The 230686-nt window shown below is 54.9% G+C and carries 225 protein-coding genes and 8 tRNA genes (1 of these 233 cut by a window edge); 166 read left to right on the top strand and 67 right to left on the bottom strand.

Annotated features, from left to right (window positions below):
• From H573_RS0108720 to H573_RS0108700, 4 genes are all read left to right on the top strand, one after another.
• On the top strand, window positions 1-2060 hold the 3' portion of the coding sequence (locus tag H573_RS0108720) for a TonB-dependent receptor (RefSeq protein WP_027873924.1). It extends 313 nt beyond the left edge of the window; the window shows 2060 of its 2373 coding nt (coding positions 314-2373); the start codon falls outside the window, past its left edge; the stop codon is at window positions 2058-2060.
• 241 nt (window positions 2061-2301) lie between these two features.
• A complete protein-coding gene (locus H573_RS0108715; RefSeq protein WP_027873923.1) occupies window positions 2302-4896 on the top strand; it encodes a TonB-dependent receptor in 2595 nt (864 codons plus the stop codon).
• Window positions 4897-5012: 116 nt separating this feature from the next.
• Complete coding sequence (locus tag H573_RS17635) at window positions 5013-5969, top strand: XdhC family protein (RefSeq protein ID WP_036256178.1); 957 nt, start codon at window positions 5013-5015, stop codon at window positions 5967-5969.
• A complete protein-coding gene (locus H573_RS0108700) occupies window positions 5969-6613 on the top strand; it encodes a nucleotidyltransferase family protein (protein WP_027873922.1) in 645 nt (214 codons plus the stop codon). The genes H573_RS17635 and H573_RS0108700 overlap by 1 nt, the downstream gene beginning before the upstream one ends.
• Here the strand turns inward: H573_RS0108700 and H573_RS0108695 are convergent.
• A complete protein-coding gene (locus tag H573_RS0108695) occupies window positions 6595-7479 on the bottom strand; it encodes a LysR family transcriptional regulator (protein WP_027873921.1) in 885 nt (294 codons plus the stop codon). The genes H573_RS0108700 and H573_RS0108695 overlap by 19 nt on opposite strands.
• Before the next feature lie 115 nt (window positions 7480-7594).
• Here H573_RS0108695 and leuC point away from each other — a divergent pair, with 115 nt between their 5' ends.
• The 20 genes from leuC to H573_RS0108595 all read left to right on the top strand — a co-directional run bounded on the left by leuC (window position 7595) and on the right by H573_RS0108595 (window position 30515).
• Window positions 7595-9016 (top strand): 3-isopropylmalate dehydratase large subunit, encoded by a 1422-nt coding sequence (gene leuC / locus H573_RS0108690; RefSeq protein WP_027873920.1) that lies wholly within the window; start codon window positions 7595-7597, stop codon window positions 9014-9016.
• Window positions 9017-9026: 10 nt separating this feature from the next.
• Entirely contained in the window at window positions 9027-9677 is a 651-nt protein-coding gene (gene leuD / locus H573_RS0108685; RefSeq protein WP_027873919.1) for a 3-isopropylmalate dehydratase small subunit, read from the top strand.
• 63 nt (window positions 9678-9740) lie between these two features.
• Window positions 9741-10808, top strand: coding sequence for a 3-isopropylmalate dehydrogenase (gene leuB, locus H573_RS0108680; RefSeq protein ID WP_036256176.1), 1068 nt, complete (start codon window positions 9741-9743; stop codon window positions 10806-10808).
• Between the two features lie 86 nt (window positions 10809-10894).
• Window positions 10895-12010, top strand: coding sequence for an aspartate-semialdehyde dehydrogenase (gene asd, locus H573_RS0108675; RefSeq protein ID WP_027873917.1), 1116 nt, complete (start codon window positions 10895-10897; stop codon window positions 12008-12010).
• Window positions 12010-12975, top strand: a complete 966-nt coding sequence (locus tag H573_RS0108670) for an Asd/ArgC dimerization domain-containing protein (RefSeq protein WP_027873916.1) — start codon at window positions 12010-12012, stop codon at window positions 12973-12975. The genes asd and H573_RS0108670 overlap by 1 nt, the downstream gene beginning before the upstream one ends.
• Window positions 12976-13123: 148 nt before the next feature.
• The gene (locus H573_RS18985) at window positions 13124-16252 is read left to right on the top strand and encodes a FimV/HubP family polar landmark protein (RefSeq protein ID WP_027873915.1); all 3129 of its coding nucleotides are present in this window, start codon (window positions 13124-13126) and stop codon (window positions 16250-16252) included.
• A gap of 2 nt (window positions 16253-16254) precedes the next feature.
• The gene (gene truA / locus H573_RS0108660) at window positions 16255-17142 is read left to right on the top strand and encodes a tRNA pseudouridine(38-40) synthase TruA (protein WP_027873914.1); all 888 of its coding nucleotides are present in this window, start codon (window positions 16255-16257) and stop codon (window positions 17140-17142) included.
• 43 nt (window positions 17143-17185) lie between these two features.
• Window positions 17186-17821 (top strand): phosphoribosylanthranilate isomerase, encoded by a 636-nt coding sequence (locus H573_RS0108655; RefSeq protein WP_027873913.1) that lies wholly within the window; start codon window positions 17186-17188, stop codon window positions 17819-17821.
• Window positions 17822-19045, top strand: coding sequence for a tryptophan synthase subunit beta (trpB, locus tag H573_RS0108650; protein ID WP_027873912.1), 1224 nt, complete (start codon window positions 17822-17824; stop codon window positions 19043-19045).
• Window positions 19046-19057: 12 nt separating this feature from the next.
• Window positions 19058-19879: a tryptophan synthase subunit alpha gene (gene trpA, locus H573_RS0108645; protein WP_027873911.1), complete on the top strand. Its 822-nt coding sequence runs from the start codon at window positions 19058-19060 to the stop codon at window positions 19877-19879.
• 49 nt (window positions 19880-19928) lie between these two features.
• The gene (gene accD, locus H573_RS0108640; protein ID WP_027873910.1) at window positions 19929-20801 is read left to right on the top strand and encodes an acetyl-CoA carboxylase, carboxyltransferase subunit beta; all 873 of its coding nucleotides are present in this window, start codon (window positions 19929-19931) and stop codon (window positions 20799-20801) included.
• A gap of 16 nt (window positions 20802-20817) precedes the next feature.
• Window positions 20818-22110, top strand: coding sequence for a bifunctional tetrahydrofolate synthase/dihydrofolate synthase (folC, locus tag H573_RS0108635; protein ID WP_027873909.1), 1293 nt, complete (start codon window positions 20818-20820; stop codon window positions 22108-22110).
• Window positions 22110-22772, top strand: a complete 663-nt coding sequence (locus tag H573_RS18980; protein ID WP_084497995.1) for an SPOR domain-containing protein — start codon at window positions 22110-22112, stop codon at window positions 22770-22772. Before folC ends, H573_RS18980 begins: the two co-directional genes overlap by 1 nt.
• A 66-nt stretch (window positions 22773-22838) precedes the next feature.
• A complete protein-coding gene (locus H573_RS0108625) occupies window positions 22839-23360 on the top strand; it encodes a CvpA family protein (protein ID WP_051171142.1) in 522 nt (173 codons plus the stop codon).
• A gap of 33 nt (window positions 23361-23393) precedes the next feature.
• Window positions 23394-24914, top strand: coding sequence for an amidophosphoribosyltransferase (purF, locus tag H573_RS0108620; RefSeq protein ID WP_027873906.1), 1521 nt, complete (start codon window positions 23394-23396; stop codon window positions 24912-24914).
• Window positions 24915-24926: 12 nt separating this feature from the next.
• Entirely contained in the window at window positions 24927-26138 is a 1212-nt protein-coding gene (locus H573_RS0108615; protein WP_027873905.1) for an O-succinylhomoserine sulfhydrylase, read from the top strand.
• Window positions 26128-27054 carry an AAA family ATPase gene (locus H573_RS0108610; protein ID WP_036256167.1) on the top strand — a complete coding sequence of 309 codons (927 nt, stop codon included), beginning with the start codon at window positions 26128-26130 and terminating at the stop codon, window positions 27052-27054. The genes H573_RS0108615 and H573_RS0108610 overlap by 11 nt, the downstream gene beginning before the upstream one ends.
• A 2-nt stretch (window positions 27055-27056) precedes the next feature.
• Window positions 27057-28025 carry a DUF58 domain-containing protein gene (locus tag H573_RS0108605; RefSeq protein ID WP_027873903.1) on the top strand — a complete coding sequence of 323 codons (969 nt, stop codon included), beginning with the start codon at window positions 27057-27059 and terminating at the stop codon, window positions 28023-28025.
• Window positions 28022-29992: a transglutaminase TgpA family protein gene (locus tag H573_RS0108600; RefSeq protein WP_027873902.1), complete on the top strand. Its 1971-nt coding sequence runs from the start codon at window positions 28022-28024 to the stop codon at window positions 29990-29992. Before H573_RS0108605 ends, H573_RS0108600 begins: the two co-directional genes overlap by 4 nt.
• Window positions 29985-30515, top strand: a complete 531-nt coding sequence (locus H573_RS0108595; RefSeq protein ID WP_027873901.1) for a mechanosensitive ion channel family protein — start codon at window positions 29985-29987, stop codon at window positions 30513-30515. The genes H573_RS0108600 and H573_RS0108595 overlap by 8 nt, the downstream gene beginning before the upstream one ends.
• On the opposite strand, the gene H573_RS17605 is transcribed toward H573_RS0108595, so the two are convergent.
• On the bottom strand, window positions 30503-31120 hold the full coding sequence (locus tag H573_RS17605; RefSeq protein WP_051171140.1) for a TetR/AcrR family transcriptional regulator: 618 nt from the start codon (window positions 31118-31120) through the stop codon (window positions 30503-30505). The two genes, H573_RS0108595 and H573_RS17605, sit on opposite strands and share 13 nt — an antisense overlap.
• A 110-nt stretch (window positions 31121-31230) precedes the next feature.
• Here H573_RS17605 and H573_RS0108585 point away from each other — a divergent pair, with 110 nt between their 5' ends.
• Window positions 31231-32340: an efflux RND transporter periplasmic adaptor subunit gene (locus H573_RS0108585; protein ID WP_027873900.1), complete on the top strand. Its 1110-nt coding sequence runs from the start codon at window positions 31231-31233 to the stop codon at window positions 32338-32340.
• A complete protein-coding gene (locus H573_RS17600) occupies window positions 32330-35425 on the top strand; it encodes an efflux RND transporter permease subunit (protein ID WP_051171139.1) in 3096 nt (1031 codons plus the stop codon). Before H573_RS0108585 ends, H573_RS17600 begins: the two co-directional genes overlap by 11 nt.
• A gap of 54 nt (window positions 35426-35479) precedes the next feature.
• Here the strand turns inward: H573_RS17600 and H573_RS0108575 are convergent, their stop codons facing one another.
• Window positions 35480-35764, bottom strand: a complete 285-nt coding sequence (locus H573_RS0108575) for a YebG family protein (RefSeq protein WP_027873899.1) — start codon at window positions 35762-35764, stop codon at window positions 35480-35482.
• 122 nt (window positions 35765-35886) lie between these two features.
• Between H573_RS0108575 and H573_RS0108570 the strand changes: the two genes are divergently transcribed.
• Window positions 35887-36243: a YibL family ribosome-associated protein gene (locus H573_RS0108570; protein WP_027873898.1), complete on the top strand. Its 357-nt coding sequence runs from the start codon at window positions 35887-35889 to the stop codon at window positions 36241-36243.
• Between the two features lie 234 nt (window positions 36244-36477).
• Here H573_RS0108570 and acnB read toward each other — a convergent pair whose 3' ends face one another.
• Complete coding sequence (acnB, locus tag H573_RS0108565) at window positions 36478-39105, bottom strand: bifunctional aconitate hydratase 2/2-methylisocitrate dehydratase (RefSeq protein WP_027873897.1); 2628 nt, start codon at window positions 39103-39105, stop codon at window positions 36478-36480.
• 414 nt (window positions 39106-39519) lie between these two features.
• Here acnB and H573_RS0108560 point away from each other — a divergent pair, with 414 nt between their 5' ends.
• Together H573_RS0108560 and H573_RS0108555 are read left to right on the top strand one after the other, a co-directional pair.
• Window positions 39520-39987 carry a DUF1289 domain-containing protein gene (locus tag H573_RS0108560; RefSeq protein WP_027873896.1) on the top strand — a complete coding sequence of 156 codons (468 nt, stop codon included), beginning with the start codon at window positions 39520-39522 and terminating at the stop codon, window positions 39985-39987.
• Between the two features lie 49 nt (window positions 39988-40036).
• Window positions 40037-40648: a MiaE family protein gene (locus H573_RS0108555; protein WP_027873895.1), complete on the top strand. Its 612-nt coding sequence runs from the start codon at window positions 40037-40039 to the stop codon at window positions 40646-40648.
• Window positions 40649-40656: 8 nt separating this feature from the next.
• Here the strand turns inward: H573_RS0108555 and H573_RS0108550 are convergent, their stop codons facing one another.
• The 4 genes from H573_RS0108550 to H573_RS0108535 form a co-directional block, all read right to left on the bottom strand.
• Window positions 40657-41223 carry an ANTAR domain-containing response regulator gene (locus tag H573_RS0108550; RefSeq protein WP_027873894.1) on the bottom strand — a complete coding sequence of 189 codons (567 nt, stop codon included), beginning with the start codon at window positions 41221-41223 and terminating at the stop codon, window positions 40657-40659.
• The gene (locus H573_RS17595; protein ID WP_036256165.1) at window positions 41220-42518 is read right to left on the bottom strand and encodes a CmpA/NrtA family ABC transporter substrate-binding protein; all 1299 of its coding nucleotides are present in this window, start codon (window positions 42516-42518) and stop codon (window positions 41220-41222) included. Before H573_RS17595 ends, H573_RS0108550 begins: the two co-directional genes overlap by 4 nt.
• Before the next feature lie 198 nt (window positions 42519-42716).
• On the bottom strand, window positions 42717-43439 hold the full coding sequence (locus H573_RS0108540) for a UDP-2,3-diacylglucosamine diphosphatase (protein ID WP_027873893.1): 723 nt from the start codon (window positions 43437-43439) through the stop codon (window positions 42717-42719).
• 3 nt (window positions 43440-43442) lie between these two features.
• A complete protein-coding gene (locus H573_RS0108535; RefSeq protein WP_027873892.1) occupies window positions 43443-43937 on the bottom strand; it encodes a peptidylprolyl isomerase in 495 nt (164 codons plus the stop codon).
• A 150-nt stretch (window positions 43938-44087) separates the two neighbouring features.
• On the opposite strand from H573_RS0108535, the gene H573_RS0108530 reads away from it, so the two are divergent.
• Together H573_RS0108530 and cysS are read left to right on the top strand one after the other, a co-directional pair.
• Window positions 44088-45764, top strand: a complete 1677-nt coding sequence (locus H573_RS0108530) for a glutamine--tRNA ligase/YqeY domain fusion protein (protein ID WP_027873891.1) — start codon at window positions 44088-44090, stop codon at window positions 45762-45764.
• Window positions 45765-45859: 95 nt separating this feature from the next.
• Window positions 45860-47257, top strand: coding sequence for a cysteine--tRNA ligase (gene cysS, locus H573_RS0108525; protein WP_307682045.1), 1398 nt, complete (start codon window positions 45860-45862; stop codon window positions 47255-47257).
• Here cysS and H573_RS17590 read toward each other — a convergent pair.
• From H573_RS17590 to folD, 3 genes are read right to left on the bottom strand one after another with little or no spacing between them, the layout of a single operon-like run.
• Window positions 47254-47619 carry a VanZ family protein gene (locus tag H573_RS17590; RefSeq protein WP_051171138.1) on the bottom strand — a complete coding sequence of 122 codons (366 nt, stop codon included), beginning with the start codon at window positions 47617-47619 and terminating at the stop codon, window positions 47254-47256. The two genes, cysS and H573_RS17590, sit on opposite strands and share 4 nt — an antisense overlap.
• Before the next feature lie 2 nt (window positions 47620-47621).
• The gene (locus H573_RS18975) at window positions 47622-48278 is read right to left on the bottom strand and encodes a lysophospholipid acyltransferase family protein (protein ID WP_051171137.1); all 657 of its coding nucleotides are present in this window, start codon (window positions 48276-48278) and stop codon (window positions 47622-47624) included.
• Between the two features lie 9 nt (window positions 48279-48287).
• Complete coding sequence (folD, locus tag H573_RS0108510) at window positions 48288-49133, bottom strand: bifunctional methylenetetrahydrofolate dehydrogenase/methenyltetrahydrofolate cyclohydrolase FolD (protein ID WP_027873889.1); 846 nt, start codon at window positions 49131-49133, stop codon at window positions 48288-48290.
• Window positions 49134-49299: 166 nt separating this feature from the next.
• Between folD and H573_RS0108500 the strand changes: the two genes are divergently transcribed.
• The 3 genes from H573_RS0108500 to H573_RS0108490 all read left to right on the top strand — a co-directional run bounded on the left by H573_RS0108500 (window position 49300) and on the right by H573_RS0108490 (window position 49577).
• Window positions 49300-49376 (top strand) — tRNA-Pro (locus H573_RS0108500).
• Between the two features lie 24 nt (window positions 49377-49400).
• Window positions 49401-49477, top strand: a tRNA-Arg gene (locus H573_RS0108495).
• A 24-nt stretch (window positions 49478-49501) separates the two neighbouring features.
• Window positions 49502-49577 (top strand) — tRNA-His (locus H573_RS0108490).
• Between the two features lie 174 nt (window positions 49578-49751).
• On the opposite strand, the gene H573_RS0108485 is transcribed toward H573_RS0108490, so the two are convergent.
• The 5 genes from H573_RS0108485 to H573_RS0108465 form a co-directional block, all read right to left on the bottom strand.
• Complete coding sequence (locus tag H573_RS0108485) at window positions 49752-50510, bottom strand: pyridoxine 5'-phosphate synthase (RefSeq protein ID WP_027873888.1); 759 nt, start codon at window positions 50508-50510, stop codon at window positions 49752-49754.
• A gap of 12 nt (window positions 50511-50522) precedes the next feature.
• Window positions 50523-51101 carry a peptidylprolyl isomerase gene (locus tag H573_RS0108480; protein ID WP_027873887.1) on the bottom strand — a complete coding sequence of 193 codons (579 nt, stop codon included), beginning with the start codon at window positions 51099-51101 and terminating at the stop codon, window positions 50523-50525.
• Window positions 51102-51105: 4 nt separating this feature from the next.
• Window positions 51106-51777, bottom strand: coding sequence for a TIGR04211 family SH3 domain-containing protein (locus H573_RS0108475; RefSeq protein WP_027873886.1), 672 nt, complete (start codon window positions 51775-51777; stop codon window positions 51106-51108).
• An 87-nt stretch (window positions 51778-51864) separates the two neighbouring features.
• Window positions 51865-52164 (bottom strand): YciI family protein, encoded by a 300-nt coding sequence (locus H573_RS0108470; protein WP_027873885.1) that lies wholly within the window; start codon window positions 52162-52164, stop codon window positions 51865-51867.
• A 2-nt stretch (window positions 52165-52166) separates the two neighbouring features.
• Entirely contained in the window at window positions 52167-52880 is a 714-nt protein-coding gene (locus tag H573_RS0108465) for a VC0807 family protein (protein ID WP_051171135.1), read from the bottom strand.
• Window positions 52881-52994: 114 nt separating this feature from the next.
• Between H573_RS0108465 and H573_RS0108460 the strand changes: the two genes are divergently transcribed.
• From H573_RS0108460 to rluB, 5 genes are all read left to right on the top strand, one after another.
• Complete coding sequence (locus tag H573_RS0108460) at window positions 52995-53822, top strand: PHP domain-containing protein (protein WP_027873883.1); 828 nt, start codon at window positions 52995-52997, stop codon at window positions 53820-53822.
• 18 nt (window positions 53823-53840) lie between these two features.
• Window positions 53841-54470 (top strand): L-threonylcarbamoyladenylate synthase, encoded by a 630-nt coding sequence (locus H573_RS0108455; protein ID WP_027873882.1) that lies wholly within the window; start codon window positions 53841-53843, stop codon window positions 54468-54470.
• A gap of 128 nt (window positions 54471-54598) precedes the next feature.
• On the top strand, window positions 54599-55432 hold the full coding sequence (locus tag H573_RS17580; RefSeq protein ID WP_036256258.1) for a segregation and condensation protein A: 834 nt from the start codon (window positions 54599-54601) through the stop codon (window positions 55430-55432).
• Window positions 55433-55476: 44 nt separating this feature from the next.
• Window positions 55477-56130 (top strand): SMC-Scp complex subunit ScpB, encoded by a 654-nt coding sequence (scpB, locus tag H573_RS19530; RefSeq protein WP_234701850.1) that lies wholly within the window; start codon window positions 55477-55479, stop codon window positions 56128-56130.
• Window positions 56130-56924: a 23S rRNA pseudouridine(2605) synthase RluB gene (rluB, locus tag H573_RS19525; protein ID WP_027873881.1), complete on the top strand. Its 795-nt coding sequence runs from the start codon at window positions 56130-56132 to the stop codon at window positions 56922-56924. Before scpB ends, rluB begins: the two co-directional genes overlap by 1 nt.
• Window positions 56925-57012: 88 nt before the next feature.
• On the opposite strand, the gene rmf is transcribed toward rluB, so the two are convergent.
• Window positions 57013-57216, bottom strand: coding sequence for a ribosome modulation factor (rmf, locus tag H573_RS0108435; protein ID WP_027873880.1), 204 nt, complete (start codon window positions 57214-57216; stop codon window positions 57013-57015).
• 235 nt (window positions 57217-57451) lie between these two features.
• Here rmf and rlmKL point away from each other — a divergent pair, with 235 nt between their 5' ends.
• Window positions 57452-59632 carry a bifunctional 23S rRNA (guanine(2069)-N(7))-methyltransferase RlmK/23S rRNA (guanine(2445)-N(2))-methyltransferase RlmL gene (gene rlmKL / locus H573_RS0108430; RefSeq protein WP_027873879.1) on the top strand — a complete coding sequence of 727 codons (2181 nt, stop codon included), beginning with the start codon at window positions 57452-57454 and terminating at the stop codon, window positions 59630-59632.
• Window positions 59633-59638: 6 nt separating this feature from the next.
• On the opposite strand, the gene H573_RS18970 is transcribed toward rlmKL, so the two are convergent.
• From H573_RS18970 to H573_RS0108415, 3 genes are all read right to left on the bottom strand, one after another.
• Entirely contained in the window at window positions 59639-60169 is a 531-nt protein-coding gene (locus H573_RS18970; RefSeq protein WP_051171134.1) for an acyloxyacyl hydrolase, read from the bottom strand.
• A 156-nt stretch (window positions 60170-60325) separates the two neighbouring features.
• On the bottom strand, window positions 60326-60532 hold the full coding sequence (locus H573_RS0108420) for a cold-shock protein (protein WP_022957413.1): 207 nt from the start codon (window positions 60530-60532) through the stop codon (window positions 60326-60328).
• Between the two features lie 203 nt (window positions 60533-60735).
• Window positions 60736-62868 carry a YgiQ family radical SAM protein gene (locus H573_RS0108415; protein ID WP_027873878.1) on the bottom strand — a complete coding sequence of 711 codons (2133 nt, stop codon included), beginning with the start codon at window positions 62866-62868 and terminating at the stop codon, window positions 60736-60738.
• A 167-nt stretch (window positions 62869-63035) separates the two neighbouring features.
• Here H573_RS0108415 and H573_RS0108410 point away from each other — a divergent pair, with 167 nt between their 5' ends.
• The 10 genes from H573_RS0108410 (at window position 63036) to phoU (ending at window position 74157) form a co-directional block, all read left to right on the top strand.
• Window positions 63036-63512 carry an NfeD family protein gene (locus H573_RS0108410; RefSeq protein WP_027873877.1) on the top strand — a complete coding sequence of 159 codons (477 nt, stop codon included), beginning with the start codon at window positions 63036-63038 and terminating at the stop codon, window positions 63510-63512.
• 45 nt (window positions 63513-63557) lie between these two features.
• A complete protein-coding gene (locus H573_RS0108405) occupies window positions 63558-64406 on the top strand; it encodes an SPFH domain-containing protein (RefSeq protein WP_027873876.1) in 849 nt (282 codons plus the stop codon).
• A gap of 31 nt (window positions 64407-64437) precedes the next feature.
• Window positions 64438-65292, top strand: a complete 855-nt coding sequence (gene purU, locus H573_RS0108400; RefSeq protein ID WP_027873875.1) for a formyltetrahydrofolate deformylase — start codon at window positions 64438-64440, stop codon at window positions 65290-65292.
• Window positions 65293-65397: 105 nt separating this feature from the next.
• Complete coding sequence (phoB, locus tag H573_RS0108395; RefSeq protein ID WP_027873874.1) at window positions 65398-66105, top strand: phosphate regulon transcriptional regulator PhoB; 708 nt, start codon at window positions 65398-65400, stop codon at window positions 66103-66105.
• 9 nt (window positions 66106-66114) lie between these two features.
• Entirely contained in the window at window positions 66115-67410 is a 1296-nt protein-coding gene (gene phoR / locus H573_RS0108390) for a phosphate regulon sensor histidine kinase PhoR (protein ID WP_027873873.1), read from the top strand.
• An 80-nt stretch (window positions 67411-67490) separates the two neighbouring features.
• Window positions 67491-68459 (top strand): PstS family phosphate ABC transporter substrate-binding protein, encoded by a 969-nt coding sequence (locus tag H573_RS0108385; RefSeq protein ID WP_027873872.1) that lies wholly within the window; start codon window positions 67491-67493, stop codon window positions 68457-68459.
• Window positions 68460-68587: 128 nt separating this feature from the next.
• The gene (locus H573_RS0108380) at window positions 68588-70810 is read left to right on the top strand and encodes an ABC transporter permease subunit (protein WP_027873871.1); all 2223 of its coding nucleotides are present in this window, start codon (window positions 68588-68590) and stop codon (window positions 70808-70810) included.
• A gap of 17 nt (window positions 70811-70827) precedes the next feature.
• Window positions 70828-72528, top strand: a complete 1701-nt coding sequence (gene pstA, locus H573_RS0108375; protein WP_027873870.1) for a phosphate ABC transporter permease PstA — start codon at window positions 70828-70830, stop codon at window positions 72526-72528.
• A 68-nt stretch (window positions 72529-72596) separates the two neighbouring features.
• Window positions 72597-73397 (top strand): phosphate ABC transporter ATP-binding protein PstB, encoded by an 801-nt coding sequence (pstB, locus tag H573_RS0108370; RefSeq protein ID WP_205618922.1) that lies wholly within the window; start codon window positions 72597-72599, stop codon window positions 73395-73397.
• Window positions 73398-73434: 37 nt separating this feature from the next.
• A complete protein-coding gene (gene phoU / locus H573_RS0108365) occupies window positions 73435-74157 on the top strand; it encodes a phosphate signaling complex protein PhoU (RefSeq protein ID WP_027873868.1) in 723 nt (240 codons plus the stop codon).
• A gap of 68 nt (window positions 74158-74225) precedes the next feature.
• Here phoU and H573_RS0108360 read toward each other — a convergent pair whose 3' ends face one another.
• Window positions 74226-75734 (bottom strand): AbgT family transporter, encoded by a 1509-nt coding sequence (locus tag H573_RS0108360; protein WP_051171133.1) that lies wholly within the window; start codon window positions 75732-75734, stop codon window positions 74226-74228.
• 145 nt (window positions 75735-75879) lie between these two features.
• Here H573_RS0108360 and H573_RS0108355 point away from each other — a divergent pair, with 145 nt between their 5' ends.
• The 7 genes from H573_RS0108355 (at window position 75880) to H573_RS0108325 (ending at window position 83072) form a co-directional block, all read left to right on the top strand.
• Window positions 75880-77139, top strand: a complete 1260-nt coding sequence (locus H573_RS0108355) for an MFS transporter (protein WP_027873866.1) — start codon at window positions 75880-75882, stop codon at window positions 77137-77139.
• 338 nt (window positions 77140-77477) lie between these two features.
• A complete protein-coding gene (locus tag H573_RS0108350; protein ID WP_027873865.1) occupies window positions 77478-79244 on the top strand; it encodes a type IV pilus assembly protein FimV in 1767 nt (588 codons plus the stop codon).
• An 11-nt stretch (window positions 79245-79255) separates the two neighbouring features.
• Window positions 79256-79927: a TIGR01621 family pseudouridine synthase gene (locus H573_RS0108345; RefSeq protein WP_027873864.1), complete on the top strand. Its 672-nt coding sequence runs from the start codon at window positions 79256-79258 to the stop codon at window positions 79925-79927.
• A gap of 27 nt (window positions 79928-79954) precedes the next feature.
• Window positions 79955-80269 (top strand): DUF2288 domain-containing protein, encoded by a 315-nt coding sequence (locus tag H573_RS0108340; RefSeq protein WP_027873863.1) that lies wholly within the window; start codon window positions 79955-79957, stop codon window positions 80267-80269.
• Between the two features lie 12 nt (window positions 80270-80281).
• Window positions 80282-80575 carry a hypothetical protein gene (locus tag H573_RS0108335; RefSeq protein ID WP_027873862.1) on the top strand — a complete coding sequence of 98 codons (294 nt, stop codon included), beginning with the start codon at window positions 80282-80284 and terminating at the stop codon, window positions 80573-80575.
• Window positions 80575-82671 (top strand): GNAT family N-acetyltransferase, encoded by a 2097-nt coding sequence (locus tag H573_RS17565; RefSeq protein ID WP_051171131.1) that lies wholly within the window; start codon window positions 80575-80577, stop codon window positions 82669-82671. Before H573_RS0108335 ends, H573_RS17565 begins: the two co-directional genes overlap by 1 nt.
• Before the next feature lie 2 nt (window positions 82672-82673).
• Entirely contained in the window at window positions 82674-83072 is a 399-nt protein-coding gene (locus tag H573_RS0108325; RefSeq protein ID WP_027873861.1) for an HIT family protein, read from the top strand.
• Here H573_RS0108325 and H573_RS0108320 read toward each other — a convergent pair.
• Complete coding sequence (locus H573_RS0108320; protein WP_084497993.1) at window positions 83069-84997, bottom strand: B12-binding domain-containing radical SAM protein; 1929 nt, start codon at window positions 84995-84997, stop codon at window positions 83069-83071. The genes H573_RS0108325 and H573_RS0108320 overlap by 4 nt on opposite strands.
• A gap of 159 nt (window positions 84998-85156) precedes the next feature.
• On the opposite strand from H573_RS0108320, the gene H573_RS18965 reads away from it, so the two are divergent.
• Window positions 85157-85582 (top strand): SRPBCC family protein, encoded by a 426-nt coding sequence (locus H573_RS18965; RefSeq protein WP_051171130.1) that lies wholly within the window; start codon window positions 85157-85159, stop codon window positions 85580-85582.
• Here the strand turns inward: H573_RS18965 and H573_RS0108310 are convergent.
• A complete protein-coding gene (locus H573_RS0108310) occupies window positions 85579-86856 on the bottom strand; it encodes a CinA family nicotinamide mononucleotide deamidase-related protein (protein ID WP_027873859.1) in 1278 nt (425 codons plus the stop codon). The genes H573_RS18965 and H573_RS0108310 overlap by 4 nt on opposite strands.
• A gap of 88 nt (window positions 86857-86944) precedes the next feature.
• On the opposite strand from H573_RS0108310, the gene H573_RS0108305 reads away from it, so the two are divergent.
• The gene (locus H573_RS0108305) at window positions 86945-87310 is read left to right on the top strand and encodes an OPA3 family protein (RefSeq protein WP_027873858.1); all 366 of its coding nucleotides are present in this window, start codon (window positions 86945-86947) and stop codon (window positions 87308-87310) included.
• 12 nt (window positions 87311-87322) lie between these two features.
• Here the strand turns inward: H573_RS0108305 and H573_RS0108300 are convergent, their stop codons facing one another.
• Both H573_RS0108300 and H573_RS0108295 read right to left on the bottom strand, forming a co-directional pair.
• Entirely contained in the window at window positions 87323-87556 is a 234-nt protein-coding gene (locus tag H573_RS0108300; protein ID WP_027873857.1) for a DUF2789 domain-containing protein, read from the bottom strand.
• A 45-nt stretch (window positions 87557-87601) separates the two neighbouring features.
• Window positions 87602-88375: a glucose 1-dehydrogenase gene (locus H573_RS0108295; RefSeq protein WP_027873856.1), complete on the bottom strand. Its 774-nt coding sequence runs from the start codon at window positions 88373-88375 to the stop codon at window positions 87602-87604.
• A 129-nt stretch (window positions 88376-88504) separates the two neighbouring features.
• On the opposite strand from H573_RS0108295, the gene H573_RS0108290 reads away from it, so the two are divergent.
• The gene (locus tag H573_RS0108290) at window positions 88505-88939 is read left to right on the top strand and encodes a hypothetical protein (protein WP_027873855.1); all 435 of its coding nucleotides are present in this window, start codon (window positions 88505-88507) and stop codon (window positions 88937-88939) included.
• 62 nt (window positions 88940-89001) lie between these two features.
• Here H573_RS0108290 and gltA read toward each other — a convergent pair whose 3' ends face one another.
• Entirely contained in the window at window positions 89002-90285 is a 1284-nt protein-coding gene (gltA, locus tag H573_RS0108285; RefSeq protein ID WP_027873854.1) for a citrate synthase, read from the bottom strand.
• A gap of 507 nt (window positions 90286-90792) precedes the next feature.
• Between gltA and sdhC the strand changes: the two genes are divergently transcribed.
• The 16 genes from sdhC to H573_RS19520 all read left to right on the top strand — a co-directional run bounded on the left by sdhC (window position 90793) and on the right by H573_RS19520 (window position 109914).
• Entirely contained in the window at window positions 90793-91167 is a 375-nt protein-coding gene (gene sdhC, locus H573_RS0108280) for a succinate dehydrogenase, cytochrome b556 subunit (protein WP_027873853.1), read from the top strand.
• On the top strand, window positions 91161-91532 hold the full coding sequence (sdhD, locus tag H573_RS0108275; RefSeq protein ID WP_036256246.1) for a succinate dehydrogenase, hydrophobic membrane anchor protein: 372 nt from the start codon (window positions 91161-91163) through the stop codon (window positions 91530-91532). Before sdhC ends, sdhD begins: the two co-directional genes overlap by 7 nt.
• A gap of 3 nt (window positions 91533-91535) precedes the next feature.
• A complete protein-coding gene (sdhA, locus tag H573_RS0108270; RefSeq protein ID WP_027873851.1) occupies window positions 91536-93308 on the top strand; it encodes a succinate dehydrogenase flavoprotein subunit in 1773 nt (590 codons plus the stop codon).
• A 17-nt stretch (window positions 93309-93325) separates the two neighbouring features.
• On the top strand, window positions 93326-94042 hold the full coding sequence (locus tag H573_RS0108265) for a succinate dehydrogenase iron-sulfur subunit (RefSeq protein WP_027873850.1): 717 nt from the start codon (window positions 93326-93328) through the stop codon (window positions 94040-94042).
• 289 nt (window positions 94043-94331) lie between these two features.
• Window positions 94332-97166 carry a 2-oxoglutarate dehydrogenase E1 component gene (locus tag H573_RS0108260; RefSeq protein ID WP_027873849.1) on the top strand — a complete coding sequence of 945 codons (2835 nt, stop codon included), beginning with the start codon at window positions 94332-94334 and terminating at the stop codon, window positions 97164-97166.
• Between the two features lie 55 nt (window positions 97167-97221).
• Entirely contained in the window at window positions 97222-98415 is a 1194-nt protein-coding gene (gene odhB / locus H573_RS0108255; protein ID WP_027873848.1) for a 2-oxoglutarate dehydrogenase complex dihydrolipoyllysine-residue succinyltransferase, read from the top strand.
• A gap of 53 nt (window positions 98416-98468) precedes the next feature.
• On the top strand, window positions 98469-99905 hold the full coding sequence (lpdA, locus tag H573_RS0108250; RefSeq protein ID WP_027873847.1) for a dihydrolipoyl dehydrogenase: 1437 nt from the start codon (window positions 98469-98471) through the stop codon (window positions 99903-99905).
• A 138-nt stretch (window positions 99906-100043) separates the two neighbouring features.
• A complete protein-coding gene (gene sucC, locus H573_RS0108245) occupies window positions 100044-101210 on the top strand; it encodes an ADP-forming succinate--CoA ligase subunit beta (protein ID WP_027873846.1) in 1167 nt (388 codons plus the stop codon).
• Window positions 101210-102082 carry a succinate--CoA ligase subunit alpha gene (gene sucD / locus H573_RS0108240; protein ID WP_027873845.1) on the top strand — a complete coding sequence of 291 codons (873 nt, stop codon included), beginning with the start codon at window positions 101210-101212 and terminating at the stop codon, window positions 102080-102082. The genes sucC and sucD overlap by 1 nt, the downstream gene beginning before the upstream one ends.
• A gap of 143 nt (window positions 102083-102225) precedes the next feature.
• A complete protein-coding gene (locus tag H573_RS0108235) occupies window positions 102226-102825 on the top strand; it encodes a TetR/AcrR family transcriptional regulator (RefSeq protein WP_027873844.1) in 600 nt (199 codons plus the stop codon).
• Between the two features lie 8 nt (window positions 102826-102833).
• Window positions 102834-104519 carry an acyl-CoA dehydrogenase family protein gene (locus H573_RS0108230; protein WP_027873843.1) on the top strand — a complete coding sequence of 562 codons (1686 nt, stop codon included), beginning with the start codon at window positions 102834-102836 and terminating at the stop codon, window positions 104517-104519.
• 84 nt (window positions 104520-104603) lie between these two features.
• Complete coding sequence (gene htpG, locus H573_RS0108225; protein WP_027873842.1) at window positions 104604-106505, top strand: molecular chaperone HtpG; 1902 nt, start codon at window positions 104604-104606, stop codon at window positions 106503-106505.
• A gap of 119 nt (window positions 106506-106624) precedes the next feature.
• Window positions 106625-107647 carry an NAD(P)H-dependent glycerol-3-phosphate dehydrogenase gene (locus H573_RS0108220; protein ID WP_027873841.1) on the top strand — a complete coding sequence of 341 codons (1023 nt, stop codon included), beginning with the start codon at window positions 106625-106627 and terminating at the stop codon, window positions 107645-107647.
• A complete protein-coding gene (gene sixA, locus H573_RS18960) occupies window positions 107647-108123 on the top strand; it encodes a phosphohistidine phosphatase SixA (protein ID WP_051171129.1) in 477 nt (158 codons plus the stop codon). The genes H573_RS0108220 and sixA overlap by 1 nt, the downstream gene beginning before the upstream one ends.
• A 4-nt stretch (window positions 108124-108127) precedes the next feature.
• A complete protein-coding gene (locus tag H573_RS0108210; RefSeq protein ID WP_161624249.1) occupies window positions 108128-108997 on the top strand; it encodes an alpha/beta fold hydrolase in 870 nt (289 codons plus the stop codon).
• A gap of 404 nt (window positions 108998-109401) precedes the next feature.
• A complete protein-coding gene (locus H573_RS19520; protein ID WP_154653865.1) occupies window positions 109402-109914 on the top strand; it encodes a hypothetical protein in 513 nt (170 codons plus the stop codon).
• Between the two features lie 29 nt (window positions 109915-109943).
• Here the strand turns inward: H573_RS19520 and H573_RS0108195 are convergent, their stop codons facing one another.
• Window positions 109944-110951: a 1-aminocyclopropane-1-carboxylate deaminase/D-cysteine desulfhydrase gene (locus tag H573_RS0108195; RefSeq protein ID WP_161624248.1), complete on the bottom strand. Its 1008-nt coding sequence runs from the start codon at window positions 110949-110951 to the stop codon at window positions 109944-109946.
• A gap of 161 nt (window positions 110952-111112) precedes the next feature.
• Complete coding sequence (gene folE, locus H573_RS0108190) at window positions 111113-111655, bottom strand: GTP cyclohydrolase I FolE (protein ID WP_267878901.1); 543 nt, start codon at window positions 111653-111655, stop codon at window positions 111113-111115.
• A 148-nt stretch (window positions 111656-111803) separates the two neighbouring features.
• Here folE and prmB point away from each other — a divergent pair, with 148 nt between their 5' ends.
• From prmB to H573_RS0108165, 5 genes are all read left to right on the top strand, one after another.
• Window positions 111804-112715: a 50S ribosomal protein L3 N(5)-glutamine methyltransferase gene (prmB, locus tag H573_RS0108185; RefSeq protein ID WP_027873835.1), complete on the top strand. Its 912-nt coding sequence runs from the start codon at window positions 111804-111806 to the stop codon at window positions 112713-112715.
• Between the two features lie 112 nt (window positions 112716-112827).
• The gene (aroC, locus tag H573_RS0108180; RefSeq protein WP_027873834.1) at window positions 112828-113925 is read left to right on the top strand and encodes a chorismate synthase; all 1098 of its coding nucleotides are present in this window, start codon (window positions 112828-112830) and stop codon (window positions 113923-113925) included.
• Between the two features lie 11 nt (window positions 113926-113936).
• Window positions 113937-115091, top strand: a complete 1155-nt coding sequence (locus H573_RS0108175) for an MFS transporter (protein ID WP_027873833.1) — start codon at window positions 113937-113939, stop codon at window positions 115089-115091.
• A 62-nt stretch (window positions 115092-115153) separates the two neighbouring features.
• Window positions 115154-115585, top strand: coding sequence for a hypothetical protein (locus H573_RS0108170; RefSeq protein ID WP_027873832.1), 432 nt, complete (start codon window positions 115154-115156; stop codon window positions 115583-115585).
• A gap of 20 nt (window positions 115586-115605) precedes the next feature.
• Window positions 115606-115812 (top strand): hypothetical protein, encoded by a 207-nt coding sequence (locus H573_RS0108165; RefSeq protein WP_027873831.1) that lies wholly within the window; start codon window positions 115606-115608, stop codon window positions 115810-115812.
• A gap of 10 nt (window positions 115813-115822) precedes the next feature.
• On the opposite strand, the gene H573_RS0108160 is transcribed toward H573_RS0108165, so the two are convergent.
• Entirely contained in the window at window positions 115823-116347 is a 525-nt protein-coding gene (locus H573_RS0108160) for a glycine cleavage system transcriptional repressor (RefSeq protein WP_027873830.1), read from the bottom strand.
• A 104-nt stretch (window positions 116348-116451) separates the two neighbouring features.
• Here H573_RS0108160 and H573_RS0108155 point away from each other — a divergent pair, with 104 nt between their 5' ends.
• From H573_RS0108155 to tusA, 3 genes are all read left to right on the top strand, one after another.
• Window positions 116452-116760: an MTH1187 family thiamine-binding protein gene (locus tag H573_RS0108155; protein WP_027873829.1), complete on the top strand. Its 309-nt coding sequence runs from the start codon at window positions 116452-116454 to the stop codon at window positions 116758-116760.
• Window positions 116761-116780: 20 nt separating this feature from the next.
• Entirely contained in the window at window positions 116781-117002 is a 222-nt protein-coding gene (locus H573_RS0108150) for a YheU family protein (protein WP_036256161.1), read from the top strand.
• Between the two features lie 73 nt (window positions 117003-117075).
• On the top strand, window positions 117076-117318 hold the full coding sequence (gene tusA, locus H573_RS0108145) for a sulfurtransferase TusA (RefSeq protein ID WP_027873827.1): 243 nt from the start codon (window positions 117076-117078) through the stop codon (window positions 117316-117318).
• Here the strand turns inward: tusA and H573_RS17545 are convergent.
• Complete coding sequence (locus tag H573_RS17545; protein WP_051171126.1) at window positions 117308-117988, bottom strand: hypothetical protein; 681 nt, start codon at window positions 117986-117988, stop codon at window positions 117308-117310. The two genes, tusA and H573_RS17545, sit on opposite strands and share 11 nt — an antisense overlap.
• Window positions 117989-118111: 123 nt before the next feature.
• On the opposite strand from H573_RS17545, the gene H573_RS17540 reads away from it, so the two are divergent.
• From H573_RS17540 to H573_RS0108120, 4 genes are read left to right on the top strand one after another with little or no spacing between them, the layout of a single operon-like run.
• A complete protein-coding gene (locus tag H573_RS17540; RefSeq protein WP_084497991.1) occupies window positions 118112-118609 on the top strand; it encodes a gamma-glutamylcyclotransferase family protein in 498 nt (165 codons plus the stop codon).
• Entirely contained in the window at window positions 118602-119186 is a 585-nt protein-coding gene (locus tag H573_RS17535; RefSeq protein WP_051171124.1) for an elongation factor P hydroxylase, read from the top strand. The genes H573_RS17540 and H573_RS17535 overlap by 8 nt, the downstream gene beginning before the upstream one ends.
• Window positions 119183-120082 (top strand): 5'-3' exonuclease, encoded by a 900-nt coding sequence (locus H573_RS17530; protein ID WP_051171123.1) that lies wholly within the window; start codon window positions 119183-119185, stop codon window positions 120080-120082. The genes H573_RS17535 and H573_RS17530 overlap by 4 nt, the downstream gene beginning before the upstream one ends.
• Window positions 120083-120084: 2 nt before the next feature.
• Window positions 120085-121227, top strand: coding sequence for a 4-phosphoerythronate dehydrogenase (locus H573_RS0108120; RefSeq protein WP_084497990.1), 1143 nt, complete (start codon window positions 120085-120087; stop codon window positions 121225-121227).
• Here the strand turns inward: H573_RS0108120 and H573_RS0108115 are convergent.
• Window positions 121193-121393: a hypothetical protein gene (locus H573_RS0108115; protein WP_027873825.1), complete on the bottom strand. Its 201-nt coding sequence runs from the start codon at window positions 121391-121393 to the stop codon at window positions 121193-121195. The genes H573_RS0108120 and H573_RS0108115 overlap by 35 nt on opposite strands.
• A 137-nt stretch (window positions 121394-121530) precedes the next feature.
• Here H573_RS0108115 and H573_RS0108110 point away from each other — a divergent pair, with 137 nt between their 5' ends.
• Window positions 121531-122664, top strand: coding sequence for an ATP-NAD kinase family protein (locus H573_RS0108110; protein WP_027873824.1), 1134 nt, complete (start codon window positions 121531-121533; stop codon window positions 122662-122664).
• Window positions 122665-122668: 4 nt separating this feature from the next.
• Complete coding sequence (locus H573_RS0108105) at window positions 122669-123610, top strand: class I SAM-dependent methyltransferase (protein ID WP_027873823.1); 942 nt, start codon at window positions 122669-122671, stop codon at window positions 123608-123610.
• On the opposite strand, the gene H573_RS0108100 is transcribed toward H573_RS0108105, so the two are convergent.
• Window positions 123603-124835, bottom strand: a complete 1233-nt coding sequence (locus tag H573_RS0108100) for a pyridoxal phosphate-dependent aminotransferase (protein ID WP_027873822.1) — start codon at window positions 124833-124835, stop codon at window positions 123603-123605. The two genes, H573_RS0108105 and H573_RS0108100, sit on opposite strands and share 8 nt — an antisense overlap.
• Before the next feature lie 103 nt (window positions 124836-124938).
• Between H573_RS0108100 and msrB the strand changes: the two genes are divergently transcribed.
• From msrB to H573_RS0108080, 4 genes are all read left to right on the top strand, one after another.
• Entirely contained in the window at window positions 124939-125337 is a 399-nt protein-coding gene (gene msrB, locus H573_RS0108095) for a peptide-methionine (R)-S-oxide reductase MsrB (RefSeq protein WP_027873821.1), read from the top strand.
• A 159-nt stretch (window positions 125338-125496) separates the two neighbouring features.
• Window positions 125497-125572 (top strand) — tRNA-Glu (locus H573_RS0108090).
• A 174-nt stretch (window positions 125573-125746) separates the two neighbouring features.
• A tRNA-Glu gene (locus tag H573_RS0108085) sits at window positions 125747-125822 on the top strand.
• Between the two features lie 137 nt (window positions 125823-125959).
• Window positions 125960-126035, top strand: a tRNA-Gly gene (locus H573_RS0108080).
• 85 nt (window positions 126036-126120) lie between these two features.
• Here H573_RS0108080 and H573_RS18955 read toward each other — a convergent pair.
• Window positions 126121-126519 (bottom strand): PA2817 family protein, encoded by a 399-nt coding sequence (locus H573_RS18955; protein ID WP_051171122.1) that lies wholly within the window; start codon window positions 126517-126519, stop codon window positions 126121-126123.
• A gap of 100 nt (window positions 126520-126619) precedes the next feature.
• On the opposite strand from H573_RS18955, the gene H573_RS0108070 reads away from it, so the two are divergent.
• The 7 genes from H573_RS0108070 to H573_RS0108040 all read left to right on the top strand — a co-directional run bounded on the left by H573_RS0108070 (window position 126620) and on the right by H573_RS0108040 (window position 131370).
• Window positions 126620-127534 (top strand): ABC transporter ATP-binding protein, encoded by a 915-nt coding sequence (locus tag H573_RS0108070; protein ID WP_027873820.1) that lies wholly within the window; start codon window positions 126620-126622, stop codon window positions 127532-127534.
• Window positions 127535-127560: 26 nt separating this feature from the next.
• Window positions 127561-128334, top strand: coding sequence for an ABC transporter permease (locus tag H573_RS0108065; RefSeq protein ID WP_027873819.1), 774 nt, complete (start codon window positions 127561-127563; stop codon window positions 128332-128334).
• Between the two features lie 10 nt (window positions 128335-128344).
• Window positions 128345-129166, top strand: a complete 822-nt coding sequence (gene queF, locus H573_RS0108060; RefSeq protein WP_027873818.1) for an NADPH-dependent 7-cyano-7-deazaguanine reductase QueF — start codon at window positions 128345-128347, stop codon at window positions 129164-129166.
• 90 nt (window positions 129167-129256) lie between these two features.
• Window positions 129257-129592, top strand: a complete 336-nt coding sequence (locus H573_RS0108055; protein ID WP_027873817.1) for a hypothetical protein — start codon at window positions 129257-129259, stop codon at window positions 129590-129592.
• Between the two features lie 8 nt (window positions 129593-129600).
• Window positions 129601-129840: a hypothetical protein gene (locus tag H573_RS0108050; RefSeq protein ID WP_027873816.1), complete on the top strand. Its 240-nt coding sequence runs from the start codon at window positions 129601-129603 to the stop codon at window positions 129838-129840.
• A 96-nt stretch (window positions 129841-129936) separates the two neighbouring features.
• Window positions 129937-130533, top strand: a complete 597-nt coding sequence (locus H573_RS0108045; RefSeq protein ID WP_027873815.1) for a dUTP diphosphatase — start codon at window positions 129937-129939, stop codon at window positions 130531-130533.
• Window positions 130534-130536: 3 nt separating this feature from the next.
• Complete coding sequence (locus tag H573_RS0108040; protein WP_027873814.1) at window positions 130537-131370, top strand: hypothetical protein; 834 nt, start codon at window positions 130537-130539, stop codon at window positions 131368-131370.
• A gap of 2 nt (window positions 131371-131372) precedes the next feature.
• Here H573_RS0108040 and H573_RS0108035 read toward each other — a convergent pair whose 3' ends face one another.
• The 7 genes from H573_RS0108035 to H573_RS0108005 all read right to left on the bottom strand — a co-directional run bounded on the left by H573_RS0108035 (window position 131373) and on the right by H573_RS0108005 (window position 136175).
• Window positions 131373-131654 carry a 4a-hydroxytetrahydrobiopterin dehydratase gene (locus tag H573_RS0108035; RefSeq protein ID WP_027873813.1) on the bottom strand — a complete coding sequence of 94 codons (282 nt, stop codon included), beginning with the start codon at window positions 131652-131654 and terminating at the stop codon, window positions 131373-131375.
• A gap of 35 nt (window positions 131655-131689) precedes the next feature.
• Window positions 131690-132781 carry a tRNA (uridine(54)-C5)-methyltransferase TrmA gene (trmA, locus tag H573_RS0108030; protein WP_027873812.1) on the bottom strand — a complete coding sequence of 364 codons (1092 nt, stop codon included), beginning with the start codon at window positions 132779-132781 and terminating at the stop codon, window positions 131690-131692.
• Between the two features lie 8 nt (window positions 132782-132789).
• Entirely contained in the window at window positions 132790-133773 is a 984-nt protein-coding gene (locus H573_RS0108025; RefSeq protein WP_027873811.1) for a glycosyl transferase family protein, read from the bottom strand.
• 314 nt (window positions 133774-134087) lie between these two features.
• Window positions 134088-134330: a hypothetical protein gene (locus tag H573_RS0108020; protein ID WP_205618919.1), complete on the bottom strand. Its 243-nt coding sequence runs from the start codon at window positions 134328-134330 to the stop codon at window positions 134088-134090.
• Window positions 134331-134381: 51 nt separating this feature from the next.
• Window positions 134382-134726 carry a DsrE family protein gene (locus H573_RS17520; protein ID WP_051171121.1) on the bottom strand — a complete coding sequence of 115 codons (345 nt, stop codon included), beginning with the start codon at window positions 134724-134726 and terminating at the stop codon, window positions 134382-134384.
• Between the two features lie 65 nt (window positions 134727-134791).
• Window positions 134792-135460 (bottom strand): Bax inhibitor-1/YccA family protein, encoded by a 669-nt coding sequence (locus H573_RS0108010; RefSeq protein WP_027873809.1) that lies wholly within the window; start codon window positions 135458-135460, stop codon window positions 134792-134794.
• Window positions 135461-135752: 292 nt separating this feature from the next.
• A complete protein-coding gene (locus H573_RS0108005) occupies window positions 135753-136175 on the bottom strand; it encodes a hypothetical protein (RefSeq protein WP_027873808.1) in 423 nt (140 codons plus the stop codon).
• 223 nt (window positions 136176-136398) lie between these two features.
• Here H573_RS0108005 and H573_RS17515 point away from each other — a divergent pair, with 223 nt between their 5' ends.
• Window positions 136399-136779, top strand: coding sequence for a lysozyme inhibitor LprI family protein (locus tag H573_RS17515; protein WP_036256157.1), 381 nt, complete (start codon window positions 136399-136401; stop codon window positions 136777-136779).
• 23 nt (window positions 136780-136802) lie between these two features.
• On the opposite strand, the gene H573_RS19515 is transcribed toward H573_RS17515, so the two are convergent.
• From H573_RS19515 to rne, 3 genes are all read right to left on the bottom strand, one after another.
• On the bottom strand, window positions 136803-137096 hold the full coding sequence (locus tag H573_RS19515) for a hypothetical protein (protein ID WP_154653863.1): 294 nt from the start codon (window positions 137094-137096) through the stop codon (window positions 136803-136805).
• A 456-nt stretch (window positions 137097-137552) separates the two neighbouring features.
• Window positions 137553-137640 (bottom strand) — tRNA-Ser (locus H573_RS0107995).
• A 140-nt stretch (window positions 137641-137780) separates the two neighbouring features.
• Window positions 137781-140657 carry a ribonuclease E gene (gene rne, locus H573_RS0107990; protein ID WP_027873807.1) on the bottom strand — a complete coding sequence of 959 codons (2877 nt, stop codon included), beginning with the start codon at window positions 140655-140657 and terminating at the stop codon, window positions 137781-137783.
• A gap of 522 nt (window positions 140658-141179) precedes the next feature.
• Here rne and rluC point away from each other — a divergent pair.
• Together rluC and H573_RS0107980 are read left to right on the top strand one after the other, a co-directional pair.
• Complete coding sequence (gene rluC / locus H573_RS0107985) at window positions 141180-142127, top strand: 23S rRNA pseudouridine(955/2504/2580) synthase RluC (protein ID WP_027873806.1); 948 nt, start codon at window positions 141180-141182, stop codon at window positions 142125-142127.
• A gap of 5 nt (window positions 142128-142132) precedes the next feature.
• The gene (locus H573_RS0107980; RefSeq protein WP_027873805.1) at window positions 142133-142771 is read left to right on the top strand and encodes an HAD family hydrolase; all 639 of its coding nucleotides are present in this window, start codon (window positions 142133-142135) and stop codon (window positions 142769-142771) included.
• A 24-nt stretch (window positions 142772-142795) separates the two neighbouring features.
• On the opposite strand, the gene H573_RS0107975 is transcribed toward H573_RS0107980, so the two are convergent.
• Window positions 142796-143383: a Maf family protein gene (locus H573_RS0107975; RefSeq protein ID WP_027873804.1), complete on the bottom strand. Its 588-nt coding sequence runs from the start codon at window positions 143381-143383 to the stop codon at window positions 142796-142798.
• A 181-nt stretch (window positions 143384-143564) separates the two neighbouring features.
• Between H573_RS0107975 and H573_RS0107970 the strand changes: the two genes are divergently transcribed.
• From H573_RS0107970 to H573_RS0107840, 27 genes are all read left to right on the top strand, one after another.
• The gene (locus tag H573_RS0107970; RefSeq protein ID WP_027873803.1) at window positions 143565-144092 is read left to right on the top strand and encodes a YceD family protein; all 528 of its coding nucleotides are present in this window, start codon (window positions 143565-143567) and stop codon (window positions 144090-144092) included.
• Between the two features lie 21 nt (window positions 144093-144113).
• Window positions 144114-144293, top strand: coding sequence for a 50S ribosomal protein L32 (gene rpmF, locus H573_RS19295; protein WP_022957239.1), 180 nt, complete (start codon window positions 144114-144116; stop codon window positions 144291-144293).
• A gap of 7 nt (window positions 144294-144300) precedes the next feature.
• The gene (plsX, locus tag H573_RS0107960) at window positions 144301-145296 is read left to right on the top strand and encodes a phosphate acyltransferase PlsX (RefSeq protein ID WP_027873802.1); all 996 of its coding nucleotides are present in this window, start codon (window positions 144301-144303) and stop codon (window positions 145294-145296) included.
• Between the two features lie 56 nt (window positions 145297-145352).
• Window positions 145353-146291 (top strand): ACP S-malonyltransferase, encoded by a 939-nt coding sequence (gene fabD, locus H573_RS0107955; protein ID WP_027873801.1) that lies wholly within the window; start codon window positions 145353-145355, stop codon window positions 146289-146291.
• 15 nt (window positions 146292-146306) lie between these two features.
• Window positions 146307-147044, top strand: a complete 738-nt coding sequence (gene fabG / locus H573_RS0107950; protein WP_027873800.1) for a 3-oxoacyl-ACP reductase FabG — start codon at window positions 146307-146309, stop codon at window positions 147042-147044.
• 198 nt (window positions 147045-147242) lie between these two features.
• The gene (gene acpP, locus H573_RS0107945) at window positions 147243-147479 is read left to right on the top strand and encodes an acyl carrier protein (protein WP_022957235.1); all 237 of its coding nucleotides are present in this window, start codon (window positions 147243-147245) and stop codon (window positions 147477-147479) included.
• Window positions 147480-147675: 196 nt separating this feature from the next.
• Complete coding sequence (gene fabF, locus H573_RS0107940; RefSeq protein ID WP_027873799.1) at window positions 147676-148920, top strand: beta-ketoacyl-ACP synthase II; 1245 nt, start codon at window positions 147676-147678, stop codon at window positions 148918-148920.
• A 14-nt stretch (window positions 148921-148934) separates the two neighbouring features.
• Window positions 148935-149753 carry an aminodeoxychorismate lyase gene (pabC, locus tag H573_RS0107935; protein ID WP_027873798.1) on the top strand — a complete coding sequence of 273 codons (819 nt, stop codon included), beginning with the start codon at window positions 148935-148937 and terminating at the stop codon, window positions 149751-149753.
• The gene (gene mltG, locus H573_RS17510) at window positions 149746-150807 is read left to right on the top strand and encodes an endolytic transglycosylase MltG (RefSeq protein ID WP_036256151.1); all 1062 of its coding nucleotides are present in this window, start codon (window positions 149746-149748) and stop codon (window positions 150805-150807) included. The genes pabC and mltG overlap by 8 nt, the downstream gene beginning before the upstream one ends.
• On the top strand, window positions 150807-151445 hold the full coding sequence (gene tmk, locus H573_RS0107925) for a dTMP kinase (RefSeq protein ID WP_027873797.1): 639 nt from the start codon (window positions 150807-150809) through the stop codon (window positions 151443-151445). The genes mltG and tmk overlap by 1 nt, the downstream gene beginning before the upstream one ends.
• Window positions 151442-152437 carry a DNA polymerase III subunit delta' gene (locus tag H573_RS0107920; protein ID WP_051171120.1) on the top strand — a complete coding sequence of 332 codons (996 nt, stop codon included), beginning with the start codon at window positions 151442-151444 and terminating at the stop codon, window positions 152435-152437. The genes tmk and H573_RS0107920 overlap by 4 nt, the downstream gene beginning before the upstream one ends.
• Before the next feature lie 64 nt (window positions 152438-152501).
• The gene (locus tag H573_RS0107915; protein ID WP_027873795.1) at window positions 152502-152855 is read left to right on the top strand and encodes a PilZ domain-containing protein; all 354 of its coding nucleotides are present in this window, start codon (window positions 152502-152504) and stop codon (window positions 152853-152855) included.
• A 42-nt stretch (window positions 152856-152897) separates the two neighbouring features.
• On the top strand, window positions 152898-153671 hold the full coding sequence (locus tag H573_RS0107910; RefSeq protein WP_027873794.1) for a TatD family hydrolase: 774 nt from the start codon (window positions 152898-152900) through the stop codon (window positions 153669-153671).
• A 33-nt stretch (window positions 153672-153704) separates the two neighbouring features.
• Entirely contained in the window at window positions 153705-154820 is a 1116-nt protein-coding gene (gene gcvT, locus H573_RS0107905) for a glycine cleavage system aminomethyltransferase GcvT (RefSeq protein ID WP_027873793.1), read from the top strand.
• Window positions 154820-155881 (top strand): beta-N-acetylglucosaminidase domain-containing protein, encoded by a 1062-nt coding sequence (locus tag H573_RS0107900; protein ID WP_027873792.1) that lies wholly within the window; start codon window positions 154820-154822, stop codon window positions 155879-155881. Before gcvT ends, H573_RS0107900 begins: the two co-directional genes overlap by 1 nt.
• A gap of 149 nt (window positions 155882-156030) precedes the next feature.
• Window positions 156031-158178 (top strand): fatty acid oxidation complex subunit alpha FadB, encoded by a 2148-nt coding sequence (gene fadB / locus H573_RS0107895; protein WP_027873791.1) that lies wholly within the window; start codon window positions 156031-156033, stop codon window positions 158176-158178.
• Between the two features lie 18 nt (window positions 158179-158196).
• Window positions 158197-159372, top strand: coding sequence for an acetyl-CoA C-acyltransferase FadA (gene fadA / locus H573_RS0107890; RefSeq protein WP_027873790.1), 1176 nt, complete (start codon window positions 158197-158199; stop codon window positions 159370-159372).
• Window positions 159373-159520: 148 nt separating this feature from the next.
• Window positions 159521-159605, top strand: a tRNA-Leu gene (locus H573_RS0107885).
• 74 nt (window positions 159606-159679) lie between these two features.
• Window positions 159680-161008 carry a trigger factor gene (tig, locus tag H573_RS0107880; protein WP_027873789.1) on the top strand — a complete coding sequence of 443 codons (1329 nt, stop codon included), beginning with the start codon at window positions 159680-159682 and terminating at the stop codon, window positions 161006-161008.
• Between the two features lie 116 nt (window positions 161009-161124).
• Entirely contained in the window at window positions 161125-161757 is a 633-nt protein-coding gene (gene clpP / locus H573_RS0107875) for an ATP-dependent Clp endopeptidase proteolytic subunit ClpP (RefSeq protein ID WP_036256150.1), read from the top strand.
• A gap of 105 nt (window positions 161758-161862) precedes the next feature.
• The gene (clpX, locus tag H573_RS0107870; RefSeq protein ID WP_027873787.1) at window positions 161863-163137 is read left to right on the top strand and encodes an ATP-dependent Clp protease ATP-binding subunit ClpX; all 1275 of its coding nucleotides are present in this window, start codon (window positions 161863-161865) and stop codon (window positions 163135-163137) included.
• Between the two features lie 168 nt (window positions 163138-163305).
• Complete coding sequence (gene lon / locus H573_RS0107865; RefSeq protein WP_027873786.1) at window positions 163306-165732, top strand: endopeptidase La; 2427 nt, start codon at window positions 163306-163308, stop codon at window positions 165730-165732.
• A gap of 251 nt (window positions 165733-165983) precedes the next feature.
• Window positions 165984-166256 (top strand): HU family DNA-binding protein, encoded by a 273-nt coding sequence (locus H573_RS0107860; protein ID WP_027873785.1) that lies wholly within the window; start codon window positions 165984-165986, stop codon window positions 166254-166256.
• 114 nt (window positions 166257-166370) lie between these two features.
• Window positions 166371-168251 carry a SurA N-terminal domain-containing protein gene (locus tag H573_RS17505; RefSeq protein ID WP_051171119.1) on the top strand — a complete coding sequence of 627 codons (1881 nt, stop codon included), beginning with the start codon at window positions 166371-166373 and terminating at the stop codon, window positions 168249-168251.
• Between the two features lie 72 nt (window positions 168252-168323).
• Window positions 168324-169094: a 4'-phosphopantetheinyl transferase family protein gene (locus tag H573_RS17500; RefSeq protein ID WP_051171118.1), complete on the top strand. Its 771-nt coding sequence runs from the start codon at window positions 168324-168326 to the stop codon at window positions 169092-169094.
• Window positions 169095-169131: 37 nt separating this feature from the next.
• Entirely contained in the window at window positions 169132-170307 is a 1176-nt protein-coding gene (locus H573_RS0107845; protein WP_027873784.1) for a phosphoglycerate dehydrogenase, read from the top strand.
• Between the two features lie 34 nt (window positions 170308-170341).
• Window positions 170342-170884 (top strand): DUF1285 domain-containing protein, encoded by a 543-nt coding sequence (locus tag H573_RS0107840; RefSeq protein ID WP_027873783.1) that lies wholly within the window; start codon window positions 170342-170344, stop codon window positions 170882-170884.
• A 78-nt stretch (window positions 170885-170962) separates the two neighbouring features.
• On the opposite strand, the gene H573_RS0107835 is transcribed toward H573_RS0107840, so the two are convergent.
• Entirely contained in the window at window positions 170963-172618 is a 1656-nt protein-coding gene (locus H573_RS0107835) for an electron transfer flavoprotein-ubiquinone oxidoreductase (protein ID WP_027873782.1), read from the bottom strand.
• 227 nt (window positions 172619-172845) lie between these two features.
• Here H573_RS0107835 and H573_RS19510 point away from each other — a divergent pair, with 227 nt between their 5' ends.
• From H573_RS19510 to H573_RS0107815, 4 genes are all read left to right on the top strand, one after another.
• Window positions 172846-172983, top strand: a complete 138-nt coding sequence (locus H573_RS19510; RefSeq protein WP_154653862.1) for a hypothetical protein — start codon at window positions 172846-172848, stop codon at window positions 172981-172983.
• 36 nt (window positions 172984-173019) lie between these two features.
• Window positions 173020-173769, top strand: a complete 750-nt coding sequence (locus H573_RS0107825; protein WP_027873781.1) for an electron transfer flavoprotein subunit beta/FixA family protein — start codon at window positions 173020-173022, stop codon at window positions 173767-173769.
• Window positions 173769-174698 (top strand): electron transfer flavoprotein subunit alpha/FixB family protein, encoded by a 930-nt coding sequence (locus tag H573_RS0107820; RefSeq protein WP_027873780.1) that lies wholly within the window; start codon window positions 173769-173771, stop codon window positions 174696-174698. Before H573_RS0107825 ends, H573_RS0107820 begins: the two co-directional genes overlap by 1 nt.
• 149 nt (window positions 174699-174847) lie before the next feature.
• Entirely contained in the window at window positions 174848-175417 is a 570-nt protein-coding gene (locus tag H573_RS0107815) for a YceI family protein (protein WP_027873779.1), read from the top strand.
• A 5-nt stretch (window positions 175418-175422) separates the two neighbouring features.
• Here H573_RS0107815 and H573_RS0107810 read toward each other — a convergent pair whose 3' ends face one another.
• From H573_RS0107810 to metH, 4 genes are all read right to left on the bottom strand, one after another.
• Complete coding sequence (locus H573_RS0107810; protein WP_027873778.1) at window positions 175423-176589, bottom strand: cation:proton antiporter domain-containing protein; 1167 nt, start codon at window positions 176587-176589, stop codon at window positions 175423-175425.
• A 110-nt stretch (window positions 176590-176699) separates the two neighbouring features.
• Window positions 176700-177188 carry a DUF934 domain-containing protein gene (locus H573_RS0107805; RefSeq protein WP_027873777.1) on the bottom strand — a complete coding sequence of 163 codons (489 nt, stop codon included), beginning with the start codon at window positions 177186-177188 and terminating at the stop codon, window positions 176700-176702.
• A complete protein-coding gene (locus H573_RS0107800) occupies window positions 177181-178824 on the bottom strand; it encodes a nitrite/sulfite reductase (protein WP_027873776.1) in 1644 nt (547 codons plus the stop codon). The genes H573_RS0107805 and H573_RS0107800 overlap by 8 nt, the downstream gene beginning before the upstream one ends.
• A 437-nt stretch (window positions 178825-179261) precedes the next feature.
• Complete coding sequence (gene metH / locus H573_RS0107790) at window positions 179262-182957, bottom strand: methionine synthase (protein WP_027873775.1); 3696 nt, start codon at window positions 182955-182957, stop codon at window positions 179262-179264.
• A 162-nt stretch (window positions 182958-183119) separates the two neighbouring features.
• On the opposite strand from metH, the gene nfuA reads away from it, so the two are divergent.
• Genes nfuA through H573_RS0107770 form a run of 4 tightly spaced genes read left to right on the top strand, consistent with a single transcriptional unit; the run spans window position 183120 to window position 185379 of the window.
• Entirely contained in the window at window positions 183120-183722 is a 603-nt protein-coding gene (nfuA, locus tag H573_RS0107785; RefSeq protein WP_027873774.1) for a Fe-S biogenesis protein NfuA, read from the top strand.
• A gap of 50 nt (window positions 183723-183772) precedes the next feature.
• The gene (locus tag H573_RS17495) at window positions 183773-184183 is read left to right on the top strand and encodes an acyl-CoA thioesterase (RefSeq protein WP_051171117.1); all 411 of its coding nucleotides are present in this window, start codon (window positions 183773-183775) and stop codon (window positions 184181-184183) included.
• Window positions 184183-184635: a YchJ family protein gene (locus H573_RS0107775; RefSeq protein WP_027873773.1), complete on the top strand. Its 453-nt coding sequence runs from the start codon at window positions 184183-184185 to the stop codon at window positions 184633-184635. The genes H573_RS17495 and H573_RS0107775 overlap by 1 nt, the downstream gene beginning before the upstream one ends.
• A gap of 3 nt (window positions 184636-184638) precedes the next feature.
• The gene (locus tag H573_RS0107770; protein ID WP_027873772.1) at window positions 184639-185379 is read left to right on the top strand and encodes an endonuclease/exonuclease/phosphatase family protein; all 741 of its coding nucleotides are present in this window, start codon (window positions 184639-184641) and stop codon (window positions 185377-185379) included.
• Between the two features lie 137 nt (window positions 185380-185516).
• On the opposite strand, the gene H573_RS0107765 is transcribed toward H573_RS0107770, so the two are convergent.
• Window positions 185517-186593 carry a 3-deoxy-7-phosphoheptulonate synthase gene (locus H573_RS0107765; RefSeq protein WP_027873771.1) on the bottom strand — a complete coding sequence of 359 codons (1077 nt, stop codon included), beginning with the start codon at window positions 186591-186593 and terminating at the stop codon, window positions 185517-185519.
• A gap of 137 nt (window positions 186594-186730) precedes the next feature.
• Here H573_RS0107765 and H573_RS0107760 point away from each other — a divergent pair, with 137 nt between their 5' ends.
• Both H573_RS0107760 and H573_RS17490 read left to right on the top strand, forming a co-directional pair.
• On the top strand, window positions 186731-186991 hold the full coding sequence (locus H573_RS0107760; RefSeq protein WP_027873770.1) for a hypothetical protein: 261 nt from the start codon (window positions 186731-186733) through the stop codon (window positions 186989-186991).
• A complete protein-coding gene (locus H573_RS17490; RefSeq protein WP_051171116.1) occupies window positions 186992-188290 on the top strand; it encodes a methyltransferase domain-containing protein in 1299 nt (432 codons plus the stop codon). It abuts the gene before it with no gap.
• Here H573_RS17490 and H573_RS0107750 read toward each other — a convergent pair.
• The 12 genes from H573_RS0107750 to gloB form a co-directional block, all read right to left on the bottom strand.
• Window positions 188287-189153 (bottom strand): TIGR03619 family F420-dependent LLM class oxidoreductase, encoded by an 867-nt coding sequence (locus H573_RS0107750; protein ID WP_027873769.1) that lies wholly within the window; start codon window positions 189151-189153, stop codon window positions 188287-188289. The genes H573_RS17490 and H573_RS0107750 overlap by 4 nt on opposite strands.
• A 44-nt stretch (window positions 189154-189197) precedes the next feature.
• Window positions 189198-189677, bottom strand: a complete 480-nt coding sequence (locus H573_RS0107745) for a low molecular weight protein-tyrosine-phosphatase (protein WP_036256206.1) — start codon at window positions 189675-189677, stop codon at window positions 189198-189200.
• A gap of 76 nt (window positions 189678-189753) precedes the next feature.
• Window positions 189754-190875 (bottom strand): class I SAM-dependent methyltransferase, encoded by a 1122-nt coding sequence (locus tag H573_RS0107740; protein WP_084497989.1) that lies wholly within the window; start codon window positions 190873-190875, stop codon window positions 189754-189756.
• A 4-nt stretch (window positions 190876-190879) separates the two neighbouring features.
• Window positions 190880-191770 carry a tyrosine-protein phosphatase gene (locus H573_RS0107735; RefSeq protein WP_027873766.1) on the bottom strand — a complete coding sequence of 297 codons (891 nt, stop codon included), beginning with the start codon at window positions 191768-191770 and terminating at the stop codon, window positions 190880-190882.
• On the bottom strand, window positions 191767-192837 hold the full coding sequence (locus H573_RS17485; protein WP_036256146.1) for an AraC family transcriptional regulator: 1071 nt from the start codon (window positions 192835-192837) through the stop codon (window positions 191767-191769). Before H573_RS17485 ends, H573_RS0107735 begins: the two co-directional genes overlap by 4 nt.
• Before the next feature lie 66 nt (window positions 192838-192903).
• Window positions 192904-193887 carry an ABC transporter ATP-binding protein gene (locus H573_RS0107725; protein WP_027873765.1) on the bottom strand — a complete coding sequence of 328 codons (984 nt, stop codon included), beginning with the start codon at window positions 193885-193887 and terminating at the stop codon, window positions 192904-192906.
• The gene (locus H573_RS0107720; protein ID WP_027873764.1) at window positions 193880-194872 is read right to left on the bottom strand and encodes an ABC transporter ATP-binding protein; all 993 of its coding nucleotides are present in this window, start codon (window positions 194870-194872) and stop codon (window positions 193880-193882) included. The genes H573_RS0107725 and H573_RS0107720 overlap by 8 nt, the downstream gene beginning before the upstream one ends.
• Entirely contained in the window at window positions 194865-196691 is a 1827-nt protein-coding gene (locus H573_RS0107715) for an extracellular solute-binding protein (RefSeq protein ID WP_027873763.1), read from the bottom strand. Before H573_RS0107715 ends, H573_RS0107720 begins: the two co-directional genes overlap by 8 nt.
• On the bottom strand, window positions 196684-197733 hold the full coding sequence (locus H573_RS0107710; RefSeq protein WP_027873762.1) for an ABC transporter permease: 1050 nt from the start codon (window positions 197731-197733) through the stop codon (window positions 196684-196686). Before H573_RS0107710 ends, H573_RS0107715 begins: the two co-directional genes overlap by 8 nt.
• Window positions 197733-198761 (bottom strand): ABC transporter permease subunit, encoded by a 1029-nt coding sequence (locus tag H573_RS0107705; protein ID WP_027873761.1) that lies wholly within the window; start codon window positions 198759-198761, stop codon window positions 197733-197735. Before H573_RS0107705 ends, H573_RS0107710 begins: the two co-directional genes overlap by 1 nt.
• A gap of 27 nt (window positions 198762-198788) precedes the next feature.
• Window positions 198789-200360 carry a lytic transglycosylase gene (locus tag H573_RS17480; protein WP_051171114.1) on the bottom strand — a complete coding sequence of 524 codons (1572 nt, stop codon included), beginning with the start codon at window positions 200358-200360 and terminating at the stop codon, window positions 198789-198791.
• 6 nt (window positions 200361-200366) lie between these two features.
• Window positions 200367-201188: a hydroxyacylglutathione hydrolase gene (gene gloB, locus H573_RS0107695; protein ID WP_234701847.1), complete on the bottom strand. Its 822-nt coding sequence runs from the start codon at window positions 201186-201188 to the stop codon at window positions 200367-200369.
• A 43-nt stretch (window positions 201189-201231) separates the two neighbouring features.
• Here gloB and H573_RS18950 point away from each other — a divergent pair, with 43 nt between their 5' ends.
• The 24 genes from H573_RS18950 (at window position 201232) to H573_RS17460 (ending at window position 223248) form a co-directional block, all read left to right on the top strand.
• A complete protein-coding gene (locus H573_RS18950; protein WP_051171113.1) occupies window positions 201232-201996 on the top strand; it encodes a class I SAM-dependent methyltransferase in 765 nt (254 codons plus the stop codon).
• 4 nt (window positions 201997-202000) lie between these two features.
• Window positions 202001-202450 carry a ribonuclease HI gene (rnhA, locus tag H573_RS0107685; RefSeq protein ID WP_027873759.1) on the top strand — a complete coding sequence of 150 codons (450 nt, stop codon included), beginning with the start codon at window positions 202001-202003 and terminating at the stop codon, window positions 202448-202450.
• Between the two features lie 2 nt (window positions 202451-202452).
• A complete protein-coding gene (gene dnaQ / locus H573_RS0107680; RefSeq protein ID WP_027873758.1) occupies window positions 202453-203184 on the top strand; it encodes a DNA polymerase III subunit epsilon in 732 nt (243 codons plus the stop codon).
• A 157-nt stretch (window positions 203185-203341) separates the two neighbouring features.
• Window positions 203342-205087: a FimL-related protein gene (locus H573_RS0107675; RefSeq protein WP_154653861.1), complete on the top strand. Its 1746-nt coding sequence runs from the start codon at window positions 203342-203344 to the stop codon at window positions 205085-205087.
• A complete protein-coding gene (locus tag H573_RS0107670; protein ID WP_027873756.1) occupies window positions 205074-205727 on the top strand; it encodes a hypothetical protein in 654 nt (217 codons plus the stop codon). The genes H573_RS0107675 and H573_RS0107670 overlap by 14 nt, the downstream gene beginning before the upstream one ends.
• A 59-nt stretch (window positions 205728-205786) precedes the next feature.
• Entirely contained in the window at window positions 205787-206821 is a 1035-nt protein-coding gene (gene sohB / locus H573_RS0107665) for a protease SohB (protein ID WP_027873755.1), read from the top strand.
• 13 nt (window positions 206822-206834) lie between these two features.
• Complete coding sequence (locus tag H573_RS0107660) at window positions 206835-207827, top strand: YhdH/YhfP family quinone oxidoreductase (RefSeq protein ID WP_036256143.1); 993 nt, start codon at window positions 206835-206837, stop codon at window positions 207825-207827.
• Window positions 207828-208301, top strand: coding sequence for a type II secretion system major pseudopilin GspG (gspG, locus tag H573_RS17470; RefSeq protein WP_051171112.1), 474 nt, complete (start codon window positions 207828-207830; stop codon window positions 208299-208301).
• A 45-nt stretch (window positions 208302-208346) separates the two neighbouring features.
• Complete coding sequence (locus tag H573_RS0107650; RefSeq protein WP_027873753.1) at window positions 208347-208616, top strand: hypothetical protein; 270 nt, start codon at window positions 208347-208349, stop codon at window positions 208614-208616.
• 178 nt (window positions 208617-208794) lie between these two features.
• Window positions 208795-209211, top strand: coding sequence for a hypothetical protein (locus H573_RS0107645; protein WP_027873752.1), 417 nt, complete (start codon window positions 208795-208797; stop codon window positions 209209-209211).
• An 86-nt stretch (window positions 209212-209297) separates the two neighbouring features.
• The gene (locus tag H573_RS0107640; RefSeq protein WP_036256141.1) at window positions 209298-210608 is read left to right on the top strand and encodes a TolC family protein; all 1311 of its coding nucleotides are present in this window, start codon (window positions 209298-209300) and stop codon (window positions 210606-210608) included.
• Complete coding sequence (locus H573_RS0107635; protein WP_027873750.1) at window positions 210605-212149, top strand: FixH family protein; 1545 nt, start codon at window positions 210605-210607, stop codon at window positions 212147-212149. Before H573_RS0107640 ends, H573_RS0107635 begins: the two co-directional genes overlap by 4 nt.
• Window positions 212143-215235, top strand: a complete 3093-nt coding sequence (locus H573_RS0107630) for an efflux RND transporter permease subunit (RefSeq protein WP_027873749.1) — start codon at window positions 212143-212145, stop codon at window positions 215233-215235. The genes H573_RS0107635 and H573_RS0107630 overlap by 7 nt, the downstream gene beginning before the upstream one ends.
• Window positions 215236-215289: 54 nt before the next feature.
• Window positions 215290-215682, top strand: a complete 393-nt coding sequence (gene merC, locus H573_RS0107625) for an organomercurial transporter MerC (protein WP_027873748.1) — start codon at window positions 215290-215292, stop codon at window positions 215680-215682.
• Window positions 215670-215897 (top strand): GDCCVxC domain-containing (seleno)protein, encoded by a 228-nt coding sequence (locus tag H573_RS19840; RefSeq protein ID WP_084497985.1) that lies wholly within the window; start codon window positions 215670-215672, stop codon window positions 215895-215897. The genes merC and H573_RS19840 overlap by 13 nt, the downstream gene beginning before the upstream one ends.
• A gap of 227 nt (window positions 215898-216124) precedes the next feature.
• Complete coding sequence (locus H573_RS0107615; RefSeq protein WP_027873747.1) at window positions 216125-216508, top strand: hypothetical protein; 384 nt, start codon at window positions 216125-216127, stop codon at window positions 216506-216508.
• A gap of 100 nt (window positions 216509-216608) precedes the next feature.
• Window positions 216609-218459 (top strand): copper resistance system multicopper oxidase, encoded by a 1851-nt coding sequence (locus tag H573_RS0107610; protein ID WP_027873746.1) that lies wholly within the window; start codon window positions 216609-216611, stop codon window positions 218457-218459.
• Window positions 218456-219175, top strand: coding sequence for a copper resistance protein B (locus H573_RS0107605; RefSeq protein WP_027873745.1), 720 nt, complete (start codon window positions 218456-218458; stop codon window positions 219173-219175). Before H573_RS0107610 ends, H573_RS0107605 begins: the two co-directional genes overlap by 4 nt.
• A gap of 12 nt (window positions 219176-219187) precedes the next feature.
• A complete protein-coding gene (locus H573_RS17465; RefSeq protein ID WP_051171111.1) occupies window positions 219188-219442 on the top strand; it encodes a hypothetical protein in 255 nt (84 codons plus the stop codon).
• 84 nt (window positions 219443-219526) lie between these two features.
• The gene (locus tag H573_RS0107595; RefSeq protein WP_027873744.1) at window positions 219527-220093 is read left to right on the top strand and encodes a c-type cytochrome; all 567 of its coding nucleotides are present in this window, start codon (window positions 219527-219529) and stop codon (window positions 220091-220093) included.
• 3 nt (window positions 220094-220096) lie between these two features.
• Window positions 220097-220834: a helix-turn-helix domain-containing protein gene (locus H573_RS0107590; RefSeq protein WP_027873743.1), complete on the top strand. Its 738-nt coding sequence runs from the start codon at window positions 220097-220099 to the stop codon at window positions 220832-220834.
• Window positions 220835-220992: 158 nt separating this feature from the next.
• Complete coding sequence (locus tag H573_RS0107585) at window positions 220993-221838, top strand: sterol desaturase family protein (protein WP_027873742.1); 846 nt, start codon at window positions 220993-220995, stop codon at window positions 221836-221838.
• A 102-nt stretch (window positions 221839-221940) separates the two neighbouring features.
• Window positions 221941-222279, top strand: coding sequence for a YnfA family protein (locus H573_RS0107580; protein ID WP_084497983.1), 339 nt, complete (start codon window positions 221941-221943; stop codon window positions 222277-222279).
• A 72-nt stretch (window positions 222280-222351) separates the two neighbouring features.
• Window positions 222352-223248: a cation diffusion facilitator family transporter gene (locus H573_RS17460; protein ID WP_051171110.1), complete on the top strand. Its 897-nt coding sequence runs from the start codon at window positions 222352-222354 to the stop codon at window positions 223246-223248.
• Window positions 223249-223310: 62 nt separating this feature from the next.
• On the opposite strand, the gene H573_RS0107570 is transcribed toward H573_RS17460, so the two are convergent.
• Window positions 223311-224180: a cation efflux transmembrane domain-containing protein gene (locus H573_RS0107570; RefSeq protein ID WP_205618918.1), complete on the bottom strand. Its 870-nt coding sequence runs from the start codon at window positions 224178-224180 to the stop codon at window positions 223311-223313.
• Window positions 224181-224278: 98 nt separating this feature from the next.
• Here H573_RS0107570 and cadR point away from each other — a divergent pair, with 98 nt between their 5' ends.
• On the top strand, window positions 224279-224677 hold the full coding sequence (gene cadR, locus H573_RS0107565; RefSeq protein WP_027873739.1) for a Cd(II)/Pb(II)-responsive transcriptional regulator: 399 nt from the start codon (window positions 224279-224281) through the stop codon (window positions 224675-224677).
• Window positions 224678-224728: 51 nt separating this feature from the next.
• Here cadR and H573_RS0107560 read toward each other — a convergent pair whose 3' ends face one another.
• The 4 genes from H573_RS0107560 to H573_RS0107545 are packed head-to-tail and all read right to left on the bottom strand — an operon-like array spanning window position 224729 to window position 230415.
• A complete protein-coding gene (locus H573_RS0107560; RefSeq protein WP_027873738.1) occupies window positions 224729-227836 on the bottom strand; it encodes an efflux RND transporter permease subunit in 3108 nt (1035 codons plus the stop codon).
• A gap of 10 nt (window positions 227837-227846) precedes the next feature.
• Entirely contained in the window at window positions 227847-228743 is an 897-nt protein-coding gene (locus H573_RS17455) for an efflux RND transporter periplasmic adaptor subunit (protein ID WP_051171109.1), read from the bottom strand.
• A 16-nt stretch (window positions 228744-228759) separates the two neighbouring features.
• Window positions 228760-230022 carry a TolC family protein gene (locus H573_RS0107550; protein WP_051171108.1) on the bottom strand — a complete coding sequence of 421 codons (1263 nt, stop codon included), beginning with the start codon at window positions 230020-230022 and terminating at the stop codon, window positions 228760-228762.
• Window positions 230023-230070: 48 nt separating this feature from the next.
• Complete coding sequence (locus H573_RS0107545; protein ID WP_027873736.1) at window positions 230071-230415, bottom strand: hypothetical protein; 345 nt, start codon at window positions 230413-230415, stop codon at window positions 230071-230073.
• Window positions 230416-230686 lie beyond the last annotated feature (271 nt).

The following is a 230686-nucleotide window of genomic DNA, read 5'->3' as shown; positions in this document are numbered from 1 at the left end:
AGTCTGTGGGTATGTATTTTGATGGCGTTTCATATAGCCGCGCCCAGTTAACACGGGCACCCTTCCTAGATTTAGCCCGCGTCGAGGTTCTGCGTGGTCCACAAAATATTCTTTACGGGAAGAACAGTATCGCCGGCGCACTGAGTCTTATTTCTGCCCGCCCTGGAGACGAGCAGGAAGGCTCGATATCGGTTTTGTATGAACCTGATCATGGGGAAGAAGTCGTTGATTTCATTCTCTCTGGCCCATTAACCGATACCTTAGGTGCGCGTATCGCGATGCGCAAACGCTCTATGGACGGCTACATTGAAAACCTCACGCTGAACCGCGATGAGCCTGCTCGTGAAGAGAGTACTTTCCGTGCGATTCTGGATTGGGAGGCGAGCGCGGATCTGACGGCAATGCTGAAATTTGAATTGGGTAAATTCAATGTCGATGGCCGCCAAATTGAAATTGTGAACGACCAGCCCTCAACTAACCCAGCCTTTGGTGGCGCGAGCTACAGTCAAATTCTTGCCGCGCAGTTTGGTGCGGACCCCTCGGTGCTGAATACCGGTTTGGACTACAAGCGTTCCTCCAACGGGGACTACAGCAATAACCGTACGCGTAATTTTACCTTGAATGTGGATTACGCTCTGGGTGAGGGCACGCTGACATTCATCACTGCCGCATTGGAGTACGAATTTGACGAGCTCTGTGACTGCGACTTCACCGGCGCCAATGTCTTCAGCGTGCCGTTCAGCGAAGATTACGAGCAATACAGCCAGGAAATTCGCTGGGCCTCCCCGGTCGGTGAAACACTTGAGCATATCGGTGGTTTTTACTATCAAACCAGCAAGCTCGATTTCTATGACAGCATTGTGATTGACAGTTCGATTATCCCTACAGCAGTAGCACTGAGAACCGGCTCGCAGGCGGCGGGTAACTCCATTGCCAATACGACAACACCACGCTACTTCACTTCAGACGCTGAACTGTGGTCAGTGTTCTGGCAGACCACCTGGAACGTTACCGATCGCTTACGCGCCAACTTCGGCCTTCGTTATTCTGAAGAGGAAAAAGACGGCTCACGTAGCCTGACAGTTGCTGACCTGCAGGGCAACGAACGGCCGCTAGGCACAGTCGACGGTGTCTTGGATGGGGTGTTTAAAATTGAGCGACATGATTTGAAAGACACTCAAGACACTGATCAACTCGCACCGTCGATCAATGTTCAGTTTGATGCCACCGATGAAGTGATGGTGTATGCAACGGCGAGCCGTGGTTACAAGTCCGGTGGCTTTGATGCACGCTCCAATGCATCGCCCAGTGCGGCGCCAAATGCGGCCGGGAATGTGATTATCGGCTCATTTGAGTACGACGAAGAGGAAGCAACCAGCTTAGAAATCGGCGCCAAAAGTAGCTTTTGGGACGGTCGTGCTGAGCTTAACGTTGCCGTGTTCATGACCGAGTACGATGATCTCCAAGTGAGTATCTTTGACGGTATCCTCGGCTTTAATGTCGGTAATGCTGGTAAAGCGGAAACCCAAGGTATTGAGTTCGATGGCCGTATTGCGCTCACCGATGAATTGGTGATGAGTGCAGCGATCGCCTTCCTTGATTTCGAGTTCACTGAGTTTGAAAACGGTCAGTGTTTCCAGGGGCAAACTCCAGACTCGGTGGTAAATGGGGTCGCCTTCTGTGACTACAAGGGCAAGACTAACCAATACGTTGCAGACTACTCAGGCAACTTGGCTTTCAACTACACGCATAGCTTCGGCGACGCCATGGAGTTTCGTGCGGCTACTGACTTTGTCTTTACCGATGACTACAACTCGTCGCAAAACCTCGATCCTAGCCAGGAGCAAGATGGCTACGTGAAAGTGAATATGCGCTTGGCGATTGCCGATGTGAAGGACGGGTGGGAGTTGGCGCTGGTTGGTAAAAACCTGACTGACGAAGAGGTGGTGTCGTATTCCAATGACACGCCCTTGGCGAACAGCAGCTTCGGCAGCGTTAACCATTATGCGTTCATTGAAAGACCGCGCAGTGTAGCGGTTCAAGCAAGCTGGCGCTGGTAAGCACAAACTGGCTTACACCAAGGCGCTGCGTTATAGCGGCGCCTCTGCTTTTAACCTTGAGCTAAATGCTCTTCAACGATAAGCTTTCGTGACATTGCGAAGATAGTTTATTTCGTATATGTTGTCGGCGATTACATTACCTAGCGCGCAGCAATGCGACGCGGGAATCCTGGAGGGGACATTACCGGAGCATTCGCGCCGGTGGGGTCAGTCATAATAAAACAAGGCATCTGGAGGTCATATGACCTTGAATAAATCATTAGCACGTTTTCGGCGCTCGGCGCTGGCAGCGGCGGTTTCTGTAGCAGCAACACCGCTGTTTGCAGCGCCCGCTTTGGAAGAAGTTATTGTTACTGCAACACTGCGGGCAGAGAGCTTGCAGGATGTTCCGGTATCAGTGAACGCTGTGAGCGGCGACAAAATGGCTGAGGCGGGTATCGCCAAAGTTGAAGACCTGCAAGCGTACGTACCCAACCTGACAATGTCGGAGACGGGTATTGGTACAAACATTTACATTCGCGGTATCGGCTCGGGCATCAACCCGGGTTTCGAACAGTCCGTGGGTATGTATTTTGACGGTGTCAGCTACGGCCGTGCTCAGCTGACGCGCGCACCCTTTCTCGACCTGGCCCGCGTCGAAGTTCTGCGTGGCCCGCAAAATATTCTGTTTGGTAAAAACAGTATCGCTGGTGCGCTGAGCTTGATTTCTGCGCGTCCGGGACAAGAGTTTGAAGGCTCTGTGTCGGCGACATACGAGCCCGACTTCAACGAGCAAATTATTGACTTGGTATTGTCTGGCCCGTTAACGGATACCGTGGGTGCGCGTCTTGCGGTCCGTAAGCGCGATATCGACGGCCACATGGAAAACCTGACCTTGAATCGCGATGAGCCAACGCGCGACGAGGGGACCATTCGGGCAATCTTTGAGTGGGATGCGACTGAAAACTTGGTTGCCGCGTTAAAACTTGAGGCGGGTAAGTTTGATGTAGATGGTCGCCAAATTGAGATCATTAACGATCAGCCGTCGACGTCAGAAACTGGCTCATTCAACGGCCGCACCTACGGTGAGATTCTCGACCGTACGACTATTGCCGTTGGCCCGGTAACACTCGTTGACGTTGATGCTGACTCCTCGGTGTTGAATAACAAGCAAGACTTTAAGCGTTCCTCCAATGGCGACTACAGCTATAACGATACGCAGAACGTTACGCTGAATGTTGACTACTACCGTGAAGGCCATCAGTTCACCTTCATCACTGGCTTGCTGGGTTATGAAACCGAAGAGCTTTGTGACTGTGACTTTACCGGCGCCTCGGTATTCAGTGTTGGAGCAGAAGAGACCTACGACCAGTTCAGCCAGGAATTCCGCTGGGTATCACCCGTGGGCGAAACGTTTGAGTTCATTGCTGGCGGTTTTTATCAGAAGAGTGAATTGGAATTCTTCGATAGTATTCGTGTAGACAGCGATATCCTGCCCCAGCTGCTTAACGCCGCCGACTTGCAAGAAGGTGGTGCTCGTGGCGAGCGTCCGCCTTTTGATACGCAGGGAGGTCCACTGGACGACGTGACTCAGGCGCAATTGCTTGCTTTGGGTGGTCCTCAGGCTGTGGCACTGTTCCAACCTTTGTTTGATCTGGGCTTATTGGAGCTTGGTGGTATTGGTGATGCGGGTGATGAGATCAGAGATCTTGGTACACCACGTTACTTTACTACTGAAACAGAGTTGTTCTCGGCATTCCTGCAAACGACTTGGAATGTCACCGACTTGTTCCGCGCAACCTTGGGTCTGCGATACTCGCATGAAACCAAGGATGGTAGCCGCCGCCTTGACTTCGAAAATCGCGCCACTGGTGAGCGCCCGGATGTGGGTGAAATTGATACGGTTGTCGCGAAAAACTTTTCTGCAGAGCGTCACGACTTGAAAGGTTCACGAACGGAAGAGAATATTTCGCCGTCGCTGAATTTGCAGTATGACCTCAATGACGACGCCATGCTTTACGGTACCTTGTCTCGCGGCTTTAAATCTGGTGGTTATGATGCGCGTTCGAATGCGTCTCCAGACAACAACCAGATTCGCCCTCTGCAAAACCCAGACAGTGATCCGTTAATCCTTGTTGGTAGTTTTGAGTACGAAGAAGAGCAAGCGACCAGTTTAGAAATCGGTGCCAAGACGACTTTGCTCGATGGTGCTGCTGAGCTGAATATCGCCGCCTTCTACACCGAATACGATGATCTGCAGGTGAGTATCTTTGACGGCACGCTGGGCTTTAATGTCGGTAATGCCGGTGCAGCGACGACCATGGGTATCGAGCTGGATGGCCGTATTGCTCTGACTGAAAATTTGATGATGACGGGTGCTTTGGCATTCCTCGACTTCGAATTCACGGATTACGACAACGGTCAGTGCTACCAGGGGCAGCCCGCAGACAGCGTTGTTGATGGCGTTGAATACTGTAACTACAAAGGTAAGACCAACCAGTACGTCGCGGATTATTCAGGTAACTTGACCTTTGTATACACCACGATGCTGACCAGCGATATCGAGTTTCGCGGTGGCGCGGACTTCGTCTTTACTGGTGATTACAACTCATCACAGAACCTCGACCCAAGTCAGGAGCAAGATGGCTACGTGAAGACCAATCTTCGCTTAGGCTTGTCTGATGTGTCTGCTGGATGGGAAGTGGCGTTGTTAGCTAAAAACCTAACTGACGAGACAGTGATTTCTTACTCCAACGATACACCTCTGTCGAGCAATATCTTTGGTGCAGTTAGTCACTACGGCTTTGTTGAGCCGCCACGTAGTTTTGCAATCCAAGGTACGTACCGCTGGTATTGATCTAGCGATCGCACCTAATAAACGCCGCTTTATGCGGCGTTTTTTTTTGCCTTTTGTAAATGGCTGGTTTCATAATGTTCGAGAATTTTGCGGTTGTGTAAATCTGGGGATGGCATTTGAAAAATACGGATCAACTGGTTTTGGCTGCTGCGGCGAGCGCCGTTGACGAGGGGCAGGGCGGCTGGCTGTGCACGATTGCAGCGACATTTGGAGCATCGCCCAGGCCGCTCGGGGCGATGGCGTTTTTGGCCGCTGATGGTGCGTTAACAGGTTCGCTGTCGGGTGGGTGTATAGAGGATGACCTGTTAGAGAAGCTGGCATCTGGGCAACTCGCTGCGACTCACTGTGAGTTGCTGGAGTATGGTGTTAGCCCCGAGGAAAACGAGCGCTTCGGTCTGCCTTGTGGCGGCCGTATGAAAATATTCGTCGAGCCGCTTACCGCCGGTCATCTAGCGGATATTCGCCGCCTCTTGCTTGCCTTGGATGAGCGCAGGGCGGTGCGCAGACAGGTTGATTTGCAAAGCGGGGATTGGTCTCTGCAAGGTGTGGCGCACTGCCAAACGTTGAGCCTGGGCGAGACGACCTTGCAGCAGGATTTTGGCCCCCGCTTTCAGCTATTACTGGTTGGGGCCAACGAGCTGGCTCGCTGTATAGCAGAGCTCGCCTTAGCGATGGACTATCGCGTGCTCGTATGCGATCCGCGCGATGACCGGCGCCAGCGATGGTCTTTGCCTGCGGTTACGGTGTTGCCTGGTATGCCTGATGACGTGGTAGCCGAGCATGCCGCAGATGCTCATAGCATCGTCATTACCCTAACTCACGACCCGCGTATCGACGATATGGCCTTGATGCAGGCCTTGCGCGAAAACTGCTACTACGTCGGTGCTCTGGGTTCATTGCGAACGTCTGAAAAGCGCCGTCAACGCTTGCTTCAGCTCGACTTAAGCGCCGAGCAAATTGATCGTCTTCACGCTCCGGTAGGTTTGCCGATTGGCAGTAAGTCGGCGATGGAGATCGCTGTGGCGGTAATGGCAGAATTAACCCAGTTACGCAGCGGCAAGCGGGCGGCGTAATGGCCGCGTTGCCGTTACTGTTGCTGGCGGCTGGCCGCAGTCGTCGCTTTGGCGAACAGGACAAGCGATTTACGCCGCTACCCAAAGGTGGCGAGATGCTGCCGGCCTTAATCCGGCGGGCAGGTAAGGCGGGGGCGCAAGCTTTCGCGGTGCTGAGCGAGTCCGACCGCCATAATAACGTTGCGGCAAAGCTCGATGCGCCGTGTTTCTATGCACGCCGAGCGGAAGAAGGCATGGGCTTCTCCTTGGCCGAGGGCATGCGCGCGTTGTTGCAGCACCTCGGCTGCACGGAGGAACAGTTGCGCTCTCACACGCTGCCGTCAAGCCTGCCTGAGGCCGTATTAATCATGCCAGCGGATTTGCCGCTGCTGCGAATTACCACAATTTCTCAGCTTATTAATGCTGCCTGTGCGGACGATATTGTCGTGCCGCGCTGTCAGGGGCGGGCCGGTCACCCTGTGGCCTTTGGCAGAAAATATTGGCCGGCGCTATGTGCGGTAATCGGTACGCAGGGGGGGAAGGGAGTAATCCAAGACCCGGCGTCGACGCGTCGGTTTGTCGATGTCAGCGACCCAGGTATTTACAGCGACGTCGATACGCCAGAGCAATTGCTGGCGTTGGCTCCTCACTTCACGCCGCCGTGATCAATATTCGGTAAAAGGTCTATGAAGGCCCGCGATGCATTCGACAGACTGCGGTTGCGGTGGTGTACGCAGCCCAGGGTGCGACTCAGTTGCATGTTCTTCAGTTTCAGGGCGGTAACACTGTCATCTAGAAGGGTTTGCGGCAGGATGCTCCAACCTAACCCGATGCTCACCATGACCTTGATGGTCTCAAGGTAGTTGGTGGACATACCAATATTCATTTCCAGCCCGGCCTCATCGAACAGACGTTTGATAATTTGCCCGGTATAGGTGTTCAGTCCGGGTGGCAGGGCGGTGTGCTGGCTCAACATCTCGGCGGTAACCACGCCGGCATCACTCAGTGGGTGGTCGTTGGCGACTGCCACGGTGAGTTGGTCTTGCCACACCGGGAGGAAGCTTAGATGTTCCTCCTGGCTAGGAGATAGGGTGATCACTGCCAAGTCCATCTCGCCATGGAGTATGCGGTGGTGGGCCTGTTCTGAATCCATAAAATCAATATCCAGTTGGACGTCTGGGTATCGTTGACTGAATTCCCTCAACACCGGCGGCAGGCGGTGTAGCCCAATGTGGTGGCTGATGCCCATGGATAGGCGGCCGGATACGCTGCCGCGAAGGTCGTCTATGCGTCGGCGGGCTTCGCGGATGTCTTGAAGAATGCGCTGCGCCTCCGGCAGCAGTGCGCGACCAGCTTCGGTAAGGTGAATATGCCGGCCAATGCGATCAAATAGCTTGGCATTGAGCTGCTTTTCCAGTGTGGCAATGCGCTTGCTGATAGCTGGCTGGGTCAGGTGGAGCTGCTCGGCCGCGCCTGAGAATGAACGGCATTCGGCAACGCATAGAAACGCTTGTAGTGATTGTGTGTCCATGGGATTAAGTTTATTCATTCCTTTTTGGAATTGAAATAATAAAAAATATGAATTTGTTTTATTTTGCGTGTCTGCGTAAAATTGCCGGCAATGAGAGAAGACTGGGGGATCATTCATGGCTTCACAAACGCTTTACGACAAATTATGGGCCGCGCATCTGGTAAAAGAGCGCGATGACGGTACGGCCTTGATCTACATTGATCGCCAGCTTGTCCACGAGGTGACATCGCCTCAAGCATTTGAAGGTCTTAGGCTTGCTGGGCGTCAGCCCTGGCGCGTGAGTGCCAATATCGCAACACCGGATCACAATGTGCCCACAGTCCTTGCTGAGCGCAGTGCGGGTGTGAGCGGTATTCAAGATGAAATATCGCGTATCCAGGTTCAAACACTCGATGATAACTGCGACGAGTTCGGGATCACTGAGTTCTCGATCAACGATGAGCGGCAGGGGATTGTTCATGTTGTCGGCCCAGAGCAGGGGGCAACGCTGCCGGGTATGACTGTGGTCTGCGGTGACTCGCATACCGCAACCCACGGCGCGCTGGGCGCGCTGGCCCACGGTATTGGTACCTCTGAGGTCGAACATGTGTTGGCGACCCAGTGCCTTATCCAGAAGAAGAGCAAAAACATGTTGGTTCGCATCGATGGCAAACTCGGTGCGGGTGTCACAGCCAAAGATGTCGTGCTTGCCGTAATTGGGAAAATCGGCACTGCTGGCGGCACAGGATATGCCATTGAATTTGGCGGGCAAGTGATCCGCGACATGTCGATGGAAGGCCGCATGACCATTTGCAATATGGCCATAGAGGCCGGTGCGCGTGTGGGTATGGTTGCCGTGGACGAAACGACCATCAACTATGTGAAAGGCCGGCCGTTTGCCCCCAATGAGCAAGAGTGGGAGCAGGCGGTAAGTTACTGGCAAACGCTGCACAGTGACCCCGATGCTCATTTTGACGCGGTGGTTGAACTTGATGGCAGCAGTATCGAGCCACAAGTGACCTGGGGTACCAGCCCGGAGATGGTGGCGGCGGTCGGTGCGGTAGTCCCCGCTCCCAATGACTTTAGCGACCCTGTCAAGCGCAGTGCTTGTGAGCGGGCGTTAACGTATATGGGACTTAGCGCGGGGCAAGCCATTACCGATATCACGCTCGACCGGGTGTTTATCGGTTCCTGTACCAACTCTCGTATTGAAGATCTTCGCGAGGCGGCGGCGGTAGTGAAAGGCAAAAAAGTGGCCGAGAGTTTGAAAGAAGCGCTGGTTGTTCCCGGTTCAGGCCTAGTCAAAAAACAAGCCGAAGCAGAGGGATTGGATAAAATCTTTACTGAGGCGGGGCTGCAGTGGCGTGAGCCAGGTTGCTCTATGTGTTTGGCGATGAACGCCGATAAGCTCGGGGCGGGTGAGCACTGTGCCTCAACGTCTAACCGAAATTTTGAGGGGCGTCAGGGCTTTGGTGGTCGAACGCATTTGGTGAGTCCGGCGATGGCGGCAGCAGCGGCGATTGCAGGGCATTTCGTCGACGTGCGCGAGTGGATATAAGGAGCAAACAATGAAAGCGTTTACCCAATTAGACGGACTCGCGGCGCCAATGGATCGCGCGAATGTCGACACGGATATGATCATTCCGAAGCAGTTCCTGAAGTCGATTAAGCGCAGTGGCTTTGGGCCAAATTTGTTCGACGAGCTGCGTTACCTGGACGAAGGGCGCCCGGGCGAAGACTGCAGTCAGCGCCCGATCAACCCAGAATTTCCGCTCAATCACGCTCGTTACCAGGGTGCCTCAGTGTTGTTGGCGAGGGAAAATTTTGGTTGCGGTTCAAGCCGCGAGCACGCCCCCTGGGCATTGGAGGATTACGGCTTTCGTTGCGTTATCGCGCCGAGTTTTGCCGATATCTTTTTTAACAACTGCTTTAAAAATGGCATCTTGCCGATAGTGCTGCCGGCAGATGTTGTCGAGAATTTGTTCAGCGAAATGTACAGCTCAGAGGGCTATCGCTTGTTGGTTGACCTGCCCGCGCAGACGATTACCACACCGGCCGGTGACGTCATAAACTTCGACGTTGATGCCTTTCGCAAGCACTGCCTGATCAATGGTCTGGATGATATCGGCTTAACCCTGCAGGATGCCGATGCTATCCGCGATTTTGAGAAAAACTGGCAGCAAAAATCTCCTTGGTTGTTCCGCGAGCATCGCGCGTAAACACACTGACAAACTACATACGGGAATAGAAACGTGTCTGAACAAACTGCTCGCAAAGTATTGATGTTGGCCGGTGATGGTATCGGCCCGGAAATTATGGCCGAAGCCCGCAAGGTCTTGGAAGCGATCAATAACTCTCACCAACTCAATTTGTCGCTAGACGATGCGCTGCTTGGCGGCGCCGCTATCGACGCGGTAGGCAAGGCACTGCCGGATGAAACCTTCGAGAAATGCCAGGCTGCTGACGCCATTTTGCTGGGTGCTGTAGGTGGGCCAAAGTGGGATCAGTTGCCCCCCGCAGAGCGTCCAGAAAAGGGTGGTCTGCTAGAGATTCGCAAGCGCTTGGATTTGTTTGGCAATTTGCGTCCTGCCATTCTTTATCCGCAGTTAGCCGATGCGTCTTCGTTAAAGCCGGAACTGGTTGCCGGTTTGGATATATTAATTGTGCGCGAGTTGACTGGCGGTATTTACTTTGGCCAACCACGCGGCATTCGCGAGCTCGAAAATGGTGAGCGCGAAGGCTACAACACTTACGTTTACAACGAGTCGCAAATCCGCCGGATCGCCAAGGTGGCCTTTGAGTTGGCGCAAAAACGCGGAGGTCGTCTGTGCAGTGTCGACAAGGCCAACGTGCTGGAAGTGACCATGCTGTGGCGTGAAGTCGTCGACGAGATGGCAAAAGATTATCCGGACGTCGAGCTCAGTCATATGTATGTGGATAACGCCGCCATGCAGTTGGTGCGTGCGCCGAAGCAATTTGACGTTGTCGTTACCGGCAATATGTTTGGTGATATTCTCTCTGACGCCGCAGCGATGTTGACCGGGTCAATTGGCATGCTGCCCTCGGCGTCACTGGATGTGAATGGCCGCGGCATGTATGAGCCCTGCCACGGCAGTGCGCCCGATATCGCCGGGCAGGGTATTGCGAATCCGCTGGCGACCATTCTGTCGGTGGCAATGATGTTGCGCTACTCCCTGTCTGAGCCCGATGCTGCGCAGTGCATTGAAGACGCGGTAAGCCGTGTATTGGATAAAGGGCTGCGTACCGCAGATATCTACTCTGAAGGCTGCCAGAAAGTTGGTACAGCGCAGATGGGCGATGCCGTTTTGGCCGCTTTATCAGAAGTGTAAACACTCATCGTTGGCCGCTTGCGGCGGCTAATGGGGCACCCGCCAGTGAGTTGGCTGGTCGCCATGTAGGAAAGGAGGAATGAGTAATGAAAGTAGGTTTTGTTGGTTGGAGAGGCATGGTCGGCTCAGTATTGATGGGTCGCATGCTCGAAGAAAACGACTTTGACGGTATCGAACCACAATTTTTTACCACCTCAAATGTCGGTGGGCAGGGCCCGGACATCGGTCGCGATATCGCGCCCTTGAAGGATGCGCACGACATCACTGAACTCGCTGCCATGGACGCCATTATTTCCTGTCAGGGTGGTGATTACACGAAGGCGGTATTCGCCGATTTGCGCGCCAGCGGTTGGCAAGGCTACTGGATTGATGCGGCATCATCACTGCGTATGAGCGATGACGCCATCATCGTACTGGATCCGGTTAACCTCGATGTGGTTAAGCAGGGGTTGCAGCGTGGCGTTAAAAACTACATTGGCGGCAACTGCACGGTAAGTTTGATGCTCATGGCCGTTGGCGGTCTGTTCCGCGAGGGCATGGTTGAGTGGGTGAGTGCGCAAACCTACCAGGCGGCCAGCGGCGCCGGTGCCAAAAATATGCGTGAGCTGATCTCGCAGATGGGGAGTATTCGCGACGCGGTGGCGCCGGAGTTGGCTGATGCACGCAGTAATATCCTGGATATTGATCGTAAGGTCGCCGAGGCAATGCGCAGTGATGCTTTCCCCACACAGGAGTTTGGTCATGCGTTGGCCGGCAGCCTGTTGCCTTGGATTGACACCCAGCTTGAGAACGGTCAAAGCCGTGAAGAGTGGAAAGGTCAGGCTGAGACAAACAAAATTCTGGGTCGCGACGACTCGCCGATTGCGATTGACGGCAACTGTGTGCGCGTCGGTGCTATGCGCTGCCACAGCCAGGCATTAACCATCAAGTTGAACAAAAATGTACCAATGGATGACATTGAGTCCATCCTTGCTAGCGCCAATGACTGGGTCGATGTGGTTCCCAACGAGCGCAATGCAACACTTGAGCGGCTGACCCCAACGGCGGTGACCGGTACATTGGGCGTACCCGTTGGCCGTTTGCGAAAACTGAATATGGGCGAGCAATACCTCTCAGCTTTCACGGTTGGCGATCAATTGCTGTGGGGCGCTGCTGAGCCTTTGCGCCGGATGTTGCGCATTATCCGAGGTGATATTGCCTAATGACCCACTATGCCATTTTTGCCGCCGATAGCCTGGAGGGAAAGCACCTGCTCGAAGCGCTCGGTGAGTGGGAAGCTGCGCCATCAACGCTGCGACTATACAGCGCTGCTGCTTATGACGCTGAGCCGGCAATGTATCGTGGACGTCCGCTGGATTTTCGGCCTCTGGAAGAGGTGGATTTCAGCGCTGTGGACGTTGCGGTATTTATGCCTGGCAAGCCCTTGCCGCAGTTGGTTGATGCCGCAGAGTGTGCGGGCTGCGTGGTCGTTGATGCCGCCAATGTGTTGTCTCAGCGCGGTGACGTGCCCGTATTTTGTGCAGGCAGCGACTTGGCTGATGGGGCAAAAATTGTCGCGATTGCCGATGCGGTGAGTAGCCATGTGTACGCTTTGCTTGCGCAGCTGCCGACACCGCAGCGTATCGACTTGGCGGTCGCGCAACCCGTGTCGAGTGCGGGCAGCAATGGTGTTGAGACCCTCGCGGCAGAAACGGCGCGCCTGCTGAATGCACAGTCGCTTGAGTCCAGTCAGCTGCCAGCACAGATAGCCTTTAATGTTTTGCCGCTAACTGCCGATAATAGTGCAGATATTGAGCACAATCTGGCTACCCTGTTGACACAGGAGCGGGGTGAAATCGCGCAGGTTCACTGTCAGGCTGTGTTGGCGCCGGTGTTTTACGGCCATTGCACGTTGCTGCGAGCGGAGTTTCGTGACGCCGTGGCTGCCGCGCAATGGCGTGAGCAGTTGCTGGCAAGCGACGGGTTCCGCTTGCGTGATGGCAGCGCGGAAGCACTGGCGAGTCCGGCGGGTCTGCAGGGTAGTGAAACGATAGATATTGCTGAGTGGGCTGTCGATCGTCGCGACGAACGTGTTTTGCGCGCGACGATTGTGGCAGACAATTTGCGTAAAGGTGCCGCACTTAACATTATTGAAGCGCTTAAAATCTTGATAAAAACCGACACATAGCTAATATTTACGCTTACTATCGAAGAATAATTCTAGATAACAACGCCTGTAGTTTGCGGTCCACACTGCGAAGCTATTCGATATTCACGCCGCGCTGCGCCTCGTTTCGAGATTGACAGACGCGGTGCAGCAACGAGACGGTGGAAATATGAGCAAGAGTCTGGCCCGTGTAGCAGTATTGGTGGGCGCCATTCAAAGTGGTTTTGTGAGTGCACTTGGGGTAGGGGACATCGCCCTGGCGTCTTCGCTGAACCAGCCGTTCAAGGCCTTTATTCCGTTGCGCGAGGCCGAGGGTTTGGAAGCCGCTCAGTTGCGCGTTGATCTTGCTGACGCGTCGGCCTTCGACAATGCAGGCATTGATCGCACACAATTTCTCAATAGTTTGGACTTTATTGTCGAGGTGGGCGAAAACGGCCGCGGCCGAATTATTGTCACCACAATCCAGCCCGTTGTTGAACCCTATTTAGATTTTATTATAGAAGTTCGCTGGCCGAACGGTCGTATGCTCCGTGAATACACGGTGCTGTTGGATTTGCCTGTTTTTGAATCTGATCTTGCCCCTACCCAGGCTGCACGGGTGCCGGCGTCCAATATCTCGCCGTCACGGGCGCAGCCGTCTTCCCCGGTTACTGAGCGCGAACCTGGTGGCTCGCGCGGTAGCGTTAGCGTGGCGCCACCGGTTCCGGTGTCGTCAGTTCAAGATGATTCGGCAAAAACCCTGCAGCCGCGGCCGCTAGAAAAAAAGACCGCGTTGCCGTCGAGTGATCAAGACGGGCAATACCGAGTGCAACATCACGATACGATGTGGCAGGTGGCGGCAAAGCTTCGCCCTAGCGCCTTTGTAACAACCGAACAAACCATGATCGCGCTGCTGCGCAAAAATCCCGAGGCCTTCATTGGCAATAATATCAACCGCGTTAAGTCGGGTTACGTTCTCGAGGTCCCCAGTGAGGATGAGATTAACGCACTCGATCATGAAACAGCGCTTAAGACGATTAGGCAGCAAGCGAAAGATTGGCGCCAACGCCGGACTTCCAGCGCGGTTTCCGCAGAGACGGGTGCTGCGTCCGAGCAAAAGGCGCCTCAACTCGACGCAACAAAAAAGGCAGAACAAGCACCGGTTGATGCCGCGACCAGTGATGACGTGCGCTTCAGTATTGGTAGTGCGGGTGACACCGCGTCCAGTGAAGAGGTTGATGAGCTGCGTCGCCGACTGGTCGAAGAGCAAGAAGTGCTTGAGAAAGTACAGCTTGAGAATGCCTCCATGGCGAGCCGTGTGCGAGAGATGGAGAAGCAAGTTGATACCTTGCAAAAGCTGATTGCACTGAAAAACCGCGAGCTTGCCGCGCTGCAGGCTGGCTTGGCGGCCAATTCTGCCGACGCGGCAGAGGAAGCTAACGCCATCGCAGCTGAAATTGCCGAGGTGGAAGCCAGCCTCGAGGAAGATCAGCGCGCCTTGGAAGAGCGCGAAGCTGAGATTACTGCGGCGGCGCGCAATGCCCTTGACGCGACTGCCCTGAATACGAATGAAGAGGGCGGTGATGGCGAGCCCGCTTCTGACGCCCCCGAAGTAGCGAGCCAAGCCGCAGAGTCCGTCTCCCCAATGCCTGCTGAACAGAAGCGCTCGCCAGCGCCAGCCGAGACGCCGTGGTACCTAGTACCGCTATATCAATACGCAGCGGCAGGGCTGGGGGTATTGCTGCTGCTTCTAATACTGGTGCGTCGCCGATCTGCCGCCAACGATGATGCAGAGCCTCAGATCGAGCCACCACTCGCCGATGCCGGTGCGCTCAATAACCTGGATGCGCCCGCGGCTGAGGAATTAGCGCCTGCCGATGAGTTCGATGAGCCGAGCATTGAGGCTGACGCCGCGGCCGAAGAGGTTGCCGGTGATTTCGATTTCGACAGTTTAGATGATGACTTTTCTGAGCAGCCCAGCAGCGAATCAGCAGAAGATTCGGTGGAGGAGGCGGTTCAGCCGCAGACCGGCGACGCGATTTCAGAGGCTGAAATTTATGTGGCTTATGGTCGTTACGATCAGGCGGCGAGCTTACTGAAGAGCGCTATCGCCAATGAGCCGGAAAACACTGAGCTGCGTGTTAAGTTGCTTGATATCTATCTGGATACGCGCGACCGAGAGGCATTCCTCGAGGCCTATCAGCAGCTAGAGATGCACGGCGATGCCGATGCGCTGGCGCGTGTTAAAGAGTCGATGTCCGCTATCGAAGGTGTTAGCGGTTGGTTGAGTGAGGAGCCGACGTCAGCGGTGACCGAAGAGCTGGAGTCTCTCGATAACCTAGATGAAGAGCTGGCCTTCCTGGATGGAGAAGATCACCGCGAGGATGATGACAGCGAGGCCGAACCAGCCCTTGGCGACGAGGCGGACGCCACGCTGATGCCAGAAACTGATCCGGATTCGGCAGCTGGTGCTGAGGAGCTCTCTCTGGGTGATGATTCCAGCGCTGGCAGCGAAGCGGCAGTCGACGAGCCGGTTTTGGGAGGGCTCGAGGACTTTGATTTTGGTTCCGATGATAGCCTCGACGTCGATGGTGGTGACGAGTTGGCATTGGACGCATTAGCGACAGAAGGTAGCGACCTTGAGTTAGACGACGGTAGCTTTAATGCCTTGGAAGAGCTTGGTGAGTCTGATCTAGACCTGAGAGAGTTATCCGTTGGCGATGACGCTGTTGCAGAGAGCGACACTATTGTTGAAGGTGATGATCTAGGGGCAGACCTCAGCGACTTTGACTTTAGTTTAGAAGACAGCGATCTCGGTGAGTCAATATTGAGCACTGATGATAGCGAGCCCCAACCGGAGGTGGCGGCTGAGGAGTTGTCTGATCTGGATGATCTCGACGCCGCATTGGCGGACCTGGATGCCGAGGTAGAGGGTTTGTCACTGGCCGAGGATGCGGGCGCGGATACCGAGGACCAGGCCATTGAAGCCTTGGTCGATGCCGCCGATGCCGATGCTGATCAGGAGCCGCTAACGTCAACCGATGGCGTGGCGCTCGACGAAGCTCAGGGTGACGCCGACGAGGTCGGTGCGCTGAATTTGGATGACTTGGTTTTTGATGAATTCTCTGCTGATTCGGCCGAGGAGGACATGCCTGAGTTGTCAGACAGTGATGATATTGCGAACAAGCTGGATCTCGCCCGCGCGTTTATCGACATGGGCGACGAAGACGGTGCCCGGGATATTATTAATGAAGTGCTGGAGGCGGGTAGCGACGAACAGAAAGCGGCAGCCCAGGCATTAATGGAGCAGTTGAAGTAACATTGAGCACGCCTAGTTTCGAGCCGCAAGCATTCGAGCGCGCCGATACCGAAACGCTACCTGAAGGAACGCGCATAGCTATGGCGCTGGAATATCAAGGTGGCGCCTATCGGGGTTGGCAGAGCCAGGACAAGCCAAAGGTTGCAACCATTCAAGACGCGTTGGAGTCGGCCCTGTCTTCCGTTGCGGCTAGCCCGGTAACCTTGATTTGTGCGGGTAGGACCGATGCAGGCGTTCACGCCAGTCATCAAGTCGTTCATTTCGATGCCCCGGTGGGGCGCAGTGTAAAGGCGTGGCACGCGGGCTGTAATGCCTTGCTTCCCAAGGATATCGCCGTGCGCTGGGTGCGCCCTGTAGCCGGTGATTTTCATGCCCGTTTCTCCGCAACTGCACGCCGTTATCGCTATGTTATTTTGAATCAGCTGCGGCGTTCAGCGCACTTAGTGGGCGGCGTTACCCATATCGATGTGCCACTGGACGAAGCCTTGATGCATCGAGAGGCGCAAGTGTTAGTGGGTGAACAGGATTTTAGCGCTTTTCGCGCGGCGTCTTGCCAGTCCCAGAGCCCGATGCGCAATATTCATTACGTCAACGTGAGCCGTCATGGCCGTTACGTGGTGATAGATATTCAGGGCAATGCCTTTCTTCACCACATGGTGCGCAATATCGCCGGTGTCCTGGTGGCGGTAGGAAGTGGGGCGCAGCCCGCTGGTTGGACCGCACAAGTGCTTGCCAGTCGAGATCGCAGTCAAGGGGGCGTCACGGCTAAACCCCACGGCCTGTATCTTGTAGATGTGAATTACCCTTCCGAGTTTGATCTCCCACAGCTATCGCCAGGGCCGGAATTTATCCGCTCATTCGGTGCTGAATTTGCGGCAGACAGGCCGTAAATTTGCTAGTATTTCCAGCCTTTAATAGCTTGGCTGAATCTGAGTGTTTCGAACCCGCGTAAAAATTTGTGGCATTCGCCGGCTGGAAGATGCGCAAGCCGCAGTCAACGCCGGTGCGGACGCGCTGGGCTTTGTTTTTTATGAAAAGAGTCCGCGGTCAGTGAGCCCTGAACAGGCTGCTGACATCATTGCGCAACTGCCCGCCTTTGTTACTAGCGTTGGTTTGTTTGTCGACGCACCGATCGAGGTATTGCGAGATACCTTGGCCGCATGCCCACTCGACCTTGTGCAGTTTCATGGCAATGAGTCGCCTGAGTTCTGCGAATCGCTGGAACATCCCTATATGCGTGCACTGCGAATGCGAGAAGGGATGGACGTGAGTGGTGTTGCCTCAAGTTACAGCGGCGCCCGGGCCATTCTGCTCGACAGCTACAAGCCGGGTGTTCCAGGTGGCACGGGCGAGGTCTTCGACTGGCAAAAGATTCCGGAGCAAAGGGCATTTCCGCTGTTGTTAGCCGGTGGCTTGAACAGTGAAAATGTCGGCGCGGCGATTGCGAGTTGTCGTCCTTGGGCAGTGGATGTCAGTGGCGGAGTGGAAAGTGCGCCCGGTGTTAAGTGCGCCGGGCGTATTCGGCAGTTTTTTCAAGCGGTCGCAGAAGCAGACCGACGGGAGTATTGAGTGAGTAAGCAGCACGAACACGTTGATTTTAGCCAGTTCCCCAACGCGGAGGGGCATTTTGGCCCTTATGGTGGCCGATTTGTGTCGGAAACGCTGATTTTCGCCTTGGATGAACTTGCTGAGAATTACCAGCGCTTGAGCCAGGACCCTGAGTTTCGGGCAGAGTTTGATCGCGATCTTGCCTACTACGTAGGCCGACCATCGCCGCTGTATCACGCTGAGCGCTGGTCTCGCGAAGTAGGCGGGGCGCAAATCTACCTGAAACGTGAGGACCTAAACCACACCGGGGCTCACAAAGTTAACAACACTATCGGGCAGGCCCTGCTCGCAAAGTACATGGGCAAAAAGCGCGTGATTGCTGAAACTGGCGCCGGCCAGCACGGTGTTGCCTCGGCGACCGTTGCGGCCCGACTGGGTATGGAATGCCAGGTCTTTATGGGCGAAGAGGATATTCGTCGGCAGGCGCTGAATGTATATCGGATGAAATTACTCGGTGCCGAAGTGATCTCGGTTAAATCGGGTTCACGCACGCTCAAAGATGCGATGAACGAAGCGATGCGCGACTGGGTTACCAATGTAGATGATACTTTCTACATTATCGGTACGGCGGCTGGTCCGCATCCCTATCCGATGCTGGTTCGTGATTTCCAATCGGTAATTGGTCGCGAAGCGCGTGAGCAACACCTGGAGCAGACGGGCAAACTACCCGATGCCCTGGTGGCCTGTGTCGGCGGTGGCTCGAATGCGATTGGTTTGTTCCACCCCTTCCTCGATGATGAATCCGTGGCAATGTACGGTGTAGAGGCGGGTGGGCACGGTGTTGCCACCGGTGAGCACGCCGCGCCGCTCAGCGATGGTACCCCCGGGGTATTACACGGCAACCGCACCTATCTGATGCAGGATGAGGCGGGACAGATTATTCATACGCACTCGGTATCAGCGGGTTTGGATTACCCCGGTGTTGGCCCCGAGCATTCATGGTTGAAAGACATTGGCCGTGTTAACTACGTGGCGATTAATGACGATGAAGCGCTTGATGCCTTCCGTAAGCTCACCCTGGTTGAAGGTATTATGCCTGCACTAGAGTCCAGCCACGCCATCGCTTACGCGGAGAAGTTGGCCGCAACAATGCGCCCAGATCAAAGCATTGTTGTGAATTTATCCGGGCGCGGAGACAAGGATATTCATACGGTAGCCGGCATTGACGGTATTGGAATTGATTGACGGGGAAGGACATTGAGTCGTCTAGCGAAAGTATTTGAACAACTTGCCGAGCGCGGTGCTAAAGCCCTGGTGCCGTATATTGTTGCGGGTGATCCTGCGCCGAAGCATACGGTCTCGCTGATGCATGCGCTGGTCGACAGCGGTGCAGACATTATTGAGCTGGGGGTGCCATTTTCAGACCCCATGGCTGAGGGGCCAACCATTCAGCTGGCTCACGAGCGCGCGTTGGAACATCATGTGTCGCTCTCCCAAGTATTGGACATGGTGGCCGAGTTTCGCCAAACCAACGCGGATACCCCAGTGGTGTTGATGGGCTACACCAACCCGGTTGAGCACATGGGCTACTCGCATTTTGCTGAGCGCGCCAAGCAGGCAGGCGTCGATGGGCTGCTCACCGTCGACATGCCCCCTGAAGAAGCCGGGGAAACCAGTCGATTGTTGCGTGACGCCGGTATGGATAACATCTTTTTGCTGGCGCCAACGAGTAGTGATCAGCGCGTTGCGAAAGTGGCCGCTTTGGCGAGTGGTTACCTGTATTGCGTGTCGTTAAAGGGCGTCACCGGCGCGGGTCACTTGGACATAGACAGTGTGCGTGAACAAATGCAGCGCATTCGCCAGCATAGCGACCTGCCGGTAACCGTTGGTTTCGGTATCAAAGACGGTGAGTCTGCGTCGGCGATTGCGCCTTTGTGTGAGGGCGTTGTGGTCGGTAGTGCACTGGTAGACCGTCTTGCCAAATGGGATAACGCTGCAGATACTGACAAACAAATAGCGGAGGCGGTGTCACTGATCGCCGATATTCGCAAAGCCATTGATGCGGTAGCCGACGCTTGAAGCGGCGCCACAGTAAAAACTAAAAGCAGATAACAGACAGGAAATAACAATGAGCTGGGTTGATAAAATTCTGCCCTCAGGGGTGCGCCGTTCAGATCCTTCGGAAAAACGGAAGTCGGGTGGTGTTGTTCCAGAAGGGCTGTGGAAGAAGTGCGTAAAATGTGAGGCGGTGTTATACCGGCCTGAGCTTGAAGAAAATCAGGATGTATGTCCGAAGTGCGACCACCATATGCGCATTGGGGCCCGACGTCGGATTGCACTGTTTTTGGACGAGCAGGGTCGCGAAGAGATTCTCAGCGGCATCGAGCCTGTTGACCGCCTGAAATTCAAAGACAAGAAAAAGTACAAAGACCGCCTCGCTGCGGCACAAAAAAGCACGGGCGAAAAAGATGCTCTCATCGCCTACAAAGGCACAGTTAAAGACGTACCTGTCGTGACGGTGGCCTTCGAGTTTAATTTCCACGGCGGCTCGATGGGCTCGGCAGTGGGGGAGAAATTCACCCAGGCTGCGAATATCGCCCTGCAAGAGCGTCGTCCGTTGGTGTGCTTTTCCGCATCTGGCGGAGCGCGCATGCAGGAAGCACTGATTTCTTTAATGCAAATGGCGAAGACCAGTGCCGTACTTGAGCGCCTCAAGCAAAATGGCGTGCCCTATATCTCGGTAATGACCGATCCGATTTATGGCGGCGTCTCCGCCAGTTTGGCGCTGCTTGGCGACATCAATGTGGCAGAGCCTGGTGCTCGCGCTGGGTTTGCTGGACCGAACATCATCGAGCAGACCATTCGTCAAAAACTCCCGCCAGGCTTCCAGCGCAGCGAGTTTTTGCTGGAGCATGGCGCCATAGATATGATTGTTCGTCGTGCAGATATGCGCGATACCCTTGCCAGAGTGCTGGGTAACCTCACTTTCTACCAAAACTAGACAAGGTAAGCGCCCCATGCGGTTTGTGCAATTGCAAGATTGGTTGCAATGGATGGAGGCGCAGCACCCTCGCCAGATCGACCTCGGCCTAGACCGTGTCTCAGCGGTCTTTCAGGAAATGAATCTCGCGCTGACCATGCCTGTGATCACCGTTGCTGGTACCAACGGCAAAGGCTCCTGTGTGGCAGTGTTGTCGGCAATTTTGGAAGCAGAAGGGTACCGAGTAGGGGCCTATACCTCACCGCATATACTGCGCTACAACGAGCGGGTTCGTATTGATGGCGAAGAGGTGGCAGATGCCGCCCTTGTACGAGTTTTCGATAAAGTCGATCGGGCTCGCGGCTCAATGCCGCTGAGCTTCTTTGAATTTGGCACCCTGGCTGCGCTGCAGCTTTTCTCCGATGCTCAGCTTGATGTCCTGATTCTTGAGGTTGGCTTAGGAGGGCGCTTGGATGCCGTCAATATTGTCGATGCCGACCTCGCCTTGATCAGTTCTGTGGATCTCGATCACGAGGCATGGCTGGGTAATGACAGAGAAACCATTGCTCGCGAGAAAGCCGGCATTGCCAGGGCGAACACGCCGTTGATCTTCGGTGATCCTCGCAGCAGTGCGGCGGTCGTCGATATTGCGCAGCAACTTGATGCGCCGCTCTATGCTCGGGGCAGTGAGTTTTCCTTCGAAGAGGGCGCAGATTGCTGGCATTGGCGGGGGCAGCGGCGAGATGGCTCTGAGCGCTCGTTGCAGTCACTACCGCTACCGCCGGTGATGTTGGACAACGCGGCGGCAGTCCTGCAAGCTGTTTGTCTGTTTGAACTACCAGTCAGTGAAACGGCGATTCGAGAGGGCTTGGCGCAGGTTCAAATCGCTGCCCGTGGGGAGGTACTTCCCTTGCGTGAGCATGGTTTGCTGCTTGATGTTGCCCACAACCCAGCGGCCCTGTCGCGGTTGGCCAAGCAGTTGGCCGACATGCCCAACAGTGGCAAATGCACAGCTGTGCTGGCGGTGATGGAAGATAAAAAAATAGCGGGGAGCTTGAGGGAATTAAGCCCCTACATTGATCAGTGGTATCTGCCAGAACTACCTGGCGTAGTGCGAGCGATGGCGCCAGCTGTGTTGGCGCGTCACTTGTTAGATGAAGGTGTTGAAAGCGCTGCAGTACATACTGTTGGTGATGTTGCCAGCACCTTGCCCGCGATCCGGGCGACGTTGTGTGAGAGGGACTGCTTGGTCGTCTTCGGCTCATTTTTTACCGTTTCGGCGGTTATGCAGGCAATGCCTGCTACCGCTTTTGTTGAGACTTTGCACTAATGATGAGACAGCGATTAGTTGGAACCTTGGTCTTGCTTTGTGGTGGCGTGATACTTTGGTCGCTACTCTTTACGGGACCCGCCGAGTACAAATTGGATCGCAGCACTCAAATCCCGCCAGCGCCGCGTATTGAGGCCCCAGAAGTCCAAGAGCCCCAGAAGCCCAAAGATATCCCCTCGGCGTTGGCGCCGATCGTTGAGCCGCAGCAAGTGCTCGAGCCCAGCGATGGTCGCTACAGTGGCGATGGCGTAAAAGCGGCAGCGGCGCTGCCAGAGCGGCCGCCGGTATCGCAAAACCAAGTCGCTAAAAAGAAAGTAGCGATCGGTAGCCGACCTGCACCAACTGCACCGGCCGCCAAGCCAGCCGCGCCAACCGTCAGCAAAACACCGCCCGCTGAACCCAGTAAGGAAGCACGCGGCTTGCCTGTTGCCTGGGTGATTCAATGTGGCAGTTTTGGCCAGCAAAGTAACGCTGATAACCTTGTGCAGCGCCTGCGCAAGGGCGGCTACAAAGCCTACAGCGAGCCTTTGAAGCGCGGCGATAGAACGCTTTATCGGGTGCTTGTCGGGCCGGCTCTGAGCCGCGAGCGCGCCGAGGCCTTGCAGGCGGAAATTAACCGCCGCTTCTCACTGAAGTCGATACTCAGCCGCTTTGAAGGATAAACGCTTGGGCTGGGCTGCACAGCTTGGTAGAATTCGCCCCTTCACGGGTCGCTGGAGTCGCACGCGGTGCTGACGAGCTTTAATTGGGCTGATTGGGCCATCCTTGCTGTCGTCATTGTTTCTTCACTGATCAGCTTACTGCGCGGCTTTGTCCGCGAGGCGCTATCCCTTGTGTCATGGGCGGTCGCCTTTTTTATTGCCGTTGCATTCCACATGCAAATGGTCGAGGTGTTGGCACCTCTGGTCGATAAGCCGTACCTGCGCGATATTCTCGCTTACGTGCTGTTGTTCACGGGGGCGCTGGTACTGGGGAGCCTGGCGACTCACCTGATTGCCGAAGTCGTTAAACGCAGTGGTTTGAGCGGCACCGATCGGTTGTTGGGCATGATTTTTGGCACCACCAGAGGAATGATTGTGGTGCTTGCGGCCCTGGTGCTGCTGCCGTCATTACTTACCGGCATTGAAAACGACCAATGGTGGCAGGAGTCGACGCTGATTCCTGAGTTTCTATTGATGAGAGACTGGTCTGAACAAAGTTTTCACGATCTCGTCGGCTGGGTGTCCTCATTGTGGGATGCTCACCGCTAATTTAACCAATATGCAACAACGAGGTAAGGCTGCATGTGTGGTATCGCTGGCATCGTCGCCAAACGCAACGTCAATCAGGATCTCTATGATGCCCTGACTGTACTCCAGCATCGTGGCCAGGACGCTGCGGGCATCGTTACTTGCCAGGATGGCCGCCTGAACCAACGCAAGGGCAATGGCCTGGTGCGAGATGTTTTCCACACGCGGCATATGCAGCGCCTGGTGGGCACCATGGGGATTGCCCATGTGCGCTACCCAACAGCGGGCAGTTCAAGCCCGGCGCTGGCACAGCCGTTTTACGTGAATTCACCCTACGGCATTAGCCTGGCCCACAACGGTAACCTGACCAACTCTGAGCAACTTTCGCAAGAGTTATTCCAGTCGGATCTCCGCCACTTGAATACGGAGTCAGACTCGGAGGTTTTGCTGAATGTCTTTGCTCACGAGCTGCAAAAGTTGGGCAAACTGGTGCCCAGCGACGACGATATTTTTGCTGCGGTCGCGGGCGTACATAAACGCTGCCGTGGTGGCTATGCGGTAGTGGCAATGATCGCAAACTACGGCGTTGTTGGCTTTCGCGACCCCAACGGCATTCGCCCCCTGGTTTACGGCGTGCGTGAAACCGCACAGGGCAAGGAGTACATGCTCGCGTCGGAAAGCGTGGCTCTGGATGCGCTGGGTTTTCAGCTGGTGGCCGATGTTGCGCCGGGCGAAGCGGTCTATATAAGTCATGCGGGCGAGATCACCGTTCGCCAATGCGCGGCGGAGACGCATTGCCGCCCCTGTATCTTTGAGCACGTATACTTTGCCCGACCCGACTCCATCATGGATGGCGTATCGGTGTACAAGTCGCGCCTTCGTCAGGGTGAGCGCCTGGCCGAGAAGGTTCTGCGCGAGCGCCCGGATCACGATATTGATGTTGTCGTACCCATTCCGGACTCCAGCCGTATCGCTGCCCAGTCCATGGCCTCGGTTCTTGGCGTTAAATTCCGTGAAGGCTTGGTGAAGAACCGCTATATCGGTCGTACGTTCATCATGCCGGGCCAGAGCGCGCGCAAGAAGTCGGTTAAACAGAAGCTCAACGCCATTGGCCTGGAATTCAAAGGTAAGAACGTGATGCTGGTAGACGACTCCATTGTGCGTGGTACCACCTGCCAGCAAATTATTGAAATGGCCAGAGATGCGGGTGCGCGCAAGGTGTATTTTGCCTCGGCTGCGCCACCGGTTCGTTACCCCAATGTCTACGGTATTGATATGCCATCGGCGCAAGAGCTGATCGCCAATGATCGCAGTGTCGAAGAGATCGAAAAGGAAATAGGGGCAGACTGGCTGCTGTATCAAGATCTGGATGACCTAGTGGAGTGTTCCGCAGAGGGCAACCCCAACATCGACGCCTTTGACTGCGCAGTATTCGACGGCAATTACGTCACGGGCGATGTCGACCAGGCCTATCTGGATAAATTGGCTGCCGATCGCAACGACAGTAAGCAAACTGCGCGTAACGCGGCGGTGGGCGATGGTGCCCTGGTAGGCTTACACAACGATGTGTCGTAGGGAGCGCCAACTATGACAGAACCGGATTACCAACAGCAGCGCCTCGATGTGCTCGCTGAGTGCGAGTTGGATACCCTGGCTGTCAGGGCGGGGCAGCGCCGCACCGTTGAAGGTGAGCACGCCGAGCCTATTTTTACCACGTCCAGCTACGTGTTTGCCTCTGCGGCGGAAGCCGCTGCGCGCTTTTCCGGTGAGCAGCCCGGCAATGTCTACTCCCGCTATACCAATCCCACCGTTCGCACATTTGAAGAGCGTATTGCCGCGCTAGAAGGTGGTGAGGCGGCTGTGGCGACCTCGTCGGGCATGGCAGCAATTCTCAGCACCTGTATCGCACTGTTAAAAGCCGGCGATCACATCGTTTGCTCGCGCAGTGTGTTTGGCACCACTACCAACTTGCTGAGCAAGTACATGGCCAAACTTGGCGTTGAAACCAGCTTTGTTTCGCCGCTGGATATGGACGCGTGGCGCGATGCGATTCGCCCACAGACTCGCCTGCTGTTTCTGGAGTCGCCCTCCAACCCCTTGGCCGAAGTCGCCGATATTGCGGCGATGTCAGCGCTTGCAAAAGCGAGCGACAGTTTGCTGGTGGTCGACAACTGTTTCTGCACCCCTGCGCTACAGCAGCCCTTGGCTCTGGGCGCAGATATCGTTGTGCATTCGGCGACCAAATATCTCGATGGCCAGGGACGATGCGTAGGTGGCGCTGTGGTTGGGCGCCGCGAACATATGGATGAGATCCTCGGGTTTATCCGCACCGCCGGCCCCACAATGAGCCCTTTCAATGCCTGGGTATTTTTAAAGGGCCTGGAAACATTGCGTCTGCGTATGATGGCGCACAGTGCGAGTGCGCTGGCACTGGCGCAATGGTTAGCGCAGCAAGATAAGATTGAAACGGTCTATTATGCCGGTTTGCCTTCGCACCCGGGGCACAAACTTGCGGCGCAGCAACAAAAAGCCTTTGGTGGTGTATTGTCTTTCACCGTGAGAGGGCAGCGCGATGCCGCCTGGCGCTTTATCGATGCTACCCGCTTGGTGTCAATCACCGCCAATTTGGGTGATGCAAAGACCACGATTGTTCATCCAGCGACCACCACTCATGGCCGTCTCAGTGACGCGCAGCGCGCTGAGAGTGGTATCAGTGACAATTTAATTCGTCTTGCCGTGGGCTTGGAAGAGCTCTCCGATCTCAAGGCTGATTTGCAGAGAGGGCTAGATGCCGTCTGAACTGGAGCAACTGAGCGCCGCGCGCGCAGAGATTGGGAAAGTCCTGCTGGGTAAGGATCGGCAGATACAGCAGGCCATGTGTTGTTTGCTTGCCGGTGGGCACCTGCTGGTCGAAGATTTACCCGGTGTCGGCAAAACGACCCTTTCCCAGGCCTTTGCGGCGGTGACCGGTTTGGCTTACCGCAGGGTGCAATTCACCAGTGACATGCTGCCTTCGGATATCCTTGGCGTGTCGGTATTTGACCGCAATAGTAACGCCTTTCACTTCCACCCCGGCCCGGTATTCACTCAGTTTTTGCTCGTTGATGAGATCAACCGGGCGAGCCCCAAAACCCAGAGTGCGCTGTTGGAAGCGATGGCAGAGGGCAGGGTGACCACCGAAGGTGAAACGCGGTCGTTGCCGAAACCCTTTTTCGTTATTGCAACGCAGAACCCATGGTTCCAGTCGGGCACTTTTCCGCTGCCCGAGTCCCAGCTGGACCGCTTCTTAATGCGTATTTCTCTCGGCTATCCCGACGAGCGCTCCGAGCGACAGCTACTGGAGGGTGGTGACCCTAGAGAGATGCTGACGACGCTCCCAAGTTGCCTCGATGACGCGCAAATACAGCGTTTGCAGGAATTGGTAAAACGAGTGGAGGTGCGCAGTAGCGTTGTCAGCTACATTCAGCGCCTCATCGCTTTTAGCCGTCAGGATGCCGAAATAGCCTTTGGTCTCTCGACGCGCGCTGGTCTCGCCCTGCTGCAGTGTGCCAAGGCGTGGGCCTTGCTCGAGGGTCGGGACTACCTGCTGCCCGACGATGTGCAGGCTGTGTTAGAGCCGGTGGCGGCGCACCGTTTGCAGCCTGCAGCTGATAGCAATGCCGATGGCGCCGAGCTGGTTGCAAAGATGCTCGAGCGGGTCTCGGTACTGGCCTAACCATGTCAGCATTGCGCTCGGCAATTCAGCGACGCTTCGAAGCGTGGCTGGATAAGCGAAACCCCCGGCGCAACGAGTGGGTGCTGAGTCAAAATAAGATCTTCATTTTCCCATCCTCAGCGGGTCTCGGTTTTTTATTGATGCTATCCAGCTTGCTACTGCTGGCCATTAACTACCAAAATAACCTTATTTTTGCGCTGGCATTCCTGCTGTTCAGCTTGTTCTTAGTGGTGATTCTGCACACCTATACCAATTTGTCGGGCTTGCAGATTCGGGCGGGTGCCTGTGAGCCGGTTTTCGCCGGTGATACCGCGCATTTTCACGTTCATATCAACAGCCAGCAACGCCCGCGCTTCCAGTTGCAGGTTGGTTTCCCCCAGCAGCGCAAGCAGGTGAGCGAGCTAGCTAAAGGCGAGGGCGTTGAAATTAGGGTGCCCTGTCCGGCACCGCGCCGCGGACGGCTCTATCCCGGCCGCATGCAAATTCGCTCCGACTACCCATTGGGTGTGATTCGTTGCTGGGCAATGCCGGCTCTGGACTGGCACTGCTTGGTGTACCCGCGCCCGAAAGCGCTGCGGCCACTTATGAGCAGCGCGCGCGGTGATGGGCACGGAGAGGTGTTCGATATGCGCAGTGACAGCGACGAGTTCAGTGGCTTCGAACGATATCAGCCGGGTGAGTCGCCGCGACGCATTTTTTGGAAGGCATATGCCAAAGGGCAGGGCTTGTTTAGCAAGCGCTACGAAGAGAGCAGGGCCGATGACTTATCGCTGGATTGGGAGAGTTTGCCCGAATTGGCAGTGGAGGACCGGTTGAGCACCCTGTGTGCCTGGGCGCTGGAATGTGACCGCCGAGAGTTGCCGTTTTCCCTGCATTTACCGACCGCTGATATTTCGGCGGGCCAGGGGCCTGCCCATCTCGCTGCGGTGTTGCGCGAACTGGCCATTTATCCCGCAGAGGCAGGCCGGTGACCAGGACTTCTGCCCCCGCTGTTATGTGGCTGCTGCTGGCGCAGCTCGCCGCGATTGCGCCCTTGGCGCCAACCATACCTGTTTGGATGGTCTTGGTCTGGGGGGCGGTGGCGTGGTGGTATTGGCGCATCGTGACAGCCGCCTGGAGCTTTCCGTCGGCACTGGTGAAGGTGGCGTTGGTGGTGTTCTCTGTCGCAGGCATTTACTTACAATATCGCCAGTGGTTGGCACTAGAGCCAATGGTGGCGACACTGGTACTGGCCGTCATTCTCAAAGTCCTGGAGCTGAAGCAGCGCCGCGATCACTGGTTGGTACTGCTGCTGTGCTATTTTGTTGTTGCTTGCCGCTTTCTTTTCGAGCAGCAAATCAACGCGGTGCCTGTTGCCGTTTTGCAACTGCTGGCCATACTTGCCGCCCAGCAAATGTTGTATCGAGAAAAGCCCGCTGTTGCCGCGAGTGTACGCCTTTCAGCGTTGATGTTGATTCAGGCATTACCGCTAATGCTTTTCCTGTTTTTGGTGTTTCCGCGCATTGGCCCGCTGTGGTCCATGCCTTTGCCGAGCGCAAAGGCCCAGACCGGTATGTCGGATGAGCTGCGTTTTGGGGATATTGCGGAGCTGAGTCAAAACGCTGCATTAGCCTTTCGTGTGCGCTTTGAGGGCGGTCAATTGCCTCCCCCGTCGCAGCGCTATTGGCGCGGATTGGTGCTGGAAAATTACGATTCCCAGCGCTGGACGGTTAACCGCATGGGGCGACTGACAACGCCACCACCACCGCCTTTACAAGGGGAGAGACAGCGCTACGTGGTCACGCTGGAGCCGGGTGCCCATGAGTGGCTTTACAGCTTGCCAGTCGCGCGGGTAAACCGGGAGGATATCCGATACGCTGGCGCCTATCAGTGGTTGCCAAAAGCGCCGCTGACGGGGCGCCTTCAGTACACCGTGGACTCTGTGCTGATGCAACCGCGAACCGAGGCCAGTAATCGCGTATTGCAGCGAAACCTGCGGCTGCCCGGGAACGATAGCCCCAGGGCTCGGGAACTGGCGTTGCAGTGGGCGCGACAATATCCGGACCCCGCTGATCGCGTCGCTGCCGCCTTGCGGTATTTCAGTAACAGCCCGTTTGAATATACGCTTAAGCCAGCGTTATTGGGACGGAATAATGTCGACGAGTTCCTTTTTGAGAGTCGGCAGGGCTTTTGCGAGCATTACGCCGGTAGCTTTGTATTCTTGATGCGCGCCGCCGGTGTGCCGTCAAGACTGGTAGTGGGCTATCAAGGTGGCGAGGTCAATACCACCGACAACTATTTATTGGTTCACCAGAGTGATGCCCACGCCTGGGCCGAAGTATGGTTACCAGCGCGAGGCTGGCAGCGAATTGATCCGACATCGACGGTGGCGCCGGATCGTGTTGCATTGGGTGCAGATTCTCTGCTGAGTACGCAACAGGGCTTTCTCGGTAAATCACCGCTGTCTTTGCGGCGCTTCGACTGGGCGCGCGACATACGGCTGTACTTGGATAGCGTGAACTACGCGTGGGCAAATTGGGTGCTGAATTACGATAGCGAGCGTCAGAGTGGTGTGCTGTCGTCGCTGATGGGTGGGATCAGTGTTAAGCGCATGTTGGTGGGTCTATTGATATTTGGTGCATTGCCGATGGCACTTGTGGCATTAATGATGTTCAAACCCGCCTGGCGTGCGTCTCGCCGCGAGCCAGCATTGCGTTATTATCATACGGCGTGTCGGCGACTTGCTCGGCGAACGGGCCTGCGGCGTGAGCCAGGGGAAACGGTTGCTGCTTTTTCTCGGCGGGTCGGTGAGCAAGCACCGGAGTGGGCGCCGTGGTTTGCCGCGCTGAGCAGCGCCTTTGAGCGCTGTCAGTACCGCCGGGACAGTGACGCGTTATCCCAGTTGCGGGCATTAAAGCGCCCGAAAAAACTCAGTGAGAAGGAAATAGCAAATGCTTAAGGCACTGTTGGCCATTGCTGTGGTTGTGGCCCTTATTTATTTCAATAGAGCCCTTAATCGACTGGTGGACGACTTTGCTGAGCGGCGCTCGATAGCGAGCCGCCGAGTGTTTGCGCTGCGCAAGCTACTCAACTTTTCTATGGTGCTTCTCTCTATATTGGCGGCGTGTTTCGTGCTGGGCCTGGGGTATCACCAGGTATATATCTTCCTCAGTTCTGTGCTCGCAGTAATTGGTATTGCCCTGTTTGCTCAGTGGTCGATTCTGAGTCATTTAACGGCGGGGGTGATTATCTTCTTTGCCTTCCCGTACCGGGTTGGCGACCGAGTAAAGGTGGTTGATGCCGATGAAGATATTTCCGGCGAGATAGTGGAAATTGCCTCGTTCCATGTGCTGATTCGGCGCGACGACGGCGGCACGATCACCTACCCGAATAGCGCGCTATTGCAGAAGCCGGTGATTAAATTACCGCCGGGGTGGGTAGCGCCGCCGAAGACATTGAAAGAGGACGATCAGGCCTCGTAGCGGCAGAGAAACATATCAACGCAGGCGCGGCTGTAATTCGACAGGTCTCTGTTGCTTTCATCGCAGGGCATGCCGAGTAGAGCGCAGGCATGAGCCTCACCGTGGAGCATGGCAATCAATTGGCTGCAGGCTTGGTCGATATTGGGAATAACCAAATTGCCCAACTGACATTGTTTATTCAAAAAAACGTGCAGTTGATTGCGGATTTTTTCAGGGCCTGCCTGCCAAAACAAGTTGCCGACCTCTGTGCGGTCAGCCTCTGCCACACATACACGGAAAACCTGCAAGGCCTCAGGGCTTACCAGTAGGCGGGCAAGCTGCTCGCAAAATTCCTGCAGGCTGTCTCGGTAGTTGTTGTCGGTGTTGCTCAGGCTGGAGTCGAGTTGGTACTCCTCGCATTTGCATTCAATCGCGGCGCTAAATAGTTGCTCTTTGCCGCCAAAATGGCTGTAGAGCGTCTGCTTAGAGACGCCCGCGAGCTTGGCGATACCGTCCATGCTGGCATTTTCATAGCCTTGCTCCATAAATAGGTCGCCTGCCGCATCAATGATTAAGCGGCGTTTTTCCTCGCTCTTACTACGACCGCGATTTTTCTCTTGACTCACTTCTTAGGCCTTACTTTAGATTGTTGAAATACCGTAACTAAAATGGACTAGACAGTCCAGTCTCATTTCCCTATATTCTAGACTACCGAGTCTAATTAGAGTTCCGCCCTATGTTATATCCGAACTTTCCCTGCCGCCTGACCAGTGTATTACTGCCGTTGTTGATGGGCGTATCGCTGATGTTGGCGGCGGATTGCACGATGGCGAACACGCATCCGGTGAAAACGGTGGTGGTGGAACGCCAAGACAGTTATCAGGTACAGCGATTATTTGCCGGACGTGTTGTCGGTAGTCAGCGTGCGGATATAGGCTTTGAATTTGCCGGGCGGGTAGTGACCTTACACGTCGAAAATGGCCAGCCAGTGATGCGTGGCGAGGTGTTGGCCGAACTCGATACCGAGGCGCTGCGTATCGAGCAGGGCGAGCTGAGGGCTGCTCGCTTAGAAGTTCAGGCACGCTTGCAGCAGATTAAACGGGACTTGGAGCGATTCACTGCTCTGTCGGAAAAAGGGTATGTGTCCGCTGGGCAGATGGACGATATCAATAGTCGCCAAAGGGCGACCAGCGCGCAGCTGAATCAAGTGGAAGAAAAATTGCGAGGCGTAAAGCTACGCTTGCAAAAATCGCGGCTACTGGCTCCTTTTGACGGGGAGATTGCCTCGCTACAAATTGAGGAGGGGGTGGTTGTTGGCCCGGGTCAGGCGGTTATGCAGCTGGTTGAAACGGGCAGCAACGAAGCGGTATTTGGCGTTTCCGACCAGCTCGGCAGGGACCTGGTTCTCGGCCAAGAGATGCAGATCAGGCGTGGCTCACAATTGTGGGCGGTGAAACTGTTGTCGGTGTCGCGAAACCTGGACTGGCGCACACAGACTCGCAGCATTCGCGTGAAGTTGGTGGACGACACCCCACTTGTTGATGGCGAGACCGTGCATTTGATTCTGCCGGTTGTGCGTAAAAGCGCGGGATTCTGGCTGCCGATGAGTGCACTGTTGGGTGATGTGCGCGGTACTTGGGCGGTCTATCAGGTGAGTCAAGATGACGAGGGTGAATACCACCTGCGCAAACGTTCGGTGCAGCCTCTTTACCAATACCGCGGGCGCGTTTATGTGCAAGCTGAGCTTAATGAGGGCGACCAGCTTGTTGAGGCCGGCACGCATCGCTTAGCACCGGGTCAAAAGGTCACCCTGTGGCAGGGCGGGGAGCGTGTCGATGCTGAATAATCCGCGCTACATCGCCCTCGGCGTTGCGTTGATCCTCGTCGCCGGTTTGGCGGCGGTGGCCAGTCTGCCAAGGCTGGAAGATCCGCGTTTTGGTAATCGTCACGGAATCGTGTTGTCGAGCCTACCCGGTGCCAGTGCCGAACGCGTGGAAACGCTGATCGTTGAACCGATAGAAACGGAGCTGCGCAGCATCCCTGAGATCAACCACCTGGATTCCACGGCCAAATCCGGGGTTGCCGCGATCAGTATTGAATTTGCCGATGAAGTAAAGCCCGATGATACCGACCGCTTGTGGTCTGAGGTTCGCGACAAACTGGAAAAGGCAGCGAAAAATCTGCCCGCTGATGCGGCGCCACCGCAGTTGGATCACGAGCGAAACTACGCCTTTACCTGGATTGGTAGCCTTCGCTGGCAGGGGGAGGGGCAGGCGGATTTACTGCGTATGGGGCGTTATGCTGAAGAATTGGCCAGCCATCTGCGCAATCTTCACGGTACCGATATTGTTAAGTTGTGGGGAGCGCCGGCCGAGGAAGTTCAAGTTAAGGTGGATGTGATCAAGGCCGGCGCTGTCGGGCTAGACGTGCCCGCCATTGCCAAGCTGTTGGGCAACAGTGATGCGAAAACTGCAGCTGGCGAGCTGGTCAGTGACAAGCAGCGTCTGTCAATGGAGCTGCTTGGCGGCTTTGACCAGATTGAACGTATTCGTCGCACACCGCTGTTGACCCTGGCTGATGGTGGCTCGTTGCAGTTGCAAGATATTGCCAGAGTCTATCGCGGTGAGCCGGTGGTACCCAGTGAGCTGGCGATTATTGATGGCGAGCGCAGTATCGCCATTGCAGTGCGAATGTTGCCAACCGTGCGCGGGGACTTGTGGGCCGAGGATCTTCGCCACGAATTGCAAGAGTTTACCAAGAACCTCCCCGATGAAATTGTTGTTGAAGAGCTGTTTTCCCAGGAGCGCTATACCAGTGCGAGGCTCAGCGAGTTAGTTAGTAATATCGCCTTGGGCTTTTTGTTTATCTTCTCCATTTTGCTATTTACCCTGGGCTGGCGTTCGGCGGTAATCGTCGCTTTGTCGCTACCGCTGACCATGCTCTACGCGCTGGCCTGCATGAATATCAGCGGTTTGCCCATTCATCAGATGTCGGTTACGGGCTTAATCGTGGCACTGGGCATCATGGTCGACAACGCCATTGTTGTTGCTGATATGGTGCGCCGCTATCGCGAATCCGGCTATTCGGCGGTTGCTGCTTCGGTTAAGGCATTTAAACACTTGTGGGTACCGCTGCTTGGCTCCACGCTAACGACCATGCTCACCTTTATGCCGATTGCCATGATGCCGGGCTCCGCCGGCGAATTTATTGGGCCGTTGGCGAACTCGGTGATTTTTGCGCTGTTCGGTAGCTGGATTATTTCGCTCTTTATCATCGCGCCTATTGCTGGACGCTGGCTGTCGGCCGAACAGACGCCGGGAATGTCGTCGTCGGTCATCAACCGCTGGTTTCGCGCATTTCTCAGTCGCGCGCTGATGTGGCCGCGACGCGTGGCATTGTTGTGCTGTGTGCTTCCGCTTATTGGCTTTATGGTGTTGAAAACCCTGCCCGAGCAATTCTTTCCGCCCTCGGATCGGGACATGATTGATATCGAGGTGTATTTACCGGCAGGTACCGGCATACGCGAAACCCAGCGCGCCACTGAGCGCATGTCTGAGTGGATCAATAGCCACAGTGAGATTGAGGCCCTGCATTGGTTTGTTGGACGCAGTGCTCCCTCGTTTTACTACAACCTGTTAGATAATCGCGACGGCACGCCGAATTACGCACAGGCGATGACAACGGTTAGTGACCCAACCAATGCAAACCGTCTCGTATCAGTGCTGCAAGATGAGCTGGACCAGGCATTTCCCGAGTATCAGACAATTGTTCGGCGTTTGGGCCAGGGGCCGCCAACGATTGCCCCGGTTGAGCTGCGTATATACGGCAGTGATATTGCGCAGCTAAAACGCCTTGGCGATGAAGTGAGGCGTATTGCGCTAGACCTCGATGATGTTGTGCACGTGCGAGATTCTCTCGGCGAAGTGGTGCCGAAATTGTGGCTGGACGTGGAAGAGAGTGAGGCGCAGCGTAGTCAGGTTGGGCTGCGAGATGTTTCACAACTGCTCGCGGCAAGTGTCGATGGTGTGATTAGCAGCAGTTTACTCGATGGCAGTGAGCAGCTGCCGGTTAGGGTGTCAGGCGCAGGTGTGAAGGAAACCAGTGTCGACCGCTTCCTGTCCTTCCCCCTTATTTTACCGACAGGGTCGCGGCCATTGTCGGCGATTTCCAGCGCAGAACTGCGTCCCGCGCAAGCCCAGATCACCCGGCGTGATGGTCGGCGAATGAATAAGGTTGAAATTTATATTCGCGACGGCGTACTGCCAGCGGTGGTGTTAGCAGCAGTGCGCCAGTCCCTGGATGAACACAACTTTGCCGTTCCAGTGGGCTACGAGTTAGAGGTCGGCGGAGAGGCTGAGGGTCGCAACCGGGCCGTTGGTAAGTTGATGAGCAGCGTTGGTATCATATTGGTGTTGTTGATCGTGACCGTGGTAATGGCCTTCAACTCTTTCCGTCTGTCGGCACTGGTGTTTGCAGTGGCCTTTCAGTCAGCGGGACTGGGTATTTTTAGCCTGTGGTTGGCAGGTTATCCCTTCGGTTTTACCGCGATCATTGGTTTGATGGGGCTGATGGGGCTGGCGGTCAACGCAGCGATTGTTATTCTTACGGAGCTAAAGGCATCGCCGTTGGCGATGGCGGGCAATCGCGCAGAGATCGTTGAAACGGTTTCTGAGTGTACACGTCACATTTCCTCGACGACGATTACCACGGTAGCCGGACTCGTTCCGCTGTTGATCGCTGAGGGGACGTTTTGGCCGCCCTTTGCGGTGGTGCTTGCTGGCGGCACGGTATTGACCACTATTCTTTCGCTGGTCTTCGTACCCACAACCTTCCTGGTGCTGCGCCGTCCTTACTTGATGAAATACTTCCCCGGCTTGGCTGAGGATGAGTTGAAAGCTGAGCCTAAAGAACAGCTCTCAGCGCCGCTTTAGTGTGCGCGAAGGAGTGGGCTAGCGGCTGTCTTGTTTGCAGCCGCTAGGCTTTTCTCACTGACCCTGAGCCAATGCATGAACGTTGTCGTCCTGTTCCTGCGACAAGGTCTCTAAGGCTTCGACTTTGCCCTTGCAGGCCTGAACGAGTGCATCCTTATTTTTGGCGAGTAAAATACCGAAATTCTCTGCTTTGGCATCGTCTACACCGGGAACTTCACGCTGTAGTAGCGCGGTAAATTGCTCGGCGAGCTCGAGCATTTTGTCGTAAGCGTCCGCGTCTTTTTTGCTGTCAAACATCGTGTTGTCCCTGTCGCACATCCACTTGGCTACAACCGCCATGGTTCACCTCTTGCTGTAGTGATTTTTTATAACTGTATATGTATACAGTTATTGTTTCAAGGGGAATAAGGCGTCGCTTTTGTTACACTGCGCGCCGTAGCCGTGGGTAAAAGGACCGGGTAGTGAACCTCAATAAAGAAATTCAGCAAATTAATAACAAGCTCGATTTACAGCGCCGAAAGCGTCAAGCGGCGGTGAGTCGGGGTGATGATATCTTGATCGCTCAATTTGACCGTGAAATTGCGGCATTGGAAAAACGACGTGCCAGTATAAAAGGGCAGCAGTCACGCAGTAACAACAGCAAGGCTGAAATGTTGCAGGCAATGAAGTTCAAGCGGGCGCTAAGCAAGGCCGAGCAAGCTGACATGGGTAAATTGAAAAAATCGGTAAAAGGCTTGGTGGTTGTGCACCCGCTTACCGCACTGGGGCGCGAGATGGGGCTTGATGAGGTGACAGGCTTTTCCCCTGAGGCTTTCTAGACCGGGTTAATACGTGCCGCTGGAGGCGAGTGTCGCTTCTAGCCCTTTGAGTTGTGGCAAAACAGCCACTACGCTATGCCTTGTAGCTAACTTCTTTGTTTCTCCGTGCCGCGCCCAGTTGATTGGCGAGGTTATCGCCGCAGCCCATGCAATGACGATTAGCGCTAATAGACTTTCGCGTTTTGCAGGCACAAAAAAAGCCGCCCGAAGGCGGCTTGATTTTAACGCAATGGCTTAGGCAGAAACTTCAGTAATCTCTACTGAGGCAATGCGCGCACCTTCTTCAGCGCCTTTCTGGAAGGACTCAATTTGATCGAAGTTCATGTAGCGGTAAATGTCCGCTGACATGCTCTTCAGGTTTTGAGTGTATTCCAAGTACTCTGCAGGCGTAGGCAGGCGACCAACAATCGCGCCAACCGCTGCCAGCTCGGCTGAGGTCAGGTAAACGTTGGCGCCAGTACCCAAGCGGTTGGGGAAGTTACGTGTAGACGTAGACAGCACCGTGGCTCCATCGGCAACACGTGCTTGGTTACCCATACACAGCGAGCATCCTGGCATTTCCATACGCGCGCCAGCGGCACCGAAGATGTTGTAGTAACCTTCTTCCATCAGCGTGTGCTGGTCCATCTTGGTTGGTGGCGACAACCACAGACGGGTAGAGAGGCTGCCTTTGTGGGCGTCCAGCAGTTTACCGGCTGCGCGGAAGTGACCGATATTGGTCATGCAGCTACCGATAAAGACTTCATCAACTTTGTCGCCGGCAACTTCAGACAACAGTTTGGCATCGTCTGGGTCGTTCGGGCAGCAAACCACGGGCTCGGTCAGCTGGTCCAGGTCGATTTCGATAACTGCTGCGTATTCCGCATCTGCATCGCCTTCGAGCAGGCTTGGGTTGGCTAGCCACTCTTCCATTTTGCGAGCGCGACGCTCAAGTGTGCGTGCATCGCCGTAGCCTTCGCTGATCATCCAGCGCAGCAGGGTGATGTTTGAACGCAGGTATTCTGAAATTTCCTCGATACCTTGCTTGATGGTACAGCCCGCAGCAGAGCGCTCAGCAGAGGCGTCAGACAATTCAAAGGCTTGTTCTACCGTCAGGCCTTCCAAACCTTCGATCTCGAGAATGCGGCCAGAGAAGATGTTCTTCTTGCCTTTTTTCTCAACCGTCAGGTGACCATCTTTGATGGCTTGGTAGGGAATCGCGTGAACCAGATCGCGCAGGGTAATACCGGGCTGCATTTCGCCTTTAAAGCGCACCAGCACAGACTCGGGCATATCCAGTGGCATAACGCCAGTGGCTGCAGCAAAAGCGACCAGACCAGAACCCGCAGGGAAGGAGATACCCATTGGGAAGCGGGTGTGAGAGTCGCCGCCAGTACCGACTGTGTCAGGAAGCAGCATGCGGTTCAGCCAGCTGTGGATGATGCCGTCGCCGGGGCGCAGAGAGACACCGCCGCGCGTCATAATGAAGTCTGGCAGGCTGTGCTGGGTGTCGATGTCAACGGGCTTGGGGTAAGCCGCGGTGTGGCAGAAAGACTGCATGGTCAGGTCGGCAGAGAAACCGAGGCAGGCCAGATCTTTCAGCTCGTCGCGGGTCATCGGGCCAGTGGTGTCCTGAGAGCCGACGGTAGTCATTTTGGGCTCGCAGTAAGTGCCGGGGCGTACGCCTTGGCCTTCGGGCAGGCCGCAAGCGCGTCCGACCATTTTCTGGGCCAATGTGAAGCCTTTGCCAGTGTCGGCGGGCTGCGAAGGCACGCGGAACAGAGTCGAGGGCTCCAGGCCTAATGATTCGCGTGCTTTTGTGGTCAGACCACGGCCGATGATCAGGTTGATACGGCCACCAGCGCGCACTTCATCCAGCAGGACGTCGGATTTCAGGCTGAATTCGCTGAGAGTTTCGCCAGTTTCAACGTTCTTGATCACGCCGTCATAGGGGCGAATTTCAATCACATCGCCCATGTTGAGTTTTTCAACGTCGGCTTCAAAAACCAGGGCGCCAGCATCTTCCATGGTGTTGTAGAAGATAGGGGCAACCTTGCCGCCAATACACACACCGCCACCGCGCTTGTTAGGCACGCCGGGGATGTCGTCACCGAAGAACCACAGTACCGAGTTGGTAGCAGATTTACGTGAAGAGCCCGTGCCAACAACGTCGCCAACCATTGCGATTGGGTGGCCTTTCTTCTCCAGCTCAGCAATTTGGGCCAAGGGACCAATTTTGCCTTGCTCGTCAGGCTTGATGCCGTCGCGCTCCATTTTGTACATGGCCAGTGCGTGCAGCGGGATATCAGGACGCGACCACGCGTCTGGCGCGGGTGACAGGTCATCGGTGTTGGTTTCGCCAGTCACCTTGAAGACAGTTTTAACAATGCTTTCGGGCACGTCATCGCGGCTGGTGAACCATTCGCCATCTGCCCAGCTTTGCATAACCGCTTTAGCCAGCTCGTTACCGGCTTTGGCTTTTTCTTCCACGTCGTGGAAGGCATCAAACATCAGCAATGTGTGCTTGAGCTCTTCGGCAGCCAGAGGAGCCAGTGCTGCGTCGTCGAGGAGTTCAACCAGTGTTGCGATGTTGTAGCCGCCGTGCATATTGCCCAGCAGTTTAACGGCTTCTTCTTTGGTGATGAGAGGGCTGCTAGCCTCGCCTTTAACGATGGCAGACAGGAAGCCTGCTTTTACGTAGGCGGCTTCATCTACGCCCGGTGGCACGCGGTTCGAGATCAGGTCCACCAGCGTCTCTTCTTCACCGGCTGGCGGATTCTTGAGTAGCTCAACTAAGCCGGCTACTTGCTCTGCGTTCAGGGGCTTGGGGACGATGCCCTGCGCCGCGCGCTCCTCGACATGCTTGCGATATGCTTCTAGCACTGTTAACTCCTCTCTCTATCAGTTTCGGTACCCGTAGTCCGGGATCGCCGGAGGCCGGGGCTATCGATGCCCGTCATCGATGCGAAATGGGGTGGCAAGTATACTGAAAAACCCTACCCAGGTTAAGGTTTGTTAAGAATAGGGCGCGGATATCGACAGGATTATTACCACTGCTGCGGTTTTCCTCCAAAAAGCCACCGCCGACGTAACATAAACGTGAATAATGCAGTGATTTGGCTACCTTAACGACGATAGCGGCGTTGGTGCCGCAAGTGGTGAGTGTGCCGCCCCGCCTGGAAAGGTCGGCGCGGGGGCACTGGTATTCACCTATTTTTGGCAGTGGGCTGACCCTTGTTTCAGGGGGCGCGCTCGCTTACTCTTTTGCCTCGTTTAAAAACGTTCTCGGGAGTTGTTTTGTCTGATTTGCTACGCCGTGTGGCGACACCCTGTATTGGTGTTTGCTCTACTGGTATCGGTGACGATGTTTGCCGTGGCTGCAAGCGTTTTTGTCACGAGGTGATTCACTGGAATAGCTACAGCCAGGAGCAGAAGCGCATCATTGACGAACGCCTGGACCAGTTCCTGGTGCAGGTGATGCAGGACAAACTTCATATTATTAATGCGGAGCTGCTGGCCTGGCAGTTGGGCGTGCAACGTGTGCGCTATCCCGCTCAGAAAGACCCTTATATATGGTTGTTTCAATTGCTGCGCGCCGGTGCCGGGCAAATAACAGAGCCGCGAAAGTATGGCTTTGTTGTCGATAGTGTCTGGCGCGACAGTAGCCTGATGGAATTGCGGGAGGCCATTGACCGCGAGTTCTATCTGCTTTCGCAGGCTCACTACGAGCGCTACATCGGTCGTTACATGCAAAAAGAGGGCTGAGGCCGGCCCATCGTGCTGATATACTTCCGCGTTTTTCAGGGCAGTGAGTATGGCCGTCGACATTTCTGAAATTCTGGATTTTCTCTCCTGCGAGACGCCCAATGAATGGGTTGATGCGGCCTTAGCCCACCCCGAAGAGCTGCTCATCGATCACGCCAACTGCGAAAAAAAGGCCGCGGGCACTGCGCTGAACCTAATGTTTCGCTATGTGGATAAGCTGGATCTTCTCAACAAAATGTCCCGGCTTGCTCGTGAAGAGTTGCGACACTTTGAGCAGGTGCTGGCGATAATGAAAAAACGCGGGGTTGCCTACCGACACATCTCGTCGGCACGCTACGCAAACGGGTTGCGAGAGCTGTGCCGTAGCAGCGATCCCGGTAAATTAGTGGATATCCTGGTCTGTGGTGCGTTGATAGAGGCCCGCAGTTGCGAGCGTTTTGCGCGGATCGCACCGGAACTCGATGACGAACTGAGTGCATTCTACCTCTCCTTGCTCAAGTCCGAGTCCCGGCATTTCAAAGACTATTTAAGCCTTGCGCAGCGCTATTCAGACGAGCCCATCGCGCCCCGTGTCGCGCTGCTCTGTGAGCGAGAGAAAGAGTTGATTCTCACGCCTGATGAGGTATTCCGGTTCCATAGCGGGCCGTTGCTTGCAGCGTGAGATCTGGTCTAGCCCATTGCGCCGGTGCAGAGCAGTTGGTCCGCTATGTCTTCGACACTGCGGTTTTGTCGCTGTGCATTTTTCTTTAGCAGGGCTTCGGCTTGGTGAGGGGCAAGCGAAAAGTTATCAACGATAAAGGTGATAGCTTCATGCGTTTTCAGCCGCTGTTTAGATGAAAATTGTGCAGCGGCGACTTCAGTGTGCAACTGCTGATGGCTGTGAAGCTCGCTAATCGCGATATCAATCAACGCTTGCAACAAGCTGTCGCGAAGGCTGCTGATCGCGTAAAGACTGATATCGAGTTCGGCGGCTAGCCGAGCGATCCCCTCAGATGGTCTGCCGAAGAGACTGATAATGGTTTGGGGGCTATCACGCCGGGTATGGGCGACATGTTCGAGCACATCGCGCCGCGACGAGCCAGTGCGGGCGAAAATGAGCTCCGGTGGCCAGCGCTCTAGCTCATCGTATAGGTCGCTATCCTTTTTAGTGCTTCTGCATTCGATACCGGCGCGAGCGAGAGCCGTCGTCAAGTGCTTGGCATCCTCCGGTGCTAGGTCGATAAGTAGCGCTCTCATGCGTGTGCCGATGCCTGTTGAGGGTTCATAAGTCGCAGTGCCGACAACTCAGACTCTGGTAGCGGCAGCTCTTCGAGATACGTTAAGGTCCCGCCCACCGCAATGATTTTTCCATCTATAAACTGATTGGGGCCCAACTGCTGGGAGTCTGAAAACAGCATTTTCTGAGGCAGATTGCCCTCGGTTTTGCGGTCGATCTGCGGGCTATCAATACCCAGTGACGCGGCTACCTGGCGATACAAGTCGGGTTTGAAAATGGCCCTTGCCGTGTCGTCGAGCTTGATGGGTGTTTTTAACAGTTGCCAACGGTACATTTGTGAGATGTACCAGTCGATGTGACTCAGCCAGGGAAAGTTGGCGCAATAGCGGTGGAAAACATGGAAGTCGGCCACTTCTTCCGGGGCTTCGCCGTGATGGCGCTGAGAAAAGCCGCGGAGTGATAGCGCAACAGTGTCCTCGGGTAGCGCGATATAGGCTGCTTGACTAATGATCTTGGCGGCGCGGCGACGGTTTTCTTTTTTATCCAGCCATTGGCAGGCCCGTAGCAGTGCACGAAGCACTGCCTTGTGGCTGTTGGGGTGATGGTGGCTCCATTGTTTGGTGACGGCAAAAACTTTCTCTGGGCTGTTGTTCCACAATTGGTATTTGGTCGCCACGACATGCCCGAGTCGTTGTTGAACTGCCAGCGTATTCCACGGTTCGCCAACACAAAAGCCGTCGATATTACCCTCGCTCAACGCGGTCACCATCTTCGGTGGTGGTACCACGACCAGCTCGACATCGCGCTCGGGGTCGATGCCGGCGCTCGCCAGCCAATAACGCAGCTCAAAACTCTGGGTTGAGCAGGGGTAGACGATGCCCAGACGCAAAGGCGCCGCCGACGCCTCGCGCACTTGAAGGTGCTGCTTTAGCGCCCCTGCGGCGGCGCTGGGGCAGCGGGCGGAATGGGGGTCAATGGCGGCCAGGTGTTGGAACAGCTCATTGCTGAGCGTAATAGCATTGCCGTTGAGATCCAGAACCATGCCACTGACAAAATCGAAACGCGGACCGCCAATGCCGAGTCGGCTGGCTAGTGGCATGGAGGCGAGCATCTGCGCCCCGTCCAGGATTCCCAAGCCTACTTTATCGCGAATGGCGGCCCATGAGGTTTCCCTGCAAAGCTCAACGTCAAGACCTTCCGCTGCGAAGTAGCCTTTCTCAAAGGCAATGACCAGGGGGGCGCAATCCGTAAGGGGGATGAAGCCCAGCCGCAGGCGCGGCTTTTCTGGCGGTGTTGCCGTTGTGGGGTGGGGCATGCCGAGAGTTCCTGATATTGCCGTATTGGTCGTTATTTACGGGGTAATAAAGCAATACTTATGCCAGTCTTTTTGGGCCCTTTCGGATTACGCTGTGCAGTGTGGGCGCTAATGACGAGCATGCCATACCGCCCCGGCAGAAAAAAAGTGCGCGAGTTTGGGGTGGTCTCTTGCGAGCGCCCAAAATTGGTGCGTAATTTAAATGTCGAAGGCGCGAAGCGCGATCTCGTTATCCCGGCAATCGAGCACCCAGCCCTGGCGGTGCCAGTCGCCGAGTACGATGCGTTCGGCTGGCTTATTGTTCAGGGTAAATGCATGTCGCGCGGGACGATGAGTGTGGCCGTGAATCAGTCGCTGGCAATGATGCTGGGTCATGATGCGTTCTACCTCTGAGGGCGTGACGTCCATGATATCTTCGGCCTTGTTGCTATTGGCTTCACTGCTGGCGGCGCGCAGCTGTTTGGCGAGGGCGCGGCGCTCGCTTAGGCTTTTGCTTAACACCTGTGCCTGCCACTCTGGCGAGCGAGCCATTGCCCGAAACTGCATATATTCGGTGTCGCCAGTGCAAAGGCTATCGCCATGCATCAACAGCGTGGGTTCGCCGAGTAAGTCGATCACGCAGGGGTCGTCGAGGCGTGTTGCCGAGACCGCTTGGCAAAATGCATCACCGACTAAGAAGTCGCGATTGCCGTGCATAAAATACACTTGGCAGCCGGTATTGCTGAGTTCGAGGAGGGCGGTTTTGACCTGTTCAATGAGGGGGCTACTGTCATCGTCGCCCAGCCAGCTCTCAAAGAAGTCGCCAAGAATGTAGAGCGCGTTCGCCTGGGAGGCGTCGTCTTGCAAAAACTGGCAGAACGCCCGGGTGATATCCGGGCGCTGCTCGTCTAGGTGCAAGTCTGAAATAAACAGACTGCGCATAGCCTAGCCTTGCCACTCCGCTTTTTCGATGATCACGTCTTCAGCGGGAACGTCTTGATGACCCGCGGCGCTGGTAGTGCGTACCGCTTTAATTTTTTCAACCACGTCCATACCTTCGCTGACTTTGCCAAATACCGCGTAGCCCCAGCCCTGCATGTTTTTGCCGCTGTGGTTCAGGAAGTCGTTGTCTTTCACATTGATAAAGAATTGAGCGCTGGCAGAGTGTGGATCCATGGTGCGTGCCATTGCCAGGGTGCCGACGGTGTTTTTGAGGCCGTTGTCTGCCTCGTTTTCAATGGGCTCGCGGGTTGCTTTTTGCTTCATGCCGGGCTCGAAACCGCCGCCTTGAATCATAAAACCGTCGATAACGCGGTGGAAGATGGTGCCGTCGTAAAAGCCTTCCTCAACGTACTGCTTAAAATTTTCTGCGGTCTTGGGCGCGTTTTCGAAGTCGAGTTCGATCTTGATGTCACCAAAATTTGTTTTAAAGATAACCATTTGCGTTGATTCTCGCTTATAAGCCGAAATTAAAGCCGCTATAATACGGTTTTTGTATTGGCGGCGAAACCGGGCCTACGTTTGCCGTCGACAACCTTTATGCATCGTGCGCCTGTCACTGGCGCAATAAACCAAGAGATATGCGATTCAATGAGTGAACAAGACGTCACTGGTAATAACTTTTTGCGCGGCATCATCCGCAAGGATATCGAGGAAGGCCGCCTGAGTGGTTCACTGGTCACCCGATTCCCTCCGGAGCCCAATGGCTTTTTACATATTGGTCACGCCAAGTCGATTTGCTTGAACTTTGGTCTGGCCGAGTACTTTGGCGGCCAGTGTCATTTACGTTTCGACGACACCAACCCTGCCAAGGAAGAGCAGGCCTACATCGATGCTATTCAGGAAGATATTCAGTGGCTGGGCTATCAGTGGGCGGGGCCAGTACGCTATGCCTCTGATTATTTTGACACGCTCTACGAGTACGCGGTGGCATTGATCAACGCCGGTAAGGCATACGTGTGCGAACTTAGCGCAGAGCAGGCGCGAGAGTATCGCGGCACGTTAACTGAGCCGGGCCGAAACAGCCCCTTTCGCGAGCGCAGCCCTGAAGAGAACCTCGCTGAGTTCGAGGCGATGCGCAACGGTGAGTACGAAGAGGGCGCGAAAGTGCTGCGCGCCAAAATCGATATGTCAGCGCCGAATATCAATTTGCGCGACCCGATCATTTACCGCATTCGCAAGCAGACCCACCACCAAACAGGCGATAAGTGGTGCATTTATCCCACCTACGATTTCACCCACGGTCAGTCCGATGCCATTGAGGGGATTACGCACTCTATCTGCACCTTGGAGTTTGAAGATCACCGCCCGCTGTACGAATGGTTTATAGAAAATCTGCCGGTGCCAGCCGAGCCCAAGCAGTATGAATTTGCGCGTCTGAACATCAATTACACCGTTACCAGCAAGCGCAAGTTGAAAGCACTGGTTGACGAGAATGTTGTTGCTGGCTGGGATGACCCGCGCATGCCAACTATTGCCGGGATGCGTCGTCGTGGCTTTACGCCCGCAGCGCTGCGCCATTTTTGCGAAATGGTGGGTGTGGCCCGCAGTGAGGGAATTGTCGACATGGCGATGCTTGAGCACGCGATCCGCGATGACCTCGATAAAAATGCGCCGCGCGCAATGTGTGTGATGGATCCGCTAAAGCTGGTTATTCATAATTACCCGCAGAGCCAGGTGGAACAGCTTGGTGCACCGGGCCACCCTAATCGCGATGACCTGGGTGAGCGCCAGTTACCGTTTACGCGGGAGGTTTACATCGAGCGTGATGACTTCCGCGAAGAGGCGAACAAGAAGTTCAAGCGGCTGGTGCTCGGTAAAAAAGTCCGCTTGCGCAATGCCTATGTGCTGCTCGCTGAGCAGGTGGTCAAAGACGAGCAGGGCAATATTGTTGAAGTTCACTGCAGCTATGACCCAGACACTCTCGGTGCAGACCCCAGTGATGGCGTAAAACCCAAGGGGGTGATTCACTGGGTTTCTGCCAGTGAAGGCCGTCGGGCGACGGTTCGCATTTATGACCGGCTCTTTAACCACGCCTCACCGGATCGCGGCGGTGAAGACTTCTTGGAGCATGTTAACCCCGACTCATTCAGTGTTGTGGAAGGCTGCTGGATAGAGCCGGGCTTGGCCAATTGCGCGCCGGAAAGCCGCTTCCAATTTGAGCGCACCGGCTATTTCGTTGCCGACCGTCACGAGCACTCGGCGGAGCAGCCCGTATTCAACCGCACCATTGCGCTGCGCGATAGTTGGGGTAAGGCGGAGGCCTGAGGCCACCACATAGGCACTACGCTTTAATAGTCACTACCCTTAAATAGATACTCGGCGCCCGTCAAGGCGCCGACGGAATAAGCGAAAGCATCAGTATGCAGATATACAACACCCTGAGTCGCAAGAAAGAAGCGTTCACACCGATCGACGCTGGCAAAGTGAAGATGTACGTTTGCGGCATGACCGTCTACGACTATTGCCATTTGGGGCACGCGCGGGTGTTGGTGGCCTTTGATGTGATCAGCCGCTATTTGCGCGCCAAGGGTTATGAGCTGACTTATGTGCGCAACATCACCGACATCGACGACAAGATCCTTCGCCGCGCAGACGAAAACGGTGAAGCTTACACCGCATTGACCGAGCGTTTTATAGCGGCCATGCACGAAGATGCGGAGCGGCTGGGTATTGCGCCTCCCGATGCCGAGCCGCGAGCGACTGGGCATATAGAAGATATTCTGGCAATGATCACGCAGTTGATCGAGCGCGGTTTTGCCTACGCGGCAGACAACGGCGATGTTTACTATCGTGTGAGTCGCTTCGAGGGCTACGGCAAGCTATCCGGTAAGAAGCCGGATGAATTGTTGTCGGGGGCGCGAATAGCGGTTGACGAGGCCAAGGAAGACCCCCGCGATTTTGCGCTGTGGAAGGCCGCAAAACGCGGCGAAGTCAGCTGGCCGTCACCCTGGGGAGAGGGGCGCCCCGGTTGGCACATCGAGTGCTCGGCGATGTCTACCTGCTGCCTTGGCGATAATTTTGATATTCACGGCGGTGGCCCGGATTTGGTTTTCCCCCACCATGAGAACGAAATCGCGCAGTCTGAGGCGGCTACTGGCAAGCCCTATGCGAACACCTGGATGCATGCAGGGGCCGTGCGTGTGGACAACGAAAAAATGTCCAAGTCACTGGGTAACTTCTTCACCATTCGGGAAATTCTCGACAAATATCACCCGGAGGTGGTGCGCTATTTTCTGATCTCCAGTCACTACCGCAGTGCCATCAACTACTCCGAGGATAACCTGCAAATCGCCAGGCAAAATCTCGAGCGCTTCTACCACGCCTTGAAAGGGCTGCCCCTCGAGCCGGTAACGCCATACAACGAATTGCCAGCGGACAACCGCTATGTGCAGCGCTTTGATGCGGCCATGAGTGATGACTTTGCAGCACCGGAAGCGCTGGCCGTGCTATTTGACCTGGTGCGCGAGCTCAACAACGCCCGCGCAGCTGGCGAGGACGCAGCAGTGACGGAACAGGCGGCGCTGCTGCGTTCGCTCGGCGCGATACTGGGCATCCTGGGTTGCGAGGCAGAGGCCTTCCTGCAGGCAGGCAGTGCCGGTGAATTGAGTGCCGAGGAGATTGAATCTCTGATCGCCGAGCGAGTGCAGGCCAAGAAGGACCGGGATTTTGCTCGCGCCGACGGTATTCGTGCTCAACTGCTTGAAGGTGGTGTGGTGCTGGAAGACAGTCGCGAGGGGACGACCTGGCGGCGGGCCTAAGCTCGCCGACGTCGGCGTTTAATCATTGCGCCAACCGCGCTCATTGCTGCAAAGGCAATAATCACGCCGAGGCTGTTGGCAAGCAGGTCGCCGCCTGATGGCGCGCGGCCGGGCATCCAGGATTGGCCGTATTCCATGGCGGCGCTATAGAGAATAATCGCGATGGCGAATAGCAGGCGTCCTTGCAGGGTGTTGGCGACCGGATAGGCGAAGCCCATAAACACCGCGTAGGCAATGAAGTGTTGGGCTTTGTCCCAGAGCGTGATGTCCGGCATGGTGCTTGCGGGTGTTAGCGATAGGGCGGTGATGACAGCGGCGTACACGGATAGCAGCAGCCATTGCTGCCAGCGCTTAAGCCACATGGCTATACCTTCTCTTGCTGGTAGTCGTCGGCCAGCAGCCCTTGCAACCGGCGCTCGGCGACTTTAGTGATCGCGTCCACATCGGTGTCCGCCGAATAATCTTCAAGCGGGAAGCGCTCGTTATGGAATGTCACCGAAGTAAAGGGCAGGGGAACCTTGAATTTGTCCCATGTTGATTGAATGCGCCAGCCTTTGTAATCCACGCGCATTAAGTAGAGTGGGAGCCCGGTCTTTCTCGCGAGTGCTACCGCACCGGCTTTCATTTCGTGGCGTGGGCCGCGAGAGCCGTCTACCGTGAATACCGTTACCGATGCCGTTTTACTTCGTCGCAACAGCTGGAAAAACGCATCTCGGCCGCCGCGGCTCGGTGAGCCGAGTGCCACTTGGTAACCGTAGCGCTCCAGGGCTTTACCGATGGCATAGCCAAAGTGATTCTGCGAGGCGATCGTGCTGGCATTGCTGTGTGCAAAGTACTTGCACAGCGGCAGTAGCTCGTCGTGAAACACCGCGATTACGCACGGCGTTTCAATGCTGGGTTTATTGCGAAAGCGCACGCTGCGCGTCAACAAAAATAACCCGTGCATAAAACCGATTAAAATACCGCGTGCTGCTTTCTGCCCCGGGCCAATAACCTTGGGCTTGCGTTGTCGTTTTGCCACGGAGTCGCCTTAGGCCAGTGCTTTCTCGCCTGAATCGACGCTTTGGAATATGAGGGTGTTAATGGTCATGGGGCCAACACCGCCCGGTACCGGAGTAATGGCACTTGCGCGCTCGTGCAGCGGGGCGAGCTCAATATCGCCAACGCCGCCTGGGTGGTAACCGGCATCGACGACAACAGCGCCATCTTTCACCCACTCAGCTTTAATAAACTCCGGTTTGCCCACGGCGCCGACGAGAATATCGGCCTGCTTGATCAGCGCGGGTAAATTTTGCGTTCGGGAGTGGCAAATGGTGACTGTGGCATTGGCTTCCAGCAACATCATTGCCATGGGCTTGCCAAGAATCGCGCTGCGGCCAACGACAACAGCGTGCTTGCCTTCGATATCAATCTTGTAGTGCTCCAACAGGCGCATGATGCCTTTGGGAGTGGCGCAGCCGTAGGCGTCTTCGCCCATTGCCATGCGGCCGAAGCCCAGGCAGGTGACGCCGTCGACATCTTTATGCAAGGCGATAGCGTCAAAACAGGCGCGCTCATCAATTTGGGCGGGCACGGGGTGTTGAAGGAGGATGCCGTGCACATTGCTGTCGTTATTCAGTTCGTCGATCTTTGCCAGCAACTGCTCGGTGGTCGTGGAGGAGGGTAGCTCAACGGCCATGGAGTCCATGCCGACGCGTCTGCAGGCGTTGCCTTTCATCTTTACGTACGTCGCAGAGGCGGGGTCGTCGCCAACCAAAATCGTCGCCAGAATGGGGGTTTTGCCACCGGACTTTTCTTTGAGTGCTGCCACTCGAGTTGAAAGCTGTTGTTCCCAGCTTGCCGCCAGTGCCTTGCCGTCCAGAATTTGTGCCGCCATCCCGGTTGTCTCCGAAAAAGATGATTGAAAATAAGCTGTTATTGTCGCACGCCGAAAATGCACTGGCCAATAAAGTCGTAAGTTTTTTTTCTAAAATTGTTGACGCCTCAGAGGTGTCTGCGTATCATGCGCAGCTCCTGTAAGGGGGCATGAGTTACACATGTTTCGGGGTATAGCGCAGTCTGGTAGCGCGCCTGCTTTGGGAGCAGGATGTCGGGAGTTCGAATCTCTCTACCCCGACCATTTCGTCAACTCTTGACGCTTTTTGCGCCCGTAGCTCAGCTGGATAGAGCAACGGCCTTCTAAGCCGTCGGTCACAGGTTCGAATCCTGTCGGGCGTGCCATTACAGGTCAAGTCATACGTTATGGTGGCCGTAGCTCAGTTGGTAGAGTCCAGGATTGTGATTCCTGTTGTCGCGGGTTCGAGCCCCGTCGGCCACCCCATCTTATTGTCTTAATTTTCTCCTCGAATTATTTGCCGTACAGCATCGCGACGGTCGTCGTGTCTTCGTGCGTTATGTTTTGATGCTTTGTTTATTGCGTTTGGGTGGGCATCCCGGCGGCGTTCCAGCGGCCTGTGTTTGCGCGCTGCTAATAACGCCGCCTCGCGGAGCAGTTCTAGCGAAGGCAGTCCAGGTAGGCGGCAATCGCTCGATCCAGGCCGAGCTCAATAGCGTCCACGGTGAAGGCGTGACCGATCGACACTTCCAGCAGTTGATCCACGCTGCGTTTGAAGAGCGCTAAGTTGTGCAGGTTAAGGTCGTGGCCTGCATTCAGGCCCAAGCCGCTTTCGGCGGCAACGCGGCTGGCGTCGACGAAACGGGCGAGGCGGTTCTCCTGCTGGGGGCTCCCATAGGCTTGGGCATAGGGGCCGGTATACAGCTCGATGCGGTCGGCGCCGAAGGTTTTGGCTAGGCGTATTTGTTCGGCATCGGGGTCCATAAACAGGCTGACACGAACACCCATTGCACGAAGCTCTTCGATAATAGGCGCAATTTTTTCTCCGTCGCGCTTGAGGTCGAAACCGTGGTCGGAGGTTAGCTGGCTGTTGTTGTCCGGCACCAGGGTGCACTGAGCGGGGCGAGTCCGGCGAATGATCTCCATGAAACCGGGGTAGTCGCTGACGCCAGTCCGATCGCTTTTCATGGGAGCGGCCAGCGGGTTGCCTTCAATATTAAACTCCACGTCCAGCACGTCTGCTAAGGCGTAGCAGTCGTCTGCCCGTATGTGGCGCTGGTCGGGGCGAGGGTGGACGGTGATACCGTGTGCGCCTGCGGCAATACAGCGCTTCGCGTGTTCGATGACACTTGGGTACTCGGTGTCGCGCGAGTTTCTGATTAAGGCAATTTTGTTCAGGTTGATGCTGAGTGCGGTCATCGCGGCCTCTGGCTATTTAGTGGCGGGGCTAGCCTTGCTGATGCTGATTCGCTCCAGAATAATCGGCTCCATGGGCACGTCCTCAAAGTCGCCGACGCGCTGGGTGCGCACATTGCTAATGTCTCTTACGACATGCTGACCATCAATGACATGGCCGAACACCGCGTAGCCGTCGCGGCCCATGCGTGCGTCGAGAGAGAGATTCATTCGCAGGTTAATAAAAAACTGCGAGCGGGCACTATTCGGGTCGTCGGTTCTCGCCATGGCAACCGTCCAGCGCTGATTGCTCAGCCGGCTCGCCTTGGACTCGTTAACAATCGGTTCGCCGTTGGGTTTTTCAACCATATCCGCTGTAAAGCCGCCGCCTTGAACGACAAAGCGGCGAATGACGCGATGAAAAATGGTTCCGTCGTAAAAACCGCTTTTCGCGTAATTGAGGAAATTTTCCACGGTAATGGGCGCGCGGTCTGGCAACAACTCAATGCGGATATCCCCCTTGCTGGTGTGCAGGGTGACAATGGGCTTGTCGTCGGCCTGAGCTGGAGCAGTGCTCAGTGAGAGTAAAAGGCATAATAAAGCAGTTATACGCATCGTCTTAGCCCCATTCGGAGCGACGCTTAGGCATCATGCGCGGGACGATAAGAGCGATCATTACGCCGATAAGCACAGCGAAAGCGCCGTTTAGGAAAAATTCGTTTTCTTTGTTTTCACGCAGGCGGGCGTTATCGGTTTTAAGCACATCGACCTCGCTGCTCAGCATCTGATTGCTCTCAAGCAGGCGGCGGTTGTCGCTGTCGAGTTTAATGGCGTTGGCGGAGATGCGTTTGATAGCATCCAGCTCCTCGCTGAGGGCGGTGTTCTCGCGTTCTAATTGTTCCACAATGGAGGCGGTCTGCTCACTGCTTTGCGTGGTGTTTTTGAGTTGCTCGCGGAGGGCTTTGTTTGCCTCATTGAGCTTGCTGAGTTTAGCCTCCGCTTCTTTTAAGCGTGTGCGAGCGACGGGCGCCTCGACAAGATAGTGGCTGGGCAACCAGCCTTCGGTACCGCTTGTTGTTTTGACTTTAGAGTAGCCCGTGCTCTCATTGGTGGTAATGAGTTCGAGCTTAGTGCCACTGGGTAGGCCGCGATGAACGATTCGGTATTTGCTGCCGTCGCCAACACGAAGTGGTACATAAACCTTGTCGCTGATGTAGCGGGTTTCGGCGAACAGTTGGCCAGAGAGGGTGAGCAGGACGGTCACAAGGCCGAGAAGGGTGAGTTTCTTCACTGTTAATTCCACTTTAAAAAATTGCGGTAAGGTATTAATGAATAAGAGTAATGTACATGGTTGCAGACTGCAATTTGGCGCCTTTTTCTAGGGCAGTACTTTTTTAAACGGTTTCACACTAACTTTGCTGTACACGCCGGCCGCAATGTATGGGTCTGCATCGGCCCAGCGCTGAGCATCTTCCAGACTGGGGAATTCGGCGATCACCAGGCTCCCGGTAAAACCCGCTTCACCTGGGTCGTTGCTGTCAATAGCGGGGTGAGGGCCGGCAACTAAGAGTCTGCCATCGGCTTTTAGTTCCTCTAAGCGCGCAAGGTGGGCGGGGCGCGCGGTCAGGCGCTTTTCTAAGCTGTTGCTGACGTCTTCACTGATAATGGCGTAAAACATGATTAGTTTTGATCCTGGTGTAATCTAAAAATCTGTTCGAGCTCCAGTGCAGTGAGGCTCTTAACTCTATTCATTAGGTAGAACAGGGCGCCCATCATCACGATGGTGCAGGGCAGTGCGATGACTGGGAAGCTGAGTCCGGTCATTTTTCCCAGCTCGGCGCTGTACTCGGGGGTGCCGGGAGGGCTGACCAAAATAAACTTGGCGAGCAGGTAATTCAGGGTCGAGGATAGGAAAAAAGAGAAAGCCAGTAAGTAGGTTGCTCGGCGAAGGGCTATGTTGAAGGCGTTGTGGGCATTGTGCTCACTAAGCGCCTTCTCGATACGTGCGGTGTCGACAACCTCGTCGTTGAACAACAGCGTTTTGATCAGCGGATAGGGCGTGTATAGTGACAGCAACGTAGCAAGGCCTATCAGGCCGGGGATCGCCGCCTCTTTAATGGCGATATATTGAGGGTCCAGCTCCAACAGGCTGATCCCGCCGGTCAGTAAGATGCTGACAAAACCGAGTATGGAAAAAATGTTGGTGCGGCGGGTTTTTATGTAGTCCCATGCACCGAAGCTTACGGGAAAAGCCAGTGCGATAACGATGCTCAGGCTAGGCCCCAGGTCTTCTTCACCGCTGAACTTGGTGAGTATCAACGTCGGTATCACAATATTGAATAAAAGGTTGGTCACGGCACTGTGCCGTGGCTTGCCCTGATTGTTTGGGGGCATGGTTCGTCCTGTGGTCGGGATTGTCTGCGCGAATGCGCGGCTCACTATAACCATTTTCCCGCGTTATCACTAGCGCAGGGAGTGAGCGCCACAGAGGTGCTGGAGTATTAAAGCTTGATAATCGATTTACACACCCATAGCACCGCCTCCGACGGCGGTTTGGCGCCCCAGGAGTTGGTCGCCCGCGCGGTCGATCGCGGCGTTGATCTGTTGGCAATTACTGATCACGATACGATCGATGCTTATCAGACGCTAGAAAACGTTCCCAGCGATCTGCAGCTGGTGTGTGGCGCGGAGTTTTCATGCAACTGGAATGGCGTCAACATTCACGTATTGGGTTTAGGGCTAGACGTATCTGAGCCGCTGCTGTGCGATGCCATCGCGGGGCAGAAGGTGGCGCGGGAGCAGCGCAGCGAGACAATTGCCGCCCGTTTGAGCAAGAAGGGCATCGATATTGATGTTGAGGCATTGCGCAGCAGTGTGGCTGACCGGCCGCTCGGTCGCCCAGACTTCGCCCGTTATATGGTTGAAAAGGGCTATGTGGGGTCGATGAATGAGGCCTTTGACCGCTTTTTGGGCGCTGGCAAAATTGGCGATGTAAAAGCGATGTGGCCATCGTTGGCATCTGTGCTGTCATGGATACATGCTGGCGGTGGTGTGGCTGCGATTGCTCACCCTATGCACTACAAAATGACCAATGCAAAGCTGCGTCGCTTGCTCGCAGAGTTTAAAGACCTGGGCGGCGAAGCGCTGGAGGTGTGTAATGGCCGACCTGCGGATCAAGAGTTGCGCTATCTGCGTGATCTGTGCAGACACTTTGAGTTTGAAGCGTCGGCTGGCAGTGATTTTCACCACTTAAGTCAGTGGTGTGACCTTGGCTGTGATGCCGAGGTAGTGGGAAATTGTCAGCCGGTATGGCAGCGTTGGCTAAGGGCCAGCTGACCACATTTAAGGATAATTATGAGTCAATTTTTTCAGATCCACCCCGAAAACCCGCAGGCACGGTTAATCAAACAGGCGGCCGATATCGTCCGTGGCGGCGGCGTGATCGCTTACCCCACCGACTCGGCCTATGCGCTGGGCTGCCACCTCGGAGATAAGAGTGCGCTGGAGCGTATCCGTGCGATTCGTCGTTTGGACGACAAGCATAATTTTACGCTGATGTGCCGCGATCTCTCTGAGTTGGGTAACTATGCCCGGGTTGATAACAGCAGTTTTCGATTGCTCAAAAATCTTATTCCCGGGCCCTATACCTTCATCTTGCGTGCTACGCCCGAGGTGCCTAAGCGCCTTCACCATCCCAAGCGCAAGAGTGTGGGGCTACGCGTACCCGACAACCAAATTTGCCTGGACCTGCTAGCGGAGCTGAATGAGCCGCTAATGAGTGTGAGTCTGATTCTACCAGGCGAAGAATTGCCGATGACGGACCCCTATGACATTCGCGATACGCTGGCGAACCACGTCGATTTGGTGATTGATGGTGGTTACTGTGGCATGGAAGCAACGTCTGTGGTCGACCTCGTGGATGACGTGCCAGTAGTGCTGCGCCGTGGCCTTGGCGATGTCAGTCAATTTGAACAAGCGCTGTGACGCTCGAGCAGATAGCCGTATAATCGCCGGCTAAGTTAAAACAGGGGGCGCTCGTGCAGCAGGGCAACGGTCAGGATAACGAACAGCCGGTAGCAGAAAATCTGCCCGGTGCGCCCCGCCGTGCCCCCATGCAGCACGCGATGGACATCGTTAGCCTCAAGGCGCTGCGCAGTCGGCCCCAGCAGGGTGAAATGCCGTTTGCGATTGTCCAGGGTAAGCCGCTTACCGAGTTGCCAAAGGATTTGTATATCCCCCCTGAAGCCTTGGAGGTCTTCCTCGAGGCCTTCGAAGGGCCGCTTGACCTGCTGCTTTATCTGATCAAGCGACAGAACATCGATATTTTGGAGATAAACGTTGCTCAGATCACTGAGCAATACATGCAGTACGTCAATATGATGAACGCCATGCAGTTCGAGTTGGCGTCCGAGTATCTGTTGATGGCGGCAATGTTGGCGGAAATTAAATCCCGGATGCTACTGCCGCGCTCCAGTGAAGAACTGGAAGACGACGAAGATCCCCGCGCGCAGTTAATAAGACGACTGCAGGAATACGAGCGCTTCAAGCAGGCCGCGGAGAATATCGATCAGCTGCCGCGGGTTGGACGCGAGACTTACCTTAGCGACGTGGCTCCGCCGCCAATGAAAAAGGTGAAGCAAGAACCCGATGTCGATCTGAAAGAATTGATGCTAGTGCTCAGTGAAGTCTTGCAGCGCGCAGATTTGTACATTAGCCACCAGGTCGAGCGGGAAAAGCTGTCCACTCGTGAGAGAATGTCGGAAGTATTAGCGAGGCTGGGCGGCGATACCTTTGTGCCTTTTGTCTCACTGTTCAAACCCGAGGAAGGGCGTCTCGGGGTTGTTGTGACCTTTTTGGCTATTATGGAGCTCATTAAGGAGTCTCTGGTTGAAATTGTTCAGTCAGCGCCTTTTGCCCCCATTCACGTTAAAGCTAAGAACACCTGATGATTGACGCGCAGCACTTACAAAGAATACTCGAAGGAGCGCTGATGGCAGCGGGAAAGCCGCTAACACTCGCTCAGTTGGCTGAACTCTTCGACGAACAACAGCGGCCTGCGACCAATGCAATTCGCGATGCTCTGGCGCAAATTGAGCGGGATTGTGAGGGCCGTGGTTACGAACTCAAAGTGGTGGCCAGTGGTTATCGCTTTCAAGTGCGAGAAGAGCTCGCGCCCTGGGTAGGGCGTTTGTGGGACGAAAAGCCCCAGCGCTATTCACGCGCGCTGCTAGAGACTTTGGCGTTGATTGCTTACCGCCAGCCGATTACTCGCGGTGACATAGAAGAAATACGGGGCGTCGCGGTCAGCTCTCACATTGTTAAAACGCTGCTGGAGCGAGAGTGGGTGCGCGTTGTTGGCCACAAAGATGTGCCGGGTCGACCGGCCATGTACGCGACCACGCGCCAGTTTTTGGACTATTTTAATCTCAGTAATCTCGACGAACTGCCCAGTCTGGCTGAGATTGCCGATTTAGATTCTTTGAACTCAGAGCTGCAGTTCGACAAAGAAAATCTTGCCGAGGCCAGCGCCGAGTCAAATACTACCGAAGCCGAAGCCGAAGCCGAAGCCGAAGCCGAAGCCGAAGCCGAAGCCGAAGCCAAACTCGTCGATGAGGACGACACAATGACAGAGATAAAGCACTGATGAGTGCCGAAGACGAAAAGTTACAAAAGGTGCTTGCTCGTGCAGGCTTGGGTTCACGCCGCGAAATGGAGCGCGCGATCAGCGATGGTCGGGTGCAAGTGAATGGCGAGCTCGCGACACTGGGCGATCGTGTAGACAAAGAAGCACGTATTGTATTTGATGGGCGCCCGCTTAAGGCGGACACCGGCAGCAAGCGGCCGCGCGTGCTGCTCTACAACAAGCCCGAAGGGGAAATTTGCAGCCGTAAAGACCCGGAGGGGCGGCGCTCGGTATTCGACCGTTTGCCGCGTTTGTCCGGTGAGCGTTGGATCTGTGTAGGACGCCTTGATTACAACACCACCGGGCTATTGTTGTTTACCACCGACGGTGACCTTGCCAACAAGTTGATGCACCCCTCGACAACCATCGAGCGTGAGTACCTGTGCCGTGTAATGGGGAACGCCAGTGAGCATAACTTGCAGGCCTTAGTCGATGGTGTGCAGTTGGATGACGGCGTCGCCCGCTTTACCGATATTGTAGATGGTGGTGGTGAGGGCATTAATCACTGGTACTACGTGGTTATCATGGAAGGGCGTAATCGTGAGGTGCGCCGCTTATGGGAATCGCAGGGCTTGCAGGTCAACCGCCTCAAGCGTGTGCGCTATGGCAATGTTTTCATCCCCTCAAAAGTTAAGGTTGGAATGTGGACGGAGCTACCGGATCGCGAGGTAGATGAAGTCTATGAAATGGCGGGTTTGACGCCACCGGAGCAAAGCAAGCCAGAAGCCAAGCCGGGCCGCCGCAGCCGCCGTTAAGTAGAAAAAGCCCGCGAAACGGCGGGCTTTTTGGTCTTTTGCACAACAGCCAGTGATTGGCTGTTGCTATGTCGATAGAGACGCGGGATTAGTGAAACGCTTGTTTTTGGAGTGCGGTGGCGGTGTCGATACCGTCCCAGTGGTCGACGCGGCCTTCGCGCCATCCAGAGATCCATTCCTGCTTGAGTTGTTGCTGAGTATGAGGGCAATTTTCTTTGTTTTTCCCGGCGATTCCTGCCTGATAACCACGTTGGTAGGCGCGCTCAGTCATGTCGCGTTTCTGTCTTCTCATAGGGCATAAGCCTCCATTGTTCAACGTGCACTCACCACGCCAAGAGCAAAGCGTGGCAAACCCAGATTGGCGCGATGTGCGTCAACCGAATTACCATGTAAGCAAACTTTCATAAATCTCGCGAAGATCGATTTCGCATAAGGCAGAAGCGTTTTATAGAGTTCGCGTATAAAGTCGCTAAGCTATTGAGAAGCAATATGAATTACCTGAATCACAATGTCCCGGGTGGGTATTTATGAGTCAAATGCAGTCGCTAATCCTCAGTTGTCCGAAGGGGCTCGAAGGGTTGTTGGGAGACGAGGCGGAGCGTTTGGGCGCCGTGAAACGCGGCGAAACCGTTGGCGCGGTGACGGTTGACGCTGCGCCTGAAACGCTATATCGCCTGTGTCTTTGGTCTCGGCTGGCGAATCGGGTACTGCTGCCACTAGCGGAGTTCCCTGGCGACAGTGCGCAGCAATTATACGATGGCCTGCATGCCATCGACTGGCCTGCGCATATGCGAGAGGGCAGCAGCCTTCTCGTAGACTTTGCCGGGCGCAGCCGCGAGATACGCAACAGCCACTTCGGCGCTCTGCGTTGCAAGGATGCCATCGTTGACCGCTTTGTCGAGGCCGGGCAAGAGCGGCCAAATATCGCCAAATCGCAACCTGATATTCGTGTTCATGTGCGGTTGCGTAAGGGCAAGATACTGGTTGCTATCGACTTGTCGGGTGATAGTTTGCACCGGCGTGGCTACCGGCAAAGTGGTGCGCTGGCGCCATTGAAAGAAAATTTGGCGGCTGCGCTGTTGCTGCGGGCCGATTGGCCGGGGGTTGCCAGTCGCGGTGGAGGGTTGATTGATCCCATGTGTGGCAGCGGTACCCTGTTGATCGAAGCAGCGATGATGGCAATGAATATTGCACCGGGACTGCAGCGCAAGCACTGGGGGTTTGCAGCCTGGTCTGGTCATCAGCAGGCCTTGTGGCGGCAGCTTCACGATGAAGCAATGGACTTGCAGCGGCAGGCACACCGCCGAAACTGGCCGCAAATTTGGGGCTATGATGCGAACGGTAAAGTCATTGCGCAAGCGCAGGACAATATCCGGCGTGCGGGCCTTGCTCAATTCGTGAAGGTGGCGCGCGGCGAGTTGTCTGAGCTGTCGCCACCCGGTAACGAGGACTTACCCGGACTGCTAATTTGTAACCCCCCGTATGGCGAGCGCCTTGGCGAAGAAGCCGAGTTACTGCACTTGTACAGGCGCTTGGGTCAGAGTCTTCGCGAGGATTTTCAAGGTTGGCAGGCGGGGGTGTTTACCGGTAACCCGGATCTCGGGAAGCGAATGGGCATTCGCGCTTGCAAGCAATATCAACTTTTCAACGGCACCATACCGAGCAAGCTGCTGTTGTTTGAGGTTGAACAACGTTATTTCGTAACCGAGCGTCAACCTGAGCAGCAACAGGCAGCGATTGCGCCCGCACTAAGTGCCGGAGCGCAAATGTTTGCCAACCGCTTGCGAAAAAACCTAAAGCGCCTGGATAAGTGGCGTCGCCGCAACGAGATAAGCTGCTTTCGTGTTTACGATGCGGATATGCCTGAATATGCCGTTGCCGTGGATTGCTATGGTGACGCCGTGCATGTCAGCGAATATGCCGCGCCGTCATCGGTCAATGACGACGATGCCCGTCGCCGTCTGGGCGAGGTGATGCAGGCCTGTGCTGACGTGTTTTCGCTGCCCGTAACAGATATTGCGTTAAAGGAACGGCGGCGTCAGCGCGGTAAGTCTCAGTACGAACGCCAAGCCCCGCAAGGCAAGGTGCTAGAAGTGCGCGAAGGCCAGGCCACGGTACTGGTGAATCTATACGACTACCTCGATACCGGGTTGTTTCTCGATCACCGGCCCGTGCGTTTAGACATTGCCGAGCGAGCGCGCGGCAAGCGGTTTCTGAACCTTTTCTGTTATACCGCCGTTGCCTCGGTGCACGCGGGGCTGGGGGGCGCGCGCCATACGACGTCGGTTGATATGTCGCACACGTACCTGAAATGGGCGCGACAAAACCTGTCACTCAATGGCTTGAGCGAGGCGCGCCACCGCACCGAGCAGGGGGATGCCAGACAGTGGTTGGCAGATTGTGAGGAGGAGTTTGACCTGATTCTTCTCGATCCACCGACCTTCTCTAATTCGAAAAGAATGGACGATGTACTGGATACCCAGCGTGATCACGCCGAACTGATTGCTCAGGCGATGCGCTGTTTGGCCAAAGACGGCTTATTGATCTTTTCTACCAATAAGCGCGACTTCATACTGGATGAGGCGCTGGCTGAGCGTTTGGAGATTGCGGACCGCTGCACTTGGTCGCTAGACGAGGATTTTAAGCGGCGCAGTAAACCCATACATTATTGCTGGTACATTACTCACCGCCGGGGCGCGTCTGCCTGACCTTACTTAAAACCGACGACCGAGACGAATGCCGTAGGTGTCTAGCCCGCGGTTGTTGTCGTCGTTGAGGATGCCACCGTTGGAAATGTGGTCTAAGTAAAGGCCAACACTGTATAGCGGGTTAATTTGGTAGCCGAGGTTAAATTCGGTGTGAAACAGCACTCGAGAGCCCATTTCACGGCGCTCGGCTGACTTTTTCTCAAGGTCACCATCGTGAACAGCAAGCCCAAAGCCCAGCTCAAAATATACTGGCGATTCACCGAAGTTCCATTTGGGGTTGAGTCCGCTGTAGAGATAGCTGGTGCCATCGGCTGTGTTAATAACGGCGCCGCCGTGAGCAAACAAGCCGCCCCAATTGTATTGTTTTAAATGGTGGTAGTACGCCAGCGTGACGTCGGGGCCGTCTTCCGTTTCGCTGGCAATGGGGCCTTTGTTGTGGGCCAGTACACCAAAACGCCATTCGTGTTCACCAGCTTGGACGAAGGGGCTAAATATTAGGCCAAGAGTCAGTGCTGTAGCTTTTATTGCGGCTTTCATGCGGAATCCTTTTTGTTGTTAGCGCTGATTAAAGCGTATTTCCCTGTCGAAGTGAAAAATAATCCGGCAATGTTTTTCATAGTGCTATGTGTCTCGGTCAAAACGCAGACACAAAAAAGGCGGCTTTCGCCGCCTTCTTGTCACCGCATTCTTTACTTAGATAACGGTTACGTTCGCTGCTTGAGGACCTTTTTGGCCGCTCTGCACGTCAAACTCAACAGCTTGACCTTCTGCCAGCGTTTTGAAGCCAGAGCCAGAAATGGCGCTGAAGTGAACAAAAACGTCTGGGCCGGAATCCTGCTCAATGAAACCAAAGCCTTTAGTCTCGTTGAACCATTTTACTTTACCAGTGCTTCTGGACATGTCTTAAAACCTCGTTGTCTATAAGTTTGCCTTGTATGGCTTGAGCTGAGATAGGCAGGGTAGTTATGAAACAGAACGAGGTACTAAAAACGACTTCGTGGTGCTTTTACATAAAACCAAGCTGCATCTATAGCCAGCAAGCTCATTATATACACAGTCTGAATAGGTATAGAAAGCCTTTTGCCAGCCATAAAATGAATTTTTTATGTCGTTTTTCTAGGGGGAAGTCCGGTGTGCTGCGTGAGCATGCGGCCGCGCTTCGGTTTTTTACTTTTCCAGTTTGCCGGTTGGCGCGGCGGCACGAGATGCTTTTTGCCATAGCCAATCAAATCCTTGCGGCCCATCTTTAGCAGCGATTCGCGCAGCGCAGGCCAGCCCTCAGGGTCGTGGTAACGTAGGTAGGCCTTGTGCAAACGTCGCTGTTTCAATCCCTTGGCACTGAATACATTTTCACTGCGACGGCTTACCTTGCGTAACGGGTTTTTCCCCGAGTAATACATTGCCGTCGCATTAGCCATTGGAGAGGGGTAGAAGGCCTGCACTTGGTCGGCGCGAAAGCCGTTGCTTTTCAGCCACAGTGCCAGGTTCATCATGTCTTCATCGCGGGTGCCGGGATGCGCGGCAATAAAATAGGGGATGAGGTACTGTTCTTTACCCGCTTGTTTGGAGTATTTGTCGAACATGGCTTTGAAACGGTCGTAGCTGCCCATGCCCGGTTTCATCATTTTGCTCAGCGGCGAGTCTTCTGAGTGCTCGGGTGCAATTTTTAAATAGCCGCCAACGTGGTGGGTGACCAGTTCTTTGACGTACTCGGGCGTTTCCACGGCCAAGTCATAGCGCAGGCCGGAGGCGATAAGGACTTTTTTAACACCGTTCAGGTTGCGGACTTCCCGGTACAGCTCGATAAGCGGTGTTTGGTCGGTGTTTAAGTTTTTGCAAATACCGGGGTAGACGCAGGAAAGGCGACGACAACTTTTTTCTATCGCTTCGCTTTTGCAGGTCAGTTGCCACATATTGGCGGTGGGACCGCCGAGGTCCGACACAACACCGGTGAAGCCCGGCGTTTTGTCGCGAATTTTTTCCACTTCTCTGACAATAGAGTCTTTTGAGCGGCTTTGAATAATCCGCCCTTCGTGTTCGGTGATAGAACAGAAGCTGCAGCCGCCAAAACAGCCGCGCATGATATTCACCGAGTTGCGAATCATTTCATACGCGGGAATCCGCGCCTCGCCGTACTTGGGGTGAGGGCGGCGCTGGTAGGGCAATTCAAAGACCCAGTCGAGCTCTTCTGTCGTGAGTGGAATGGGGGGCGGGTTGAGCCAAATTTCCTTGTCGCCATGGCGCTGAACCAGTGCGCGAGCGTTACCCGGATTGGTTTCCAGGTGAAGCACTCGCGCTGCGTGGGCGTAACTGACGGGGTCTTTTTTTACCGTTTCATAAGCGGGTAGGCGAATAACCGTTCGCTCTGCCGGTGCGTCGCTTTTGCGGGCCTGCCTCGGGTCGATAATGGTGATGGTCTGCGCAGCGTCTGACTCGCTCGCTGCCTTTGCCTGTTCAGTTTTGCAACTGGGGTCAGCGCTGGTGTCGACATAGGGGCTGGTAATCGGATCCACCTTGCCGGGCCGGTCAATATCGCTGGAGTCCACAACCGTCCAGCCGTTTGGCACTGCATCGCGAATAAATGCGGTGCCGCGAAGGTCGCGAATTTGCTCTACCGGCTCGCCGCGAGACAGTCGGTGAGCGAGGTCGACAATGGCGCGTTCGGCATTGCCATACAGCAGAATATCCGCTCGCGAGTCCATGAGAATTGAGCGGCGGACTTTGTCGCTCCAATAATCGTAATGCGCGATGCGTCGCAGGCTTGCTTCGATCGAGCCGATAACAATGGGGCAGTCTTTATAGGCTTCGCGGCAGCGCTGGGCATAGACGATAACGGCGCGATCGGGGCGCTTGCCGCCGACGTTATCCGGTGAGTAGGCATCGTCGTGACGCAGTCGGCGGTCTGCGGTATAGCGATTAATCATCGAGTCCATGTTTCCGGCGGCCACACCGAAGAACAGGTTAGGTTTGCCCAGTGCGGTGAAAGGCTCTGCTGACTGCCAGTCCGGCTGAGAAATAATGCCAACGCGGAAGCCCTGGGCTTCCAATACGCGCCCAATAACGGCCATGCCGAAGCTTGGGTGGTCCACATAGGCATCGCCGGTGACAATAATGATGTCGCAGCTGTCCCAACCCAACGCGTCCATTTCTTCGCGGCTGGTTGGCAAGTATGGTGCGGTGCCGAAGCACTCTGCCCAGTAGGGGTGATGGCTAAAAATGGCCGGTGGTAAAGGCATGGCGTAGCTACTCTCGAATGATCGGCTATTGTACCGGAAATCACAGCTGTTTGCTGAGTGGGGGCAGCCCCAATCAAGTGTGAATTTGCAGCTTTGGCGCTTGCTATTAAGTGAGATCGTGGCTAAATAATGCCTCTCACTTATCGCGTGGCAGCAGGAGCGCACAAATGGATTGGCTTAATAGCTCGATAGAGTACTGGCACTGGATGGTTTTGGGGCTTTTACTGGTTGCCAGCGAGGTCTTTGTTCCCAGCTTTGTCATGCTTTGGTTCGGCGCTAGTGCCATTGCGGTAGGGCTGATCACCGCTGTCGTAGATTTGCCCTTTAGTGTCCAAGTGTTGATCTGGGCAGGGCTGTCGGCGGTCGACTTGTTCCTCTGGTTTAAATTTGTGCATCCGCGTATGAAAGATAAAAGTTTATCGGGCATGTCGCGAGAGCAGGTTGTGGGTCAGGAGGGCATGGTTACGCGCGTTGGTGACCACCGCGAGGGGCAGGTGCGCTTCAGTATACCGGTGCTGGGTAATGACGAATGGAGTTACATTTGCCGCGAACCCCTGATCGTTGGAGACCGGGTTATTGTTGAAGATATCTCAGGCAATTCATTGATAGTACGCCGCCAACGCGGCGCCAAAGCTGCCGAATAATACCGTTGCTGGCAGGCTCATTTCACGAGGATCTAGGGGAAGAATATGGATGGTTTAGCGATTACAGGGGCGTTGTTTGTATTGGTCGTCGTTACGTTGTCGATGGGGGTGAAGACCGTTCCCCAGGGTTACAAACACATTGTGCAACGTCTGGGTAAGTACCACGGTACCTTGAACCCCGGTTTGAACTTTATTATTCCCTATGTGGATCAAGTGGCTTATCGCCTGACAACCAAGGACATTGTGTTGGATATCCCCTCCCAAGAGGTTATCACTGAAGACAATGCGGTGATTATCGCCAACGCCGTGGCCTACATCAATATCGTCTCTCCGGAGAAGGCTGTCTACGGTGTTGAGAATTACACCATTGCCATCCAAAACCTGGTGCAGACAGCACTGCGTTCAATCGTAGGCGAGATGTCGTTGGATTCGGCCCTCTCGTCGCGGGAGCAAATCAAGGCCAAGCTCAAAGCGGGGATATCAGACGATATTTCCGACTGGGGGATCACACTTAAAACGGTGGAAATACAGGACATTAATCCATCTCCCACCATGCAAAGTGCGATGGAAGAACAGGCGGCTGCAGAGCGTCAACGTCGCGCGGCGGTGACCAAGGCCGAAGGTGAAAAGCAGGCCGCGATCCTCGAAGCCGAGGGACGTTTGGAAGCATCGCGTCGCGACGCTCAGGCGGAAGTGGTGTTGGCTAAGGCCAGCGGTGCAGCGATTGAGTTAGTATCTGAGGCCGTTAAAGGTGATGAGCTACCCGTGTTGTATCTGCTGGGTGAAAAATACGCTGACTCGCTGCGTGAGCTGTCGGCGTCCGACAATGCCAAGACCGTTGTGCTACCCGCAGACCTGCCTCAGGCGGTGCGGGCAATACTAAACAAGGGTTAAGAATTTTTTTTGCAAGGATGTTGTTGTAAAGATGGAACATACCTACCGCTTGATTACCAGCTGCCCGGACCGCGTCGGCATCGTTGCCAAAGTGAGCCAGTTTGTCGCCGACCAAGGGGGCTGGCTAACCGAGGCCAATCATCACGCTGATGCCGACAGTAACTGGTTTTTCATGCGCAACGAGATTAAAGCCGATTCACTGAGTATCGGTGCTGAGGCAGTGCGTGAGGCGTTTCGGCCCTTGGCGCAGGCCTATGACATGGAGTGGGAGTTGGTCGACTCAGCGCGGCGGCGCAAGGTGGTGATTCTGGCAAGCCATGCCTCACATTGTATTGCAGATTTATTGCACCGCTGGCATAGCGGCGAGCTGTACTGCGATATTCCCTGTGTGATCTCAAATCACGAGAATTTGCGCAGCATGGTCGAGTGGCACGGAATTCCGTTTGAATATGTACCGGTCGACCCTCAAAACAAGGCGCCGGCCCACGCCCGTGTGCAGCAGCTGACCGAAAACTATGGCGCTGATTGTGTGGTGCTCGCCCGCTATATGCAGATTATTCCCCCGGAATTTTGCCGTGCTTACAGCGGCAGAATGATCAATATTCACCACAGTTTTTTACCTTCTTTCATAGGTGCGAACCCCTACCAGAAGGCCTACGATCGCGGCGTTAAATTGATCGGTGCCACCAGCCACTACGTGACTGAGCAGCTGGATGAGGGCCCGATTATCGAGCAGGATGTCATTCGGGTGTCGCACCGTCATAGTAAGGATGACCTGGTGCGCTTGGGTAAGGATGTTGAAAAGAGTGTTTTGGCGCGCGCGCTTCGCAATCACCTTGAGGACAGGGTGTTAGTGCACGGTAATAAAACTGTCGTTTTCGGCTAAGCTTGGGGGCAACGGCTGGCGCCTTGATCGAGTCGTTGTCATATAATTGTCATTAAAGGCCGTTTTAATGCAGGCTCAAGCATCCACAGGCTACAAGGGAAGAGCATGAGCACAAAGACCATCCTCATCGTCGATGACGAAGCCGCCATTCGCGAGATGATCCGCGTAGGGCTAGAGCTTGCCGGTTACGACTGCATCGAAGCGAGCAATGCGCAGGAAGCGCACGGAATTATTGTTGATCAGCGCCCGGATCTGGTACTGCTGGACTGGATGATGCCAGTCACCAGCGGTATTGAACTGCTGCGCCGCTTGCGCCGGGAAGATTTAACCCGGGATATGCTGGTCATCATGCTTACCGCTAAAGACGATGAAGACAACCGTGTTCAGGGCCTGGATGTCGGAGCCGACGACTACATTACCAAGCCGTTTTCTTCCCGAGAGCTAATGGCGCGCATCAAGGCGGTGTTGCGCCGCGGCAGCTCGCCTGAGCAGGAAGAGACCATTGAGGTGGATGGCCTCAAACTCGACCCCGCCAGTCACCGCGTGTTTGCCAATGGTGAGCCTTTGGATATGGGGCCCACTGAGTTTAAATTACTGAAATTTTTCATGACCCACCAAGAGCGTGCCTACAGTCGTGGTCAACTGCTTGACCAGGTATGGGGCACCAATGTCTATGTTGAAGAGCGCACGGTAGATGTTCATATTCGCCGGCTTCGCAAAGCGCTGCTAACCGACGAGCGAGACTTCGGGCAGCTGATTCAAACCGTTCGCGGTACTGGCTACCGTTTTTCCGCAACGGGGGTAAGCGCCTAGCGCTGCTCTATGCGGTATTACGGCTGGAAGACGGAGCTTGTTCGCGTAGTGCTGCCATTGGCAGCGGCGGCAGTGTTTGCAACAGCGTTCGACCTTGGAGTGTGGCCCGTTTTTATCGTTGCAGCGGTGATATGCACCTGGCTGCTATGGCAACTTCAACGACTGAGCGACTGGTTATATAGAGGCTTGGGTACCGAGCCGCCAGAGGCAATTGGCATGTGGGGTCAAATTTTCGACACGATTTACGATATGCAGAAGCATGCGTCGGGAGATCGTGATCAGTTACAAGCAATTATTGATTACTTACATTCATCGTTTGCATCGATGTCAGATGCCGTGGTGATGCTGGATCGTCACGGCAACATCGAATGGTGCAACGATGCGGCGATGGATCTACTTGGGCTGCGCAGGGATGAAGATGTCGGCTTGCAGCTGCTGAATTTAGTGCGCAACCCGAATTTTGTTGCCTACTACGAAGCTGAAAAATACGCCATGCCCTTTGAAATGGCGTCGCCGGTAAACAGCGAGATACAGCTTAGTTTAAGCATCAGCTTTTTCGCGGAGGGTAATCGTTTACTGTTTGCCCGCGATGTCACACGAACCCACCGTCTCGAAAAAATGCGCAAAGATTTTGTCGCGAATGTGTCACACGAATTGCGCACGCCACTGACGGTGATCAATGGTTACCTGGAGACGTTTTCTGAGCACGGTGGCGACAACCCGCGCTGGGATCGCGCTATCGATCAAATGCTGCGGCAGTCTCGCCGCATGCACCACCTCATTCAAGATTTAATGCTGTTGTCGCGGCTGGAATCCGTCCCTCAAGCCAGCGAGCATGAAGTGATACGTATCCGCCCGCTGATGGAAATGGTGCGCGAAGAAGCCCTCGCGGCCGCCAAGGGCAATCGCCAGATCGACATCGAATGTGACGATGCCATTGCCCTGAAAGGGCAGGCGACGGAAATACGCAGCGCGCTGTCTAACTTGGCGGTAAATGCTGCGCGCTACACCGCCGAGGATGACCGAATTGTGCTGCGTTGGTACCAGGATGACAGCCACGGTGTGTTGGAAGTGCAGGACAGCGGGATTGGTATCGAGCCGCAATACATTCCCCGTCTAACCGAGCGTTTCTACCGGGTTGATCAAAGTCGCTCCCTCGATACCGGCGGTACAGGCTTGGGTTTGGCGATCGTGAAACATGTTTTGTTGCGCCACCGGGCCGAGATGAAAATCTCCAGCCAGCCGGGGCATGGCAGTACGTTCAGTTGTTTATTTCCACGTTCATTAATCACTCGGGTAAACTGATTTCTCATTGTAATAAATCCGTCATCTAGCGCCGCTAAAATGACAGCCGTGTTACCAATTTTATTGATCGGGAGATACCTGTGAAACTGAAGCAATGTCTGATGGCGGCCGCATTTGGCCTTTCCTCTATGTGGGTGGCGGCAGCCACTGAAGTTGATCCGGCGCTGCCTGTGTACGAAAAAGCGGCGGGTGTATCGGGCACTTTTTCCAGCGTTGGCTCAGATACCCTGGCAAACCTGATGACGCTTTGGAGCGAAGACTTCAAACGCGCTTACCCAAACGTTAACGTCCAGATTCAAGCAGCCGGTTCCTCTACTGCGCCCCCGGCGTTGACAGAAGGCACTTCAAACATGGGGCCGATGAGCCGCAAGATGAAGGACAAAGAGATCGAAGCCTTCGAAGCGAAATATGGCTACAAACCCGTTGCAGTTCCGGTGGCTATTGACGCCCTGGCGGTGTTTGTCCACAAGGACAACCCCATTGAAGGGATGACCATCGCCGAAGTCGATGCGGTTTTCTCAAGCACTCGCAAGTGTGGCCACCCGGAAAATATCCAGCGCTGGGGTCAGCTCGGCATGGATGGATCGTGGTCGGCGCGCGATATTCAAATGTTCGGTCGCAACTCGGTATCGGGCACCTACGGCTACTTTAAAGGCAAGGCACTGTGTAAAGGCGACTTTAAAAATGGTGTAAATGAGCAGCCAGGCTCGGCATCAGTGGTTCAGTCTGTGTCTACCTCTATTAACGGCATCGGTTATTCTGGCATCGGCTACCAGACCTCAAGCGTTCGCGCTATTCCGCTGTCCAAGAATGAGAAGGGCAGTTTTGTTGACGCCACGCCGGAAAATGCGATCAATGGTAGCTACCCGCTGTCACGCTTCCTCTACGTTTACATGAATAAAGCACCCAATAAGCCGTTTACGCCGCTAGAGCGCGAATTCGTTAAGCTGGTGCTGTCAAAGCAGGGTCAGGAAATCGTTGCCAAAGATGGCTACATCCCGCTACCAGCAAGCGTTGTAGAGAAAATTCGCAAAAAGCTAGAGCTGTAAAAATGCCGACATGATGTCGCTGTAAAATGTGCTGCAAACGTGAGTTTGTGGCACATTTTTTATCTGTAACAAAACTGAAACATTATCGTCATAAAATCCCCGCCAGTTCCTCAAAGAGCCCGAGACTTATGAAGCAATCAGAGGTGCGCGCAACTGCATCGGCCCAACGCAGATGGCGCCAAGTCAAAGATGGCATGACCACAGCAACTATCACCGGCGGTGGTGTTGGGGTATTGCTGTCCATTCTGCTGATCTTTTTCTATCTGCTGTATGAAATTCTGCCGCTGTTTAATTCGGCTGGCATCGAGTCAGAGGAACAGTACCAACTGCCAGTGGCCGCCGCGCCATTGTATCTGGCCATGGAAGAACAGGCCGAGGTGGGTTTTCGCCTTGCCGAAAACGGGGATGCCGTATTTTTTAATACCGAGAATGGTCAACAGGTTCTCAAGCGCTCGCTGCCAACGACTGCAGCGATTAGCAGCTTCGCACTGGAGTCAGAAGAAACCCGCGTATTCGCGGTGGGTATGGAAGACGGTCGAGCTCTGCTGGCCAAACATGACTATCGCGTGAGCTACCCCGAGGATCAACGCCTGATTACGCCGTCTCTGCGCTTTCCCTATGGCAAAGCCGGCATGGAAATTAGCGACGCGGCCCTGAGCCGACTGGCCGTGCGCGACAGTGAGGAAGCCCTGGTGGTGGTCGCCGTGAGTGACGGCCATTTGGTCGGACGCCGCTGGACCAAAGAAGAAGACTTCCTCAGTGAAGAAATCACCCTGGTCGAAGAAAACCTGGCATTGCCAACGCTGGATATCTCCGCCGACTATCTATTGATCGGGCCTCGCCAGCAGTGGCTGTACGTGTTGAGCCAGCAAGGTGGCTACCGGTTGATTAGCCTGCGCAGCCTGGAGATCGTTGATCGCGGCGAAGTGACCGATGGCGCGGCACTGAGTGATGTGCGCTTTTTGTTAGGCGGTATTTCTTTGCTTACCGCCGCTGAGGACGGCAGCGTGTCCCAGTGGTTCGTGGTTCGCAATGCGCAGCAGGGCGGACAATACGGCTTGCAGTTTGTTCGTCAGTTTACCGCAGGCGGACCCTCAGCAATGCTGTTGAGCGAACACCGCCGCAAAGGCTTTGTCAGCATTACCGATGACGGCCACCTCGATATCTTCTACAGCACGTCGCAGCGCCGTTTGCTAAGTGAAGAACTGGAATTAAATAATGTGCTTAGTATGGCGATTTCGCCGCGGGCGGATCGCCTTCTTGTCGAGTCGCAGGGAGGGCAGATCCACAGCTTCGCCGTGGAAAACGAGCACCCGGAGGTCTCTTGGTCCGTGCTGTGGAGCAAGGTGTGGTACGAAAGCTACCCTGAACCCGATTATGTTTGGCAGTCTTCGGCGGCAGACAATGATTTCGAACCGAAGTACAGCTTTGCACCGCTGGCCTTCGGTACCCTGAAAGCCGCCTTTTACGCCATGTTAATTGCGGCACCATTGGCGATTTGCGGCGCGATTTACACCGCTTACTTTATGGCGCCGTCGCTGCGCCGCAAGGTTAAACCGCTAATCGAGCTAATGGAGGCGCTGCCCACCGTTATTCTCGGCTTTTTGGCAGGTCTGTGGCTGGCACCTTTCATTGAGCGAAATTTGCCCGCGGTGTTCAGTATCTTTATTGCGCTGCCGGTGGGTATTCTCATTTTCGCTTGGCTGTGGTCGCGCCTACCGGTGAGTGTGAGTCGTCGTGTTCCCGAAGGCTGGCATCCCTTGTTGTTGGTACCCGTTGTGATTGGTCTGGTCGTCGCATGTGTTGAGTTGAGTGCGCCGATGGAGAGGGCATTCTTTTCGGGTGATATGCGTGCCTGGTTGACCAATGATCTGGGCATATCCTTCGACCAGCGCAATGCCCTGGTGGTTGGTGTGGCAATGGGTTTTGCCGTTATCCCCACGATCTTTTCCATCGCCGAAGATGCCATTTTCTCGGTACCCAAGCACCTTAGCTACGGCTCACTCGCACTCGGTGCAACGCCTTGGCAAAGCCTGGTTGGTGTCGTCATGCCCACCGCCAGCCCGGGTATCTTCTCAGCCCTGATGATCGGCATGGGTCGCGCGGTAGGCGAGACAATGATCGTTCTGATGGCCACTGGTAATACCCCGATTATGGACGCCAATATCTTCGAAGGTATGCGGACGCTGGCGGCAAATATCGCGGTAGAAATTGGTGAAACGGAAGTCGATAGCAGTCACTACAGGGTGTTGTTCTTGGCGGCCTTTGTACTATTTATGTTTACGTTTGTTGTTAACACTGTTGCGGAGACGGTCAGGCAGCGTCTGCGTCAGCGCTACGGCAACCTCTGATTGATTCGGGATACATCATGTATTTACAGGATAAAGAAAAGCAGGGGCTGACGGCCTGGTTCAAGGGCGGCGAACCCTTGATTTGGATGAACGCCGCTGCGGTGACCGTCAGCACACTGGCCGTGATCGGTTTGTTAATACTGTTGGCAGTGCGTGGTTTCAGTCACTTTTGGCCCGCCGATGTATTTGTCGCAGAGTATCAGTTGCCGGATGAAACCCCGGCGGTGGTGATGGCCGAGCGGGTTGAAAGCGAGGATGTCGCTATCGAGCAGCTGCTCAGCGCTGGTTTTACGCTGGATACGGACGAGCCGTTTATCCAGCGAGAGCTGGTGAAAGTGGGTAACCGCGATGTCAGTGGTGCGGACTTTAAATGGGTGTTAAGTCGCTACCTGCAGAACACCTATTACCCAGAGCAGGCGATTGTTCTCGAGCGTCGTGAGTGGGGCAATTTCTACGGCTTTTTGCGCGGTTTGAAGCGCGATGGCCAGGCGATCGACGCCGCCGATGACGAGGTCTTGTGGCAGGCGTTTCAGCAAAGTATCGAACGTGCTGAAACCATTCATCATGATATTGAGCGCGTTGAAAAGAAAGAGATCGGCGCGATCAACTACCGCTTGGAAAAACTGCGTCTGCGCCAGCGCGGCTTGGAGCTCAATGAAGCGCTGCCGGAAGCTGAGCGCGCCCAAAAACAGCTGGCGATCGACAGCGAACGTGCTGAGCTAGACGCCGCCTATGCAGTATTACAAAAAGAGCTGAACGCACTGTACGCCGAGTGGAACAGAGATAGCTTTATTGTTGAGACCGCGCAGGGCCAGCAGCGCGAGCAACGCGTGTCGACGGTGGTCCACGCCTACAAGCCCAATACCATGAACTTCGCCAACAAGGTCGGCTTTTACTTCGGCAAGTTTGCGGAGTTTCTCACCGATGAACCCCGCGAAGCGAATACCGAGGGCGGTATCTTTCCCGCTATTTTCGGGACGGTGATCATGGTGCTGATTATGTCAGTACTGGTAACGCCCTTTGGTGTGATCGCGGCGGTGTATCTGCGCGAATATGCTAAGCAGGGGCTGATGACACGGATAGTGCGCATCGCGGTGAACAACCTGGCGGGCGTACCCTCGATTGTATACGGGGTGTTCGGGCTCGGCTTCTTCATCTATTTTGTTGGTGCAGAAATCGACCAGGCCTTATTCCCCGAGGCACTGCCGTCGCCAACGTTTGGCACGCCGGGGCTTCTATGGGCGTCGGTGACGCTGGCGCTGCTGACACTGCCCGTGGTTATTGTGGCAACTGAAGAGGGCTTGGCGCGTATTCCCCGCAATCTGCGTGAGGGCAGTCTGGCTCTGGGCGCCACCAAGGCCGAGACCTTGTGGCGGGTGGTGTTGCCCATGACCAGCCCGGCGATGATGACTGGCCTGATTCTGGCCGTTGCGCGTGCGGCCGGGGAGGTTGCACCACTGATGCTGGTCGGGGTCGTCAAATTGGCGCCGTCGCTACCGGTGGATGGCAACTTCCCATACTTCCACCTCGATCAAAAGTTTATGCACTTGGGCTTCCACATCTACGATGTTGGTTTTCAGAGCCCGAATGTCGAAGCAGCGCGGCCACTGGTGTACGCTACGGCATTGCTGTTGGTGATTATCATTGCGCTGCTGAACCTCAGTGCCGTGGCACTGCGGAATCATCTGCGCGAAAAATACAAATCTTTGGAAATGTAATTGGCACAGCCATGACGGTAAAATTTATGGATACCAACAAAACTGCTACAGCTGGTCACGCAATCGATATGGAGTCGCTCGGCCGGGTGCGCAATGAAGTCTCTATAGCCGACGAGGACATTACTCTGAATGTCGACGGTTTGGATCTTTACTACGGCGACAAACAAGCATTGTTTGACGTTAATATGGAGATTCCTCGTCAAAAGGTCACGGCGTTTATCGGCCCCAGCGGTTGCGGTAAGTCGACCCTTCTGCGCTGCTTTAATCGCATGAATGACCTGGTCGATACTTGCCGGGTTGAAGGTGCCATCCGCCTGGACGGCAGTGATATCTACGACCGCAGTGTCGATGTGGCAACCCTGCGTCGCCGTGTGGGAATGGTATTTCAAAAGCCAAACCCCTTTCCCAAGTCGATATATGAGAATGTCGCTTACGGGCTGCGTATTCAAGGTGTGAACAAAAAGCGGGTGCTGGATGAAGTGGTCGAGCGCTCGTTGCGTGGCGCGGCCCTGTGGGATGAAGTGAAAGACCGGCTGCACGATAATGCGCTAGGCATGTCTGGTGGTCAGCAGCAGCGTTTGGTCATTGCGCGCACCATTGCGGTTGAGCCGGAAGTGCTGCTGCTGGATGAGCCGGCATCGGCGCTGGATCCCATCTCGACGCTTAAGATTGAAGAACTGATCAATGAGCTGAAAGACAAGTACACGATTGTCATCGTTACGCATAATATGCAGCAGGCCGCGCGAGTCTCTGACTACACTGCATTTATGTATATGGGCAAACTGATCGAGTTTGATAATACCGATACCTTGTTTACCAATCCGACCAATAAACAAACTGAAGATTACATAACAGGTCGTTACGGCTAAGGCTAGGCCATTAGCCCGGCGCCAATAGGATGCGGGAATGAAAGATAAAGACTTACACGCTCACCATATCTCTCAGCAGTTCAACTCTGAGCTGGACGATATTAAAACCCGTATGCTGGAAATGGGTGGGGTCGTTGAGAAACAGGTTGCCGATGCGACCACCGCATTCATGAGTCAGGACAGTGGCCTGGCTGATGAAGTGAAGCGTGGCGACCGTATCGTCAACGCGCTGGAGGTGTCCATCGACGAGGAGTGCACCATTATCTTGGCGCGCCGCCAGCCTGCAGCGACCGACCTTCGTCTGGTGTTGTCAATCAGCCGAATTATCAGCGATTTGGAGCGTATGGGTGATGAGGCCACAAAAGTTGCGGAAGCCGCAATTAAGCTGGGTGAACTGGGTGGCCTGCCGCGCAGCGTGTTGGAGATTCGCCACATTGGTGACCATGTATTGAGCATGGTGCGCAACGCGTTGGACGCGTTTGCCCGTGTAGACAGTGATATGGCGCTGGATGTGGCAGAAGAAGATCATTCCGTCGATATGGAATACGGCACCGCTATGCGCAGCTTGGTGACCTATATGATGGAAGATCCGCGCACCATTTCCTCAGTCTTGCAGGTACTGTGGGCACTGCGTTCCCTAGAGCGTATTGGCGACCACGCGCGCAACATTGCCGAGCATGTTATTTATTTGGCCAAGGGCGCGGACGTTCGCCACGTGAATATTGATGAGATGAGTGCGGCTGTCCAAGAGAAAAAATAAGGCTTGGCGCCAGTAGTTGAAAGCCGTCCCAGCTTGGCTGAGGGCGGCTTTTTTTATTTCGGCCCTTTTTATTTCGGTCCTAAGGGAATACCCAATCCGACCCAGGCCGCCAGTAATACGGACCAGCTCACGATAAAACACAGGGAGTAGGGCAGCATCAATGCCAACAGCGTGCCCATACCGGCTTTGCTATCGTGGCGCTGCATAAAGGCCACCACAACGCCAAAATATGGCATTAACGGCGTGATGATGTTGGTGCTGGAGTCACCAATTCGGTAAGCCATTTGTACGGCCTCAGGTGCCACATCGAGCATCGCCAACATGGGGACGAATATCGGCGCCATCAAGGCCCATTTTGCCGACGCGCTGCCGATTAATAGGTTGATGGCCGCGCTGCACAGCACAAAGCTAATCAACAGACTGGTAGTGGAAAGCTCGAGCCCGGCAAGCCATTGTGCGCCTTTAATTGCCGTTAACGCGCCAATGCCCGTCCAGGAAAAATAATTAACAAACTGGGCGGCAAAGAACATCAGTACCAGATAGCCGGCCAAGGTGCTCATGCCTGATTCCATGGCATCTACCCAGTCTTTACTGCGTGTAAAGCGGCCGCTGCTGTAGCCGAAAATAATCCCGGCGAGTGCGCCATATGCAGCAATAAACACCACAATTCCCTGCAACAGGGGCAGGGCTGCCATACCGCTGGGGTCAGGATTGCGCAATGGCCCCTGTGGATGGACTACTGCCGCGATGAGCGTCGCGATATAAAGTACGCTAAAAAGCAGCACGCGGCGCAGCGCTTTTGTCTCGTTAGCAGAGGCATCCGGGGGCGTGCTTGTGCTCCCTGTCTGCGCGGGGCGCTGCAGTCGAGGCTCTACCAATGTTTCCGTCACCCATGCGCCAACGAGGGTAATGAGCAGGGTAGAAAAGGCGATGAAGTAATAGTTTGCGCTGACACTCACCGAAGCCTGTGGGGCAATCAGCTGTAGCGACTCGGTGGATATACCCGCCAAAATTGCGTCGACTGGGCCGAGGAGAATATTTGCGCTAAACCCGCCAGATACCCCGGCGAATGCGGCGGCAATCCCCGCTAGCGGAGAGCGTCCGGCGGCGCGAAAGACGATCGCCGCCAAAGGGATTAAAACAACATAGCCCGAGTCAAAACCAATACTGGATAATACGCCGGTGAATACAATCACCGCACTCAACGCCTTTGGTGGCGCCCGTCGCGCGAATTGTGTCAACACATGGCCGAGCAAGCCGGAGTGTTCCGCCACGGCAATACCCATTATGGCGACGATCACCGAGCCGACAGGCGCGAAGTTCACAAAGTTGCCAACCGCATTGTGTAGCATCCACAGCAGGCCGTCGCGAGACAGCAGAGAGCGCGTGTAAAGCCATTCGCCATTGCTGGGATTCTGTACGTTAGCGCCAGTTGCCGTGAGCCATACCGACAGCAAAATGACGATCGCACAGAAATAAACGAACAGCACCACCGGGTGTGGCAGGCGATTGCCCGTGCGTTCTATTCGGTCCAGCCAACGCTGGCTCAATGGTACGTCTTGCTGAACCTTTGACATGTTTCCCACTTGGTTTGTGTTGGCACAAGGAGTGGCTGTGTAAAATGCATGCTCCGCGAACGGACGATAGCCAGCCTTGATCACGCTGTATCAAAGTGTGCCAGATGGCGTGGCAGATAAAAACCGATGGCAAGAGGATAGCTGAGTGACGGAAACAGGCAGTGCACCGAGGTCTGACTGGCGGGCGATGATTTCGCTATACGCCGCCATGATGGCGGTGGGGATGGGCCAAAGCGTGGTGTTTGCGGTGCTGCCAATGTTGGGGCGTGAACTGGCCCTGCATGAAATGCTCTGGCAACTTCCCTTCACCGAACTGACGATTGCGCCCAAGGAAATGGCAATCACCTCGCTGTCGGCACTGACCGCGCTCGTTTTTTTCATGACCTCTCCCTATTGGGGAAGAAAGAGCGATGTATGGGGGCGAAAGCCGATCATTATTATCGGCCTATTCGGCTACACCATTGGTACCATGCTGTTCAACGCGGTCGCGTGGATGGGGCTTGTTAGCATACTCGGTGGCGGCCTCCTGTATGTGCTGCTGATGTTCAGTCGCGGCATTCACGCCGCGTTGATGTCGGCGACCCACCCGGCATCGGCTGCCTATATGGTCGATGTCACAGATATCTCCCGGCGAGCGCAGGGGATGGCGAAATTGCAGGCCTTCAATCAACTGGGGGTAATGCTGGGGCCCGCGCTGGCGTGGTTTGTCGCCTTCAGTTATTTAACGCCGCTATATTTACAAGCGGCGCTGGCCGCATTGGTTGCGATTTTGGTCTGGCGTTATTTGCCCGCCATTCCAGCGCATAGCAGCGGCGGTAAGCGGCCGAAGCGGATGGCGTATTTCGACCCCAGGTACCGTCTGTTTATCCTCATCGGTTTTGCGCTTTACAGCTTGCTGGGCATGGTTCAGCAGACGCTGGGGTTTTATTTTCAGGATTTACTGTCACTCGACGGCGTCGCGGCGGCACAGTGGTTTTCCGCCGCGATGATCGTGTCATCAGGTGCCATGCTGTTTGCGCAATTTGTGGTGGTGCAGCGCTACACCGGGTCGCCAATGAACCTGCTGTTTATGGGGCTGCCGTTCAGTTGCGCCGGGTATTTGCTGTTAGCATTGTCAGACACGTTGCCGATGTTGTTATCGGCGATGGGCTTGTTCGGCTTTGGTATGGGCTTGACTGGCCCGGCCTACGGTGCCAGTGCCAGCTTGGTTGTCGAGCCCCATGAGCAAGGCGGTTTGGCTGGTCTGCTCGGCTCGGTGGCGGGGCTTGGGTTTGTTGCTGGGCCGCTTGCGGGGGGCTTCTTATACCGTATCGCGCCAAGCTACCCGTACTTTTGTGCAGCCGCCGTCATGGCGTTGATCATTGTGGTAATGGTGTCACGTCGCCGCCAGATCGCCAAAGGTTGATCAAAAACTACGCGCGTGGCGGCAGCGTTGATGAGACGTTGCTCAGCGGAGAATTGAACAGCCTTATCCACAAGCTTATTCACTGTATCTGGGGAAAACTTGTTGTGGATAAGCGGTGATCCTAACGCAGTAACGTGACAATGCTGTGACGCTGACGCTTTTCTTTCATGGCATGTCGCCAGCTTTTCATTTTAGTCTCGAGCTAGTCTGTTATTAAGCGTAGCTCAGGCCTCAGGCCACTAACCAGCGTTTGCCGCGCGACTTTTACTCAAAATGTTGTAAGCTGTAGGGTAATGATAAATGTGAAGTGACTCACAACAAGAAATGAGAATACGGCAATGAAGAAACTGCGAGCCCCTGCTTTTATTCCACTGCTACTAGCGGTCGCCGTTAGCCCCGATGCGAAAGCGATGGGTTTAGGTCGTGCGGAGCTGGATTCGGTGTTAGGTAAGCCATTGGCCGCACGCGTGGTTATCAGCGGTGCAGAGGGCTTGGATCCCGAACAAATTCTGATTGATGTGAAACCGGTGTGGGATGCACAGAGCGATAGTGCAATGGGCGGGCTTGATACCCGAACCCTGTCGGTACGCAGTGAATTAAGCCTTTCTGGCAGCGGCGTGATTTATTTACGCAGCACCACGCCGATCGTTGAACCCTTCCTTAATTTCGTTTTATCGGTGCGCTGGCCGACAGGTACGATAGAGCGTGAATACACATTGCTACTCGACTTGCCTGCGCAGGCACCGGAGCAGGCAAGTGTGGTTCAAGCGGGCGCAGCGAGTACCCGGTTAGCATCGGTAAAACCAGCACAGGGTAATCGCCCAGCGAAATCGTCGCCGCGGCGGCCTATTAACGCTGATGTATCGACGTATACAACGGTGCGCGGAGATAGCCTTTGGCGAGTGGCTTCGCGCATTCGGCGTGCCCGAGGTGGTGAGCAGCTGCCCCTGATGGAGGCGGTCTATCGCCTAAACCCCCACGCCTTTGTACGCGGCGAAAAAGATATGTTAAAGGAGTCCGTCTCGCTAAATGTTGAGGCGGCAGCACTTGCCGATGTGTTGCTACCCGGTGGCGGCCCAGGTGGTTCCGACAAACAAACATCGCTTGCGCCGAAAAGCACGGTAAGTAATGAAGCAGAAACGGTGCCAGAAGCTTCGACAGAAAGCACTGTTGTAGGCTCCAACGCCGCCCAGTCGATGACCGAAGAGCAGCGCTTGACGGCTTCGTTGGCAGCGGTGACCGACGAAGTGTCAGCCGTACGCGCGAATATCGAGGCAATGAATAGCCGCTTGCAGGCGCTACAGACGCGCCTGCTCAGCTTGCAGGATGAATATACTGCCCTGAAGGGCCAAACTGCCGCGATCCAGGCCGAAAATAGCGTAGTGGTGCCGGCGGTGAGTGATGCGCAGCCCCTGGCCGAGGCGCCTCAGGCCGGGGATCAAACGGTATCAAGCGAATTTGTGCGTGGTGCTGATGTGGCCTCGGCCTCTGAGGCGGTTCAATCTGGCGTTACAGAGACTGACGCGACGTCCATTGGTGGGGCCTCAGCTGCGCCGTTGCCTGAAAATGCTGAGTGGCGCGGCAGCCCCTGGGCGTTGCTGTCACTGGGTGTTGCAGCGGTGGGCGGGCTATTGTTTTATCGACGCCGTAAAGCTGCCGCAAAACGCCGCTTGCAAGCGTTTCACTATGCTGGCGTGGCCACGGCTGTCCCCAAGGCGTCGGCAACACATTTTGAAGACGTTTTCGCGGAACTGGGGGATACCCCAAAAGAACAGTCTGGCGGCGCAGCTATTGCTGCGGTGACTGGCCGTGTGGCTGAGGAAGATAACTCGCCGCAGGCGGTTGCGGCGGCGTGCATTGAATTGGGGGACTACCGCGGCGCTCAGCAGATCCTTGAGCAGGCCCTGCGCGACGACGAATCTCTCGAGCTACAAATGCTACTGCTTGACCTGTACGCGCGTCAGGGGCAGGCCACAGACTTTGAAGCACTGGCCTTGCAAATGGAGTTCGCCGGTTTAGCGGAGGAATCTATTAGAGAGATCGATATCCTGCGGCGTGAACTCAATGACGCGCATCAACACGGCACTCAGCAGCAAGGCCAGTAGCAGATCCATCCGTGTATGAACTCGTGTATGAGCACAGTGATTTTTTTGTGCTCAATAAAACTGCCGGTGCTAATTTGCACCGCAACCATCACCGCGAAAGCCTGTTAGACCGCCTCTGCGCTGAGCGAGGTGGAGCCGGCTTGCACCTTGTCCACCGCCTTGACGATGCGACCTCGGGTTTACTGCTTATCGCCCGTAATGCTGAGGCGGCAGCCGAGCTGGGGCGCAGCTTTAGTGAGCGTCGTGTCGACAAGTTTTACATTGCCATTGCTCCTGGCAAGCCTCGTAAGAAACAGGGCGCAGTGGTGGGTGACATCATTAAAGCACGCGGGGGAAGTTACCGGCTTAGTCGCAGTTGCAATAATCCCTCACGGACCCGCTTTATCAGCACCAGTATTGCGCCGGGCAAGCGCTGCTATCTACTGAAGCCCGCCACTGGCAAAACGCATCAATTGCGCGTGGTGATGGCCGGTTTAGGGGTGCCGATTCTCGGTGATGAGCGGTATGGCAAATCGCCCGCGGATCGCTGTTACCTGCATGCCTGGGGGCTGCGTTTTGACTACCGAGGCGTGCCGATGTCATTCATATGTGAGCCAAGTAGTGGTGAGGCCTTTGGCGATAGAGCTGTTGAGGCGGCGCTGGTAGAATGGTCGCCACCTTGGCAGCTCCCCTGGGGAGCTTAATACACCGACTTTGAGACCTACCTGTTCATGACTGACCCGCAAGAAAGTGACGAGCTGCTAACTAAGCTGAATCGCGAAACCGCCAAGATACCCTGGGAGGAATTGCAACGTTTCTACGCCCAGGGCGCCGTACTGGAGGTTTCACCCAAGCTCGACCTTGTTGCCGTGGCGGCAGGCATGGCAAACGACGATACTCAGACCATTAGCCCGTTACTAGCGTCGGGTCAGCTTGGCCGTGTCGACACCGAGTCGGCGCAGAAGTGGACGCAAGAGCAGGCATCATTATGGGCCGTGGTGGTCGCACCCTGGGTGCTGGTGCAGACCCGTCGCGATCTAGATTAAGGCGATAGCCCGGTGGACTCACAGGCATTTATCGACGACTTGCACAAGCGTTTGCGTGCGTTCTTTACCGAGCAGGCACAGGGCTGGGATGTGCCACCTGCGACCCTGTACCGCTTGGAAGGTGCGATGGCCTCAGCGGTTCAATTGGGGCTAGTGTCTGAGGCGGAGCTGCGTGGCTATTTGCTTCGTCTCGCTGAAGAATTCTTAGACGAAAATTTGCAAGACATTTACCGAAACGACCGGCAACTGCTGTTGCATCTACACATGCACGAGGCCCCGGTTTATCCCAGTGGCGGTAACCAATAGTGCAGGCCGAAGCCTTTACTCAGTGGTGCGCGTCGCGGCGAGCGAGCAATGTCCGCCGCGGTCACCGCCAGCTTATTGTATTAAGTGGTGAACAGCGTTGGGCAGAGGCGTTATTATCCGCAGCGATCAACAGCGAGGATGGCGTCTTACTTGTTGCACACAATGCGCTGGCGGGGTTTCAGCCGAGCGGTAAAGCCGCCAGCTTAGGCATCGAAAGTGATTGGGTCATTATCGATGGCCATCGCTATAGCTCGGTTAACCACTGGTTGGCAGCAGCCGGCACATTGCGAGGCGGCGGCTCCCTGGTGTTACTAACGCCGCCTTTAGCGGATTGGCCACAGGCCTACGCCTCGGCAATGCAGGAGGCGGGTTTCGCGGTTGAGCACTCTGTCTTTATTTCCAGGCTCACGACGTTGCTTCCCCTGCAGCCTGCAGTCTGTTTGATCCAGCAAGGCAGCGAGTCTGCCCAGGTGAGCGACACAGCGCCAATAAACGGCGACAAGGCACATGCCTGGCGAGCCGAGGTGCCCAGTACAGATCAATTATCCACCGTTACTGCCATTGTACGCGCGGCGCGAGGTCGGTCGGGGCGCCCCCTTGTTATTCGCGCCGACCGCGGTCGGGGGAAAACATCAGCGCTCGGCATAGCCGCTGCAGAGCTGCTGCGCAGCGGAAGCCAAAAAGTGGTGATATCCGCGGCCAGAACCGACATGGTTGAGATCGCCTTTCGCCGCGCCATGGAGGTTTTGCCGGGCGCGGTGCGCGAAGGTGAAAAGCTGGTGTGGCAGGGCGCGGAGCTGGAATATCTCACGCCGGCTGACTTGCTGTCTGCCAGTGCCTGCGAAGACTTTCGAGCCGAGCTGGTGATGGTTGACGAGGCGGCTCACTTGCCGCTGCCATTACTGGAAACGCTGCTAGGGCGCTTACCGAGGCTGGTATTCTCCACAACCGTGTCAGGATACGAAGGCACAGGAAGAGGATTCGATATTCGTTTCCGGCGCTGCCTGGACAGGTTGAGGCCGCAGTGGCGCCGACAATTCTTATCGACGCCGCTGCGCTGGGCTGACGACGACCCTCTTGAGACCACGTTAAACACCATTTTTTTGCTGGGCACTGCCGAAGCGGCACCCAACGCCGGCAACGGCAGGCTGCGTGTCGACAGCGTCAGCGCTGCTGCGCTGGTGAACGATGAATTGGCGTTGGCGCAGGTGTTTCAGTTATTGATGGAGGCGCATTACCAAACGACGCCGCAGGATCTTCAATACTTGCTCGACCTTCATTCTCAGCTGATGATCGCGCGCATCGGTACAGCGATCGTGGGGGTTTGCCAGGTGCTTCCGGAGGGGGCGCTGGCTGATGAGCAATGTGAGCGGGTTAGCCGCGGCCAGCGGCGGCTAAAAGGCCATTTGCTGGCCCAGGCCTTGGCACAGCGGAGCGGGCAGACACAGTGGTTGGTGGCGCCGAGCCTGCGTATCAATCGTATCGCGGTGAGCGAAGGGGAGCGACGAACGGGGATTGCTAGCGCATTGCTAGCGGCGCTTCTGCGCAATGCTCGCGGGAGCGGCTGCGCGTTCCTGAGTAGCAGCTTCTCTTGCGAGCCGGAATTACTGGCATTTTGGCGGCGGCAGGGTTTTTCTGTTGTCCACCTGGCCAGTCGGCGAGACACCAGTAGCGGCAGCTATTCACTGATGGTGGTTCGCCCCCTCAGCGATAACTGGCCACACCTTGATGCCCAGCGTGAGGTGCTTTGCAATGAGTTGCTGAGCTGCACAGAGCTGCTGCGCCGAGACATGCCTGCACCAGCGCTGGCCGCTTTACTGACAGCGCTGCCGGTGCAGGGCACCGAATACGACAGACAGCAACAAAAGCGCTATGTGGCGGGGGAGCTGCCCTTTGAACAGGCGGCGGTGCATTTAAAGCGCGTTTGCGTTGGCGCTACGCCATCGCCGTCCGCGCTGGTTGTAGAACGCTTGTACCAAAGCCGCGATTGGCTTGCTTTGGCAGCCGCGTACCGCCTAACAGGGCGAGCGGATTGCGAGCGACAAATAAAACAGTATTTTGCCGGTGTTGACACTGGCGATGATCAACAGGAGTAATCATGGCGAGTATTTTCAGCAAAATTATTGCAGGTGAGTTGCCCGGACATTTTGTTTGGCAGGACGATGACTGTGTGGCGATTATGACCATTCAGCCGATTAAGCCGGGCCATATTTTGGTCATTCCTAAAGAGGAAATAGATCACTGGGACGATTTGCCCGAGGCGCTCAGTGCTCACTTGCTGACGGTGTCCAAAAAACTGGCGAAGGCCCAGAAGCGGGTGTATCAATGTCGTCGCGTGAGCTTGCAGATCGTCGGTCTGGAGGTGCCACATACCCATCTGCATCTCGTGCCAATTGACGAGATGCGCGACATCGACTTTGCCGGGGCTGAAATGGCCGACGCTGCGTCGCTGGCGGCTGAGGCAGAAAAAATACGTGAGGCACTTGCGGCAGATTAAGAGTGCGCGAGCGCTTCCTGTCCGGGGTGAATAACGCGTACCACTTGCTCTTCAGTGTCGTGCTGAATTTCGCCGCGTAGCCAGGCGCCGCCGTCGGGTTCGTGAAGAATGCTACCGACGCCGCCCGGGGTGCGTATTCGCGCCGAGCTGGGGCCAGACTGAAAGCAGCTTTCGTTAGGCGATGACATCTCGTCCAGCGCTCGTTTGCAGCCCAGCGCGTCGAAGCTAAAGGTAACTTCGCGTTCGCTGGCTTCTCCCCAGCGAGGTGAAAGTGCCTGGTCAAGCTCGAGCAGCCTGTGCAAACGCGCCTTGATCGGCAGTGTGGTGCTGGCACCGGCGTAATCACTCACATAGTGGTTCATTACCCTTTGCACGCACTGATACAGGCGCTGCGGGTCGCGCAGACACTCAGTGAAGATAGCATTGCGCGACTCATAGACCGTAAGGGCATCGTCAACATCAACGCTAGGCAAAGCGTCCTGAAATTCCCGGCACACAGCCAGTAGAAGCTCGCGCATCAGTGTTGCGGTTGTAATACCCTCTTGCTGGGCAATGTAGCGAATGCTGTAGGGTAGAATATGGCCGTGAGCAAATAACATGTGTGCGGTAATTAATAGGTAGCCCTGCAGTCCCTGTTCACGGCTGAAGCTGTGGCAGGCGACCACGTATTCGCCTTTCGCCTTGCCGTAGCCGGCCACAGGAATGGTTTCAATCTGATATTCCTGGCGTTTTTCGTAAAACTCGGTACCCGGCAGCAGGGTGTAGGCAAAAATATTGAGATTGGGGAAAACCTGCAGCAGTTCATCGAGATTGCGCTCAAAATCTGGGAGATTGTCACCGGGTAGCCCCCAAATGAGTTCGGCGGCAATAGGCACCCCTTTGCTGGCCATATCTTTGGCAATGGGCTCGTATTTATTGGCGGCCATGTTTTTGCGATTGCTAAGCTCGAGGGCCTTTGGTGTTAGGGTTTGCAGGGCGAGTTGATAGTGCGGCAGTAGCCCGTGCTGGTTAAGCAGCAAGACAATTTCTTGCACCCGCGGGCTATGTTTCTTTGACCACGAGGTGGCGAAGCTGCTGGGTAGACCGGTGGTATTTTTCAGTTCGCAAATGAGTTTGGCCTTGTCCAAATCTTCTCTCAATGCGCCAAAATTGGAATCGGCAAGCCAGATATCCTTGATGCCAGCGGCCACAATTTTGCGCCAGTCTCGCTCAATCCTCTCCATGGAAAACTGGTACATTTTCGAGCCGATAGCACCGGTGCCCCATTCGCAAAACGCGCATTTAAAGGGGCAGCCACGGCTGCTTTCGTAGGAAACCGAGTCGTAGAGTGGCTTACCCGCATCGTCACACAGCGGCACTACATCGAGGGCCGAGGGCAGGGCGTCGAGATCCTGGCGGCGCTTGCGCTCAGCAGTTTTTACCAGTTCACCATCGCGCAAATACGCGAGGCCATCCACGTCTTGCCACTGCTCTCGGCTCTCGCAATCCAGCCACTGGGCGAAGGTGGTTTCTGCCTCGCCCAGAGCAATAACATCAATGGGGTCGTCGTACAGATAGTCTTCGGCTTGTTGTACGTGAGGCCCGCCGGCAATGCAAAGGACTTGCGGGCAGTCAGACTTAACTAGCGCGATCAGCTCGAGAAATTCCGCTGCATTCCAGGTGTACATACTGAAGCCCACCACCGGTACACCGCCACGTGCGATGCAGGCGATGAATTCCTCTCTAAGCTCGGGCCATGTGGCTTTCCAGGCGTCAGCCGCGTCGCTGTCGCGAAAATGTATCAGGCGTATGTCGTTGCCAGCTGGGTTATTGCCGTAGTGCTGGTAATACGCTTTCAAGCCGCCCGTTGTGGTGGGAACAGCCCAAAAGCCGTCCGAGTCCATGCTGAATAAACAAACGGGTCGAGGGGAGTGCGCTGAGCTCATGTGGGTGGAATGCCTTGTTGTGATTATGGCGCTATTGTCGCATCTTGCGCCGCCATTTGCTCATGAGTAAGCCGAGGGTTAACTAAGCCGTTCGGGTGAGGTTGATCCACCTATTATGCGGCAAGATCGCCGCTGAATAAAAAAACTTCGGAGAGTCAGATGGTTGAAGTACATGTAGAGCGCGATTTAGATTTTCCCGCGGCAACAGTTTGGGCCTTGTTGGAAGATTTTGGCGACATTAACTGGGCGCCAGGTATCGACAAAATTGAGGTAATCGGTGAGGGGATTGGCATGATTCGCCGTTTGCACTTGGCGGGCATGGAGCCGATTGATGAGCAGCTCGAAAGTATGGACGCCAATAATATGAGTTTTGGCTATACGATCCCTCGCGGTATTCCCATGCCTGTGACCGATTATTCGGCCAATGCCAAGGTGACGGCCATTGATGACGGCCGCTGTCATGTAGACTGGTATGGCCGTGCAACGCCACAGGGCGCATCAGACGAAGAGGCGGCCGCGATGATTCGCGGTGCCTATGAGATGCTCTTGCAATGGGTGGACGAGCACCTGAAGTCGCGCGCTTAATGCGCTTTTTTGCAGTAGCGCTGAATCAAGCTGGGCATCGTGGCAATGCCCAGTAAGTGGCGGCGCACCAGCTCCATACCCAGCGCCGACACCCAGATTTGAAAGGCCTGGCGGTCAAAAGGCAGCACCAAACATTCCGCTTTTAGGCGGTCTGCGCTGCCCCACGCTATCCACACTGTGCCGACCGGCTTATCCTCAGAGCCCCCATCGGGCCCGGCAATGCCTGTGACGGCCAGGGCCACATCGGCGTGGCCAACGCGTAGGGCGCCCTGCGCCATGGCCAAGGCAACGTCCTTGCTTACTGCGCCGTGCTGTTGCAGCAGCGCCTCACTCACGCCCAATTGGCTGCTTTTCATCGCGTTTGAATAGCTGACTATGCCACCGGGAAAGACTTTCGATGCGCCAGCGATGCTGGTGATTTGGGAGGCGATTAGCCCGCCCGTACAGGACTCTGCCGTGCACAGGGTTTGGTTTAGTTTGTTGAGCTCGTCGACTAATACCGAGGGTAAGCTGAGCGGCAGCTCGCCGAGTAAATGCTCGCCGAGAAGTGTTTCAACGGGCGCGCGCCATTCGGCCAGCGTCGTATTTGCGTGCTTACCGCGCGCGGTAAGCTTTACTTCCAGCACTGGCATTGAAGCGCGAAAACCCAGTTCGATATTGTCGGGCCAATTGGGTAGCTCGCGGTCAAAAAGTTCCTGAATGCCGGACTCACCTAAACCAAAAACGCCGAGACGAAGGGTGTGAATATGGTCCGACTCAAAACGTTGCTGGAGCAGGGGAAGAATTTCGTCGGTCAGCATCTGACGCAATTCGCTGGGTACCCCCGGCGTCGCCAATACCAAGCAGTTGCGATACATAAGCCGAATTCCAACAGCGCTGCCGCGGGCATTAGCGATAATATCGCAGCCCTGGGGGAGAATGGCTTGCTTACGGTTAGAGGCGTTCATACTGAAACCGCGCTTCTCGCACCAGTGCGACAAGTGCGCCAAGGCCTCAGGGTGCTCGGTAAGTGGCCGGTCGCAGAGCTGGGCCAGCACGGCGGCGGTTAAGTCATCAACGGTGGGGCCGAGACCGCCATTAATAATCAGTACATCGCCCTCGTCACACAGCTGATCAATTTCCTTTTGCAGCAGTGCGGTGTCATCGCCTACCGTGACCTTTTTATGTATTCTCCAACCGTGTGGCGCCAGTTGCTGGGCAACCATCGCGGAGTTTGAATCAATAATATCGCCGGCCATAAGTTCGTTGCCGGTTAACAGTAAATTCAGCTTCATAGCGTTCCGGTTTTTTAAGTTTACTGGCGATTATCACCCAAAACGGGCATACAATGCCTGAGTCGAAAGAGCTCGGAGAGAGCATAGTATGAAATCATCTTTAAACGCGATATTTGCCGTTGCGATTGTTGCGTTGATTGGCTTTGAATATTGGCAGTATCGCCATACTCAAGCTGAAACGCAGCGTTTGGAGCAGCAGCTAGAGGCCCTGCAGCAAAGCGTGGACGCCTTGAGCCAGCAGCTAAACAGCGCCAAGAAAGAGGACGCAGCCAGTTCTCTGGGTAATCTTCTCGAAGAAGCCAACAAAGCGTTGGTTGATGGTTGGTCAGTGATGGTCGATGCTGTTGAGCGCGAATTGCAACGCGCGCAACAGCAGATCGAAGAAAGTAAAAAGCCGAAAAAGGAAGCGCCGCCCGAGTCGCCGCAGAGCCGCTACGGCCCTGGGGCGCTCTAAGTTGCGAACGTATCAGTGGCGCAATTGCGCGTCTAACTCGTCTACGAGCTCAGCCCACTCGGCATCGTCGTCTAGGGCCTGTTTCAAAAAGGCGGCCTGGCTCGGCGACCAGAAGTGAGCCTGGTGCAGGGCCAGGTCTTTGGGGAGCGGCCGGTGGCGCCCAATGAATGTTTCAATGTCGCCGGGCGTTGCTGGCAGGCCGAGTTGCTGAAACAGTGCTGACATGCTGTGAAATTCTGCTTCCATATTACCCTCCGTTATTCATGGTGAGTCAGCTGCCAGCCTAAACGATTAGGAGGTCGGCAGTAAATCCAGTCTTAGCCCCGCATTCCACCCGCCGTCGACAATAAACTCTGAGCCCGTTGAGTAGCTGCTTTCGTCGGAGGCCAGAAACAGCGACATATTGGCCACTTCAGCGGGAAGGCCTACCCGCGGTAGAGGGTGATTGACGTAGAAGGCATTGTCCTCGTCGCTGGGCTGGGCACCTTCTCCAGCGCCATGCATGTCGGTGTAAATGCCCCCTGGGTGAACGGTGTTCACGCGAATATTGTAGGGGCCTAATTCAATGGCGGCCGACTTGCTTAGGCCGCGAACTGCCCACTTCGACGATACATAGGCGCTCAAGCCGTTTTTTGCTTGCAGGCCGTCAATAGAAGAGATATTGATAATCGAGCCGCCGCCGCTGCGCTTCATTGGCTCGATGGCAGCGCGTATGCCGAGGTAGGGGCCAAGCTGATTCACCTTGATGACGCGCATGTAGTCATCGCCGTCTGAATCGGCAATGGCGGCCGCGTGGAGTATCGCCGCATTATTTATCAATATATTGAGCGGTCCAAGCGCCTCGGCTTCGGCAATCAGTGTTTGCCAATCCTGTTCGCACGATACATCGGCATGCACGTAGCGAGCATTCTCGCCTAGCTGTTGGGCGAGTGCCTGCCCGGGCTCATCCAGTAGGTCGGCGATTACCACTTTGGCGCCTTCTTCTACAAAACGTTTGGCGGTGAGGGCGCCCATTCCGCGCGCAGCACCGGTGATAATTGCGACTTTTCCCGCGAGCCTTGCCATCGATTTCCCCTGTTATGTTATTAAATTCTCTGCGCATTTAATCGGTGACAAACTGCGCGGTCAATTGTCCAATAGGAGTAGGGCGCGGGTGGTATTCAATATTGGCGCGCCGCCGTTAAGGGAGGGTAGATGAAAAGTACAGTTGGCATCGTGCTGTTGCTGCTACTGGTGGCAGGTCTAATGTGGTTTTATTACCAACAACAAGCGTGCTGCGTTGCGCCCATTGAACCGCTGCCCATGACTGAGGGCAAATCCTCGCCGGGGATGACTGCTGATCCGTCATTTCAGGAAGAGGTAACAAAAACAGCAGACGGTGTGTCAACAGCGCCGCCACTGGATTTGCGTTTACCGGCTGACTACACAGAGGACGCGACACCATTTGAGCCTCAAACGAGCCGCTATGGCGTTGAGCGTTGGTTTGAAGAGGGCGATAAGCCGGAATCAAAATTAAAACTGAAAAGTAAAATCTACCTTAAAGAAGATGCAACGCTGGATAAAAGTTTCAACGCCTATGATGAAAAAGTCGATGGTGTGGAAATGGGCTTTGAGTACAAAACGCCGTAGGCACGCTGGCAAAGTCAGAAACGTTAAGCAAAAAAACCCTGCCGAGGCAGGGTTTTTTGTTTTTAGCGCTTGTCCAGTGGGACGAAGTCGCGTTTTTCCGGGCCAGTATACAACTGACGTGGGCGACCGATACGGTAGGCGCCGCTGATCATCTCGTTCCAGTGCGCGATCCAGCCTGGGGTACGACCCAGTGCAAAGATAACGGTGAACATGCTGGTTGGGATACCGATCGCTTTGAGGATGATGCCTGAATAGAAGTCTACGTTGGGGTAGAGCTTCTTCTCAACGAAGTATTCATCTTCAAGGGCGATTTGCTCAAGGCGCTTGGCAATCTTCAGTAGAGGATCATTTTCCAAACCAAGCTCGGCCAGTACTTCATCGGCTGCTTGCTTCATTACCTTGGCGCGTGGGTCAAAGTTTTTGTAAACACGGTGACCAAAGCCCATCAGGCGGAATGGGTCATTCTTGTCTTTCGCGCGGGCAACAAACTCGTCGATGCGTGAGGCATCGCCAATTTCTTCCAGCATATCCAGAACGGCTTCGTTCGCGCCACCGTGAGACGGACCCCACAGGGCAGCGATGCCAGCAGAAATACAGGCGAAGGGGTTGGCGCCAGTCGAGCCAGCCAAACGCACAGTAGAGGTAGAGGCATTCTGCTCGTGGTCAGCGTGCAGCAGGAAAATCTTGTCCATGGCCTTAGCCAGTACAGGATTAACATTGCTGGGCTCGCAGGGATTGCCGAACATCATGTGCAGGAAGTTTTCTGAGTAGCTCAGGTGGTTCTGCGGGTACATGAAGGGCTGGCCAATAGTGTACTTGTAGGTCATGGCAGCCAGTGTTGGCATTTTTGCAATCAGTCGAATTGCAGAAATTTCGCGATGGTGTTCGTCAGCAATGTCCAGAGAGTCGTGGTAGAACGCCGACAGGGCGCCAACAACGCCGCACATAATGGCCATGGGGTGAGCGTCGCGGCGGAAGCCTTTGAAGAACGTGCTCATCTGGTCGTTGACCATGGTGTGCATGCGCACTTTGTTGACGAAGGTTTCTTTTTCAGTTTGGTTGGGGAGCTTGCCGTAGAGCAGGAGGTAACAGGTTTCCAGGTAATCTGACTGTTCTGCCAGTTGTTCGATGGGGTAACCGCCGTGCAGCAGAACACCTGCATTACCATCGATATAGGTGATTTTTGATTCGCAGGCTGCGGTGGAAACAAAACCGGGGTCGTAGGTGAAGTATCCGTTACCCGTCAGGGGGCTAACTTCAATCACGTCCGGGCCAATGGTGCCGGAATGGACATTCAACTCCAGCGTTTTGCCATCGATACTCAGAGTGGCTTTCTTTTCGCTCATTTGACGGGCTCCTGTTACTTTCTTTTCATAGCTTGTGGCGGTGGTTTCTGCTGTCTGACAATCGGCGTGGTGATGCTGAGCGCAACAGGCAGAAAGGCTCCCTGCAAAATTAGGGAGTCACAAATATAGAGAGCTAAAACGTTTTGTCAACGCTGACCACATTTTACCTTGTGATTGCGGTCGTGGGAATGTTTGATGTTTTCTGCACTTTATGCTGCCCCCGTCGATGCGTGCGCGGTTTTGGTGCGCTGCAAATTTTATGGCGCCATAATGGCGCGAAATAGTCCCGCAAACCCTTGATATAGCGCTTTTTTGGAGGGCAATTTCGACTAAAGGCGTGTTTGTAATTGAGTATGTATAGCCCTATAATGCGCGGCGTTTCTTCTCGAGCCCCAGTGCTTGCACCTCTTAGGAAGAAGCCCGGGAAGGAGAGCCCGGCAAACTTGATAGATCCACTTCCGTTGAACCGCCCGTAGTAAAAGGGCCTGAAATAAAGTGTGGAATACCGTGAACGATAAACGACCTGTGAACCTGGATATCGGGACAATCGCACTGCCGATTACCGCATATACCTCAATCCTGCACCGCGTCAGTGGTGTTTTTCTAGTGGCCGGTATGGCCGTCTTATTCTGGTTGCTGGGCACTAGCCTCAGTGGTCCGGAAGGTTTCGCTCAAGCCAAAGAGTGTTTGTCATCGTTCTGGGGCAAGCTGATCGTCTGGGCAGTTTTGGTGGGCATTAGTTACCACGCTGCTGCGGGAGTGAAGCATTTGGTCATGGATGCCGGTATCGGTGAATCCATGGAAGGTGGCGAGAGAGGGTCCAAGCTGGTGCTGCTGACTACGGCGGTTCTGGTTGTACTGACGGGGTTATGGGTATGGTAGTTAAATCAGTAACAAGTTTTGGTCGCAGCGGTCTTTCAGACTGGCTGGTTCAGCGAGTGTCCGGTGTTGTTCTGCTGGCTTACTTCTTAGTCGTCGGTGGCTATTTGGTTTGCGAAGGCAGTACGATGGATTACGCCCAGTGGAGCGCATTTTTTGCCTCGACATTCATGCGTGTTTTTAGCACTGCAGCGGTGCTGTCGGTAATTGCTCACGCGTGGATAGGTTTGTGGGCGGTCTCTACTGACTACCTGACCGAGCGTATGATGGGTGGCAAGGGTCTTGTCTTGCGCCTGGCGTTTCAGGCTGCATCAGCAGTTGTTCTGTTCACCTACCTCGTTTGGGGCATCCAGATTCTGTGGAGTTAAGTAATGGCTAATGTTCGTACTATTACCTTTGACGGCGTTATCGTCGGCGGTGGTGGCGCAGGTATGCGCGCTGCACTGCAGTTGGCCCAGTCAGGCTATAAAACTGCGGTAATTTCTAAAGTATTCCCTACGCGCTCTCACACAGTATCAGCCCAGGGTGGTATCACTTGCGCGATCGCCAGTGCCGACCCTCAGGATCAGTGGCAGTGGCACATGTACGATACCGTTAAAGGGTCCGACTACATCGGTGACCAAGACGCTATCGAATACATGACCAGCGTTGGCCCAGAAGCGGTTTTCGAGCTGGATCACATGGGTTTGCCGTTCTCGCGTACAGAAGAAGGTCGTATTTATCAGCGTCCCTTCGGCGGCCAATCGAAAAACTTCGGTGAAGGCGGCCAGGCGGCGCGGACGTGCGCGGCCGCTGACCGTACCGGTCACGCCCTGCTGCACACTCTTTATCAGGGCAACCTGAAGAACAACACCGTGTTCTTTAATGAGTGGTTCGCCACTGACATAGTAAAGAACCAGGACGGCGCGGTTGTCGGTGTAATGGCGATCTGCATCGAAACCGGTGAAGTTGTCTACGTGAAGGCGAAAGCAACCGTATTCGCGACCGGTGGTGCAGGGCGTATCTACGCATCTACTACCAACGCTCACATCAATACGGGCGACGGCGTGGGCATGGCTCTGCGTGCTGGCTTCCCTGTACAAGATATTGAAATGTGGCAGTTCCACCCCACCGGCATTGCTGGCGCAGGGGTTCTGGTGACAGAAGGCTGCCGTGGTGAAGGTGGCTATCTGATCAATAAAGATGGCGAGCGCTTTATGGAGCGTTATGCGCCGAATGCCAAAGACTTGGCAGGTCGCGACGTTGTTGCTCGTTCAATGACACTGGAAATTCTCGAAGGCCGTGGCTGTGGCCCCAATGGCGACCACGTGTTCCTCAAGCTCGACCACCTTGGTGAGGAAGTGCTGGAAAGCCGCCTGCCAGGTATCTGTGAGCTGAGCCGCACCTTCGCCCACGCTGACCCAGTCAAAGAGCCCGTGCCCGTGGTACCAACCTGTCACTACATGATGGGCGGTATTCCAACTAATATTCACGGCCAGGCACTCACGGTTGACGCCAGCGGCAACGACCAAGTGATTCCCGGCTTGTACGCCTGTGGTGAAGTCGCCTGTGTATCGGTACACGGCGCTAACCGTTTGGGCGGTAACTCGCTGCTTGACCTGGTGGTATTTGGTCGCGCTTCTGGTCTGTTCATTGAGAAAGCGCTGCGCGAAGGCATCGATATGCGCGATGCCTCAGAGAGCGATCTCGAGCAGGCGAATGAGCGTCTGAACCGCGTTAACAACAGCAAAGGCGGCGAGAAAGTTGCCGACCTGCGCACCGAGCTGCAAAACGTCATGCAAAACCACTTTGGCGTATTCCGCCGCGGTGACTTCATGCAAGAGGGCGTGAAGAAATTGGCAGATCTTCGCGGTCGCATTGAAAATGCGCATCTGGAAGACAAGAGCAACGCGTATAACACAGCGCGTATCGAAGCGCTTGAACTGCAAAACCTCTTTGAGGTGGCCGAAGCAACGGCTATCGCCGCTGAGGAGCGCAAGGAAAGCCGCGGTGCTCATGCTCGCGAAGATTTCCAAGACCGCGACGATGAGAATTGGCTGTGTCATTCCATGTACTTCCCTGGCGAGAAGCGTGTTGGTAAGCGTGCGGTTAACTTCGCGCCGAAAACCCGCGAAGCTTTCGCGCCTAAAGTACGCACCTACTGATCAGGGGAGAAGAGAAAATGTTGAAAGTCAGTCTCTATCGCTACAATCCTGAAGTCGATCAGGAGCCGTACATGCAGGATGTCGAACTCGACACCGGCGGCAAAGACCTGATGGTACTCGACGTATTGGAACTGCTGAAAGCGAAGGATCCTTCGCTGACTTACCGTCGCTCTTGCCGCGAAGGTGTCTGCGGTTCCGACGGTATGAACATCAACGGTAAAAACGGTTTGGCGTGTATTACGCCAATTTCGGAAGCCCTGAAAAACGGCAAGGGTGGTAACACCTTGGTGCTGCGCCCGCTGCCCGGCTTGCCCGTTATCCGTGACTTGATCATTGATATGAGCTTGTTCTACAAGCAATATGAGAAGATCAAGCCTTACCTGATTAACAACACGCCAGCGCCCGCGATCGAGCGTCTGCAATCACCTGAAGAGCGCGCCAAGCTCGACGGCCTGTACGAGTGTATTCTCTGTGCATGTTGTTCAACGGCTTGCCCATCTTTCTGGTGGAACCCGGACCGCTTTATCGGCCCCAGCGGCCTGTTGCAGGCCTACCGCTTCCTTGCGGATAGCCGCGACACGGCAACTGAGCAGCGTTTGAGCGAACTGGACGATCCTTTTAGTGTCTTCCGTTGCCACGGCATTCAAAACTGTGTCAATGTTTGCCCTAAAGGCTTGAACCCAACCCGGGCTATCGGCCATATTCGCAACATGTTGCTGAATCGGGCGAGCTAATCGCTGAGGGGCTCGAGAGAGCCCCAGTTATTAGACCCTGCGAAGATAGGGCTAAAATCTGCGCGTATTGTGTCCTTTGGTGTCACAACGTGACACCGGAACAAAATACAACTCGGTGCTTACCGGCACTAGCGAGATAAAAAACGTATTGAGAGGCATTGGCTAAGGCCTGTGGTTTAAGCCGGCCTCGCGGCGTACACTGAGCGCTGCGGGCGTAAGACGATGCAAAACGCCTTATCGGGCGATGGAGCATCCGGCAGCCACGCCTCTCGTTATTAGGTGGACAGGAATGCAGAAAGCGTCAATGGAGCTTCTTTGGAAGAGCTCCCACATATCTGGTGGAAATGCGGGTTACGTCGAAGACCTGTACGAAACCTACCTCACTGATCCCAATGCTGTTCCCGAGGAATGGCGAAACTATTTTCAACAGCTCCCCCGCGTCAGCGAATCCGCTATCCGCGATATCCCTCATTCTCCGATCCGAGATCACTTCGCTCAGTTAGCCAAACAGCCGGTTCGCGCCGCTGCCTCGGCCAGTAGCGAGGTCAGTGAGCATGAGCGCAAGCAGGTACGCGTGATCCAGCTTGTCAGCGCTTATCGTCAAAGGGGCCACCAGGAAGCGCAGCTCGATCCGCTGAACTTGTGGCAACGCCCGGGCGTACCCGATTTAGAGCTGCAATATCACCAGTTAAGCGAAGCTGACTTCGATACCGTGTTCCAGACGGGTAGTCTGTACATTGGTAAAGACCAAGCGACCCTTCGCGAAATCTACGACTCGCTGCGTGAAACCTATTGTCGGTCAGTCGGCGCCGAGTTCATGCACATTGTGGATACCCGCGAACGTGCATGGATTCAGCAGCGTATGGAGAGTGTACGTTCAAAGCCGGAATACGGTTTTGAGGCGCGCAGTCACCTACTGGAGCGCTTGACCGCTGCAGAAGGGCTGGAGAAATCGCTGGGTTCAAAATACCCGGGTACCAAGCGCTTTGGTCTGGAAGGCGGCGAAAGCCTGATTCCAATGATCGACGCCATGATCCAACGCGGCGGTGAATACGGCGCCAAAGAAATTGTCATTGGTATGGCCCACCGCGGCCGACTCAATGTGCTGGTTAATATTCTGGGCAAGAACCCCGCGGAACTTTTCGACGAGTTTGAGGGCAAGGTTCAATACCAGGGCTCGGCCGACGTTAAATACCACCAGGGTTTTTCTTCCAACGTGATGACCTCGGGCGGGGAAGTGCATTTGGCACTGGCCTTCAACCCGTCTCACTTGGAAATTGTATCGCCAGTGGTCGAGGGCTCTGTGCGCGCGCGTCAGGATCGTCGTTTTGATCCCGTCGGTGAAAAGGTCGTGCCGATTGTGCTCCACGGCGATGCGGCCTTCGCTGGTCAGGGTGTGGTCATGGAGACATTCCAGATGTCCCAGACCCGCGCTTACAAAACCGGTGGCACGATCCACGTCGTCATCAACAACCAAGTGGGTTTCACCACCAGCTTGCAGGAAGACGCGCGCTCCACGGAATACTGTACTGACGTTGCGAAAATGGTACAGGCGCCGATTTTCCACGTTAACGGTGACGACCCCGAAGCGGTGTTGTTCGTGTCGCAGTTGGCCGCGGACTTCCGCCAGGAATTCAAGAAAGACGTGGTGGTCGATTTGATCTGCTACCGCCGTCGCGGTCACAACGAAGCGGACGAGCCGTCAGGCACCCAGCCGCTGATGTACAAGCAAATCAGCAAGCAAAAGAGCACGCGGGAGCTCTACGTCAACAAGCTGCTTGACGAAGGCACTATCGACAAAGCGCTCGCCGACAAAATGGCCTCTGAATACCGGCAGGCTCTGGACGACGGTCAGCACGTTGCCAAGAGCTTGGTGAAGGAGCCGAATACCGAGCTGTTTGTCGATTGGACGCCTTATCTTGGACATGCGTGGGACGTCTCGGGTGACACCCGCATTGACGCCAAAGAGCTCAAAGAAGTGGCGGAAGCGGTTAACGCCGTGCCCGAGGCCTTTAGTGTGCAGCGCCAAGTGGCGAAGATCTATGAAGATCGCCGCAAAATGGCCGTTGGCGCCATGCCAATCAACTGGGGCTTTGCCGAAACGTTGGCCTACGGCTCCTTGCTCAAAACCGGCCACCAGGTTCGGCTGACTGGGCAAGATGTTGGGCGAGGTACTTTCTCGCACCGCCACGCGGTATTGCACAACCAAACAGACGCCAGCCGTTATGTGCCACTGCAACACGTGGCCGACGATCAGCCGGCGTTTGATATTTACGACTCGCTGCTGTCCGAAGAGGCGGTACTGGCATTCGAGTACGGTTACGCGACCACTCAGCCCAACGCCTTGGTGATCTGGGAAGCGCAGTTTGGTGATTTCGCCAACGGCGCGCAGGTGGTAATCGACCAGTTCATCAGCAGTGGTGAGTTGAAATGGGGTCGTTTATGCGGCCTCACCATGTTGTTACCCCATGGCTATGAAGGCCAGGGGCCTGAGCATTCATCTGCTCGCTTAGAACGCTTCCTGCAATTGTGTGCCGAGCACAACATTCAAGTGTGTGTGCCCTCTACGCCAGCGCAGGTGTTCCATATGTTACGCCGCCAGGTTATCCGTCCGCTGCGCCGCCCACTGGTGGTTATGTCACCGAAGAGCCTGCTGCGCCACAAGGAAGCGGTCTCAACTCTGGAAGAGTTGACGGATGGCCAGTTCCAGAATGTGATTGATGAAACCGACGATATCGATAAGTCAAAAGTGACGCGCATGGTGTTGTGTAGCGGCAAGGTCTATTACGACCTGCGCGACGCTCGCCGTGAGCATGGCAAAGACTCTATCGCTATTGTTCGTTTAGAGCAGCTGTATCCCTTCCCCTACGACGACCTGCGTGAAGTTATTGCGCAGTATCCAAACCTGAAGAAAGTGGTTTGGTGTCAGGAAGAGCCGCGCAACCAAGGGGCGTGGTACAACAGTCGCCACCGTATGGCGAGGGTAATTCGCAGCTTTAAACCCGAGAAGAATTTGCTGTTGGGCTACGTCGGTCGCGAACCGTCAGCGTCGCCTGCTGCGGGCTACATGGCCCTGCACATTGAGCAGCAAGAGAAATTCATCAGTCAGGCTTTGAAACTCTAGGCCGGACCAGCGCATAACCATAGACGCGTGCAGCGAACTAACGACAGGATGAAAAATGAGTACTGAAATCAAAGCGCCAACGTTTCCAGAATCCGTTGCTGATGGCTCTATCGCAACATGGCATAAACAAGTCGGCGAGGCGGTAAGCCGCGACGAGCCGCTGGTAGACATCGAAACCGACAAAGTCGTGCTCGAGGTTGTTGCACCAGCCGATGGTGTGTTGAAGGAAATTATCAAAAATGAAGGCGACACGGTATTGAGCGACGAAGTCGTGGCCGTGTTTGAAGAGGGCGCCGCAGGGGAAGCCCCCAAAGCGGAAAGCGCGCCCGAAGCAGCGCAAGCGCCAGCTGCCAGCGAAGACCTGAAGATCAGCCCGGCGGCGCGCAAAGCCTTGGAAGAAAAGGGCATTGACGCCAGCGCCGTAAAAGGCACCGGCAAAGGTGGCCTGATCACGAAAGAAGATGTGATGAATTATCAGGCGCCAGCTGCTAAACCGGCCGCTGCAGCACCTGCGCCAGCAGCCGAGGTGGATGTGCCTGCCGGTGAGCGCGTTGAAAAACGTGTGGCGATGACCCGCCTGCGTAAGCGCATTGCCGAGCGACTGCTTGAAGCGAGTCAGACGACCGCGATGCTCACGACCTTCAACGAGGTCAACATGAAGCCGGTGATGGAACTGCGCAAACAGTACAAAGACCTGTTTGAAAAGAGCCACAATGGTACGCGTTTGGGCTTCATGGGCTTCTTCGTTAAGGCGGCTTGCGAAGCACTGAAACGCTTCCCAGCGGTAAATGCGTCAATCGACGGTGACGATATCGTTTACCACGGTTATCAAGACGTTGGTGTGGCGGTGTCAACCGATAAAGGTCTGGTCGTGCCGGTATTGCGTGATGCCGACCACATGAGTCTGGCCAAGATCGAAGACAAAGTACGCGACTTCGGCTTGCGCGCTCGCGACGGCAAGCTGGGCATCGAAGATATGACCGGTGGAACCTTCACCATTACCAACGGTGGTGTGTTTGGTTCGCTGTTGTCGACGCCTATTCTGAACCCGCCGCAAACTGCCATTTTGGGTATGCACAAAATCCAGGAGCGCCCCATGGCTGTGAATGGTCAGGTTGAAGTGCTTCCCATGATGTACTTGGCGCTGTCTTACGATCACCGCTTGATCGACGGCAAAGACGCCGTACAGTTCCTGGTCACCATTAAGGACCTTATCGAAGATCCTGCGCGCATTCTGCTTGAGGTATAAGACCGCTGCGGGCGTCAATGGAATCCATGGTTTAGGTATTACAGGAAACAGATATGTCTAAGTACGATGTTGTCGTAATCGGGTCAGGACCGGCGGGATACGTAGCCGCTATTCGCGCTGCGCAGCTGGGTTTAAAAACTGCCTGCGTTGAGAAAAACCGCAACAAGGCGGGCAAGGTCGCTCTGGGTGGCACTTGCCTGAACGTTGGCTGTATCCCTTCTAAAGCGCTGCTGGATAGCAGCTACAAATATCACGAAGCGAAAGACGCCTTTGATGTGCACGGTATTTCTACCGGCAAGGTGAGCATCGATGTGCCTGAGATGATCAAGCGCAAAGACGCCATCGTCGATCAGCTAACTGGTGGTGTCGGTGGCCTGTTTAAGGCCAACGGCGTAACCGCAATCGAAGGTTACGGCAAAGTGCTGGCCGGTAAGAAGGTTGAAGTCACCGCGGAAGATGGTTCGACGTCAACGCTGGAAGCGGAAAATATTATTATCGCGGCCGGTTCAGTGCCGGTTGAAATTCCACCGGCGCCCATCGACCAAGAGGTGATTGTCGACTCCACGGGCGCACTGGAATTCCAATCTGTGCCCAAACGCCTTGGCGTGATCGGCGCGGGTGTTATCGGCCTGGAGTTGGGCAGTGTATGGGCACGCTTGGGCAGCGAGGTTGTGGTTTTGGAAGCTCTGGATAGCTTCTTACCAGCCATGGACCAGCAAATTGCCAAAGAAGCTGCCAAAGTCTTCAAAAAGCAGGGCCTGGATATTCGTCTGGGTGCACGGGTTACCGACACCGAGATCAGCCGCAAAAAAGTTAAAGTGTCTTACACACTGAACGATGAAGAGAAGGATGAAACCTTCGACAAGTTGATCGTGTGCGTGGGTCGCCGTCCGCTGAGCAATGGCCTGTTGGCTGCCGACAGCGGTGTGAACCTCGACGAGCGCGGCTTTATCTTCGTCAACGACCACTGCGAAACCGATGCGCCTGGCATCTACGCGGTGGGCGACATTGTGCGCGGGCCGATGCTGGCTCACAAAGGCTCGGAAGAGGGCGTGATGGTCGCCGAGCGCATCGCTGGCCACAAAGTCAGCATGAACTACGACTGCATTCCGTCCATCATTTACACGCACCCAGAAATTGCGATGGTCGGTGCCACGGAAGAGCAGCTGAAAGCGGACGGTGTCCCCTATAAATCAGGCAGTTTCCCCTTCGTTGCCAGCGGCCGCGCCCTGGCAGCCAACGACACCACAGGGATGGTGAAGATTCTCGCCCACGAAGAGACGGACCGCATTTTGGGCTGTCACATCATCGGCCCGAGCGCCGCCGACCTTGTTCAACAAATCGTTATTGCGATGGAATTCGGTTCCTCAGCCGAAGATATCGCCCTGACAGTGTTTGGCCACCCGACCTTGTCGGAAGCGGTTCACGAGGCGGCATTGGCCGTCGATGGCCGCGCCATACACATGCCGAATCGCAAGAAGCGCAAATAGATTTGCGGTAGTTCGCAAAATTCGGGAAAATACTGACCCGAATTTTGCGGCGTGCCGCAATGTGCAGAGGGAGCGGGCCATTCACTGACAGCGTATTGCCCGCTTAACACTTCCACAGACCGAGATGGTAAATCCAACATGAACCTTCACGAGTACCAAGGCAAACAACTGTTTGCTGAATACGGGCTGCCTGTGTCTAAAGGCTACGCCTGTGATACCCCGGAAGAGGCCGCTGCTGCGGCTGAGAAAATCGGCGGAGACAAGTGGGTTGTAAAAGCTCAAGTCCACGCTGGTGGCCGTGGTAAAGCTGGTGGCGTAAAGCTGGTCAGCAGCACCGATGAAATCAAGGCGTTTGCAGAACAGTGGCTGGGCAAGAATCTGGTTACCTACCAAACAGACGAAAATGGTCAGCCAGTTTCTAAAATTCTGGTTGAGTCTTGCACCGATATCGACCAGGAACTCTACCTGGGCGCCGTGCTTGACCGCGGTACTCGCCGTATCGTCTTCATGGCCTCTACAGAAGGCGGTGTTGAAATCGAGAAAGTTGCCGAAGAGACTCCAGAGAAGATTCTCAAAGCAATCATCGATCCTCTGACTGGCGCTCAGCCCTACCAAGGCCGTGAACTGGCTTTCCAACTGGGTCTGAACCCCACTCAGGTTAAGCAGTTTGTAAACATCTTCTTGGGTCTGGCTAAGCTGTTCCAAGAAAAAGATCTGGCGCTGCTGGAAATTAACCCGTTGGTTATCACCACTGAAGGCAACCTGCACTGCCTGGACGCCAAAGTGGTTATCGACGGCAACGCGGTATACCGCCACAAAGACCTGCAAGCCATGCACGATCCTTCTCAGGAAGACGAGCGTGAAGCGCGCGCAGCTGAGTGGGACCTGAACTATGTTGCCCTGACCGGTAACATTGGTTGCATGGTAAACGGTGCCGGCCTGGCGATGGGTACTATGGACATCGTATCCCTGCACGGCGGTTTCCCTGCTAACTTCCTCGACGTAGGTGGCGGCGCGACCAAAGAGCGCGTTACCGAAGCCTTCAAAATCATCCTCGAAGACAGCAACGTTAAAGCCGTATTGGTTAACATCTTTGGCGGTATCGTGCGCTGTGACCTGATCGCCGAAGGTATTATCGGCGCAGTGAAAGAAGTGGGTGTGAGCGTACCAGTAGTTGTACGTCTCGAAGGTAACAATGCCGACCTGGGCTCTAAGTTGTTGTCAGAGTCTGGCTTGGACATCATCGCGGCAACCAGTCTGACCGACGCGGCTCAGCAGGCTGTTAAAGCAGCGGAGGGTAAATAATGGCTATTCTGATCAATAAAGACACCAAGGTTATCTGCCAGGGTTTCACCGGTGGTCAGGGTACCTTCCACTCTGAGCAAGCGATTGCCTACGGCACGAAAATGGTTGGCGGTGTTACGCCAGGCAAAGGCGGCACTGAGCACCTGGGCCTGCCCGTGTTCAATACCGTTAAAGAAGCCGTAGAAGCGACTGGCGCGGAAGCGTCTGTTATCTACGTACCTGCGCCATTCTGCAAAGACTCCATCCTGGAAGCGGCAAACGCGGGTATCAAGCTGATCGTATGTATCACCGAGCACATCCCCGTACTGGACATGCTTGAGTGTAAAGTGAAGTGTGACGAGCTGGGCGTTCGCCTGGTTGGTCCTAACTGCCCAGGTGTTATCACTCCGGGCGAGTGCAAAATCGGCATCATGCCTGGCCACATTCACTTGCCAGGTAAAGTGGGCATCGTATCGCGCTCCGGTACACTGACCTATGAAGCTGTTAAGCAAACCACCGATTACGGTTTCGGCCAATCTACTTGTGTAGGTATCGGCGGTGACCCGATCCCGGGCTCTAACTTCATCGACATTCTGGAAATGTTCGAGAAAGACCCCGGCACTGAAGCGATCGTTATGATCGGTGAAATCGGCGGTACTGCAGAAGAAGAGGCGGCAGCCTACATCAAAGCAAACGTAAGCAAGCCAGTGGTTTCTTACATTGCCGGTGTGACTGCACCTCCAGGCAAACGTATGGGCCACGCTGGCGCCATCATCTCGGGCGGTAAAGGTACTGCCGATGAGAAGTTTGCGGCACTTGAAGATGCAGGCGTTAAAACCGTGCGCTCACTGGCGCAAATCGGTGATGCACTGAAAGAAGTTACTGGCTGGTAAGATCGGCCGTAACGCTAAGAGGGCGGCTTCGGCCGCCTTTTTTGTGTCTGCTTATTTTGCGGCTTGAACCCGACCAATCGCCTTCAAGTCGTGCTTGTGTTAAAAAGTGAACTATGATTCACTCCTTGTGGTGAGACAGTGCTATGGCTTACAGAGAAACGCCACCCATCGCCAAACGTAAGGCCGAGTTGCGTGAGCGGCTGCTGAAAAGCGCCGAATCACTGGTAAGGGAAGGGGGCTTTAAAGCGTTGACCATTCAAGCCCTCGCCGCCGATGCGCAGGTGAGCGTGGGGTCGGTCTACCGGTATTTCAAAAACAAGGACCAACTGGCAACGGAGGTTTTCTCCCATGCCAGCCGCCGCGAAGTGCGCGCTGTTGCCGATGCCCTGGAGGGGGTTGGCGATGCGAGGGGGCAAATCGTCGCTGGCACGCGTTGTTTTGCCGAGCGCGCATTTATGGCGCCCCAGTTTGCCTGGGCGTTGATCGCCGAGCCGGTCGACCCAGCCGTGGATGAGGCGCGCATTAATTTTCGCCGCGACTACACCGCGCTATTCGAGAAAGTGGTCAAACGCGGCGTAGAGGGCGGAGAGTTTTGCCAACAACCACCGGCGCTGGTAGCACCTGCACTGGTTGGTGCACTGGCAGAAAGTTTGCTCGGGCCGTTGGCAGAGTCCGAGCGCAGTAGCGACATGATTGATGAACTTTGCCTGTTCTGCTTGCGAGCGGTGGGGGCGAAAGATTAGGAGGGCTTATGGAGCCGTTGAAGACACAAAACCCCAGTAGCGTTGACGCAAATAACACCGTGAATACCCACTCGGTGTTCAACCAATCGCAAGCGCTGGAAAACACCAACCTCTTCGACGACGACATCGCCCTGCAGCAGGCGCTGACCAGCTATGCGCCCAGCGCAGATGTCGATGCGCTGCGCCACTATGGTCAACGCTGTGGCAGCGCCGAGGTGATTGCTTGGGGCTTTGACGCCAATGAGCAAAAGCCCCAGTTCGACAGCCACGACCGCTTTGGTCATCGCGTAGATGAAGTGCGCTTTCACCCCTCGTATCACAAGCTGATGAAAATGGCTTTGGAGCAGGGCATTCACGCGATGCCCTGGCAGGGCGACATTGCCCAAGCCCACACACAGCGTGCTGCTTATAGCTATATGCAAAGTCAGGTTGAAGCCGGACACGGCTGCCCGCTGACCATGACCTTTGCCTCGGTGCCTACCCTGAATCTCACGCCGAGTATCGCCAAGCAATGGTTGCCCAAAGTGCTGGCGCGGGGCTATGAGCCCGAGATCAAGCCCTATTTTGAAAAGCAGGCCGTCACCATTGGCATGGGCATGACCGAGAAACAGGGTGGCAGCGATGTGCGTGCCAACACCTCGGTCGCCCGCGCTGTTGGCGCTCAAGGGCCGGGTGAGCTCTACGAAATTACCGGCCACAAGTGGTTTTTATCCGCGCCGATGTGCGATGCCTTTTTAATGCTGGCACAGTCGGCGGGCGGCTTGAGCTGTTTTCTGGTGCCGCGCTGGCGAGCGGATGGCGAGAAGAACTCGTTGTTTGTGCAGCGCCTAAAAAACAAGATGGGCAATGTTTCGAATGCCTCCTCAGAGGTCGAAATGCGCGCCGCTCAAGGTTGGATGGTCGGCGAGGAAGGGCGGGGCGTTCCCGCCATAATAGAAATGGTCGCCTTGACCCGATTCGATTGCATGGTGGGCTCTACCGCGGGCCAGCGCCAAGCCGTTGCCCAGGCCGCGCACCACGCCAGTCAGCGTGAAGCCTTTGGCAAGCGCTTAATCGAACAGCCGCTCATGCAAAATGTGCTGGCAGACCTGCAGTTGGAGGTAGAGGGGTCGTTGGCCATGACCTTGCGCATGGCCGCCGCGCTGGACGCTAACACCGACGAGGAAAAGCTGCTGCTCCGCTTGGGTTGCGCAGTAGGGAAGTTTTGGATCTGCAAACGCACACCTGGCCATGCCTACGAGGCTATGGAGTGCCTCGGCGGCAATGGCGTCATCGAAAATTGCATTATGCCGCGTTTGTACCGCGAGGCGCCGATCAATGCGATATGGGAAGGCTCAGGGAATATTCAGGCGCTGGATGTGCTGCGCGCCTTTAATAAATCGCCCGAGGTTCAGCAGCGCTGGTTTACTGAACTGGAACAGGTTCGCGGTCAATCGGCAGTGCTGGACCAGAGTATCGATGCGCTGCGGCAATCGCTGGCGGATCGCGATGGTGTTGAATACGCCGCGCGCCGCTTGGTTGAGCAAATGGCGCTGTGTCTGCAAGCAGCGTTATTGCTGAAAAATGGCGACCCTGTGGTGGCGGAGGCCTTTATCGCCTCGCGTTTGCAGCAGCCCCACGGCGTTTATGGTTGCCTACCCAAAGGCGTGGATGTGGCACATATTGTTCGCCGTATTTTACCCGAACGTCTGTAAAGGTCTTGAAATCGGACAGCCTGTCCCCATAAAGCTTACACGTCCCGCTGGGCGAACGATAAATTAGCTTTACAGGTGATAGGCATGTCCACAGCAGAAAAAGAAACTCTGGGATTTCAAACCGAAGCGAAGCAGATGCTTCAGCTGATGATCCACTCCATGTACAGCAACAAGGAAATTTTCCTTCGCGAGCTGGTTTCTAATGCTTCCGATGCGGCTGACAAGCTGCGCTTTGAAGCGCTTTCCAATGACAGCCTGTTTGAAAACGACCCCAATCTTCGTGTGCGTGTAGAGGCCGACAAAGAGGCCGGCACGGTTAGCATTAGTGATAACGGCATTGGTATGAGCCGTGAGGAAGTGGTGGCCAACCTCGGCACTATCGCCCGTTCAGGCACCGCAGAATTTTTGAAAAATCTCAGCGGCGACAACAAGAAAGACTCGCAGCTCATCGGTCAGTTTGGTGTGGGTTTTTACTCGGCCTTTATCGTTGCTGAGCGCGTGGAAGTATTCACCCGTCGCGCTGGCGCCGATGCCTCGGAAGGTGTGCACTGGGAGTCGACTGGCGAAGCCGACTTTTCCATTGAAAGCTGCGAGCGTGCCGAGCGTGGTACCAAGGTGGTACTGCACCTGCGCGAAGAAGACAAAGAGTTTGCCGATGATTGGCGACTGCGTTCCATCATCAAGAAATACTCTGATCACATCAGCATTCCCGTAGAAATGCTAAAAATGGTTACCGCGGAAGAGGGTGAAGAAGCCCCCGAGCCAGAGTTTGAAAGCATCAACTCCGCCACAGCGCTCTGGACGCGCCCACGCAACGAAGTGAAGGACGACGAATACCAAGCCTTCTATAAGCACGTGAGCCACGACTTTGCTGAGCCGCTCACCTGGAGTCACAACAAGGTTGAAGGCAAGCTGGAATACACCAGCCTGCTATACCTGCCATCGCAGCCACCGATGGATATGTGGAATCGCGACGCGGCGCGGGGCGTTAAGCTCTATGTGCAGCGCACCTTTATTATGGACGACGCCGAGCAATTCCTGCCGCTATACCTGCGCTTTGTAAAAGGTGTGGTGGACTCTAACGACCTGTCGCTCAATGTATCGCGCGAAATTCTTCAGCAAGACCCCGCTGTGGATGCAATGAAAACGGCGCTTACCAAGCGCGTGCTGGACATGTTGGGCAAACTGGCGAAGAACGATACTGAGAAATACCAAACGTTCTGGAAGGCCTTTGGTCAGGTATTGAAAGAAGGCCCGGCTGAGGACTTCAGCAATCGCGAAAAGATTGCCAAGCTGCTGCGCTTTGCCACCACCCACGATGACAAGGCCGAACAGCTGCACTCGCTGGAAGACTACGTAGCACGTATGAAAGAGGGGCAGGAGAAAATCTACTACGTGGTGGCTGAAAACCATCGCACCGCGTCCAGCAGTCCCCATCTGGAAGTGTTCCGCAAGAAAGGTATTGAAGTCTTGCTGCTTTCTGACCGCGTCGACGACTGGCTGATGAATCACCTCGCTGAGTTCGATGGCAAAGCCTTCCAGGATGTTGGCCGCGGCCAGCTGGACCTCGGAGAGCTGGAAAACGAAGACGAGAAAAAAGCGCAGGAAGAACTGGCTGAAGAGCACAAAGACCTGATTGAGCGCGTTGCCAAGGCGCTGGGTGAAAAGGTTGAAGAGGTGCGCGCGACGAGCCGATTGACCAGTTCGCCAGCGTGTCTGGTAGTGGGTGACCACGATATGGGCGCGCAGATGCGGCGTATCCTCGAAGCCGCTGGCCAGGCGCTGCCCGAGTCCAAGCCGATTTTCGAGCTGAACCCAGAGCATCCGCTGGTGCAAAAGCTGGACAAAGAGCCCGATGAAGACCGTTTTGCCGACCTTGTCGACATTCTCTTTAATCAGGCGCATTTGGCCGAGGGCGCGCAGCTGGAAGACCCTGCAGACTACGTTAACAAGCTGAATAAGCTGCTGCTGGAGCTCAGCGCCTAGCGTAAGCACAAGAACCACAGTGAATAGAGCGGCGCTTCGGCGCCGCTTTTTTTTCGACGCCGTTCTTCATCGCCGCAGCGCAATGATAAACTGCATGAAAAACAACAAGCGGAGCCGCAATGACGGACAAGCATAAAGTAGCCATAGTGGGTGGGGGTAGTTTCGGTACGGCAATCGCCAATATTGTTGCCGATAACGGTCATGATGTGTGCCTGTGGATGCGCAACGCCGAGCGCGTCGCCGAGGTGAACGAGCAGCACAGTAACAGTGCTTACCTGCCCGATATTTCCCTGAACCCCGCCCTGCGCGCCAGCACCGATCTGGCCGAAACCGTAACGGGCTGCGACGTTGTATTCGTTGCCGTGCCCAGCAAGTCTTGCCGCGATGTGGCTCGCCAACTGGCGCCGTTATTAGTCGACGGCACTATGGTGGTCAGCACGACCAAGGGTATCGAGGTCGACAGCAATGAACTGATGAGCGAAGTTTTGCGAGAAGAGCTGGGCAACGTCAGCATCGGCGTGATGAGTGGGCCAAACCTTGCCAAAGAGTTGGCAGCGCGGGAAATTACCGGCACGGTTATCGCCAGTGCTGATGAGCAGCTTACTCAGTGTATTCAAGACCTGCTGCAGTGCTCGTATTTTCGTGTATACGCCGGTAGCGATATCTACGGGGTGGAGCTGGCCGGTGCCCTGAAAAACGTCTACGCCATCGTCGCGGGTTTGGCCGCGGCACTGGGCGTGGGCCACAACACCATTAGTATGCTGGTTACCCGCAGCTTGGCGGAAATGAGCCGCTACGCCGTGCAAAAGGGCGCTGACCCCTTAACCTTTTTGGGCCTGGCCGGTGTTGGCGATTTATTCGTAACCTGTACCTCGCCACTGAGCCGCAACTACCGCGTGGGTTATGCGCTGGGGCAGGGGCGGGATCTGAACGAGGTCGTCGCTGAGCTTGGGCAGGTGGCGGAAGGGGTTAATACCCTCAAGCTGCTCAAGCAGCAATCTCAGCAGCTGGATATTTACATGCCGTTGGTCAATGGTTTGTACGCCATCATTTACGAGGGCAAAACCGTGCAAGAAGTGATTGGCGATATGATGTGGGCGGAGCAAAACCGCGACGTTGAATTTGCAGTGCAGAAAAGCTGATGGAAATAGTCTTAATTCGTCACGGCGCGGCATCGTGGGATGCCGCCACCGATATGGAACGCGAACTCACCGAGCGCGGCATTGCCGAAGTTGAAGCCGCGGCGCAGTGGCTCTGCCAACAAGATTGGCGTCCCGAGGAAATCTGGGTCAGCCCCTACCGCCGCGCCCAGCAAAGCGCTTCCATTATCAATGCCGATTGGCAGCTACCCCAGCGCAATAAAGCCTGCCTGACGCCGGATAACCGACTCGAAGACCTCGATAATATGCTGGCGACGTTTCGAGGTGAACGTCTACTGCTAGTGGGCCACAACCCGTTGCTCAGTAATGTGCTTGCTCATTGGCAGGGCGAGTCACAATCCTATTGGGGGCTGCAAACTGCCAGTATGGCCCGCGTTGACGCCGAGGTGTTTGCCCCGGGTTGTGGCAACTTGCAATGGCTGCGTCACTATCCGAATTACGCTCACAATGGCCGCTAGTGCTATGACGACTGTCTCAGCAGAATCGCTCAGTTTTGAGGTGGAAGGTCTGCACATAGCCGCGCAAGCCTGGGGCCAGGTCGATGGTATTCCAGTGCTTGCCCTGCATGGTTGGTTGGACAATGCCGCCAGTTTTGCCGCCATTGCCGAGTATCTCCAGCAGCAGGGCAATCCGCTGCGCATTGTTGCGCTCGATCTGCCCGGCCACGGGAATAGCGATCACAAACCGCCGTCGGGTAACTACGCCATTTGGGACGATCTGCGAATTATCTGCGGTGTGGCCGAACAACTCGGCTGGTCCCAATACAGCCTGTTGGCCCACTCGCGCGGTGCGATGATCGCGGCGCTGCTGGCGGCGGCTATGCCAGACAATATTCGCGCGGTCGTCTGCATCGACGGCTTGCTGGCCGACCCGCAAGCGGGTGAAGAATTCCCCAAACAGCTGCAGCGCTATCTAAACGGGTTTTCCAACCAGGGCCGACCGCCACGCGCGTTTGATACCCTGGAAGACGCTGCCGCCGCGCGTATTAAAGTAATGCCCATGAGCAAGCGTTCGGCTCGTGCCATTGCCGAGCGCGGTACCTATCAGGGTGACGACGGCAAATTTTATTGGCGCAGCGATCGCCGCCTTGCACTCGCCTCCCCCCATAAACTGACCGCAGAGCAATGGCGGGCCGTGCTGCAAGGCATTCACGCGCCGCTGCTGTTTATCGCCGCCAAACAGGGCTTTGGCCAGGAAATACTCGCACTAAGCGACGCCAGACCGAAAGCCTTTAGCACACTGGATGTTGATGGCGACCATCACTGCCATATGGATAGCTGCGTTGAGGAAGTGGCTGAGGCGGTTAGGGAGCATTTTCGTCTCTCGTTTTAATGTACGGGCTGTACCTTGATTCGTATACAGGGCTAGGTTGTTCATTTGCATAAATAGCTGAGTGGAATCACCCCAAACAATAGGTGAGCGACGAGAAATGGAAGGGACGAACAGTATTCCAGTGGTGGGTTCTTCAGATTGGTTTGGCGCGATTATTATCGCAATTGGCGAAAAATTGGGTGAGGGTAAAAACAATGCTTGGGCCTATCAATCCGGAAAGTGTCTTTACAAGCTCCGGCGCTGTCAGTATCACTTACGAAAGATTGAGGCGATATATTCGACTATTGAAGAGATGTCTCCAGATCGCTTTCCCATAAAAATCGGCGTTAAGGGGGGGGCGGCCCGTCGATGAGCTCTTCTATTCGTACTATGAAGGCCCGCTAGCTGCGGAGCTGTTTTTTACAGTGGATGGCTTTTTCGAAGCGTCGAGATCATGCATCGATTTTAGTTTAGATATGCTCGGCAGTGCGGGCATGTTGAAAAACCCTCCAAGCTCAATGAGGAAAGCTATTAAAAACTTGCATCGTCATCGACGAGAATCTGGTGACCAGTTTGCTGATGCGATGTCTAACTTATGGATGACTTGTGGTAGTTCCGCAAAAAACTACAGAGATTGCTTTGCACACTATGCAGCACTATCAGGGGTGCAATGGGCGCTCGCTATTAATGTTAAGTGCGAAGGCGATGTAACAAGCGCTAGACTGTTTTTACCAGACAATCCAACGGCAAATAAGAATACACTTTTTACTTATAAGGACAATGTGGATGCTAAGGAAACTGCTGCCAAGATAACGGCGGAGATCGAGCAGTATATTCAGACTATTCTTATTTCTACGGCTCAAAAACTTCAGATAAATGGAAACGTTTCAGTAAAAATGCCCCGCGTACAGCATAATGTCGCTGTCGGTACATGGTAGCAAGCGAGGTAATGGAGCCTAGATCCTTTTCATTCCAATTTCTCTGAAATAACTCTTTCAACCGGCCGCGAATTAAACGTGTGCCAATATAGCTGTACCTCAGTACTTTGCCTTGCGGCGTCTAAAAACGCCGCTGCCGCTTTGGCAGTATAGGTTTGATCCAGGGTAATGCCGCATTCGGCGAACTTGTCCGTGGCGCTGCTTCCCGCTTTGGTGGCCACGCCGTAGCCATCGCCATAGTAACTGTCGATCAGTTTGGCGGTGGGTATTGTTGGCAGTGAGACGCCTGCTTTTGTCAGCGCGGCGCATGTTTGCCTGATGAGTTGATTTACCGTGGCAGGGGTGCAGGTGGGAATGATGCCAAAGTGGGAAGGGGCGACCCTTATGCCAATAATATCGCTTTCTATGCCTGCTAGCGCAGCGCCAATAGTTAAGCCCGCAAGGGTGGCTGAGGAGCCAACGGGCACGAAAATCTGGCTGGGCAGTGGACACTGGCCGGTGTCGATTTGCTGCTTCAATTCAAATGCCGCGTTGATAAAGCCCATGGTTCCGGCAACGTTGGAGCCGCCGGCAAACAGAAAGTAGTGGCTGCGTGACAGGCGCTTGGGGTGAAGGTAGTAATGCCGCACGGTATTGGCGAGTGAGCCACAAAATTGTAGCTCGGCGCCAAAGTGTCGCATTCGCGCGAGGTTGTCGCGCACGGTGGTAGAGGGCGGTTGTTCAAATAACAGCACCGTGCAACGCAGGCCCAATTGTTGGCACAGCATGGCGGTGGCAACGCCGTGGTTGGTACCCGTGGCGCCGAAGGTGATTACATGCGTTTTGCCACGCGCCAGAACATCGGCCAAGATAAATTCCAGCTTGCGGAGTTTGTTGCCGCCATACACCGCGTGGGAGAGGTCGTCGCGTTTAATCCATGCATTGCTGCCAATTCCGGATACTGGTTCAACCGGCGTGGGTAGGTCAGCGAGGGGTAGCCAGGGTAGGGCGCCGTTCAGTTGCGGGTAGCTGTCGAACAAGGGTCTTGTAGTGGTCACGCTATTTTTTGTCTCGTTCTGGGGTGTTATACAAGACAGAGAATAGCTGTTTGGCTCCGTCGCGGCGACGCATACCGTAATTTGGTCAATGATGTGGCAATAAAAAAGGGCCATTCCGGCCCTTTTATTTTCCTTGTTGCCCTGTGGGCCAAAGCAACGCTTTATTTGATCAGCGACATAAACTCTGCCCGCGTGGCGGCGTTGTCTTTAAACACGCCCAACATGGCGCTGGTGCGCATAACGGAGTTTTGCTTTTGCACGCCGCGCATCATCATGCACATATGGCGGGCTTCAATGATCACGGCAACGCCTTCGGCGCCAGTCACTTCTTGTACGGTTTTAGCGATCTGTGTGGTCAGGCCTTCTTGAATTTGCAGGCGGCGAGCATAGAGGTCGACAATGCGAGCCACCTTAGACAGGCCCAAAACTTTGCCGTTGGGAATGTAGGCAACGTGGCATTTGCCGATGAAGGGCAGCAAGTGATGCTCGCAGAGCGAGTAGAGTTCGATGTCGGAGACCACCACCATTTCATTGGCGTCGGATTCAAACAGTGCGTCGTTCACGACTTCGTCAACACTCCGACGGTAACCCTCGGTAAGGAACTCAAAGGCTTTTGCCGCGCGCTTAGGCGTGTCGAGTAGGCCGTCACGCTCCAGGTCTTCACCAATTTCCTTGATGATCTCTTCGAATGCTTTTTCCACCAGCTTCTCTTTTATGTCTCTATAAACGAGCCGCAATGGTATCAGAGCCCTTACGCTTTCCCAAGCATGCTGGGCAGCGCTTTGGGCGCAGTGTAAACTTCGCGCTGGTAATTTTTGCTTGCTAAAAACGGGTTTATAGAAGGGCGCTGCGGTGGCACACAACAATGAGATTTGCCAACACCTGACCACGGTTCGGGATTATATTCGCTGGGGTTTGAGCGAATTCAGCCGCGCTGGATTGTTTTTTGGTCATGGCACTGACAATGCCCTGGACGAGGCGCGGTTGCTGGTGCTTCACGCCCTGGAGCTACCCTTCGATAGCTCGGACGCGTTCTTGGATGCCACCTTGCTGCCCAGTGAGCGCGAGCAGATTGTGCAGCTGCTACAGCGCAGAGTGGAAGAGCGTTTACCCGCCGCTTATTTGACCCATGAGGCGTGGTTTGCCGGGCTGTCATTTTATGTGGATGAGCGAGTACTGGTACCGCGCTCGCCTATTGCAGAACTGATCGAAAACGGTTTTGAACCGTGGTTAGCGAGCGAGCCCCAGCGCATATTGGACCTGTGCACCGGCAGCGCTTGTATTGGTATTGCCTGCGCCTACGCCTTTGACGATGCTGAGGTAGATGTTGCGGATATTTCTGGCGATGCGCTGGATGTCGCCGGCATCAATATTGCCCGCCACGAACTCGGCCACAGGGTGAAGGCTATTCACTCCGATGTATTTAGCGGCTTGCAGGGGCAGCGCTATTCCCTGATCGTTAGCAACCCGCCTTACGTAGACGCCAGAGACCTCGCGGAAATGCCGGCGGAATATCACCGTGAGCCCGCGCTGGGGTTGGCGTCGGGGGAAGATGGCCTGGACCTGACCCGCCGAATCCTGCGCGAAGCGGCCGACCATTTGGAAGAGGGTGGTTTGCTGGTGGTCGAGGTGGGTAATAGCTGGGTGGCACTTGAGCAGGCCTACCCGACATTGCCATTTACCTGGCTGGAGTTCGAGCGCGGCGGTCACGGCGTGTTTGCGCTGACCCGAGAGCAGTTGGTAGAGGCCGCGGATAGCCTCTGACTCAGGCGCCGCTTTCACGTATAATTCAGGCGCTGTTTGTCGCGCTTTGTAGAGTAATGATTTTCGGCTCGGCAGTATTGTCGGCCCTATTGTCCCAACGCAGGATTGTTTCATGTCAGGTAACACCATCGGTAAGTTGTTCACCGTCACCACCTTTGGCGAAAGCCACGGCCTTGCCTTGGGCGCAATTATCGATGGCTGCCCGCCGGGGCTGGCAATTTCCGAGAGTGATTTGCAGCGCGACTTAGACCGCCGCAAGCCCGGCACCTCGCGCTATACCACCCAGCGCCGTGAAAACGATGAAGTGAAAATTCTGTCTGGGGTTTTCGAGGGAGAGACCACCGGTACCTCTATTGGGCTGTTGATTGAGAACCAGGATCAGCGCTCGAAGGACTACAGCAAGATCAAAGACCGTTTCCGCCCCATGCATGCTGACTACAGCTACGAGCAAAAATACGGTCAGCGTGACTACCGCGGTGGTGGCCGTTCGTCGGCGCGCGAAACCGCGATGCGAGTCGCTGCCGGGGCAATCGCCAAAAAGTATTTGGCGGAGCATCACGGCGTGCAGGTGAGGGGGTACTTGTCGCAGCTGGGGCCGATTAAGGCAGAAAAACTCGACTGGGATATTGTTGAAGAGAATCCTTTCTTTTGCCCGGACGCCGATAAAATTCCCGAAATGGAAACCTATATGCAGGCGCTGCGCAAATCCGGCGACTCTGTAGGGGCCAAAATTTCGGTGGTGGCCAGCGGTGTGCCGGTGGGCCTGGGCGAGCCAGTTTTCGATCGCTTGGATGCCGATATCGCCCATGCCCTCATGGGTATTAATGCGGTGAAAGGGGTTGAGATTGGCGCCGGTTTTGACTGCGTAGATGCCCGCGGCAGCGAACACCGAGACGAGCTCACCCCTGAAGGCTTTACCTCAAATAATGCCGGTGGTGTGCTGGGAGGAATTTCCAGTGGGCAGGATATTGTTGCCCATATGGCGCTGAAACCGACATCGAGCATTTTGATTCCCGGCCAAACCATTAACCAGCAGGGCGAGGCTGTGGACGTGATCACCACCGGCCGCCACGACCCCTGTGTGGGCATTCGCGCGGTACCTATCGCCGAAGCGATGCTGGCGATTGTGCTGATGGACCACCTGTTGCGCAATCGTGGCCAGAATGCCGATGTTCAGTGCCAAACACCGGTGATTCCGGCGCGCCGCTAGGCTAGGCGACTATGGCGCAGGCAGTGCCGTATTGGCGGCTTTCCGCCTTTTACTTTTTCTACTTTGCCCTGTTAGGCACATGGTTGCCGTATTGGTCGCTGTACCTGAAGTCGCTGGGGTATTCCTCTGGCGAGATCGGTATTCTCTCCGCGCTGGTGATGGTCACCAAGGTACTGGCGCCCAACTTATGGGGCTACCTGGCTGACCGCTATGACTGCCGCACGCGAATTATTCGCCTGGGGGCGCTGCTGGCGGTTATCGCCTTTGGCGGGGTGTACTTCCGGCAGGACTTCTACTGGCTCGCCGCCGTGGTGGTGGGCTACAGCTTCTTTTGGAATGCGGTGCTCTCACAGTTCGATGTGCTAACACTCAGTCATTTGAGCGGTCAGCATGGCCGCTATTCATTGATCCGTTTGTGGGGCTCGATCGGTTTTATCGCCGCGGTATTGGCGGTGGGCGCCTGGCTGGACCACCACCCCATTGTGCATCTGCTGTACATCATTACCGCATTGTTGTCGGCTATTTGGCTGGGTAGCTTGCTGGTGGCAGAAAACTCCGAGGGCTTAACGCGGGGCGATCGCAGCCCCGGTTCGCTGATGCGTATTTTAAAGCAGCCAGCGGTGATTGCCTTCTTTGCCACCAGCTTTCTGCTGCAATTCTCGCACGGGCCGTACTACACCTTTTTTAGTATTCATTTGGAAACGCAGGGCTATAGCAAATCGGCAACGGGGATGTTGTGGTCGTTGGGGGTGTTCGCCGAAGTGTTGCTGTTTATGGGTATGCACCGGTTGCTGGAGCACTTTAGCCTGCGCCAGATTTTGATCGCCAGCCTGGCGCTAACGGCGTTGCGGTGGTGGTTAATTGCTGAATTTGTCGAGTCAGTAGCCATTTTGGTGTTTGCCCAGTGTTTGCACGCGGCCAGTTTTGGCAGTGCTCACGCCGCCGCTGTCGAAACCATACGGCGGTTTTTTACCGCTCACCATGGCCAGGGTATGGCGCTGTACAGTGGCTTGAGCTTCGGCGCTGGTGGTGCCTTGGGCGCGGTATTGAGTGGTTACGCCTGGGATATTAGCCCGGCCCAGTGTTTCTGGGTGGCCAGCGGCGCAGCGGCGCTGGCGGCAATAATTGCCTGGCGCTATTTTGAGACGCCGGACACGCCTCGCTAAGTGCGTCGTCGCGTCGGCGGCTTTGCAGCGGTAGACTGAAAGAAAAAGTCGGAAGATCAACTATGGCTCAAGAATCCGTCGTTTACGGCTGCATTACGGATATGTTGTTTGTGCGAGACGGTGTCGATTTGCAGGAACGCCGCGAGGTGAATCAGCAAATTACTGATACCTTACCCTCGGCCGAAGACTGGCCTTTACTGTGTCGGGAAATGTTTTCCGTGCCGCGCCGCGCCGTGGAGTTTGGCGACTGCCAAACCGATGTCATTCACTTTGGCAGTTCCTACAAGGCGATAGAGCACGAGTGGGATGCATGGCTGCGTTTATTTGAGAAAATGCTTAGCAAAATGTATTGGGTGTCGGCAACGGTGCACCTGCAAACGGCCTATAACGGTACACATACCTTTGTATGGCAAGCCGAAGGGGATTACCATGCCCCCGGAGATGACTCCGGTCGCTTGCGTTGTGAGTGGCTGCGAGAGGACAGTTTTGCTTAAGCGAAGAGGGTTTGCCGAAGGTGGCTGAGTGGTTTGTGCTGTTTAAACGCTACCGTACTCCGGTGCTGGCGGTGCTGGCAACAGTGATGCTGGTGTGTTCAGCGGTGTGGAGTTTTGACGTACCGTGGAGTGAAGTACTCGGCTACTTGCTGGTGTGCGTACTGGGGGTGGCGGTGATCGTCGCGGCGGCGACCGCGACGGTGTTTGTGATGAAAAAACTGCGTTGAGCGGCCGTTACTAGGCTCGCTCAATATCGATGTCGACACTCAGCTGTTCGGCAATCTCTTCCAGGGCGTCGTTCAATTCATCCAGGTCACAACCGGCGGGTAAGTCCGCTTTCACGTGGGCGTCGAACAGTGCCTCGCCACTCATCGGCGCACTGGTGATATTCGAACTGAGTTCGGTCACATTGATCTGGCGATCTTTCAAGGCGCGGCTTACTTCCCGTACAATTCCCGGCCGGTCGTTGCCCACAATATGCAGTTGGCAGCAGTGTTGTTCGGCGCCGCCGTCGCTGGTATCGGCGCTGTCATCAATGGTGACTTGAATGCCATCGGTGCTGAGCGCGCGCAGGGCGCTGATCAGGGCATCGCGCTGATCGCCAGCCACATTTACGCGGCCGATGCCGGCAAACTGGCCCGCCAATTGTGTCATTCGGCTTTCCTGCCAACTTCCACCGACACTGGCAATTGCGCTGGAAACCAATTCAACCAACCCGGGTCGGTCCTTGCTGATAAAGGTAAAAACAACAGACGTATTCAATGGTAAATCCTGTAAGTATAGAGACACGTTATAGCAGTAACGATACGATATCTGCTTGAACATATCATCAGCGATGGCTGCTGAGTAGGCCGGTGGGTTAAGAAATGCATGTACATGTGGAACTCTGTGTAATACCGCTCAATGTCGGCGAGTCGCTGTCACCGTATATTGCTGAGTGTCAGCGAATTTTTGAAGACAGCGGCCTGACTTACCAGCTGCATGCCTTTGGCACCAATGTTGAAGGTGAGTGGGAGGCGGTGATGGCGGCGGTGAAACTGTGCCATATGCGCATTCACGAGATGGGGGCGCCGCGTATCCACAGCCAGTTAAAAATTGGCACGAGGGTGGACAGAGCGCAGAGCCTACAAGACAAAATTGACAGTGTTGCCGGCATTCAAGGTAGTGAACGCTGAGCAGACTTAACGAGGTTGGAATGGCAGATTATTTGGAAATCCCCTGGCAGAAACTAAGCGAGGATGCCTTTGAGGGCATGCTGGAGGAGCTGGTTAGCCGCGACGGCACTGACTATGGCGAGCGCGAGCTGAGCCAGGAAGAAAAAATCGCCCAATTGCGGGCGGCATTGAAAAGTGGCCAGGCGTTTATCGCCTTCTGCGCCGAGACCGAGAGCTGGTCTATTTTGCCGCGCCGCCCCTAAGCTGCGTGTTGATTTTTAGGGCCACGCCGCCACAATACCTCGCCATTTGCCCGCATACAGAGTTGAGTAAGACATGACGAAGGTTGATCACAATCTGGATACCAGCGGTTTAACCTGCCCCGAGCCGGTAATGATGCTGCACAATAAAATTCGCGATATCGCGGCCGGTGAGGTGCTGGAAATCCTGGCAACAGATCCGGCGACGACCCGCGATATTCCTAAATTCTGCGCCTTTCTTGGTCACGAGCTTATCGACCAGCAGCACGAAGGCGAGCACTACCGTTATTGGGTGCGCAAAGCCCCTCCTAGTGCTTGATCAGACTGTGTAACGCGCGCGCCGTCATTTCGCCGCCGCGTTTTATTTGATTGGCGATATGGTATTGGAAGTAGTAGCGCAGGCCCTCCGCTTCGGTTGCCGGATAGAGGCAGGGGTCGCCCGGCAGAACCGGGTGCTGGGTGATTTTTTCAGGGTCGGCGATCATCGCCTGCAGGCGCCCACCAGGGAGCAACTGCCAACTCACTACCGGCTCTAATTGAAACTCGTGGTCATCGTTTAGCAGAGCGGCGTGGCTGCCTATCAGGTCGGGAATTTCTTGAATTACGCCACTGTCGCTGGATGCCTGCTTGGGGCATAGGCTGTCCAGTATGGCGCTGTGGTGGGCGGGCATCACATCAAAGCGCTGCTCTGCAATGGGGTCAAAGTAACCCTGAGATAAACCCGTTTGGGCATCGTTGAGCTCGCTGCAGCGAGCAACGCCGTCGAGCCAGGGCACTAGGGCCACGTCTTCGCCGTTATCAAGCCGTGCCCAACATAAGATGCGCAGGGCATAGAGTTTATCTGTGGAGAGTGCGTGATGAGCGTATAACAGGCAATAGCCTTGAAATTCCGGTGATACCGCGACGATGCTCGGCTCGGTGCGGGCGGCGTTGGTAGGGAAGGGCAAGATCTGCGCCGAGGGGGTATTGCCTAGGTTACGTGTAGCCATGATGCATCCTCACGTAGCGGGGGCGATCACTTAGCGGCTGACGCGCCAAGCGCGGTGCTATCCCTTTCTGATAAAATTACCTGTAGTTTCCCCTTTTGCCAAGTTTTTCTGGATAGTCTTGCAGTGAGCAGTTGTTACTACTTCGCCTATGGCTCAAATATGAACCCGGCCCGAATGCGTGCCAGGGGCCTTGATTTCCTTAGCGCTGAGGCGGCGCGCCTGACGAATTTTGTGCTGTGTTTTAACAAGGCGGCGCACAATAATCCCGGTGTTGCCTACGCCAATGTGGTGCCTGCCCACGACCAACACGTTGAAGGTGTGTTGTACCGTTTACAGGGTCAGGGCGATATTGCCTTGATGGATCACTACGAGGGGACGCCTGTGCGGTATAGCCGCGAGGTGCTAAGCGTACAGACCATCGAGACAACCCAGAATGCATGGGTGTATATGGCGAATCCGGCTTACATCACTCGCGGCTTGCTGCCGCAGAGCCGCTATATTCAACACTTGCTTGCCGGCGCTGAGTTTTTGAGCGAAGGCTACCTGGAGTGGCTGCAGCAACAGCCTTGTCATCAAGTAAAAGACGGCTGCCCGCAGCGCGGCTTGCAATATAATGACTGAGGGGGCTATACACGCGGCTGCCGTTGCACCCGCAGTTGCACCCGCAGCAGATCAGCGTATCGCCGAGGTGTTTGCTAGGTGCTTTGCACGCAGCGAAAACTGCCTGCTGTGCGGCGGCGCGGACGAGCCCCTATACCAGCCGGCAAGCGGGGGGCAGGGCAATACGATTTTTTACCGCGACGACTTTGCTCGCAGTGCCCTCCATGAGGTCGCGCACTGGTGCATTGCCGGCGAGCAGCGCCGAAGCCTGTTGGACTATGGTTATTGGTATGAGCCCGATGGCCGCAGTGCTGAGCAGCAACAGCAGTTTGAGTTAGTAGAGCGCAAGCCCCAAGCGCTAGAGTGGTTCTTTTGCTTGGCCTCTGGCCTGCCTTTTGCGCTGAGTATTGATAATTTAGATGCAGCGCCGGGCGATAATTTTTCCTTCGCCCTGGCGGTGTGGCAGCAAGCCCGCAGGTATTTGCGCGAGGGTTTGCCCGGTCGAGCGGCAAGCTTTCAGCAGGCGCTGGCCGTTGAGTTTGGCGGGATCGGGGCGCCGTCTGAGCGCGATCTATCTTTGGCGGCATTGTGGCGATGACAGCGCGCCTCTACTGCCTGGATGCATCGATCTATATCTTTCGCGCCTACTTCTCTCAACCAGCGAAATTTTATAGCGAGCAGGGTTACTCGCTGCATGCGGTGCAGGGCTATTTGACGTGTTTGCTGCGGTTTTTGCATGCCGAGCAGCCGAGTCGGGTGCTGGTGGCCTTTGATGAAAGCCTGGGACAGGGCTTTCGTGAGACCTTGTATAGTGGTTATAAGTCGCAGCGGGCACTGCCGGACGACGAGCTGGCGTTTCAACTGCGCTGTTGTCGCGCCGTTTCGGAGGCGCTGGGTCTTGCCTGCTGTGCTGATGAGCAATTCGAGGCGGATGACCTGCTAGCGACTGCGGCGAGCGCCGCGCAGCAGCGGGGCGACGCGGTAACAGTGTTAAGTCGCGATAAAGACCTGGCGCAAATTCTTCGCAGCGATGCCGATCGCCTGCAGGATATTGGCCGCGATGCGCAGACTCGCCTAGCGTGGCAAACGGAAAAAGGCGTGAATTGCGAGGCCTTAGCCGATTATCTGGCGGTGGCGGGCGATCGTGTAGATGGTATTCCCGGTTTGCCAGGAGTGGGGGAGGGAACCGCGAAGGTGATATTCCAGCATTTCAGCTCACTCGAGGCGATTTTTAACAACCTTGATGCGCTGGCCAGTTTGCCTGTGCGCGGTGCCAAAGGCCTTGCTCAGCGATTTTCGCAACATCGGGACGCGCTGTTTCTCTACCGTCAGCTCACGCGGCTGCGCCGCGATGTGCCACTGGACGAGCGCTGTCTACAGGGGCTGCGTAACCCGGCAGAGGTATCTGCAATTGGCGCGGCCAGCGGCGGTTTGCCCGAGGCGCTTATCGAACGTTTATTGGCGCGGTATTCACGCGCTTTAATTTGGGGATAGTTGTGCTGCCACTCAAGATATTGGTCGACGAGAATGTGCCCTACGCCGACGCTATGTTCGCGCCCTTTGGCGAGATTCGCCGTTTTGCAGGGCGCAGGCTCTCTGCGGCGGAGCTCGGAGGCGCCCAGGCGTTGATTGTGCGGTCGGTCACCAGGGTTGATCACGCCTTGCTTGCCGGCAGTCAAATTAAGTTTGTTGGCTCCTGTACCATTGGCGCAGACCACCTGGATATGGATTATCTGGCGCGCAGCGGTATTGCCGCTTATACCGCCCCCGGTTGCAATGCCAATTCGGTGGCGGACTATGTCATCAGCGTTATCTGTGCCTGCAGTGATCGCCTGGAGGTATTGCGACAGGGCGGACGAGTCGGGCTTGTTGGCTTTGGGAATGTGGGTCGAACGGTTGCTGAGCGTTTGGCGCGCCTGAGCATCGATAGCGTGGCTTACGACCCTCTGCTGGCCCGAAGCAGCGACCCACACCTGAGTACGCTCGACGAGGTACTGCGTTGTGAGGTGATGAGCGTGCATGCGCCACTAACTACCGGCGGTCACTACCCGAGTTATCATATGCTTACGGCGAAGCAGCTGAGCGGTTTGCCGAATGGGGCGTTATTGATCAGCGCTGGCCGCGGCGGAGTGATAGCAACTCACGACCTGTTGGCTCTCAAGCAGCAGCGCCCGGATATTCATTTGGCGATGGATGTCTGGGAAGGCGAGCCCAGCGTCGATAAGCGCTTGGCGGATTTATGCTTGATCGCAACGCCGCATATCGCTGGCTACAGTCTCGACGGTAAAGTGGCTGGCACGCGAATGATTGCCGAGCGCTTAGCAGGCTATGTGGCAGATATTGGCAGTGGGGAGCTTGACCTGCCTGAGGTGGCGCTGCCGCGCCCGAGTATTGATTTGAAGGCCGAGGGTGACAACGCGCTTTTGCGCGAAGCGGTTGCGGCGGTGTACGACGTTTGCGCGGACGACAAGCGGTTTAGAGAGAGCCTGTGGGCTGAAGATCCCGCCAAGCAATTTGATGCGTTGCGCAAGCACTACCCGGAGCGTCGGGAGTTTGCGTTTTGCGACTACCGGGGAGCGGGGAAAGCGCTGAGCGCAGCGCAGCTTAACTTGCTCGCTGCTTTGCAAGGTAGCAAATAAATTCGTCGTCGCTGCCGCTAAGTGCATCGAGGCAGGATTCAACTTTGTGAGCGTCGATGGGGATTTCCCGGCCGTTATCATCGATCAACCATGCGCCGTAGCGTTTTTCAAAGCGCTCCTGAGCGGCGTGGCTGGGCGAGTTTGCTGTGGGGTTGTTTCTGGGCATAGCGAAAATCCTAAACGTTTATTCCAAGGTTAGTTGTACCAAGGGTAAATGCAAGTTATGACCGCCATGCTATGGCGCCGCAGTATTGGCTGTCTCTAAGTATTGGCCGCAGATCGCGGCAGAAGTTGAGGTAATAGATGTTTAAGCTGGGCTTGATCGTTAACCCCTACGCCGGATTGGGCGGCCCTGAGGGCTTAAAAGGCAGCGATACACTGCCTGACAGGCTGCGCCAATCGGTGGCTGAAGAAATGGCAAATAGCCGTTCCCTGCCAAGAGCTGTGCGCTGCTTGGCTGCGCTAGCGCCCGTGGCGGAGCAGCTTGTGGTGTATGGCTTTGATGGCGCCATGGCTGAACAGGCGTGCCGCGAAGCGGGTCTTAGGTTTACGTCGGTTGGCCGCGCCGAGGCACTGAGCTCAGCGGAAGACACGCGCCGCGCCGCTCAGTGTTTGCTAAGCGAGCAGGTCGATATTGTGCTGTTTGTTGGCGGCGATGGCACCGCCAGAGATATTTACAGTGCCGTGGGTGAGAACCTGCCGGTATTGGGGCTACCCGCCGGAGTGAAAATGCATTCGGCGGTCTATGCCGTTAATCCTCAGGCGGCCGCGGCGATATTGCGGGCGCTGATTGATGGTGACTTGGTGGATATCGGTTTGCAGGAAGTCAGGGATATCGACGAGGCAGCCTTTGCCGAGGGGCGAGTGCGTTCACGTCACTACGGAGAACTGCTGGTACCGCGTTTAGGCGGTTTTCTGCAGCAAGTGAAACAGGGCGGCCGGGAAGTTGAAGAATTAGTGATTGCCGATATCGCTGATGAATTAATGGAAAACTATGACGAGGATTGCCTTTATATTGTCGGCCCGGGCAGCACCACAACCGGTTTTATGGAGGCACTGGGTTTGCCATTTACCTTGCTCGGTTTTGACTTGGTACGCGGCGGTGAATTGCTGCAGGCGGACGCCAATGCCCAGCAAATTAGTGAGGTGATGGATCATCACAAGGGGCCGATAAAAGTGCTGATTACCGCGATAGGGGGCCAAGGGCATATCTTAGGGCGCGGCAATCAACAGCTTACTCCTGCCCTTATTCGCCGTATTGGTCGCGACAATTTTCAGGTGCTGGCGAGCAAGGGTAAGCTGACCGGTTTGGCGGGGCGTCCGCTGCTGGTCGACAGCAACGACGCCGCGCTAGATGCGCAGTGGCAGGGCTTTATTGCGGTAACCACGGGCTATCGCGATCAGGTGATGTACCGCGTTAGTGCCGGCGAGGCATAGCGCGATGGCCGAGCGGGTAGAGGTAAATGTTGAGGGCTTATTGAGCCTGGCAAAGCTTGAGCAATGGCCGCAGCGCTGCGCAGATGGTGAAAGTCGGCGTTTATTTCATGGCCGCGGGCAGTGTTATCCCGGCTATGAGTGGTTGACGGTGGATTACTTCTCTCCACTGCTGTGGATCGTGCTGTATCGCGAGCCGCCCGGGGACTTTTGGGCTGATTTCTGTGCGGCCCTTGCGGAGACGTTGGCGCCACATTTTACCGCGGCGATAGTGCAACATCGCTATCAGCGCGACGCTGATCTGCAAACTCTCTGGGGCGAAGCGCCGAGGCCAATGTATGCCGTGGAGGAGGGTTTACGGTTCGCGCTGCAGTTGGGTGGACGGCAAAATATTGGTTACTTTATGGATATGCAGCCGGCGCGGCGCTGGCTGACGGCTCGGGCACATGGCCGTCGGGTACTGAACTTATTTTCCTACACCTGTGCCTTTTCGGTCGCGGCCAGCAAAGCCGGGGCGAGCCAGATCGTCAATATCGACATGAGTAAATCCTCGTTGCGCACCGGGCGGGAGAATCATCGCCTGAACGATGCCGATAGCGGCGCGCCGGTGTTTCTCGGGCACGATATTTTTAAGAGCTGGGGAAAGCTAAAAAAACTCGGCCCCTATGATGTTGTGATCTGCGACCCGCCATCGCGGCAGGCCGGCAGTTTCGATGCGGCGCGAGATTACGGGCGCCTGCTGTCGAGGATGAGCAGCCTCTGCGCGCCGGGGGCGGATGTGCTGATCTGTTTGAATTCGCCATTGCTGGATGAGGCTTTTCTTCGCGACCGCGTTGCAGAATATTGGCCCGAGGCACAGTTTTGTGAGCGTTTAGCAGGGCGAGCAGATTTCCCTGAGCGCGACACGGATGCCGCTCTCAAGGTGCTTCACTATCGTGCGCCTAGCTAACGGCGCGTAGTTTTTTGCGGTAACCCTGCAGGAAACGGCCAAAGCGCTCAATGGCGTCTGCCAGATCAAGCTTATTGGGCAGGAAGACGATACGCAGGTGATCCGTGGTGTGCCAGTTGAAACCGGTACCCTGCACCAGCAGTATTTTTTCCTGATTCAGCAGGTCGAGCACCAGTTGCTCGTCATTGGCAACCGGGTAAACCTCGGGATCCAGCTTGGGGAACATGTAAATAGTGCCGGCGGGCTTGGTGCAACTGACGCCGGGAATATCGTTGAGCATCTGCCATGCGAGGTCGCGCTGCTCAAGCAGGCGCCCACCGGGAAGGATCAACTCATTAATACTCTGATAACCGCCCAGTGCGGTTTGTATTGCGTGCTGAGCCGGTACGTTGGCACACAGCCGCATTGACGACAGCATGTCTAAACCTTCGATGTAGTCGGCGGCGCGGTCTTTGGCGCCGGACACCACCATCCAGCCGCTGCGGAAACCTGCCAGTCGATACGCTTTGGACAAGCCATTGAAGGTCAGGCATAGCACGTCGCGGCTAATGCTGCCCAGGGGAATGTGCACGGCATCATCGTAGAGAATTTTGCTGTAAATCTCGTCGGCAAAAACCACCAGATTGTGTTCTTCTGCAATTTCGACCAGCGCTTCAAGCATCTCCCGGCTATACACCGCACCGGTGGGGTTGTTCGGGTTGATGATAACGATGGCGCGGGTTTTGTCGGTGATTTTTGCGCGAATATCGTCAAGTGACGGCTGCCAGTCATTCTCTTCGTCGCAGAGGTAGTGAACCGGCTTGGCACCACTCAGGGACACAACCGCTGTCCACAGCGGATAATCGGGGGAGGGGATAAGCACCTCGTCGCCGATATTCAGCAGCGCCTGGGTTGCCATGGTAATTAGCTCACTACAGCCGTTGCCCAGGTAGATGTCATTGACCTCGACGCCGGGAATACCGATTTTCTGGCATTCCTGCATGATGGCTTTTCGGGCTGAGTACAGGCCTTTAGAGTCGCTGTAGCCCTCACTTTCCGGCAACAGTCGAATCACATCTTGAATGATCTCTTCTGGCGCGTTGAATCCAAATGCCGCCGGGTTGCCTATATTGAGCTTGAGGATGCGATAGCCTTCCTCTTCCAATTCATTGGCGCGGTGCAGAACCGGGCCGCGAATGTCATAACAGACGTTCTGAAGTTTGCTGGATTTGTAATAATGGCTCATGGCGATCTTCTAATCGAAAGTGATTGGTGCTGGCGGAATTGCCTCGCGATCAACAGTTAGCAACAGTATACGTCTTCAAAGGCATACAGGTGGAGTGATATTGATGGAAAAAGTCGTAAAATCCGCGGCGCAGTGGCAGGAACTTCTCAGCCCTGAGGAATACCAAGTTTGTCGCGAGAAGGGCACGGAACGCGCGTTCACCGGCAAATACTATAAAGAGTCTGCCGATGGCGTGTACCGATGCCGTTGCTGCGGTGAGGCGCTGTTCTCGTCAACAACGAAATACGACTCTGGCTCGGGTTGGCCGAGCTTCTACCAGCCAGTCGGTGAAGGCGCCCTCGGAATCAATCGCGATACCAGTCACGGTATGATCCGTGAAGAGGTCGTTTGCGCTCGCTGCGATGCTCACCTGGGGCATGTGTTTAGTGACGGGCCGGCGCCCACAGGACTGCGGTATTGCATCAACTCGGTGTCGCTAACTCTAGATAAATCAGAAGCTTGACCGATTTCTGCGCAGCTTGAATAAAAAATCGACAGAATTACTGAAAAAACGCATTATTTTGCGTTTGCGGTAAATTCAGGCTTGACGGCAGCGAGCAGGCTCCCTAAAATTCGCGCCACTTTCAGGCAACAGTGACTCGCAGCCTGGAAGGTTTGCGGCGTCCCCTTCGTCTAGTGGCCTAGGACACTGCCCTTTCACGGCAGTAACAGGGGTTCGAGTCCCCTAGGGGACGCCATTTATTTCGCCCTGTAGTGCTTGCACTGCAGAGCAGGGAAGAAAAAACCGGCCGTTTTTTCTTTCGCCAGAATGCGGTAATGACGAGACTTGCTACCTTGACGCGCTCAAGGGCAACTCTTAAAATTGCCGCCGCTCTCGCTCAGGGTAGCAGCTCTAGCGAGAGGTTTGCGGCGTCCCCTTCGTCTAGTGGCCTAGGACACTGCCCTTTCACGGCAGTAACAGGGGTTCGAGTCCCCTAGGGGACGCCATTTATTCTGCTTCATCGGTTGAAATGCCGGTGCGGCGTCAGCAAAATGACTTAAAGAGATTACTCTAAGTCACTGTTGACAAAGGAAAAAGGGAGAAATATTATTTCTCCGCTGCGCGATAAGCGCAAAACAAATTTGCGGGAATAGCTCAGTTGGTAGAGCGCAACCTTGCCAAGGTTGAGGTCGCCGGTTCGAACCCGGTTTCCCGCTCCAAAATAGAAAAGCGAAGCCTTAGGTTTCGCTTTTTTTTCGTCTGTACTTTTTGCCCACACGCGGTGGGCAGCGAGTGATTAAAGGGCTAGTGCATGCCGAATACCTTGGCTCGCAAGTCTCGATAGTGGCCACTGTCCGCGTCATCCTCACACGCTGTAGTGGCGTGGTAGCGCTCCTCGAGCTGCTGGTATTGCTCAAGTTCAGTGTCGCTGAGGTAGTGCAGACAATCACCACCGAAATACCACAGCAGGTCGCGGTGCATCATCGGGGTGATGTCGGGGAAGTGCGCAATGATTTGGCACAGCAGGGCTTGGCCCTGCATCAGGGCATCGTCACCGCTGAGTTGATTTTGTAATGCCTCAAAGCCATTTAGTAAGTCGTCGACAGCTTCCTGTGTGTAGGCACCGTGGCCCTCCAGGCCGTTTTTACAGGTTTGAAAGAGTTGGTCGAAGAGTTGGTGGAAATACAGCGATCGACTATTCACAGGAGCTCCGTAGCAATGAATTCGGCGCGCCAGTGTATTCGATCTCTGTGCCGTGGCAAAATACCGGCCCTTCTCACTATCTAAACGATGGGAATTCACTATGAGCAAAGCCCTAGAAATACGAGGGTTACGCAAGGTCTACGACAATGGCTTTGAAGCACTGAAAGGCATCGATTTATGTGTTGAGGAGGGCGACTTCTTCGCTCTGCTCGGCCCCAATGGTGCGGGAAAGTCGACGACCATTGGCATTATTTGCTCGTTGGTAAAGAAGACGGCGGGCTCGGTGAGTGTGTTTGGCCACTCGATCGACAAGGAATTAGCACTCGCTAAGAAAGAGATTGGCATTGTCCCTCAGGAGTTCAATTTTTCGAATTTTGAAAGTGTCTGGGATATTGTCGTTAATCAGGCGGGCTACTACGGCTTGACCCGAGAATTGGCGGAGCAACGCGCCGAGACCTACCTTCGTCAGCTGGATTTGTGGGAAAAGCGCAATACTGCCTCACGTATGCTGTCGGGGGGTATGAAGCGCCGCTTGATGATTGCACGAGCGCTGGTACATGAGCCGCGCCTGCTGATTCTTGACGAGCCTACTGCTGGGGTGGACATCGAGCTGCGGCGCTCGATGTGGGCCTTTCTGAAGGAAATCAACCAGCGCGGTACGACCATCATTTTAACGACGCACTACCTCGAAGAAGCGGAAAGCCTTTGCCGGAACATTGCCATTATCGACAGCGGTGAAATTGCTGAGAATACGGCGATGAAGACACTGCTTAAACAGCTGCACCGGGAGACCTTTGTTCTCGATACGAAGGAGGCGCTGCCTGATGGTATTGCGATAGACGGCTTTGAGACTCAAAAAACTGATGAGCAGATGTTGGAGGTTGCTGTTGAAAAAGGCAGCTCGCTGAACGCCATATTCTCGGCATTGAGCGAACAGGGGATTGAGGTCACCAGTATGCGGAACAAGGCAAATCGGCTTGAAGAATTATTTGTGTCGTTGCTAGCGAAGAGCTAGCGCGGCTCACTACGAGGTTATAAAACATGACAACGCGTGAACAGTGGATCGCCTTTATCACAATTGTGCGCAAGGAGATCCGGCGGTTTTTGAGAATATGGATGCAAACGCTGTTGCCGCCAGCCATTACGATGTCGCTGTATTTTATAATTTTTGGTGCCCTGATCGGTTCCCGCATTGGCGAGATGGGCGGCTTTACTTACATGGAATTTGTGGTGCCTGGCCTGATTATGATGTCGGTCATCACCAACGCCTACTCCAATGTGGTGTCCTCGTTCTTCGGGGCGAAGTTTCAGCGCTTTGTTGAGGAAATTCTGGTATCCCCGATGTCCAACAACACGGTGTTATGGGGCTATGTGTTGGGCGGCGTGGCCCGGGGCTTATTGGTCGGCCTGATCGTCACCTTGCTGTCACTGTTTTTCACTCGCCTGCATATCCAGCATATTGGCGTTACGGTTGGCATTGTGCTGATGACGTCCATCATGTTTTCGTTGGCGGGCTTTATCAATGCGGTGTACGCCAATAACTTTGATGATGTGTCAATTGTGCCGGTGTTCGTGTTAACGCCGCTGACCTACTTGGGTGGTGTTTTTTACTCGATAGATTTGCTGCCAGAATTTTGGGCGGATGTGTCGCGTTTAAATCCCATGCTCTACATCGTGAATGCCTTTCGCTATGGGGTGTTAGGGGTTTCGGATGTGAATGTGGGGACCGCTTTCTTGATGGTGGGGGTATTTACGCTGTTGGCCTATGGTTACTGCATGTATCTGCTTAACACCGGTAAGCGCTTGCGCCAGTAGGGGAGGCATTATGGGCATTCACGGGCCGCTGGGCGCGCAGGTAGACTACCCGGAGCACTATGATCCCACTGTGCTGCACCCCATTGCGCGCAGTGAGGGGCGCCAGCGCCTCGGCATTGACGGCGCGACTAATTTCTACGGTGTAGACGTTTGGAACGCCTTTGAGCTGTCGTGGCTAGACCACCGCGGAAAGCCCCATGTAGCGGTGGGGGAGTTTCATTTTCCGGCGGCGTCACCGTTTATTGTCGAGTCAAAGTCGTTCAAGCTGTATTTGAACTCCTTCAATCAAACCGCCTTTGACTCAGAGCAAGCGGTGTTGGCGGCATTGACGGAGGATCTCAGTAAGGCCTGTGGTGCTGAGGTAAAGGTCATTTTGCACCGTCCGGAGCAATGGGATAAGACCTTATGTCCCGCGCCGATGGAAGGGCAGTGCCTGGATTCGCTGGATATCGACATCAGTGATTATCAGCCAAGTGCAAAATTGCTGCACTGTGACGAAGGCGTGGTCGTCGATCAGCAATACTACAGCCACCTGTTGCGATCGCGCTGTCCGGTGACGGGGCAGCCAGACTGGGCCTCGGTGAGCATTCGCTGCCGAGGCCCTAAAATCGATGAAGCAAGTTTGCTGCGGTATTTGGTTTCCTTTCGCCAGCAGAACGATTTTCACGAGCAGTGTGTCGAGCAGATTTATTGCGACATTCAGCGAGCATGCCACACAGAAACACTAACGGTCTTCGCGCGCTACTTGCGGCGTGGCGGTTTGGATATCAACCCTTGGCGGGGCAGCAGCGAACCGGCCGAGCCGCTTAATCCGCGGGCGTTTAGGCAATGATCTTAGGCCGGTAAGTAAATGACCGGATAGTGGTTTTAGCGGCTAATAGCGACAATCTTGTCATTGCCACAGGCCTTGTCAGGAGGTCAAATGCTCATTGCCAGTTATCTCCTTGGTTACGACGATAAAGGAAACGTGAACCACTTGGGTGTGGATCATGTTTTCCCTCGCGTAATTGATGGCGCCTGCTTTGAGTTGCACAAAACCGTTGAGGATGGGTGGGCGAGCATTTACGACCTGCTGATCTTCTTCCCCCAGGGCGAACAGCCCAAGGACATGCTCTGCCTGCCGGATCTCCCAGAGGCGGCCGTGGCAGTGCTGCTTCATGACATTCCCCTGCCGGTGGTTGATTTTGCCTGTGGGCGTAATGTGCGAGTCGTGCTCGATTCGTCCAAACCCGCACAACACAAGCGCGACTGTGCCTAGGAGGCCTCATGTGGAAGCCTAACCGAGTGCGCAGTAAGCGCTACACCATGCATGGTCCCAGTTCGTCGGTGATGATCTGGTCAGAGCCGCGGCGCTTGGTGTATGCGGCAAATTTTGCCGCACAGATCCCTGCGGTCATCCTTCCTCTGGTAGAGAGCGACGAGCGCGCCAGCCTCGACAGTGCGACGATGCGGCGCCTGCTTAATGCCTCAGAGACATTTCGAGAGCGCTGCATAGCCGCTTCGTAAGTGCTCTTTTCCCATCAATTGTTTATGATGACCCCGTTTTTTAATTACGGGGAAATGCTGGTGTCTACTCACGTTCAACAACAGGCTTTTTGTACCATGCTTGCGATGCAAGACCGGATGAACCAGCGCGTGCATCCGCAGTGGATCGACCAGCAGTACGAGTGGTACCGCGCTGTTTGGATCGAGTGCGGTGAGTTGATGGATCACCAAGGATATAAGTGGTGGAAAAAACAGGACACGGATCTCGAGCAGGTTCAGCTGGAAGTTGTCGATATTTGGCACTTCGGTATGAGCGCCTTATTCACCGCCGGAAAATCGCACGAGGCTATTGCCGCAGAGATGCTTGCGGAGCTTGAGAATAGCGAGCAAAAGTCGACTGATGTGTTAACCGCAACGGAGGCGCTGGCCAGCCACAGCTTGGTTAGTCGTTCATTTTCGGTGGCCCTATTCAGGGATTTACTGCTGGCTGTCGGTTTGGATTTTGTCACCCTCTATCGCCAATATGTTGGCAAGAATGTCTTGAATTTCTTCCGCCAAGACCACGGTTATAAAGACGGTAGCTACATTAAAACCTGGGCGGGCAAAGAAGATAATGTCCACCTGGTGGAAGTGTTGACTGAGTTAGATAGCGACGCGGCGGATTTTGCCGAACAGGTCTATGCGGCGCTGGCAGCGCGTTACCCGGGGGCGTAGATCGTGAGTCAGGACGGCTTGTCGACCTCGGCCTTGGCGCGTCAGCTGGAGCTGCCCGTGCAGCAGCTGTTTGCCACGTTAAAGGACTATGGCTGGATACGGAAAATTGACGATGGTTGGGCGCTGACCGCAAAGGGTGAATTTGAAGGTGGGCGTTACGTAAACAGTAAGCGCTATGGGCGTTATATTGTTTGGCCGCCGGCAATTATCGAACACCGCCTGTTTCAAGCCATGGAGAGTCAGCGTTTGCTGTCGGCGGCAGAGCTTGGCAAACCGCTGGGTATTTCCGCTAGGCAGACAAACCGGCTGTTGTGCGCGCTCGGTTATATTGTCTCAGGCCGCCGTGGCTGGGAGGCGAGTGGCAGTGGTCAGGCATTGGGCGGGCAAACCTGCGATAGTCCGCAGAGCGGCCAAAGTTATGTGATGTGGCCCGAAGATATGTTGGCGCATCCACCGTTACGTGAGATCCACCGACGCAGTCAGCGCGGTGATGATTTACTGAGCGAGTGTCGCAGCGCTGATGGCCGTCAGTGCAGTAGCGATGCTCACCGCCAGGTTGCCAATTGGCTGTACTTTGCCGGTTTGCGCTACGCCAGTGCTCAGCCCTTAGCCGCGCCAACGGCAGGCGATGTCGACTTTTTTCTACCGGAATACCAGCTTTGCCTGGAGGTGTGGGGCGGGGCTGAGCACCCTGATGTGCTGTCTGCCAGAATGGCACGTGCCGAGATTTGCGCGCAACGCGGCATGACAGTGATCGATATTCATCCAGAGGACCTCGATGCGCTGGATGAATATTTAAGCCGCCGTCTTATCGAGGCCGGCGTTCACGTATTGTAAACCTAGACTTCTTTGTCGATAGCGGCCGCCAAGGCAAGGTCGCGGGCGGTAAGGCCGCCGGCGTCGTGGCTGGTCAGGGCAATATCGACGCGGTTGTAGCTGTTGCTCCAATCGGGGTGATGATCAATTTTTTCCGCTCGGAGGGCGACGCGTGTCATAAAGGCGAAGGCGTCGACAAAATGATCGAACTCCAGCTGGCGAGTGAGCTTTTCGCCTTCTAATTGCCAGTGAGGCAGCTGTTTCAATGCATCGGCGATTTCTTTATCTGTCAGTTTGACGGTCATAGTTGTCAGAATCCTTGTTGCTATTATTGACGGCGTTACTGTCTTTGCAGAATAACGCCGCATTCCATGTGGTCAGTGTAGGGGAACTGGTCAAACAGCGCGAAGGCGATTGTGTGATGCGTGCCGCGTAATTGCTCTACGTCTCTGTGCAATGTCTGCGGGTTGCATGAAATGTAGATAATGCGTTCAAACCGCGCTATGAGCTCGCGCGTACCGGCATCGAGCCCCGCCCTGGGAGGGTCGACGAGTACGCAGCCAATATCGTAGTCGGCGAGTTCTTTCCCTTCCATTCGCCGAAACTGCCGTTCACCATTGAGTGCGCTGGTAAACTCCTCACTCGACATGCGCAGAATATCGATGTTGTCCAGGCCGTTGTGGGCGAAGTTTTCCCTGGCGGCTTTTACTGAGGTTTTGGATATTTCTGTGGCCAAAACTTTGCGAAAGCTGCGTGAAAGTGGGGCAGTGAAGTTACCGTTGCCGCAGTAGAGCTCCAGCAGATCTCGTTTTTCGTAGCCTTCGGCATGCGCGATGGCCCACTCGATCATCTTGCAATTCACTTGCGCATTGGGTTGCGTAAAGCCGCCCTCGTATTGGCGATAGTGGTATTGGCTATTGCCGATTGGAAGGGTCTCTTCCACATAGTCCTGACCGATAACACACTTCTGTTTTCGGCTGCGGCCGATAATACTGATGCCAAGCTGCTCCGCTAACGCCGTGGCAGCCGTCTGCCACGCATCGTCAAGCCGTCGGTGGTAAATGAGGCTGACTAGCATGTCGCCGCTGAGGGTGCTTAGAAATTCGATCTGAAACAGGCGGTGGCGCAGCACCGTTGCACTGATGAGCTTGGAGCGTAGCACGGGCATCAGCTTGCAGATCGCCTCGCTGGCCACCGGGAAGTCATCGACACGCAGCGGTACCTTGGGGTCGTTGGGGTCGAACATGGCATAGAACAGGTCGTCATTGTCATGCCACACACGAAATTCTGCACGCATGCGGTAGTGCTTGGGGGAAGAAGGAAAAACCTCGGGAGAGGGGAGGCCGAGATCGCCAAACAGGTTGCGACAAGCGCTCACTTTTTCGTCTAACAAGCGTTGGTACTGCTCGGGCTGAATGAACTGGCTGGTCATATTGGTGGTTATCCTAAACGGCTACGATTGCGCGCAGACCAGATCTCGGTGGCTTTTGCGTAGGCCGCATCGATATCAAGTTGGGGAGTGCGAAGTTGCACGGCAATGGCAATGCTGCCTAATACGGCATACCTGCCGTATTCACTGATGTTATCTTCACACCAGGCTTCGCGAAGGCACTGGCTGCTGAGCTCGGTTTGCCAGGTTTGACGGCCGTCGAGCAGTTTTGGCCACTCTTGCTCGCCCAGTACGCCGTTGTGTACCGTTTTCACCTTGCAGATAGCCTCCGGCTTGCGCTCGGCCTCGCCGGCCTCGCCCTTAAATACCGCAGCGTGCGGTTGCTGGAGTAGCGCGGCAGCCTGTTGGTGGCTGTCGCTATAGGCTGGGTGAAAAATACTTTGCAGGGAGTGGGGCGCGGCGAAGGGGTTGATTAGCCTGGCGAGGCTATGGACAGGGGAGCGCAGTCCAAACAGTTGGCGCATCTCCATCATCCGTTGCAGGCCTGGGCAGAATAAACTCAACGGCAGGTAACAGAAATTACCTTGTTCAAGTGCCGCCGCACATTCTGAGAGGTCTTCTACCACTGGCTCACCGAGTTCCCGTAAAAGTTGCTCGCTGTAGGCACGGCCTGCAGTATGGCCAGCTGCACCGTGCATCACGGTGCGAACGCCGCTGTCGGCCAGCGCCAGTGCAGCCAGCAAATACCAGGCTTGTTGGCGCCGCTTGCCGGCATAACTTGCCCAATCCAAGTCTACGGAAAGTCCTGGTAAAGATAGACTGTCGCGCACCGCGTGGACGAAACCTGCGAGCTCCTCTGGGCTTTCTTCTTTCACTCGCAGCAGCATCAAAAACGCGCCGAGCTGGACGTCTTCCACATCACCATTCAGAAGCATGGTCATGGCGCTGCGTGCTTCTTCCAGAGTCAAAGAGCGGGAGCCAGATTTACCCTTCCCAAGAATTCGCACATATTGTGCGAAGGGGTGTTCAGTCATAATAGGCCTTTGTTTTCAGGGCTTACGCTCATGGCGTCGGAACCGCCCAGATGGTGGTTGCACAGAGTAGTGATTTTACCAGCTGAGGCAGTGTCTGTACCGGGTGCACAGGCTAACGAGTTGTGAATAGTTGATGACTACTGCCTCTGAGTGGCCTTGATCGCCGAGTTGATAATGTCCTTGCGCGCTATCACGGCCGATAGATTGCGCGTGTTGTGCCGCGAGAGCGTTCAGATAAACCACGACATCACCGCAGGCAATGCACGGTAGGGCGCGTTCTAGGCTGTCGTTAGCCTGTAATAGGTGTAGCGTGGTCAAAAGCTAAGTGCCTTCTTTTCGCTGGCAATACGGGTTTGCAGCGCCGAATCGTTCAGTGCTATTACCTCAATTCCGTTCGCCTTGGTTGTCGCGGCAGTGGAGCCTATGGTGTAAAGCCGGGCGATGCCGAATTCTTCTAGTTGGGAGCAAAGCGGCGGATTTGCGGTGAGCGAAGCCAAAACATCAGGCCACAAAACGAGCTGCACGTCCTGGCCAAATACGAGGGCAGTGAGTGCCAAGTCGCAAGCGTGTTGAAGTGCGTGATTTTGGCTCACTAGTAGCAGCATGGCCTACCCCGAAAATCGCAGACTGCGTTGTGCACGGCCATCTTGCTCGAGCCAGTAGGCCAACCCGGCAATCGCACAATGTTTAGGTAGCTTCTCGGGCGTCAATCCTCGTGCATTGGCGCTATTGCTGCAAAGGCTGAGTTCGATACCCGCGCGCTCAGCGATGGCTTGCCAGCGTTCTAGCTCTGCGGCCGAGTTGGGGGCGGTCATTGCCAGTGCAACGCTCTCACCACTGAAAAAAATACAGCCTAACTCATGGCCTGCAGCCAGCAGTGCTTCACAGAAGCCGATAGCGTGAGGGGTATTGCCCTTTGCGTTGACACCGTTGAGCATAATGGCAAAGCGCATAGTAAAGGAGGGTTCGTTGCTGAGTAGAGATAAGGCCCCACCTGAAAGTGGGGCCGAAACAGGACTTAATCGTCGCCGCTGAATACACCCAGTAGGTGCAGCAAGTGGACGAATAGGTTGTAGATATCCAGGTACAGCGCAACGGTGGCGCGGATATAGTTTGTTTCACCGCCGTGGATAATACGGCTGGTATCAAACAGGATCAGGCCAGACATAATGAAAACGGCTGCTGCCGATATCGCTAAAGATGCCGCCGGCACCTGGAAGAAAATGTTGGCAATACTCGCCACGACGACCACTAGCAGGCCGACCATTAGGAATCCGCCAAGGAAGGAGAAGTCCTTGCGAGTGGTCAGTGCATAGGCTGACAGGCCGAAAAACACCAGCGCTGTGCCGCCTAGGGCTTGCATTACCAGCTCAGGGCCATTGGGAAGTGCCAGATAGGCGCTGAGCATAGGACCCAGTGCGGCACCCATAAGCGCAGTAAACACAAAGGTTGCAACCAGGCCCTTGCCGGAGTTTGCCGTGGCATTGACAACAAACAGCATTACCAGACCGCCAAGTGACAGACCCAAGGCTGCGCCGCGCCCCAGTTCCATAGCCATTGCCAAACCGGAAAACAGCGCACTATTGAGCAGGGTTAGCCCCAGCAACATATAGGTGTTGCGCAGAACCTTACTAACCTCAACGGCGGGGGCCGTGGTAGTGGACTGAAAAACCGCTTTTTCTTGCATGATTGACTCCGTTGTTAAAAGCACCATCTCACCAAATGATACGCACTAGACATGACTTTGGAAACTCGAAACGCAGCTATTTTTGTACTTGATAGTGATTCGAGGCGAGGAGGGAGGAAATCCGTGCGATGTCTGTGACGGGACTGGCTTATTGGTTTGGTAAGCCATTGAAAAGCCGCTCAAATGTTGTCGAATAGTACATTACTGAACGTTTTCTTCATCCAGCTAGTCCGCTGCCGCGAGGGTATGAATATCAGGCCACTGTTGCTGGACTGTTGGCACAAACCAGTTTTCATGCGTTTTTGTGAGCGTAGTAAACCGAGCGGTACCATGCGACTACTGAGGCGGGAACCGTGATAAGCCCATACTGCCAGGAAATTTCGTTAAACCCGCCTTCAAAAAACAACATTTCTAGCTCGATGGCCACGGCTTGAATGGCGACAAAAAACAACAATAGCGATGCCGGTAGCCGCAGGGCGAATATGCCGCAAATCAGCAGTAAAATGGCCCCGCCAGCCAAGGCCGGGACTAGTGCAACCACAAAACTGAGCCCGGCTATATAGAGCAGCTCCAGCCCGATCGATCGTGCGGCGATGGCTACGAGACCCGCATGGGCAACCGCCGCGAACACCGCCGTAGTAATGGCCGCAGGAAAGAGTTGATGAAGGTATGATGCCGTTAAGCTGACGGGCCTTTGTCCTTCACTCGAAATCATTGGTGATTCCCTTGGTTACGCGTGTCGAGGCTTGGCGTTAACTGCTCTGCCCAATCGCTGGCAATGGTAGTGATGCTCGAAACCACATTCGTTTGCTATGGTAGCGTCAAACAATGCTCGCGTCGCTGTCGGTCGTCTGTCGCGAGAGAACGTCCGGATAGTTGAAAAGGCGCTTGGTCGGTAATCGCTCAGTCTGGGCTGCGTAAAGGGAAGAGGTTGGTGGATGAAATATAGTGCGATCGCAGTCGTATTGATGCTGGGAATGGCATGTTATGCCGAGCCTATTTGTGATTTCCCGAAAGAGTATTGTGTGTCCCAGGCGGCGTTTGATGTTGCTGAGTCGAGTCTGGCCAGCACCCTGACATTGATTCAGGCGAAAATTGACGATAACGGCTTTGAGGATTTTTTGGTCGAGCGTGAGGATATTAAGCACAGCCTAGTTCAGGGCCAAGCTGCTTGGCAGAATTATCGGGATCAACATTGTGCAGCGGTCTTTCGGTTAATGAGTGGGGGTAGCTCCCGGCACGTGGACGAACTTAGTTGCATGACAGACCTCACTAACGAGCGGGTGCGCCAACTGCAGGAGCTCTACGAAGTGCAGTGATAAGAGGCTGATGTCGGTCAACCTTATTTTGGCGTGCCGAGTGTTTGCCATTTCTCAGTCGATGTAGAGCGTCGAATCTGCCAATTTTCCCCATCCTGACTGCGGTAGGCCGCGTACGTCGTGCAGCACCCTCCTGCACCCAATGCTTGGGTGCCGATTTCAATTTGAATGTACTTGCCGTCAAAGGCGAGTTGTTCTCTTACGCATTGTTGCGGCAAAAAATACGGGGCGGGTTTGAATAGCAGTGTCCAGCCCGGTGACGCGCCCCCGGCGTCTGCCAGCCGGTATACCTTGCAGTCTTTTATGCCAAAAGACACTGCTTTGCCGTGTGCCAGAGGTAGCTTAACAGGCGGTGTCGTGAAGTTTGGAGTGACATTAGCGCTGTGCGGCGGCTCACTATTTGGTGGTAGCGAAAACCCCAAACAGAGAGAGGAGAATAGCGCAAAACCGAATGATGTGACGCCGAGCGCGATCCAGCGCAACTGAGCAAGCGATGGGGGGATTGTCATGGTTACAGCTGCCTCAACGTTGACCGTTCTTGCACCTTGTTTCCTGATGCGGCCAGTTTTGATCAGTCTACCCGACTAACGCGATTTTCGCGTCGATGGCTCGCTTTAATCGCCCAATGAGCGAATAAAGTATCTCCGTAGGGGGTGTTAGTGCCGAGCTAAGCGGGAATAAAAAGCACTCAGTTGCGCTGGGATGACGTTCCAGAGCGGGGCTTTCAGTGCAGATATACGAGCAGAAGAGGGCGGTAATTACCAAGAGAAAAATGGCGGAGGGGCAGGGATTCGAACCCTGGGACGGTCGCCCGTCGCCGGTTTTCAAGACCGGTGCTTTCGACCACTCAGCCACCCCTCCGGAGAAGCCCGAGATTATACCTAGGTTTGTTTCTGAAACAAGCGTATTTCTAAAAAAGACTTATAAATCAGACGGGTGTGGCTAAAAATTAGGCAAAAAAAGCCCGGCATTTGCCGGGCTTAGGTGAGATAGCGTCAAACTTAGTTCCGAGGGTCGTTGGCCGCCCTTGGCAGCTTCGGACGATCCGGGTTAGGTTGCGCCATGATGCTTGGGTCCAGCGCTGGCGCCTGCGGTTGCGCCGTGGTGATGTCCACAGTGCCAACCGGGCTGGGTGCAACGCGCGGATCGTTGGCGGCTCTACCTTGCGGCTTGGCAACACTGCTGGGAGCGGCGGGTGACGGGGCAACATCAGGCTTGCTCGCCTCGATCGGCGCTTCGGGCTCTGATGCTGTTTCAGCCGCCGTATCCGGTGCTGACGGCTCAGCCGGTGCTTCAGCGGCTGGTTCGACGTCCTTCGCCGGCGTGTCGGACGGTGGTGTCGCTTCAGTGTCCGCTACCTCGGCTTCGGTTGCGCTGTCTTCCGTCGCTGTCGATTCGGCCTCTTCATTGCGCTTGGCTGGCGCCGGCTCGTTTTCAGTAGCGGCGTTTTCAGTTGCCTCTACCTCCACTGAGTCGTTGCTGGCGGTGTCCTTCACGTCTGCAGCCGGGGCAGTGGGCGCAGTAGCTTGGTTCGGAGTTTCCTCGCGGCGGGGGGCGGGAGTCTCTGCAGCTGTGGTGGGCGCCTCTGCCGCCGGGGCCGCTTCAGTGTTTACCTTCGCATCCTCTGCAGTCTCTTCAGCAACAATGCTGTTGCGTGCCTCTTCCGGCAAAGCATCTACGGGTGCGGCGCTGCGTTTACGTTCCTGGGGGCCGCGAGGGCGGCGGTTGCCGCGGCGACGCGGGCGATTGTTTGACTCATTGCCCTTGTTGTCGCTGTCGGCTTGATCGTTTTCCGGCTTGCGCGTGTCGTTGCTGGGCTTGTCATTACCTTTGTTCGCGGCCGTGTTGTCGCGATCATTGCGATTACGGTTGCGATTGCGGTTGTTGTTGCGGCTATCGCTGCGATTGTCACCGCGCTCGTCATTGCGCTTATCGCGGTTTTGCTTGTTGCCGCTGCGTTCAGTATTCGCTTTCGCTGTGTCGTTGTCACCCCCCTGGTTGTTGCGATTGCGCTGGTCGTTGGGGCGACGATTGCGGTTGCGGTTTTGTCCGCCGCGGTTGTTGTTGCGGTTCTGGCCACCACGGTTGTTGTTGCGGTTGCGATTATTGGCGCGGCGTGGTTCAGGAGTGGGCTCGGGCTCAGGCTCTTCGCCTTTAAAGAAGGCGGCGATACTTTTACCCAGCTTGCTGAAAAAGCCTTCTTCATCCGCTTTTTGCTCAGCAGGTTTGTTGTCGGCAGGTTTGTCGCTTGCCGGCGAGGGTGCTGGCGCTGGTGTTTTGGGTGCCAATGTGCGAACCACTGCAGCGGGTGCGGCGGCGGGCGCTTGTGGGGCCTTGATTTGCTCGTCTTCACTTTCTGCTTCAGCGGCGATTTTGTAGCTGACCTCGGCATCGCCGTCGATATCGCTCTCGCGCAGGCGGGCTACCTCGAAATGTGGTGTGTCCAGGTGTGGGGCGGGGATCACTACCACACGTACGTTACTGCGCTGCTCGATGTCGTGTATCGCTGTGCGCTTTTCGTTCAGCAGATATGAGCCAACATTGACAGGAACAATGGCGCGAATTTCGGCGCTTTTCTCCTTATTCGCTTCTTCTTCGACGAGGCGAAGAATCGACAGGGCGAGGGATTTGGTGTCGCGAATAGTGCCCTGGCCGCTACAACGTGGGCAGACTTTGGCGCTGGTCTCGCCCAGTGAGGGGCGGAGGCGTTGGCGCGACATTTCAAGCAGGCCAAAGCGGGAGATCCGCCCGGTTTGGATGCGGGCGCGGTCCGTTGCCATGGCATCGCGGACCCGGTTTTCCACTTCGCGTTGGTTTTTGGCTGCCATCATGTCGATAAAATCGACAACGATCAGGCCGCCGATATCACGCAGTCGCAACTGGCGGGCAATCTCGTCAGCCGCTTCAAGGTTGGTTTGCAGCGCTGTTTCCTCGATATCGCCGCCCTTGGTTGCTCTGGCAGAGTTAATATCGATGGAGACGAGTGCCTCTGTTGGATCGATAACGATAGAGCCGCCGCTGGGGAGCTGAACCTCGCGCTGAAAGGCCGATTCAATCTGGGACTCTATCTGGTAGCGGTTGAACAGGGGAACTTGGTCTTGGTAGTAGCGCACCTTGTTTTTAAAGTGCGGCATCACCTGTTCAACGAAGTGCATGGCTTCGTTGTAGGACTCTTCAGAATCGATCAAGACCTGGTCGATATCGTCGCGCAAGTAGTCGCGAATTGCGCGGATAATAACGTTGCTTTCCTGAAGGATAAGCACGGGTGCCTTGCGTTCTTCGCCGGCTTGCTGAATGGCTGACCACAGGTGAAGAAGGTAGTCCAAATCCCACTGCAGTTCTTCCGAGCTGCGGCCGATGCCTGCTGTGCGAACAATGACGCCCATGCTGTCTGGGATATTGATGCTGTTCAGCGCATCGCGCAAAGCAGCGCGCTCTTCTCCCTCAATGCGACGAGAAATACCGCCGGCACGGGGATTGTTTGGCATCAGTACCATGTAGCGGCCGGCGAGGCTGATAAAGGTCGTGAGTGCGGCACCTTTGTTGCCGCGCTCCTCTTTTTCAACCTGGACGATAACTTCAGTGCCTTCTTTTACCAGGTCCTTGATTTTCGCACGGCCGGAAACGTCAGAGGGGTTGCGGTAGAAATATTCTTTGGAGATTTCTTTGAGGGGAAGAAAACCGTGGCGTTCGGCACCAAAGTCGACAAAAGCGGCTTCCAGGCTGGGTTCAACGCGGGTAATTTTACCCTTGTACACGTTGGCTTTTTTCTGAACGCGGGTACGGTTCTCGATGTCCAGGTCGTAAAGACGTTGCCCGTCTACGAGGGCAACTCGCAACTCTTCTGGCTGAGTTGCGTTAATGAGCATTCTTTTCATGAGCTATCAAATCCCAAAAGCCGGGATCTGTCGGGCCGCTCACGTGATTGAGCATCTATAAGCGTTGCAATGAGTCGATTGGGCCTTATGGGCGCCGGGGCCGTTTTCGGCCAGCGTTCTCATTGTGTGCGGCATGGTCGTTTGTTGCCGCGCTTTTCTCGGCGCGATTGTTCACGCGCTGGTCGTCGTTCGTCTAATACGGTAGGCGCAGGGTATACGCGCCAAATATCGGTAACGTCTAATCGTACGTCGCTTTTACAGAGTTCTATCACATCTACGGTGCCGGCAAATCTCGGCAGCACAATGTTTTATGTACCGGCACTACGCTAAAATGCCGCCGGCACACTGTTTGTTCACGTGGTGAGGCGCTGCCAAATTCCCTATGGCGATATCTGCCTCTGTAGACGGTTGGCGGTTTTCCCTTGCAACACAGCCCTGCTGTGGCGGGAACCGGGCCCAACGGCTACGCGTCGGAATATAGCAGTATTCAGTAGTTGTCTCAATGATTTACCGAGGTTTTGAGTGAGTTCAGACGGATTAGTTAATCCCGCAGTGCGGTTTGTCACCGTGACAGGCGATTTTGCCGGCCAGAGGCTGGATAACTTTTTAATGAGAGAATTAAAAGGTGTTCCTAAGTCTAAGATTTATAACATTTTACGTCGCGGCGAAGTGCGGGTGAATAAATCTCGGGCTAAGCCGGCATATAAGCTCGTGGCGGGGGATGTGTTACGCATCCCGCCTATTCGGCTGGCGCAGCGCGAGACGGTTCCCGTGTCGACTTCGCTGGCGGCGCGGATCCGTGGCGCGGTTATCTATGAGGACGAGGGGCTGATGATTGTTAATAAGCCCTCGGGGTTGGCGGTGCATGGCGGCAGCGGTGTATTGATGGGCCTGATTGAATCCCTGCGCCAAATATACCCGGAGTCTCGGCATTTAGAATTGGTTCACCGCCTTGATCGCGACACGTCTGGTTGTGTCATGGTTTCGAAAAAAAGAAGTGTTCTTAAAGAATTGCATCAGCTTCTTCAGAAAAAACATGCGGTAGATAAGCGCTATCTTGCACTGGTGGCTGGGAGTTGGCCTGTACGCAAAAACCAGGTGAATGTGCGACTGCAGAAAAATGTTCTGCAGTCGGGTGAGAGGATGGTTCGTGCGGGCATCGAGGGAAAGGTCTCGCTCACCGAATATCGATTGCTCAAGCGTATTGAGGGTGCGAGTTTAGTGGAGGCCAGGCCAATTACCGGGCGCACCCATCAAATTCGCGTTCACTGCCAGTACGCCGGCCACCCGATCCTTGGCGACGATAAATATGGTGATGAAGCGGCGAATCAGCGATTTCGGGAAAAGGGGGTAAAGCGTTTATTCCTGCACGCCCATTCGTTGTCGTTCACTTTGGGTGGGAGGACAATTTCTGTGGAGGCACCTCTGCCGAGTGACCTACAAGCAGTTCTAGAAAGTGAGGGTAACTAGCGGCGATGCTTATTATTTTTGACTGGGATGGAACCTTGCTTGATTCATCTGACAAGATCGTGGCGTGCATGCGCCAAGCTGCTAATGATTGTGGCGTGGCGGCGCCGACCCCGGCGGAGGTGCGCGATATTATTGGCTTGGAATTGAGTCGCGCGATTGCGATGCTTTTTCCTCTACAAACTCCAGATGGGGTTGCCGAGATTCGCGACGCCTATGCGCGACGTTTTGTAGAGGCTGATCGGCAGCCTTGCTCGTATTTTGACGGGGTTGAGCGTGGCTTGCGGCGCTTGCACGCGGCGGGCCATCAGTTGTGCGTGGCAACGGGCAAAAGCCGCAAGGGCTTGAACCGGGTATTCTCGCACTTGCCGGAGGCCGCGCTGTTCACCGCCAGTCGCTGCGCCGATGAAACGGCGTCAAAGCCGGATCCGCTGATGCTGCGTGAACTGTGTGAGGCTTTGGGTGTCGCGCCGCATGACGCGGTCATGGTCGGCGATACGGAGTATGACCTGGAGATGGCTCATCGCTTTGGTATGCCGTCGATAGGGGTTAGTTACGGCGTACATCACCCCGATCGACTAAAGCAGTGGGGGCCTCGTGCCATTATTGATCATTTTGATCATCTGGATGCGGTGCTACCGCGCTAGGTAAGGCTCGCGCGGCAGAGTTGCCTAGGGGAGGGGGTGGCCCTCTTTCGTCAAAAAATCCACCAAGCGTATCAGCGGTAAGCCAATCAAGGCGTTGGGGTCGTCGCCGCTTAGGCGCTCAAATAAACTAATGCCTAATCCCTCCATTTTAAAGCCGCCGGCGCAGTCAAGCGCGGGCTCTTTGTCCACGTAGCGAGTGATCTGCTCGGTGGTCAAAGGCCGAAAAACTACGGTGAACGTGTCGACGCAGTCCTGCTGGCGGCCACTTTGGGTGTTAATTAGGCATAGGCCCGTGTGGAAGCGAAGGGTTTTGCCGGAGCAGGCTTGAAGCTGTGCAATGGTGTGGTCCCGGTCGCCGGGCTTACCCAGTGCGACGCCGTCGAGGTCTGCAACCTGATCACTGCCAATAACCAGGGCATTTCTGTGCTGAGTGGCCACGTGGGCGGCTTTCTCTTGCGCTAGGCGCAGTGCGGTCTCTGCGGGCTTTTCTGCGTTTAGCGGTGTTTCGTCGATATTCGGGGCGTGACACTCGGCAGGTATGCCGAGCTGGCTGATTAATCGCTGGCGGTAGCGCGAGCTGGAGGCGAGTACGATCCTGGTTGGGTTGGTCATTAATGCGGGGTCCGGTCAGAGCTTTTGACGAGTTTAGCAGAATCTTGGCCGCCAATTCGCGAGGGCTTGGGGGCAGTGGCTTGCCCGCGATTCTTGTGTGGGCGAAATCGCGGCGTAAGCGCCTAAAAATACGGCATTTTGCTTTGACATCGCCCAGTCAAATCCCTATGATTGCGCGCTTATGCAAAGACAGCCCCTGCCTAAGCAGCTGGATGCGAGGAAACTCTGCATCAGCGCTGCGGAAATTTGCGCGAAGATCAGCGTAAGCGAGTTACGCCGTTTTGCGGCGGGACTGGCTTCTGATAACGGCGAAGTACTGGCCGATATTAAGCTGTATCGAGATGAACAGGGGTTTTACCGAGTGGATGGGAAGGCTCGTGCCGCAGTCGAAGTGAGCTGTGAGCGCTGTTTACAGGCCATGCCTATCGAAATTGCGGCGGAATTTGCTCTCGCTATAGTGTGGACCGAAGAGCAGGCCAAAGCTTTGCCGAAGTCATTGGATCCGGTGATTTTGGGTGAGGAGCTACTGGCGCTCGACGAGTTATTGCAAGACGAGCTGATTATCAGCACGCCTTTCGTTAGCTACCACGATATAGACGATTGCAAAACCACTGCACCAACTGACTATCCCGCGCCGGAAGGCGCCGGAATTGAAGAGAAGGGCGAGTCGCCTTTTTCTGTACTGGGGTCATTAAAACCCCAAGATTAAGTGAAGAGGAATTGTTGAGCCATGGCTGTTCAGAAAAGCAAGAAGACCCGTTCTCGTCGCGGCATGCGTCGTTCACACGATGCACTGTCTAGCGCAGCGCTGTCAGTAGACCAGACTAGCGGTGAAAAGCATCTGCGCCATAACGTTACCGCTGACGGTTTCTTCCGTGGCCGTAAAGTAGTCGCTGGTAAAGACGACTAACATTTGCGTGGCATCACTGCGATTAGCCGTTGATGCAATGGGCGGAGACTTCGGTCTCCGCTCTACGATTCCCGCCTCCGTTCTCGCACTGAACGAGAATTCAGAACTTCATATCACGCTGGTAGGCGACGAGCCTGCGATACGTGCTGCCCTGGCTGATTCCAGAGCGCCCCTAGACCGTCTATCTATTGTCCATGCGCCAGATGTGGTGCTAATGGATGATAAACCTGCGTCGGCACTTCGAACAAAACGCCAGTCGTCCATGGCGATCGCTTTAGAGCTGCTTCGTGATGGCCAGGTGTCAGCAGTGCTTAGCGCTGGAAACACCGGCGCACTCGTGGCAATGAGCTGCATTATTGTCCAGCGCATGGACGGTATTCGCCGCCCTGCGATCTGCGCCCCAATCCCTTCCGACCACCATCACACCTTTATGCTGGATCTCGGCGCAAATGTCGAGTGCAGTGCTGAAGAGCTTCGCCAGTACGCAGTGATGGGCAGTGCCTTGTGCAGCGTTGTCGATGGTAATACCGCGCCTCGCGTGGGCTTATTGAACATTGGTGAGGAGCTAATAAAAGGGACCGCACTAATGCAAGACACGGCGGCGCTGTTGAGCGAGGAACCACGGCTTAACTATGTGGGCTTCGTTGAGGGTGGGGATATATTTGGCAGTGAGGTCGATGTGGTGGTTTGCGACGGTTTTGTCGGCAATATCGCCTTGAAGGTGAGCGAGGGCACGGCGTCGTTTATCAATCGAACACTGCGTGCCCAGCTGCGCGAAACCCTCCTCGGACGTTTGGTCAGTTTACTGTTGTTGCCGGTGCTAAAGCGTTTTCAAAAACGGCACGACCCGCGCTATTACAACGGCGCTGTACTGCTCGGGCTGAAAGGGGTGGTTGTGAAAAGCCATGGCAGCTCCGATGAAAAAGGCTTTCTCGCGGCAATCCAGCAAGCCGCTAGAGCAGTCGGTCAAGATCTACCAGCGCGTATCGCCGAGCATTTGTAGTGCGATGCGCCATTTAAAAATCAATAAGTGAATAGATAACAAAGGATGTACAACTGATGGAAGCAAAGAAGTTAGCATTCGTTTTTCCTGGTCAAGGTTCGCAGAAAGTCGGCATGCTGGCCGACTTGGCAGCCGCCTTTCCCCAAGTGAAAGACACCTTTGCCGAGGCCTCTGATGCGCTGGATTACGATATGTGGGCATTGGTTCAAGAGGGTGAGCAAGCCCAGCTGAATCTGACCGAGACGACGCAGCCCGTGTTGCTCACCGCTAGTGTGGCGGTGTGGCGCCTGTGGTTAGCGCAGGGTGGCCTGCGCCCGGCGATGATGGCCGGGCATAGCCTGGGTGAGTTCTCTGCGCTGGTCTGTGCCGGTGCAATCGACTTTGCTGATGCCGTGCGACTGGTTCGTGCGCGTGGCCAATATATGCAGACCGCCGTGCCCGTTGGTGAGGGCGCTATGGCGGCTGTGCTGGGTCTGGATGACGCGAAAATCGAAGAAATTTGTGCGGCAACTGAGGGCGTTGTTGAGGCGGTGAATTACAACTCGCCTGGGCAAGTGGTTGTGGCGGGCCATACCCAAGCCGTGGAAGCGGCGCTGGTTGCACTGAAGGATGCCGGCGCCAAGCGCGCGATGTTGCTGCCGGTGAGCGCCCCTTTCCATACGTCGCTGATGCGTCCAGCGGGTGAAAAGCTAGCCCAAGCCTTGGCAGAATTGACGATTAACGCGCCTGTCATTCCCGTGGTGCACAATGTTCACGCACAAACTGAAGCAAACCCGGCTCAGATCAAGGAATTGCTGACTCAGCAGATATACAGTGCGGTCAAATGGGTGTCCTGTGTGCAGACAATGACCGACTCTGGGATCGAAATGACGGTAGAGTGCGGGCCAGGTAAGGTGCTGAGTGGCTTGAATAAGCGAATTCAGAAATCGCTGCAGTGCTTGAACGTAGAGAGTCCAGAAACCCTAGAGGCCGCACTGGCTGCGGTCGCTGAATAATAAGGAAGTCGTTGTATGAGTGATAAAGTGGCATTGGTGACCGGAGCAAGTCGCGGTATTGGGCGGGCAATCGCTCTGGCACTAGGCGAGGCAGGTTACACCGTCGTTGGCACGGCTACATCGGAGTCAGGCGCAGAGTCAATATCTGCAGGCTTCGCTGAGCAGGGCGTGACGGGCTGCGGAATGGTATTGGATGTTGCGTCATCACAGTCAGTGGACGCCGTGCTTAAGGCTATTGGTGAGCAATACGGTGCACCCACCGTACTCGTGAATAACGCCGGTATTACCAAGGACAATATTATGATGCGAATGAAAGAAGAGGAGTGGTTCGATGTCATCGACACTAATCTCAACTCTCTTTATCGCATTGCAAAAGCCAGCCTGCGCGGCATGACTAAGGCGCGCTGGGGGCGAATTATCAATATCAGCTCTGTTGTGGGCTCAATGGGCAATGCTGGTCAGGCCAATTACGCCGCTGCAAAGGCCGGAATGGACGGCTTTACTCGAGCGCTTGCCCGGGAGATTGGTTCTCGTGGAATCACGGTAAACAGCGTAGCGCCGGGGTTTATTGATACCGACATGACGAAGAAATTGCCAGAGGAACAGCGTGAATCCCTCGCGGGGCAAATTCCTCTGCAGCGCCTGGGGCAGCCCGAGGAAATTGCGGCCGTTGTCGCGTTTTTGGCGAGTGATGCCGGGGCTTACATTACGGGTGAGACAATTCATGTAAATGGCGGTATGTATATGGCGTAAACATTTGAAAAATAGGGGTTTCTTTCTAGAAATGTCGAATTTTTCTGTTTTAGCTATGCACAAGCGTCGGTAGTCGATGTAGAATTAGCGTCCAAGTGCTGGGCCGTACGCATCACTATTTTCGGTGAACGACTGAGTTGCCCTAGGGTGAGTCAGGCGCTCCAAACTTTAAAAATTAATTAGGAGTCATTTAGGACCATGAGTAGCATTGAAGAACGCGTCAAGAAAATTGTGGCAGAGCAACTCGGTGTTAAGGAAGACGACGTGCAGGAGTCTGCCTCTTTTGTAGAAGATCTGGGCGCAGATTCTCTGGATACCGTTGAGCTGGTAATGGCCCTTGAAGAGGAATTTGAAACTGAAATTCCTGATGAAGAAGCCGAGAAAATCACAACTGTGAAGCTGGCCATCGATTACATCAAAGAAAATCTGCAGTAAGTTTTTCTGCACTGGCGGGAATTCCCGCCCGCAAAAAGCCGTTTCTATAAAAATAGAGCGGCTTTTTTTGTGCCTGAAGATAAAGTTTGCGCGCAGATTGCGATAGTATTCTGCCGGTAAAGGCGGTAGCTCGGTATCAGATAGCCAGTTTCTGTAGAGTTAGCGAGCATAGAAAAATAGGTAGCTGGAGGTATTCATGTCAAAGCGCAGAGTGGTGGTAACTGGATTGGGGATGGTGAGCCCACTCGGTAATTCAGTTGCAGAAAGCTGGCAGCAGATTCTCGAGGGTCGCAGCGGAGTTACTGAAATAGATAGCTTTGACACCTCCGCGTATGCAACGCGTATTGGGGCCTCGATAAAGGATTTTTCCGTCGACGAGTATATGTCGGCGAAGGAAGCGAAGCGCTTTGATCCGTTTATCCACTATGGCATTGCGGCAGCAGAGCAGGCCCTGAGTGATTCTGGGTTGGCGATACAAGACAGCAACGCGCATCGTGTAGGAACAGCTATTGGTTCTGGTATCGGCGGTATCGGCTTGATTGAAAAAAGCCGGATGACCATCGAGAAAAGCGGCCCGAGAAAACTGTCGCCGTTTACGGTGCCGGGCGCGATCATCAATATGGTGGCGGGCCTGATGGCGATCCGTCACAACCTTCAGGGGCCAAGCATCGCGATCACCACCGCGTGCACCACGGGTACCCACAATATTGGTATGGCGGCGCGCATGATCGCCTACGGCGATGCCGATGCGATGCTTGTTGGTGGTGCCGAGATGGCAACCACGCCGGTTGGCTTAGGCGGCTTTGCCGCGGCGCGGGCAATGTCGACGCGCAACGATGATCCGCAGGGCGCCAGTCGGCCCTGGGATAAAGAGCGCGATGGCTTCGTATTGGGTGACGGCGCAGGTATGTTGGTACTTGAAGAGTTGGAGTCGGCGCGGCAGCGTGGCGCGACGATTTACGCTGAGTTGAGCGGTTTTGGCATGAGCTGCGACGCCTTTCATATGACCTCGCCACCAGAAGACGGTCGCGGTGCGCTGGCGGCAATGCAAGCGGCATTGAACGATGCCCAAAAAGATGCCGCGGTACTGGATTATATCAATGCACACGGCACCTCCACAGTGGCGGGCGATGTTGCAGAAAGCCGGGCGATAGAGCGCTTAATGGGGCCGGCGGCTGATGCGGTGGCGGTAAGTTCCACTAAATCAATGGTTGGGCATCTGCTGGGCGCGGCTGGCGCTGTTGAGGCGATATTCTCGGTGCTCGCCATTCGCGATCAGGTGGCGCCGCCGACAATAAACCTACAGAAGCCGGACGAGGGTTGCACCCTAAATTACGTTCCCAACGCCGCCCAGCGGCGCCGGATTGAGCACGCCATGTCGAATTCGTTCGGTTTTGGTGGCACTAACGGCAGTTTGTTGTTCAGTCGTTATCAAGGCTGAGTTGGCGCTATCGGATGATAGATAAACAGACCATTCTTAACGGCAAGCCCTGTGATCGATCTTTGGCGGCGAATCGAGGTATGGCCTATGGCGACGGGCTGTACGAAACCATATTGGTGATCGATGGTAAGCCGCTGTGGCTGGACGAGCACCTGGCGCGACTAATAGCTGGTGCGACGCGCTTGCGGTTAGATATTGATGGCGCGGCCTTGCGCGAGGATGTTCGCACGATCTGTGCGCCGGTAAAAGGTAAGCGAGTACTTAAGATCCTGTGTTTTCGCCGCAGTGGCGGGCGCGGCTACCAGCCTCAATCGCGCACCGCGGAGCGCTTATTATCCCTTTGGCCAGCACCTGGTTGCGAGTTGTGGCAACACGGTGCCCGGCTTATGTTGTGTCAAACGCGCATGGCAATGAATGCCCAGTTTGCCGGCATTAAACATTGCAATCGGCTGGAGCAGGTGATGGCCGCCGAGGAGTTGCAACGCAGTACTTGCGATGAGGGCTTAATGCTGGATACCAGTGGCCGGGTAATAGAAGGAACGCGAAGTAACCTATTTGTCGTAAGTGATGGAAAACTGCATACGCCGTCGCTGAACGAGAGTGGTGTTGCAGGTATCATGCGCGAGAGAATACTGCACTGGGCGAAAGCGCAGGGAATACCGGCGCTTCAATTCAATATGGGCCCCTCAATGCTCCTGCGTGCTGACGAAATCTTTGTATGCAACAGTGTTTTTGGCCTCTGGCCGGTGCTGTCTATCGGCTGTCTACAGAAATCTATCGGTCCGATGAGTCGAGCCGCGCAGGCACATTTTGAATCCCAATTTCATGCGTAAATTATTTCGCGCTGCGATAGCGCTTGTTTTTCCCGTTGTGATCCTTTGCCTGCTCTTGCTGGCATACGTCGATCGCTATTTTGACCGCGCTCTGAACCTGGGCGAGACGGCCCAAACGTTTGTGCTGAACCGGGGGACAGGGTTTTCTGCTGCCATAAATCAGGCCGCCTCGCGGGGTTGGCTCACACAGCCCGATGTGCTGAAGATCTACGGTCGCCTGTTTCCATCACAGGCAGAAATTCGTGCGGGAGAATACCGCCTAGAACCGGGCACTACGGTTGGAGAGTGGCTACAAATGCTCCGCGATGGTGAGGTGCTGAGCCACCAGTTAACCTTTGTCGAAGGCTCCACGCTTGGCCAAGTATTGCAGCAATTGTCGTCCCACGCTCTGATTGACGCTGAGGGCATAAAGCCTCCGGCCGATGAGCAATTTTGGTCTAGTCTCGGTATCGAGCAGCCGTTGGCAGAGAACCCGGAAGGATTGTTTTTCCCCGATACCTATGACTTTCATCGCGGTGATTCAGCCCAGATGTTACTGCGCCGCGCCTACCAACGATTACAGCGCGTGTTAAATGAAGAGTGGGCGGCGCGTGCGGACGACTTGCCATACAAAACTGCCTATGAAGCGCTGATTATGGCGTCGATCATCGAGAAAGAGACCGGTGTGCCCCATGAGCGCGGCGAGATCGCCGGCGTATTTGTGCGACGCCTTCAGCGTGGTATGCGTTTGCAGACAGACCCAACCGTCATTTATGGAATGGGGGAGGCCTATCGTGGCAACATTCGTGGGCGAGATTTACGTGACGCCAGCAACCCCTACAACACATACAGAATCAACGGCTTGCCGCCAACGCCGATCGCATTGGCGGGGCGAGAAGCCATTCATGCGGCCCTTCACCCAGTAGCAGGCGATAGCTTGTTTTTTGTGGCGAAGGGTGATGGCAGTCATCAGTTTTCGGCTACCTTGGCCGAGCATGAGGCTGCAGTGAGACGCTACCAGCTGCGTCGACGCAGTGATTATCGATCCAGCCCTGTGGCTACGGAGAAACGCTAATGCCGACGACTGCGCGATTTATTACTTTGGAAGGTGGGGAGGGCGTCGGCAAGTCCAGCAATATGGCGTTTGTCGTCGATACGCTGGCGGCCGCGGGGATTCCCTATATCCAAACACGCGAGCCAGGCGGTACCGCTTTAGCGGAGAGCATTCGCGAATTGTTGCTCGAGCCGCGCGATGAACCCATGGCAGAGCTGACGGAGTTGTTGTTGGTGTTCGCGGCGAGAGCGCAGCATTTACAACAGAAAATAATCCCTGCGCTAAAAGCCGGCACCTGGGTGGTTTGCGATCGCTTTACGGATGCCACCATCGCATACCAGGGGGCTGGGAGAGGCTTATCTGTGGCAGTTATTCAGCAGTTGCGCCAATTGGTGCAGGCTGAGTTGCAACCAGATATAACGCTGCTGCTCGATGCTCCCATTGAGGTCGGTATGGGGCGCGCGAGTCGTCGCGGGGAGCTCGACCGCTTTGAGCGCGAGCAGGGGGATTTCTTTCAGCGCGTACGTCAAGGCTATTTGGACCAGGCGCACGCTGAGCCGAGGCGATACCGGGTGATTGATGCCTCGCAAACGTTGGAGGCAGTTCAGCAGGATATTCACAAGGTGCTGCAAGGGGTATTGCAGGAGGCTGGGGTATGAGCAGTATGCCGCTGAGTTATCCCTGGCAAATGCCGCAATGGCAGCAGCTGGCAGGCTTGCATGAAGGGCAGCGGTTTCCCCATGCGCTGTTACTGGGCGGGCCATCCGGTATTGGCAAGCTGCAGTTTGGTCGGGCGCTGCTTTGTAGCCTGTTGTGTGAACACCCTAAAAATTTTTTGGCTTGTGGTGAGTGCCATTCGTGCCAGCTTTACCAAAGCGGCAGTCACCCGGATATCCGCGAGCTTTGCCCGGAAGAGGGCAAGCGTCAGATTGGCGTTGACCAGGTCCGCGCTCTTCAGCAATTTACTGCGCAAAGCGCTTACCGAGAGGGTGGTCGGAAGCTGGTATTGATTCACCCGGCTGAGGCGATGAACCCCTACACCGCAAATGCCTTACTGAAAACCTTGGAGGAGCCGGCGGGCGACACCGTACTGGTTTTGCTGAGTCACTCGCCGAGTCAGTTGTTGGCGACTATTCGCTCGCGCTGTGTGCAGCTTACGTTCCCCTTGCCCGAACACAGTAGTGCTCTGAAGTGGTTGCAGAATCAGTTAGGGCAGACTGAGGATGCCGAGGCCTTACTGCAGGAGTCTGGCGGGCGTCCACTGGCCGCTCAACAGCTGTATGAGAACGATGGTCTGAGCCAATGGCGAGCGCAGGATGCGGCGCTGGCTGAGGTGGCTGAGGGCAAAAAAACCGTGCTGCAACTGGCCGATAGCTGGCAGGACCGGGAAGTTCCGGACGTGCTTGAGTGGTGGCTGAATCGCTTGGCGGCACTGATCAAACACTTGTCGGCCGGTCACCCATTGAACGCGCGTTGGCAGGCTTACACGTCTATGGCTTTGCCGACGGTTTATCTGCAATACGAGCAAGCCTTGGGTTTGCGGGCGACCTTGCTTCGCGGTGCGGCGCTCAATAAGCGCCTGATAGTGGAGAAGTTGCTACTGGATTGGTTTGATGCCTTTTATGGTCGTGCGCCGTCGCGGGCTTATTGATATAGTAGAAACATAATTCGCCGAACACCCGATGCAGGCGGTGGGCACAAATGGGGAAGGGGTCATGAGTGGAGCACAGCAGGGCGCGCGTAATGGTATTTTGTCCCTGACAATCCGTGATAAAGCAGTATTGTATGCGGCATACATGCCGTTTATTCGCGATGGCGGTCTATTTGTGCCAACGACCAAGTCCTATAAGGTTGGCGATGAGGTCTTCATGCTGCTGACGCTGATGGACGAAGTGGAAAAAATTCCCGTTGCCGGAAAAGTGGTGTGGATTACCCCGCGTGGTGCGCAAAGTAATCGCGCGGCGGGTATTGGTGTTCAGTTCATTGGCGAAGACAAAACCGCCAATCAAAAAATAGAGCAGCAGTTAGCCGGCATACTGGAGTCGGAAAAACCGACCCATACCATGTAATTGTAGCCCCTCCTCGATAGCAAATTTGGAAACCCTTTTACTATGTTGGTAGACAGCCACTGTCACCTGGATCGCATTGACCTCAGTCCATACGATGGCGAGCTTGCTGCTGCCGTTCGCGCCGCGCAGGAGCGTGGGGTAGATAGAATGTTGTGTATTGGCATCGACTTAAATAATGCCCCCAAGGTCGTAGAGATCGCACAGCAATTTGACAATATCTATGCATCTGTGGGGGTTCACCCCTTGGATATCAGCGAAGATATTTGTGAAGTCGATGCCCTGGTTGAGCTCTCAGCCCAGGAGAAAGTGATCGCGATCGGCGAAACCGGGCTCGACTATTACTACAGTGCCGAGAAAAAAGTGCTGCAGCAAGGCAGCTTCGCCAATCATTTGAAAGCATCGGTGAAAACTGGAAAGCCCGTCATCGTGCACACGCGTGACGCCCGTGAAGACACCCTGTCGTTGATACAGCAGCACGGCGACCCAAAGGTTGCTGGTGTGTTGCACTGCTTTACCGAATCTTGGCAGATGGCCAGCGCAGCCATGGATATGGGTTACTACATTTCCTTTTCGGGCATTATCACCTTCAAAAACGCCGCTGAGCTGCGCGACGTGGTAAAAAAAGTGCCGATGGAGCGCTTGCTGGTGGAAACCGATTCTCCCTATCTTGCGCCGGTGCCTTATCGCGGTAAGAAAAATGAGCCCAAATATGTTCGCGAGGTCGCCGAGTGTGTTGCCGAACTAAAAGGGCTGAGTTTTGAGCAGGTTGCCGAACAGAGCAGCAGGAATTTCGACCGACTTTTCAATTTAGTGTGAGCTACTTCACCGGATCTTACGTGGGGACAAATTTTGAGTGATTCCAACCTCCAGCGCACCGCGCTCTACCAGTTTCATGTCGACCTTGGCGCAAAAATGGTGCCTTTCGCCGGCTACGAAATGCCTGTGCAGTATCCTCTGGGTGTAAAGAAAGAGCACCTTCATACCAGAGATGCGGCAGGGTTGTTCGATGTGTCGCACATGGGGCAAATTCGCCTTCAAGGTGAAAATATTGCTGAGGAATTGGAAAAAATACTCCCTCAAGATGTGCTGGGTCTGGCAGAGGGGCGCCAACGCTACGGCTTAATGCTAAATGAGCGCGGTGGCATTCGTGACGATCTGATGTTTGCCAATCGCGGCGATGATTTTCTACTAGTGGTCAATGCCGCATGCAAAAACGACGATGCTGCCTGGCTGCGTGAGCACCTGCCTCCATCAATACAAGTTGAACTGCAAAATGATCGCGCACTTCTGGCATTACAGGGACCAAAAGCTCGCGCAGTGCTGAGCAAGATGGCACCGACAACGGCAGCCATGCGCTTTATGGATACGGGTTTTATCACCGTGGCGGGCATTGATTGCTGGTTGAGCTGCTCCGGATACACTGGCGAGGATGGCTATGAAATTTCCGTGGCCAGTGCCGATGCCGAAAAATTAGCAAAAGCGCTTTTAGCTGAACCTGAAGTGGAGGCTATTGGTTTGGGAGCTCGCGACTCGCTGCGTCTCGAGGCCGGGCTATGCTTGTACGGGCACGATATGGACCAATCTCGCAGTCCAATTGAAGCGGGCTTGTTGTGGGCAATCCAAAAATGCCGGCGCCCAGGCGGCGAGAGAGAGGGCGGGTACATCGGCGCCAAGGTGATTGCTCAGCAGCTTCAAGACGGCGTTGCTGAGAAGCGGGTGCTGTTAGATGTGGAAGGGCGAGCGCCGGTTCGTGAACACAGCGCCATTGTTAACGCTGACGGCGACCGTGTCGGTGAGGTCTGCAGTGGGGGCTTTGGTCCGTCGACGGGTGGACCGCTGGCGATGGCCTACATCGCGTGTTCGGCGATGGAGCAGCAAGCGCTGTTTGCCGAGCTGAGAGGCAAGAAAATTCCAGTTGCCGTTCGCAGCGGCAGTTTTGTTCCCCAGCGCTACTATCGCGGCTAATGCATCCCTTTCAGCTGGGTGTCATAGAAGGTTTCTACGGCCGCCAGTGGAGTTGGCCCGAGCGTCAGTCTCTGCCGGAGATGCTGGCGGATTGGGGCTATTCGGCGTATATCTACGCCCCTAAAGGCGACAGCAGTCTGCGTAGTCGTTGGCGCGAGGATTTCGACCCAGGGCACTTTGCGCGATTGCGCAGCCTCTCGGAATCCGCGCGCGAAGCCGGTATTGGCTGGGGGGTCGGTCTGTCTCCTGCCGGTCTGCAAGCTCACTTTACGGAAGCTGATGGCGCTGACCTGAGGCGAAAGCTGCAACAAATTAAAGCGCTGTGGCCATCCCAGTTATGGATTTTGTTTGATGACCTGCCTGCTGGGGTGCCTGAATTGGCAGTCAGCCAATTACGAGTGGTGGACGCAGTTCGGCAGGTGTTGCCCGATACCCCGCTGGCGATTTGTCCGAGCTATTACAGCGAAGACCCGATTTTGGAAAGCCTGTTTGGCGATTGCCCGAAGGATTATTTTGCGACGCTCAATGAAGGCTTGGCCGAGGAGGTCGATATCCTGTGGACGGGGCCGCGCGTTATTTCTACCGCCTACGACGCTGACGACATGCATCGAGCCGCCTCAATCCTTGGCCGAAGGCCATTGCTGTGGGATAACTACCCCGTCAATGATGGCAAAAAGAGCAGTCGCTTTCTCAATACCCTGCCATTTTCCGGGCGCCCAGCGTCACTGAAAACATTGACGAGGGGGCACTTCGTGAACCCGATGAACCAGTTTCACCTATCGTTACTGCCGCTGATGGGGCTCGCCTCGTTATATTCAGGCAAAAATATAGCGCAAGACACCATTTTCAAAACCGCGCTGGGGAGTTTGCCCGAAGACATGGCGCAAATATTGGCGGAGTATGCGCCAATGTTCCAGAATAAGGGGTTGGATGGCATGCCGGCGGCATTAAAAGCGGCAATTGCATCCAGGTGTGACCGCATAGCGCATCCCGCTGCAGGGGAGTTGGCTGCTTGGCTGCGTGAGGAGTACAGGTTTGACCCGGGTTGCCTGACTGAGTAGGTCGGGTGCGCGGGATTTTACGTGGCGGCTTGCCATAAATTACGCTTTCCGGTAGTTTTAGCACCCGAATGTTTACATGGTAAACATGTTGCTTCAGGCAAATGCCGCCGCCAACATCTCGACTAGAGAACTCGAATAGAGGGAAAACAATGATTTATCAAGGCAAGGCGTTAAGCGCAAGCTTTCTGGAAGATGGCATCGCGGAGCTCTGCTTCGACCTCCAGGGCGATTCCGTCAACAAATTTAACCGCATCACTCTCGAAGAGTTGGGCGAGGCGACCAAAGCTCTGGCTGCCGAATCCGGTTTGAAAGGTGTTGTGGTTACCAGTGGTAAGGCGGTATTTATCGTCGGCGCTGACATCACCGAATTCACCGAGCTGTTCAAGTTGCCAGATGACGAGCTGCGTCAATGGTGCTCGCAAGCTAATGATGTGTTCAACGCTTTTGAAGACCTGCCGGTACCCACTGTTGCTGCCATCAATGGCGTTGCACTGGGCGGTGGTTATGAGATGTGTCTGGCCTGTGACTTCCGCGTGATGTCCAGCAGCGCTGTCGTTGGTCTTCCCGAAGTGAAACTGGGTATCAACCCAGGCTTTGGCGGTACTGTGCGCCTGCCGCGTGTTATTGGTTGCGACAACGCTAACCTGTGGGTAGCGACTGGCAATCAACAAAAGCCTGATGCGGCCTTGAAAGACGGCGGCGTAGATGCGGTGGTTGCACCTGAGCTGTTGAAAGATGCGGCTTTGGACCTGCTCAAGAAAACCATTGCCGGTGAGTTTGATTACCAAGCCCGCCGCGAAGAGAAAAAATCGCCAGTTAAGCTGAACGATATTGAGCGCATGATGGCCTTTACCACGGGTAAAGCCATGGTTGCACAGCAAGCAGGTAAGAACATGCCCGCGCCTGTGACAGCCGTAAAATCGATGGAGCGCAACGCGACGTTGAGCCGCGATGAAGCCATTGAAGTTGAAATTGACCATTTCATCAAGCTGGTACGCACCCCCCAGTCCAACGCACTGGTCGGCTTGTTCCTGAACGAGCAGAGCGTTAGCAAAGCGGCCAAAGCGGCGGCGAAAGCCGGTGGCGACGTAAAACAAGGCGCTGTTTTGGGCGCCGGTATTATGGGTGGCGGTATTGCCTACCAGTCTGCCTACAAAGGCACACCCATTTTGATGAAAGATATCGCTGAAGCCGGTCTTGAGCTGGGTTTGAAGGAAGCTGGCAAGCTGCTTTCCAAGCGTGTAGCTCGCGGTCGTATGACCCCGGATAAAATGGCCTCAGTACTGAGCAGCATTCGTCCTACCTTGAATTACGACGGGTTCGACGCTGCCGACGTGATTGTTGAAGCGGTTGTTGAAAACCCCAAGGTGAAGCACGCCGTACTTGCTGAGACCGAAAAGCACATCCGTGAAGATGCGGTTTTGGCCTCTAATACTTCTACAATCTCTATTAGCTATCTTGCAGAAGCTCTTGAAAGACCTGAGAATTTCTGTGGTATGCACTTCTTTAACCCTGTGCATGCTATGCCTTTGGTAGAGGTTATTCGCGGCGAAAAAACCAGCGATGCCACTGTTGCGCGCACCGTTAAATATGCCCTGCAAATGGGTAAAACGCCTATCGTTGTTAACGACTGCCCAGGCTTCTTTGTAAACCGCGTACTGTTCCCATACTTCGCTGGCTTCGACATGCTGGTTCGCGACGGTGCGGATTTCCGCCACGTGGACAAAGTGATGGAAAGCTTCGGCATGCCGATGGGTCCCGCTTACCTGATGGACGTGGTGGGTATCGATACCGGCTTCCACGCTGCAGAGGTAATGGCAGAAGGCTTCCCGGATCGCATGCGCCACGACTTCAAAGGCATCTCTCAAATGATGTTTGAAGCAAACCGCTACGGCCAGAAAAATGGCCTGGGTTTCTATAAATACGAGGAAGACAAGCGCGGTAAGCCCAAGAAGGCCGAGGACGAAACGGCTCTGTCTATGGCGGCTGAAGCGCAGCAAAACAAAGCGGAAATCAGCGATGAGGACATTCTCGCTCGCATGATGATCCCAATGTGTGTTGAAACGGTTCGCTGTTTGGATGAGGGGATTGTTCGCGACCCCGCCGATGCCGATATGGGCTTGGTGATGGGTATCGGTTTCCCAGTATTCCGCGGTGGCGCACTGCGCTACATCGACCAAATGGGCGTGAAGGCATTTGTAGAAATGGCTGATCGCTACGCTGATCTTGGCAAGCTTTACCAGGTGACTGACAGCCTGCGTGAGATGGCGGCCAAAGGCGAATCTTTCTTTAAATAATCGGGCGGAGACTGAAACATGAACTTCAAAGCAAATGATGTAGTCATTGTAGATTGCGCCCGTACTGCGATGGGCCGCTCTAAGAACGGCGTATTTCGCAATGTGCGCGCAGAAAATATGTCGGCGGCGCTGGTAGATGCGTTGCTGGCGCGCAACCCAGGTGTCGATCCCGCTTCCTTCGAAGATGTGATCTGGGGCTGTGTAAACCAAACCAACGAGCAGGGCTGGAATATTGCCCGCATGATGTCGGTGATGACTAAGCTACCCCACGAAGTGGCCGGTCAGACGGTTAGCCGCCTGTGTGGTTCCTCCATGTCAGCCCTGCATACTGCAGCGGCGTCAATTACTGCTGGCCTCGGCGATACCTTCCTGGTGGGTGGTGTTGAGCACATGGGCCACTTGGCGATGAATCACGGTGTGGATCCCAACCCTCAAGCGAGCAAGTACGTGGCTCGCGCCGCGGGCATGATGGGTATGACTGCTGAAGCGCTGGGTATGTTGCACGGCATTGGCCGTGAGCAGCAGGACGAATTTGGTCTGCGCTCCCACCTGCGTGCAGCTGCCGCGCAGGAGCAGGGTTTGTTCGACAACGAAATCGTTGCCATCGAAGGCCACGACGAAGAAGGTCGCAAGATCCTGGTGAAAGCCGATACGACCGTTCGCCCTGAAACCACGCTGGAAAGCCTGGCTCAGTTGCGTCCCGCCTTTGACCCTAAAAACGGTACCGTAACTGCGGGTACCAGCTCACAGATTGCCGACGGCGCATCAGCGATGATCGTTATGTCTGGCCAGCGGGCGATGGATCTCGGTCTCACGCCGCGCGCCAAAGTGCGCAGCATGGCAGTGGCAGGGGTTGATCCTTCAATCATGGGCTATGGTCCTGTGCCATCAACCCAAAAAGCGCTGAAGCGTGTTGGTTTGACGATGGACGATATCGATACTGTTGAGTTGAACGAGGCCTTTGCCGCGCAAGCTCTGCCAGTATTGAAAGACCTGGGTCTGCTGGACAAGATGGACGAGAAAGTGAACCTGAATGGTGGCGCTATTGCGTTGGGTCACCCCTTCGGCTGTTCTGGTACTCGTATCATTGGCACGCTGCTTAACGTCATGGAGCAAAAAGATACCAGCGTGGGTCTAGCTACCATGTGTATCGGTATGGGCCAAGGTATCAGCACGATTATTGAGCGCGTATAAGCGTTCAGCCCCTCAGGCCCCTTTGTGGGGCCTTGTCGCAGGGCTTTGCTTGATTGCGGGCAGACCCTGTGGCACAATTCCGACCCTCGTTTGGCAGCAGTCAAGCGTAGTCACGTTAAGTCGTTAGTTTTCAACGATTTACAAGTGTGCGGATGTGGTGAAATTGGTATACACGCCAGATTTAGGTTCTGGTGCCGCAAGGCGTGAGAGTTCGAGTCTCTCCATCCGCACCATTTCATAGAATTCTTTAAGCGGGCTGGCATTGAAAGAGCCAGGTCGTGTGATAGATCGCTTTTGAGGAACTTCCATGCAAGTCTCAGTTGAAACGACGTCAGGTCTTGAGCGTCGCTTAATCGTTGGTGTACCTGCCGCTCGTGTTGACAGTGCCGTAGACAGCCGCCTGCAAGAAGCTGCGAAAACCGTCAAGCTGAACGGTTTCCGCCCCGGTAAGGTGCCGATGAAGGTTGTTCGTCAGCGCTTCGGTCAATCTGTGCGTATGGAAGTGTTGGGTCAGGTAATGAATGACTCATTTTACGAGGCAATTCAGGAGCAGGGCCTCAAGCCTGCAGGTCGCCCTGAAATTGAGCCCAAAAGCATGGACGAAGGCAAAGATATCGAATTCGTTGCCACGTTTGAGGTGTTTCCCGAGATTGAGTTGCTGGATTACAGCAGCATCGAGGTCAAGAAACCGGTGTCTGAAATCACCGACGCAGATCTGGATAAAATGATCGAAAACCTTCGTAAGCAGCGCGCTAGCTGGGAAACTGTAGAGCGTGAGGCGGCGACTGGCGATCAGGTGAACATCGACTTTGTTGGCACAAAGGACGGTGAAGAATTCGAAGGTGGAAAAGGCGAAGGAACCGATCTGGAATTGGGTTCAGGTCGTATGATTCCAGGCTTCGAAGACGGTATTGTCGGCATGAAGGCTGGCGAAGAGAAAGTAGTGGCGCTGAGCTTCCCTGAGGATTATCACAGCGAAGAGCTCAAAGGTGCCGCGGTAGAGTTTGCGATCACCGTTAATGCGGTGAAAGAGCAAGTGCTGCCCGAGTTGAATGATGAGTTCTTTAAGATGTTCGGCGTGGAAGAGGGTGGTGAAGACGCTTTCCGTGCAGAAGTTAAAAAGAATATGGAACGCGAGTTGAAAAATGCGACAAAGACCCGCATTAAAACTCAGGTGATGGACGGTGTTCTTGACGTGCATGCTGAGCTGCAAGTACCCAAGGCACTGGTAGCCCAGGAAATTGATGCGTTGCGTAACCAGCAAATGCAGCAATTTGGCGCATTGGCGGAAAAATTGAACCCCGCTGATATCCTGCCAGACGACCTGTTCCGCGAGAATGCAGAGCGCCGCGTTAAGCTGGGCTTGGTATTGAACGAACTGATTGCTGCGGAAGATATCAAAGCTGATGCCGATAAAGTGCGTGCCACTTTAGAGGAAATGGCAGCAAGCTATGAAGATAAAGAAGAAGTTATCAACTACTACATGAGCCAGCCGCAGCAATTGCAGCAGATCGAGGGCATGGTTATTGAAGAGGAAGTAGTTGAAAAACTTCTTGAAAAAGCGAAGGTTAGCGAAGAAACTTTAAGCTACGAAGAAGTTATGTCTCCGCCAGCTCAGGAAGACGAAGAAGATTGATCACACTAGTTCACTAGTGCTCTTCGTCAAGCGGCTGAACTTCGGTTCCGCCGCTTGATTTTTTTCTGGCATGCCATAACGTAACAGTCAATTCACGACACAGAAGAGAATTGCGTATGTCCCGAAACTCCTTTGATGGAATCAATAACAATACAATTAACAACTTAGGGCTCGTGCCTATGGTTGTTGAGCAAACGGCACGCGGTGAACGGTCTTACGATATTTACTCCCGCTTGCTCAAAGAGCGCGTAATCTTCTGTGTGGGCCCCGTTGAAGACCACATGGCTAACCTGATTGTGGCGCAGATGCTGTTTTTGGAGTCCGAGAACCCCGATAAAGATATCCATTTGTATATCAATTCGCCCGGCGGATCGGTAACAGCGGGATTGTCGATTTACGACACCATGAGCTTTATCAAGCCCGATGTGAGCACCATGTGTATTGGTCAAGCGGCCAGTATGGGCGCCTTTCTGTTGAGCGGTGGTGCCAAGGGCAAGCGTTTTATTTTGCCTAACGCGCGGACGATGATTCACCAGCCCAGCGGCGGAGCACAGGGTCAGGCGACAGATATTGATATCCATGCGCGTGAAATTTTGATCATCCGCGAACGTCTGAACCAATTAATGGCTGAGCATACCGGTCAGGATTACGAAACCATTGCTCGCGACACCGAGCGCGACAACTTTATGAATGCCCAGCAGTCGTGTGATTACGGCCTTGTTGATCAGGTTATTACCTCGCGCAGCTAAGGGGGCGCGCCTTCGCAGGCGCGGCCGTTCACTTGCAAAAAAGGGCAAAAGGGGTCATCTTAAGATCAGAAAAAGATGCCCAATACGTCGACAAGGTGATTGTTAATGAGTAGTAAAGACGGCGCAGATGACAACGGCAAGTTGCTGTATTGTTCGTTTTGCGGCAAAAGTCAGCATGAAGTACGCAAGCTGATTGCGGGGCCTTCGGTATTTATCTGTGATGAATGCGTGGACCTCTGTAACGATATTATCCGTGAAGAGGTTCAGGAAGCGGCCAGTGAGGCGGGCAGTGATAAACTGCCGTCGCCGCAAGAAATTAACGCGACCCTGGATCAGTACGTTATTGGTCAGGCGCGCGCCAAAAAGGTGCTGGCGGTTGCAGTATACAACCACTACAAGCGACTTCGCCATGGCGATAAAAGCAAGGATGAAGTAGAGCTGGGCAAGAGTAATATCTTGTTAGTGGGGCCAACTGGCAGCGGTAAGACGTTGCTGGCCGAGACGCTCGCTCGCTTGCTGGATGTCCCGTTCACGATTGCTGATGCGACAACGCTGACAGAAGCCGGTTATGTCGGTGAAGATGTTGAAAACATCATTCAGAAGCTGTTGCAGAAGTGCGACTACGATGTTGAAAAAGCCCAGATGGGTATTGTCTACATCGATGAGATCGACAAAATCTCTCGCAAGTCAGATAACCCCTCAATTACCCGCGATGTCTCCGGTGAGGGTGTTCAGCAAGCGCTGTTGAAGTTAATTGAGGGTACGGTTGCGTCGGTACCCCCTCAGGGTGGTCGCAAGCACCCTCAGCAAGAATTTTTACAGGTTGATACCTCCAATATCCTGTTTATCTGTGGCGGTGCCTTTGCAGGTCTTGATCGCGTTATTCGCGACCGCTCAGAAAAAGGCGGTATTGGCTTTGGTGCTGAGGTTAAAAGCAAGGACGAATCGCGCAATGTGGGTGAAGTGCTGGCTGACGTTGAGCCAGAGGATCTGGTGCGCTACGGCTTGATCCCCGAGTTTGTCGGCCGTCTACCCGTGATTGCGACGCTCGAGGAGCTCGATGCTGAGGCGCTTGTCAGTATCCTGACTCAGCCGCGTAATGCGCTGACTAAGCAATACGCTAAGCTTTTTGACATGGAAGGTGTTGAAGTTGACTTCCGTGAAGATGGGCTGCGAGCTGTTGCTGAGAAAGCCATGGTTCGCAAGACGGGGGCGCGGGGACTGCGTTCGATCCTGGAGTCTGTACTTCTGGATACCATGTATGACCTGCCGTCGACAGACAATGTGAGCAAGGTTGTGGTGGATGCCTCGGTGATCAATGGTGAATCGCCGCCTATTCTGGTCTATAGCGATCAGAGAAAGGTCGCCCCAGAGGAATAAATCAACGCAAAGCCGCCTGACTCCCAGGCGGCTTTTTTGTCAGTTTGTTTACAGTCAAGTCTTGTATTTCTGCCTTCAAATCCCCATCTTAGAACCATAACCGCCCGCATATCGTAGAACGATATACCTGCTGTGCGGGCCCAAAATGATTCAAAAAGAGGCGAGCTAATGGCTGACAAGCGTGAAACTCTAGAGTTGCCGCTGCTTCCCCTGCGAGATGTAGTTGTCTACCCCCACATGGTTATTCCTTTGTTCGTAGGTCGAGATAAGTCGATTCGGGCGCTCGAGCTGGCCATGGCTGACAACAAAGAAATTATTCTTGCAGCACAAAAAAATCCGGATGTGGATGAACCCTCCACAGAAGACCTGTATGACATTGGCACCGTCGCCAATATTCTTCAGCTGCTAAAACTGCCCGACGGCACGGTCAAAGTGCTTGTCGAGGGCGACTATCGTGCGCAGATCGACGCCATTGCCGCTGAAGACGAGTACTTCAGGGCAGAAGCCTCGCCAATTGCCGAGCAGAAGATTCCGGATGAAGAATCTGAGGTGATGCTGCGTTCGGCCATTTCTCAGTTTGAGAAGTACATTAATTTAAGTAAAAAAATCCCATCCGAAGTACTGACCTCTCTTTCTGGTATTGATGAGCCTGGTCGCCTGGCGGATACCGTTGCCGCACACATGAGCATGGAGCTCGAGCAAAAGCAGGCGGTATTGGAAATGAGTGACGAGCGCGAGCGCTTAGAGCACTTAATGGCGCTGATGGAGTCTGAGATCGATCTGTTTCAAGTAGAAAAACGCATCCGTGGACGCGTTAAGAAACAGATGGAAAAGAGCCAGCGTGAGTACTACCTCAACGAACAGATGAAAGCGATCCAGCGAGAGTTGGGCGAATCAGAAGAGGGCGCCAACGAGCTGGAAGAGCTCGAAAAGCGCGTCGCAGAATCTGGCATGAGCAAAGAGGCGCTTGAAAAAGCCAAGGCTGAGCTTTCCAAACTAAAAATGATGTCGCCAATGTCTGCCGAGGCCTCGGTTGTGCGTGGCTATATCGATTGGCTGGTAAATATCCCCTGGCAGAAGCGCTCGCGTGTTAAGCATGACCTCAAACGCGCGCAAGAAATTCTTAACAGTGATCACTACGGTCTCGAAGAAGTTAAGGAGCGGATCCTCGAGTATTTGGCTGTACAAAAACGCGTTAAGAAAGTGAAGGGGCCTGTACTGTGCTTGGTGGGGCCACCAGGGGTAGGTAAAACATCGCTGGGTGAGTCGATTGCGCGTTCAACCAACCGGAAGTTTGTTCGGATGGCACTTGGCGGGGTCCGTGACGAGGCAGAGATTCGCGGTCATCGCCGCACGTACATTGGCTCCATGCCGGGTAAAGTTATTCAGAAAATGTCTAAGACGGGTGTGCGTAACCCGCTGTTCTTGTTAGACGAAATTGACAAGATGGGGATGGATCATCGCGGTGACCCCGCATCGGCGCTGCTCGAGGTGTTGGATCCGGAGCAAAACCACGCGTTCAATGATCATTACCTTGAGGTGGACTACGATTTGTCCGACGTCATGTTCATCTGCACGTCGAATTCGTTGAATATTCCCCCAGCATTGCTGGATCGGATGGAAGTCATCCGCATACCCGGATACACCGAAGATGAGAAGATCAACATAGCGCGGCGCTACCTCATTCCTAAGCAGCTGAAGAATAACGGTTTGAAGGAAAAAGAAGCGTCTATCGGCGACGAAGTGATTCAGGACATCGTCAGGTACTACACTCGCGAGGCGGGTGTCAGGGGCCTGGAAAGAGAGATCGCCAAGGTTTGCCGTAAAATTGTTAAGAATGTGGCGCTTAGCGACGATAAGTCGCCTATAGAGGTCACCTCGCAAAACTTGGAAGAGTACCTGGGTGTTCGCAAATTTACCTTCGGTAAAGCTGAGGAAGAAAACAAGGTTGGTCAAGTAACCGGGCTGGCTTGGACGCAAGTGGGTGGTGAACTGCTAACCATTGAGGCGGTGTCGGTGGTTGGTAAGGGGCGTCACATCCAAACCGGTTCACTGGGCGATGTCATGCAGGAGTCGATTCAAGCGGCTATGACGGTAGTGCGAAGTCGGTCTAAGCGTTTGGGCGTGCCGGCGAAGTATCACGACCGCCACGACATCCATATTCACATGCCTGAGGGCGCAACGCCGAAAGACGGACCGTCAGCTGGTATAGGTATGTGTACCGCGCTGGTTTCTGTTATCACCGGAATTCCGGTTCGGAGCGACGTGGCAATGACCGGTGAGATCACCCTGCGTGGTCAGGTATTGGCTATTGGCGGCTTGAAAGAGAAGCTCCTGGCCGCGCACCGCGGCGGTATTACCACGGTACTGATTCCGGCCGAAAATGAGCGCGATCTAAAAGAAATTCCAGAAAATATTAAAGCTGATCTCGACATTAAACCGGTCAAGTGGATTGACGAAGTGCTTAATATAGCGCTTGAACGCGTGCCCGAGGAGATTTCGGAGGAGGAATACCTCGCGGGTTTGAGTGATGAACAGAAAGCGCTGGAAAACAACCCAGAGGGAGAAAAAGACAGCCGAATCAGTGCCCACTGAGTTCGGCTGAGTGCAGACGGTAGAGCTTGCTGTTCTGGTCATCCAGTGATCAGGCTGCAAGCCGCATGTGCTCTATGCTTCGCAGTTTTACGATAATGGGGCCAGTGATGCAGAGTTTCCTTGACCGCCCCAGGAGCAGTTGGTATAAATCCTTCTCTCTGAGTCGGCGGCTACTGTCATCGTGTTTACATGCTAACGTCGCCACCAGCTTTGCAATACAGTTTTCATAACAATTCGAAGGGGAAGGATAAGTGAATAAATCTGAGCTAATCGACGCCATTGCCGAGTCAGCAGATCTCTCTAAAGCGTCGGCCGGTCGTGCACTGGACGCAGCAGTTGAAGCCATTACTAACGCGCTGAAGTCTGACGACTCTGTGTCGCTGGTCGGTTTTGGTACTTTCAGTGTTAAAGAGCGCGCTGCTCGCACTGGCCGTAACCCCCAGACTGGTGCGCCAATTGAAATTGCTGCTGCGAAGATTCCTAGCTTCAAGGCTGGTAAAGCGCTGAAAGACGCCTGCAACTAAGTTCAGTTGCGACAGTCATAGCGTTAGACAGAGTCGTCGCGAAGAGGTACCGCCTCTGTCGAAAGGCGCATCGAAAGATGCGCTTTTTTTATATTTGAATGGGTTCAAAGGTAAATGCTGCAAAATATCCGCAACAATATCCAAGGTACCGCCGCCAAGGTCATTATCGCCATTATCGTGGTGCCATTTGCATTCTTTGGTATCGACAGCCTTTTCAGTGGTGGCTCACAGGCACCGGCCGCGGTAGTCAATGGTAAAGAAATTTCTCAGGCAGAGTTGCAGCAGGCACTTGCCATGCAGAAACGCCGCTTGATCAATATGATGGGCGATAAACTCGAGCCCTCGATGCTTGACGATGCCGTGTTGCGCAAGCCGGCGTTAGACTCGCTGATTAAGCAGCAGTTACTTCTGCAAGCCGCAGAAGACGCGGGCATTGAGATTTCAGACCAGCAGCTAAATATCACCATCGCTTCCATGCCTCAGTTCCAGGAAGATGGTCGTTTTTCGCAAGAGCGCTACCAGCAAGTATTGCGCTTACAGGGCTATAACAGCGCGTTGTTCAAACAATTACTGCGCTCTGACTTACTAATTCAGCAATTGTCGGCATCTGTGGCGGCATCGGCTTTCGTTACTGAAAGAGAGTTGGACGAAGCCATCGCCTATATCCACGAGAGCCGCGACTTCCAAACGGTAACAGTGCCGCTCGAAAAATATCGCAAGGCAATCACGCTGACTGATGAAGAGCTCAAACGCTATTACGAAGAAAATGGCGCGCGCTTCCAGAGTGAGCCAAAGGTAAAAGTGTCATATCTGGAGCTGAAAGAAGAGCAATTCTACGAGCCAGTGTCAGAGCAGCAGGTGCTTGCCGAGTACGAGCGCCTTATCGAGGGGATGACCCAGAATACAGAGCGTGAAGCAGCCCATATACTGTTAGAAATTGATGATGAGCTTAATCGCGACCAGGCGATAGCTAAGCTCAATGAGGTTAAGCAGCGCCTGTCGTCCGGCGAATCGTTTGCCGAGTTGGCTAAGTCGTTGTCCGAGGACCCGGGCTCAGCGTCCAATGGTGGGAACTTGGGCTTCACCGCAGGCGATAGCTTTCCAGCAGAGTTTGAGGATGCCTTGGCAGCACTTGAGGCGGGGCAAGTCTCCGATCCAGTCGAAACTGAAGCGGGTGTTCATTTGATTAAACTGCTCAGTGTCAAGCAGCCTGAGGTGCCCAGTTTGGACTCGGAGCGCTTAGCAATTACCGAAAGACTTCGTCGCCAAAAGGCACGTCCAAAGTTATTGGCCGCGGTTGAATCCCTGCGCGACCTTGTCTTTAACGCAGAAAGTCTCGCGATGCCGGCCGCCGAGCTGGGGCTGGAAGTTAAACGCAGTGACTGGCTTTCTTCTGAGGATAATGACGGCTTGTTTGCTGACCAGAGAGTCAAACAGGCCGCATTTGATAGCGAATTGAGGGAGCAAGAGTTAAACAGCGATGTGTTCGAACTCACTCCTGATCACTTCTTGGTTCTGCATGTCGATCAATATCAAGCGCCCCAGCTGCAGCCGTTTGAAGAAGTGCGAGCAGAAATTGAAGTGAGCTTGCAAACAGAGAAAGCGGCACAGCGAGCGAAAGCCGATGCCCAGGAGATAGAGCAACAATTAGCCGAAGGTCAGCGTGCAGAGGCGGTCGCCAAGCAGCACGGCCTGGATTGGCAGGCAATGCAGGATATTCGCCGCAGTGACATCAGTGTTGAGCCGGCGCTGCGACGTTTCGTATTTGAATTGGCGGCGCCGGCGCAAGACAACCCCGTTGCTGCGACACTGCATCAGCAGAACGGCGATTACACGGTCGTTCAACTTCTTGCGAGCGAGCCCGGTCACCGCACCGCTCTCGAGGCCGAAGCGTTGTTGAACTTGCGTCGAAGTGTTGCCCAAAATGCGTCATCTCAAGCGTTTGCCAACTATTTTAACAATTTGTGGAATAACGCAGATATCACCATCAATTAACAGGTTGATATCAAGTAAGCGACGAAGTACCCCATACACTACCGGGGCGAACGCCCTGGTAAGGATAGAATAATGAATAAGGCGAGCGAACAACGGCGCCTGTCGGTGGGTCAGGTGGATGTTTGGTGTTGTGCGACTGATGACCCTCGACTATTAGCGAATATGGACCGCTATTTGAATATGCTCTCTGACGAAGAGAAGCAGGAATACGAGCAGCGTCAGCATGCCGGACAAGCAGAAGAATACGTAGCTAGTAGAGCTTTCTTACGCACAGTACTGGCGCAGTACACGGGGCAGGAGCCGGAGCAGCTAACATTCGACAGTAATGACTTCGGTAAGCCTTTTCTGCCAGCGCATAGCGGTAGCGTAAGCTTTAATGCCGCTCATACCCACGGCTTAACGCTTTGTGCAGTGACCAGTGGCTGCGATATTGGTGTGGACGTCGAGTTCCAAACCGATAGCCAAGGAATGTTAGACGCTGCTGATGATTACCTTTCCCCCGCGGAAATGGCTGCATTGCGCGACGTTGAGGAAGAAGGGCGGCTAAGTGTTTTCTTTCGCTCCTGGACATTAAAAGAGGCGTATTTGAAAGCGCGTGGCAAAGGCTTGTCGATTCCGCTGCACGATTTTTCGGTACTACTCGACGGTTTGGAAGTAAGTCGCTTTGATGCCGATGATGCCGAGCGTTGGGAATTGCGTTTACTTGCTCAAGATGAAGATTTTACGGCTGCCATCGCTGTGGCCGGCAAGATAGCGGAAATCAAGGCGTTCCATTGTTTACCTCTCGTTGATATATCCGAGCTCGGTCAACTCGCTGAATTACTACCTGCGACGAAATCATAGGTTTGGTTTCTGCTGCAGTCCCTGCCAAGGAGGAAGTGTGTACAAAATTCTTACCCTGAACCAAATCTCTGTGAAAGGGCTTGAGCGCCTGCCTCGCGACCAATATGAGATCGCCAGTGAATTTAGCTCGCCCGATGCCATTTTGCTGCGTAGCCACAAATTGCAGAGCGCGGATATTCCGCAATCGGTCAAAGCCATCGCTCGCGCAGGGGCTGGTACTAACAACGTGCCCGTCGCTGAGTGCACAGACCGGGGTATCCCGGTATTTAATAGCCCCGGTGCTAATGCCAACGCGGTAAAAGAGCTGGTAATAGCAGGCTTGACATTGGGTTCGCGCGGTATTCTAGAGGGAATTTCCTATGTGAATACGCTGGGGGACATGAAAGATGGCGCCGCTCTTGCCAAATTATTAGAAAAGGAAAAGAAGCGCTTTAAGGGAAATGAACTGGCGGGCCGCACCCTGGGTATTGTTGGCTTGGGGGCTATTGGCTCGATGATAGCAAGAGCCGCGCTCGACCTAGGCATGAAGGTCATTGGTTATGATCCCGCGCTATCAGTCGATGCAGCATGGCGGTTGCCAAGCGCGGTGAAAAAAATGGAGAACCTGGGCAGTTTGTTTGCGCGTGCCGATTACATCACCCTCCATCTACCGGTACTCGATGCAACGCGAGGGCTGGTGAATGCCGAGCTTCTGAGTAATTGTCGCCCGGGCACGTGCTTGTTGAATTTTGCGCGTGAAGAGATTGTCGATGTTGCCGCGGTGATCGATGCCCTGGATGCCGGGCAGCTACGTCGCTTTATCACGGACTTCCCAACGCCGGAATTGATTGCGCGTGATGAGGACGTGGTATTGATGCCGCATATCGGTGCCAGTACCGATGAGGCCGAAGAAAATTGCGCGATCATGGCGGCTGATCAGTTAGATGATTTCCTGCGTAACGGAAACATCAAGAACTCGGTAAACTTTCCGAATCTTCAGCTTGAACGCAGTGGCGATGTGCGCCTGGCGGTGGCGAATCGCAATGTGCCGAAAATTCTGGGCAGCATTCTGGCATTGTTATCCGATGCAAACGTGAATATCGTTGATATGCTTAACAAAAGCCGCGATGAAATTGCCTATAACCTTATCGACTTAAACGGCAATGTCGACGACGCATTGCTTGCAAAAATTGCTGACCTAGACGGTGTGGTTAACGTGCGAGTCATTCGCTGAGTGCAGCTCACTTGGCGACCCTAGGGAGAGCCCCATGAGTAGCCTAGAAACCATTGAACGCTTATTGAAAGACCAAGCCGGCAGGCCACCGATTGAAAAGTGGCAGCCGGCGCTGAGTGGCGAAATCGACATTCAGATTTTGGCTGACGGGCGTTGGATTCACGAAGGTGGCGAAATCAAGCGCCATGAGTTGGTTAAGCTATTTGCATCGATTTTGCGGTGCGAAGCGGATGGCCACTATTATTTAGTCACCCCGGTCGAGAAATGGCGCTTACAGGTTGAAGATCTCCCACTGCTGATTGTCGATATGGAAGTAGGCGAATCGACGTCGGAAGGGCGTAGAATTGCCGTTAAAACTAACGTCGATACATGGCATGAACTCGGTCCTCAGTATCGGCTCAGTGTCACCGAGTCACCTGAGTCCGGGGAGCCTAGGCCGGCGGTTTCCCTCGAGCACGGCTTGTCAGCAAGAGTGAATCGCGCGTGTTTTTACCGCTTGGTGGACCTGGCTGAGCAACATGGTGATCGACTCATTGTTCGCAGCGCTGGTGAGCAATTTGAGCTAGGGCGTGTGTAAGTAACCCCCAGGGGTTTTGGGGCGTTTAAAACCAAAAAAGGCAGCCAGAAGGCTGCCTTTTTTGTTGAAGCGTCTCAGCTACATGTTGGGATAGTTCGGTCCGCCCAAACCTTCAGGAGTCACCCACACAATATTCTGGGCGGGGTCCTTAATGTCACAGGTTTTGCAGTGTACGCAGTTTTGACCGTTGATTTGGAAGCGCGCTTGGCCGCCTTCGTCTTCGACCACCTCATACACACCTGCCGGGCAGTAACGCTGAGCGGGCTCGGCGTATTTGGGCAAGTTGTCACGAATGGGCAGCTCTGCGTCCTTCAATGTCAGGTGGCAGGGCTGATCTTCTTCATGGTTAGTGTTTGAGAGGAACACTGACGACAAGCGGTCAAAGCTCAGCTTGTTATCAGGCTTGGGGTACTCAATCTTTTTGCAGCTGTCCGCAGGCTTCATTTGCGCGTAATCAGGCTTGGTATCGCTCAACGTCCAGGGCAGGTTGCCGCCAAAGATATTCTGATCGATAAAGGCATAGGCCGAGCCGAAGAAATTACCGAACTTGTGCTGTGCCGGGCCAAAGTTGCGCTGAGCGTACAGCTCTTTATACAGCCAAGAGCCTTCAAAGGCAGTGGTGTATTCGGTGAGTTCTTCACCGGATTTATCGTCTTCAGTCAGCGCCTTATGAACAACTTCCGCAGCCAGCAAACCGGACTTCATCGCGGTGTGGCTACCTTTGATCTTGGCAAAGTTCAGCGTGCCCGCGTCACAGCCAATCAACAGACCGCCGGGGAAGGTCATCTTTGGTAGAGATTGCAGGCCGCCTTTTGCGATAGCCCGAGCACCGTAGGATACGCGCTCACCGCCATCCAGGTACTGCTTAACGACGGGGTGTTGCTTATAGCGTTGGAATTCCTCGAAGGGAGACAGCCACGGGTTATCGTAGCAGAGGTCGGTAATCAGGCCGATTGCGACTTGGTTGTCTTCCAAGTGGTAGAGGAAGGAGCCACCGAGGGCGCCGTTTTCAGAAAGTGGCCAACCCGCAGTATGGACGACCTTACCTTGCTCGTGCTTGGCGGGGTCGATCTTCCACAGCTCTTTAATACCGATGCCGTAATGCTGGGGTTCTTTGCCTGCATTCAGGTCGAATTTTTCCATCAAACGCTTGCCGAGGTGACCGCGACAGCCTTCAGCAAACAGGGTGTATTTAGCATGCAGCTCCATGCCAGGCATGTAGCTGTCTTTTTGACTGCCGTCTTCGGCAATACCCATATCGCCAGTGACGATACCTTTTACGCTACCGTCATCGTTGTACAGAACGTCAGCAGCGGCAAAGCCGGGGTAGATTTCTGCACCCATGCCTTCGGCCTGCTCGGCCAGCCAACGGCACAGGTTGCCCAGGCTAATTATGTAGTTACCTTCGTTGTGCATCGTTTTGGGCACGGCGAAGTCGGGGACTTTGATGGCTTTTTCGCCACTGGTCATAAAGTAGATGTCATCGCCAGTCACTGGCGTGTGCAGCGGCGCGCCTTTTTCTTTCCAGTCCGGGAATAGCTCGTTCAGCGCGGTGGGTTCAAATACTGCGCCAGATAGAATGTGGGCGCCGACCTCAGAACCTTTTTCTACAACACAAACGCTGATGTCTTTTCCGCTGGTTTCACTTAACTGACGAATTTTGCAAGCTGCTGCCAAACCTGCAGGCCCAGCACCGACGATCAGGACGTCAAATTCCATTGATTCGCGTTCCACAGACTCTCTCCTCTAAGATTAAGCACAGGTGTAGCCCTTATTGGCTGGGCGTTTTGACACCATTTTCGAAGGCGCAAGTATAAGTGTCAGCACTTAAAAACGCCACATAAGCACCGCTTAGCTTCTAAACTTAGCTTTAATATTACGCGGGGTTGTTCTTTTTTATATGGCAGGAATGACCGCGTAGATCGTATTTTCGGCGATATTCAGCTAAATAGAACTGCGCTATGCCTGTTATTCAGCTGCTGAATAGCGTGCTCATGTTGACCTTGAAGGCCAATGCCGTCAATATAACGGCGCTTTTTTTAACGGGGCTAAACGTCTGGACGGATCGAAATATTGGTCCGCAGCGTAAAGACGACTAGCTGTTTCATTTCATTTACGCGTTTACTGGGGAATCCATGAAGGTTCTTGTTGCTGTCAAACGAGTTGTTGACTACAACGTCAAAGTACGTCCGAAGTCGGACGGTACAGACGTTGATCTGAATAATGTCAAAATGGCGATCAATCCATTCTGTGAAATCGCTGTTGAAGAAGCGGTACGCCTGAAAGAGAAGGGTATTGCTACTGAAATCATTGCTGTCTCAATCGGTCCTAAAGTGGCTCAAGAGCAGATCCGTACTGCGTTGGCCCTGGGCGCTGACCGCGGCATCCTGGTAGAAACTGAAGAAGACGTTCAGCCACTGGGTATTGCTAAAGTACTCAAAGCCGTTGTTGATAAAGAGCAGCCGCAACTCGTGATCATGGGTAAGCAGGCGATCGACGGCGACAACAACCAAACCGGTCAAATGCTGGCGGCACTGACCGGAATGGGTCAGGGTACCTTCGCATCAGAAGTTGCCGTCGACGGCGACAGCGTTGCAGTTACTCGTGAAATTGATGGCGGTCTGCAAACCGTTAAGCTGGCATTGCCCGCAGTCGTAACGACTGATCTGCGCTTGAACGAGCCTCGTTACGCGTCACTGCCTAACATCATGAAGGCGAAGAAGAAGCCTCTCGATACACTGACTCCAGACGAGCTGGGTATTGATGTTACACCACGTGTGAAAACCTTGAAGGTTGAGCCGCCTGCGGAGCGTCAAGCGGGCATCAAGGTTGCGGACGTTGCCGAACTGGTTGAGAAACTGAAGAACGAGGCGAAGGTAATCTAATGAGTATTCTAGTTATTGCAGAACACGATAACGCCTCTATCAATGGGGCAACCCTGAACACAGTTAGCGCAGCGAAAGCTATCGGTGGTGATATCGCTGTACTCGTTGCGGGTGAAGGCTGTGGTGCTGCGGCTGAAGCGGCGGCTAAAATCGACGGCGTTAGCAAGGTACTGGTTGCAGACAACGCTGCCTATGGTCACCAGCTGGCTGAGAATGTGGCACTGTTGATCGCAGAACTGGGCAAAGACTACGGTTACATCTTGGCTCCTGCGACCACTAACGGTAAGAACACGCTTCCTCGTGCTGCCGCGTTGCTGGATGTTGCGCAAATTTCAGAAATCATTTCGGTAGAGAGCGCGGATACCTTCAAGCGTCCCATCTATGCCGGTAACGTTATCGCCACTGTTCAGTCTTCTGACGCGATCAAAGTCATTACTGTTCGTGCAACGGCGTTCGATGCTGCTGCTGCAGAAGGTGGTTCTGCTGCCGTAGAAGCGGTTGCTAGCGCACACGATGCGGGTAAGTCCAGCTTCGAGAAAGAAGAGCTGGCTAAGAGCGATCGTCCAGACCTGACTGCGGCAGACATCGTTGTCTCTGGTGGCCGTGGTATGCAGAACGGCGACAACTTCAGCATGCTGTACTCCCTGGCAGACAAACTTGGTGCAGCAGTTGGTGCATCGCGCGCGGCTGTTGACGCGGGCTTCGTACCTAACGATATGCAAGTAGGTCAGACGGGTAAAATCGTCGCACCGGGGCTGTACATCGCTGTCGGCATTTCTGGTGCTATCCAGCATTTGGCTGGTATGAAGGACTCAAAAGTCATTGTTGCCATCAACAAAGACGAAGATGCTCCTATCTTCCAGGTTGCTGATTACGGTCTGGTTGCAGACCTGTTTGACGCCTTGCCTGAGCTGGAAAGCGCTATCTAATAGCCCTTCAGCTAGTGAGCACAAAAAAACCCGGCTCAGGCCGGGTTTTTTGTGCTCGCAATATGGGGAATTTAGCGTAGAAAATAGAGTCAGATAAAGACAATTGGAAGTCGGGTACTCCGGCGTCTGTTCACGGTGGGAGACAGGTAATGAAAAAAATCGTATTTGGGCTTTGCTTGTATGCCGCAGCGATGGCAACTCAGGCTTTAGAGCTGGTTGGCGGGTCGTCAGTGCTCAATGTGGTGAGCGTAAAAAACAATCGTGTCGCCGAGTTATTTAGCTTTGATCAAGTTACCGGGCAGCTTAATACCACCACCGGCAAAGCGATTATCAATATCGACTTGGCAAGCATTGACTCAGGGATTGATATTCGTGACAAGCGAATCAAAAAGTACCTTTTTGATGTCGATAAGCAGCCATCGGCCACGTTCAATGCCACGATTGATACAGATGCCCTTGCTGCTATTGAGGTATCTTCGCCGCAAGCGATGACCGTTGAGGGCGAATTGATGCTGGGTGGCAAGCGTCAAGCATTGCGTTTTAATACGCTGGTAAGCCGGCTGGAAAATGGTGATATTCGTGTGGTAACTACATCGCCGGCATTTATCGATATCGCCGCTTTGGGCTTGGAGCAGGGCATAGACAAACTGCGACAGCTTGCTGGGCTGAAATCCATTACGCTGGCAGTTCCCGTCACCTTTTCGGTGCTGTTTCAATAAAGCGCTTAGTCCCGGCGTAGCTCATCGCGAATCGCGATGGGCGTCGGGCAGTTAAGCACGACAATATACGATGACACAACAAAACTCAGAATGGCGGTAGCCTGAATAAGATGAGACGCGTTACTGCCAATGACCCCTTGATCAAAAGCCAGGTAGGCGATCAACAGCGAAAATTCGCTGATCTGCCCCAGGCGAAGCCCCAGGTCCCAGCATAGCCGCTTAGACGCTAATGTTCGCCGCAGCAAGAAGCGAAAACTAAGTGGTTTTATCGTGAGTAGTATCGCCGCGAGAAGGAGGGCTGGGGCGGCTATTTCTGTGATCAGCGCCAGATTGAAGCGAGCCCCCAATGAGAAAAAAAACAATATTAAAAAGAAATCTCTTAACGGCTTAAGGCTAATCGCGATGTACTGGGAGATCGGGCTGGTAGCGAGGCTTATGCCGGCGAGAAAGGCGCCCATTTCCGCAGAAAGCCCCATCGCATGGGCCGCTTCGGCAAGCCCTAAGCACCAACCTATCGCCAGTAAAAAAATGTATTCTTGAAAGCGGTCAAAGCGCTGAATAAGTGGAAGTAATAAGTAGCGTACAGCGACCAACGCCAGGGCGCAGAGAAGGGGGAGGGCGACGAGGGTTTTACCGAGGCTGATCGGCGATAACTCCCCTTGGCTAACGCTCGATATTAACAGGAGCACGAGTATCGCGATCATATCTTGCAGCAATAAAATCCCGACCATTAGTTCGCCGTTCTCGCGGTGGTGCAAAACGGTGGTTGGCAGTAATTTAATGCCGATAATGGTGCTGGAAAACATCATCGCGGCCCCGATTACCCACGCCTCGGCCTGAGTAAAGCCAAACGCCACGCCAACACTGTAACCAATGGCCAGGAATATTGTGGAGCTAATTAGCGCCATGCCTGTGGTTTTTCTCAGGCTGTGCAGCAGCGCTTGGGGCTGCATATCCAGGCCTAGCAAGAAAAGCAAAAATACGATGCCAAACTCGGCGATCTCTGCCAACAAGCCTAAATCGGTAACCCAGCCGCCACCGTAGGGACCAATGATTGCGCCCAGTGCAATATAGGCAATGAGTAGCGGTTGACGGCTGATTAAGGCGAGCGAGGCCAGCAAGGCGGCGCCGCTGAAAATAAGAAAAAATGAGAAGGTCAGGCTGGTTTCCACACGCGCTCCCGCTGCTCTACTTGCGCCGTATCACAATGATCCGGCACTACTCAGCATAGCGGAGGGAAAGGGAGGCGTAAAAAAACCCGCATAGCGGGTTTAGTGTGCAATTACGCTTGGCGACGCCGGAACAGCGGGAGTGGCTGATCCACACCAGGCTGATAGCTTTCGCTGAAGTCGTTCAGGCTGGCCAGCGCCGCTTCCAGCTCGTCGCTGGGCAGGGCATAGCTGGAAAACCCGCAGCGCTTCATATAGAACAGCTGGTCGCGAATAAAATCACCGACGGCACGAATTTCGCCTTGATATTGGCGTTGCTCGCGTAGCTCGCGGGCATAACTGAAGCCGCGACCGTCCATAAACTTCGGAAAGTCTACCGCCACAAAGCTGAGCGCTGACAAGTCATCGTCGCTCAGTGATTTAGGTGACTCGTCACTGGCCAGATAAACGGCTATTTCGCCCAAGGCGAGCAGGGCGTCGCGCTGCTGCTGCCAGAGCGCCAGCGGAACAATAACGTGGTCGGTGCTCGGTAAGGTCTCGGCGTCGCGCCAAACTTGCCAGTTGTCGTCAACAACCTGACCATTTTTAATAATCTTAGGCATATACACGCTCCTTAAACGGCGCCAGGCCTATGCGTTCGTAGGTATCGATAAAGCGCTCTTCGGGGTGGCGCTTTTCAAGGTAGCAGTTGAGTATTTTCTCAACGACGTCGGGAATTTCGTCTTGTGCAAAAGAAGGACCAAGGATCTTACCCAGCGATGCATTCAGCCCCTGCTGACCGCCGAGCGACACTTGATAGAACTCCTGACCTTTTTTGTCGACGCCGAGGATACCGATATTACCAATGTGGTGGTGGCCACAAGCATTCATACAGCCAGAGATATTCAGCTCTATGTCGCCCAGGTCGTAGAGGTAGTCCAGATCGTCGAAGCGACGCTGAATGGCTTCTGCAATGGGGATCGACTTGGCGTTGGCCAGCGAGCAGAAATCACCGCCGGGGCAGCAGATGATATCGTTCATCGTGCCTACCGTCGGGCTGGCAAGCTCCAGGCTGACAAGTTTTTGCCATAGAGCAAAAAGCTGGCGCTGCTGAATATCGGGTAGTACTAGGTTCTGTTGATGGGTTGAGCGAATTTCACCAAAGCCAAACTCCTCGGCGAGGTCCGCGACCGCTTCAAACTGTTCTGCAGTGATATCGCCCGGTGCGACGCCGGTGGTTTTCAGCGATAGGGTAGCGATCGCGTAGCCACGTTGCTTATGGGCGTGCACGTTGTGGTTGAGCCAGCGGGCGAAATCGACATTCTCGAGGGCGAGGGCCTGGAGATCTTCATTTTCCAGCGCTTCGTAATCCGGGCGAGTGAAAAATGACTGAGCGCGGGCAATTTCCTCGTCGGGAAGGTCTAGATTGCCATCTTTAATAAAGGCCCATTCTTCTTCCACTTTAGCTTTGAAGGCGTCTGCGCCCATCGCGCGAACCAAAATTTTAATACGCGCTTTAAATTTATTGTCACGGCGGCCCAACTGGTTGTAAACCCGAACGATGGCCTCCAGGTAGCTGAGCAGGTGGCGCGGTGGTAAGGCCTCGTGGATAACACTGCCGATAACCGGCGTACGGCCCAGGCCACCGCCTACAATCACTTTGAACGCGGTATTGCCGCTTTCGTCTTTAACGATCTGCAAGCCGATGTCGTGAACCAATACCGCCGCCCGGTCTTGCTCAGAGCCGCACACTGCAATTTTGAATTTGCGGGGAAGGAAGGCAAATTCAGGGTGAAAAGTGGACCACTGACGAATGATTTCACACCAAGGGCGGGCATCTTCAACTTCATCGGCGGCAACGCCAGAGAACTGGTCTGCGGTGACATTTCGAATGCAGTTACCACTGGTCTGGATGGAGTGCATTTCCACCTCAGCCAGATGTTCCAAAATATCGGGAACTTCTTCCAGTTTTGGCCAATTCAACTGAACATTTTGGCGGGTACTAATGTGTGCATAGCCTTTGTCATACTCGCGGGTAATAAAGGCTAGCTTGCGCAGCTGCTGGCTGTTCAATGTGCCATAGGGCACCGCAATGCGCAGCATCGGAGCAAGGCGCTGAACATACAGGCCATTTTGAAGGCGCAGTGGCAAAAACTGTTCCTCAGTGATTTTGCCAGCCAGGTAGCGCTCGGTTTGATCCCGATACTGAGCGACGCGCTGGCTGATGATCTGCCGATCGTACTGGTCGTATGCGTACATATAACGTGTAATCTCTCGCGTTAAGTGTCATGCGCTCCCGACGTGTGAGGGCAGGGCGCTTAATTATAAATCGGAGCGAATGATAAATTTTAATCGGTTCTGCCACTAACGCTTTTTGCGGATAAGCCTTATGCGTTTGACCGATTACTTCACTCCCTGTCTCAGCAAATAGCAGTCTTTTTCATAATCTTGCTATACTGGCGGTTTTTCCAAGCCGGTTCGCCGGGTGTTAACGTCATTATTCCATTGAGGTTGTCATGTCTGACCAAAACCAAGAAGCCCGTGAAGATAATTTTGCTGACGCCTGCGCGTCTGTAGCGATCCTGACGATTGTTATTGCAACCGTCGTATACTGGCTGTCAGGTATGCCTTCTTAAAGTCATCACCGCCAGCAACAAAAAAGGCTGCCAATTGGCAGCCTTTTTTGTTTGCCGCTGTCAGGGATCGTAGTCCAAAATCGGCGACAGCCAGCGTTCCATTGTTGCCATTTCCATCCCTTTTCGCTTAGCGATATCGGCCACTTGGTCCTTGCCGATGCGTCCCACGGCAAAATAGCGTGACTCCGGGTGGGAGTAGTAGAAACCACTCACGGCGGCCGCAGGGAACATCGCCAAGTGTTCTGTCAAACTAATGCCTGTGTTCTCAGTGGCATTGAGTAGTGTAAACAGTGTTTCTTTTTCTGTGTGGTCGGGGCAAGCCGGGTAGCCGGGAGCAGGGCGTATGCCGCGATAGGCTTCTTTAATCAGTGCGTCGTTGTCCAGGTTTTCCTCTGGGGCGTAAGGCCAGAACTCCTTGCGAACGCGCAGGTGCATGTGTTCGGCAAACGATTCTGCCAAGCGATCAGCCAGCGCTTTCACCATAATGGCGCTGTAATCGTCGTTGGCATCCTCGTAACGTTTCGCTAGCTCTTCAGCGCCAATGCCGGTGGTCACCGCAAAGCCGCCAACGTAGTCTTCGACATCGCTACCCTCGGGGGCAATATAGTCGGCCAGGCTCATTTGCGGTTTATCGTCCGCTTTTTTGGCCTGTTGGCGCAGGTGGTGGAGTAGGGCGATTTCCTCACCCTGCTCGTTAAACACCGCAATATCGTCGCTACCACGACGCTTGGCGGGCCAAAAACCAATTACGGCGTTGGCCTTGATGTGCTTCTCGTTAATTAATTTATCAAGCATCTTCTGCGCGTCATCGTATAGATTTTGCGCAGCCTCGCCGACTTTCTCGTCGCTGAGTATTTTCGGATACTTGCCTGCCAGCCCCCAGGAGATGAAAAATGGCGTCCAGTCTATGGTCTCGCGCAAGGCTTCCAGTGGGTAGTCTTCAAAGACTTTGGTGCCAGTAAAGCTGGGTTTTGGTGGCTGATAGTCACTCCAATCGAAAGGCAGGGCGCGCTCGCAGGCCGCTGAATAGTCCAGCAGTCGGGTTTTCTGGGCATTGCCCGCGCGGCGCGCGCGAATGCGCTCGTATTCATCGCGGCGGTCAGCGACGAACTGTGCCTTCAGGTCCTGGCTAATCAGTTGGGTGGCAACGGCAACGCTGCGCGAAGCATCAGGCACGTAGACGGTGACATCATTTTGATACTTTGGCTCAATTTTTACCGCGGTATGTGCTTTCGACGTTGTGGCGCCGCCGATCATCAGTGGCACTTGGTAATCCAAACGCTGCATCTCACTCGCCACGTGGACCATCTCGTCAAGTGAGGGCGTGATCAGCCCGCTAAGGCCGATAATGTCTACCTCTTCGGCTTTTGCCGTTTCCAAGATCTTATCGGCCGAGACCATGACACCCAGGTCGATGACCTCAAAGTTATTACACTGTAGAACAACGCCAACAATGTTTTTGCCAATGTCGTGAACATCGCCTTTCACCGTCGCCATTAGCACCTTGCCGTTGGCTTTGGCGCCGACCTCTTTCCCAGCTTCAATAAAGGGGTTTAGATAGGCAACGGCCTGTTTCATCACCCGGGCAGATTTTACGACCTGAGGCAGGAACATCTTGCCATCGCCGAATAGATCACCAACGACGTTCATGCCGTCCATCAACGGGCCTTCAATCACGTCGATAGGTTTTGCCGCTTCTTGTCTCGCGGCCTCGGCGTCCTCTTCGATAAACGTGGTGATCCCTTTTACCAGGGAGTGCTCTATGCGCTTGGCGACGGGCCATTCACGCCAGCTAAGGTCTTCCTGCTGGGCCATGCCTTTGCCGTCACCGCGGTATTTCTCGGCGATATCGAGCAGCCGCTCGGTACTGTCGTCGCGGCGATTCAAGATGACGTCTTCTACCGCGTCGCGCAGCTCGTCTGGCAGGTCGTCGTAGATGGCGAGCTGACCCGCGTTAACGATACCCATGTCCATGCCGGCTTTGATCGCATGGTAGAGAAACACCGAGTGAATCGCCTCGCGCACCGGGTTGTTGCCGCGGAACGAAAACGACACATTGGAAACGCCGCCGGAGACCATGGCGCCGGGGAGTTCGGCTTTGATATAGGCGGTGGCGTCAATAAAGTCGACCGCGTAGTTGTTGTGCTCGTCGATGCCGGTGGCAACCGCAAAAATATTGGGGTCGAAAATAATATCTTCAGCGGGGAAGCCGATCTCATCGACCAAAATATCGTAGGAGCGCTTACAGATTTCTGCTTTGCGCTCAAAGGTATCTGCCTGGCCATCTTCGTCAAAGGCCATCACCACCACGGCGGCGCCGAACTTCATGCACTGACGGGCGCGATCGCGAAATTCCTCCTCACCTTCTTTTAGTGAGATCGAATTGACCACGGGTTTTCCCTGAATGCATTTCAGGCCAGCCTCGATAATCTCCCACTTTGAGGAGTCCACCATGATGGGCACGCGCGAGATGTCGGGTTCGGAGGCAATCAAATTGAGGAAGGTCACCATTGCCGACTGGGCGTCGAGCATGCCTTCATCCATATTGATGTCGATGATCTGCGCGCCATTTTCCACCTGCTGGCGAGCAACAGATAGCGCCTCGTCGTAATTGCCTTCTAAAATCAGCCGTTTGAAGATTGCCGAACCCGTTACATTGCAGCGCTCACCGACGTTGACGAACAGACTGTCGGCGGTGATGTTGAACGGCTCCAGGCCAGACAGCCGACATGCGGGCGCTCGTTCGGGCAGCGCACGGGGAGTCACGCCTTCTACGGCACGTGCGATTGCTTCGATATGGGCAGGGGTCGTGCCACAGCAACCACCCACTAAATTCAGGTAGCCGCGCTGTGCAAATTCGCGCAGCTCGCCGTGCATATCATCGGGGGTTTCGTCGTATTCGCCGAATTCATTAGGTAAGCCAGCATTAAAGTGACCGCTAAAATAGCAGTCTGCCGCGTCGGCGAGCTCTTCAACAAAGGGACGAATTTCGCTAAATCGGCGGCCACAGTTGGTGCCAACGATCAGCGGCTTAGCGTGGGCAATACTATTCCAGAACGCCGTTGGGGTTTGGCCGGAAAGGGTGCGTCCGCTGGTGTCGGGAAACGTTACCGATATCATGATCGGTAGCTCGATATTGTGGTCTTCAAAATACTGCAGCACCGCGTATACGGCGGCCTTGGCGTTCAGGCTGTCGAAGATGGTCTCGATTAGCAGCAGATCCGCGCCACCGGTCACCAGACCGCGGGTGGCGGCGTAGTAGTCGCTGACCAGTTTGTCGAAATTGATATTGCGCGCGCCGGGGTCATTTACATCGGGAGAAATAGACGCGGTCCGAGGGGTGGGGCCGATAACACCGGCTACAAACCGGGGTTTATCCGGGTTGCGGGCTGTTTCGGCATCAGCCACTTCTCGGGCAAGCTGGGCGCCTACTACATTGAGCTCTTCGGCAATCTCGCCCAGTTCATAGTCATCCTGCGCGACCATGGTGGAGTTAAAGGTGTTGGTCTCGATGATATCGGCACCAACATCCAAAAACGCCTGATGAATATCGCGAATCAGCTGAGGCTGGGTCAGTGTTAGTAGATCATTATTGCCACGCACGTCCTTGTGGTAGTCGGCAAAGCGTTCGCCTCGGTAAGCAGATTCTTCCAGCTTATACTGTTGAATCATGCTGCCCATGGCCCCATCTATCACCAGTATGCGGTCTTTGATGGCAGCTTTTAGTAGATCGGCGCGGGCAGTAGAGTGAGTCATGTAGGTCCTGATGCTGTTTTACGTGGGGCAAGTAGCCGTTCATAGGCTGTGGCCGGAATGGCCTTCGTGCTAAACTGCGCAATTCTATCAGATTGTCAGCTTGGCATAGAAATTTCATCTCACTGCCGCTTACGATCCGTCCGGAGTCCATACGAGGTACATATGACGACAGAGCAAGCCGAGGTTAAATTAACCATCACTGAGTCCGCGCAGGGCTACCTGGCTGAACTGCTTTCCAAACAAGATGACGTGATCGGTGTTCGTGTGTTCATTACGCAACCGGGCACGCCAAAGGCGGAAACCTGCATTGCTTATTGTCGCGATGACGACGCTAAAGATGACGATATCGTCATTGATTACAGCGGTTTCAAGGCCTATTTCGAGGGTCGCAGCGTGCCATTTTTAGAAGATGCGCTGATCGACTATTCGAAAGATCGCATGGGTGGTCAGCTAACGATCAAGGCGCCCAATGCTCGGTTGCCAAAAGTCAGTGCTGACAGCCCCTTGGAAGATCGCATCAATTACGTGCTGTACAACGAGGTTAACCCTTCACTTGCTGCCCACGGCGGTGAAGTGTCGCTAGTTGAAATTACCGAAGACCATATTGCCATTTTGAAATTTGGCGGCGGTTGCCAGGGTTGCGGTATGGTCGATGTCACCCTCAAAGAGGGGGTTGAGAAAACCTTGGTTGAGCAGGTGCCCGAATTGAATGGCGTGCGGGATATGACTGATCACAGCAACACCGATAACGCCTACTTTAAATAAGTCTGCTTCCTCGCATTCCGCGCCGCGTGGCGGCGCCAGAAGGATTTGCCATGATTTCGCTTCCCTATACGCGCACCTGCATACAGGTGCGCTTTTCCGACTTAGATTTTCTCGGCCACGTGTCCAACAGCGTTTACGCGCAATATTTTGACTTGGCGCGAATCGATTTTTTTCGCGAGCTGGATAAAGTCTCCAAAGCGCCCCACAACGTGGTGGCGAGTGTAAAAATGGATATGCTGCGTGAAATTCGCTTCGACCACGAGGTTGTTGTCGATACCTGGTGCTCACACGTTGGCAACAAAAGCATGACCATCGAACACCATATCTATGCCAATGGCGAATGTGCCACCACCTCAAGCAGTGTGATTGTTGGTTTTGATCGCGAGACACGCAGTGCCATTGCACTGCCAAGTGACTGGCAAGCCACTGATCCCAGTTTAGTTCCTGCAAAACCGGCCTAATGGATACGGCGTGCCCCTGCGGCAGTGATAGCAACTACGCGGATTGCTGTCAGCCCTATCACTCTCATCAGGCCACCGCGAGCACGGCGGAGCAATTGATGCGCTCGCGCTATTGTGCATTCGTGGTGGGCGACAATCGCTACCTTCGCGAGAGCTGGCACCCCGATTTTCGCCCGCAAGACCCCCTTATTAGCGATGACACGCCCTGGCTAGGCCTGCGTATTTTGGCTGCACCAGCCCCACACGCAGACGCGGCGACCGTCGAATTTGTGGCATTTTATAGTCAACAGGGGCGCGTAGCGCAGTTGCATGAGCGCTCTCGGTTTATTCGTATGGACGGCAGGTGGTACTACACCGAAGGTGAACAACTGCCAGCTATCAAGCTTGCGCGCAACGACCGCTGCTGTTGTGGCAGTGGCCGTAAACAGAAACACTGCCATGCGGAATGCTAACTTGTGAAGTCGCTGCGAATACTTTCCTATAACGTGCACAAAGGGTTCAGTGCCCGCAATCGGCGCTATTTGCTCGATGAAATTCGCGAGGGCATTCGCAGTGTAAACGCCGACATTGTCTTTCTACAGGAAGTTGTTGGCGAAAACCGCGACCACGCTAAACGCTGGGAAAATTGGGTGGACGCCGGCCAGTTTGAGTACCTGGCTGACAGCGTGTGGCCGCATTTTGCCTACGGCCGCAATGCGATCTATCAGCACGGTCATCACGGCAATGCCATCCTCAGCAAATATCCCATTGTTAACAGCGACAATGTCGATGTGTCAGTGATGAAGCGCTCCCAGCGCGGCTTACTGTTCGCGCAAATTACTCCCGGTGTGCAGCTTGTTTGTGCGCATATGGGCTTGTTGGCTTGGGAGCGACGCCGCCAATTCAAGCAATTGAAGCATCAGCTTATGGCGCGAGGTAGCGCTGCTGAGGGCTTGATTATCGCCGGTGATTTTAACGACTGGCAGTTGCGTCTGCACAAGCATTTCTATCGTGATCTGGATGTTCGGGAGGCGATGACTGAAATGCAGGGTCGGCCGGCAAAGAGCTTTCCCGCGCCATATCCACTGTTGCCGCTGGATCGCATTTACTACAAGGGCTTAGCATTACGTGAAGCGAAGGTGCTGCGCGGAGAGCCGTGGCGGTCGCTGTCTGATCACTGCGCCCTCTATGCTGAATTTGCTTTACCCAATCGCTAAAAAAAAGCCCCGGATAAACCGGGGCAAAGCCATAGATGGTGTAGAAGCACTTAGCTTTACGCCAAAAATATTCGGGTGGATCAACAAATAATAAAAAAGGCGCCAATTGGCGCATTTTAATCTTTCCGGTGGGGCTTTTAACCGCGCTTGCGGCCGGGGAGCACATCGCGAAGTTTATCGCGCATATCGCGCAGCGCAGCCTCAGTTTCCTCCCAGCCGATGCAGCCATCAGTGACTGATACACCGTATTCGAGCTCAGAAAGGTCAGCCGGAATTTTTTGGTTGCCGGGTTTAAGATTACTTTCGATCATCAAACCGATAATCGAGGTGTTGCCTTCAATGATCTGGTTAGTGACATTCTCCATAACCAGAGGCTGGAGACTCGGTTGCTTGTTGGAGTTTGCGTGGCTGCAATCCACCATAATATTGAGTGGGTATCCTGCTTTATCCAGGGCGGCCTCACACAATTTAATATGGACTGAGTCGTAGTTAGGCCCGGCACTACCGCCGCGCAGTACTACATGGGCGTAACGGTTGCCGCGCGTGTGGATCACAGCCACCTGGCCTTCGCCGTTAATACCGAGAAAACGGTGGGGCTTTACTGCTGAGCCGATAGCATTCATCGCGACGTCTAAGCCGCCGTCGGTGCCGTTCTTAAAGCCGACGGCAGAAGACAGGCCGCTGGCCATTTCGCGGTGAGTCTGCGACTCGGTTGTTCTTGCACCAATCGCCGACCAGGAAATGCAATCCTGCAAGTACTGAGGCGAAATAGGGTCCAGAGCTTCGGTTGATGTCGGCAAGCCCAGCTCGGCAATATCAAGCAGCAATTTGCGGCCGATATGCAGACCTTCTTCAATTTTAAAGGTGTCGTTAAGGTAGGGGTCATTGATTAAACCCTTCCAGCCCACGGTAGTACGCGGTTTTTCAAAATACACGCGCATAACGATCACTAGCGTGTCTTGAAGCTCGTCAGCCAGCGTTTTCAAGCGCTGGGCATAATCCATAGCCAGTTCGACATCGTGAATAGAGCAGGGGCCAACCACAATAAACATGCGGTGGTCTGTGCCGTCCAGGATATTGCGCACGGTTTCGCGACCGGCAGAAACAACGGCTTTGGCGCTGTCGCTCATTGGCAGTGCCGCCTTCAGGCGCGCGGGAGTAATCAGCACTTCCTGTGCTTCGACATTAAGGTTTTCGATGATGGTTTCTGACATGGCTTACCGGATTCTGTCCCGAATCAAAACGTTATAGAGCCTGATATTCTAACTGAAAAGCGTGCCAATAAAATATCAACTGGCGGTGAACAGGGCTAAAATAGCGGCTTTTCGACGAATAATTGCAAGAGAGCCCTATGCCAACCGCATTTCCATTGCTTTTCGTACTTGTGGTGTCATCGCCTTTGGCGGCTGAGACGCCGACGTCACAGCCGCCGATAGAGCGTTGGTCGCCAGCGGTGCGCCCTGCGTCTGAGCCTGCGATCGCACAGTGGCCCTGCGACCGTCTCAGCGAGGTGACCGTTGTGAATGATAAGCAGCAGCGGCAACTGCGCGAGCGGAAAAGGCAGTGCTTGCAACGCTACCAGCAATTTATTCCAGCAACGGGGCTGCGCTAGATGGCGACGATTTTTAAACCTTCGAAGCGTAACGCGCGTGCTAAGCGCGCAACGCCTGCCGATAAGGGCGTGTTTGAATTGCACATTGAGCGCTTGGCCGATGACGGCAGGGGTATCGCCCATCATAACAACAAGGTCGTATTCGTCCTCGGCGCATTGCCTGGCGAGCGTGTGCAAGCGCGCTTGCTCAAGCGTCACAAGCGCTTCGATGAAGCAGAGTGTGTCCAGCTGCTGGCAGCGTCTGGGCATCGCGCCGCACCGCCGTGTTCGCATTACGGGCAGTGCGGGGGGTGTCAGCTCCAGCATTTGGCATACCCCGAGCAAGTAGTACATAAGCGCTCACGGCTATCCGCGATTATTGATGAGGTCGTGGATGTAGAGGTAATTACTGGGCCGCCAGAGGGTTACCGCCACCGGGCGCGCTTGTCGTACCGCGCTGGGCACTTGGGGTTCAAGGCGGCCGCTACCCACCATATTGTCGACACAGTAGCCTGTCCAGTGTTAGAGCCAGCGCTGGATGCGGCAATTACTGCCGTTCGCGAGACCCTGATGCGCGCGCTAAAACAAAGCCACGAAGCCGAATTGCTTTTTAGCCTGGGTGAGGGCGGTAGAGTCGGCTTGGTTGTTGAGGACAGTCGCCGCAGAAGCAGTCAATGGAGCGAATCTTTAGCGAGCGCCTTATTGCCAACGGTGCAGCTGTATCGAGTGCGTAGTTCGGGCGGGGTGTGGCTAAATGAATGCGAGCCGCTGCGATACAGCAGATCGACTTCCCATGCATTGCACTTTACGCCGACTGACTTCACCCAAGCTAACCGCGAGCTGAATACGCAGCTGGTCGAGCGCAGTGTAGCGTGGCTGGGCGCGCAGGCCGGGGAATTGGTGATCGATTATTTCTGCGGGCTGGGCAATTTCAGCTTCTCCCTTGCCCAGTCGGGCGCCTCGGTGCTCGCGGTCGATGCCGGTGAGGATATGCTGGCGCAGGCGCGGCAGCGTGCTCAGGCGCAGGCATTAACAATGGAGTTTGCCTGCGCTGACCTGTTTGACTCGACGCAGATCCCGCTTCGCCAGGCCAGCGCGGCCTTGTTGGACCCTCCAAGGGCTGGCGCTAAGGCTGTGTGCGAAGCCATTGCTGGCTCACTATCGATGCGCAGGGTGGTGTATGTGTCGTGTGACCCCGCGACCTTGGCCCGCGATCTCGCAATTTTGTGTGAGTCGGGCTTCGAGATCAAAAAAGCGGCGATGGTCGATATGTTTCCCCATACCCACCATATGGAGTCGCTGATTTTGCTGGAGCGCTAGGCCATTTTTGCAATAATGTCCTGCGCATAGCGCAGCACGCCGTCACGTTTTTTCTCCGGGTCGTCGGTATTGCCATGATAGAACGGCCAGGGTTGAGTCAGGATATGGGTAATACCATTGTCTTCGAGTTTACGGTAAGCATCGGGCGTAAAGGCGTCTGACGGGGTCGCCATCACTGAGAACTGCTCGGGGTCGAATCCCTGCTCTTCACGGTAGCGGCGAATCAGTTTGACGGAGTCGATGATGTCGTCGCTGGTTTGTAAATCGCTCACCCAACCGTCGTGGCGGGCGGCGCGACGCATGGCCGCCTTACTGATACCGCCCACCCAGATCGGCGGCAGCTCACTGGGCGCCGGGTTCATTTCCAAGCGGGGAAATTGGTAGAACTGTCCCTCGTAACTCACCATCTCGCCACTCCAGAGCAGCGGCAATATTTCCAGCATCTCATCGGCGCGTTTTCCGCGAGTATGGAAGTCCTGTTGCAACAGCCCAAACTCATCCTTAGACCAGCCGACACCGATCGCCGGTATAACGCGATTTTCCGAAACGATAGCCGCGGTGCTAATCGCCTTAGCAACCAGAAACGGGTTGCGCATCGGCAGCACAAAAATATTGTTGGTGAATTTAAGATTTTTGGTCACCGCCGCCAGAGCGGCAATCATCACCCAGGGATCTGGCCAGTCGGTGAAAGGCTGCCAGCGACGCTCGCCATCTTCTGTGTAGGGGTAGTCGTGACTCAATGTTTCGGGATTGACCACATGGTCGGAAAACGACATGGCCTCCCAACCGCTTTCGTCAGCGGCGATGGCGAGTTCACGGAGTTCTTTCAGGGGGCAAAAAGAGGAGGAGAGAACGAATTTCACAGTGGGTTCCTGCCGTATTTGATTATTATTCGGGGCGTGCCACGCTAGAGCTGGTGCTGCTGACGGATGTGGCTCAGTAAGGCGTCAATGGCGTTTTCCAGCGTACGTATGACATGGTCGAACTGTTCGGCGTTGTCATAAAACGGGTCGGGTATTTGGCTGTTACCGCCGTTGCTTTGATAGTGAAGCAGTAGGTTGATCTCCCCGTCAAAGTCCGCTGGTGCCCAGGCCTCAACATTGCTGAGATTTTTGCGATCCATCACTATGACGTAGTGGCTGCGATGGTAGTCGTCATCGCATATTTGCCGGGCGATTTGTTGGGAAATATCGTAGCCCGCTTTCTCAGCGGCCTGAATGGAGCGTGGGTCGGGCGCCTTGCCAATGTTAAATGCTGCGGTACCACAGGAGTCCACTGAGATATGCTCGCTAAGTCCGGCCTCGGCAACTTTATATTCGAGAATACCCTGGGCCGCAGGCGAACGGCAGATATTCCCCAGGCAAACAAACACTACGTGAATAGACATAAACAGCTCAATAAATAACAGAGCCGTCAAAGTAGCATGCTGCACCGGAGCGCAGCATCACCCATTTGGTGGGCCGCTATTTCTGCGCTAGCAAGACGACAAACTTCGCGTCCGAGCGCAGCACCTCACAGTTGCCAAAGCGCTTCTTTAATAATTTGTGGTAGTCGAGATGACGGTTCCCCACAACGCAGAATTGGCCGCCGGGTGCCAAATGCGCATGGCTGTCTGAGAACATCTGGCGCGCGATGTGATCTCCCAGCTGCTGCTCTTGGTGGAACGGCGGGTTACAAACGATGGTGTCGAACGGGGCGCCATCGTAACCGTGCATGCAATCGCGGGCATAAAACTGGGCAGCGGCACCCGGCAGATTATCGCGCACATTGTGCTTGGCGCTGTCTATTGCCATATAGGATTCATCGAAAAAGTGCAGCGCCGTCTCGGGCCAACGCTTTCCCGCCATAATGCCCAACAGCCCGTTGCCGCAACCCAAGTCCGCCAGTGAGCCGGGGGTGCGAAGGTCGCCCAATGCGTCGAGCAACAAGCGGCTACCTCGGTCTAACTTGCCCCGTGAAAAAACATTGGCGCGATTGCTGAGTGAAATGCCCAGTTCGCTACTGTCTAGAGCCAGCGAGTCGTCATCGACGGCCGCGCCGGGGCTTAGTGATTGCAGGTGTATCAGGCGGGCTTTTTTCCATGCCAGGCTCGCTGCGGCCTCGCCAATGCTTTCTGAAAACACCGCCATGGTTGAGTTGTCCAGGTACTTGGCCATGCAGGCGCCAATAAATGCCGAGGGTGAGTGCAGTAGCTGAGCGATGTGCTGGAGCTGATAACGCATGTAACTGTGGTTGCGTGGCAGCCGATAGATAATGCGATCGAAGCTGCCGGTGGGTGCCTCGCAGCTGCTCAGCAGTGCGGGAGCATTGCGTTGGTTTGCCGCGCAATTTTCGAGGCATGCCCGATGGGCGACCGCCGAGTCTGACCAGGAAATACACTCATAGTCCGACAGCGCGGCAGCGAGACAGCCAAAGGCGTCGTTTACGAGCAATAGGCGACTGCCCTGTGGCGGAGGGTTCTCGGCAAATTGATTGAGCAGGTAGCGATCGGCGGCATCCCAGGCCTGAAGTACTTCGTTGCGACGGCGGGGCCGGCGCTGCAGGGTGAGTTCGCCGAAAGGACTTTCCAGAATAGTGGTGTTCAAAGGTTTAGCCGTCTTCGAGTAAAAGCTCGCGAAGCTGCTGACGTGCCAGCGCGTCGAGTTTTAGGCCATGCTCAAAGTAATCCGCCAAGCTGCCGTAGTGCTCATCGATCGCCTCAAAGGCGGCGTTAATAAACTGTGGCTGAACATGAAATAAGGTGCGAATTACCGCTTCGTCGGCGGTTAACATGTCCATTTGGGCAATCTGCTCGATCACCTGGTCGATGCGCTCCGCCGTGTAGTGATTGGTCGCCAGGTAGTCCTCCATTATCGTATCGTCGGGGACGTCCAGGGCGTGAAGCAATAGCGCGGCGGCAAGGCCGGTTCGATCTTTTCCTGCGGTACAGTGAAAGAGCTGGGGGTAGTGGTCCTGTTCTAAAAGGGAGTGCATCCACTGACGGTAAACGGGTGTGTAGCGCACCACCATCTCGCGATTGGCGTCTACCAGAAAAGCCGCCATATCATCGGCACTGACATCTTCCTGTTGCAGGCGCGCGGTGACCAGCTCAATTTGTGCCGCATCGACGGTGATGGGCATGGCATCGACCCGAACCGCGTAACCGCTGGCCAGTGCATGGGGCGCCGACAGGCGTTCTTCGTCTGACCTGAAGTCAACGATCCGCTTTACTTCCAGCCTCTGCAAGTAACGCTGGTCCTCCTCGCTGAGTGAGGACAGCTTGTCGGTGCGATAAATCATGCCCCATTTAAGTTGCTGACCATCGCGATTTTTATAGCCGCCGAGGTCGCGAAAATTATGCGCTTGTTCAAAGGGCAATTTGCGAAGGCTGTGGCGTTCGTGATGGGGCAACTGGCTGGGAATTGGCCGCTGCGCCGCAGTCAAGCCACGGTGTTGGGAGGCCAAGTGGAGGCTTTTTGCAATCTTGTCGTACTGACTCATTGGGCGGGTTTCTCGGCGGAGTGGGGTGACTGCCGGCTGGCGCGGTATTCGCCGGGTGTCATGCCGGTCCATTTTTTAAAGGAGCGGTGAAAAGCGCTGGGCTCATCGAAACCCAATAGTGCCGACACGGCATTGATTTTAAGCTCCGGCTGGTTGAGCCAACGCAGAGCGTGCTCCTTGCGTAGCTCGTCCTTGAATTGCTGATAGGTGGTTCCCAAATCTTTGAGCCGGCGGCGCAGGGTGCGCACAGACATATTCAGGTTTTCTGCCATTGTCACCACACTAGGGAATTCGTGGCTGAGATCATTGCCGACGATGCGCTTCATTTGTGACAGCAGAGAGCTGTCGTCATCGTCTTGCGATACCAACAGATGGTAGGGGGCATCGCGAAGGAATTTGCGCAGTGATTCCTCCGTGTGAATCAACGGGCAGTCCAGGCAGTGCTCGGCCAATAAGAAAGCGTTGTGTTCACGGCCGTAGTGAATTTCGCAGTTAAACAGGTGTTCAAAGTACTCGGGGTTGTCGGGTGCGCTGGCCTGCATGTGCACGGCAATCAACTCAAGCGGTTTACCAATAAGCCATTGGCAGAAGCGGCGCCAGATCGCCATGGTATGCGCCATGGTGTAGCGCTGGTCAATGGTGTCATCGCTTTCTGCCAGCTCCACGTCGCTGGGGAAGCGGTAAAAGGCGGTACCGTCGCCGAGGCGCTCCACCGGTCGGCGCGCCGCACTGGGAACGTCGCTCAAGGTTCTGCAAAACACGATAAATTCGGCGGCGCGGCGCAGAGCTTGTTCCAGTGTTTCACAGTGGATGATAAACAGTGACAGCATGCGAAAGCTGCCGGCCGGCGTTCGCTGACGAAGGCCCAGGCCAAAAGACTCGTCTTGCAGCAGCCACATAACGCGGCGATAAATCTGCGAGTAATACTGGGCGTCAATGGGAGAGTCCAGGTCCGCGCTGGGGGACAGCGGGTCTATCGGTAACTGTAGAGACCTGAGGAGTTCGGCACCGTTGTAGCCCTGCGCTTCGGCAACCTGCAGCATGCTGCGGGCATATTTCAGCGGCACGGGGTCTCTTTTAGCGTGGGGGTTGCTGCGCACGACGATTATCCGAGATCAGTTTTGCTGGCTAGTTTACGGTAAATCATCGGGAATTTCCCGCCAGAAGTGGCACGCGATTTCGCGGCCGTCGTGACGCTTTTCCAAACGCGGCGGCTGCGTGAGGCACTCGGGGCGTTGGTGGCGGCAGCGTCCGGCAAAGCGACAGCCCTGGGGCATTGCCATGGGGGATGGCATATCGCCGCTTAGGGCAGCTTGGGGCAGTGTCGGGCTGGCCAATTGTGGCACTGCACTGAGCAGGGCGCGGGTGTAGGGGTGGGCGGGCCGCTCGCACAGCGACCGAGCATCACCGATTTCTACCAACTCTCCGAGATACATCACCGCGATGCGGTCGCTCATGTGTTTGACAACGGAGATGTCGTGAGAAATGAACAGCATCGCCAGTGACAGCCGTTGCTGTATGTCCAATAGCAGATTCAAGATTTGCGCCTGTACTGAGACGTCGAGCGCAGAAACGGCTTCGTCGCAGATCAGCAGTTTGGGCTCCAGGGCAATGGCGCGCGCAATACCAATGCGCTGGCGCTGACCGCCGCTAAATTCATGAGGGTATTTGCCAAGTGCAGAGGGCGGTAGGCCAACGAGTTCGAGTAATTCGTTGACGCGGCGACGACGCCAACTGCTGCTGCCTAAGCGGTGGATGATCAGCGGCTCTTCAAGAATCGTTGCCACCGTGTGACGGCTGTTCAAGGACTCGAACGGGTCTTGAAATACCATCTGCATATCGCGTCGCAGCGGGCGCATTTGCGTAGCGCTGAGGCCAGTAATATCCCGGCCCTCGAACTCTACCGTGCCGGAGGTAGGGCGGTGCAGGTTAAGTAGTGCTTTACCCAGACTGCTTTTGCCACAGCCGGACTCCCCAACCAACCCTAACGTCTCACCTGGCTGCAAAGCGAAGCTAACGCCGTCCACTGCCCGTAGTAGCAGTTTTGGTTTTAGGAAGCCCTGGGACTGAGGGAAGTGCAGTGATAGGTTTTCGGCCCGTAGCAGTGCTTCAGTCATCAATTACCCTCCAGTGGTGACAGGCAATCTCTGCGCCATTGTCTCGCGGCGTAATAGCGGGCGCGCTTTGCTGGCACTGCGGCGTTGCATGGTCGCAGCGATTGGCAAAACGGCAGCCTGGCGGCATGGCGTCAATACTGGGCACTTGACCACCCAGCGCGTTTAAACGGCTCTTCGGCGCGGCAGCTTTCGCGGGTAGTGCGGCTAACAGCCCTTTCGTATAGGGATGCTTGGGTTTGGCAAAGAGCGCTGTGGCACGATTTTGCTCAACAATTTCCCCGGCATACATCACTGCCACACGGTCGGCCAGCTGGGAAACCAGCGCCAGGTCATGGGTGATAAACAGCATTGCCATATCGCGTTTTTGCTGCTGGGTTTTAAGTAGCTGGAGTATTTGCGCCTGAATGGTGACATCCAGAGCGGTGGTCGGTTCATCGGCGATAAGCAGTTTGGGCTCGCCGGCCAGTGCCATAGCAATCATCACGCGCTGGCGCATGCCGCCAGAGAGCTGGTGGGGATAGCTGGAAAGCCGCTGCTCGGCGGCGGGCATACCGACGTCTTGCAACAGCGCGATACAGCGTTCACGTCGCTGTTTTCGGTTGAGTTCAGGGCAGTGCAAGCGCAGTGTTTCGCCAATTTGTTGTGCGATAGTGTGCACCGGGTTCAGTGCGGTCATCGGGTCCTGAAAAATAACTGCGATATCGCGACTGCGCAGTGACCGGAAGGCCTGTGCGTCGCGGCAGTCGATTTCGCTGCCGCAGTAGTGAATTCGCCCGCCGGAGATCTCCGCCTGGGGCCGCGGTAGCAGGCCCATCAGCGACATGGCGGTAAGGCTCTTGCCGCAGCCTGATTCGCCGACCAGACCCAATGTTTCGCCGGGGAGAATCTGCAAGCTCAGTTGATTGACCAGCTGATGCTGCTGGCCGCCATCGTCGGTAATGCTGATGCAGAGCTTATCTGCGCGGATAACGGCTGATTCATTCATCGTTAGCTGCCCAGCGTTTGTTCACAATCATGACAGGGTCCAGGGCCTTGTTGCGGGATTTGGCCTCGTCAACCCGCTGCTGTTCATCACTGTCGATCCAGAATAGGCCGCCTGTGCTGCCCAGCGGATCGAATAGGCTGTCGGTGCTGCGAGTACCGTGAAAGTCCGGCAGTTTTAGCCAGCGCCAGAATGCTTCGCGGGTGTAAGGCACTTTAAAAGTGGGGATAAATGAGCCCTGCTCGAACACCAATTGTTCCAATTCGTGTGCCAATTTGACTCGACTGACCTTGTCTGTGGCGGCGCGATAGGCATCGATTTTTGCGTCGATTTCCGGGTTGTCGGTGTTGGTCACATTGTTTGTTTGGGGCTTGTGGGCATTGTCCGAGTGATAGAACTGCCAATAGCGTGGCGACAAGCCTCCGCCTGACCACGCCATCCAGGCGGCTTGGTGTTTGTTTTCCAGAATTTGTTTGAAGGCGGCCGAGGGGTCGAGAAGTTGCAGTGACAGCTCTATACCGGCTTTGCGCGCCTCCTGCGCCAAGATCACCAGGCGGTCGTTGTGGCCGCTGCTGTAGTAAGTTACGCGAATGCTCAGGCGCTGCCCGTCTTTTTGCCGTATACCGTCGGGACCACGCGTGTCCCAACCGGCGTCGTTTAGCAGACGGTTGGCTTTGTCTAAATCGAATTCGCGGGCGCGAATATCGGGGTTGCTGTAATCACCATAGCCTTCGTGGGCGGTTTGTAGGCGTTCGTAGTCACCGTGCAGCACGGTGTTAATCACCTTGTCGATATTAAGGGCATGAGCAATGGCATAGCGAACGTTGCGGTCGCTGAGCAGTGGGGCATCCTCGTTGAGGAACAAGCCGGAAATCGGCCTGGGAACGCTGTTATAAAATTTGATTTTACCCGCATAGCCCTGCTCAAAAATGCGCCCCTGGGCTTTTTTATGCCACAGCCGCGGCATGAGCAGGGGGAAACTATCCAGCTCGCCTTTGCGAAAGTACTGATACGCGATATTGATGTCCCGTATGAGCTTTACTCGCAAAAAATCGGGGTTGAAGCGGTGCTGGAAGTAACGCTTGTCATTCCCCCACCAATCTTGTTTTCGGCGGAACTCAATATATTTGCCCTTGCGAATGGTGTCGATAACGTAAGGGCCGGTGTTGGGCGCTATTTTCCAGTTGTAGTCGCGCACCCAGTTTTCATCCAGTTTGTGGAAATGGGCGGGTACCGGCGAAATACTGTATTCAAACAGCATTTCATCGCGGGGTTTGGCAACGCTGCCGAGAATGCCGATCGTGTGGTCGTCATACTTTACGACATCGAGGATCACGGTGTTGTAATGGTTGTTATACCACGGTGCCAATATGAATTTAGAACGCATAAATTGCAGTGCAAACAGATAGTCGTCGGCAGTAACGGGTTTACCGTCGGACCATCGAGCATCCGGGTCTAAGCGGTAATAGAGGCTATGTCCGTCGTCGCCAAACGCCCAGTGCGTGGCAAGTTCCGGGATGGGGTTAAGCGTGTTCGGGTGTATGCCGACCAGCCCAAGATGGTTGGCGCGCATATAGCTTGCAAAGCTGCCATTGGAGTCGGGGCCTACCAAACGCAGCGTGAGCGGGAAGGTTGTAATAAAGCTGCGAAAGCGGCCGCCGCGCTTGGCTTCAGGGCTGGCGAAAAAGGGGTCGCTCAGGTTGGTTTGCCAAGAGAGATTCGCGGGCAACTGTTCGGGCAGCTTGGCGTCTTCCCCGGCGTAAAGCCACAAGGGAAAAGCCGCGACGAATAACAACAGCAGTTGTGAGAGGCGTTTATTCATAGAAGCTGAATTTTCGTGGATCGTAGGCATCGCGAATCGCCTCGCCGACATAGGCAACAAGCATCAAGATTAGGGTCATGGCCACGACTACCGAGCCAACCAGCCACAGCGATTCCATGTTTTCTGTGCCCTGCTTGAGCAGTTCTCCCCAGCTGGGTGTTGGCGCGGGAAGGCCAAAGCCTAAATAATCCAGTGCGGTAAGTGCCGTGATACCCGACGCCACGGAGAAGGGAACAAAGGTGATCAGTGTCGATACGCTATTCGGCAGGATATGCCGAAAAACAATACGGCTACCCGAGGCGCCGAGGGCTCGCGCTGCCATCACATAGTCTCGGGAGACCTCCTTGTACGTCGCGGTACGCATATACCAGGTCATGGCGGTCCAGCCGAAGAACGCCATAATGAACAGCAGGGTCCAGAAACCCGGGGTGATGATGGAGGCGACAATCATAATCACATACAGGAAGGGGACATTGGACCAAATTTCGATAATGCGCTGGAAAAATAAGTCAAAGGCGCCGCCCCAGTATCCCATCATGCAGCCAATGGCGACGCCAATAGCGTAGTTAAATACCAATAGCACAAGCGAGAATAGCATCGCCGTGCGAAACCCGTAGATCAGCCTGGCGAGAACGTCGCGTCCGCTGGTGTCGGTGCCCAGATAATGCCGTGTGGTGAGCGACGGTGCGTGAGGCGGGAAATCCCCGGCTATCAGGTCATTTTCCAGCGGACCAAAAGGAATAGGGGGCATGAGCACCCAATTGCCCTCGCCGGCGTCGCGAAACTGCTTTTGTAGTTCGCGGTAATTCGGTTCGTAGTCGATATCCAGGCCAAAATCCTTGCCACTGTGTTGCGCCCCGAAGGTTGGGAAATAAAGCTCACCCTGATAACTCACCAGCAGTGGCCGATGGTTGGCAAGCAGCTCCGCGCCGAAGCTGAGGGTGGTCAATACCAGCAGCAACCAAGCGGAAATATAGCCTCGGCGGGATTGTTTGAAACGCTGCCAGCGCTTTTGGGCGACGGGGTTTCGCAGCAGAGTCATCAACGGCTCCCTCCACCAAAGCGAATGCGGGGGTCAACAATGGCCACGCAGATATCGGAAAGAATATTGCCGATAAGGTAGAGCAGGGAGGAGATCACCAAGATGCCCATCACAATGGGGTAGTCTCGCTCAATAATGGCTTCGTAGCCGAGCAGGCCAATACCGTCGATATTGAAAATGGTCTCGATCAAAAACGAGCCGCCAATCAGCAGGGAGATATTGTTGCCAAAGGAGGTGGCGACGGGAATGAGGCTATTGCGCAGCGCGTGCCGGCGAACGCTTTTTCCTAAACTCAGGCCCTTCGCCGCCGCTGTGCGCATGTAGTCTGCCGATAAATTATCCATCAAGGCGTTTTTCATCATCAGGGTTGTCACCGCAAAACTGCCCGCTAAATAGGCAATGAGCGGCAGCGCGGCGTGGTGAAAAACGTCTTTGGCCTTGGCCAACGGCGAGAGTTCCTCGAAGTTGTCGGAGACGAAGCCGCCGAGAGGAAACCAGTCGTAGTAACCGGCAAACACCGAAATCAATGCAATACCGATGACATAGCTGGGTAGCGCGTAACCCAGAAACACCACTGCTGACGACAGATTGTCAAAGCGGCTGCCGTGGTACATGCCTTTGAGCAGGCCCAAGGGGATACAGACGAGGTAGGTGAGCACCAGTGTTGTCACGCCGTAGAATACGGAGACCGGAAAGCGCTCCTTGATGATGTCCCAAACGGGGTCTTGGTAGCGAGTGGAGAGGCCCAAGTCAAAGCGCAGCACCTGTTTTAGCCAGCTGGCATAACTGCTTAGCAAGGGTTTGTCGAAGCCGTAGTAGCGTTTGAGCTCTTCAAGCTGCTCGTCTGATAGGGTACCACCGCCCTCGCTGCGGTGGAGGCTGCCTGCCTCGCCACCGAGCTGGGCCTGGGTCATCATTCGCTCTATCGGCCCGCCGGGAACAACACGGGTGATACTGAACACCAGCAGGGTGATGCCAATGAATGTAGGAATAATCAACAGGCCGCGACGAACGAAATAGCCAAGCATAGGTACTTCCAGTCAGGTGGCTGTTAACTACAGGTCGGCCCGCGTCACGTCGACGTAGAGGGTTAGCGACTGGCCGGGTTGTAAATAACTGCTGCGGCCGATTGAATTCCACTCCAGAATATCGGCAATTTTAAGCTTGAAGCGGCTCGCGATACGCGACAGCGAGTCGCCGCTGCGAACCTTATAACCCACCTTACGCACGATGCCGTCGCCCGACGATGGACCTTTTTTCCAGATCGCCAGTTTTTGCCCCGGTTTGATGAGTGCACCTTGATCCAGGCGATTCCAGCGAATGAGTTGCTTGACTGAGACCTTGTGCCGTTGAGCAATGCCGCTGAGGGTGTCGCCGCGGCGAACAATATGTTGCGACTGGTGGCGGCCGCGCTCAGCAATACCGCGGTCCAAGTTGGGGGAGGTGGTCGCCTGGCTGCTGGCCGGTATCAAGAGTTCCTGGCCCACGCGCAACATATCGCCATTGAGCTTGTTGAAACGCTTAATGCTGGCAATATCGATGTGGTGGCGCTTGGCAATGCTAATCAAGTTGTCACCCGGTGAAACTCGGTAGCGCTGCCAGGCAATGCGCTGTTCTTTGGGCAGAGCGGCCAGGCGTGTTTTAAATTTTTCGGCCTGTTTGCTCGGGATCAGAAGGTGGTGAGGGCCCTCTGGCGCTGTCACCCAGCGGTTGAAACCGGGGTTGTAGCGATACAGCTCCTCGACGCTGATATCCGCCAGTGCAGCGGCTTTGGCTAGGTCAATTTGACTGTCTATGGCCACCTTTTCAAAGCGGGGCGCGTCGGCAACGGCGGGCAAACTGATATTGTAGCGCGCGGGGTTTTGGTAAATTTTGACCAGCGCCAGCAGTTTTGGCACGTAGCGCTTGGTTTCCTTGGGGAGTTTTAGCGACCAAAAGTCTGTTGGCTTGCCCGCTTTGCGGTTGCGGCGAATGGCGCGATTCACCGTTCCCGCGCCGGCATTGTACGCCGCCAGGGTCAGCATCCAGTCGCCGTCGAAGCGCTTGTTTAAGGTGGTGAGGTAATCCAGCGCGGCGTCGGTGGCGACCAGAACATCGCGGCGACCGTCATACCACCAGTTTTGTTGAATGCCGACATATTTGGCGGTATTTGGAATAAATTGCCAGAGACCCGCAGCGCGGCCGTGGGAGTATGCGAAGGGGTCGTAGGCGCTTTCGACAAATGGCAGTAGCGCCAAGTCTATCGGCATATCGCGGGCTTCAAGCTCTTTCACGACGTGATAGATATAATTCCCAGCGCGCGCACTCATCTTGGCCATGTAGTGGGGGTGCTTGCTGTACCAGTCTTCCAGTTTATCGACTTCGCGGCGCTCGGTTAGCGGCAAGAAACTCAGCTGCGCGCTCAGGCGCGCCCAAACATCGCTGTAGCGGCGCTCACTGTCAGGGATCGGTGGCGGCAGTAATTGGTTCTCGAGTTTAGCGATATGCTCACTGCAGCCGTCTAAACAAACAGGGGCATCATTCTTGGCCTGGGGGGGCTGGCTACGATTGCTCGCACAAGCGCCGACGCTGATAAGCGCGGTGGCGAGAGTTAGCCTCAACAAGAGCTGGTAGGTCGTGTTTTTCATGAAAAATTAGCTGTTGTCTTTCCAGCTTCGAAGCGCGGCAAACACCTCTTGCTGGTTTAAGTTATCGTTGCCTTCACGCAGGCAAATGGCCTGGCGAACACCGTCTTGTGCGGTGCGAAGGAATGGGTTGGTCGCCGACTCTTCGTCAATGGTCGAGGGAAGCGTTATCTCTCCGCGCTCTCGCAAAGCCTGCACCTGCTCATAACGATTGCGCAGTGTGGCGTTATTGGGCTCTGCCTTCAAGGCGAACTGCAAATTACTTGCTGTGTATTCATGAGCGCAGTAAACCCGAGTAGAGCCAGGTAAAGACTGGAGTTTACTCAGTGAGTTCAACATTTGCGCCGGGCTACCCTCAAAAAGCCTGCCGCAGCCGCCAGCAAACAGCGTATCGCCGCAAAATAGCAGGGCAGACGCTTCGTTGTAGAAGGCCAGATGGTCCAAGGTGTGGCCGGGGACAGCCAATACACGAAAAGTTTCGCCCAGCACGCCAATGGTGTCGCGGTCTGCCAATGGGCGGTTGATGTGCGGGCAGGACGTTTCCGGGCCACAGACGTCGACGTTGGGGTGTTGCGCCAGTAGGGCCTCAACACCGCCAGTATGGTCCCAGTGGTGATGGGTGATTAGAATTGCGGTAAGCTTTAGCCGGGCATGCTTGAGGAAGTCGATGACGGGCGCTGCATCGCCGGGGTCGACGATAACAGCGTCTTCGCCAGACGAGATGCACCAGATGTAATTGTCGCTGAATGCCGCTATTGGCGTGACCGACAGCTTGCCCATAAATAAACCCTCATTTTGCGTCAGGGTATACAGTTTTCCCTTGTCAGACAAGGTATTAGCTCATGGTGACATGGGTCAAAACAGGGGTGAAATCATGGCAAGATGGCGCGCTCAGCATTCGCCTGAAGTATTGTTGCCCGCACTGCGGCAATGGTTTCGCGGGCCCGTCGGTGGCACCGTGTTACACGAAGAGCAGCGTTTGATGCACCACGCGCTCAGCGACCGAAGTACCCCCGGTCGTCAACTGTTGAATCTCAGTGTGATTCCCGAGCGTTTTAACGTTGATCCGCAGTTGTGCCAGCGCCAATTACACCTCGGCGGGCTGGGGCAGTATGGCTACAGTCAGATACTGGATGCCGTTTGTGACTTCGACCAATTGCCGCTGGCCAATGAATCGGTCGATATGGTGGTATTGCACCACCTCCTGGAGTTTGTAGAAAACCCCCATACCGTATTGCGCGAGGTCGAGCGGCTTATTGTGCCTCACGGCAAACTGGTAATATGCAGCATTAACCCATGGTCCCCGCTGGCCCTGCGAGGGCTATTGGGCAGGCTTAAACGCAGTGCAATGTGGCAGAACCACAGCTTGAGCATCAATCGCATTAATGATTGGTTGTCATTGCTCGGCTTTGAAACGGCAGACGTTAGCTATGGCTTTCACCGCCTGCCGATCAGTTCTCCCAGTTTCTTTATGAACCATCGGCCATTTTCTCCGTCCATGCCAATGGGTGGTGTTTTTGTACTGAGCGCGACAAAATACCGCGCGCCGCTAACCCCAGCGGCGGAGGTCCGTAAGCGCGCTAAAATTCTCCGGCATCCAAGCATGCTTGGGGCAACACGTGATATTAAACATGAGTAACTGAATGACTAGCGGTGACAGTAAAGTTGAAATTTTTACCGATGGTGCCTGCAAGGGTAACCCCGGTCCCGGTGGTTGGGGCGCACTGCTGCGCAGCCACGGGCAAGAAAAAACACTGTACGGCGGTGAAGCCGATACAACCAATAACCGCATGGAACTGACCGCCGCTATCGAAGCGCTCCGGGCCTTAAAGCGGCCTTGTCAGGTGGCATTAACCACTGATTCTCAGTACGTCAGAAAAGGCATCACCGAGTGGATGGCCAACTGGAAAAAGCGCAACTGGAAGACGGCTAGCAAAGCACCCGTGAAAAACGCGGATTTGTGGCGCGAGCTGGATGCTCTTAATAGCCAGCACGACATCGAGTGGCACTGGGTAAAAGGGCACTCGGGTCACAGGGAAAATGAAATTGCCGATAGCTTAGCGAATCGCGGCATTGACGAGTTGAGACGATAACGATGCGCCAGATTGTCCTCGATACAGAAACCACCGGTATTGACCCTAATGATGGCCACCGGATTATCGAAATAGGTTGTGTGGAGCTCGTTGGTCGAAAGCTGACGGGGCGGCACTTCCACCGCTATATCAACCCCGAGCGTGAAGTTGAAGCGGGGGCGATAGAGGTCCACGGTATTACCAATGAAATGCTTGCCGATAAGCCGTTGTTTTCAGCCGTGGCTGAGGAATTTCTCGATTTTGTTCGCGGCGCCGAGCTCGTCATTCACAATGCGCCGTTCGACGTTGGCTTCCTCGATATGGAGCTGGCCAGACTACCGGGCCGGCAGCCAAAGCTTGCAGAAATCTGCGGTGTGGTCGACACCTTGGTCATGGCGCGCCAGAAGCACCCCGGGCAGCGGAATAGCCTTGATGCATTGTGCCAGCGTTACTATGTAGATAATTCTCAGCGCGACCTTCACGGCGCATTGCTCGATGCTGAGATACTGGCCGATGTGTATCTAATCATGACCGGTGGCCAGACCAATCTGGCGCTTGCCGGTGAGGATAGCAACGAGGGCGGGGAAGGCGGAACCAAGGGGATTCGGCGCTTGCCAGCGGAGCGGCCTGCTTTAACGGTGGTGCGCGCCAGCGAGGATGAGCTGGCCGCTCACCTCGAGCAACTGCAGATCATTGATAAAGCCAGTGGCGGCAATTGCCTTTGGCGCAGCACTGAGGCGAGTGACGGCAGCTGATTTCGTGGCGCAGTCGCGCTTTATGCTGTTTGACGCTGTGCATAAGCAAAAATAACTGATAAAAAGACGAATAAATACCGCAGCTTAACTGTCAATTTTACAAGTGGGTTGAGCTTTGTTTGAGCCGCGCCAGGCTCGTGACAACGGGGCATTACCAGTGTTCAAGCAAGCCGCATTGCAAAATAGTATCAACAGTAGCTCCTACGCATTGGTGGGGGAGGAGCTCAGTAATACCCTGCAGCAAGCCACCAATATATTTGAAACCTTCTTGGCGGAGCGCCACGATTTGCGCCTGTTGGATGAGTGCGAGATGGCGCTTCGTCAAATAGGGGGAACCCTGCGGCTGATCGAAGTGCGTGGCGCCGCGCTTATCGCCGATGAAATGCGCTCGCTCTGCCAAGCGATTGTCAGCAATACCGCAGCCTTGCCAGATGCCCAGTTGAACGCCCTGAGCACGGCTTTTTTTGTTCTGCCGCGCTACCTAGAGTTTGTACAAAGTCGAGGCAACGAAATTCCGTTGATGGCGATTACTCACGCCAACGAGCTGCGAGAGGCTCACCGCCAATTACTGCTGCCCGATAGCTATTTCTGCACGAATGATGCCTATGTCTTTAGCCGCGACTCGGAGTTGAAGTTGCGCAGTCAGGCAATGTCCCCTGACGCCTTAGCAGAGCTGCTTAAGCGTGTTCGACAAAGTTACCAGCGGGCCTTATTGGGACTGCTGCGAGACGCGCAACCAGCAATGCAATTCACCTTAATGTCGCGTGCGCTGCGTCGTTTGTGTGGGGCGCTGCCGGCGGGACGGAATCAGCGATTTTGGCTGCTGGCCAGCGCGGTCATAGAGGCCTTTGCCCAGGGTGGCTTGGAACTGAACCCCCGGAGAAAACGCCTGCTAACCGGCTTGGATGGCGCTCTGCGGCGACTGGGTTCAGATAAGGCTGGGGACGAAATCCTGGAACAAGAGCTGTTATTCCTGCTTCGATTGTCGTCCTGGCAGGAGGGGTTTAACGGCAAATTATTACAGGCTATTGGTACTCGCCCCTTCGATATTAATGATGTAGAAATCCAACGCCTGCGCACGCAGATGCTGGGCTTAAGCTACGACACGGTCTCCTCCGTGCTCAACGAGCTCCGGACAGAGCTGCGTCATGCCAAAGATATTCTCGAGTTACTGGCACAACACGGCCGTAGTGACGACGAAGAAATTCGCCCGCTCAGCGAATTGCTGCAGCAGGGCGCCGATGTGCTGCTAGTGCTCAACCTGCCATCACTCTCTGAAGTATTGGGGCGCTATGCCGGCGTGTTGCTGGATCTCATCGGCACTGACCTCAGCAATGCCAGAGCGGTACTTGAAGAGTTGGCGGAAACACTGCTGTTTATCGAAAGTAGCCTGGCTCAGATCGACCGACGCAAGCTCAACTACGATGAGCTAAATGCGCTTAGCATTGATAAGCGCGATAGCATCAGTGCCGACAACCAGGTGAGCGAGGCCACGGCAATCGTGATTGAAGAGGCGAAAAGCGCCATTGGCATGATTAAGCGCGCCATCGCTTCCTATATCGACTCTGGCTTTGATAGCACACATATTGCAAACGTGCCGAGTAGTTTGAGCTCGGTGCGGGGCGCTTTCGATATTTTGAAAATGCGCCGCTTGGCGGCGGTCACCGGGTCAGCAACTCGTTTCGTTAAGGCCTTTATGGGACGCGAAAGCAGCGATGCACAGGGCGATGCGCAAGCACTAGAGACGCTTGCCGATGCGATGATCAGCGTCGAGTATTATCTCGGCGAATTGGAATCGCGCCATATCCCCGACGAGAAAATTTTGCTTATTGCAGAAGACTCATTAAAACAATTGGGCTTTCCGGTAGAGATGGCGCAGGACACGGGAAATGCCGCTTCCTGATCTCTCTACGCTGTTACTGTTAATCTGCGCCAGCAGCCTTCTAATTTGCGTCGTTCTGTTGCTTTCGCTGCGCCGCCGCCCGCTGTCTTGCGGGATTTTACTCCTCGCATTTGCGCCGATGACGGCTACGACTGTCCTGGTCAGCCAAGACCTAATCAGTTATCGCAATTTGGCAGAGGAGCAGCGCATAGCCACCGTATTCGTTGCGCAGTCCAGCGAGAATAGTTTTGCGCTGCGCCTGGATATCGACGGTAATCCCATGCCATTTCACTTCCCCGTGCGCGGCGATGAATGGCGGCTTGAGGGTAGGGTGCTGCGTTGGGATGCTGCGCTGGCAAAGCTGGGTTTGAATAACCTGGTTCGCCTTGAGCGCCTGAGCGGTCGCTATCAACACCCCGAGCGCGAAGCGAATAGCCAGCGAACGGTGCACCCGCTACCCAGCGGTGAATGGCTCGATAGTTGGCCAATGCTCAGTAACTACGCGTTTATTTGGCGTTGGGTGGATGTCGACTACGGCAACGGCGTTTATGCTCCCTTGCAGGACGGCGCAGTCTTTGATGTTTTCCTCGGCCGCAGCGGCATGTTTATTCGGCCCAAAAACCCAATTGCTATCAAGGCGTTGCGTAACTGGTCAACTTGACTGTTGATCGGCCCCGTACCACTATGACGAACCTTTTCTAACTGACTTGGAGCCCGTTTTTGGACTTTCTAGTGGATTACAGTCTGTTTCTCGCGAAAGCGGTTACGGCATTGGTATTTATTGTTTTATTGCTCACCGTTATTACCTCGTTTAGCCAGCGCAGCAAGCGCGAGGGTGAAGACGGCCATGTTGAAGTCAGCCGTCTGCACGAGCGTTTTGAAGACTGGCAAGACACCATGAACTATGGCTTGCTCAGCGAAGAAAAGTACAAAAAACTGCGCAAGGATAAGAAAAAGCAAGACAAGGCCGAGCGCAAAGCCAAGCAGGAAAAAACGAAAAAGCGGCTATTTGTTCTCGACTTCGACGGCGATATTCGCGCCTCTGCAGTGGAGTCATTACGCCACGAAATCAGCGCAATACTCACCGTTGCCAATGACCAGGACGAAGTGCTGCTGCGCCTGGAAAGCCCTGGCGGCATGGTGCATAGCTACGGCCTGGCTTCATCGCAACTGCAGCGACTGCGCGACAAGGGGATTCCCCTCACCATCGCCATCGACAGGGTTGCCGCCAGCGGTGGCTATATGATGGCGTGTATCGGCAATCAATTGCTTGCGGCACCCTTTGCCGTCATTGGTTCAATCGGCGTCGTGGCGCAAATGCCCAACTTCCACCGCTTGCTGAAAAAGCACGATGTCGATGTTGAATTGCACACCGCTGGCGAGTTCAAGCGCACCCTCACTATGGTTGGCGAAAACACGGATGAAGGGCGGAAAAAATTTATTGAAGAGCTTGAGGAAACCCACCAGCTGTTCAAAGAGTTTGTCAGTGAGAACCGGCCGTCATTGGATATTGAATCCATTGCCACTGGCGAGGTGTGGTATGGCCGCCGCGCACTGGACAAAGGTCTAATTGACGGTATTTCCACCAGCGATGACTATCTGCTGAGCAAACGTGAAGACACCGATATTTATGCGGTGCACTTTAAGCAAAAGCGCAGCTTACCCGAGCGCCTTGGCTTCGCTGCTGAAACGGCGATAGACAGAGGCTTTTGGGGAGTCGTTGAAAAAATTCGCAACAGCCGCTTTGTCGGCTAAATCGGGGGAAATAATGACATTTAAAGCCGTACAGGTCAGAGAAGAGCAGGACGCCTATCAGTGCAGCGTTGTCGACAAAGACGACTTTGCTCAGCCCAGTAATGGCGAAGTGCGCGTAGCGGTAGAATACTCGTCGCTCAACTATAAAGATGCACTGTCTGCCGCGGGCAACAAAGGGGTAACCCGCAACTACCCGCACACCCCGGGCATCGATGCCGCGGGCACAGTGCTGGCCTCGTCCAGCGACAATTGGAAGGCGGGTGACCGCGTTATCGTGACGGGCTATGACCTGGGAATGAACACCGACGGCGGCCTGGCAGAACAAATTCAAGTGCCCGGTGAATGGTTACTGGCCGCCCCGGATGGCTTGGACAGTGCAGAGGCGATGGCACTCGGCACCGCTGGATTGACGGCCGGCCTATGCGTGGAGAAGCTCCAGCGCCAATTGGGCGAGCTGAGCGGTCTTAAAATTGCCGTAACGGGTGCCAGTGGTGGTGTTGGTAGTGTTGCCATTGCATTGCTTAATCAACTGGGTGCGGAGGTCACCGCGATCAGTGGCAAGACGCAACAATATGACTTTTTACAGGGCATTGGCGCTCAACATTGTGTGGCGCCGTCGATGCTGGCAGAGTTCGATAAAAAACCAATGGCGAAGCCATTGTTTGATGCGGCAATTGACACGCTCGGCGGCGATCCACTGGCAAACCTGTTAAAAATTATTCAGCCCGAGGGTGCCGTCGCTTGTTGTGGACTGGCTGCCGGGGTGAATATCAACAGCAGCGTTTTCCCATTTATTCTGCGCGGTGTATGCTTACTGGGTGTCGATTCAGTAGAAATTAGTCAGCAACGGAAAGCTGATATATGGCAGCGTTTTGCCGAGCAGTGGAAGCTCGATGACGCGGCGTGGTCTGCTCTGCTAACTGAAATAACCCTCGACGAAGTGCCTGATTATTTGGCGCGCTTCCTTGAGGTATCAGTGAGCGGGAGAATTAGAGTAAAGCTATAAATGCACCTTCGCCTCCGTATGGCAAACCCAGGCCCCGGCACTAGCCGGGGTATTACCCGTCGCGAAATCCTCTTTGTCTTGCTGATCGCCTCAGCACTAACGATATATGTAAGCAGCCTTGTTAAGCAGCGTGTCGATGAGGCTTTGCATGAACAAGCGGAAATTGATCTAGAGCGAATTACCCGGGCGCTGCATCAATATAAGCTTGATAATTTGCGTTACCCAAGCCCTGACCAAGGGCTATACGCGCTGTTGGAAAGTCCTGTCTTAGAGCCTCTCAGCCCGCGTTGGGCCGGTCCCTATTTAAGTCGCAGTAGCCTGATTCGCGACCCATGGAAGCGCGATTATATCTATCACAGCTCCGACGCGCCGCCATCCTTCAGCGTGAAAACCTTAGGTGCTGATGGCGTCGAAGGAGGCAGTGGTGAGAACCGGGATTTGCTCGTTGTTTTTGAAAGTGACAGCGACTACTGAGCTCGGCGCCTGGCGAAGCCGTCACTGGCCGATGGCGCTGCCTTGGTGTTGGTGGGCGACGAAGCATTGGGCGAGACGCTGGGTAAAGCGCCACGCGCGCGTATCTGCGCCGTCGCCAGTGTTTGCGACGATCCATTAACTGTCATCTCAGGTTGCTGCGCCGCCACGCAAAAGCTTATGCAGGAGCAGGCGTTAACCGCCGACGACATCGACCTGTTCGAACTGCATGAAGCCTTTGCCGCCACGGTGGTCAAATGCCAGCGCGACCTCGGTATCAGCGAAGACAAGCTTAACGTGGGTGTGTTGACATATTAAGCACAAGACTTTCATAGAATTAGTAACATACTGATTTAATTGAAATAGTTATATAGGATAAGCTGACGTTTTACAACTTCGACGCGTTTTAATGAATATAAGTCGGCAGGGTTCGAAGATTGACCCTTTTGCAACTCAAGGGTTTACTGTAAGAAGTTTAGAAGATAGATTGTCTTGAATGATTGAACTGTCCTTGCCAAGAATTGACCGCCGCATTGCGCTGGTGGTTGCCCTCCTGCTGAGCCTCGCGGTTCAGGCGCAGGGTGTGTTCGCCTGTCAGCTCGATGAGAGCATGAGCGGGGCGATGGAGCATTGCTGTTGTGACGGTGATGCGATGGACTCCATGCCATCGACGCAGGGCGGCTGCTGCGACTTTGGTGTTCAGTTGCAGCTCACGGGCAGTGATCCAGAAGATCAGCACGATGTGTTGTTTCTGGACATACAGCCGCTACTTAAATTACCTCCTACCGCAGCTTCCTTCGATTTTTATCCGTCGGTTGCTCCAACCGCTGTAACAGCCTCATATTACATTGACCACGCGCTCGCTCGAACGGGACGCGCGACCTACCTCTCTACACTCCGCCTTCGCATTTAAACCCTTCTCGCCACAGGGCTGCACTTTCGCAGCCAGGATGTTTGCGCGTGCGTCTAACGCGCTGATTGATGCAATGGGTGAGAAAAATGAAACTGAAACTATATTATTGCTGGCTGCTAGTCGGGCTTGCCAGCATTGCGCCGAATCTGCATGCGAACGAGCCCTCAGGGTCTGAGTGCACACGATCTGCACCAGTCAATGAGCGCGAACTGGTTTCGCTGGCGCTGACCTGTGCGCCTCTTATTCAGGCGCAGCAAAGCCGCCTGAATGCCCACAGTCAAAGTGTGAAGGCAGCCGGGCGTTTTGCCGAGCCTCGGCTGAGCTTCGGTATAGCGCCAGAAACGTATTCCTCTGACCAGGTTGATGAAGGCTATCAGATAGAACTGTCGCAGGCGCTGCCCTGGCCGGGGGAACGTGCGCTCGATAGCTCGCTGGCAAAGGCTCGTATTCACAAAGGCCACGCAGAACTTGATCGGGAGCGAATCCACATTGCCCTGCGAGTACGGCAGGCCTATGCCCAGTGGCTGCATTCCCACACCACGCTGGCGCTGAGCAATGAGCATGTTGCGGTGCTCGAGCAAATTGTCGAGCAGCTGCGGGCCGGGTATCGCAGCGGCAGCACCGCTCGTTCAGCCCTGCTCCGGGCCCAGCAACAGCTGCTGAGTCTGAAACAGGATGCTGCAGACCTGCGCAAGCTAACGCTACGCAATGAAATTATGCTCGCGTCTGCGACCGGCGTGGCTAGCGCTGTCGAAGAGACTGGCACCGGTTGGGCGCTATTGAATCCTGAGCCGCGCTATCTGAAAGCCAGCCTCACCCGGCTGGAACAACACCCCGCGATAGAAACCCTGCGCGCAAACCAGTCAGAAGTTTCCGATCGTCTGGCCCTGCAAAGGAAAGATCGCTTGCCGGATGTAGCTCTGATGGCCCGCTACAACACCCTGTGGGACAACGAAGACAAGCGCTGGACGGTCGGTGTCGGGATGAACCTGCCGCTGGACTTTGGCAAACGCAGGGCTCGCGAAGACAGCCTCACCGCACAGGCGAATGCGCTGAGGTGGCAACAGCGGGATAGCCTGTTGCAGCTTGAAAGCACACTGCAGCGCAGCTTCTTGAGTTGGCAGGAGCATTTTGAGCGGGGGGCGCTGTATGAAAAAGAACTGCTGCCTATGGCCAGTGAGCAACTGGAAGCAAGCCTGGCGGACTTTCGCACCGGCGCGATTGATTTTCAAAGCCTGCTGATTGCCCAGCAGGAAAATCTGGAAACCCGCAAACGTCATCACGCCGCGCAACGCGATCTGCGTTTGAGCCGCGCCGAATTTATTGCGGCCGCCGGGCTGGTGTTTCTTGAAGACCTGCAGGGTGAGGAAGTTGCAACCAAGGAGCTGACGCAATGAAACCGATTTATCTGACGTTCTTTTGGGTGCTTTTGTTGGTGTTGGCGGGCTGCGATTTAAAGGGTGGCAACGAAACGGGTGCGGTTTCCGCGACCGAGGTCATTCAAGCCGGCGAGTTGCAAGTGCAGGTTGGCCTGCAACACGATCCGCCAACAGTCGGTGAAAACACACTGCTTATTCACGTGAAGGATCAGCAGGGCAAGGCGTTGAACGATGCCACGGTGCGGGCCGTGGCGGAAATGCCCGCCATGGGCAGTATGCCGGCAATGCGCAGCGCGGCTAATATGCAGGCCGCAGGCGAAGGGCGCTATAAAGGCACTTTTGATCTGCCGATGAAAGGTGAATGGCCGCTGGCGGTGGATATCGCCTGGGAGGATGAAAGCGGTCAGAACCAGCATGTCGACCTGGTGTTTGATATGGCGACCGGTCGCGAGGGGCTGGCCCTGGTCAGCGCTCCGGCGGCCGGAGAAATTGCCTATCACACCTGTTCCATGCACCCCTCGGTGAAATCTACCACGCCCGGAACCTGCCCGATCTGCGGTATGGATCTGGTGCCGGTGACACGTGAGGAGCAGCGCAGCGTCACCATTCGGGTGGATGAAGACCGCCGCCAGAGCGTTGGCATAAAAATCGGTGAGGTGGTGCACAAGCCCTTTCACTTTCCTTTGCGATTGCAGGGGAAAATCGCATTTGATCAGAGCCGGGTAAAGGCGATCAATCTGCAATACGGTGGCTGGGTGAGCAAGGTACGCGCCCTGGAGCCGGGGCAGCGCTTCAACCAAGGCGAAGCACTTTTTTCCCTTTACAGCCCGGAGCTGTTTGCCTTGCAGGAAGCGCACTATCAAAGCTACAGGCGCAACCCAACAGCAAATAGTCCGACCTTGCAGGCGTCCCGCGAACGCCTGCGGCTGGCGGGATTGCTGGCGGAGCAGATTCAAACCATAGAGCGCAAGGGCGCCCAATCGCACATTTCGATACTGGCGCCGCAGCCGCTGGTGATCGTCAGCAGTCAATTAACTGAAGGCGCCGCCGTGCAGCGCGGTCAAAGCGTTCTACAAACAGCATCCATTGATCAAGTCTGGGTGGAAGCCTACGCCTATGAGCGAGATATTCCGCTGTTGCAGGAGGGAATGTCTGCGCGGGTAAAGCCGCCGAATAGCGGTGTAGAGAAAGAAACCAGCGTAGACCTGATCAGCCCCTTTGTCAGCGGTGCAACGCGCAGCGCGCGGGTGAGGCTAAGCCTGCAAAACTCCGATGAAACCTTTATGCCCGGGCAGTTCGCCGACGTGTGGTTATACAAACGCCTGGGTGAGCAATTGCTGGTGCCACTGGACGCGGTGGTGGTGGCCGGGGACAGACGCATAGTGTTCAAGGATCTCGGCGAAGGGAAACTGCAGCCGGTAAAAGTGGAAACCGGCTATAACGATGGTCAGCATATTGTTATCCGTAAAGGTTTGAAGGAAGGCGACCGTATTGTCACTTCGGGTGTGTTTCTTATCGCCGCTGAAAGCAAGCTGAAGCTGGGGAGCGATGCATGGTGACCAGTCCGATAGCCCGTCTTATTCGCTTCTGCGCAGAACACGCTGGCCTGACCATCCTGCTGGTCGCCTTTGCGGCGGTTTTTGGTTGGCGCAGTTTGTCCCAAACCCCGCTGGACGCCATACCTGATCTGTCAGATGTGCAGGTCATTATCCAGACCGACTGGTCAGGGCGTAGCCCGGATCTGGTGGAAGACCAGATCACCTATCCTCTGACCAGCGCATTGTTATCCGTCCCCGGTGTACAGTCGGTGCGTGGCCAGAGCTTTTTTGGCAGCAGTTTTGTCTATGTCATATTTGAAGATGGCACCGACATCTACTGGGCCCGCTCCCGGGTACTGGAATACCTGAGCAGTCTGGGTAGCGAACTGCCGGACGGCGTTCAACCCACGCTTGGGCCCGATGCCTCCGGCGTTGGTTGGGTGTATCAGTACGCCCTGGTAGATCGCAGTGGCCAGCACAGCCTCGCGGACCTGCGCAGTTTTCAGGAATTTAAATTGCGCTATTGGCTCAGCAGTCTTGATGGTGTTGCTGAAGTCGCGACCGTGGGCGGCTTTCTCAAGGAGTACCAGATTCACCTGGATCCGCACCGCCTTGCGGCCGCCAATATCAGTCTGCAAAAAGTGGCTGATGCAGTGCGTCAATCCAATCAGGATGCGGGCGGGCGTGTGCTGGAAATTGCCGGGCACGAGCACTTTATTCGCGGGCGGGGTTATCTAAAAAGTCGGGAGGATCTTGAGAACGTCGTTATAGGCCTCGATAACAAACAGGTGCCGATATTACTCAAGCAGGTAGCCGACATCACGCTCGGGCCTGCCATGCAGCGTGGCCTGGCTGAACTGGATGGCGAGGGGCAGGTGGTCGGCGGCATTGTGGTAATGCGCTACGGTGAAAACGCTTTGGCGGTTATCGATCGGGTTAAAGCGCGTCTGGCGGAGCTGGAATCGTCGCTGCCCGAGGGCATGGAAATTGTGACCACCTACGACCGCTCAACGCTAATCCGACGCGCCATTGATACCCTGAAGTTCACCCTGCTGGAAGAAATGGTGGTGGTATCGCTGGTGATCATCGCCTTTTTGCTGCATGTGCGCTCCGCACTGGTGGCGTGTATCACGCTGCCGATTGCCATCCTGCTGGCCTTTATCCCGATGGCCGCGCAAGGGCTAACGGCCAATATCATGTCGCTCGGGGGTATCGCCGTTGCGATTGGCGCCATGGTGGACGCCGCGGTGGTGATGATGGATAACGTGCACCGAAAACTGCGCGATGCGGATAGCGAAACAGATCGGAAAGAATTATTGATTGGCGCCTTGCAGGATGTAGGCCCGAGCATTTTCTTTTCGCTGCTTATCATCACCGTATCCTTTTTACCGGTATTCAGCCTGCAGGCCACCGAAGGCCGATTGTTTCAACCCCTGGCATTTACCAAAACCTACAGCATGGCCTTTGCAGCAATTCTATCAGTCACTTTGATACCAGCCTTGGCAGTTGTATTGCTGAGGGGTGATAAACCCTTGCGGGAAAACACCGTTGAAGTTCGCCTGCGAAGAGCGCTTACGCCGCTGATCGGAATCGCTGTGCGTCATGGGCGAATCACCATCGCCGTGGCCGTTATAGCCCTGCTGGCTACCGTGCCTGTGGCACGACAATTGGGCAACGAATTTATGCCACCGCTCAATGAAGGCAGCATTTTGTATATGCCCACAGCGTTGCCGGGTATGTCGATCAGTGAAGCGGGGCGGGTCTTGCAGAGCATGGACAAGGCCTTGGCGAGTTTTCCGGAAGTCGAGCGGGTGTTTGGCAAGATCGGCCGATCCGATAGCGCTACCGATCCGGCGCCTTTGTCGATGGTGGAGACGGTGGTCACCCTCAAGCCAAAGTCCGAGTGGCGCCCCGGACTGACCTGGGATGGACTGATCGCTGAGATGGACGAAAAGCTGCGCTACCCCGGCATGCCAAACATCTGGTGGATGCCCATTCAAACCCGCACCGAAATGCTCGCCACCGGTATTCGCAGCACCCTGGGCATCAAGGTATTCGGTGACGATCTGGCAACCATTGAAGAACAAGCCACGGCGATAGAGAAAGCATTGCAGGAGGATGCCCGAACCGCCGCCAATACCCGCAGTGCCTTCGCCGAACGGCTGACCGGCGGCTACTTTCTCGATTTTGATATCGACCGCATGGCCGCCGCACGCTACGGCCTGACGGTGCAGGACATACAGAACACGCTGACCCTCGCGGCCGGCGGAATGCCGCTGACAGAGACCGTAGAAGGGCGCGAGCGCTACGCCGTGAATATGCGCTACGCGCGGGACTATCGCCAGAACCTGAATGAACTTGAGCGGCTGCTTGTTGCAACACCCGGTGGGCAACAGGTGCCGATCAGTGAAGTGGCTGAACTGCGTTTTCGCACCGGGGCTCCGATGATTCGCAATGAAAATGGCCAGCTGGTGGGGCTGGTTTTCGTCGATGTGCAACCGGGTATCGGGGTGGCAGATTATGTACAAGATGCCAAAGCCGTGGTGGCAGACCGGGTTGCTTTGCCGGCGGGATATGCACTGGAGTGGGCAGGGCAGTACAAGTACTTCGAGCGCGCCAAGGCGCGACTGCAGTGGATGGTGCCTGCCACACTGGCCATCGTTTTGCTGCTTCTTTACCTGCACCGGTCGAGTTTCAAGGACGCTCTGTTTGTGCTGAGCGCGGTTCCCTTCGGTCTCACCGGGGCCTTCTGGCTTCTGTTCATGCTCGATTACAAACTGAGTGTCGCGGTTTGGGTGGGCATTATTGCCATGGCGGGTTTGGCTGCGGAGCTTGGGTTGTTGATGTTGCATTACCTCGATAGGGGCGAAGTAAAGCAGAGCAATCAAAACATTGTGGAATCTGCTTCTTTGCGGATTCGCCCGATGTTGATGACAGGCCTTACTTTGCTGTTTTCGCTCATACCCGTGATGGTGAGCGACGGCACAGGTGCCGATGTTATGAAGCGTATCGCCGCGCCAATGGTCGGGGGGACGTTAACGTCGTTGCTAACCGTAATGCTGGTATTTCCCGCACTGTATGTGCTGTGCTATCGGGAGAAATTTTGACTATGAAGCGGCTACAGGGTTTACCGTGGGTCAGGGTTACACGCGGGTATCACTATGATCTTTACCAGGGTATTTGAAAAGTTGGGCAATCTGGGTGTGGTTGTCAGTGCCTTGGGTTGCGCGGGCTGTTTTCCGGCATTGGGCGCGCTGGGTGCGACATTGGGGCTGGGTTTTCTCTCCCAGTACGAAGGCCTTTTTATCAATACACTGCTGCCGCTCTTTGCGCTGGTTGTGCTGTTATTGAACGCCTTTAACTGGACGCGACACCGTGTATTCTGGCGGGGCTTGCGGTCAGTGTTGCCGCCGATCGCCATTCTGTTGGTGCTGTATCCCCTGTGGGCCTATGCCTGGAGTACAAAACTTTTCTACGCGGCGCTGGTCGCAATGTTTGCCTTGTCCGTCTTTGATTTGTTGAAATCTGCGGGGGCGATTCAATGTCGAACGTAGAGCTGAAAACCGTATTAACGTGCCCGGAGTGCGGCGAAGCCTCGCCGGAAACCATGCCGGTTGATGCCTGCCAATGGTTTTACGAGTGCCGGCACTGCAGCGCAGTTTTGAAACCATTATCCGGCGACTGCTGCGTTTACTGTTCCTACAGCAGCGTGCCCTGTCCGCCGATGCAAACGGGCGGCGGATGCTGTGATCTTGAAGCCGATAGATAAACTGCCTGAATGGAGGCAATGCATTAAATAATCCGTTTCTAGTTGACTCTGAAGTAGGGTACAGGGTTTCAGATAGGGCTAATCCTTGTGAGCCTGGTAGACTATCATTTCCAGCTTGATAGCCGGTTTCCTGGCACCTTGGCCCTATAACTACTGGCGCGGCAAGGCCTGCCATTAACCTTATAGAGGGTTTAGATGATCAGAAGGATGGTGATAGAATTCCGTTCATGAACATGCAACGTGTAGCCATTATGGTCATACTGATCTTCCTGGGACAGCAGGCGGGTTCGGTGTGGGCTGGCGCGATGTTCAATGGCCATTCCAATGGCCTTCCTTCTGTCGCGCCAGTGGCAGACGACGCGATGGCCGGGCATTGCGACAGCACCGAGCAGGCTCACCACGCCGATGTAAGGGAGTCCGTTGCCGAGTCAGAAGCAGAAGACTGTTGCAACCTGGAGTGTGAATGCTGCGTCGGGCATTGCCAATCCACGCTCGCCCTCATTCCTCTGAGCATTGACGTCTACTCCTCAAACCACAGCCGTTTTCAGGCTGCCTCTCAATCAACTCGCACCACTAATCAGAGTCACTTCCGCCCACCGATTTTTGCCTGACACAGGGTTAGTCCGTCTGTGCTAAGCGTTATTAATCACGCGCAGTGTGTTGTGTCATGACCGCCTTCGTTGTTATGACAGGTAAAAAGAGGAAATTATCGTGAATCTGGAAAATTTTTCGTCCCTTTCCCGTCGTCGTTTTGTCACTGGCGCGGCGGCTGGCGCCGCGCTTGCGGGGTTCGGTTTGCCCCTTAGAGCCGCAGAGGCCAATCCCCGACCTCGAGTGCTTACAGGCAATAACTTCGATCTTTCTATTGGCTACCAGTCAGTCAACTTTACCGGTGCCGAGCGTACCGCTACCACGGTAAACGGAAGCCTGCCTGCCCCCATTTTGCGCTGGAAGGAGGGGGAGCGGGTCCGATTGAATGTAACGAACCACCTGGCCCACGACAGCTCCATTCACTGGCACGGCATCATTTTGCCGACGGATATGGACGGGGTGCCGGGCTTGAGTTTTGCCGGTATAAAGCCGGGGGAAACCTATCACTACGAATTTGATGTCAATCAAAGCGGCACCTACTGGTATCACTCCCATTCAGGGTTTCAAGAACAAACCGGTCTGTACGGCGCCATCGTGATTGATCCGAAAGAGCCTGATCCCGTGGTGTGTGATCGGGATTACGTGGTGCTCCTGTCGGACTGGTCAGACGACAACCCCCACGATATCTACGCCAAACTGAAAAAGATGAGTCACTACTACAATTTTCAGGAGCGCACAGCGGGCGACCTGTGGCGAGATATTAAAGAGAAGGGGCTGGCGCAGACCTGGAACGAGCGCAAAATGTGGAACACCATGCGCATGAGCCAGACCGACATCGCTGATGTCACTGGTTACACCTATACCTTCCTGATGAATGGCATCACACCCGATAGCGGCTGGACCGGCTTATTCAAACGCGGTGAAAAAGTGCGCCTGCGTTTTATCAATGGCGCTGCAATGACCATTTTCGATATTCGTATTCCCGGTTTGAAAATGACCGTGGTTGCGACAGACGGCCAGAATATCGAGCCGGTCAGCGTCGACGAATTTCGTATCGGTGTTGCGGAAACCTACGACGTTGTGGTCGAACCGAGTGACGACAGCGCCTATACAATCTTCGCCCAGACCATTGATCGTTCTGGCTATGCTCGCGGTACGCTCACACCAGATCCCGCGTGGACAGCCGAAGTGCCCGACATGGATTACACCCCGGTGCTCAGCCACGCCGATATGGGGATGGCGGCAATGGGTGGCATGGATCATGGCGGCCATGATATGGGCAGCATGAAGGGCATGAAGCATGATATGTCCGCAATGGGTGACAAGCGCATGGATCACAGCATGCACAAGATGCATGGCATGCAGGGGATGGATCACAGTCAGCACCGTATGCAATCCATTGCCAGTGCAGGCGAGGGCAGCAATAGCCCCATAAAGCATGATTCGACTGAATACGGGCCACATGTCGATATGCTTGCGCCCGCACCGCAGAATGGCTTGAACGACCCCGGGGTGGGTTTACGTGATCACCAAGAGCGTTACGGCAGAAAGGTGCTCACCTACGGGGATATTAAAAACCTCTATCCAACGCTCGACAAGCGAGACCCCGAGCGCGAAATTCAGCTCCATCTGACCGGCAATATGAGTCGCTATATGTGGTCCGTTGACGGCATCAAGTTTGCCGATGCCGAGCCGCTACGGCTGACCTACGGCGAGCGGGTACGCATTACCCTCGTTAACGACACCATGATGACTCACCCCATTCACCTGCACGGTATGTGGAGTGAACTGGAAACCGGTGACGCCGCTTATATTCCGCGAAAACACACGGTGATTGTTCAGCCGGGTTCCTCCATCAGTTACCTGGTAACAGCCGATGCCTTGGGTCGCTGGGCCTACCACTGTCATTTGCTTTATCACATGCCGGGCATGATGCGGGAAGTGCGGGTGGAAAAAGGAGGTCGCGCATGAAAACTTTAACGTACAACCGTATCTGGCTCTGTATCGCGGGAGCCTTCGCACTTACTGGTCCTGCAGCCCTCGCCGGCGGTAAAGATGACCCCTTTCTGATTATGGGCAAGCTGGATCAATTCGAGGTGCGTGATACTGAAGGCGACGATCCGCTGGTGTTGGAAGGCTCGCTATGGGCCGGCTACGATCTGAACAAGTTCTGGCTCAAAGCAGAAGTCGAGCGTGTGGATAACGAGAGCGAAGAGCTGGAGCTTCAGGCCTTATACAGCCGTGCCGTTTCCGCTTTTTGGGATGTTCAGGTGGGTATTCGCAAGGATTTTAAACCTGAGCCCGACCGGGAGTGGGGCGTCATCGGTCTCCAGGGGCTGGCCCCCTATCTCTTCGAGGTAGACGCAGCTCTTTTTGTCGGCGGTTCAGGGCGTACTGCTTTGAGGCTAGAAGCAGAATACGAATTTATGTTCACCCAGCGCCTGATCATGAGCCCGGAAGTAGAGCTTAACGCATACGGCCACAATGATCGTAATATCGGTGTGGGTTCCGGTCTGGCTGATATCCAAGCGGGCTTGAGATTGCGCTATGAAATCCGTCGTGAGTTTGCGCCTTACCTCGGTGTCAACTGGAGCAAGAAGTACGGCAACACCGCAGATTTTGCAGCAGCGCACAGTGAAGATATTGAAGATACACAATTTGTGCTGGGCATTCGTGCCTGGTACTAAAGGAGAGAATGTATGTTAATCCGAATAGTGCCTACCCTGGCTCTGGCTTTGCTTTTTAGCACAACGACGAGCGCCCACAGCCCCGACAAGGTTCGCAAACAGGCAAAAAAGCCGCAATGTGAAGCCTTTTTAAAAAAACCAAAAGAAGAGATGGATGCCAGCGACCCGGTAACGCGCGCCATGATGAAAAAATGTGAGGTCGAGCAACAAGATCAAACTGAGAGCAAGGGAAACGCGGCCTTGGAAAACGACGAGCACCATCACTAACCCTGGCATGGTGCCGCGATTTCTGTAATCCATTGCAGCTGATCTCGGCGCCATCTTTCAACCGGCTGAATCGAGGTTTTCTTCATGAAGGCAATTAAAATAACGCTCGGCTTGATACTTTTGCTAATTGCGACTGGAGTCGGGTTCCTGTACTCAGGGCTCTACCCCATGGGCGCAGATGACCGTCATTGGGGTGTTAGCTACTGGGCTTTGGAGACGCTTCGCGAAAGATCTATAAAACGTGCATCGGAGAATATTAGCGTCCCTGACCTTGGAGACTCTGACTTGTTGCTAAGTGGCGGTGCCGACTACAACGACATGTGTGCAGGGTGCCACCTGCAACCGGGTGTTTCGTCAACCGACTTGAGTTTGGGTTTGTACCCGGCGCCGCCGGATCTGACGGCTTCTGCAGACAAACACGATCATGCCCATCCGTTTGGTGAGCACGACTGGGATGCTGCCTTACGTCGTCAGTTTTGGATAATCAAACATGGCATCAAGGCATCGGGTATGCCCGCTTGGGGTGAAACACACACCGATGAGCGTATCTGGGCGATGGTTGCCTTTATTCAGAAGCTACCCGAGCTCAATGAAATGCAATATCAAATTCTTACCGCGCGAGGAGAATCTGATCAGGGAGGGCATCACTAAGTCATGGGCGCGGCGCACTGGCACGGGGAAGCCGCCCTGGCTCCCGGAATTGGTCTTTTCCGAGGCCACTCTGGCGACAACCGGGCCCATCGCCACTGGGCCCACCAGATAAGCTTGGCACTCGATGGAACTATAGAATTCAACGTAAACGATATCGAATACTGTGGGGCCGGGTTTCTGATACCGGCTGGTGTCAAGCATCGGCAGCTTGAAGCCAATGTGTTCTCTGTTTATGTTGACCCCACCAGCTCCTTTTTGGATGGGCTGAACATTTCTTTGTCACATTCGGCTGCGATACATGCTTTGTCTGACGCCAGCATTCAAAAGCTTGTCTCTCTTTTTCCAGCTGATTGTGCTTTGTCTGAATGCCTTGCTCTATTTTTTAAAGCTTTTGAAACTGAAAGCTCGCGCCAGCAAGCTGACCCCAAACTGACTCTGGTATTGGCGGAACTGAAAAAGGCCATAGACGATAATGTGATAATCGACCGTGAGCAGCTGGCCCGCATTTGCCATCTATCTCCCAGTCGCTTTTCGCACTGGTTTAGCCAGGAAACAGGGATGCCTCTTCGCAGCTATCGAAAATGGCTCCGGCTTATAAAGGCTCTGGAAACTGCCGTTTTAACAGGCAGCCTGAATCGAGCGGGCGTTGATGCCGGATTCTCCGACCAATCTCATTTCAACCGTGCCGTCTCGGAGGCCTTTGGGGTAAGGCCCACCGACATACTGGAATTGCTTGGTTGAACAATTCACGCTTTGTTATCGGTTGCCACCGGGGCTGATTTGCAGGATTTTATGGATAGAGCAAGATAGCACTTTCGTTCAATACGCCGTTACCTGGCTTTCGTAGTATGGCATCACACTAACTCAGCGACGAAGCTGACTATTGGAGTAAAAAGGTGATGCGTACATTGATTCGTTGGGGGAGTTACCCGCTGATATTCCTGGGTTGTGCCTGGTTGCAGTATTTTATCGTGGTGGAAGGACTGCCTTATTGGCCTCTGTCGGCGCTCGTAGCTGCGGCCGGTATTGGTCTGATTGTGGTACTCGAACGCATCCAGGCCTATGAGCACGACTGGAATAAAGACCACGGTGACACGGTCGTTGATGTTTTTCACGCGGCATTCAGCCTAACCCTGATTTTCGGGGTTGTAGAACTTGTTGTCTTGTCGCGTAGTTTGCTCCCGCTGGAGTGGGACCTTCTTCATAAGAATTGGCCGCACGAAGCGCCTCTGTGGGCGCAGATACTTATCGCCGGTGCCATTATCGATTTTGGTTTATGGTTTATGCACTGGCTCAGCCATAAGAATCACTTTTTGTGGCGCTTGCACGCCCTGCACCACAGTTCCGAGCGGCTCTACTGGCTCAATGGTGAACGGCGGCACCCTATAAGCGCCGTGTTGCTGGCCAGTCCCGGCTTGCTCGTCGTTGTAGCCCTTGGTGCACCCGCATCGGTGATCGGCTGCTGGTTTGCTATCATCGCTGTGCATCTCGCGCTTCAGCATTCGAACCTGGATTATAGTGTCGGTGTATTCAGACAGGTGATTGGCGTTGCCGAGATTCACCGTTGGCACCACAAGCGTGAGTATGAAGACGCCCAGGTTAATTTTGGGGAATTCTGGATGATATGGGACCAACTGTTCAGAACCTTCAAGTATGCGAAAAACGGTGTACGGGTTGGTGAAGTAGGGATGCGTGAAGAAATGCCAATCCGCTACTGGCAGCAAATATTTTGGCCCTTTAAATGATTGCTTGCGCCGAACAATGTGTAGCTAATATGTAAATCTGGCTGTCTGGCCAGATTCACACTCAATTTGTAATAAGCAGTGCTGCGGTAATGGGGAATGTAAATGCTGATTCTGAAAACGACTGCGCTTTTTACGGTCACTGCGCTGGCTGAGATTGTCGGCTGCTACTTGCCTTGGTTGTGGTTAAAGAAGAATGGTTCTCCGTGGTTGTTACTTCCCGCAGCATTAAGTCTTTCGCTGTTTGTTTGGTTGCTGACACTTCATCCAACGGCGAGTGGACGCGTTTACGCGGCCTATGGTGGTGTTTATGTAGCTACAGCGCTGGTGTGGTTACGATTTATTGATGAAGTAGAGCTGAATATTACCGATATTCTGGGCGCCATTATTATCCTGATTGGCGCAGCGATTATTATATTGGGTGGTTTTGGTCACAGCCGATGAATTGAGGTATTGACCCTGTTGTCAGGTACAGGCTTTATGTTTAAAGCTACTTTCTGAATTAGAGGCTTACCTATGGCTGATCATAACCACAGCCACGGGAGTGGCAAAACGCTCCTGCTTTGTCTTGTTTTCACGACAGCCTTTGCTGGCGTGGAAGTGGTTGGCGGCATACTGGCCGACTCGCTGGCTTTGCTGTCAGACGCGGGGCATATGCTTACCGATTCTCTGTCGCTGGGCGTTGGCGCTTTCGCTGCCTGGTTGGCGCGTAAACCAGCTTCGAGCAAACATTCCTTTGGTTTGCAGCGTGCCGAAGTTCTTGGCGCTTTGTTTAACGTGCTTTTTATGGTGGCGGTTATCGCTGTTATCGGGTACGAGGCAATTCGCCGTCTGCTTGATCCACCGCCAGTTGCCGGTGGCATGGTATTGCTTATCGGTGGACTGGGTTTGCTGGTCAATCTGATTGTTGCCTGGATATTGTTGCGTGGCGAGCAGACCATGAATGTACGCGGTGCGTTGCTGCACGTGGTGGGCGATCTGCTCGGTTCCGTGGCTGCGATTGGCGCAGGTGCCATCATCTATTTCGGCGGGCCACTGATTGCCGATCCGCTGTTGTCTCTGTTTGTCAGCTTGCTTATCCTGATCTCTGCCGGACGTCTGTTTCGGGAAGTGCTGCATGTGTTAATGGAAGGGGTACCTCGCGATATTGATGCCCGTGAGGTATGTAAGGCTCTCGCTGGGATTGAAGGCGTGAACACCCTTCATGATTTGCATATTTGGAGCCTGTCCTCTAGCAGCTATGCGCTTGCCGCGCATGTGGATCTGGACAGGCTGGATCGCTGGGAAGAGGTATTGCCACAGCTACAAGTGATACTGCGGGAGCGGTTTGGTATCGAGCATTCCACATTACAACCTGAAGATAGTTGTATCCGGCGCGCTTGTGATGCGCAAGCTAGCTGCGGCGCAGACTGAAGCGTTAGTTTTGCACCGTTAGTCTGCCTGATTGCCACTAGGCGTATACCGGATCGCAGGATTCAAGAGCGAAGCTGAAGTATGCGGCGCGAACCGTTAAGCACAACCAGGCCTATCACCAAGCCGATAACCAGGTCGGGTAAGCGTAATCCAGTCCAAGCTACCAGAGCACCCGCGAGAATAACGCCAGCATTGGCGATTACGTCGTTGGCGGAAAAGATATAGCTGGCCTTCATATGGGCGCCGTCGTCTTTCGATTTGGATATTAAAACTAAACAAGCCACGTTTGCTACCAGTGCCAGCAGGCCGAAGCCCATCATCAGGGTGGACGCTGGTTCGCTGCCAAACATAAATCGCCTTGCGACCTCACTCAGTACGCCGACGGCGAGGATCATCTGCAGCCAACCCGCAAAATGCGCTGCGCGAAGCTTCAAGCTCGCCGCCCGCCCGACCGCGTACAGGGCCACGCCGTAAACCGCCGCATCGGCGAACATATCCAGAGAGTCTGCAATCAGCCCGGTTGATTGCGCGATCCAGCCAACGGTCAATTCGATAAAGAACATCGTCCCATTGATTACGAGCAACCATTTCAGGATCGAAGCTTCTTTCTGATCTGTTTCTGCCTGGGAGGCCATCGCGGTCGATAAATCCGCCGCTTCCACTTCCAGCGTTTCGATCAATCTCGCGCCAAGATTGAGGCTTTCTAGGCGCTGGGTGATGTCATCAATATTTCCCTGATGGAATACCTGAAGGGAGCGTTGGAGAAGGTCAAACTCAAGAGCAACCTCCGGTTGAATGCCGTCGAGCTTCATTCGAACCAGACGCTCCTCCGAGGAACAGTCCATTTTGGCGAGATGGAATTCACTGACAAAACTGTTGTGATCTGCGGAGTCTCCCGAAGTGACGGTATCCGCGTGATTGTTTTCAGCCATTTTCCGTACCTGTGTACACCTGATTCAAAAGCAGTTTAGACTCTATAGTTACTATAGAGTCAATTGGGGCTGAGGGTGGTTTTACCGGGAGGCATGTCATGAGGATTGGTCAATTGGCCGACAAGTCGGGCAGTAGCGTTCAGACGATTCGCTACTATGAGAAAGAGGGCTTGTTGCCCGCTATTTCCCGCACCGACGGTAACTTTCGCGTTTACGATAGTAACGCGTTACAGCAATTGCTATTTATCCGGCAGTGCCGGCAACTAGGCATATCCATAGGCGAAATTCGTAAGCTGGCAGAACTCAAAGTGTCACCGGGCACTGGCTGCGACGAGGTTTACCGGCTGGTCGACGACCACATTCAGACGATCAGTGAAAGAATCCGGGATTTGAAGCAGCTGAAAAAGGAACTTGGTGCTCTGAGAGAGACTTGCTCAACCGGCAGAAGCGTAGAGAATTGCGGCATACTAAAAAGCCTCTCCACTGACAGGGCATAACGCTAAAAATAGAAATATCCGGCTCAAGAGTATGAGCCGGATCGGGTGATCTCAACGTGTTTTTTCACGGCGATGCAGCCAGTGGTAAAGCACGGGCAAGACCACAAGGGTTAGCAGCGTGGACGAAATAATCCCGCCAATCACTACAGTCGCCAGTGGCCGCTGTACTTCCGCGCCGGTACCGGTGTTCAAGGCCATCGGCACAAAGCCCAAGCTGGCAACCAGCGCCGTCATCAACACCGGACGCAGTCGAATCAGGGCCCCTTCGATAATCGCGTGACGCAGGTCGCCGGTTTCATGCCAGAGATCACGGATGAAAGACAGCATCACCAAACCGTTGAGCACCGCCACTCCGGACAGGGCGATAAAACCGACTCCCGCGGAAATGGACAGGGGCAGGTCTCTGAGCCAAAGCGCCATAACGCCACCTGTGAGCGCCAGGGGAACGCCGGTAAAGATAATCAAAGAGTCTTTGAGCGAGCCAAAGGCCATGACCAGCAGCCCCAGAATAATTGCCAGCGTGATTGGCACCACAAGTGCCAGGCGTTGACTGGCCGATTCCAGTTGCTCAAAGGTGCCGCCGTAGTCCAGCCAGTAGCCGCTGGGCAGATCAACTTTCTCGGCAATCTCCTGTTTGACCTCATCGACAAAGCCGCCGAGATCGCGGTCGCGAACGTTTGCGGTTACCACCACACGACGCTTGCCGTTTTCACGGCTGATCTGGGCGGGCGCCGGTTTGAGTTGCAACTCGGCGACTTCACCCAGTGGCACATACCGCCCTGCGGGTAAGGGCACCGGCAGATAGCTGAGGCTGTCTATATCCCGGCGAATATCTTCCGGCAAGCGCAAGGCCAGGGTGAAACGACGGTCACCTTCGTAGATCAGCCCCACCGGTTGGCCGCCAATGCCCGCCGAGACCAGATCCTGCAAATCATCGACGGTTAAACCATAGCGGGCGAGGGTGATGCGTTTGGGAATAACCGAGAGCATGGGTAAGCCACTGACCTGTTCAACCCGTGCGTCGGCGGCGCCTTCGACTTCTTTGAGCACTCCCAGGATTTCTTCAGCCGTTGCTTCGAGCTTGTCGAGATCATCACCGAAGACCTTGATACCCAGATCCGCGCGCACACCCGAAATCAGCTCGTTAAAACGCATTTGAATAGGCTGGGTAAACTCGTAATTGTTTCCCGGCAGCTCTTCTACCGCTGACTCCATCGCGCCCACCAGATCGGCTTTTGATCGGTTGGGGTCAGGCCATTGATCGCGAGGTTTCAGCATGACGAAATTATCCGCCACATTCGGCGGCATCGGATCGGTGGCGACTTCCGGCGTGCCGATTTTTGCAAAAACCTTGTCCACTTCCGGGAAGGCTTTCAGGCGCTTTTCCAGAATCGCCTGCAGCTTAATGGACTGTTCAAGCCCCGTACCGGGAATGCGCAAGGCATGAAGCGCAATATCGCCTTCATCGAGCTGCGGGACAAATTCCGAGCCTAACGTGGTGGCAAGCCATAAGCACACGACAACCAGTGCCGTGGCACCGGCGACCACAATACCGCGAAAGGCCAATGCTTTTTCCAACAAGGGGCGGTAAAGCGATTTTCCCACCCGAATTATGCCGCTTTCCTTTTCACGAACAGGCTTGTTCATCACCACCGCCACAGCGGCGGGCACGACGGTAAGTGACAGCAGCATGGCCGCGAGCAAAGCCATGACTACGGTTGCCGCCATCGGGTGAAACATTTTTCCTTCCACGCCGCTTAGGGTGAAAATCGGAATGTAGACAACGGTGATAATGGCAACGCCGAAGAGACTTGGGCGGATGACTTCCGTCGTCGCCTGGAAAACAACTTCCAGCCTTTCGCGAAGCGCAAGCTGGGTATCGCTCTGGGACAGAGACAGGCGGCGAATGCAGTTTTCCACAATAATCACCGCACCATCGACAATCAAACCGAAATCGAGAGCCCCTAAGCTCATCAGGTTGGCGGATACGCCGGTTCGTACCATGCCCGTGATCGTGGCCATCATGGAAAGGGGAATAACGGCAGCCGTGATCAGAGCAGCTCGAATATTACCGAGTAGCAGGAACAGCACGACGATGACCAGTAAAGCGCCTTCGAGCAGGTTTTTCTGAACAGTGGCGACGGTTTTGTCTACCAAAGTGGTGCGGTCGTACACAGTTTCGACCTTGATGCCGTCTGGCAGTGAGGCTTTAACGTTCTCAAGCTTGTCGGCCAGATCGCGTGCCACGGCGCGCGAATTAGCCCCCATCAACATCATCGCCGTACCGAGCACGGTTTCCTTACCATCGCGGGTGGCAGCGCCGGTTCGCAGTTCCTTGCCAATGGCCACCTCTGCAATATCTTTCACCTTGATAGGCGAAGAGCCGTGACGCCCAACGACCACGTTCTCGATTTCTTCAATCGTCTGTAGCTGACCGGGTGAGCGCACCAGAATCTGTTGGCCGTTGCGCTCGATATAACCCGCCCCGCGATTGGCATTGTTGGCGCCCAGCGCAGTGGCGATGTCTTTCAGTGCAATGCCGTGTTCCAGCAGTTTTATCGGGCTTGGGGTAACGTGGTACTGCTTGTCGAAACCGCCAATGGTATTGATTTCAACCACGCCGCGAACTTGTGCCATCTGGGGTTTGATAATCCAGTCCTGGATTTCCCGCAGGGCGGTGGCGTCATAAGGTGAACCATCGGGTTGTTGTGCGCCGGGCTCGGCTTCAACGGTGTAGCTGAATATTTCTCCCAGCCCGGTGGCCAGTGGCCCCATGGTGGGTTCCAATCCCGGCGGCAAGCCGCTTTTGATGGCCGCCAGACGTTCGTCGATCAGATTGCGGGCGTGATAGATATCGGTGCCTTCTTCGAAGACCACCGTCACCTGTGACAAGCCATAGCGAGACAGAGAGCGGGTGTAATCGAGTTGGGGCAGACCGTACAAGGCCGTTTCCACCGGAAAGGTAATCCGCTGCTCCGCTTCCAGCGGCGAATAGCCGGGGGCTTCGGTATTTATCTGAACCTGCACGTTGGTGATATCAGGTACGGCGTCGATGGGCAGTCGCTGGTAGCTCCAAACCCCCAGCCCCGTCAGTACCAGAATCAGGCTCAACATCAGATAGCGTCGCTCAATGGAGAGACGCACAATAGAATCAATCATGGTGCTCTCCTTAATGTTCGTGGGCGGCGCCGGACTTTTCGATGTCGGCTTTGATCAGATAGCTGTTTTCAATCACGTAGTGATCACCCGGTTTGAGGCCAGAAAGAATCTCTGTATGGCGACCATCCGTGCGGCCCACCTTGACGGGCTGTGCGTGATACCGATTTCCCTCCTGAACAAACACCACCGTTTTGCCATCGTGTGTTTGCAACGCCTCGTTCTCAACCACAAGGGCAACCGAGATGATTTCGGCATCGATCTCGCCAGTCACCAGATCACCGGGGGCCATATCGCCGCTGCTGTTTTCCAGTGTGGTACGGGCCAACACATAGGGTTCGCCATTGTCGGCTGGAGCGAGAGATTCAATAGTGCTTTCATGGCGGTGACCGTTGTGTACTACATGTACGGGAAGGCCGGGTTTTACCTCAAAGCGCTGACCGGAAAATACCTGCATCGTGGCCCACAAGCGCTGGGTATTCACCAATGTAAACAGTGGGGTAGAGCCGGTTATTTCACCGACGCTGGTTTGGCGGGCTTGCACCACACCAGCAATCGGGGCGCGCACAGCATAGTCTTTCAGGCTGTCGTTGGATTCCACCGTGGCCAGTACATCGCCTTTCGCGACCGTTTGGCCAACACTCACTGCTACGGATTTAACCAGACCGGTAAAGCGGGCGCGCACATCCACGCGCTGATCCGGCGGTAAATCCAGTCGACCGTAGACGCGCAGATGACGCTCTATCGTGCCGGGCGCCGCTTCAGCGACCGTAATGCCATTACGCTGAGCCATCTCTTCGGTGATTGTGGAAACGCTGCCTTCTTCCTGGCCGTGGTCGTGTTTGGCACTCGCCTGAGAAAGGGGCGCGCTGCCCAGTAACAGGCTGAAAATTACTATAATGAGTTTCATGGAATACGTCCTGAATTCAGTGTGCATTGGTCACCCCCGGTGATAAGGGGGCGGCAGTCAATTGTTCTATGAGGGCTTGGTTATGCAGAGCCGTGGTGGCTGCCGTAATCAGGTTGCGCCTGCCGTCGAGGTACTCTCTCTGTGCGGCAACCCAGTCGGTATAGCGATAGCGCCCCTGCTCATAGGCTTGTCGCGTTTGTTTCTGTGCGGATTCCAGCGCTGGCAGGATGGTGGTGCGAAGCGCCTCAACCGATGCCCGGCTTTGGCGGTAGGTTTGCCAGGCTTCAAACAGGCGGGCGCGCAGTCTCAGTTCGGCATTGTCTCGCCGATAGGTCTGCTGGTTCTGCTCGGCATAAGCTGCGTCGAGATTGCCGCGATTGCGGCGCCCGGAAAACAGCGGAACCGAAATGCCTGCAGTAAGCGACGAGTCGCCGCTGGCCTGGTCGCGGCGAACGCCCAGGCGCCAGCCAACATCAGCGCTGGATTGGCTGCGTATCAGCTCCAGGTCAGCAGCTGCCATGCGCTGTTCTGCGGCCAGAATTTCGAGTATCGGCGAGTCGGCTACCTGCTCAAACAGGGTATTGAAGGAGGGGGCTTCGGTGATATTAAACAGATCGCCGCTCACGGTAGCGAAGCGGGGCTGATCATCTCCCCACAAAATGGCCAGCGCCAGTTTCCCGGCTTCCAGCTCTGAGCGAAGGTTTTGCAATCGAAGCGCGGCCTGGGCCAGATCCGCCTTGGCTCGAAGCTGGTCAGCCTCGGGGGCAGCGCCCCGATTGCTTCGCTCGGTCACGATGGCAGCCGTGCGTTCCGCTAGCTTATGAGCACCTTCAGCGAGTGAAACCAATTGCTGCAGGCTCAGCACCGACACAAAGCGCTGGGTCACCTGAGCGACCAGATCCACGGCGGCAGCCTCACGTTCGGCGTTGGTCAGGGCATAGCGGGTATCGGCTAACGCCACGCGGGCTGCTCGCTTGTCACCTAGCTCAATAATAGAGCCAATCGACAGCGTGTATTCCGCGTTATCTGTACCGGAGAGTTCGCCAGAGCCAGCCAGATTCTCGGCTTCCAGCTCCACGGTATACGCGGGTGAGAGATCGGCGCTTTGACGCCGGCCGGCAACGGCCTGAAGACGCAGTGGAAACACCTGTAACGCCGGGTTTTGCGCCAGTGTGCGCTCAACAGCTTGCTGCAGGCTGAGTTCTGCGATGGCGGCGGGCGCCAATAGACACAGCACAAGCGCAAGCCACCGCCTGAGCGGATTTTTGCAATTTTTCATGGGTATATCCTGTTTTGTTAACGCTTGGGACGATAAGGGCGAACAGGATTAGATGATGGGGGGGTGAAAAACGTCGTTAGCGTGGGCATCAGCCAGTGGAGACGGCCTAAATGATGAGCTGGTTCGAGCGGCAAGAGAGTCAAAGACTGCAGCGGCCGGTGGTATCACCATGATCTGGTGAAAGTGGCAATGGCAGCAGTGCAGGCAGTTTTCGGCACTCTCTTGCGAACCGCTGGCCTGTGGATCGTCGTCAGGCTGGGAGTCCGTAAGATGTACCAGCTCTTCGTGGGGGGCGCCGTCATCCGCATTAAAGCTGTGTTCATCCAGCATAGACCACACCGATTGCGAAGCAATCAGCATGATGAGCATGTAGATGATGCGGGTGGTATTCACAAATTCGTGGCTTTTTATCCAGACTGAACCAAAGGGTAGCGCATAGGATTGCGGTAGTCGATAGAAGTTCCGTCTCACAGCATAGTGGATTAGGATTGGTGGTATTGCTCGTCGATACAAACTATTACTTAGTGGAGGTCATCTGGTGGGAAGGTTTGCCAAAAACATTGCGCCCTATGTAGTGGCATAGTGAATTTGGCCACCTAATTAGAGGTGATAGCATCACCTCATTCGATTACAGGTGACCCAATGACCAGACCATCACGCCCGA

Source organism: Neomelitea salexigens DSM 19753 (genome assembly GCF_000422345.1).
Lineage (GTDB): Bacteria > Pseudomonadota > Gammaproteobacteria > Pseudomonadales > Spongiibacteraceae > Spongiibacter > Spongiibacter marinus_A.
The sequence above is the reverse complement of the archived record's forward strand: the minus strand, read 5'-3'. Positions and strand labels throughout refer to the sequence as shown.

Coding starts and splice junctions, on each gene's coding strand:
- H573_RS0108715 (WP_027873923.1), top strand. CDS start 2,302: ATGACCTTGAATAAATCATTAGCACGTTTTCGGCGCTCGGCGCTGGCA.
- H573_RS0108700 (WP_027873922.1), top strand. CDS start 5,969: ATGGCCGCGTTGCCGTTACTGTTGCTGGCGGCTGGCCGCAGTCGTCGC.
- H573_RS0108695 (WP_027873921.1), bottom strand. CDS start 7,479: ATGGACACACAATCACTACAAGCGTTTCTATGCGTTGCCGAATGCCGT.
- leuC (WP_027873920.1), top strand. CDS start 7,595: ATGGCTTCACAAACGCTTTACGACAAATTATGGGCCGCGCATCTGGTA.
- leuD (WP_027873919.1), top strand. CDS start 9,027: ATGAAAGCGTTTACCCAATTAGACGGACTCGCGGCGCCAATGGATCGC.
- leuB (WP_036256176.1), top strand. CDS start 9,741: ATGTTGGCCGGTGATGGTATCGGCCCGGAAATTATGGCCGAAGCCCGC.
- asd (WP_027873917.1), top strand. CDS start 10,895: ATGAAAGTAGGTTTTGTTGGTTGGAGAGGCATGGTCGGCTCAGTATTG.
- H573_RS0108670 (WP_027873916.1), top strand. CDS start 12,010: ATGACCCACTATGCCATTTTTGCCGCCGATAGCCTGGAGGGAAAGCAC.
- H573_RS18985 (WP_027873915.1), top strand. CDS start 13,124: ATGAGCAAGAGTCTGGCCCGTGTAGCAGTATTGGTGGGCGCCATTCAA.
- accD (WP_027873910.1), top strand. CDS start 19,929: ATGAGCTGGGTTGATAAAATTCTGCCCTCAGGGGTGCGCCGTTCAGAT.
- folC (WP_027873909.1), top strand. CDS start 20,818: ATGCGGTTTGTGCAATTGCAAGATTGGTTGCAATGGATGGAGGCGCAG.
- H573_RS18980 (WP_084497995.1), top strand. CDS start 22,110: ATGATGAGACAGCGATTAGTTGGAACCTTGGTCTTGCTTTGTGGTGGC.
- purF (WP_027873906.1), top strand. CDS start 23,394: ATGTGTGGTATCGCTGGCATCGTCGCCAAACGCAACGTCAATCAGGAT.
- H573_RS0108615 (WP_027873905.1), top strand. CDS start 24,927: ATGACAGAACCGGATTACCAACAGCAGCGCCTCGATGTGCTCGCTGAG.
- H573_RS0108610 (WP_036256167.1), top strand. CDS start 26,128: ATGCCGTCTGAACTGGAGCAACTGAGCGCCGCGCGCGCAGAGATTGGG.
- H573_RS0108605 (WP_027873903.1), top strand. CDS start 27,057: ATGTCAGCATTGCGCTCGGCAATTCAGCGACGCTTCGAAGCGTGGCTG.
- H573_RS0108595 (WP_027873901.1), top strand. CDS start 29,985: ATGCTTAAGGCACTGTTGGCCATTGCTGTGGTTGTGGCCCTTATTTAT.
- H573_RS0108585 (WP_027873900.1), top strand. CDS start 31,231: ATGTTATATCCGAACTTTCCCTGCCGCCTGACCAGTGTATTACTGCCG.
- H573_RS17600 (WP_051171139.1), top strand. CDS start 32,330: ATGCTGAATAATCCGCGCTACATCGCCCTCGGCGTTGCGTTGATCCTC.
- H573_RS0108575 (WP_027873899.1), bottom strand. CDS start 35,764: ATGGCGGTTGTAGCCAAGTGGATGTGCGACAGGGACAACACGATGTTT.
- H573_RS0108555 (WP_027873895.1), top strand. CDS start 40,037: ATGGCCGTCGACATTTCTGAAATTCTGGATTTTCTCTCCTGCGAGACG.
- H573_RS0108550 (WP_027873894.1), bottom strand. CDS start 41,223: ATGAGAGCGCTACTTATCGACCTAGCACCGGAGGATGCCAAGCACTTG.
- H573_RS17595 (WP_036256165.1), bottom strand. CDS start 42,518: ATGCCCCACCCCACAACGGCAACACCGCCAGAAAAGCCGCGCCTGCGG.
- H573_RS0108540 (WP_027873893.1), bottom strand. CDS start 43,439: ATGCGCAGTCTGTTTATTTCAGACTTGCACCTAGACGAGCAGCGCCCG.
- H573_RS0108535 (WP_027873892.1), bottom strand. CDS start 43,937: ATGGTTATCTTTAAAACAAATTTTGGTGACATCAAGATCGAACTCGAC.
- H573_RS0108530 (WP_027873891.1), top strand. CDS start 44,088: ATGAGTGAACAAGACGTCACTGGTAATAACTTTTTGCGCGGCATCATC.
- cysS (WP_307682045.1), top strand. CDS start 45,860: ATGCAGATATACAACACCCTGAGTCGCAAGAAAGAAGCGTTCACACCG.
- H573_RS17590 (WP_051171138.1), bottom strand. CDS start 47,619: ATGTGGCTTAAGCGCTGGCAGCAATGGCTGCTGCTATCCGTGTACGCC.
- folD (WP_027873889.1), bottom strand. CDS start 49,133: ATGGCGGCACAAATTCTGGACGGCAAGGCACTGGCGGCAAGCTGGGAA.
- H573_RS0108485 (WP_027873888.1), bottom strand. CDS start 50,510: ATGACCGCACTCAGCATCAACCTGAACAAAATTGCCTTAATCAGAAAC.
- H573_RS0108480 (WP_027873887.1), bottom strand. CDS start 51,101: ATGCGTATAACTGCTTTATTATGCCTTTTACTCTCACTGAGCACTGCT.
- H573_RS0108470 (WP_027873885.1), bottom strand. CDS start 52,164: ATGTTTTACGCCATTATCAGTGAAGACGTCAGCAACAGCTTAGAAAAG.
- H573_RS0108465 (WP_051171135.1), bottom strand. CDS start 52,880: ATGCCCCCAAACAATCAGGGCAAGCCACGGCACAGTGCCGTGACCAAC.
- H573_RS0108455 (WP_027873882.1), top strand. CDS start 53,841: ATGAGTCAATTTTTTCAGATCCACCCCGAAAACCCGCAGGCACGGTTA.
- H573_RS17580 (WP_036256258.1), top strand. CDS start 54,599: ATGCAGCACGCGATGGACATCGTTAGCCTCAAGGCGCTGCGCAGTCGG.
- scpB (WP_234701850.1), top strand. CDS start 55,477: ATGGCAGCGGGAAAGCCGCTAACACTCGCTCAGTTGGCTGAACTCTTC.
- rluB (WP_027873881.1), top strand. CDS start 56,130: ATGAGTGCCGAAGACGAAAAGTTACAAAAGGTGCTTGCTCGTGCAGGC.
- rmf (WP_027873880.1), bottom strand. CDS start 57,216: ATGAGAAGACAGAAACGCGACATGACTGAGCGCGCCTACCAACGTGGT.
- rlmKL (WP_027873879.1), top strand. CDS start 57,452: ATGAGTCAAATGCAGTCGCTAATCCTCAGTTGTCCGAAGGGGCTCGAA.
- H573_RS18970 (WP_051171134.1), bottom strand. CDS start 60,169: ATGAAAGCCGCAATAAAAGCTACAGCACTGACTCTTGGCCTAATATTT.
- H573_RS0108420 (WP_022957413.1), bottom strand. CDS start 60,532: ATGTCCAGAAGCACTGGTAAAGTAAAATGGTTCAACGAGACTAAAGGC.
- H573_RS0108415 (WP_027873878.1), bottom strand. CDS start 62,868: ATGCCTTTACCACCGGCCATTTTTAGCCATCACCCCTACTGGGCAGAG.
- H573_RS0108410 (WP_027873877.1), top strand. CDS start 63,036: ATGGATTGGCTTAATAGCTCGATAGAGTACTGGCACTGGATGGTTTTG.
- H573_RS0108405 (WP_027873876.1), top strand. CDS start 63,558: ATGGATGGTTTAGCGATTACAGGGGCGTTGTTTGTATTGGTCGTCGTT.
- purU (WP_027873875.1), top strand. CDS start 64,438: ATGGAACATACCTACCGCTTGATTACCAGCTGCCCGGACCGCGTCGGC.
- phoB (WP_027873874.1), top strand. CDS start 65,398: ATGAGCACAAAGACCATCCTCATCGTCGATGACGAAGCCGCCATTCGC.
- phoR (WP_027873873.1), top strand. CDS start 66,115: ATGCGGTATTACGGCTGGAAGACGGAGCTTGTTCGCGTAGTGCTGCCA.
- H573_RS0108380 (WP_027873871.1), top strand. CDS start 68,588: ATGAAGCAATCAGAGGTGCGCGCAACTGCATCGGCCCAACGCAGATGG.
- pstA (WP_027873870.1), top strand. CDS start 70,828: ATGTATTTACAGGATAAAGAAAAGCAGGGGCTGACGGCCTGGTTCAAG.
- pstB (WP_205618922.1), top strand. CDS start 72,597: ATGGAGTCGCTCGGCCGGGTGCGCAATGAAGTCTCTATAGCCGACGAG.
- phoU (WP_027873868.1), top strand. CDS start 73,435: ATGAAAGATAAAGACTTACACGCTCACCATATCTCTCAGCAGTTCAAC.
- H573_RS0108360 (WP_051171133.1), bottom strand. CDS start 75,734: ATGTCAAAGGTTCAGCAAGACGTACCATTGAGCCAGCGTTGGCTGGAC.
- H573_RS0108350 (WP_027873865.1), top strand. CDS start 77,478: ATGAAGAAACTGCGAGCCCCTGCTTTTATTCCACTGCTACTAGCGGTC.
- H573_RS0108340 (WP_027873863.1), top strand. CDS start 79,955: ATGACTGACCCGCAAGAAAGTGACGAGCTGCTAACTAAGCTGAATCGC.
- H573_RS0108325 (WP_027873861.1), top strand. CDS start 82,674: ATGGCGAGTATTTTCAGCAAAATTATTGCAGGTGAGTTGCCCGGACAT.
- H573_RS0108320 (WP_084497993.1), bottom strand. CDS start 84,997: ATGAGCTCAGCGCACTCCCCTCGACCCGTTTGTTTATTCAGCATGGAC.
- H573_RS18965 (WP_051171130.1), top strand. CDS start 85,157: ATGGTTGAAGTACATGTAGAGCGCGATTTAGATTTTCCCGCGGCAACA.
- H573_RS0108310 (WP_027873859.1), bottom strand. CDS start 86,856: ATGAAGCTGAATTTACTGTTAACCGGCAACGAACTTATGGCCGGCGAT.
- H573_RS0108305 (WP_027873858.1), top strand. CDS start 86,945: ATGAAATCATCTTTAAACGCGATATTTGCCGTTGCGATTGTTGCGTTG.
- H573_RS0108300 (WP_027873857.1), bottom strand. CDS start 87,556: ATGGAAGCAGAATTTCACAGCATGTCAGCACTGTTTCAGCAACTCGGC.
- H573_RS0108295 (WP_027873856.1), bottom strand. CDS start 88,375: ATGGCAAGGCTCGCGGGAAAAGTCGCAATTATCACCGGTGCTGCGCGC.
- H573_RS0108290 (WP_027873855.1), top strand. CDS start 88,505: ATGAAAAGTACAGTTGGCATCGTGCTGTTGCTGCTACTGGTGGCAGGT.
- gltA (WP_027873854.1), bottom strand. CDS start 90,285: ATGAGCGAAAAGAAAGCCACTCTGAGTATCGATGGCAAAACGCTGGAG.
- sdhD (WP_036256246.1), top strand. CDS start 91,161: ATGGTAGTTAAATCAGTAACAAGTTTTGGTCGCAGCGGTCTTTCAGAC.
- sdhA (WP_027873851.1), top strand. CDS start 91,536: ATGGCTAATGTTCGTACTATTACCTTTGACGGCGTTATCGTCGGCGGT.
- H573_RS0108265 (WP_027873850.1), top strand. CDS start 93,326: ATGTTGAAAGTCAGTCTCTATCGCTACAATCCTGAAGTCGATCAGGAG.
- H573_RS0108260 (WP_027873849.1), top strand. CDS start 94,332: ATGCAGAAAGCGTCAATGGAGCTTCTTTGGAAGAGCTCCCACATATCT.
- odhB (WP_027873848.1), top strand. CDS start 97,222: ATGAGTACTGAAATCAAAGCGCCAACGTTTCCAGAATCCGTTGCTGAT.
- lpdA (WP_027873847.1), top strand. CDS start 98,469: ATGTCTAAGTACGATGTTGTCGTAATCGGGTCAGGACCGGCGGGATAC.
- sucC (WP_027873846.1), top strand. CDS start 100,044: ATGAACCTTCACGAGTACCAAGGCAAACAACTGTTTGCTGAATACGGG.
- sucD (WP_027873845.1), top strand. CDS start 101,210: ATGGCTATTCTGATCAATAAAGACACCAAGGTTATCTGCCAGGGTTTC.
- H573_RS0108235 (WP_027873844.1), top strand. CDS start 102,226: ATGGCTTACAGAGAAACGCCACCCATCGCCAAACGTAAGGCCGAGTTG.
- H573_RS0108230 (WP_027873843.1), top strand. CDS start 102,834: ATGGAGCCGTTGAAGACACAAAACCCCAGTAGCGTTGACGCAAATAAC.
- htpG (WP_027873842.1), top strand. CDS start 104,604: ATGTCCACAGCAGAAAAAGAAACTCTGGGATTTCAAACCGAAGCGAAG.
- H573_RS0108220 (WP_027873841.1), top strand. CDS start 106,625: ATGACGGACAAGCATAAAGTAGCCATAGTGGGTGGGGGTAGTTTCGGT.
- sixA (WP_051171129.1), top strand. CDS start 107,647: ATGGAAATAGTCTTAATTCGTCACGGCGCGGCATCGTGGGATGCCGCC.
- H573_RS0108210 (WP_161624249.1), top strand. CDS start 108,128: ATGACGACTGTCTCAGCAGAATCGCTCAGTTTTGAGGTGGAAGGTCTG.
- aroC (WP_027873834.1), top strand. CDS start 112,828: ATGTCAGGTAACACCATCGGTAAGTTGTTCACCGTCACCACCTTTGGC.
- H573_RS0108175 (WP_027873833.1), top strand. CDS start 113,937: ATGGCGCAGGCAGTGCCGTATTGGCGGCTTTCCGCCTTTTACTTTTTC.
- H573_RS0108170 (WP_027873832.1), top strand. CDS start 115,154: ATGGCTCAAGAATCCGTCGTTTACGGCTGCATTACGGATATGTTGTTT.
- H573_RS0108155 (WP_027873829.1), top strand. CDS start 116,452: ATGCATGTACATGTGGAACTCTGTGTAATACCGCTCAATGTCGGCGAG.
- H573_RS0108150 (WP_036256161.1), top strand. CDS start 116,781: ATGGCAGATTATTTGGAAATCCCCTGGCAGAAACTAAGCGAGGATGCC.
- tusA (WP_027873827.1), top strand. CDS start 117,076: ATGACGAAGGTTGATCACAATCTGGATACCAGCGGTTTAACCTGCCCC.
- H573_RS17545 (WP_051171126.1), bottom strand. CDS start 117,988: ATGGCTACACGTAACCTAGGCAATACCCCCTCGGCGCAGATCTTGCCC.
- H573_RS17535 (WP_051171124.1), top strand. CDS start 118,602: ATGACTGAGGGGGCTATACACGCGGCTGCCGTTGCACCCGCAGTTGCA.
- H573_RS17530 (WP_051171123.1), top strand. CDS start 119,183: ATGACAGCGCGCCTCTACTGCCTGGATGCATCGATCTATATCTTTCGC.
- H573_RS0108115 (WP_027873825.1), bottom strand. CDS start 121,393: ATGCCCAGAAACAACCCCACAGCAAACTCGCCCAGCCACGCCGCTCAG.
- H573_RS0108110 (WP_027873824.1), top strand. CDS start 121,531: ATGTTTAAGCTGGGCTTGATCGTTAACCCCTACGCCGGATTGGGCGGC.
- H573_RS0108105 (WP_027873823.1), top strand. CDS start 122,669: ATGGCCGAGCGGGTAGAGGTAAATGTTGAGGGCTTATTGAGCCTGGCA.
- H573_RS0108100 (WP_027873822.1), bottom strand. CDS start 124,835: ATGAGCCATTATTACAAATCCAGCAAACTTCAGAACGTCTGTTATGAC.
- msrB (WP_027873821.1), top strand. CDS start 124,939: ATGGAAAAAGTCGTAAAATCCGCGGCGCAGTGGCAGGAACTTCTCAGC.
- H573_RS0108070 (WP_027873820.1), top strand. CDS start 126,620: ATGAGCAAAGCCCTAGAAATACGAGGGTTACGCAAGGTCTACGACAAT.
- H573_RS0108065 (WP_027873819.1), top strand. CDS start 127,561: ATGACAACGCGTGAACAGTGGATCGCCTTTATCACAATTGTGCGCAAG.
- queF (WP_027873818.1), top strand. CDS start 128,345: ATGGGCATTCACGGGCCGCTGGGCGCGCAGGTAGACTACCCGGAGCAC.
- H573_RS0108055 (WP_027873817.1), top strand. CDS start 129,257: ATGCTCATTGCCAGTTATCTCCTTGGTTACGACGATAAAGGAAACGTG.
- H573_RS0108050 (WP_027873816.1), top strand. CDS start 129,601: ATGTGGAAGCCTAACCGAGTGCGCAGTAAGCGCTACACCATGCATGGT.
- H573_RS0108045 (WP_027873815.1), top strand. CDS start 129,937: ATGCTTGCGATGCAAGACCGGATGAACCAGCGCGTGCATCCGCAGTGG.
- H573_RS0108035 (WP_027873813.1), bottom strand. CDS start 131,654: ATGACCGTCAAACTGACAGATAAAGAAATCGCCGATGCATTGAAACAG.
- trmA (WP_027873812.1), bottom strand. CDS start 132,781: ATGACCAGCCAGTTCATTCAGCCCGAGCAGTACCAACGCTTGTTAGAC.
- H573_RS0108025 (WP_027873811.1), bottom strand. CDS start 133,773: ATGACTGAACACCCCTTCGCACAATATGTGCGAATTCTTGGGAAGGGT.
- H573_RS17520 (WP_051171121.1), bottom strand. CDS start 134,726: ATGCGCTTTGCCATTATGCTCAACGGTGTCAACGCAAAGGGCAATACC.
- H573_RS0108010 (WP_027873809.1), bottom strand. CDS start 135,460: ATGCAAGAAAAAGCGGTTTTTCAGTCCACTACCACGGCCCCCGCCGTT.
- H573_RS0108005 (WP_027873808.1), bottom strand. CDS start 136,175: ATGATTTCGAGTGAAGGACAAAGGCCCGTCAGCTTAACGGCATCATAC.
- H573_RS17515 (WP_036256157.1), top strand. CDS start 136,399: ATGAAATATAGTGCGATCGCAGTCGTATTGATGCTGGGAATGGCATGT.
- rne (WP_027873807.1), bottom strand. CDS start 140,657: ATGAAAAGAATGCTCATTAACGCAACTCAGCCAGAAGAGTTGCGAGTT.
- H573_RS0107980 (WP_027873805.1), top strand. CDS start 142,133: ATGCTTATTATTTTTGACTGGGATGGAACCTTGCTTGATTCATCTGAC.
- H573_RS0107975 (WP_027873804.1), bottom strand. CDS start 143,383: ATGACCAACCCAACCAGGATCGTACTCGCCTCCAGCTCGCGCTACCGC.
- H573_RS0107970 (WP_027873803.1), top strand. CDS start 143,565: ATGCAAAGACAGCCCCTGCCTAAGCAGCTGGATGCGAGGAAACTCTGC.
- rpmF (WP_022957239.1), top strand. CDS start 144,114: ATGGCTGTTCAGAAAAGCAAGAAGACCCGTTCTCGTCGCGGCATGCGT.
- fabD (WP_027873801.1), top strand. CDS start 145,353: ATGGAAGCAAAGAAGTTAGCATTCGTTTTTCCTGGTCAAGGTTCGCAG.
- fabG (WP_027873800.1), top strand. CDS start 146,307: ATGAGTGATAAAGTGGCATTGGTGACCGGAGCAAGTCGCGGTATTGGG.
- acpP (WP_022957235.1), top strand. CDS start 147,243: ATGAGTAGCATTGAAGAACGCGTCAAGAAAATTGTGGCAGAGCAACTC.
- fabF (WP_027873799.1), top strand. CDS start 147,676: ATGTCAAAGCGCAGAGTGGTGGTAACTGGATTGGGGATGGTGAGCCCA.
- pabC (WP_027873798.1), top strand. CDS start 148,935: ATGATAGATAAACAGACCATTCTTAACGGCAAGCCCTGTGATCGATCT.
- mltG (WP_036256151.1), top strand. CDS start 149,746: ATGCGTAAATTATTTCGCGCTGCGATAGCGCTTGTTTTTCCCGTTGTG.
- tmk (WP_027873797.1), top strand. CDS start 150,807: ATGCCGACGACTGCGCGATTTATTACTTTGGAAGGTGGGGAGGGCGTC.
- H573_RS0107920 (WP_051171120.1), top strand. CDS start 151,442: ATGAGCAGTATGCCGCTGAGTTATCCCTGGCAAATGCCGCAATGGCAG.
- H573_RS0107915 (WP_027873795.1), top strand. CDS start 152,502: ATGAGTGGAGCACAGCAGGGCGCGCGTAATGGTATTTTGTCCCTGACA.
- H573_RS0107910 (WP_027873794.1), top strand. CDS start 152,898: ATGTTGGTAGACAGCCACTGTCACCTGGATCGCATTGACCTCAGTCCA.
- H573_RS0107900 (WP_027873792.1), top strand. CDS start 154,820: ATGCATCCCTTTCAGCTGGGTGTCATAGAAGGTTTCTACGGCCGCCAG.
- fadB (WP_027873791.1), top strand. CDS start 156,031: ATGATTTATCAAGGCAAGGCGTTAAGCGCAAGCTTTCTGGAAGATGGC.
- fadA (WP_027873790.1), top strand. CDS start 158,197: ATGAACTTCAAAGCAAATGATGTAGTCATTGTAGATTGCGCCCGTACT.
- tig (WP_027873789.1), top strand. CDS start 159,680: ATGCAAGTCTCAGTTGAAACGACGTCAGGTCTTGAGCGTCGCTTAATC.
- clpP (WP_036256150.1), top strand. CDS start 161,125: ATGTCCCGAAACTCCTTTGATGGAATCAATAACAATACAATTAACAAC.
- clpX (WP_027873787.1), top strand. CDS start 161,863: ATGAGTAGTAAAGACGGCGCAGATGACAACGGCAAGTTGCTGTATTGT.
- lon (WP_027873786.1), top strand. CDS start 163,306: ATGGCTGACAAGCGTGAAACTCTAGAGTTGCCGCTGCTTCCCCTGCGA.
- H573_RS17505 (WP_051171119.1), top strand. CDS start 166,371: ATGCTGCAAAATATCCGCAACAATATCCAAGGTACCGCCGCCAAGGTC.
- H573_RS17500 (WP_051171118.1), top strand. CDS start 168,324: ATGAATAAGGCGAGCGAACAACGGCGCCTGTCGGTGGGTCAGGTGGAT.
- H573_RS0107840 (WP_027873783.1), top strand. CDS start 170,342: ATGAGTAGCCTAGAAACCATTGAACGCTTATTGAAAGACCAAGCCGGC.
- H573_RS19510 (WP_154653862.1), top strand. CDS start 172,846: ATGCCTGTTATTCAGCTGCTGAATAGCGTGCTCATGTTGACCTTGAAG.
- H573_RS0107825 (WP_027873781.1), top strand. CDS start 173,020: ATGAAGGTTCTTGTTGCTGTCAAACGAGTTGTTGACTACAACGTCAAA.
- H573_RS0107820 (WP_027873780.1), top strand. CDS start 173,769: ATGAGTATTCTAGTTATTGCAGAACACGATAACGCCTCTATCAATGGG.
- H573_RS0107815 (WP_027873779.1), top strand. CDS start 174,848: ATGAAAAAAATCGTATTTGGGCTTTGCTTGTATGCCGCAGCGATGGCA.
- H573_RS0107805 (WP_027873777.1), bottom strand. CDS start 177,188: ATGCCTAAGATTATTAAAAATGGTCAGGTTGTTGACGACAACTGGCAA.
- H573_RS0107800 (WP_027873776.1), bottom strand. CDS start 178,824: ATGTACGCATACGACCAGTACGATCGGCAGATCATCAGCCAGCGCGTC.
- metH (WP_027873775.1), bottom strand. CDS start 182,957: ATGACTCACTCTACTGCCCGCGCCGATCTACTAAAAGCTGCCATCAAA.
- nfuA (WP_027873774.1), top strand. CDS start 183,120: ATGACGACAGAGCAAGCCGAGGTTAAATTAACCATCACTGAGTCCGCG.
- H573_RS17495 (WP_051171117.1), top strand. CDS start 183,773: ATGATTTCGCTTCCCTATACGCGCACCTGCATACAGGTGCGCTTTTCC.
- H573_RS0107775 (WP_027873773.1), top strand. CDS start 184,183: ATGGATACGGCGTGCCCCTGCGGCAGTGATAGCAACTACGCGGATTGC.
- H573_RS0107765 (WP_027873771.1), bottom strand. CDS start 186,593: ATGTCAGAAACCATCATCGAAAACCTTAATGTCGAAGCACAGGAAGTG.
- H573_RS0107760 (WP_027873770.1), top strand. CDS start 186,731: ATGCCAACCGCATTTCCATTGCTTTTCGTACTTGTGGTGTCATCGCCT.
- H573_RS17490 (WP_051171116.1), top strand. CDS start 186,992: ATGGCGACGATTTTTAAACCTTCGAAGCGTAACGCGCGTGCTAAGCGC.
- H573_RS0107745 (WP_036256206.1), bottom strand. CDS start 189,677: ATGTCTATTCACGTAGTGTTTGTTTGCCTGGGGAATATCTGCCGTTCG.
- H573_RS0107735 (WP_027873766.1), bottom strand. CDS start 191,770: ATGAGTCAGTACGACAAGATTGCAAAAAGCCTCCACTTGGCCTCCCAA.
- H573_RS0107725 (WP_027873765.1), bottom strand. CDS start 193,887: ATGACTGAAGCACTGCTACGGGCCGAAAACCTATCACTGCACTTCCCT.
- H573_RS0107720 (WP_027873764.1), bottom strand. CDS start 194,872: ATGAATGAATCAGCCGTTATCCGCGCAGATAAGCTCTGCATCAGCATT.
- H573_RS0107715 (WP_027873763.1), bottom strand. CDS start 196,691: ATGAATAAACGCCTCTCACAACTGCTGTTGTTATTCGTCGCGGCTTTT.
- H573_RS0107710 (WP_027873762.1), bottom strand. CDS start 197,733: ATGACTCTGCTGCGAAACCCCGTCGCCCAAAAGCGCTGGCAGCGTTTC.
- H573_RS0107705 (WP_027873761.1), bottom strand. CDS start 198,761: ATGCTTGGCTATTTCGTTCGTCGCGGCCTGTTGATTATTCCTACATTC.
- H573_RS17480 (WP_051171114.1), bottom strand. CDS start 200,360: ATGAAAAACACGACCTACCAGCTCTTGTTGAGGCTAACTCTCGCCACC.
- H573_RS18950 (WP_051171113.1), top strand. CDS start 201,232: ATGGCAAGATGGCGCGCTCAGCATTCGCCTGAAGTATTGTTGCCCGCA.
- rnhA (WP_027873759.1), top strand. CDS start 202,001: ATGACTAGCGGTGACAGTAAAGTTGAAATTTTTACCGATGGTGCCTGC.
- dnaQ (WP_027873758.1), top strand. CDS start 202,453: ATGCGCCAGATTGTCCTCGATACAGAAACCACCGGTATTGACCCTAAT.
- H573_RS0107670 (WP_027873756.1), top strand. CDS start 205,074: ATGCCGCTTCCTGATCTCTCTACGCTGTTACTGTTAATCTGCGCCAGC.
- H573_RS0107660 (WP_036256143.1), top strand. CDS start 206,835: ATGACATTTAAAGCCGTACAGGTCAGAGAAGAGCAGGACGCCTATCAG.
- gspG (WP_051171112.1), top strand. CDS start 207,828: ATGCACCTTCGCCTCCGTATGGCAAACCCAGGCCCCGGCACTAGCCGG.
- H573_RS0107645 (WP_027873752.1), top strand. CDS start 208,795: ATGATTGAACTGTCCTTGCCAAGAATTGACCGCCGCATTGCGCTGGTG.
- H573_RS0107640 (WP_036256141.1), top strand. CDS start 209,298: ATGAAACTGAAACTATATTATTGCTGGCTGCTAGTCGGGCTTGCCAGC.
- H573_RS0107635 (WP_027873750.1), top strand. CDS start 210,605: ATGAAACCGATTTATCTGACGTTCTTTTGGGTGCTTTTGTTGGTGTTG.
- H573_RS0107630 (WP_027873749.1), top strand. CDS start 212,143: ATGGTGACCAGTCCGATAGCCCGTCTTATTCGCTTCTGCGCAGAACAC.
- merC (WP_027873748.1), top strand. CDS start 215,290: ATGATCTTTACCAGGGTATTTGAAAAGTTGGGCAATCTGGGTGTGGTT.
- H573_RS19840 (WP_084497985.1), top strand. CDS start 215,670: ATGTCGAACGTAGAGCTGAAAACCGTATTAACGTGCCCGGAGTGCGGC.
- H573_RS0107615 (WP_027873747.1), top strand. CDS start 216,125: ATGAACATGCAACGTGTAGCCATTATGGTCATACTGATCTTCCTGGGA.
- H573_RS0107605 (WP_027873745.1), top strand. CDS start 218,456: ATGAAAACTTTAACGTACAACCGTATCTGGCTCTGTATCGCGGGAGCC.
- H573_RS17465 (WP_051171111.1), top strand. CDS start 219,188: ATGTTAATCCGAATAGTGCCTACCCTGGCTCTGGCTTTGCTTTTTAGC.
- H573_RS0107595 (WP_027873744.1), top strand. CDS start 219,527: ATGAAGGCAATTAAAATAACGCTCGGCTTGATACTTTTGCTAATTGCG.
- H573_RS0107590 (WP_027873743.1), top strand. CDS start 220,097: ATGGGCGCGGCGCACTGGCACGGGGAAGCCGCCCTGGCTCCCGGAATT.
- H573_RS0107585 (WP_027873742.1), top strand. CDS start 220,993: ATGCGTACATTGATTCGTTGGGGGAGTTACCCGCTGATATTCCTGGGT.
- H573_RS0107580 (WP_084497983.1), top strand. CDS start 221,941: ATGCTGATTCTGAAAACGACTGCGCTTTTTACGGTCACTGCGCTGGCT.
- H573_RS17460 (WP_051171110.1), top strand. CDS start 222,352: ATGGCTGATCATAACCACAGCCACGGGAGTGGCAAAACGCTCCTGCTT.
- H573_RS0107570 (WP_205618918.1), bottom strand. CDS start 224,180: ATGGCTGAAAACAATCACGCGGATACCGTCACTTCGGGAGACTCCGCA.
- cadR (WP_027873739.1), top strand. CDS start 224,279: ATGAGGATTGGTCAATTGGCCGACAAGTCGGGCAGTAGCGTTCAGACG.
- H573_RS0107560 (WP_027873738.1), bottom strand. CDS start 227,836: ATGATTGATTCTATTGTGCGTCTCTCCATTGAGCGACGCTATCTGATG.
- H573_RS17455 (WP_051171109.1), bottom strand. CDS start 228,743: ATGAAACTCATTATAGTAATTTTCAGCCTGTTACTGGGCAGCGCGCCC.
- H573_RS0107550 (WP_051171108.1), bottom strand. CDS start 230,022: ATGAAAAATTGCAAAAATCCGCTCAGGCGGTGGCTTGCGCTTGTGCTG.